This is a genomic window from Paenisporosarcina macmurdoensis (assembly GCF_042658845.1).
GTDB classification, from domain to species: Bacteria; Bacillota; Bacilli; order Bacillales_A; family Planococcaceae; genus Paenisporosarcina; species Paenisporosarcina macmurdoensis.
In genome coordinates, this window is the sequence record NZ_JBHSRI010000007.1 from 1 (window position 1) to 202898 (window position 202898).

183 protein-coding genes, 20 tRNA genes, 1 rRNA gene, 1 pseudogene, 2 riboswitches and 3 other annotated features are annotated in these 202898 nt (G+C 37.7%); of the genes and pseudogenes, 170 read left to right on the forward strand and 35 right to left on the reverse strand.

Annotation, left to right across the window (positions count from 1 at the left end):
* The first annotated feature begins 192 nt into the window (after positions 1-192).
* The 21 genes from rrf to ACFPYN_RS06585 all read left to right on the forward strand — a co-directional run bounded on the left by rrf (position 193) and on the right by ACFPYN_RS06585 (position 2388).
* Positions 193-308: ribosomal RNA gene (gene rrf / locus ACFPYN_RS06485) — 5S ribosomal RNA — on the forward strand.
* Between the two features lie 10 nt (positions 309-318).
* Positions 319-394 (forward strand) — tRNA-Val (locus ACFPYN_RS06490).
* Positions 395-410: 16 nt separating this feature from the next.
* Positions 411-486 (forward strand) — tRNA-Thr (locus ACFPYN_RS06495).
* Between the two features lie 11 nt (positions 487-497).
* Positions 498-573: transfer RNA gene (locus ACFPYN_RS06500), tRNA-Lys, on the forward strand.
* A gap of 17 nt (positions 574-590) precedes the next feature.
* Positions 591-675, forward strand: a tRNA-Leu gene (locus ACFPYN_RS06505).
* 19 nt (positions 676-694) lie between these two features.
* A tRNA-Gly gene (locus ACFPYN_RS06510) sits at positions 695-769 on the forward strand.
* Between the two features lie 13 nt (positions 770-782).
* A tRNA-Leu gene (locus ACFPYN_RS06515) sits at positions 783-871 on the forward strand.
* 22 nt (positions 872-893) lie between these two features.
* Positions 894-970: transfer RNA gene (locus tag ACFPYN_RS06520), tRNA-Arg, on the forward strand.
* A gap of 13 nt (positions 971-983) precedes the next feature.
* Positions 984-1060: transfer RNA gene (locus tag ACFPYN_RS06525), tRNA-Pro, on the forward strand.
* 18 nt (positions 1061-1078) lie between these two features.
* Positions 1079-1154, forward strand: a tRNA-Ala gene (locus ACFPYN_RS06530).
* 17 nt (positions 1155-1171) lie between these two features.
* Positions 1172-1245 (forward strand) — tRNA-Met (locus ACFPYN_RS06535).
* Positions 1246-1252: 7 nt separating this feature from the next.
* A tRNA-Ile gene (locus tag ACFPYN_RS06540) sits at positions 1253-1329 on the forward strand.
* 12 nt (positions 1330-1341) lie between these two features.
* Positions 1342-1434, forward strand: a tRNA-Ser gene (locus tag ACFPYN_RS06545).
* A gap of 155 nt (positions 1435-1589) precedes the next feature.
* Positions 1590-1666, forward strand: a tRNA-Met gene (locus ACFPYN_RS06550).
* 3 nt (positions 1667-1669) lie between these two features.
* A tRNA-Asp gene (locus ACFPYN_RS06555) sits at positions 1670-1745 on the forward strand.
* A 147-nt stretch (positions 1746-1892) separates the two neighbouring features.
* A tRNA-Phe gene (locus tag ACFPYN_RS06560) sits at positions 1893-1968 on the forward strand.
* 4 nt (positions 1969-1972) lie between these two features.
* Positions 1973-2046 (forward strand) — tRNA-Gly (locus tag ACFPYN_RS06565).
* Positions 2047-2056: 10 nt separating this feature from the next.
* A tRNA-Ile gene (locus tag ACFPYN_RS06570) sits at positions 2057-2133 on the forward strand.
* Between the two features lies 1 nt (position 2134).
* A tRNA-Asn gene (locus ACFPYN_RS06575) sits at positions 2135-2209 on the forward strand.
* Between the two features lie 9 nt (positions 2210-2218).
* Positions 2219-2309, forward strand: a tRNA-Ser gene (locus ACFPYN_RS06580).
* Positions 2310-2316: 7 nt separating this feature from the next.
* A tRNA-Glu gene (locus ACFPYN_RS06585) sits at positions 2317-2388 on the forward strand.
* A gap of 177 nt (positions 2389-2565) precedes the next feature.
* Here the strand turns inward: ACFPYN_RS06585 and ACFPYN_RS06590 are convergent.
* Complete coding sequence (locus ACFPYN_RS06590; protein WP_377733187.1) at positions 2566-3477, reverse strand: 1,4-dihydroxy-2-naphthoate polyprenyltransferase; 912 nt, start codon at positions 3475-3477, stop codon at positions 2566-2568.
* A gap of 174 nt (positions 3478-3651) precedes the next feature.
* On the opposite strand from ACFPYN_RS06590, the gene ACFPYN_RS06595 reads away from it, so the two are divergent.
* From ACFPYN_RS06595 to menC, 6 genes are all read left to right on the forward strand, one after another.
* Positions 3652-5034, forward strand: a complete 1383-nt coding sequence (locus tag ACFPYN_RS06595; RefSeq protein ID WP_377733188.1) for an isochorismate synthase — start codon at positions 3652-3654, stop codon at positions 5032-5034.
* The gene (gene menD, locus ACFPYN_RS06600) at positions 5027-6745 is read left to right on the forward strand and encodes a 2-succinyl-5-enolpyruvyl-6-hydroxy-3-cyclohexene-1-carboxylic-acid synthase (protein WP_377733189.1); all 1719 of its coding nucleotides are present in this window, start codon (positions 5027-5029) and stop codon (positions 6743-6745) included. Before ACFPYN_RS06595 ends, menD begins: the two co-directional genes overlap by 8 nt.
* Complete coding sequence (gene menH, locus ACFPYN_RS06605) at positions 6733-7551, forward strand: 2-succinyl-6-hydroxy-2,4-cyclohexadiene-1-carboxylate synthase (RefSeq protein WP_377733190.1); 819 nt, start codon at positions 6733-6735, stop codon at positions 7549-7551. The genes menD and menH overlap by 13 nt, the downstream gene beginning before the upstream one ends.
* A 19-nt stretch (positions 7552-7570) precedes the next feature.
* Positions 7571-8389 (forward strand): 1,4-dihydroxy-2-naphthoyl-CoA synthase, encoded by an 819-nt coding sequence (gene menB / locus ACFPYN_RS06610; protein WP_377733191.1) that lies wholly within the window; start codon positions 7571-7573, stop codon positions 8387-8389.
* Between the two features lie 61 nt (positions 8390-8450).
* The gene (locus tag ACFPYN_RS06615; RefSeq protein WP_377733192.1) at positions 8451-9899 is read left to right on the forward strand and encodes an o-succinylbenzoate--CoA ligase; all 1449 of its coding nucleotides are present in this window, start codon (positions 8451-8453) and stop codon (positions 9897-9899) included.
* Positions 9872-10987 (forward strand): o-succinylbenzoate synthase, encoded by a 1116-nt coding sequence (gene menC / locus ACFPYN_RS06620; protein WP_377733193.1) that lies wholly within the window; start codon positions 9872-9874, stop codon positions 10985-10987. Before ACFPYN_RS06615 ends, menC begins: the two co-directional genes overlap by 28 nt.
* 39 nt (positions 10988-11026) lie before the next feature.
* On the opposite strand, the gene ACFPYN_RS06625 is transcribed toward menC, so the two are convergent.
* From ACFPYN_RS06625 to ytzI, 3 genes are all read right to left on the reverse strand, one after another.
* A complete protein-coding gene (locus ACFPYN_RS06625; protein ID WP_377733194.1) occupies positions 11027-12070 on the reverse strand; it encodes a metal ABC transporter solute-binding protein, Zn/Mn family in 1044 nt (347 codons plus the stop codon).
* A 119-nt stretch (positions 12071-12189) separates the two neighbouring features.
* Positions 12190-12420 carry a membrane protein insertion efficiency factor YidD gene (yidD, locus tag ACFPYN_RS06630; protein ID WP_377733195.1) on the reverse strand — a complete coding sequence of 77 codons (231 nt, stop codon included), beginning with the start codon at positions 12418-12420 and terminating at the stop codon, positions 12190-12192.
* The gene (gene ytzI, locus ACFPYN_RS06635) at positions 12417-12566 is read right to left on the reverse strand and encodes a YtzI protein (protein ID WP_377733196.1); all 150 of its coding nucleotides are present in this window, start codon (positions 12564-12566) and stop codon (positions 12417-12419) included. Before ytzI ends, yidD begins: the two co-directional genes overlap by 4 nt.
* 100 nt (positions 12567-12666) lie before the next feature.
* Between ytzI and ACFPYN_RS06640 the strand changes: the two genes are divergently transcribed.
* The 6 genes from ACFPYN_RS06640 (at position 12667) to ACFPYN_RS06665 (ending at position 15722) form a co-directional block, all read left to right on the forward strand.
* A complete protein-coding gene (locus ACFPYN_RS06640) occupies positions 12667-13116 on the forward strand; it encodes a Dps family protein (RefSeq protein WP_377733197.1) in 450 nt (149 codons plus the stop codon).
* 106 nt (positions 13117-13222) lie between these two features.
* On the forward strand, positions 13223-13525 hold the full coding sequence (locus ACFPYN_RS06645) for a transposase (RefSeq protein WP_377733198.1): 303 nt from the start codon (positions 13223-13225) through the stop codon (positions 13523-13525).
* A 47-nt stretch (positions 13526-13572) separates the two neighbouring features.
* Positions 13573-14046 carry an NUDIX domain-containing protein gene (locus ACFPYN_RS06650; RefSeq protein ID WP_377733199.1) on the forward strand — a complete coding sequence of 158 codons (474 nt, stop codon included), beginning with the start codon at positions 13573-13575 and terminating at the stop codon, positions 14044-14046.
* The gene (locus ACFPYN_RS06655; RefSeq protein ID WP_377733200.1) at positions 14024-14809 is read left to right on the forward strand and encodes an alpha/beta hydrolase family protein; all 786 of its coding nucleotides are present in this window, start codon (positions 14024-14026) and stop codon (positions 14807-14809) included. Before ACFPYN_RS06650 ends, ACFPYN_RS06655 begins: the two co-directional genes overlap by 23 nt.
* 5 nt (positions 14810-14814) lie before the next feature.
* Positions 14815-15264: a hypothetical protein gene (locus tag ACFPYN_RS06660; RefSeq protein ID WP_377733201.1), complete on the forward strand. Its 450-nt coding sequence runs from the start codon at positions 14815-14817 to the stop codon at positions 15262-15264.
* Between the two features lie 17 nt (positions 15265-15281).
* Positions 15282-15722 (forward strand): hypothetical protein, encoded by a 441-nt coding sequence (locus tag ACFPYN_RS06665; protein WP_377733202.1) that lies wholly within the window; start codon positions 15282-15284, stop codon positions 15720-15722.
* 37 nt (positions 15723-15759) lie between these two features.
* Here the strand turns inward: ACFPYN_RS06665 and pckA are convergent, their stop codons facing one another.
* Positions 15760-17346, reverse strand: coding sequence for a phosphoenolpyruvate carboxykinase (ATP) (pckA, locus tag ACFPYN_RS06670; protein WP_377733203.1), 1587 nt, complete (start codon positions 17344-17346; stop codon positions 15760-15762).
* Positions 17347-17544: 198 nt separating this feature from the next.
* Positions 17545-17668, forward strand: a riboswitch (SAM riboswitch).
* A gap of 199 nt (positions 17669-17867) precedes the next feature.
* Here pckA and metK point away from each other — a divergent pair.
* Entirely contained in the window at positions 17868-19064 is a 1197-nt protein-coding gene (gene metK / locus ACFPYN_RS06675; RefSeq protein ID WP_377733204.1) for a methionine adenosyltransferase, read from the forward strand.
* Positions 19065-19441: 377 nt separating this feature from the next.
* Here metK and ACFPYN_RS06680 read toward each other — a convergent pair whose 3' ends face one another.
* Entirely contained in the window at positions 19442-19969 is a 528-nt protein-coding gene (locus ACFPYN_RS06680; RefSeq protein WP_377733205.1) for a gamma carbonic anhydrase, read from the reverse strand.
* Between the two features lie 254 nt (positions 19970-20223).
* On the opposite strand from ACFPYN_RS06680, the gene ACFPYN_RS06685 reads away from it, so the two are divergent.
* The 8 genes from ACFPYN_RS06685 to ACFPYN_RS06720 all read left to right on the forward strand — a co-directional run bounded on the left by ACFPYN_RS06685 (position 20224) and on the right by ACFPYN_RS06720 (position 29216).
* The gene (locus ACFPYN_RS06685; RefSeq protein WP_377733206.1) at positions 20224-21024 is read left to right on the forward strand and encodes an alpha/beta hydrolase; all 801 of its coding nucleotides are present in this window, start codon (positions 20224-20226) and stop codon (positions 21022-21024) included.
* 108 nt (positions 21025-21132) lie between these two features.
* Complete coding sequence (locus ACFPYN_RS06690; RefSeq protein ID WP_377733207.1) at positions 21133-22584, forward strand: alanine/glycine:cation symporter family protein; 1452 nt, start codon at positions 21133-21135, stop codon at positions 22582-22584.
* Between the two features lie 193 nt (positions 22585-22777).
* On the forward strand, positions 22778-24238 hold the full coding sequence (locus ACFPYN_RS06695) for an alanine/glycine:cation symporter family protein (RefSeq protein WP_377733208.1): 1461 nt from the start codon (positions 22778-22780) through the stop codon (positions 24236-24238).
* Positions 24239-24313: 75 nt separating this feature from the next.
* Positions 24314-24562 (forward strand): hypothetical protein, encoded by a 249-nt coding sequence (locus ACFPYN_RS06700; RefSeq protein ID WP_377733209.1) that lies wholly within the window; start codon positions 24314-24316, stop codon positions 24560-24562.
* Positions 24563-24691: 129 nt separating this feature from the next.
* On the forward strand, positions 24692-25390 hold the full coding sequence (locus tag ACFPYN_RS06705) for an ABC transporter ATP-binding protein (protein WP_377733210.1): 699 nt from the start codon (positions 24692-24694) through the stop codon (positions 25388-25390).
* The gene (locus tag ACFPYN_RS06710) at positions 25380-26666 is read left to right on the forward strand and encodes an ABC transporter permease (protein WP_377733211.1); all 1287 of its coding nucleotides are present in this window, start codon (positions 25380-25382) and stop codon (positions 26664-26666) included. Before ACFPYN_RS06705 ends, ACFPYN_RS06710 begins: the two co-directional genes overlap by 11 nt.
* Before the next feature lie 322 nt (positions 26667-26988).
* Positions 26989-27459, forward strand: a complete 471-nt coding sequence (locus ACFPYN_RS06715) for a hypothetical protein (protein ID WP_377733212.1) — start codon at positions 26989-26991, stop codon at positions 27457-27459.
* Positions 27460-27647: 188 nt separating this feature from the next.
* A complete protein-coding gene (locus ACFPYN_RS06720; protein WP_377733213.1) occupies positions 27648-29216 on the forward strand; it encodes an amidohydrolase in 1569 nt (522 codons plus the stop codon).
* Between the two features lie 257 nt (positions 29217-29473).
* On the opposite strand, the gene ACFPYN_RS06725 is transcribed toward ACFPYN_RS06720, so the two are convergent.
* From ACFPYN_RS06725 to ACFPYN_RS06740, 4 genes are all read right to left on the reverse strand, one after another.
* Positions 29474-29998: an isoprenylcysteine carboxyl methyltransferase family protein gene (locus ACFPYN_RS06725; protein WP_377733214.1), complete on the reverse strand. Its 525-nt coding sequence runs from the start codon at positions 29996-29998 to the stop codon at positions 29474-29476.
* A gap of 2 nt (positions 29999-30000) precedes the next feature.
* Positions 30001-31080: a type III polyketide synthase gene (locus ACFPYN_RS06730; protein ID WP_377733215.1), complete on the reverse strand. Its 1080-nt coding sequence runs from the start codon at positions 31078-31080 to the stop codon at positions 30001-30003.
* Positions 31081-31342: 262 nt separating this feature from the next.
* Entirely contained in the window at positions 31343-31903 is a 561-nt protein-coding gene (locus ACFPYN_RS06735; protein WP_377733216.1) for a class I SAM-dependent methyltransferase, read from the reverse strand.
* Positions 31900-32850, reverse strand: a complete 951-nt coding sequence (locus ACFPYN_RS06740) for a TIGR01212 family radical SAM protein (protein WP_377733217.1) — start codon at positions 32848-32850, stop codon at positions 31900-31902. The genes ACFPYN_RS06735 and ACFPYN_RS06740 overlap by 4 nt, the downstream gene beginning before the upstream one ends.
* Positions 32851-33053: 203 nt before the next feature.
* Here ACFPYN_RS06740 and ACFPYN_RS06745 point away from each other — a divergent pair, with 203 nt between their 5' ends.
* The 8 genes from ACFPYN_RS06745 to ACFPYN_RS06780 all read left to right on the forward strand — a co-directional run bounded on the left by ACFPYN_RS06745 (position 33054) and on the right by ACFPYN_RS06780 (position 43667).
* Positions 33054-34397: a sigma-54 interaction domain-containing protein gene (locus tag ACFPYN_RS06745; protein ID WP_377733218.1), complete on the forward strand. Its 1344-nt coding sequence runs from the start codon at positions 33054-33056 to the stop codon at positions 34395-34397.
* Positions 34398-34631: 234 nt separating this feature from the next.
* Complete coding sequence (locus ACFPYN_RS06750) at positions 34632-35321, forward strand: CoA transferase subunit A (RefSeq protein WP_377733219.1); 690 nt, start codon at positions 34632-34634, stop codon at positions 35319-35321.
* A 20-nt stretch (positions 35322-35341) separates the two neighbouring features.
* Positions 35342-36010, forward strand: a complete 669-nt coding sequence (locus tag ACFPYN_RS06755; protein WP_377733220.1) for a 3-oxoacid CoA-transferase subunit B — start codon at positions 35342-35344, stop codon at positions 36008-36010.
* A gap of 48 nt (positions 36011-36058) precedes the next feature.
* A complete protein-coding gene (locus ACFPYN_RS06760) occupies positions 36059-37381 on the forward strand; it encodes a GntP family permease (protein WP_377733363.1) in 1323 nt (440 codons plus the stop codon).
* Positions 37382-37432: 51 nt separating this feature from the next.
* The gene (locus tag ACFPYN_RS06765) at positions 37433-38200 is read left to right on the forward strand and encodes a 3-hydroxybutyrate dehydrogenase (RefSeq protein WP_377733221.1); all 768 of its coding nucleotides are present in this window, start codon (positions 37433-37435) and stop codon (positions 38198-38200) included.
* 44 nt (positions 38201-38244) lie between these two features.
* Positions 38245-38463, forward strand: a binding site (T-box leader).
* Positions 38464-38591: 128 nt separating this feature from the next.
* Positions 38592-41006, forward strand: coding sequence for a leucine--tRNA ligase (gene leuS, locus ACFPYN_RS06770; RefSeq protein ID WP_377733222.1), 2415 nt, complete (start codon positions 38592-38594; stop codon positions 41004-41006).
* The gene (locus ACFPYN_RS06775) at positions 41006-41173 is read left to right on the forward strand and encodes a hypothetical protein (protein ID WP_377733223.1); all 168 of its coding nucleotides are present in this window, start codon (positions 41006-41008) and stop codon (positions 41171-41173) included. Before leuS ends, ACFPYN_RS06775 begins: the two co-directional genes overlap by 1 nt.
* 481 nt (positions 41174-41654) lie before the next feature.
* Positions 41655-43667, forward strand: coding sequence for a bifunctional diguanylate cyclase/phosphohydrolase (locus ACFPYN_RS06780; RefSeq protein WP_377733224.1), 2013 nt, complete (start codon positions 41655-41657; stop codon positions 43665-43667).
* Between the two features lie 175 nt (positions 43668-43842).
* Here ACFPYN_RS06780 and ACFPYN_RS06785 read toward each other — a convergent pair whose 3' ends face one another.
* Positions 43843-45129: a BaiN/RdsA family NAD(P)/FAD-dependent oxidoreductase gene (locus tag ACFPYN_RS06785; RefSeq protein WP_377733225.1), complete on the reverse strand. Its 1287-nt coding sequence runs from the start codon at positions 45127-45129 to the stop codon at positions 43843-43845.
* A 108-nt stretch (positions 45130-45237) separates the two neighbouring features.
* Between ACFPYN_RS06785 and ACFPYN_RS06790 the strand changes: the two genes are divergently transcribed.
* The gene (locus ACFPYN_RS06790; protein WP_377733226.1) at positions 45238-46848 is read left to right on the forward strand and encodes a putative polysaccharide biosynthesis protein; all 1611 of its coding nucleotides are present in this window, start codon (positions 45238-45240) and stop codon (positions 46846-46848) included.
* Between the two features lie 13 nt (positions 46849-46861).
* On the forward strand, positions 46862-47575 hold the full coding sequence (locus ACFPYN_RS06795; protein ID WP_377733227.1) for a pseudouridine synthase: 714 nt from the start codon (positions 46862-46864) through the stop codon (positions 47573-47575).
* Between the two features lie 43 nt (positions 47576-47618).
* On the opposite strand, the gene ACFPYN_RS06800 is transcribed toward ACFPYN_RS06795, so the two are convergent.
* Positions 47619-47840: a DeoR family transcriptional regulator gene (locus tag ACFPYN_RS06800; RefSeq protein ID WP_108587446.1), complete on the reverse strand. Its 222-nt coding sequence runs from the start codon at positions 47838-47840 to the stop codon at positions 47619-47621.
* Positions 47841-48186: 346 nt separating this feature from the next.
* Between ACFPYN_RS06800 and pepV the strand changes: the two genes are divergently transcribed.
* From pepV to ACFPYN_RS06830, 6 genes are all read left to right on the forward strand, one after another.
* Complete coding sequence (gene pepV / locus ACFPYN_RS06805; RefSeq protein WP_377733364.1) at positions 48187-49581, forward strand: dipeptidase PepV; 1395 nt, start codon at positions 48187-48189, stop codon at positions 49579-49581.
* A gap of 15 nt (positions 49582-49596) precedes the next feature.
* Positions 49597-50448 (forward strand): D-amino-acid transaminase, encoded by an 852-nt coding sequence (gene dat, locus ACFPYN_RS06810; RefSeq protein WP_377733228.1) that lies wholly within the window; start codon positions 49597-49599, stop codon positions 50446-50448.
* 85 nt (positions 50449-50533) lie between these two features.
* Positions 50534-51085 (forward strand): RNA 2',3'-cyclic phosphodiesterase, encoded by a 552-nt coding sequence (gene thpR / locus ACFPYN_RS06815; protein WP_377733229.1) that lies wholly within the window; start codon positions 50534-50536, stop codon positions 51083-51085.
* Positions 51082-52008 carry a diacylglycerol/lipid kinase family protein gene (locus ACFPYN_RS06820; protein WP_377733230.1) on the forward strand — a complete coding sequence of 309 codons (927 nt, stop codon included), beginning with the start codon at positions 51082-51084 and terminating at the stop codon, positions 52006-52008. Before thpR ends, ACFPYN_RS06820 begins: the two co-directional genes overlap by 4 nt.
* A 63-nt stretch (positions 52009-52071) precedes the next feature.
* Positions 52072-52719 (forward strand): tRNA (guanosine(46)-N7)-methyltransferase TrmB, encoded by a 648-nt coding sequence (gene trmB, locus ACFPYN_RS06825; protein WP_377733231.1) that lies wholly within the window; start codon positions 52072-52074, stop codon positions 52717-52719.
* A 146-nt stretch (positions 52720-52865) separates the two neighbouring features.
* A complete protein-coding gene (locus ACFPYN_RS06830) occupies positions 52866-53714 on the forward strand; it encodes a YtnP family quorum-quenching lactonase (RefSeq protein WP_377733232.1) in 849 nt (282 codons plus the stop codon).
* 101 nt (positions 53715-53815) lie between these two features.
* Here the strand turns inward: ACFPYN_RS06830 and ACFPYN_RS06835 are convergent, their stop codons facing one another.
* Positions 53816-54130, reverse strand: coding sequence for a hypothetical protein (locus tag ACFPYN_RS06835; protein WP_377733233.1), 315 nt, complete (start codon positions 54128-54130; stop codon positions 53816-53818).
* Between the two features lie 166 nt (positions 54131-54296).
* On the opposite strand from ACFPYN_RS06835, the gene ACFPYN_RS06840 reads away from it, so the two are divergent.
* The 12 genes from ACFPYN_RS06840 (at position 54297) to ccpA (ending at position 66131) form a co-directional block, all read left to right on the forward strand.
* The gene (locus tag ACFPYN_RS06840) at positions 54297-55370 is read left to right on the forward strand and encodes a M42 family metallopeptidase (protein WP_377733234.1); all 1074 of its coding nucleotides are present in this window, start codon (positions 54297-54299) and stop codon (positions 55368-55370) included.
* 175 nt (positions 55371-55545) lie between these two features.
* Positions 55546-56067, forward strand: coding sequence for a DUF84 family protein (locus ACFPYN_RS06845; RefSeq protein ID WP_377733235.1), 522 nt, complete (start codon positions 55546-55548; stop codon positions 56065-56067).
* 74 nt (positions 56068-56141) lie between these two features.
* The gene (locus ACFPYN_RS06850; RefSeq protein ID WP_377733236.1) at positions 56142-56660 is read left to right on the forward strand and encodes a hypothetical protein; all 519 of its coding nucleotides are present in this window, start codon (positions 56142-56144) and stop codon (positions 56658-56660) included.
* A gap of 13 nt (positions 56661-56673) precedes the next feature.
* Complete coding sequence (locus tag ACFPYN_RS06855) at positions 56674-56988, forward strand: thioredoxin family protein (RefSeq protein ID WP_377733237.1); 315 nt, start codon at positions 56674-56676, stop codon at positions 56986-56988.
* A gap of 77 nt (positions 56989-57065) precedes the next feature.
* The gene (locus ACFPYN_RS06860) at positions 57066-57881 is read left to right on the forward strand and encodes a DUF1444 family protein (protein WP_377733238.1); all 816 of its coding nucleotides are present in this window, start codon (positions 57066-57068) and stop codon (positions 57879-57881) included.
* On the forward strand, positions 57878-58483 hold the full coding sequence (ytpR, locus tag ACFPYN_RS06865) for a YtpR family tRNA-binding protein (protein WP_377733239.1): 606 nt from the start codon (positions 57878-57880) through the stop codon (positions 58481-58483). Before ACFPYN_RS06860 ends, ytpR begins: the two co-directional genes overlap by 4 nt.
* A 115-nt stretch (positions 58484-58598) precedes the next feature.
* Complete coding sequence (locus tag ACFPYN_RS06870; protein ID WP_377733240.1) at positions 58599-61052, forward strand: DNA translocase FtsK; 2454 nt, start codon at positions 58599-58601, stop codon at positions 61050-61052.
* 126 nt (positions 61053-61178) lie between these two features.
* On the forward strand, positions 61179-62474 hold the full coding sequence (gene murC / locus ACFPYN_RS06875; RefSeq protein WP_377733241.1) for a UDP-N-acetylmuramate--L-alanine ligase: 1296 nt from the start codon (positions 61179-61181) through the stop codon (positions 62472-62474).
* A gap of 157 nt (positions 62475-62631) precedes the next feature.
* The gene (locus ACFPYN_RS06880; protein WP_377733242.1) at positions 62632-63117 is read left to right on the forward strand and encodes a DUF948 domain-containing protein; all 486 of its coding nucleotides are present in this window, start codon (positions 62632-62634) and stop codon (positions 63115-63117) included.
* Between the two features lie 13 nt (positions 63118-63130).
* On the forward strand, positions 63131-63697 hold the full coding sequence (locus ACFPYN_RS06885) for a YtxH domain-containing protein (protein ID WP_377733243.1): 567 nt from the start codon (positions 63131-63133) through the stop codon (positions 63695-63697).
* 229 nt (positions 63698-63926) lie between these two features.
* Positions 63927-65012 carry a bifunctional 3-deoxy-7-phosphoheptulonate synthase/chorismate mutase gene (locus ACFPYN_RS06890; RefSeq protein ID WP_377733244.1) on the forward strand — a complete coding sequence of 362 codons (1086 nt, stop codon included), beginning with the start codon at positions 63927-63929 and terminating at the stop codon, positions 65010-65012.
* Between the two features lie 120 nt (positions 65013-65132).
* Complete coding sequence (gene ccpA / locus ACFPYN_RS06895) at positions 65133-66131, forward strand: catabolite control protein A (protein WP_377733245.1); 999 nt, start codon at positions 65133-65135, stop codon at positions 66129-66131.
* A gap of 449 nt (positions 66132-66580) precedes the next feature.
* On the opposite strand, the gene ACFPYN_RS06900 is transcribed toward ccpA, so the two are convergent.
* The 3 genes from ACFPYN_RS06900 to ACFPYN_RS06910 are packed head-to-tail and all read right to left on the reverse strand — an operon-like array spanning position 66581 to position 69033.
* Positions 66581-67762: an acetoin utilization protein AcuC gene (locus ACFPYN_RS06900; RefSeq protein WP_377733246.1), complete on the reverse strand. Its 1182-nt coding sequence runs from the start codon at positions 67760-67762 to the stop codon at positions 66581-66583.
* Positions 67732-68379, reverse strand: coding sequence for an acetoin utilization AcuB family protein (locus ACFPYN_RS06905; RefSeq protein ID WP_377733247.1), 648 nt, complete (start codon positions 68377-68379; stop codon positions 67732-67734). The genes ACFPYN_RS06900 and ACFPYN_RS06905 overlap by 31 nt, the downstream gene beginning before the upstream one ends.
* A gap of 21 nt (positions 68380-68400) precedes the next feature.
* Positions 68401-69033 (reverse strand): GNAT family N-acetyltransferase, encoded by a 633-nt coding sequence (locus ACFPYN_RS06910; RefSeq protein WP_377733248.1) that lies wholly within the window; start codon positions 69031-69033, stop codon positions 68401-68403.
* 171 nt (positions 69034-69204) lie between these two features.
* On the opposite strand from ACFPYN_RS06910, the gene acsA reads away from it, so the two are divergent.
* The gene (gene acsA / locus ACFPYN_RS06915; RefSeq protein ID WP_377733249.1) at positions 69205-70923 is read left to right on the forward strand and encodes an acetate--CoA ligase; all 1719 of its coding nucleotides are present in this window, start codon (positions 69205-69207) and stop codon (positions 70921-70923) included.
* A gap of 196 nt (positions 70924-71119) precedes the next feature.
* Here the strand turns inward: acsA and ACFPYN_RS06920 are convergent, their stop codons facing one another.
* Positions 71120-74110 carry a transglycosylase domain-containing protein gene (locus tag ACFPYN_RS06920; protein ID WP_377733250.1) on the reverse strand — a complete coding sequence of 997 codons (2991 nt, stop codon included), beginning with the start codon at positions 74108-74110 and terminating at the stop codon, positions 71120-71122.
* Between the two features lie 108 nt (positions 74111-74218).
* Positions 74219-74419 (forward strand) — a binding site (T-box leader).
* Between the two features lie 94 nt (positions 74420-74513).
* Between ACFPYN_RS06920 and tyrS the strand changes: the two genes are divergently transcribed.
* Entirely contained in the window at positions 74514-75779 is a 1266-nt protein-coding gene (tyrS, locus tag ACFPYN_RS06925) for a tyrosine--tRNA ligase (RefSeq protein ID WP_377733251.1), read from the forward strand.
* Positions 75780-75836: 57 nt separating this feature from the next.
* Here tyrS and ACFPYN_RS06930 read toward each other — a convergent pair whose 3' ends face one another.
* A complete protein-coding gene (locus ACFPYN_RS06930) occupies positions 75837-76649 on the reverse strand; it encodes a cobalamin-binding protein (RefSeq protein WP_377733252.1) in 813 nt (270 codons plus the stop codon).
* A gap of 560 nt (positions 76650-77209) precedes the next feature.
* Between ACFPYN_RS06930 and ACFPYN_RS06935 the strand changes: the two genes are divergently transcribed.
* The 5 genes from ACFPYN_RS06935 (at position 77210) to ACFPYN_RS06955 (ending at position 86513) form a co-directional block, all read left to right on the forward strand.
* Positions 77210-80752, forward strand: coding sequence for a S8 family peptidase (locus ACFPYN_RS06935; protein WP_377733253.1), 3543 nt, complete (start codon positions 77210-77212; stop codon positions 80750-80752).
* A 515-nt stretch (positions 80753-81267) separates the two neighbouring features.
* Complete coding sequence (locus ACFPYN_RS06940; protein WP_377733254.1) at positions 81268-82038, forward strand: sugar phosphate isomerase/epimerase family protein; 771 nt, start codon at positions 81268-81270, stop codon at positions 82036-82038.
* 163 nt (positions 82039-82201) lie between these two features.
* On the forward strand, positions 82202-83377 hold the full coding sequence (locus tag ACFPYN_RS06945) for an acyl-CoA dehydrogenase family protein (RefSeq protein WP_449295460.1): 1176 nt from the start codon (positions 82202-82204) through the stop codon (positions 83375-83377).
* 365 nt (positions 83378-83742) lie between these two features.
* On the forward strand, positions 83743-83988 hold the full coding sequence (locus ACFPYN_RS06950; RefSeq protein ID WP_377733256.1) for a hypothetical protein: 246 nt from the start codon (positions 83743-83745) through the stop codon (positions 83986-83988).
* Positions 83989-84110: 122 nt separating this feature from the next.
* On the forward strand, positions 84111-86513 hold the full coding sequence (locus tag ACFPYN_RS06955; protein WP_377733257.1) for a YheC/YheD family protein: 2403 nt from the start codon (positions 84111-84113) through the stop codon (positions 86511-86513).
* A gap of 550 nt (positions 86514-87063) precedes the next feature.
* Here ACFPYN_RS06955 and rpsD read toward each other — a convergent pair.
* Positions 87064-87666, reverse strand: a complete 603-nt coding sequence (gene rpsD, locus ACFPYN_RS06960; RefSeq protein ID WP_377733258.1) for a 30S ribosomal protein S4 — start codon at positions 87664-87666, stop codon at positions 87064-87066.
* 344 nt (positions 87667-88010) lie between these two features.
* On the opposite strand from rpsD, the gene megL reads away from it, so the two are divergent.
* Entirely contained in the window at positions 88011-89222 is a 1212-nt protein-coding gene (megL, locus tag ACFPYN_RS06965; protein ID WP_377733259.1) for a methionine gamma-lyase, read from the forward strand.
* Between the two features lie 36 nt (positions 89223-89258).
* Here megL and ACFPYN_RS06970 read toward each other — a convergent pair whose 3' ends face one another.
* Positions 89259-89738 carry a GAF domain-containing protein gene (locus ACFPYN_RS06970; RefSeq protein ID WP_377733260.1) on the reverse strand — a complete coding sequence of 160 codons (480 nt, stop codon included), beginning with the start codon at positions 89736-89738 and terminating at the stop codon, positions 89259-89261.
* Between the two features lie 65 nt (positions 89739-89803).
* On the reverse strand, positions 89804-90619 hold the full coding sequence (gene hisJ / locus ACFPYN_RS06975; RefSeq protein WP_377733261.1) for a histidinol-phosphatase HisJ: 816 nt from the start codon (positions 90617-90619) through the stop codon (positions 89804-89806).
* Between the two features lie 148 nt (positions 90620-90767).
* On the opposite strand from hisJ, the gene ezrA reads away from it, so the two are divergent.
* The 6 genes from ezrA (at position 90768) to rarD (ending at position 97948) form a co-directional block, all read left to right on the forward strand.
* On the forward strand, positions 90768-92468 hold the full coding sequence (gene ezrA / locus ACFPYN_RS06980) for a septation ring formation regulator EzrA (RefSeq protein WP_377733262.1): 1701 nt from the start codon (positions 90768-90770) through the stop codon (positions 92466-92468).
* A 66-nt stretch (positions 92469-92534) separates the two neighbouring features.
* Complete coding sequence (locus ACFPYN_RS06985; RefSeq protein WP_377733263.1) at positions 92535-93668, forward strand: cysteine desulfurase family protein; 1134 nt, start codon at positions 92535-92537, stop codon at positions 93666-93668.
* Between the two features lie 6 nt (positions 93669-93674).
* Positions 93675-94877, forward strand: a complete 1203-nt coding sequence (thiI, locus tag ACFPYN_RS06990) for a tRNA uracil 4-sulfurtransferase ThiI (RefSeq protein ID WP_377733264.1) — start codon at positions 93675-93677, stop codon at positions 94875-94877.
* An 88-nt stretch (positions 94878-94965) separates the two neighbouring features.
* A complete protein-coding gene (locus ACFPYN_RS06995) occupies positions 94966-95169 on the forward strand; it encodes a small, acid-soluble spore protein, alpha/beta type (protein WP_377733265.1) in 204 nt (67 codons plus the stop codon).
* Positions 95170-95330: 161 nt separating this feature from the next.
* Positions 95331-96902, forward strand: coding sequence for an acyl-CoA synthetase MbcS (gene mbcS, locus ACFPYN_RS07000; protein ID WP_377733266.1), 1572 nt, complete (start codon positions 95331-95333; stop codon positions 96900-96902).
* A 125-nt stretch (positions 96903-97027) separates the two neighbouring features.
* Positions 97028-97948, forward strand: coding sequence for an EamA family transporter RarD (gene rarD, locus ACFPYN_RS07005; protein WP_377733267.1), 921 nt, complete (start codon positions 97028-97030; stop codon positions 97946-97948).
* A gap of 67 nt (positions 97949-98015) precedes the next feature.
* Here rarD and ACFPYN_RS07010 read toward each other — a convergent pair whose 3' ends face one another.
* The gene (locus tag ACFPYN_RS07010; RefSeq protein ID WP_377733268.1) at positions 98016-98813 is read right to left on the reverse strand and encodes an NAD kinase; all 798 of its coding nucleotides are present in this window, start codon (positions 98811-98813) and stop codon (positions 98016-98018) included.
* A 107-nt stretch (positions 98814-98920) separates the two neighbouring features.
* Here ACFPYN_RS07010 and sppA point away from each other — a divergent pair, with 107 nt between their 5' ends.
* The 5 genes from sppA to ACFPYN_RS07035 all read left to right on the forward strand — a co-directional run bounded on the left by sppA (position 98921) and on the right by ACFPYN_RS07035 (position 103528).
* A complete protein-coding gene (sppA, locus tag ACFPYN_RS07015; protein ID WP_377733269.1) occupies positions 98921-99934 on the forward strand; it encodes a signal peptide peptidase SppA in 1014 nt (337 codons plus the stop codon).
* A 13-nt stretch (positions 99935-99947) separates the two neighbouring features.
* Entirely contained in the window at positions 99948-100532 is a 585-nt protein-coding gene (locus ACFPYN_RS07020) for an RDD family protein (protein WP_377733270.1), read from the forward strand.
* A gap of 175 nt (positions 100533-100707) precedes the next feature.
* Positions 100708-101214 carry a thiol peroxidase gene (tpx, locus tag ACFPYN_RS07025; protein WP_377733271.1) on the forward strand — a complete coding sequence of 169 codons (507 nt, stop codon included), beginning with the start codon at positions 100708-100710 and terminating at the stop codon, positions 101212-101214.
* Between the two features lie 121 nt (positions 101215-101335).
* Positions 101336-102265, forward strand: a complete 930-nt coding sequence (locus ACFPYN_RS07030) for a class I SAM-dependent methyltransferase (RefSeq protein WP_377733272.1) — start codon at positions 101336-101338, stop codon at positions 102263-102265.
* A gap of 63 nt (positions 102266-102328) precedes the next feature.
* Positions 102329-103528, forward strand: coding sequence for an acetate kinase (locus ACFPYN_RS07035; protein ID WP_377733273.1), 1200 nt, complete (start codon positions 102329-102331; stop codon positions 103526-103528).
* A gap of 67 nt (positions 103529-103595) precedes the next feature.
* On the opposite strand, the gene ACFPYN_RS07040 is transcribed toward ACFPYN_RS07035, so the two are convergent.
* Both ACFPYN_RS07040 and ACFPYN_RS07045 read right to left on the reverse strand, forming a co-directional pair.
* The gene (locus ACFPYN_RS07040; RefSeq protein WP_377733274.1) at positions 103596-104045 is read right to left on the reverse strand and encodes a universal stress protein; all 450 of its coding nucleotides are present in this window, start codon (positions 104043-104045) and stop codon (positions 103596-103598) included.
* Between the two features lie 98 nt (positions 104046-104143).
* Positions 104144-105451, reverse strand: coding sequence for a purine-cytosine permease family protein (locus ACFPYN_RS07045; RefSeq protein ID WP_377733275.1), 1308 nt, complete (start codon positions 105449-105451; stop codon positions 104144-104146).
* Between the two features lie 166 nt (positions 105452-105617).
* Between ACFPYN_RS07045 and ald the strand changes: the two genes are divergently transcribed.
* Positions 105618-106730, forward strand: coding sequence for an alanine dehydrogenase (ald, locus tag ACFPYN_RS07050; RefSeq protein WP_377733276.1), 1113 nt, complete (start codon positions 105618-105620; stop codon positions 106728-106730).
* Between the two features lie 159 nt (positions 106731-106889).
* Here ald and ACFPYN_RS07055 read toward each other — a convergent pair whose 3' ends face one another.
* The gene (locus tag ACFPYN_RS07055) at positions 106890-107990 is read right to left on the reverse strand and encodes a M24 family metallopeptidase (protein ID WP_377733277.1); all 1101 of its coding nucleotides are present in this window, start codon (positions 107988-107990) and stop codon (positions 106890-106892) included.
* A 104-nt stretch (positions 107991-108094) separates the two neighbouring features.
* On the opposite strand from ACFPYN_RS07055, the gene ACFPYN_RS07060 reads away from it, so the two are divergent.
* Positions 108095-108775 (forward strand): metal-dependent hydrolase, encoded by a 681-nt coding sequence (locus ACFPYN_RS07060; protein WP_377733278.1) that lies wholly within the window; start codon positions 108095-108097, stop codon positions 108773-108775.
* A gap of 111 nt (positions 108776-108886) precedes the next feature.
* Complete coding sequence (locus ACFPYN_RS07065; protein WP_377733279.1) at positions 108887-110194, forward strand: DRTGG domain-containing protein; 1308 nt, start codon at positions 108887-108889, stop codon at positions 110192-110194.
* A 135-nt stretch (positions 110195-110329) separates the two neighbouring features.
* On the opposite strand, the gene ACFPYN_RS07070 is transcribed toward ACFPYN_RS07065, so the two are convergent.
* Positions 110330-110638: a YtpI family protein gene (locus tag ACFPYN_RS07070; RefSeq protein ID WP_377733280.1), complete on the reverse strand. Its 309-nt coding sequence runs from the start codon at positions 110636-110638 to the stop codon at positions 110330-110332.
* A gap of 94 nt (positions 110639-110732) precedes the next feature.
* Between ACFPYN_RS07070 and ACFPYN_RS07075 the strand changes: the two genes are divergently transcribed.
* The 8 genes from ACFPYN_RS07075 (at position 110733) to ACFPYN_RS07110 (ending at position 120702) form a co-directional block, all read left to right on the forward strand.
* Positions 110733-111668 carry a DHH family phosphoesterase gene (locus ACFPYN_RS07075; RefSeq protein ID WP_377733281.1) on the forward strand — a complete coding sequence of 312 codons (936 nt, stop codon included), beginning with the start codon at positions 110733-110735 and terminating at the stop codon, positions 111666-111668.
* Positions 111669-111690: 22 nt separating this feature from the next.
* Positions 111691-114771, forward strand: coding sequence for a DNA polymerase III subunit alpha (dnaE, locus tag ACFPYN_RS07080; protein WP_377733282.1), 3081 nt, complete (start codon positions 111691-111693; stop codon positions 114769-114771).
* Positions 114772-114897: 126 nt separating this feature from the next.
* Entirely contained in the window at positions 114898-115545 is a 648-nt protein-coding gene (locus ACFPYN_RS07085) for a FadR/GntR family transcriptional regulator (RefSeq protein WP_377733283.1), read from the forward strand.
* Positions 115542-116411 carry an acetyl-CoA carboxylase, carboxyltransferase subunit beta gene (accD, locus tag ACFPYN_RS07090; protein WP_377733284.1) on the forward strand — a complete coding sequence of 290 codons (870 nt, stop codon included), beginning with the start codon at positions 115542-115544 and terminating at the stop codon, positions 116409-116411. Before ACFPYN_RS07085 ends, accD begins: the two co-directional genes overlap by 4 nt.
* Positions 116404-117357: an acetyl-CoA carboxylase carboxyl transferase subunit alpha gene (gene accA / locus ACFPYN_RS07095; RefSeq protein ID WP_377733285.1), complete on the forward strand. Its 954-nt coding sequence runs from the start codon at positions 116404-116406 to the stop codon at positions 117355-117357. The genes accD and accA overlap by 8 nt, the downstream gene beginning before the upstream one ends.
* 94 nt (positions 117358-117451) lie before the next feature.
* A complete protein-coding gene (gene pfkA, locus ACFPYN_RS07100; protein ID WP_377733286.1) occupies positions 117452-118411 on the forward strand; it encodes a 6-phosphofructokinase in 960 nt (319 codons plus the stop codon).
* 19 nt (positions 118412-118430) lie between these two features.
* A complete protein-coding gene (gene pyk / locus ACFPYN_RS07105) occupies positions 118431-120191 on the forward strand; it encodes a pyruvate kinase (RefSeq protein WP_377733287.1) in 1761 nt (586 codons plus the stop codon).
* Between the two features lie 127 nt (positions 120192-120318).
* Complete coding sequence (locus ACFPYN_RS07110; protein ID WP_377733288.1) at positions 120319-120702, forward strand: FxsA family protein; 384 nt, start codon at positions 120319-120321, stop codon at positions 120700-120702.
* Here the strand turns inward: ACFPYN_RS07110 and ACFPYN_RS07115 are convergent.
* A complete protein-coding gene (locus tag ACFPYN_RS07115) occupies positions 120689-121648 on the reverse strand; it encodes an AI-2E family transporter (RefSeq protein WP_377733289.1) in 960 nt (319 codons plus the stop codon). The genes ACFPYN_RS07110 and ACFPYN_RS07115 overlap by 14 nt on opposite strands.
* Positions 121649-121908: 260 nt before the next feature.
* Here ACFPYN_RS07115 and citZ point away from each other — a divergent pair, with 260 nt between their 5' ends.
* From citZ to ACFPYN_RS07235, 24 genes are all read left to right on the forward strand, one after another.
* Complete coding sequence (citZ, locus tag ACFPYN_RS07120) at positions 121909-123024, forward strand: citrate synthase (RefSeq protein WP_377733290.1); 1116 nt, start codon at positions 121909-121911, stop codon at positions 123022-123024.
* A gap of 135 nt (positions 123025-123159) precedes the next feature.
* A complete protein-coding gene (gene icd / locus ACFPYN_RS07125; RefSeq protein ID WP_377733291.1) occupies positions 123160-124428 on the forward strand; it encodes an NADP-dependent isocitrate dehydrogenase in 1269 nt (422 codons plus the stop codon).
* Positions 124429-124529: 101 nt separating this feature from the next.
* Positions 124530-125468: a malate dehydrogenase gene (mdh, locus tag ACFPYN_RS07130; RefSeq protein ID WP_377733292.1), complete on the forward strand. Its 939-nt coding sequence runs from the start codon at positions 124530-124532 to the stop codon at positions 125466-125468.
* A gap of 223 nt (positions 125469-125691) precedes the next feature.
* On the forward strand, positions 125692-126168 hold the full coding sequence (locus ACFPYN_RS07135) for a MaoC/PaaZ C-terminal domain-containing protein (protein ID WP_377733293.1): 477 nt from the start codon (positions 125692-125694) through the stop codon (positions 126166-126168).
* Between the two features lie 53 nt (positions 126169-126221).
* Positions 126222-126935, forward strand: a complete 714-nt coding sequence (locus ACFPYN_RS07140; RefSeq protein WP_377733294.1) for a response regulator transcription factor — start codon at positions 126222-126224, stop codon at positions 126933-126935.
* Positions 126932-128476, forward strand: coding sequence for a two-component system histidine kinase PnpS (pnpS, locus tag ACFPYN_RS07145; protein ID WP_377733295.1), 1545 nt, complete (start codon positions 126932-126934; stop codon positions 128474-128476). The genes ACFPYN_RS07140 and pnpS overlap by 4 nt, the downstream gene beginning before the upstream one ends.
* A 226-nt stretch (positions 128477-128702) precedes the next feature.
* Positions 128703-129662 (forward strand): FtsH protease activity modulator HflK, encoded by a 960-nt coding sequence (hflK, locus tag ACFPYN_RS07150; RefSeq protein WP_377733296.1) that lies wholly within the window; start codon positions 128703-128705, stop codon positions 129660-129662.
* The gene (gene hflC, locus ACFPYN_RS07155; protein WP_377733297.1) at positions 129662-130654 is read left to right on the forward strand and encodes a protease modulator HflC; all 993 of its coding nucleotides are present in this window, start codon (positions 129662-129664) and stop codon (positions 130652-130654) included. The genes hflK and hflC overlap by 1 nt, the downstream gene beginning before the upstream one ends.
* Positions 130655-131048: 394 nt before the next feature.
* On the forward strand, positions 131049-133673 hold the full coding sequence (gene polA / locus ACFPYN_RS07160) for a DNA polymerase I (RefSeq protein WP_377733298.1): 2625 nt from the start codon (positions 131049-131051) through the stop codon (positions 133671-133673).
* A gap of 12 nt (positions 133674-133685) precedes the next feature.
* A complete protein-coding gene (mutM, locus tag ACFPYN_RS07165; RefSeq protein ID WP_377733299.1) occupies positions 133686-134558 on the forward strand; it encodes a bifunctional DNA-formamidopyrimidine glycosylase/DNA-(apurinic or apyrimidinic site) lyase in 873 nt (290 codons plus the stop codon).
* 15 nt (positions 134559-134573) lie between these two features.
* Entirely contained in the window at positions 134574-135164 is a 591-nt protein-coding gene (gene coaE / locus ACFPYN_RS07170) for a dephospho-CoA kinase (RefSeq protein ID WP_377733300.1), read from the forward strand.
* A gap of 126 nt (positions 135165-135290) precedes the next feature.
* On the forward strand, positions 135291-136313 hold the full coding sequence (locus tag ACFPYN_RS07175; RefSeq protein ID WP_377733301.1) for a glyceraldehyde-3-phosphate dehydrogenase: 1023 nt from the start codon (positions 135291-135293) through the stop codon (positions 136311-136313).
* Positions 136314-136528: 215 nt separating this feature from the next.
* The gene (speD, locus tag ACFPYN_RS07180; protein ID WP_377733365.1) at positions 136529-136912 is read left to right on the forward strand and encodes an adenosylmethionine decarboxylase; all 384 of its coding nucleotides are present in this window, start codon (positions 136529-136531) and stop codon (positions 136910-136912) included.
* Positions 136913-137031: 119 nt separating this feature from the next.
* On the forward strand, positions 137032-137499 hold the full coding sequence (gene nrdR, locus ACFPYN_RS07185; protein WP_377733302.1) for a transcriptional regulator NrdR: 468 nt from the start codon (positions 137032-137034) through the stop codon (positions 137497-137499).
* Positions 137500-137517: 18 nt separating this feature from the next.
* On the forward strand, positions 137518-138918 hold the full coding sequence (locus ACFPYN_RS07190) for a replication initiation and membrane attachment family protein (RefSeq protein ID WP_377733303.1): 1401 nt from the start codon (positions 137518-137520) through the stop codon (positions 138916-138918).
* Positions 138902-139843 (forward strand): primosomal protein DnaI, encoded by a 942-nt coding sequence (gene dnaI, locus ACFPYN_RS07195; protein WP_377733304.1) that lies wholly within the window; start codon positions 138902-138904, stop codon positions 139841-139843. The genes ACFPYN_RS07190 and dnaI overlap by 17 nt, the downstream gene beginning before the upstream one ends.
* Before the next feature lie 374 nt (positions 139844-140217).
* On the forward strand, positions 140218-141285 hold the full coding sequence (locus tag ACFPYN_RS07200) for a Fe(3+) ABC transporter substrate-binding protein (protein ID WP_377733305.1): 1068 nt from the start codon (positions 140218-140220) through the stop codon (positions 141283-141285).
* A 72-nt stretch (positions 141286-141357) separates the two neighbouring features.
* On the forward strand, positions 141358-142989 hold the full coding sequence (locus ACFPYN_RS07205; protein ID WP_377733306.1) for an ABC transporter permease: 1632 nt from the start codon (positions 141358-141360) through the stop codon (positions 142987-142989).
* Between the two features lies 1 nt (position 142990).
* On the forward strand, positions 142991-143728 hold the full coding sequence (locus tag ACFPYN_RS07210; protein ID WP_377733307.1) for an ABC transporter ATP-binding protein: 738 nt from the start codon (positions 142991-142993) through the stop codon (positions 143726-143728).
* A 391-nt stretch (positions 143729-144119) separates the two neighbouring features.
* On the forward strand, positions 144120-146042 hold the full coding sequence (thrS, locus tag ACFPYN_RS07215; RefSeq protein ID WP_377733308.1) for a threonine--tRNA ligase: 1923 nt from the start codon (positions 144120-144122) through the stop codon (positions 146040-146042).
* Between the two features lie 316 nt (positions 146043-146358).
* Positions 146359-146865 carry a translation initiation factor IF-3 gene (gene infC / locus ACFPYN_RS07220; protein ID WP_024534253.1) on the forward strand — a complete coding sequence of 169 codons (507 nt, stop codon included), beginning with the start codon at positions 146359-146361 and terminating at the stop codon, positions 146863-146865.
* A gap of 29 nt (positions 146866-146894) precedes the next feature.
* Positions 146895-147095, forward strand: coding sequence for a 50S ribosomal protein L35 (gene rpmI / locus ACFPYN_RS07225; RefSeq protein WP_377733309.1), 201 nt, complete (start codon positions 146895-146897; stop codon positions 147093-147095).
* Between the two features lie 45 nt (positions 147096-147140).
* A complete protein-coding gene (gene rplT / locus ACFPYN_RS07230) occupies positions 147141-147500 on the forward strand; it encodes a 50S ribosomal protein L20 (protein ID WP_377733310.1) in 360 nt (119 codons plus the stop codon).
* A gap of 142 nt (positions 147501-147642) precedes the next feature.
* The gene (locus tag ACFPYN_RS07235; RefSeq protein ID WP_377733311.1) at positions 147643-147924 is read left to right on the forward strand and encodes a DUF1294 domain-containing protein; all 282 of its coding nucleotides are present in this window, start codon (positions 147643-147645) and stop codon (positions 147922-147924) included.
* Between the two features lie 463 nt (positions 147925-148387).
* Here the strand turns inward: ACFPYN_RS07235 and ACFPYN_RS07240 are convergent, their stop codons facing one another.
* Positions 148388-148774, reverse strand: a complete 387-nt coding sequence (locus ACFPYN_RS07240) for a sigma-w pathway protein ysdB (protein WP_377733312.1) — start codon at positions 148772-148774, stop codon at positions 148388-148390.
* A gap of 98 nt (positions 148775-148872) precedes the next feature.
* Here ACFPYN_RS07240 and ACFPYN_RS07245 point away from each other — a divergent pair, with 98 nt between their 5' ends.
* From ACFPYN_RS07245 to ACFPYN_RS07295, 11 genes are all read left to right on the forward strand, one after another.
* Positions 148873-149358: a dUTP diphosphatase gene (locus ACFPYN_RS07245; protein ID WP_377733313.1), complete on the forward strand. Its 486-nt coding sequence runs from the start codon at positions 148873-148875 to the stop codon at positions 149356-149358.
* A gap of 70 nt (positions 149359-149428) precedes the next feature.
* Positions 149429-150517 (forward strand): M42 family metallopeptidase, encoded by a 1089-nt coding sequence (locus tag ACFPYN_RS07250; protein WP_377733314.1) that lies wholly within the window; start codon positions 149429-149431, stop codon positions 150515-150517.
* A gap of 342 nt (positions 150518-150859) precedes the next feature.
* On the forward strand, positions 150860-151498 hold the full coding sequence (locus ACFPYN_RS07255) for a hypothetical protein (protein WP_377733315.1): 639 nt from the start codon (positions 150860-150862) through the stop codon (positions 151496-151498).
* 86 nt (positions 151499-151584) lie between these two features.
* Positions 151585-152916: a YheC/YheD family endospore coat-associated protein gene (locus tag ACFPYN_RS07260; RefSeq protein WP_377733316.1), complete on the forward strand. Its 1332-nt coding sequence runs from the start codon at positions 151585-151587 to the stop codon at positions 152914-152916.
* A 399-nt stretch (positions 152917-153315) separates the two neighbouring features.
* A complete protein-coding gene (locus ACFPYN_RS07265) occupies positions 153316-154533 on the forward strand; it encodes an ATP-grasp domain-containing protein (RefSeq protein WP_377733317.1) in 1218 nt (405 codons plus the stop codon).
* Between the two features lie 12 nt (positions 154534-154545).
* Entirely contained in the window at positions 154546-155568 is a 1023-nt protein-coding gene (locus ACFPYN_RS07270; protein ID WP_377733318.1) for a YheC/YheD family endospore coat-associated protein, read from the forward strand.
* A 94-nt stretch (positions 155569-155662) separates the two neighbouring features.
* Positions 155663-156076, forward strand: a complete 414-nt coding sequence (locus ACFPYN_RS07275; protein ID WP_377733319.1) for a CotY/CotZ family spore coat protein — start codon at positions 155663-155665, stop codon at positions 156074-156076.
* 160 nt (positions 156077-156236) lie between these two features.
* On the forward strand, positions 156237-157202 hold the full coding sequence (gene argF / locus ACFPYN_RS07280) for an ornithine carbamoyltransferase (protein ID WP_377733320.1): 966 nt from the start codon (positions 156237-156239) through the stop codon (positions 157200-157202).
* Between the two features lie 140 nt (positions 157203-157342).
* Positions 157343-157552, forward strand: a complete 210-nt coding sequence (locus ACFPYN_RS07285; protein WP_377733321.1) for a helix-turn-helix transcriptional regulator — start codon at positions 157343-157345, stop codon at positions 157550-157552.
* Positions 157549-158049, forward strand: coding sequence for a hypothetical protein (locus ACFPYN_RS07290; protein ID WP_377733322.1), 501 nt, complete (start codon positions 157549-157551; stop codon positions 158047-158049). The genes ACFPYN_RS07285 and ACFPYN_RS07290 overlap by 4 nt, the downstream gene beginning before the upstream one ends.
* Positions 158050-158496 (forward strand): small multi-drug export protein, encoded by a 447-nt coding sequence (locus ACFPYN_RS07295; RefSeq protein ID WP_377733323.1) that lies wholly within the window; start codon positions 158050-158052, stop codon positions 158494-158496.
* Positions 158497-158532: 36 nt separating this feature from the next.
* Here the strand turns inward: ACFPYN_RS07295 and sspI are convergent, their stop codons facing one another.
* Positions 158533-158742: a small acid-soluble spore protein SspI gene (gene sspI / locus ACFPYN_RS07300; RefSeq protein ID WP_377733324.1), complete on the reverse strand. Its 210-nt coding sequence runs from the start codon at positions 158740-158742 to the stop codon at positions 158533-158535.
* A 92-nt stretch (positions 158743-158834) separates the two neighbouring features.
* On the opposite strand from sspI, the gene ACFPYN_RS07305 reads away from it, so the two are divergent.
* The 3 genes from ACFPYN_RS07305 to pheT all read left to right on the forward strand — a co-directional run bounded on the left by ACFPYN_RS07305 (position 158835) and on the right by pheT (position 163395).
* Complete coding sequence (locus ACFPYN_RS07305; RefSeq protein ID WP_377733325.1) at positions 158835-159605, forward strand: TrmH family RNA methyltransferase; 771 nt, start codon at positions 158835-158837, stop codon at positions 159603-159605.
* A 50-nt stretch (positions 159606-159655) separates the two neighbouring features.
* Positions 159656-159890 (forward strand) — a binding site (T-box leader).
* Positions 159891-159933: 43 nt separating this feature from the next.
* Positions 159934-160971, forward strand: coding sequence for a phenylalanine--tRNA ligase subunit alpha (gene pheS / locus ACFPYN_RS07310; RefSeq protein WP_377733326.1), 1038 nt, complete (start codon positions 159934-159936; stop codon positions 160969-160971).
* Between the two features lie 12 nt (positions 160972-160983).
* A complete protein-coding gene (pheT, locus tag ACFPYN_RS07315; RefSeq protein ID WP_377733327.1) occupies positions 160984-163395 on the forward strand; it encodes a phenylalanine--tRNA ligase subunit beta in 2412 nt (803 codons plus the stop codon).
* Between the two features lie 300 nt (positions 163396-163695).
* Here the strand turns inward: pheT and ACFPYN_RS07320 are convergent, their stop codons facing one another.
* The 4 genes from ACFPYN_RS07320 to rnhC form a co-directional block, all read right to left on the reverse strand.
* Positions 163696-164454: a hypothetical protein gene (locus ACFPYN_RS07320; protein WP_377733328.1), complete on the reverse strand. Its 759-nt coding sequence runs from the start codon at positions 164452-164454 to the stop codon at positions 163696-163698.
* 13 nt (positions 164455-164467) lie between these two features.
* Entirely contained in the window at positions 164468-165571 is a 1104-nt protein-coding gene (locus ACFPYN_RS07325; protein ID WP_377733329.1) for a DUF58 domain-containing protein, read from the reverse strand.
* Positions 165568-166497, reverse strand: a complete 930-nt coding sequence (locus ACFPYN_RS07330; RefSeq protein ID WP_377733366.1) for an AAA family ATPase — start codon at positions 166495-166497, stop codon at positions 165568-165570. Before ACFPYN_RS07330 ends, ACFPYN_RS07325 begins: the two co-directional genes overlap by 4 nt.
* 1007 nt (positions 166498-167504) lie before the next feature.
* Entirely contained in the window at positions 167505-168443 is a 939-nt protein-coding gene (rnhC, locus tag ACFPYN_RS07335; RefSeq protein ID WP_377733330.1) for a ribonuclease HIII, read from the reverse strand.
* A gap of 89 nt (positions 168444-168532) precedes the next feature.
* Between rnhC and zapA the strand changes: the two genes are divergently transcribed.
* The 14 genes from zapA to ACFPYN_RS07405 all read left to right on the forward strand — a co-directional run bounded on the left by zapA (position 168533) and on the right by ACFPYN_RS07405 (position 184584).
* Positions 168533-168793 carry a cell division protein ZapA gene (zapA, locus tag ACFPYN_RS07340; RefSeq protein WP_377733331.1) on the forward strand — a complete coding sequence of 87 codons (261 nt, stop codon included), beginning with the start codon at positions 168533-168535 and terminating at the stop codon, positions 168791-168793.
* Positions 168794-168797: 4 nt separating this feature from the next.
* Positions 168798-169337 carry a CvpA family protein gene (locus tag ACFPYN_RS07345; RefSeq protein ID WP_377733332.1) on the forward strand — a complete coding sequence of 180 codons (540 nt, stop codon included), beginning with the start codon at positions 168798-168800 and terminating at the stop codon, positions 169335-169337.
* 213 nt (positions 169338-169550) lie between these two features.
* Positions 169551-171254 (forward strand): DNA polymerase/3'-5' exonuclease PolX, encoded by a 1704-nt coding sequence (gene polX, locus ACFPYN_RS07350; protein ID WP_377733333.1) that lies wholly within the window; start codon positions 169551-169553, stop codon positions 171252-171254.
* A gap of 32 nt (positions 171255-171286) precedes the next feature.
* The gene (locus ACFPYN_RS07355) at positions 171287-173650 is read left to right on the forward strand and encodes an endonuclease MutS2 (protein ID WP_377733334.1); all 2364 of its coding nucleotides are present in this window, start codon (positions 171287-171289) and stop codon (positions 173648-173650) included.
* Between the two features lie 99 nt (positions 173651-173749).
* Positions 173750-174163: a DUF350 domain-containing protein gene (locus ACFPYN_RS07360; RefSeq protein WP_377733335.1), complete on the forward strand. Its 414-nt coding sequence runs from the start codon at positions 173750-173752 to the stop codon at positions 174161-174163.
* Positions 174164-174381: 218 nt separating this feature from the next.
* Positions 174382-176079 carry a long-chain-fatty-acid--CoA ligase gene (locus ACFPYN_RS07365; protein ID WP_377733336.1) on the forward strand — a complete coding sequence of 566 codons (1698 nt, stop codon included), beginning with the start codon at positions 174382-174384 and terminating at the stop codon, positions 176077-176079.
* Between the two features lie 87 nt (positions 176080-176166).
* Positions 176167-176748, forward strand: coding sequence for a TetR/AcrR family transcriptional regulator (locus ACFPYN_RS07370; RefSeq protein WP_377733337.1), 582 nt, complete (start codon positions 176167-176169; stop codon positions 176746-176748).
* 18 nt (positions 176749-176766) lie between these two features.
* Complete coding sequence (locus ACFPYN_RS07375; RefSeq protein ID WP_377733338.1) at positions 176767-177540, forward strand: enoyl-CoA hydratase; 774 nt, start codon at positions 176767-176769, stop codon at positions 177538-177540.
* A gap of 25 nt (positions 177541-177565) precedes the next feature.
* Positions 177566-178339 (forward strand): electron transfer flavoprotein subunit beta/FixA family protein, encoded by a 774-nt coding sequence (locus ACFPYN_RS07380; RefSeq protein WP_377733339.1) that lies wholly within the window; start codon positions 177566-177568, stop codon positions 178337-178339.
* Between the two features lie 37 nt (positions 178340-178376).
* Complete coding sequence (locus ACFPYN_RS07385) at positions 178377-179351, forward strand: electron transfer flavoprotein subunit alpha/FixB family protein (protein ID WP_377733340.1); 975 nt, start codon at positions 178377-178379, stop codon at positions 179349-179351.
* A 938-nt stretch (positions 179352-180289) separates the two neighbouring features.
* Positions 180290-180604, forward strand: coding sequence for a thioredoxin (trxA, locus tag ACFPYN_RS07390; RefSeq protein WP_377733341.1), 315 nt, complete (start codon positions 180290-180292; stop codon positions 180602-180604).
* Between the two features lie 87 nt (positions 180605-180691).
* Complete coding sequence (gene uvrC, locus ACFPYN_RS07395; RefSeq protein ID WP_377733342.1) at positions 180692-182482, forward strand: excinuclease ABC subunit UvrC; 1791 nt, start codon at positions 180692-180694, stop codon at positions 182480-182482.
* 86 nt (positions 182483-182568) lie between these two features.
* A riboswitch (Lysine riboswitch) is annotated at positions 182569-182750 on the forward strand.
* Positions 182751-182929: 179 nt separating this feature from the next.
* Complete coding sequence (locus tag ACFPYN_RS07400) at positions 182930-184153, forward strand: aspartate kinase (RefSeq protein ID WP_377733343.1); 1224 nt, start codon at positions 182930-182932, stop codon at positions 184151-184153.
* Positions 184154-184212: 59 nt separating this feature from the next.
* Entirely contained in the window at positions 184213-184584 is a 372-nt protein-coding gene (locus ACFPYN_RS07405; protein WP_377733344.1) for a DnaJ family domain-containing protein, read from the forward strand.
* A gap of 175 nt (positions 184585-184759) precedes the next feature.
* On the opposite strand, the gene ACFPYN_RS07410 is transcribed toward ACFPYN_RS07405, so the two are convergent.
* Positions 184760-185176: a YslB family protein gene (locus tag ACFPYN_RS07410; protein WP_377733345.1), complete on the reverse strand. Its 417-nt coding sequence runs from the start codon at positions 185174-185176 to the stop codon at positions 184760-184762.
* Between the two features lie 255 nt (positions 185177-185431).
* Here ACFPYN_RS07410 and ACFPYN_RS07415 point away from each other — a divergent pair, with 255 nt between their 5' ends.
* The 13 genes and pseudogenes from ACFPYN_RS07415 to ACFPYN_RS07475 all read left to right on the forward strand — a co-directional run.
* The gene (locus ACFPYN_RS07415) at positions 185432-186061 is read left to right on the forward strand and encodes a succinate dehydrogenase cytochrome b558 subunit (RefSeq protein ID WP_377733346.1); all 630 of its coding nucleotides are present in this window, start codon (positions 185432-185434) and stop codon (positions 186059-186061) included.
* Between the two features lie 52 nt (positions 186062-186113).
* Complete coding sequence (gene sdhA / locus ACFPYN_RS07420; protein WP_377733347.1) at positions 186114-187871, forward strand: succinate dehydrogenase flavoprotein subunit; 1758 nt, start codon at positions 186114-186116, stop codon at positions 187869-187871.
* A gap of 2 nt (positions 187872-187873) precedes the next feature.
* Positions 187874-188650: a succinate dehydrogenase iron-sulfur subunit gene (sdhB, locus tag ACFPYN_RS07425; protein ID WP_377733348.1), complete on the forward strand. Its 777-nt coding sequence runs from the start codon at positions 187874-187876 to the stop codon at positions 188648-188650.
* Between the two features lie 314 nt (positions 188651-188964).
* The gene (locus ACFPYN_RS07430; RefSeq protein ID WP_377733349.1) at positions 188965-189411 is read left to right on the forward strand and encodes an acyl-CoA thioesterase; all 447 of its coding nucleotides are present in this window, start codon (positions 188965-188967) and stop codon (positions 189409-189411) included.
* Positions 189412-189473: 62 nt separating this feature from the next.
* Positions 189474-189698 (forward strand): helix-turn-helix domain-containing protein, encoded by a 225-nt coding sequence (locus tag ACFPYN_RS07435; protein WP_024534303.1) that lies wholly within the window; start codon positions 189474-189476, stop codon positions 189696-189698.
* 76 nt (positions 189699-189774) lie between these two features.
* Positions 189775-190233, forward strand: coding sequence for a MarR family winged helix-turn-helix transcriptional regulator (locus ACFPYN_RS07440; protein ID WP_377733350.1), 459 nt, complete (start codon positions 189775-189777; stop codon positions 190231-190233).
* Between the two features lie 10 nt (positions 190234-190243).
* A complete protein-coding gene (racE, locus tag ACFPYN_RS07445) occupies positions 190244-191041 on the forward strand; it encodes a glutamate racemase (protein ID WP_377733351.1) in 798 nt (265 codons plus the stop codon).
* A 100-nt stretch (positions 191042-191141) separates the two neighbouring features.
* Positions 191142-191900, forward strand: a complete 759-nt coding sequence (gene rph / locus ACFPYN_RS07450; RefSeq protein WP_377733352.1) for a ribonuclease PH — start codon at positions 191142-191144, stop codon at positions 191898-191900.
* Positions 191897-192493 carry an XTP/dITP diphosphatase gene (locus ACFPYN_RS07455; protein WP_377733353.1) on the forward strand — a complete coding sequence of 199 codons (597 nt, stop codon included), beginning with the start codon at positions 191897-191899 and terminating at the stop codon, positions 192491-192493. The genes rph and ACFPYN_RS07455 overlap by 4 nt, the downstream gene beginning before the upstream one ends.
* 12 nt (positions 192494-192505) lie before the next feature.
* Complete coding sequence (locus ACFPYN_RS07460; RefSeq protein WP_377733354.1) at positions 192506-193015, forward strand: metallophosphoesterase; 510 nt, start codon at positions 192506-192508, stop codon at positions 193013-193015.
* A 927-nt stretch (positions 193016-193942) separates the two neighbouring features.
* Positions 193943-195241 (forward strand): HNH endonuclease, encoded by a 1299-nt coding sequence (locus ACFPYN_RS07465; protein ID WP_377733355.1) that lies wholly within the window; start codon positions 193943-193945, stop codon positions 195239-195241.
* Positions 195242-195344: 103 nt separating this feature from the next.
* Positions 195345-196796 carry an HNH endonuclease gene (locus ACFPYN_RS07470; protein ID WP_377733356.1) on the forward strand — a complete coding sequence of 484 codons (1452 nt, stop codon included), beginning with the start codon at positions 195345-195347 and terminating at the stop codon, positions 196794-196796.
* 87 nt (positions 196797-196883) lie between these two features.
* Positions 196884-197228: pseudogene (locus ACFPYN_RS07475) on the forward strand (phosphoenolpyruvate synthase); the annotation flags it as partial.
* A gap of 71 nt (positions 197229-197299) precedes the next feature.
* Here ACFPYN_RS07475 and ACFPYN_RS07480 read toward each other — a convergent pair.
* Entirely contained in the window at positions 197300-197857 is a 558-nt protein-coding gene (locus ACFPYN_RS07480) for a DUF6241 domain-containing protein (RefSeq protein ID WP_377733357.1), read from the reverse strand.
* 1160 nt (positions 197858-199017) lie between these two features.
* Between ACFPYN_RS07480 and ACFPYN_RS07485 the strand changes: the two genes are divergently transcribed.
* The 5 genes from ACFPYN_RS07485 (at position 199018) to ACFPYN_RS07505 (ending at position 202859) form a co-directional block, all read left to right on the forward strand.
* Positions 199018-199662, forward strand: a complete 645-nt coding sequence (locus ACFPYN_RS07485) for a hypothetical protein (RefSeq protein WP_377733358.1) — start codon at positions 199018-199020, stop codon at positions 199660-199662.
* A 498-nt stretch (positions 199663-200160) separates the two neighbouring features.
* Positions 200161-200712 carry a DUF3967 domain-containing protein gene (locus tag ACFPYN_RS07490; protein WP_377733359.1) on the forward strand — a complete coding sequence of 184 codons (552 nt, stop codon included), beginning with the start codon at positions 200161-200163 and terminating at the stop codon, positions 200710-200712.
* A 321-nt stretch (positions 200713-201033) separates the two neighbouring features.
* Positions 201034-201675 (forward strand): hypothetical protein, encoded by a 642-nt coding sequence (locus ACFPYN_RS07495; protein WP_377733360.1) that lies wholly within the window; start codon positions 201034-201036, stop codon positions 201673-201675.
* 366 nt (positions 201676-202041) lie between these two features.
* Positions 202042-202242 carry a hypothetical protein gene (locus ACFPYN_RS07500; RefSeq protein WP_377733361.1) on the forward strand — a complete coding sequence of 67 codons (201 nt, stop codon included), beginning with the start codon at positions 202042-202044 and terminating at the stop codon, positions 202240-202242.
* 329 nt (positions 202243-202571) lie between these two features.
* Positions 202572-202859 (forward strand): hypothetical protein, encoded by a 288-nt coding sequence (locus tag ACFPYN_RS07505; RefSeq protein WP_377733362.1) that lies wholly within the window; start codon positions 202572-202574, stop codon positions 202857-202859.
* The last annotated feature ends 39 nt before the right edge of the window (positions 202860-202898 follow it).

Sequence of the window (202898 nt, forward strand, 5' to 3'; positions counted from 1 at the left end):
GGAAGCACGGCGACGTGTGCAGCTGACGAATACTAATCGATCGAGGACTTAACCAAAATTTTGAATGGCTTTCAATGGCCCGTTTATCCAGTTTTGAGTGAACAAGAAATAGTTTTTTTAAATAATGAAAAACACTTGTAATTCTCGTTTTACTTGGTATAATAAATCTTGTCGTTAAAAAAGAATACCCAGTCCAGTGATAATGGCAAAGAGGTCACACCCGTTCCCATACCGAACACGGAAGTTAAGCTCTTTAGCGCCGATGGTAGTTGGGGGTCTCCCCCTGCAAGAGTAGGACGTCGCTGGGCGATTTATTTCGGAGGATTAGCTCAGCTGGGAGAGCATCTGCCTTACAAGCAGAGGGTCGGCGGTTCGAGCCCGTCATCCTCCACCATATTTTTTTACAGTGTGCCGGTGTAGCTCAGCTGGTAGAGCAACTGACTTGTAATCAGTAGGTCGAGGGTTCGACTCCTTTCGCCGGCACCATTAATTTTCGAGAGCCATTAGCTCAGTTGGTAGAGCATCTGACTTTTAATCAGAGGGTCGTAGGTTCGAATCCTACATGGCTCACCATTTTTAAATATTAAGTCGCGGGTATGGCGGAACTGGCAGACGCACTAGACTTAGGATCTAGCGCCGCAAGGCGTGGGGGTTCGACTCCCTTTACCCGCACCATTTTTATAACAACATACGAGCGGAAGTAGTTCAGTGGTAGAACATCACCTTGCCAAGGTGGGGGTCGCGAGTTCGAACCTCGTCTTCCGCTCCAAAACTTCTTAAGTGCCGGGGTGGCGGAACTGGCAGACGCACAGGACTTAAAATCCTGCGGTAGGTGACTACCGTACCGGTTCGATTCCGGTCCTCGGCACCATCTTTTTAAAACAGCATATTTAGCGCCCGTAGCTCAATTGGATAGAGTACTTGACTACGAATCAAGCGGTTAGAGGTTCGAGTCCTCTCGGGCGCGCCATTATTATTAACTTCGGGAAGTAGCTCAGCTTGGTAGAGCACTTGGTTTGGGACCAAGGGGTCGCAGGTTCGAATCCTGTCTTCCCGACCAGTATTTTATCCCTTTTTAGGGGCCTTAGCTCAGCTGGGAGAGCGCCTGCCTTGCACGCAGGAGGTCAGCGGTTCGATCCCGCTAGGCTCCACCAACATTTATAAAGATCCTGGCGGCCTAGCTCAGCTGGCTAGAGCGTACGGTTCATACCCGTGAGGTCGGGGGTTCGATCCCCTCGGCCGCCATTATTTAGGACCTTTAGCTCAGTTGGTTAGAGCAGACGGCTCATAACCGTCCGGTCGCAGGTTCGAGTCCTGCAAGGTCCACCACTTATATATCTCGGAGGTATACCCAAGTTTGGCTGAAGGGATCGGTCTTGAAAACCGACAGGGGAGTAAAATCCCGCGGGGGTTCGAATCCCTCTACCTCCTCCATTTTACTAAGTGTGTGGTATAAATAAATCATCAAACATTACATACATATCTCGCTCTAAAGAAATCGCGAGGGTGGAGAAAATCGTCAAACAAAGATGACGATGGCCACTACGCATAAAGCGTTAAAGCAATTGTGTTTGTAACAATAATATTATCGCGGGGTGGAGCAGCACGGTAGCTCGTTGGGCTCATAACCCAAAGGTCGCAGGTTCAAATCCTGCCCCCGCAACCAAATGGTTCCGTGGTGTAGCGGTTAACATGCCTGCCTGTCACGCAGGAGATCGCGGGTTCGATTCCCGTCGGGACCGCCATTTTTTTAAAGTAATTCTTTAGGAATTTGGCAGAAGCAAAGAAGATCGAGGAAGCAAAATGAGTAAGTGAAGGAGCGTACTAACATACGTGACTAACCGAAAGAAGCTGACAAAGAGATTCAATGCTAGTACAAATTCAACTAATGTGGCTCAGTAGCTCAGTCGGTAGAGCAAAGGACTGAAAATCCTTGTGTCGGCGGTTCGATTCCGTCCTGAGCCACCATATTGCGGGTGTAGTTTAGTGGTAAAACCTCAGCCTTCCAAGCTGATGATGAGAGTTCGATTCTCTTCACCCGCTCCAATTTTTTTGTGGGCCTATAGCTCAGCTGGTTAGAGCGCACGCCTGATAAGCGTGAGGTCGATGGTTCGAGTCCATTTAGGCCCACCATTCCGAAGTAGCTCAGTGGTAGAGCAATCGACTGTTAATCGATTGGTCGTAGGTTCGAGTCCTACCTTCGGAGCCAATTATTTCTGGGGAAGTACTCAAGTGGCTGAAGAGGCGCCCCTGCTAAGGGTGTAGGTCGGTCAAACGGCGCGAGGGTTCAAATCCCTCCTTCTCCGCCAGATGTAAGGCCCCTTGGTCAAGCGGTTAAGACACCGCCCTTTCACGGCGGTAACACGGGTTCGAATCCCGTAGGGGTCATATAGAAAGATGCGCTATCTTCGGGATAGCGTGTTTTTTTATGTCCAAATGTCGAATTATAGGGAATCGTGACATATCGCTCGTGAACCATTCATTATTCTGTTCTTAGTCCTTTCATAAACCACCATACTAAAAACCCGCAAGTGCTTAATAGCGCACTTGCGGGTTTTTTACATATTAAATCAAATAACCAATTAATAAGCCAATACTAAGCAGGAAACCGAATATGGTATTCGTTAATGCAGTATCTTTCATAGCCGGAGCTACTTCAATTGTATGTACTTTTGTTTTAAAAATACGGATTGCATGTATAGGTTTTTTTATACTTACGAATATAAGAAGTGCCCAAGGTGTTAGTACACCCCAAATAACTAAAGCTACGATCCATACATAGGAAACTACGAACAGTGCAAGCAATACATTAATTGCTTGTTTACGACCGATTAATATAGCCATTGTTTTACGGCCACTTTCTTTATCGCCCACTAAATCACGAATATTGTTTGATAGCATAATTGCAGCGACAAGTAGCATACTTGGAACAGACAGTAATAGAGCGATTGTTGTGATGTCACCTGTTTGAATAAAGAATGCTATTAAGACGATTAACATGCCCATAAAAACACCTGAAAATAATTCACCAAAAGGTGTATATGCAATTGGATATGGACCACCAGTATATAAATATCCAATTGCCATTGCTACAGCTCCAACAACAGCTAATAGCCAAGTGGTTTGGATGCAAATATAGATACCTAATAAGATCGAGATAGCATAAAGCAGTAATGCAAGTATCATGACTGTTTTTGGTTTAACGCCATTTCGTACAATGGCACCACCAATTCCGACCGATTTTTCAGTATCTAACCCTCTTGCAAAATCATAGTACTCATTAAACATATTTGTAGCTGCTTGGATGAGCATGCTTGCAAATAACATGGCGAAAAATAATGGCCAATGTATATTTGTATAAGAAATTGCAATCATTGTTCCTAGAAATACCGGGACGAATGATGCTGTTAACGTATGAGGTCTTGTTAATTGCCACCATATACGCCAGCCAGTATCGGCTTTTAAATCGTGTGACATATAGTCTCCGCTCCTTCTTCTTTTTTCACCTCCCTTATTGTACTTCAACAACTTAATTATGGGTAGATTGTTTGCTTATCGGATGCCGAATCGGGATAAAAGAGGTATGATAGAAGGTATGATATTGAGGGAACTTTACTTTTTTGTAAAGTCCTATTTACGGAGGGAAGCTGGATGAATCGTAAGACATTTACATCCACAGAATACGCAGTTGAAGAGCTATCATCAGCTGTACATTTTTATACTGAAACGATTGAAGTTAATGGATTATCCTCAATTGCTTTTTTTGAAGCAGGCGAGTCATATAAAGGGAAAAGATTTTATTGGCAAAACCGTGAAAAAACCTTTACCTTAGTTGGCATTGGACATGCACATGTTATTACAAGCTCATCTGAGGACAGCCGGTTTGAAGAAGTAGATAAACAATGGAATGAACTCTGCTCTAAAATTGTCAATGAAGAACAGGATTTACAGCCTATACTATTTGGTGGGTTTTCGTTTGACCCTGCAAATCATTTGTCTTCCGAGTGGGATATATTCCCCTCGGCATACTTTGCTGTGCCATCATTTCAACTTGTCATTCGTGATGACAGAGTTTTTATTAGTATTCATTTAGTTACAAGTGAATTAGACTCACAACATCTATTTGATCATCTACGTTCAGAGCGTGACGATTTGATTCATGCAGCACAAGTAAAGGAATTAAAACCATATGCAAAACCACTGTTAACGAATTTAGAAGAACGTTTTAAGGAACTGTATTTAGATGCAGTTTCTCATGTTACAAAGTTAATTCATGCTGGGGAAGCACAGAAAGTCGTGATTGCCCGTTCGTTATCCTTAACATTTGCAGAAGATGTCAATTCACCCTCTGCTATGTATCATGTATCAAAGGAGCAACCAGAAAGTTTTCTTTTTGGTTTGGAACTTGGAGATAATTTGTTTTTTGGAGCGACACCTGAACGATTAGTAAAGGTTGAAAATCGCAGAGCACTTTCTACTTGTTTGGCTGGCTCTATTAACCGGGGACAAACTGCAACAAAAGATCAACAACTAGGCAATGACTTACTGCAAGATTCAAAAAACCGTGAAGAACATCAATATGTAGTCGATATGATTACAAGTGTATTTAAACAGTATTGTGATGATGTTAAAGTGCCGAAGTTTCCTAAGTTAATGAAAATTCGTGACATTCAACATTTATTTACACCTGTAGAAGGTCATTTACAAAAAGGACAAGGCTTGCTTCAACTAGTAAAAGACTTGCATCCCACTCCGGCATTAGGTGGCGAACCGCGTGCAGATGCCATGGCCATTATTCGAATGGTGGAGCAAATGAATCGTGGATATTATGCAGCTCCTGTTGGCTGGATTGATGCTGAAGGAAATGGAGAATTTGCAGTGGCCATTCGTTCTGCCTTATTAAATAAACAAAAGGCATATCTTTATGCTGGTGGAGGCATTGTAGCAGATTCGGATCCAACATCGGAATACGCAGAGACGTTAGTGAAATTTAGACCGATGTTACGAACTCTTGGAGGCAAGTTAAATGGATAATCGTGCAAACTTAACCGAGTACGTTCATACGATCGTGCAAACTTTTCTTCAAGCTGGTGTTCAGGATGTTGTGATCAGTCCAGGTTCTCGCTCTACTCCTCTTGCTTATGCCTTTAGTCAAACACAAGCATTTAACACATATATGCAAATTGACGAGCGTTCAGCTGGATTCTTTGCTTTAGGGTTGGCAAAAGCTAAACAAAATCCAGTGTTGCTGCTTTGTACTTCTGGAACTGCAGCAGCTAACTATTTCCCGTCAATTGTGGAAGCAAACTATGCACGAATTCCACTCATTGTGTTAACGGCAGACAGACCTCACGAGTTGCGAGAAGTTGGCGCACCGCAAGCTATAAATCAAGTTCAATTATATGGGAATCACGTTAAATGGAGTGTGGATTTTCCTTTAGCGGACGGCTATAAAGAAACGATCCCTTTTGTCGAGAGACATACTGGACGAGCAGTTACTTTTGCAAAGGCAGCACCGATGGGTCCCATACACATAAATATCCCGTTTCGCGAGCCGTTACTACTCGATTTTGAGTACGAAGTACAACCATCAACGTACCAACAATCGATTACCGGATCAATTGTTGCTTCTCAATCATCCATTAAATTGGTTGAAGAGATGATGGTGAATACCAAGAGGGGATTCATAATTGTTGGTGAACTATCTGGTGATTTCTCAAAACAAGATTTTTGGGCTTTCGCTAAATCACTTCAGTGGCCAATAATAGCTGATGCACTTTCCCAACTTCGTACGGAAGTTCCTGAAGAATGCCGACATTTATTGATAGATCAATACGATGCTCTGTTGAAAAGTGGGAATTTTAAAAAGGCAATAAACCCAGATTTAGTCTTGCGATTTGGTGCACAACCTGTGTCAAAACCACTTTCTCTTTTCTTGAAAGAATATAGACCTGCTGTCTATATCGTCATTGATGAAGATCCTTTATTCCGTGATTCTTTAGGTGTAGTGACTCATCATATACAGTCAATTCCGCAAGTATTTTGGAATGACGTCAATCAAGTACAAACTAATGAAACACTGAACATCTGGACACAAGCGAATTCGGTTGCAACGGAACATATTGAACGTTACATTGACGACCAACAAGATGAAGGTGCATTTGCTGGAAAATTATTTAATTTATTAGCTGATGGTAGTGATTTAATCTCGGGAAGCAGCATGCCAATTCGTGATGTCGATACTTTCTTTAATCAAACAACCAAAGATATCGCTATCTATGCTAATCGTGGAACAAATGGCATTGACGGGGTGGTATCAACTGCTCTCGGCATACAACAAGCTAGAAAGCGTCCCACAACCCTTTTAATTGGTGATATCTCCTTTTTACACGATAGTAATGGCTTATTGGTCACTCGTTTTCACGACACTGATCTTACCATCGTTGTGATGAATAATGACGGAGGGGGCATTTTCTCATATCTACCGCAGTCCAAGGAAGAAACATATTTTGAGAAGTTGTTCGGAACGCCAACAGGTTTAACATTTGATTCTATCGCAACTATGTATCAAGCAGAATATTTTGCTGTCGATTCAATGGAAGCATTTGAAGATGCTTTAACTACCCTTAAACACAAGGATTTACGCATCATTGAAGTGAAGACGAATCGTCAAGAAAATGTGATAGCTCATCGTCATTTATGGAGCGACATCACCGAGGAGTTAGATCAACTGTGGAGCAATTAATCAAAAGTGTTCGAGGAGTAAAGATTGGTTATTCCATCATGAATAAAGAGGCATCTGAGACGATGGTTTTTTTGCATGGTTTTACAGGAAGCACGAAAACTTGGGAACCCATCATAGAATGCTTACCTCCAAAAGTCAGATGTATTACAGTGGATTTATTGGGACATGGTAAGACGGATGCTCCTCAAGAAACACGACGCTATGAAATGAAAGAGCAACTTCTGGATTTACAGACGCTGTTTGTTTCGCTTCAAGTAACTGATTTTACGCTCGTTGGTTATTCGATGGGGGGACGTATTGCCCTTGCTTATGCCATTACTTATCCAAAATTTGTTAGACGCTTAGTATTGGAAAGCGCGTCTCCAGGACTGCAATTAGTAACTGAACAACAAGCAAGAATAAAGGCAGATGAATCGTTAGCGAAAAAAATAGAAGTTGAAGGTTTGCCAGCATTTATTGACTTCTGGCAAGACATACCGCTATTCCAATCACAGAAGAAACTTTCTGATTTAGAGCGACAAGCCATCCGTCAAGAACGCCTTCAGCAATCTTCTTTAGGATTAGCGAGTAGTTTGAAAGGGATGGGAACAGGAAGCCAACCGTCTTATTGGTCACAATTAAATGAATTAAAAATACCGGTAACACTTATTACTGGAGAGCTCGATGAAAAATTCAAGTTAATAGCACAACAAATGAAAAATCGCATAGAAAACAGCCAACATCTTGAAGTTTTAGCTGTTGGACATGCGATTCATGTGGAAAATCCCGTTCAGTTTGCTACAATAATAATGGAGCAAGTGAAATGATTATTTTAGGAGGAAGAGTATGACACGTCAATGGGTATCAGAACGTACATATGAAGATATTAAATATGAAACATATAACGGAATCGCAAAAATCACGATTAACCGTCCGGAAGTTCGCAACGCGTTCCGTCCGAAAACAGTTAAAGAATTACTAGAAGCATTTACACATGCAAGAGACGATTCTAAAGTTGGAGTCATCGTTTTAACTGGTGAGGGTGAAAAAGCTTTTTGTTCAGGTGGAGACCAATCAGTACGTGGCCACGGTGGATATGTTGGGGAAGATGAAATTCCTCGCTTAAACGTTCTTGACTTGCAACGTTTAATTCGTGTAATTCCGAAGCCAGTTGTTGCCATGGTAGCTGGTTATGCAATTGGTGGCGGACACGTCCTTCACGTTGTATGTGATTTAACCATTGCTGCTGACAATGCAATCTTTGGACAAACTGGTCCTAAAGTTGGTTCATTTGATGCGGGTTATGGTTCAGGATATCTTGCTCGTATTATCGGTCATAAAAAAGCACGTGAAATTTGGTACTTATGCCGTCAATATGATGCACAAGCGGCACTTGATATGGGCTTAGTTAATACGGTTGTCCCTTACGCACAATTAGAAGATGAGACCGTACAATGGTGTGAAGAAATGCTTTCCATGTCTCCGACAGCGCTACGTTTCTTAAAAGCAGCGATGAATGCAGATACCGATGGTTTAGCAGGTCTTCAACAATTAGCGGGAGATGCTACTCTTCTTTACTATACAACTGATGAAGCGAAAGAAGGCCGCGATGCCTTTAAGGAAAAACGTAAACCTGACTTCGGTCAATTCCCTCGTTTCCCTTGATAACAACATTTCTCAAGCTGTCCTTTTAAGAAGGGCAGCTTTTTCTAAAGGTGGGTTAAACATGTATCCAAACTGGTTAGCACAACGTGTCCAAATGACACCCAATCGATTAGCTTTAACATTTGAGGGCAAATCATGGACTTTTAAACAGTTATTTGATGAAGTCATGAATACAGCAGGTACAATAAAAACTGCTGGTATTGAACAGGGTGCTCGAATTGCCATACTTGCTCCTTCTCACCCCCAATTAATTATTACAATTCATGCTTGCTGGCAATTGGGTTGTGAGGTCGTTTTATTAAATGAGCGATTGTCTGATGAGGAATTGGCTTATCAAATTGAAGATGCACAGCCTACTCTTGTCCTTGTGAAAGAAAATTATCAGGAAAGAATTGGTATGTACAAAAAAATCACTCTAGAAGACTTGTCTGAGAAGAATTCAAGCACAATTCGTATAGAAGAAGAGTGGCCACTTAACCGCACGATGTCTATTATGTATACGTCTGGTACAACAGGACGTCCAAAAGGTGTTAGACAAACCGTCTTGAATCATACGACGAACGCGACTTCTTCCGCTTTTAATATGGGCATTCAAACCAATGACGTGTGGTTATGTACCATGCCAATCTTTCATATAAGCGGGCTATCCATTTTAATACGTTCGGTTTTATATGGAATGGAAGTTAATCTTTATTCGAAATTTGATGTAGTTCGCGTAGTAGATGATTTAGTAAATGGCAACGTCACTCGAATGTCTGTCGTGTCTGTTATGTTAGAACGTATATTGAGAGAGCTAGAAGAGCGCGAAGAGAATGTCTCATCTCGCTTGCTGACCATGCTTGTTGGTGGTGGCCCTGTTCCAAGTCATTATTTAGAAAGAGCGATTGCCAGGGGCATTCCTATATTGCAAACCTACGGAATGACAGAAACAGCATCCCAAACAGCCACACTAGCTCCTGAAGATGCTGTTAGAAAATTAGGATCTTCCGGAAAACCTTTATATTTAAGTTTTATTCGGATCGATCATGCAAAGAAACCTTTTGAAGAAGGGGAGATTTGCATTCGAGGTGGGCATGTAACACCTGGCTATATTGGTCAATATGAACAAACACCTTCTCAAGAAAAGGGATGGCTTTATACTGGCGATATTGGTTATCTGGATGATGAAGGCTATTTATTTGTAGTTGATCGCCGTTCAGATTTAATCATTTCAGGTGGAGAAAATATTTATCCAGCAGAAGTGGAGAATGCGATTTTGCAACATCCGATGATTCGAGAAGCGGGTGTTTGTGGCGTGGATGATGAACAGTGGGGACAAGTTCCTATTGCCTTTATCGTTAGTGATGCAGAAATATCGTTGGAGTCTTTACGAGAGTTTTTGCAAACAAAATTAGCCCCATATAAAATGCCGAGAAAGTTACATCATATAAAGGAAATGCCTAGAAATGCTTCTAATAAATTATTAAGAAGAGAGCTGAGAGAGTGGGTAACATCCAAATCCAACGAGTAACGCTATATCAAGTTCGCGTGCCTCTTAGAAAACCCTTCACAACACATTTGCAAGAAGTTTTAGAACGTGAAAGTATTCTGATTGAATTGATAGATGACCAAGGCAATATCGGTGTCGGTGAATGTGTGGCTTTTTCGTCTCCTTGGTATACGGAAGAAACTGTGGAGACAGCGTGGCTTGCTTTAGAAAATTGGATGATACCTGCCATTCTAAATAATCCATTATCTCATCCAGATGATGTGGATAGTTGTTTAACCTTTATCAAAGGCAATCACATGGCGAAATCTGCTGTCAATCATGCAATATGGGACATTTATGCTCAAAAACAACAAAAGCCTCTGTGGCAAGTCATAGGTGGAACTTCTCAAGCGATAGAAGCAGGAATTGTAGTAGCCGCAGCTAATGATGAAGAAATGTATGCTGAAATCGAAGATGCTGTGTTGAAAGGCTATAAACGGATCAAACTAAAAATTTCGCAATCGTCCAATCCTAAAAAGCTGCAAGAAATGATTGCACTTTATCCACAAACATTATTCTTCGCTGATGCAAATGGTGCATTTACTGAAGAGACACTTCATTTGTTACAAACCTTTGATGAATGTGGTTTCACATTGATTGAACAACCTTTTTCAGAACAACAAAATAAATTGTCCGGAATTGCTCAAAGATCAATGAAAACGCCATTTGCCTTAGATGAAAGCATAGCGAGTTTTCAAGATGTTGAAGACATGGTTGACCACCAATCAGGGAAAATTATTGTCATGAAACAAGGAAGAGTGGGTGGATTATCAAATGCTCTTCGCATACATGATTACTGTGAAAAAGCGGGTATACCTATCTGGGTGGGCGGGATGATTGAATTTGGGGTATCAAAAGCGTTTAACCTCGCATTTGCTTCTTTATCAGGTGTTAAATTCCCAGGAGATTTTAGTTCTTCTAGTCATTTTTGGGACCATGATTTAGCTGAACCTACTATTGATGTTCAGCAAGGAGAGATTCAACTTCCAAGTACGCCTGGTGTGGGTGTATCGTTGAATCATAAGATAATCGAGCAATATGAAGTGAAAAGAAAACTATTTTATGCATAAAAAAACCACGGAGGCTGTAATCTTTCCGTGGTTTTTCGTTTATTTTGAAGAATTTAAGGCTTTCGTTAAAGTCTCTAAATTTTGTTCCATTAACGTGAAATAATCCTCATTATTATCGACGTCTTGTGGTGTTAAAACGCCTAAATTATGCATGGTTAATGCATCAGCACCGATTTCGTTTTGGATCACTTTAGTTAACTTAGAAGAGACGTTTTGTTCAAATAGAATCGTTTTGATATTCATTGATTTTGCTAATTTAACTAATTCAGTTAGTTCTTTTTGAGATGGTTCATCTTGAGAGTTTAATCCTGCAACTGCCACTTGTTCTAGACCATATGTTCCAGCTAAGTAACCAAATGCTGCGTGCGACACAAAGAATGTTTTATTGCTCGATGCATCTGCCATTTCTTTAAAATCGGCATCCAGTTGTGTTAAATCATTTACTAGCACATCAAAGTTTTTTGTATAAGTTTCTTTATTGCTTGGATCTTTTTTAATTAATGAATCTTTTATCGAAGTAGCAAGATTCACACTGATTTGTGGTGATATCCAAAGATGAGGATCTAATTCTCCATGTTCATGATCATCATGACTTTCTTCCTCATTAGCATGTTCATCTTCCTCTGTACTTTCCTCATCGTCTGAGTGTGTATCCTCAGAATTTTCTTCTTCATCAGCATGGTCTTCTTCACTAACTTCGCTTACTGCCAATTCTTCATCAGATAGAGCATCCGCAGTCGCAATCATTGATACATCTTCATTTGCTAATGTCTTCTTTGCATTATCGACGAATCCTTCAAGTCCTAGGCCAATATAGAAAAACAAGTCAGCGTCCGCTAAAGCCATCATATCTTTTTGTGTAGGATCGAAGGTATGTTCATTCGAACCAGCAGGATAGATGGATTTTACAGCTACTTTGTCTCCACCGATACGTTCCGTAAAATAAGTGAGAGGATAAACGGTTGTGTAAACGGTTAAGGCATCTAGGTTTTCAGATTCATTAGATGTTGTATTGTTATTACCACAAGCAGCTGTAAATACAGCTAAAATTGCAATTAAACTTAATAAGAAAATTTTCTTCATTGTAAACTCCTTTTAAATAGTAATGATTACGATTTGAATTAAGAACTTTATTATCATACAAGAAATAAAAATAAAACACAAGCAAAACACACAAAAAAAAATGACTCTTTTTCAAGAAGTCATTTTCTTTCATTCCATTCTTCGGGAACAGGGTCATAGCCACCTTCATTAAAAGGGTGACAACGAAGTATTCGTTTGACCGCTAAGTATGTCCCTTTTAGAGCGCCATGTTTTTCAACCGCTTCAACCCCGTAGTGTGAACAAGTGGGATAAAAACGACAACTAGGTGGAGTCAAAGGAGATATGATTTTTTGATATAGTTTTATAATGGAAATGACTACATACTTCATTGTTTATCCTTCTCATCATTTGCTTGTTTTGGCAAAGGATCAATCTTATGTTCAAGTGAATATGCTTTTTTTGTGGACACGATAAACATAAACGTTATTCCGAACATGACAATAATAGCCACGATTATTAATAACCATAACGACATTTTTTTCACTCCACTCTGCTCATTATGTTTAGTTTAAGGAACTTAGTGGTAAATTGAAAGTATTAAAGCTTTTAAAAAAATTCAGGAGTGTGATGATTTTATGTCAGCAGCATTAAATAAGGAACTTAACAAGCAAGTAGCAACATGGTCTGTCATGTATACAAAGTTACATAATTTCCATTGGTATGTAAAAGGACCGCAATTTTTTACGTTACACGCGAAATTTGAAGAACTTTATAATGAAGCAACGCTCCATATGGATGAAATTGCAGAGCGATTGCTAACATTAGGTGGACAACCAGTAGCAACTTTAAAAGAACATTTGGAACTATCCGAAGTGACAGAAGCAACTGGCAAAGAATCTACTGAACAAATGGTTGGAACTGTAGTAAAAGATTTTGATAAAATTATGAAATCCTTGAAAAAAGGCATGGACGAAGCCGCAAAAGATGAAGATGATATGACAGAAGATTTATTAAATGCTGTTTATCAATCAATTGAAAAACACCAATGGATGTTAAATGCTTATCTAGGTGACACAAACAAATAATCTTTTTAAGCAAATTCCCTTTCAGGAGTTTGCTTTTTTCAACTCGCCTTTTTTTGATGCATGAATTTTGTCGTTAATGCCATGCTAAAAAAAAGGGGTTGAAAAAATGGCGAAAATATATGTGTCGATTTCTCATCATCGTTATTATTACCATCCAGACGATTCACCATGGGAATATGAGATTGAGGCTGAACCAGGCGTGTTGAATGTGCTCGATCAATTATTTGAACAAAAAGAAGATATTGAACAAAAAGGATTTTGGCGAGCTCATACTCCATATGTACCTTATCATTTAGATCCTGAAAATGATGGCAGCGATTTACGATTGAAAAAATTGTGTGCGGTTATTCATGAATACACGAATGAGGAATCTAAACAACATATTGAAACCTTACCTTTTTATAGTTGATTGCTTTGCATGCCTTCGCTACACTGATTTAAAGGAGTGTAGCGGGCATGTTTTCTTTTTTAGATTTGAACGAAGTTGAAGTCACATTATCATTTCATAAAAACACCTTTTCTATTCCTGCCACACATGTTCTGGTGCTAGCAAATAGGGACAAGCAATGGTTACTGACAAAGCACCCGCTAAGAGGACTTGAATTCCCTGGTGGGAAGGTAGAAGTAAACGAGACGTTAGAACAAGCTGCAATACGGGAAACATTTGAAGAGACAGGTGCTAGGCTTGAGAATTTAGAATGGTTTGCAGAATACATGGTGAATGATGTAAAACCATTTTGTAAAGTGGTTTTCCGCTCAACTGTAGTGTCTTTAGAGACAAATGTTGAGCAATTTGAAACAGAAGGGCCGGTTTGGGTGACATTACAAGAATTTATTCATTCACCTAATCTCAGTTTTCATATGAAAGATAAAGGCATGAAAAAAATGCTGGAACAGGTGATGTTAGATGAAAGCAAATGGAACGATTGAACTTAAAAGGGCATACCCTAGTCCCAATCCACATGTTCGTTTAACTGAAATTGTTTATTGGTCATGCGGATATCGAGTAAAAGGTCTGCTTGCGGAACCTCTAAAAAAGGGTAGTCATGAAGGATTACTGTACTTACGAGGTGGAATTCAAAACATAGGCATGGTTCGACCTGCTCGCATTGCTCAATTTGCAGCACAAGGATTTGTTGTGTTTGCTCCATATTACCGTGGTAATAGAGGTGGAGAAGGCCGCGATGAATTTGCTGGCGAAGATCGCTATGATGCCGTATATGGAGTAGATGTCTTAAAACAGTTTCTTTCAGTCAATCGTATTCACTTGTTTGCCTTTTCACGTGGTGGAATTATGGCTTTATGGACAGCGATTTTGCGTGATGATATTACGTCAATGGTAACCTGGTCAGGAGTTTCAGATATAGTGCTTACTTATGAAGAACGCAGTGATATGCGGAGGATGATGAAGCGAGTAATTGGTGGAAATCCAAAGAATGCACTTGCAGCATATGATGAACGTCAACCTATTCCACATATTAAACAAATGTCATGCCCACTTTTGATTATCCATGGAATGAAGGATCGTAATGTAGGTTTTGAGCATGCAAGTCGATTAGAAAAAGCATTAGTAAAAGAAGATAAGGTTTTTGAAACGTGGTATTTTAAGGAGCACAATCATTTTTTCCCAATGAACATCAACAAACAAATTATAAGGGACTTAACAAAATGGATGAAACATCAAGGAGGGTAAGTGTAATGAAACATGTTCGAATTCATTTGGAAACGACTCATACAGAGAAAAAATCGTCTGTACCAGTAGATACAAGCTATTGGGAAACGCTTTGGGATACATATACAAGTGATTTTGCCTCAGTCGAAATTCACTGTTGGCAAGAAGAAACTGAGCTACTAGAAGAACTTGCAAAGATATCGGCGAATTCGATTGATCAAGGTCTGGTAAAGTCAGTCACTATTACTTTAAATGAAGATAATTGTAACTATTTACGTAATCACTCAATTGATTCAAACGGTGGAATAAAATGGTTCACTCTATTCTTCTATAAAGAAGATATTCAAATGATGGAAATTGCACAGTATGGCTCTGAAATTGTGCTGTATGGGGTAGATAAAAATGAAGCTGCAGAATTTCAAAAACTCTTCCCTGAAAATGCAGACGCAGAATATTTTAAAGAACACTTAATGTAAGTTGAGGAGGTTTACTTATGGGAAATTTACATATAAAAAATGATACCTTCTCACATGGAAATGAAACACTAAAGCGTTTAAAGAATGTGGACTTCTGGATTCCATTAATGACGGAGTTATTGCCAATTTTTACGGCAATAGAAGTACGGTGTTGGAAAAATGAAACAGAATTGATACAAACCATTAAACCTTATGCACGTACCATTAGAATTGAGACTGATTTAGTCATTTTTACTATGCCACTTAACCACAAGTTAAAAGATTTAATTTTACAATCTGTTAGTAGTGAAACAAATAGTATTCTGTGGTATTCATTACATTTTAAAAAGAATGGGTATCATATTTGTTCTGTAGATGATTATGGTGCTGAACTACATTTCAATCAAATTACGAAAGCAGAAGCTATACATATTCAATCTTTTTTCCAAAACGATACGAACTTTCATTACAAGGAATAAAAAATGGCCTGCACACGAAGTGCAAGCCATTTTTATATTAAATAATCGGTCCGCCTTTTGAGACGATTTCTTCAGCAACTGAGCCGAATTTATTGAAGTTTTCACGGAATTGATCTGCCAATTCTTTTGCTTTTGCGTCATATGCAGAAACATCTGCCCATGCATCGCGTGGATTTAGTACGTTTTCTGGAACACCAGGTACAGCTTTTGGAATCGCTAGCCCGAATACAGAACCTTTGTCTGTTTCTACATTGTCTAATTTACCATCCAACGCCGCGCGCACCATTGCACGTGTATAAGAAAGTTTCATACGTTTACCAACGCCGTATACGCCGCCAGTCCAACCCGTATTTACTAAGAATACTTGTGCATTATGTTCGTCAATTTTCTTTCCTAACATTTCTGCATACACGGTTGCAGGCAATGGAAGGAATGGAGAACCGAAACAAGTTGAGAACGTAGCTTGTGGAGTCGTGATTCCACGCTCAGTTCCTGCAAGTTTCGATGTGAAACCGCTTAAGAAGTGGTACATTGCTTGTTCTTTTGTTAATTTACTGATTGGAGGCAATACGCCAAATGCATCAGCTGTTAAGAAAATGATTGTATTTGGATGACCGGCTACAGAAGGGTCAACAATATTATCAATTGCTTGTAATGGGTAAGCAGCACGTGTGTTTTCAGTTAATGAGATATCCTCGTAATTAGCAATACGTGTATCCGGATCCACTACTACGTTTTCTAATACTGATCCAAAACGGATCGCATCGAAAATTTGTGGTTCATTTTCACGTTTTAAGTTGACTGCTTTTGCATAACAGCCTCCTTCAATATTGAATACACCATTATCTGACCAGCCATGCTCATCATCACCGATTAACTTGCGATCAGCATCAGCTGATAACGTCGTTTTTCCAGTTCCAGATAAACCAAAGAATAAGGCAACATCACCTTTTTCGCCAACGTTTGATGAACAATGCATAGATAAAATGCCTTGTTCAGGAAGTAAATAGTTCATAATAGAGAAAATTGATTTTTTCATTTCTCCAGCATATTCTGTTCCACCAATTAAAATGATGCGTTGTTCCATTGAAACAATGATGAATGCTTCAGAAGCAGTACCATCGATTGCTGGATCAGCTTTAAACGTAGGTGCATAAACAATAGTAAATTGTGATTCATGAACTGCCAATTCTTCTTCCGTAGGACGAATAAATAATTGGTGTGCAAATAGGTTATGCCATGCATATTCATTAATTACTTTGATAGAAAGGCGAGATTCTTTGTCTGCTCCTGCAAAGCCATTAAAAACAAATAGTTCTTCTTTCGATTTTAAATATGTAACAACCTTCTTATATAAAGAGGAAAAAATTTCGGATGAAATCGGTTGATTTACTGTACCCCAATCAATCTTGTCTTTTGAGATATCTTCTTCAACAACATATTTGTCTTTAGGAGAACGTCCTGTATATTTCCCTGTCTCTACTTTTACAGCTCCAGTTGATGTTAAGACAGCTTCTCCGCGTAATGTTGCTTTCTCCACTAATTGTGGTACTGAAAGTTGTACATGCACGTTTTTGCCATTTAACAAGTCGTTCAGTTCGTTGATAGTGTTCACTGAATTCATGTATATGTACCTTCCTTTTTCTTATATTCCCAATCCATTGGGGTGTTTTTTTATTCGTTGATTAGTATAACACATTCCGCTCATTAAACTACACTAATAGCCTAATTAAATTCCTCTTAAATTTCTCTTTAATGAAGAATAATAAATAATATTTGACATAGAGGGATTAGTTTATTATGATGTAAAACTGAACGGATACTCTTATCCCGAGCTGGTTGAGGGGTCAGGCCCTATGAAACCCGGCAACCTGCAGTTATGAAGTAAGTAGTAATTAGCAAAGGTGCTGAACCTGAAGCAAGGTGTATTCCTTGGATGATAAGAGTGAAAGATGCCTATTAATGTATACTTTCCTCATGTGATTTACGTGAGAGAGGGTTTTTTTTATGACATCTCCCTTTATCCTCGTGTGCAGAAGCCCGATAAGGCGGAAGGTTTTAATCGACTGAATAAGCTGAACATGGGAAATGAGTACCGTTTGAATTTTCCGAGAGAAATCTCGAAGGATATAGGAGGAAATACCAATGACAAATCGTCGTCTATTTACATCAGAATCAGTAACAGAAGGGCATCCAGATAAGATTTGTGATCAAATCTCAGATGCAATTTTAGATGCAATTTTAACTGAAGATCCTAACGCACGTGTTGCATGTGAAACGACAGTAACAACAGGTTTAGTACTGGTTGCTGGAGAAATCACAACAACAGCTTATGTGGATATTCAAAAAGTTGTACGTGAAACAGTCCGCGAAATCGGCTATACACGTGCAAAATATGGTTTTGACTCAGAGACTTCTGCAGTATTAACTGCAATCGATGAGCAATCTCCTGACATCGCTATGGGTGTTGATAGAGCATTAGAGGCGCGTGAAGGCTCTATGACTGATTCAGACATCGATGCAATCGGAGCAGGTGACCAAGGTTTAATGTTCGGTTTTGCTTGTAATGAAACACCGGAATTAATGCCACTTCCAATTAGTATGGCTCATAAGTTAGCTCGTCGTTTAGCGGAAGTTCGTAAAGAAGAAGTATTATCATATTTACGTCCCGATGGTAAAACACAAGTCACGGTTGAGTATGATGAAAACAATAAACCGTTGCGCATTGATACAATTGTTATTTCAACTCAACATCACCCTGAAGTAACGCTTGAGCAAATTCAACGTAACATTAAAGAACATGTCATTAAACCTGTTGTACCAGCAGAATTAATTGACGAAAATACAAAATACTTTATTAATCCAACTGGTCGTTTCGTAATTGGTGGACCTCAAGGTGATGCTGGCTTAACAGGACGTAAAATTATCGTAGATACTTACGGTGGTTATGCACGTCACGGTGGCGGAGCATTCTCTGGTAAGGATCCTACAAAAGTGGATCGTTCAGCAGCATACGCAGCACGATACGTAGCAAAAAACCTTGTAGCAGCAGGACTAGCTGACCGTTGTGAAGTTCAACTTGCTTATGCAATTGGAGTAGCACAACCGGTATCGATCGCTATCGACACATTCGGTACTGGCACAGTTAGTGAATCTAAACTTGTTGAATTAGTTCGCGAGTTATTCGACCTACGACCTGCAGGTATCATCAAAATGTTAGATCTTCGTCGTCCGATTTACAAACAAACTGCTGCTTACGGGCACTTTGGTCGTACAGACTTAGATGTACCTTGGGAAAAAACAGACAAAGCTGCTCTTTTGAAAGAAAAAGCTGGCGAATAAAACAAAACTGTTCCGGATTAATCCGGAACAGTTTTTTTCTGTAGAAAAATGGGTGAATGGTAAGAATTGAGCGGGAACAAATCAATCTTGAGTGGGAAAATATTTTTATAATAGGATTGATTCCACAACCGCAGCGAAGCGAAAGTCAAACTAATTATCACACGGACATTATGGACAAAAATGGGTGAAGGGAATAAATATAGTGCGAAGGGGAATAAACCAATTTGAAAGGGAATAAACATCGAGTGAAAGGTAATAAATCAATTTGAAAGGGAATAAACACCGAGCGAAGGGGAATAAACCAATTTGAACGACAATATACCAAACAGTTGGTACATATCAAATTAAAAGAGCAGGCACTTAAACGCCTGCTCATTCTATTTAGTACTTGTATTTTGTTGCATCGCTTTATAAATTTGCCCTTTTTCAGCGTATTCTTTTACAATTCGCTTCATATCTAGTCGGTCTTCATCATTTAATTCACGTACGACTTTCGCAGGTCGACCTAATGCAAGCATGCCTGCCGGGATAATCTTTCCTGGAGGAACTAAGCTTCCAGCTCCAATGAATGCACCTTCCCCAATTTCAGCTCCATCTAAAATAATTGAACCCATTCCCACTAAAGCGCCTTGACGAATTGTACAGCTATGTAAGGTAACTTGATGTCCAATGGTTACTTCATCTTCTAAAATTAAGGGTGCAGCGGGGCTTTGATGTAAGCAACATAAGTCTTGTATGTTTACTTTGCGACCAATCCTTGTTGAGTTAACGTCTCCACGAATCACGGTATTAAACCATATTGTGGACTCTGGACCGATTGTCACATCCCCACTGATTGTGACATAATCAGCAATATAAACAGTTGGATCGATCAAGGGTGTTTTATTATTAAAAGAGTAAATCATGTTATTTCCTCATTTCTTATTGCGGTATGGTTTCATTATACAAAAAAAGAGGAACATACATAAGTCGACTTGTTTATGTAGATGAGTTTACAGAACATTAGTAGATAAAGAAGAATGAGAGTTATGTCATTTGTGACGAAAGCAATGTTCATTTCAGGTCCTTCTTAGTGGCAATTACTTATTGTTTACAAGATCAAGTGGTAAAATTACATCAAGTAATGTCGAGAATTAGAAATAGTAAAGGGGCGCTGTTCATGTGGAAATGGGAAGCTGATGGTCAAGCAAAAGCGGTTATCGCAATTGTACATAGCGCGTATGAACATCATCGTAGATATGCATGGTTAATAGAGAAATTTAGAAGTTCAGGTTTCCATGTAGTAATGGGAGACTTGCCAGGGCATGGAGAAGCATCTAGAAAAAAAGCAGCACATGAAGAAGATTTTAATTCATATGGGACATATATAGACCAATTAGTAGAAGCATCGATGACATATAACTTGCCAGTATTTGTGATGGGTCATGGTTTAGGGGCAACTCTTGTTATGCACTCACTTCAATTAAAATCGATTGAATGTGCGGCTTTAATACTTACGTCGCCTTGGTTGCATTTGAAAATCCATCCATCAAAACTTTCAAGTGCTTTGTCGAGCATGGGCAAGTTAGCTGAAAATGTAAAAAGTACACATGATGTGACAATTAAACAGCTGACGAGGAATTATGATGTATATACGCAAGATAAAGACGACCCGCTCTATAATACGACCATTACATTGAAATGGTATCATGAGCTGCAACAATTACTTAAAGCAACTTCATCTAGACAGGAAAGTATTCAAAATCTGCCTATTTTAATGATGACAGCAGAGAGAGACAAAGTTACTGATCAATCGTATGCTAAGCATTGGTTGCAAAAGCAACAACTTTCAGAAATTCAATATAAAGAGTGGGGAAGTTGTTTTCATGATTTATTTCATGAACCAGAGCAAGAGGATGTATTTTTATATACAGAATCATTTATGAATAATGTATTAAGATCAATCGGTTATATTGTCTAGACACTCTTTATTGGGTGTCTTTTTTTGATTTCAAAGATATGCCATACATTTTTTTCAGCTGTTGATTATGAAGGTGTACTGTTTCATAAAATATATGGCTGGGGTTAAATGTTAGGAGGATACTTAATAGAACTATTTATTTTACGGCTTAACGAGTACTTATGGGGACCATGGATGATTACCTTTTGTTTTGCTATTGGACTGTTATTTTCAGTTCTTACAAAGTTCCTTCAAATTCGCTTGTTAAAAGATATGATTATCCTTTTGTTTAAAGGTGAAAAATCGGATGCAGGTGTCTCTTCATTTCAAGCCTTTTCAATGGCTTTGTCGGGCAGAATTGGGACTGGGAATATTGCTGGAACCGCTACAGCGATCGCATTTGGAGGGCCAGGTGCGATTTTTTGGATGTGTGCTATAGCATTGATTGGAGCTTCTAGTGCATTTATTGAATCGACATTAGCTCAGATCTACAAAGTGAAGCAAAATGGACAGTATCGTGGAGGACCAGCCTTTTACATCGAAAAAGGAATCGGATGGAGATGGTATGGAAGCGTGTTTGCTATTGCTACAATTACAGCTACTGCGTTTTTATTACCTGGAATTCAATCGAATTCGATTGCATTAGGCATGGATAATGCCTTTCGATTACAACCATGGGTGACGGGTACAGCTATTACAGTCATTCTTGGATTTATTATAATTGGTGGGGTTAAGCGGATTGCACATGTCGCACAAATAGTTGTGCCTTTCATTGGAATCATCTACATGGTTTGTTCACTTGGAATTATTATCTTCCACATTGCAGAATTACCAGATGTATTACTGCTGATTTTTCGAAGTGCTTTTAATTTAGACGCAACATATGGTGGAATGATGGGGTCAGCAATTGTTTGGGGAGTTAAACGAAGCATTTACTCTAATGAGGCGGGTCAAGGAACTGGAGCACACGCTGCCGCGGCTGCTGAGGTGTCTCATCCGGTAAAGCAAGGACTTGTTCAAGCATTCTCTGTATACATAGATACACTCTTTATATGTACCGCTACAGCGATCATGATTTTACTAACAGGAATGTACAATGTTCAACCAGATGGCAGCGGCACTTTGTTTATTGTTGAAAATTTACCAGGTGTTGATGCAGGACCTGGATACACCCAAGAATCAATTGATTCTGTAGTGCCTGGAAAAGGGGCAGGATTCGTTGCGATTGCACTTTTCTTTTTTGGGTTTCCTGCAATTATGGCCTACTATTACATTGCTGAAGTCAATGTAGCGTATTTAGTCAAAGGAATACCTTATAAAATTGCCGTTCTTTTATTAAAAGTTATTTTATTGTCGTCTGCATTTTATGGAGCGATTCGAAGTGCAGATCTGGCATGGGCGCTTGGTGATGTTGGGTTAGGCATCATGGTCCTGCTAAATTCTGTTGCCCTGTTACTCTTAGCTAAGCCAGCACTAACTGCGTTAAAAGATTATGAAGATCAAAAAAGAAAAGGAAAAGACCCAATTTTCAATCCTGTAAAACTCGGAATTAAAAATGCAGATTTCTGGATGAGAAGATAGAAATAAAATAAAAGGAAAACTTGTATTTTCTGTTAAAATGCACTAATTAATTTGAAAAATACTTACTTTACCTACACAAAAGAGTGTGAAAAATCAAGAAGTTTATTTCTATTACTTGGCTTGTACACATGGACTTTATGTAATATAGTGAATTGTGTGACAAAATAGTGAACTATAATAAGGGGGAAATAGTATGGAAGAGTTTATTGGACATCTTAACGACTTTTTATGGGGTCCTTGGATGATTTATGGGTGTTTAGCAGTTGGACTATTATTCTCTATTCTTACGCGTTTTGTACAAGTTAGATTATTTAAGGATATGGTTGGACAAATATTTAAAGGTAAAAAATCGGATGCTGGCGTATCTTCATTCCAAGCGTTAGCAATTGCATTATCTGGTCGAGTAGGAACAGGTAATATTGCAGGTACTGCAACAGCGATTGCATTCGGTGGACCTGGTGCTGTTTTCTGGATGTGGATGATTGCTTTCATCGGTGCATCTTCTGCATTTATTGAATCTACATTAGCACAGATTTATAAAGTAAAAGACAGAGGCCAATATCGTGGGGGGCCAGCTTATTACATAGAAAAAGGAATTGGCTTGAAATGGTATGGTATCGTATTTGCTATTGCAGCTCTTGTAGCAATGTCATTATTAATGCCAGGAATTCAATCGAATTCAATCGCAATCGGTATGGAAAATGCCTTTGGTCTTGAACGTTGGATTACTGGTGCAGCTATCGTTATCATTTTAGGGATTATCATTCTTGGTGGTGTTAAACGTATCGCAACTGTTGCCCAATACGTAGTACCATTTATGGCAATTGCCTACATGATCATGGCGGTTATCATTATCGGAATGAACATTACTGAATTACCAGGCGTAATTAAATTAATATTCTCTAGTGCATTTGGTTTTGATTCAACATTTGGTGGGATGATTGGTGCTGCCATTGCTTGGGGTGTAAAACGTGGAATTTATTCTAATGAAGCTGGTCAAGGTACTGGTCCTCACGCAGCAGCTGCTGCAGAAGTATCTCACCCAGTTAAACAAGGTTTAGTGCAAGCGTTCTCTGTTTATATTGATACACTTCTAGTGTGTTCAGCAACTGCGTTTATGATTCTGTTTACGGGGATGTACAATGTGCAATTAGACTCTGGAGACGGAGAATTTGTAGTTGAAAATCTTCCAGGAGTTGAAGCTGGACCTGGTTATACACAAGCGGCAATTGATTTGGCAATGCCAGGTGTAGGTATCGGAGCAGGATTTGTAGCGATTGCGTTATTCTTCTTCGCTTTCACAACAATTATGGCTTACTACTACATGGCTGAAACAAATGTAGCGTACTTACTAAAAGGTAATGCTGAAAAAGTCGGTATTATGGTATTAAAAATTGTCATCTTAGTTACAGCGTTCTTAGGAACAATACGTGAAGCGGGTCTTGCTTGGGCATTAGGAGATGTTGGTTTAGGATTGATGGTATGGCTAAACTTAATAGCGATTCTGATCATTGCAAAACCAGCTCTAATTGCACTTAAAGATTACGAAGCACAAAGAAAAGCAGGCATCGATCCTGTATTTGATCCAACGAAGCTTGGAATTAAAAATGCTGATTTCTGGGTTGAATATAACGAAAACTTGAAGAAAAAATAATAATTAACAATCGCCCAGCTTCGGTTGGGCGATGTTTTTTTCTGATATAGTAAAAGAGGAAAAGGAGGGATATAAGTGGAGAACACTTTATCTATTCTCATCATACTTGCGGGTATTGGTGTATTCATTATTATGAAGAAATTTTCTCATACAGGCAAAACGTATCTAGTTAATTTCTCCATTGCTCTACTCATGGCATTATTGTTCATACGTACAATGATGCTTGAGCCACTCGATTGGATAGGCTATGTAGCCATCGTTTTTTGTGGCTTAGCTTTCATCGCGCAAATGATTCTTGGATTTAAAAACTTAAAAACAACATAAAAAAATCGATGATTGTAGATTTCTACAATCATCGATTTTTGTTTATCTTAAGAATTTCTTCACTATTTTCCTATCTTTTCCTTCATAAATGTTCGTTACACTAAGAATACTTGAGGGGAGAGAAAAGTAATGATTCATATTAAAGATCTTTACCATACGTTTTCAATTGGGAAAAGAGGAAAAGAAAAGCGGGTACCTGTATTAAAAAATGTGTCACTTGATATTAAAAAAGGTCAAATCGTTTCTATTGTAGGTAAAAGTGGCTCTGGAAAGTCTACGTTACTCCATGTATTAGCTGGATTTATGAGACCCGAATCGGGCTCGATTATAGTGGCCAATCAAGAAACTTCACGTCTATCTGAGAGTGAACATGCAGCTTTCCGTTTAAATAATTTCGGATTCATCTTTCAAAACTTTCAGTTGATGCCAGGTTTAACGGCATTCGAAAATATTGAACTTCCTTTGAAATTAAAAGGGATACCCAAAAAAGAACGTCACCCCAATGTAGAAGCATTAGTAAAAAAAGTAGGTTTAACTCAAGTCGCAGATCACTATCCAAATGAATTATCTGGAGGTCAGCAACAACGAGTGAGCATTGCAAGGGCACTCGTTACAAATTCGCCTATTATTTTAGCTGATGAGCCCACAGGTAGCTTAGATTCTGAGACAGAGCAAGAAATTTTACTGTTAATTCAATCACTCAATGAGTCTCTTGGATTAACATTTGTCATTATTACACATGACGATGAAGTAGCGAATATCGCACATGAAAAGTATCGCCTCCACGATGGTGTATTAGTTAATGGAGGTGTGTTGCATGTCGTTTAAAGACCAAATTGATTTTATTTGTCAACATATGAAAAAGAATAAATTGCGCGTATTTATGACTGTTCTTGCAGCAACAATGGGATGTGCATTTTTAATCGTTCTAGCATCTGTCGGGTTTGGACTTCATAAAACAATGACGGACGAAATGATGTCTAATCAAATACTTACAGAAGTACAGATTTATGGGAGAGAAGATGGCGATAACATCGTTACTACAGCTGATCAACAAAAGATAAGAGAAATTGAAAACGTCAACGCTGTGGTTAGTCGAACATATGTCGATGGAGTAACCAATATATCAATGAATGACAGGACTGGCCAAGGGGACGTCCAATTAACAAATCTAAAAGAAGAAGAAAAAGCAAATTTGGCTTTATCTGAAGGAAAGATGCCGACTAAATCAAATGAAATTGTCATTGGTTTTCACTTTGCTCAAAGATTATTGACAGAAGCTGAACTAGCTTCACAGTCTGAAGAAGAAATTCCAGATGGTTACACAGAAAGTATGATTGGTAAGACAATTTCACTTGAACTTACTCCGCTGACAGAAGAAAAAAGTGAGCCTAAAACATGGGATTTTGTAGTAACTGGAATTTCAAAAGAACCAACGAAAGATTGGATGGTGGATCTTCGTGTATTAATCGATGAATCATACCGGACAGAATTTCATGAGTTCACACAACCAGAAGTGCCTATGGAAGAAGTATATTTCGAAATATTCGTTTACGCAGACGATATTCAATATGTAGGTGCAATTACGGATACATTAAAAAATGATGGCTACAATGTGTATTCAATAACAGAAGAAATGGAAACATTGGACTTATTCTTTACAGCGCTTAAGGCAGGATTATTATTTGTCGGAACCATTGCAGTTCTTATCTCTTCAATAGGTATTTTTAACACGATGACGATGGCCGTTACTGAAAGAACAAGGGAAATTGGTGTAATGAAGGCAATTGGAGCAAATCCTAAACTGATTCAGCGATTATTTTTGATAGAAAGCACATGGATAGGTGTATTAGGCACAATCATTGCGGTCACTTTGTCTTATGGCATAAGTTATTTAGCAAACTGGATCATCCCAGAAATCGTCATGAACATAGTAGCCGAAGAAGGGATGGAAGATATTGGTGTAACGATTTCATTAATTCCTTGGCAACTAGTAGCGATTGCATCCTTTATAAGCATAGGAGTGGCCATGGTTTCAGGATGGAGACCAGCAAGGAAAGCTACGAAAATTGATGTTATTCAAGCGTTGAGACAGGAATTATAATGTTTTTGATAGATAGAGCCTATATCACGTTTGTGATATAGGCTCTTTTTTAGTATATCTACTTAGTCAGCTTCTAAAATGGCAAGAAATTTTTTATTATATGTGGTCCGACAGAATATAAGATGCACTTTATGACAACGCAGTAACATGTAATGTACAGATTAGAGAATCTTTTAAGGACAACCTCACTCATTCAGCCGCTGAAATAAGCGGAGAGTGGAGACAGTCTAAAAAGGTTCTTTTTTTGATCAAATCATATCAGTTATATATACTTGAAAATTTGGAAACAATGGATATAGATGCAAGAGAGGCGTGATGAATTATGAAAAAAATTCTAGGTATAATTATTTTATCTTTTATCATTTTTAGTGCGGGAGCTATTTCTGGAACGGGTGGTTTAGATACTAAATCCACAAAACGAAATGTTGATTCATTTCAAAAGAAAACGATTGAATTAGGATATACATCAGTAATTGATATATGGACAGCCTTCAAGCAGGTTGAGATTTTTATGTTGGCTTCACAAGAAAACATTGATGCAACATTCAATCGATTTCGTGAAGATCAAGTAAAAATTGCAGTCGCTGGATTCGTTAACTTTAAAAATGCTAATAAAAGTCAACCAAAAATCTATTCATCAGGTAACCAATCATTACTAGTAGATGAAAAAACAATACCAGCTGAAGCTCAACAGATTGAATTTTTACCAAATCGATATGGAATTCTCAAACCAACACCGATAACTGATTCAACAAAAAATAGCTCAACTGATCTATTAGTTGATAGTCCTTAAATAAATCACAATAAAGATATAGAAGACGAATAAGTTCCCAAATTCTTTAGACCTATCTTTCCATCAAGTAGTAGCTAGAATAGTTAAATTAGCAGCAAAATCATGAAATTAATCTGAAACCGTCATCATTCCATTGTGAATGAGACGGTTTTTGTTTTATGATGAGTAAACAACATGGGGGTGTCTACATGACAAAAGTTTGTTTTCATCATGCAACATTTTATACGATGAAAAATATCCAAGATACGGTGGAAGCTGTATTAGTGGAAAATGGAAAGATTAGTGCAGTTGGTATATTTGAAGATTTAAAAAAGCTTGCTGATCAATGTATCGATTTACAAGGGGCATTTGTATATCCCGGTTTTGTCGATAGCCACATCCATCTAATTGGACACGGAGATAAATTACGTCAAATCGATCTTTCTACATTTATGTCTGCAGAAAAAATGACTGCAGACTTACAAATACTTTTAAACGACCATCCAACTGGAGAATGGTTTGTTGCGGAAGGCTGGAATGAAAATAATTTTGCGGATCAAAAAATCCTTTCTCGCTATGAATTAGACAAGTTGTCTGCTAGTCCTATTGCATTGAAACGAGTATGTCGACATGCCATGATTGTCAATTCAGCGGCACTTAAAATAGCGGGAATAACAAAAGAAACTCCTGACCCAGAAGATGGAGTCATCGTAAGAGACGACCAGGGCGAGCCAACGGGTTACTTATTAGATGGGGCAAAAGCCATTATTGAAAAGTACATTCCTGAAGTGTCTATCAATCAATTAGTAATTTCCTTAGAAACCGCAGTAAACGATTTAGTATCGCGCGGATTTACAGGTGTTCATACGGAAGATATGAGTTATTACGGGGAATATACAAAGCCACTTCAAGCCTTTAAAGAAGTTATTGGAGAACAAAACAAGTTCCGTGTGAATTTATTGCGTCATCACACAGTTTTTGACGACATGAAAGCTGAAGCTACATACGATGAACCTTGGATTGAACCAGGTGCAATGAAAATATTTATCGATGGCGCTCTTGGGGGACGTACAGCCTTGCTTAGTGAGCCATATGCAGACGATCCAACTACACAAGGTGTATCCATTCACTCACAAGAAGATTTAAATGCATTAGTAGCAAAAGCACGTTCTTATGGAGAAGCGGTTGCTGTCCATGCGATTGGTGATTTAGGCATGGAAATGATTATATCTGCGATAGAAAAACACCCTGTTCCTGTTGGAAAACGAGATCGTTTAATACATGCAAATGTGTTGAGAGAAGAATTAGTAACTAGGATTGAAAAACTAGATGTGGTACTAGATATTCAACCTAGCTTTGTAACTTCTGACTTCCCGTGGGTAAAAGAGCGATTAGGAAATGCTCGACTGGGTTGGGCATATGCATGGAAAAAGCTAACGAATAGGGGCATATTGTTAAGTGGTGGTTCTGACTCTCCAATTGAAGAAGTAGACCCGCGTATTGGTTTATATGCTGCAGTTGCAAGGAGAAAACCTAGTGAAACACATGGTGGCTACCAACCTGAAGAGAAACTAACTCGCTTTGAAGCAATTGCTTTGTATACGATTGGCAGTGCACAAGCTATTTGTAGGGAACATGAACGAGGCTACATTGATGTCGGTTTTGATGCTGACTTAACTGTGTTTGATCGCGATTTGTTTGAAGGTCCTGACGAACAACTACTTGAAGCACAAGTGGTGAAAACAATTATTGCGGGAGATATTGTTTTTGAAAAATAATTTTAAAAAACGAGTAGCGGGAAGAATGCTACTCGTTTTTCTATGTCAAAATAGGTACCATATAATTCGGTTTTTCATTTTCAACTATCATTTTAGCTTCTGACCATTCTAATAGTCTTTTCGACCAACTTTCAAAGTTTTCCGACCAACTTCTATTTGTATCCGACCACTATCTAAAGGTTTCCGACCATTCTCCTCAAGAAAGACACTAATCTTCCCTAAAAAGACAACAACTTGAGTCAACCAAACGAAGCCACTCAAAAAATTTCTTTATAGTCAGTCACTTCGCGTAACGCAGCTTCTTCTTTCGGAATGCGCACACTTAAAATAATGATATTTAATAAGGTAAAGATGACTGCAGTATAATACGCTCCGAACATTAAGGGAATGACAATAATTTCGCATGTCACGACCACATAATTAGGATGTCGTATGAAATGAAAAGGTCCTTTTTTCACGACATTGGCACCAGGTAAAACGAGTATTTTCGTATTCCAATATCGACCGAGGGAAGAAATGACCCAAACCCTCATCAGTTGTAAACTAATAAATAGTACAAATAACGGCAACCAAAAGCGGGAAACACCTTCCTTAAAAGCAATAAATTCAATGATTAAACTAATGAAAAATCCAATATGGATAGCTACCATATATGGATAATGCTTCGCGCCTACTTCATATCCACCTTGAGATCGAATCCATTTTTCGTTATTTCGAGCAATTAGTAATTCAATAATTCGCTGAAAGATGACAAAGCCAACTACATAAATAAAAAGATTCATGTCTATTGCCATTCAAGCAAAACGAGTTCACCACTAAATCCAGGACCGAGAGCTGTTAATAGCCCTTTTTCTCCAGGCGAACAATCCAACTTCATGAATGCTTCTAAAACATAAAGAACCGTTGGGGAAGACATATTGCCGTGTTTTCTTAGGATATCTCTAGAAATATCTGTTTTGGAAGTATCAAATCCAAGTGATTTTTCGTATGCAGTTAATACTTTTTTACCACCTGGATGGGCAATGAAGTGATCGAGTTGACTAGCAGTTAGTTGATGTTCCGATAAAAATTCTGTAACGAATGGCTCTAGCCACTTTTCAATAATGGACGGGATGCTTTTAGAAAAGACCACATGAAGTCCATCATTTTTCATATCCCAACCCATGACATTTTCCGAATTCGCCATTATTTTTGAAGAAGTGGCAATAAATGTCGGACTTGGTTTTTTTGAAGCGATATTGACTTCATCGCCACAAACTAAAGCGCACGCAACTCCGTCAGCAAATAAGGAAGCACCGATTAAATTGCTTTTGGAAAAGTCATTAGGTTGGAAAGTTAAACTGCATAATTCCACACACAACACGAGCACTTTTGCTTTTGGATAGGCTAAACAATAATCAAAAGCCCTACTTAAACCAGATGCTCCGCCAGCACAACCTAATCCCCATATAGGGATCCGTTTAACATAATCTGAAAAAGGAAGTTGATTTAAGATCCGCGCATCTATACTGGGGGTTGAAAAACCTGTACTAGAGATGAATAGTATCCCATCAATTTCAGAAGGATGAACAGATTCATTCAAAAATTCTTGATTTTGCAAGCAAGCATTTATTGCTAATGCACCGTACGACGTAGCCAACTCGATATATAATCGATTGCGTTCTTCTAAATCATGGGGATGTTCAAACCATTCCATTGGAACGCAGAACTGACGAGATTCGATGTCTCCATTTTCAAATACTTTTAGCATTCGCTCGAGATCGTCATAATGGTCTGTAAATAAGTTCTTTAATAAAATCGAGGCTTGATCTTGAGAGTAAGAATATGGTGGTAGAAAAGAACTTATGGATTGGATTTTTGGCATAGTGTTCTCCTTTAAAAAAATGATAGCCCTAGTTTTTCCAATTCACATTAAAATATGCAATAAAACCCAAGGCAAGCTAAATAAATAGCTTTCCTTGGGTCATCCTTGAGATAGTAGAAAATATAAGTTTTCGAGCTACACCTTTGAACTTGGGATAGCCATGTCTAGCTCAAGCGCGAACTAGCGGGCACCTTTATGGGGTCACAAAGACGATTCGCCTTTCATCCTTACAGTGCGGGTGTCGAGTTAGACTGCGCTTTACTTAATGTTTCATTTTTTCAATGACTAATACGAACGGTGGATGATTTTGCTGATTTACAAATTCATATTTTAATACGTGTACGAAGGATTGAGGGAGGTTGCTCACATAGTTTAGTAAATCCTCTCTCTCCTTGTCACCACCCTCGTGACCATGGTAGACAACCAAGACGATGAGCCCATTTACTTTTAATAAATGGAGACAACTTTCGATCGCTTCAATCGTCGTGTGAGGTTGAGTGATAATCGAATGATCTTTACCAGGTAAATAACCAAGATTAAAAACAGCTGCTGAAATTTCCTTTGTTACATAGCTAGATATTGTTTCATGACCTGCGTGAATAACCGTAACATTGTCTTGCCAATCAGCTACTCGCAAGAGAGTAGCTTCAATAGCAGCTTGTTGAACATCAAAGGCATACACATGTCCAGTTGAACCAACAAGCTCAGCCAGGAAGAGCGTATCATGACCGTTCCCTGCAGTACCGTCTATGACGATATCCCCTGGAGAAACGGTACTCTTTAATAGGGTTTTCGCATAGGGTAATACGCGTTCAAGTTTCATGTACCTATCACCGAACCTTCGAAATACTTTCCTTGCCAACTTCCACGGCGTTCAAGTTCTGCATCAACCCCATTTAGTACATCCCACTTGTTGACACTCCACATTGGACCAATCATTAAATTGATAGGACCGTCACCGGTAATTCGATGAATGACCATTTCAGGAGGTAATAGTTCAAGTTGATCAACGACTAACTGAATGTATTGGTCTTTATCCATGAACTCAACCAAGCCTTTTTCATATTGTTTAATCATGGGCGTTCCTTTTAGTAAATGAAGCAAGTGGATTTTAATGCCTTGGACATCTAGCTTGGCTACTTCACGAACAGTTTCAAGCATCATTTCATTATTTTCTAGTGGTAATCCGTTTATGATGTGCGTGCAAACTCGAATGCCATGATTACGCAACTTTTGAACTCCTTCTAAGTAACAAGAAAAATCATGGGCACGATTAATTAAATTCGCTGTACGTTCATGTACGGTTTGAAGACCAAGTTCTACCCATAAATACGTCCGTTCGTTTAGTTCTGCTAAGTACTCCACTACATCATCTGGGAGGCAATCCGGCCTTGTTGCTATGGATAGTCCTACGACCCCGTCTATAGCGAGTGCAGCTTCAAATTTCTCTTTAATGACGGAAAGCGGGGCATGAGTATTCGTATACGCTTGAAAATAAGCCATATATTTTGCGTCTTTCCATTTTTGATGCATTTTATTTTTTCTTTCTTCAAATTGATCAACAATAGAATCTACTCGATCACCAGCAAAGTCGCCTGAACCTGCGACACTACAAAATGTGCAACCGCCAAATGCAACTGTACCATCACGATTAGGGCAATCAAAACCAGCATCTAATGCTACTTTAAATATCTTCATTCCAAACTCATCGCGCAAGTGACGATTCCACGTGTAATAACGTTTCCCATCAGTTGGAAAAGGAAAATTCATTTTAAGACCACTCCTCTAATGGATAATTTTATCATGATTATCAAAGAAATCCTAAAGTTGATATCGCATCATTCAAGACAACTTTAGTATACGATGTACCAGTTAGAAAACGTAGAGTACAGAATCTCCTCTCCATTTTTTGCATATTCATTGATAGTTTGGGAAAATAGAAAAGAACGTATCGTAAAGTTAGGGTGAGCAAAATGAAGTCAGTATTTCAACATTTACCAGAAACCGTCCTTACACAAATACTTGAAAACGCATTTCAGTGGTTTGTGGTGGTCGATAAAGATTGCCGTATTCTTTATATTAATGAGGACTATTGTCGATTTCTAGAAGTGCCTCGTGACCAAGCTATTGGTCAGCCAGTAGAAAAAGTCATCGAAAATACGAAAATGCACGAAGTCATTAAATCAGGAATAGCCGACGTGGCATCTCCTCATTACATTAAAGGGACATATATGCTTGCGAATCGCGTACCATTACTTGTAGATGGAGAAATTGTTGGTGCATTCGGCTCTGTGGTTTTTCGGGATATGACGGATTGGAAAAAGCTAAGTTCTCATGTAAGGACGACGATGGAAAAAATCCAGCTGACTTCAACTGATTCTCATCAGAATTTTTATCGGTTAGAAGATATAAAAGGTAGTTCCCAAGCGATCCGTTCAATAAAAGAAACAATCCAGATGATTGCCCCTAGTGATTTATCCGTCTTAATTGAAGGAGAAAGTGGGACAGGAAAAGAACTCTTTGCACAAAGTATCCATGGACTATCGGATCGAGAAACCTTGCCTTTTGTGAAAATTAATTGTGCAGCTATACCAGCCGAATTGTTAGAAGCAGAGATTTTTGGTACGTACCTCGAATCCAAGGATTATGTCAAAAAAGGTCGCTTTGAATTGGCCGATAAAGGCACGCTGTTTATTGACGAAATTGGTGCTATGCCACTCACCGTTCAAGCGAAACTGCTCCGAGCAATTCAAGAAGGTGAGATTGAACCAATTGGCTCACACAAATCTAAACAAGTAAATGTTCGAATACTGGCAGCCACTAATCGACCAATTGAACACTTAATTGAACAAGGCAAATTCCGTGAAGATTTGTACTATCGTATTCAAGCCATTACGCTTCGTATCCCCCCGTTGCGAGAGCGAATGGAAGACTTTACAGAATTAGCGAATACATTTTTACAGCAATACATACTAAAATCTGGTAAACGAAGACTGATTCTTGCAAGTCAAACAAGAGAATATCTTCAAAACTATCATTGGCCAGGGAATGTAAGAGAGTTGCAAAATGTTATACAAGCTGCTGTCTATTTAGCTGAACATGAAATCATTGAACCAACTGCTTTACCTGATCAAATAAAACAAGTTCGTAGAAAAAAAAGTAAACAATTCGTTAATTTACAAGATGCAATTGAAGATTTAGAACGCACGATGATTCAAGATCTGTTGCACGAAGAATCGGATAAAAGAGAAATAGCCCAACAATTAGGTCTGAGTCGTTCGACACTTTATGAAAAAATTAAAAAACACAACTTATGACCTATTTCCGATATTACGGACTAAATTCCGAAATATCGGACGATGCATTCTTCGAATTATAAGATAATTTCATAGAGTGTATGAATTAATCCGGAAATTCGGACGGATAATCTATTTTTATCGACAATAAGTTGTCACAACTACTATTGCATGAAAATAGTAGTTCTGTTTTAATAGCTAATGAAAGCGCTTTTATACAAAAATTCAAACGATTTCTTGTAAGGAGGAAACGCAATGAAGCCAATTTATACTTCTGCAGAAGAGGCTGTACAACAAATTCAAGATGGAGCGACTTTAATGGTCGGAGGTTTTGGATTGGTTGGCATTCCCGAAAAATTGATTCTAGCACTTGTTGATAAAGGTGTGACAGATTTAACGGTCATCTCGAATAATTGTGGGATAGATGATTGGGGTTTAGGACTTTTACTTAAAAATAAACAAATAAAAAAGATGATTGGTTCATATGTTGGTGAAAACAAAGAATTTGAACGCCAGGTATTATCTGGCGAAATCGAAGTGGAGTTGACGCCACAAGGTACTTTGGCTGAAAAAATACGTGCAGGTGGCGCTGGTATTCCAGCATTCTTTACACCAGCAGGCGTAGGGACAACTGTTGCTGATGGTAAAGAAATCCGAGTGTTTGATGGTAAAGAATACGTTTTGGAAGAAGCTTTACGTGCTGACTTTGCTCTTGTTCGTGCAGCGAAAGCTGATAAGTTTGGTAATCTTGTCTATAACAAAACAGCGCAGAACTTTAATCCGATGATGGCAGCTGCAGGTAAATTCACCATTGCAGAAGTAGAAGAAATCGTTGAAACGGGTGACTTAGATCCGAACACGATTCATACACCGAGTATCTATGTACAAGGGTTACTGCAAGCATCACAAGAAAAACGGATTGAACGTTTAACGACTCGTTCATAGAACAGGAGGAGACAAACATTATGGGAACAATAAATGTTAGAGAACGCATTGCAATTCGAGCAGAACAAGAAATCGAAGACGGTAACTACGTAAACCTAGGGATTGGGATGCCGACATTAGTGGCTAACTATATCTCTCCTAACAAAACAGTAGTATTACAGTCTGAAAATGGCTTACTTGGAATTGGACCTTACCCTACAGTAGACGATGTTGATCCGGATTTAATCAATGCAGGTAAAGAAACAGTTACGACAATTCCGGGTTCTGCCTTTTTCACAAGTGCCGAGTCTTTTGCGATGATTCGTGGTGGACATGTTGACGTGGCAATTTTAGGTGGCATGGAAGTATCTGAGACTGGTGATCTTGCTAACTGGATGATTCCAGGGAAAATGATAAAAGGTATGGGTGGGGCTATGGATTTAGTTCACGGTGCCAAGAAAATCATCGTCATAATGGATCATGTAGCAAAAGATGGTTCAGCCAAAATTAAAAAACAATGCGATTTGCCTTTAACAGGTAAAGGCGTTGTGAACAAAATTATCACTGAGCGTGCATTAATCGAAGTAACACCAACTGGATTAGTTTTAAAAGAAGTGTTTGAAGGTTTCTCTGTTCAAGACGTCATTGACTCAACCGATGCTTCTTTAAATACCGATAACGTAATAGAAAACGTCCAGTTTAATAACTAAAACGTCTAATAACATTTCGGGGGAAATTTGTTCATGGATACTAGTATTGTGTTAGGTATGATTGGCCTTATTGGGGGACTAGCTTTACTTATTACCTTAACGTTGAAAGGTGTTAACATTCTCATCGGTGGTCCAGTTGCTGCTTTGTTTGTGGCTCTGATGAGTGGTTTGCCATTATTTCCTCAATTGGTTGCAGAAGGTGCACCAAACTTCGTTACTAGTTATATGACAGGGTTTACATCCTTCATTTTAGCTTGGTATCTTATGTTCTTACTTGGTGCTGTTTTCGGGAAAGTTATGGAAGACAGTGGAGCTGCTGATGCAGTTGCCAAATGGTTTGTTGAGAAATTAGGCATGAAATTTGCAGTCCTTGCAATCGTTATTGCATGTGCCATTCTTACATATGGCGGTGTAAGTCTGTTCGTAGTAGCATTCTCTGTCTATCCAATGGCTATTTCATTATTTAAACAAGCAGATTTACCACGTCGCTTTATTCCAGCGACTTTAGCGCTTGGTTCAGTAACATTCACGATGACTTCTGCAGGTTCTCCGGAAATTCAAAACTGGATTCCAATTCCATTTTTAGGTACTACTCCTTATGCAGGATGGGAAGTTAGTATACTCGTTGCTGTATTTATGGCTTTATTCGGTTATTGGTGGTTGAAGAAACTTATTACAGGTGCAGTGAAAAAAGGCGAGAAATTTGAAGATCGTAAAACGGACCCTACATTCGATGTAACGCGTCCGCTACCAAATCCATTTTTAGCAATGATTCCATTAGTGGTTGTTTTAGCCATTTCATTCATTTTCCATGATTCATTAAAACAATCCGCACTAATTGTTGCCTTACTTGGTGGGATTGTTGCAACATTTATTGTCAGTTGGAGATACTTTAAAGCTCCTTGGGAAGCCGTCTCTGCAGGTACTGTTGGTGCGATAATCGCGATTGGTAATACTGCAGCGGTTGTAGGTTTCGGTGGTGTGGCAAAAGCGGTTCCAGCATTCGGAGTTGCGGTTGATGCAATGGCTAGCATTCCAGGATCTCCATTAATTGGAGCGGCTGTAGCAGTATCCGTCATAGCAGGTATGACTGGTTCAGCATCTGGCGGTCAAGTCATTGCTTTACCTTTACTAGCTCCAGGCTATATGGATGCTGGTGTAAATGCAGAAGCGTTGCACCGAGTTGTAGCGATATCTTCAGGAGCACTAGACTCACTTCCGCACAATGGGTATGTTGTTACGACCATTCAATCCATTTGTAATGAAAAATATAGCGCAGCTTACTGGGCTGTTGCAGCGACAACAGTAGTCACGCCAGTTATCGGTGTTATTATAGCGATTGTATTATTCTCATTTGGTTTTGGAATTTAATTAAAATGATTCAGCCGCCACGTGCGGCTGATTTTTTTGGAGGGACATATAATGGTAAAAGACAAAGTATTATTTATTACAGGTGCTGCTCAAGGAATTGGTTTTGAAATTGCTCGTGAGTTCTCACTTGCAGGAGCAAAAGTAGTGTTGACCGATTTGAATGAAGACAAAGTAAAAGAAGCAGCTGCTTCACTTGGATCAAATGCAATTGGCTTGAAATGTGATGTAACAATTGAAGCGGATATTGAAAAAACAATTGATCAGACAATTGCTCATTTTGGTCAACTAGATATTTTAATAAATAATGCTGGTATGCAACATGTTGCAATGTTGGAAGATTTTCCAACGGCACGTTTTGAACTGTTAGTAAAAATCATGCTAACTGCTCCATTTATCGCCACGAAAAATGTATTGCCACATATGCGAAAACAAGGATTTGGCCGTATTATTAATATGGCGTCTATTAACGGATTAGTTGGATTCGCAGGAAAAGCAGCGTATAACTCAGCTAAGCATGGTGTTATTGGTTTAACAAAAGTAGCAGCACTTGAGACAGCGGCTGATGGTATTACCGTAAATGCGATTTGCCCAGGATATGTTGATACTCCATTAGTGCGTAATCAACTGCAAGATTTAGCCATTACGCGTAATGTACCACTAGAATCTGTGCTAGAAGATGTGATTTATCCATTGGTTCCTCAAAAGCGTTTACTAGATGTTAAAGAGATTGCTGATTTAGCAATGTTCCTTTCTAGTGAATCGGCAAAAGGGATGACGGGTCAGGCCGTTGTTCTAGATGGCGGTTATACCGTTCAATAATTCTTGTGCTTTTTGAAAACTTCGATTACAATGAAAAATAATAGTGTAAGACTGTGAAAAGGATTAGTACATAATCTTGTGTTTCAAGAGAGCCGACGGATGGTGCAAGTCGGTAACACAACTTATCGAACTCGCCTTGGAGTCTGCAATGGTGAAGTAGTAGTAACCGGTGCCGTTTTCCGCGTTAAGGAAGCAAGTTGAGCAATTTATTTTGCTAATTTGGGTGGTACCGCGGGAGCAAATAGTTAACTCTCGTCCCTTAGTCTTTTGACTAATGGACGAGAGTTTTTTTTATTGCTCTAATCAGGAATACATTTGTAGAAAATCAGTAACACCAACTTACACCACTGAGATTTAGTTATCGTCTTTTTATCAAAAGGAGGAAAAAATTATGAATTTTAATCATCAACAAATTGAGAAAAAATGGCAAAAGAGTTGGGAACAAAACAAAACATTTAAAACAGGGGAAGATTCGTCTAAACCGAACTTCTATGCACTTGACATGTTTCCATTCCCATCTGGGGCAGGACTGCATGTAGGACATCCTGAAGGTTACACTGCTACCGATATTTTAAGCCGTTTTAAACGGATGCAAGGATACAATGTATTACATCCTATGGGTTGGGACGCATTCGGATTACCAGCAGAACAATACGCACTTGACACGGGGAACGATCCAGCAGAATTTACTGCTAAAAACATTGCGACATTTAAACGTCAAATCCAAGACCTTGGATTTTCATATGATTGGGAACGTGAAATCAATACAACGGATCCTTCTTATTACAAATGGACACAATGGATTTTCATACAGCTTCATAAAAGAGGCTTAGCCTATGTTGATGAAGTGGCTGTCAACTGGTGTCCTGCACTTGGAACAGTTCTTGCAAACGAAGAAGTCATAGACGGTAAGTCTGAACGTGGCGGACATCCTGTTGAAAGACGTCCAATGAAGCAATGGATGCTAAGAATTACAGCGTATGCAGACCGTTTAATAGCAGATTTGGATGATTTGGATTGGCCAGAAAGCATTAAAGATATGCAACGTAACTGGGTAGGTCGCTCAGAAGGTGCCGAACTTACATTTAAGGTGGAAGGCACTGAACACTCATTCAAAGCATTCACAACACGTCCAGATACAATCTTTGGTGCTACGTATGCAGTACTTGCACCTGAACATTCTTTAGTAAAAGAACTTACATCTGAAGATAAGCGTAAAGATGTTGCGAGCTATATCGAATCAGTGAAGTTGAAAAGTGACTTGGAACGTACAGATTTAGCTAAATCTAAAACAGGTGTTTTTACAGGAGCCTACGCAATAAATCCAGTAAGTGGCGAGAAAATGCCAATTTGGATTGCAGACTATGTCTTGGCTACATATGGTACTGGAGCAATTATGGCAGTTCCTGCTCATGATGACCGTGACTATGAATTTGCGAAACAATTCGATCTTCCAATTGTTGAAGTAGTTGAAGGCGGAAATATTGAAAAAGAAGCTTACACTGGTGAAGGCAACCATATAAACTCAGATTTCTTAAATGGACTAGATAAAATTCAAGCGATTGAAAAAGCGATTAGTTGGTTTGAAGAAAATGGTACGGGTGAAAAGAAAGTAACGTATCGTCTTCGTGACTGGTTATTTAGCCGTCAACGTTATTGGGGAGAACCAATTCCAATTATTCACTGGGAAGATGGCACGATTACGGCAATTGATGAAGCTGAACTTCCATTAATATTGCCGACAGCTACAGACATCAAACCAAGTGGAACGGGAGAATCACCATTAGCGAAAATTGAAGAATGGGTTAGTGTAGTTGATCCGCAAACAGGTATGAAAGGTCGTCGCGAAACCAATACCATGCCAAACTGGGCAGGTAGTTGTTGGTATTATCTTCGTTACATCGATCCGAATAACGATCAAGCGATTGCAGATCCTGAGTTAATCAAGCGTTGGTTACCGGTTGATATTTATATTGGGGGAGCAGAACACGCGGTATTGCACTTGCTGTATGCTCGTTTCTGGCACAAAGTATTGTATGACATTGGAGTTGTTCCAACAAAAGAGCCATTCCAAAAATTATTTAACCAAGGGATGATCTTGGGGGAGAACAACGAAAAAATGTCTAAATCAAAAGGCAATGTTGTCAATCCTGACGACATCGTGGCAAGCCATGGAGCTGATACTCTTCGTTTATATGAAATGTTTATGGGACCACTTGACGCTTCAATCGCATGGTCAGAAAATGGTCTAGATGGTGCACGTCGATTCTTGGATCGCATTTGGCGCTTGTTCATGAATGAAGACGGTTCGGTCAGCAGCAAAATTGTGGCTGCAAACGATGGCAAACTTGAAAAAGTGTATCATCAAACAGTGAAAAAAGTGACAGAAGACTATGAAGGAATTCGTTTTAATACGGCGATTTCACAAATGATGGTCTTTATCAATGAAGCCTATAAAGCACCACAATTACCTGTTGAATATGCTAAAGGATTTGTTCAAATCCTAGCTCCACTAGCTCCTCATTTGGCAGAAGAACTGTGGGAAAAACTCGGCGCAACAGAAACCATTTCTTATGTGGCATGGCCAACATTTGATGAATCTAAATTAGTTGAAAATGAAATTGAAATGGCGATTCAGTTCAATGGAAAAGTTCGAACTAAAATTATTGTAAGTAAAGATTTTTCAAAAGATGAATTAGAAAAAGCTGTACTTGCAGATTCTCGTGTTATCGAAATACTTGAAGGTAAAGACATTAAAAAAGTAATTGCCATCCCAGGTAAATTAGTAAATATCGTGGTCGGCTAATGGAACCCATATATATAGTTGTCTTATTGATCTTAGTCGCGTTTTCTTGGAAACTATTTACGATTTTACGTCACCCAGAAATATCAAGACCCAATAAACGAATGGCTATAAGTGTATTTGTCATTTCAGTCATTTCATTCGCCATTGCCTTATATTTTGCGGGATAACGTATGTCATTATTACTTTGGCTTTCGAGTCATTAATAGACAGATAAGTGAGCAAGCAGGTTTTTGTTTTGTTTACTTGCAGATATACCTTGGTGCAACTTAACCTAAAGAACTAAATAAGCGAGAGGAGGCCAGTGCCTTCTCTCGCTTATTTGTATTCAGGCAAGCCTGTAACGTAGGTAAATTATATAACGTCTGCAAATGATATTTTCAACAATAAAAAATTATAGTTTGAGAGTATTTATGATTATAAAAATAAGGAAAATAAGGTATAGTTAAAATATTAAAAATGAGGCAAAAGAACTAATGAAAACAAGAGTTTTAGTAAGTGTGGTTTTTTGGTAAGTAGAAGTTCCTGGTTTAAGCATTTTCACGATTAAAAGCCATGTAGCAAGGGTTTCTAAAAGAAGTTACTTCAGAGGAGTCCATTAATAATGAGTTTGAAAATGTGGAGAAGACAAAATATGGAGGGTAGAGCTATATGTCAAAAGAATTTCACTTACAAACCGAAAAGATTACAGATATTAAAGCAGATGCTATTGCAAATAAAAAGATGTACCTACATAACGATGTGGAAGAGAAACAGGCTGAAGAGCTAATCAATGTTAATAAGGAGCTCGTTTTTCAAACCACAGAAAAAGATAAACGTGAAGCTGAGTTAATCATTGCAAATAAAGAGCTAGTCTTTCAAACAGCAGAGAAAGCTGACCGTGCCGCAGAGCTAGTCAATGCGAATAAAGAACTTGTCTTTCAAAACAAAGAGAAAGATAAACGTGCGGCGGAGTTAGTCATTGCGAATAAAGAACTTGTCTTCCAATCAGAAGAAAAAGCAGACCGTGCCGCAGAGTTAGTCATTGCGAATAAAGAGCTTGTCTTTCAATCGGAAGAAAAGGCAGACCGTGCCGCAGAATTAGTCATAGCGAATAAAGAACTTGTCTTTCAATCCGAAGAAAAAGCAAACCGTGCTGCAGAGCTAGTTATCGCAAATAAAGAGCTTGTCTTTCAAAATGAAGAGAAAGATAAACGTGCCGCAGAATTAGTCATAGCGAATAAAGAGCTTGCCTTTCAAACTGGAGAAAAAGCAGACCGCGCTGCAGAGTTAGTCATTGCAAATAAAGAGCTTGCCTTTCAAAACGAAGAGAAAGATAAGCTTGCCGCTGAATTAGTCCTTGCGAATAAAGAACTTCTCTTTCAAAACAAAGAGAAAGATAAACGTGCTGCAGAGTTAGACATTGCCAATAAAGAGCTTATCTTTCAAAATGAAGAGAAGGCAAATCGTGCCGCAGAGTTAGTCTTAGCGAATAAAGAGCTGGTCTTTCAAACTGGAGAGAAAGCAGACCGTGCCGCAGAGTTAGTTATTGCGAATAAAGAACTGGTCTTTCAAAATGAAGAGAAAGATAAACGTGCCGCAGAGTTAAATATAGCGAATGAAGAGCTTGCCTTTCAAAATGAAGAAGTTTTATATCTTAGCTACCATGATCAATTAACAGGGTTATATAATAGAAGATTTTACGAAATCGAGTTAAAGAGGCTTGAATCTACAAAAGACCTCCCTTTGACTATGATAATGGGAGATGTAAATGGGTTAAAGCTAATCAATGATTCTTTTGGACATGCCATGGGTGATGAATTGCTGAAAAAAGTGGCAGATGTCATTAAAAAAAGCTGCAGGGCTGATGATATCATTTTCAGGAGCGGTGGAGATGAGTTTGTTATTCTATTACCTAAAACGGATGCTTTTGAAGCAGAGATAATTACCAAACGTATTAGTGAACTTGCATTACTAGAAAAAGTGGGCTCAATTGATATCTCAATTTCATTTGGTTATGAAACTAAGAATAATGAGGAAGATAATATTCAAGACGTGTTCAAAAAAGCAGAAGAAAATATGTATAAAAATAAGCTTTTTGAAAGTCTGAGTATGAGGAAAAAGACAGTTGATTTGATTATTAAGACGCTTCATGAAAAAAACAAAAGGTTGGAAGAACACTCTCAAAGAGTTTCCAAACTATGCGGAAGAATGGGGCAAGTTCTTGGATTGTTTGAATATCAAATTAAGGAACTCAAAACAGCAGGATTACTTCACGATATAGGTAAAATAGCTATAAATGAAAATATACTCAATAAGCCAGGTAAACTTACTGATAATGAATGGAAAGAAATTAAGCGCCATTCAGAAATAGGCTATAGAATTCTCATTACAGATTCGGATATGTCTAAAATGGCAGAGTATGTATTAGCTCATCATGAAAGATGGGATGGGAAAGGTTATCCTAGGGGCTTAAAAGAGAAAGAAATTCCTTATGAGTCAAGAATTATAGCAATCGCAGATGCCTATGATGCGATGATCAGTGAAAGGACATATTGTGATGCTCTGTCACAGGAAGATGCAATATTAGAACTGCAAAAAAATGCAGGCATTCAATTTGATCCGGAATTAGTAAGCTTATTTATTGCAGAGGCTTTGGGGACTAACAGAAAAATAGTTGAATAGCGTTTAAAAGATAAAAAGTGGTTTATTTACTACCATCTAATAAACGTAATGACCTGTCTTAACCTAGAAAAGGAGCGAAGTGACAAAAAGTCACTTCGCTCCTTTCCTCAATCTCTAGTTTATGGTGTAGCAGGTAATAGTCCTAACTTGACCAAAAACCGACATGCTGCTTAAATCAATACTCCACCGGTTCATAAGGGATAGTTTTTGCATGCAGTGCAGCGCTCATACCAGCGATTTTACCTGTTACGAGTGCAGAAGTAATATTGTACCCACCCGTATAGCCATGAATATCTAGGATTTCGCCACAGAAATACAAGCCTGGTTTTTTCTTAGAAGCCATTGTTTTAGGTTCGATTTCTTTTACTGAAACACCACCACCGGTTACAAAGGCTTTTTCAATGGGTTGTGTGCCATTTACTTTCATTGTAAAGGAAACTAATAATCCCGCTAATACACGAACTTTTTCATTTGATAAATTAGCGCCAATTTCATTTGGTTCGATGCCAGCTCGGTTTAGTAGAAATAGTAACCAGCGCTCGGGAGCTATACCTTTCCAAACATTTTTTACTGATTTTTTTGCATCGTCTTTCATTAGCTTAACTAACATTTGAAAAGCAGATTCGGCGTTGTCATTTGGTAAGGCGTTAATCACCATATCTACTGGCTTAGAGCCGTTTTTCATACGTTCTTTGACTACATACTGACTGCAGCGTAAAATCGCAGGACCACTCAGCCCGAAATGGGTAAATAGCATGTCCATTTGATGAGTGATGAGGACTTTTCCTTTTTTGTTTAAAACAGAGACCGCTACATCACGTAGAGCCAAACCTTGAAGTTCTGTCGATCGAATAAATTGTTCATCTGATAATAAAGGAACTTCAGTTGGATACAAAGTCGTGACCGTGTGACCTGCTCGCTCAGCCCACGGGTATCCGTCACCTGTTGAGCCAGTTTGAGGTACCGCTTTCCCACCAACCGCTAGAACAACTGACTTACTCAGTAACTCTTCACCATTTTTTAGCTTCACACCTAGAATTTTTTCATCATTCATCAGAAGTTTCGCAACTGGACGTTCAAAGAGAACATCTACATGTAACTTATCCAATTGACGAATCAATGTATCCACGACATCTTGTGCACGATTTGAGACAGGGAACATACGACCATGGTCTTCTTCTTTTAATTCAACACCAAGTCCTTCAAAGAAGGTAATAATATCTTCGTTATTAAAAACGGAGAAGGGACTATATAAAAATCGACCATTTCCGGGAATGTGTTTGACGATTTCTTCTTGAGTTAAGCGATTCGTTACATTACATCTTCCGCCACCCGAAATGGCTAATTTCTTCCCAAGTTTTTTTCCTTTTTCTAAAAGTAATACTTTCTTGCCAATTTCTCCAGCAGCAATAGCTGCCATTAATCCAGAGGGACCGCCTCCGACAATAATCACATCATACATGTATATACACACTTTCTCTTTTTTCTTTATTATAAACTATTTGTGGTTTTGATGTTCGAGAGGTAAAATATCCTGTAGGCTAAAATTTTAGAAGTCAGGAAGTTAAACATGTCAAATACGTTATTTAAAGGAACGGCCATTCTAACACTTGGCTTATTTCTATCAAAAATACTTGGTGTCATCTATGTCATCCCCTTTTATGCAATGGTGGGTGAAGATAATATTGGTCTATACCAATATGCATATATTCCATATAACTTGATGTTAGCTGTTGCCATTTCAGGAGCTCCATTAGCTTTCTCGAAATATGTTTCTAAATACAATTCATTAGGCGATTATGAAACCGGTAGAAGACTTTTGAAATCGGGTCTTGGAGCCATGATTGTTACTGGATTCGTATCATTTCTATTCTTATATTTGTTTGCGGATGTTTTAGCTAACATCACAATAAGAGACGACGACAAGTTTCATTCTGTCGAAGATGTAGCATCTGTAATTAGATGGGTCAGTTTCGCACTAATTGTGGTACCTTTCATGAGCTTACTCCGAGGATTTTTCCAGGGATATAGTTTTATGATGCCTACTGCAATATCACAGTTAATCGAACAAATTGTTCGTATTTTGTTCTTATTAGTTGGGGCATACTTAGTATTAAATGTCTTTGATGGAACAACTAAAGATGCAATTGAGGTAGCGGTGTTATCCGCTTTTGTTGGTGCACTAGGCGGTTTAATTGTGCTGTTTTATTATTGGCGCAAAAAGAAACCTGAATATAACCTTTTATTAGAAGGATCAACGACATATCACAATGTTAAATTGTCAGATATGTATAAAGAGATTCTTGTATATGCTGTACCTGTAGTGTTTTTAGGTGTTGCGAACCCTTTATTTCAATTTGTTGATATGTTAACTTTTAATCGGGCAATGAGCGGCTCAGAAAATGCAGCTGTTTCTGGTACTTACTTAGGGATGTTGAATTTTCAAACGCATAAGTTGGTCATGATACCTGTTATGTTAGCAACGGGATTCTCGATGGCGTTAATACCTTTAGTTACAAAATACTTTACGCTAAATGAACATACACAATTATCTAATACACTCGATAAAACGTTCCAAGTGCTCTATTTTTTAACACTTCCTGCTGTAGTAGGAATGACTGTGTTGGCAAATGAGCTCTATCATTTATTCTATAGTCCAAGTGTAGTAGGTTCAGATATTCTAGCTCATTATCTTCCGGTTGCGATTTTGTTCAGTCTATTTCCTGTTACTGCTGCTATCTTGCAAGGTATTAACCAACAGAAATGGATCATTCTAAACTTACTTGTTGGGCTATTAATTAAGCTGGCTTTAAATATTCCTTTAATTGCACTTTGGGAAACAAATGGTGCCATAGCAGCAACTGTCATTGGATATAGTGTTGCCATATTTATGAACCTAGCGGTATTAGTTAGAACTCAAGATTACCGTTCAAAACTATTAGTACGCAGAATTATTTTAATTACAGTAATGAATGTTGTGATGTTGATAGTGGCGGCAATCGCACGCTTGGTCGTCATTCAAATCATGCCAGCTGAGTCGAAATTCGGAGCCATGTTCATCATTTTAATTGTTGGAAGTATCGGTGGTCTAGCTTATGGGGCATTAGCGCTTCGTTTAGGAATTGCTCAAAAGTTATTTGGTGAACGTTTAACGAAATATACGAAAAAATTTGGTTTGTAGAGGCGGTTGTTTTGTGAGATTAGATAAACTACTTTCTAATATGGGTTTTGGTTCAAGGAAAGAAGTAAAAATTTTGGTGAAATCAAAAGCAGTAGAAGTGAATGGATTGGTCGCGAAAGAGGTATCCATGCATGTTGACACAGATGCTGATGAAGTTTTAGTTTTGGGTGAAAAAGTGGTGTATGCAGAATTTATTTACTTAATGATGAATAAACCGCCTGGTGTCATTTCAGCAACGGAAGATAAACACGATAAAACCGTGATTGATATACTGGATCCTTTAGCTCAACATTTTAAGCCGTTTCCAGTGGGACGATTAGACAAAGACACGGAAGGCTTGTTAATTTTAACGAATGATGGGCACTTAACACATCAATTATTATCACCAAAAAAACATGTACCCAAATTATATTTCGCTGTTATTGAAGGCATCGTAACTGAAGATGATGTGATGAAATTTAAAGAAGGAGTCACACTCGAAGACGGTTATTTCACTAAACCTGGGGAACTGACAATCCTATCAAGTGGAGAAATTTCTGAAATTGAATTATCCATTATGGAAGGGAAGTTCCACCAAGTGAAGCGAATGTTTGCATCTGTAGGGAAAAAAGTGACCTATTTAAAACGCTTGCGTATGGGTGCACTTCAATTAGATGAAACATTGGAGCTTGGTGATTACCGACATTTAACAGCAGAAGAATTAGAGGCATTACAGCAAAAAGAATGACCGAGAGTTTTCGGTCATTCTTTTTTGTCTTATGAAAAAATTTCTAAGATGTCATTCTTACGCGCTTGCTCGTCGTTGTCCAACTGCCTCGACTTGGACTGCTGACCAAATCATTAAAGGCTAACACGTTCAAATCTCTTTGAACGGTGCGAGGAGTGATGCCAAATTCATCGACTAAATCTTGTGTCGTGACTATCCCGTGATCTCGGATGTACATATAGACATCTTTAATACGATTAAGCATCCGATCAGTAGTTGGTTTCATGTGTGGAACCACTCCTTCATCTTATAATCTCTTGGCAAAGACTAGCGGACGACAATGAGTCAATACTGACTCTTATGTGTGAATAGAGTGCCGTAGACAGCCCCTTTTCTAATTGTTCATCAGACTACTGTTGTCTGACAATTCAATTATAAAATAAGTTGGGCTATTTTTCTAGCATAATATCTTAATTTTACAGAGACTTTACAATTAGCCGGGATAAAAACGAACGAAGAAAGGATAATTATATATATTGTTCGTTTACTGAAAAAATGCATTTGACCCCTATGATTTTTGGGTGAAAGGTGTAGAATAGCTTTAAGAAAGTGGCAGGAGGAATTTAAGCGTGATTAATTGGATGGAACAAGCGAAAAAAAAGCAAAATGAACTGATAACAGAATTGCAACAACTTATTCAAATTCCAAGCGTACTGGATGAGGAACAATCGTCAAGTGCGCAGCCGTTTGGACCCGAGCCACTTAAAGCGTTAGAGTGGATGCTTCAAAAAGGGCAGGAAGCTGGAATGACGGTTAAAAATGTAGATCAAATGGCCGGCCATATTGAAATGGGAGAAGGAGAAGAACTTCTTGGTATTTTAGGTCATGTTGATGTGGTGCCTGCTGGAAAAGGATGGACATTCCCACCTTTTGAAGGACAAATTAATAATGATCGCTTATATGGCAGAGGTGCTATAGACGATAAAGGACCAACAATGGCAGCTTGGATGGCCATGAAACTAGTAAAAGAAGCGGGAATTCCTTTAAACAAACGAGTGCGATTAATTATTGGGACAGATGAAGAGAGCGGTTTTCGTTGTGTGGATCGCTATTTTGAAAAAGAAGAAATGCCTCATATCGGTTTTGCTCCAGATGCTGATTTCCCGATTATTAATGCAGAAAAAGGCATTGCAACCTTACAATTTACGACCTCTAAACTGGATACAGATGAACAACTTCACTCATTCCAAGCAGGCACCCGTACCAATATGGTTCCTGATTTAGCAACAGCTGTTATTCGTGTGAAACATGAGACAATTGAAAAGGAATTTGATCTATTTAAGAAACAGCACGATTTGCAAGGCTCATTGGAAATCGAAGAAAATCGCATTGTACTAACAGTAGAAGGAAAGTCCGCTCATGCGATGGAACCAAATGATGGTGTGAATGCAGGAGTTTATTTAGCTGAATTCTTAAAAGATATTGTAACAACATCAGGTTCAAAAACATTTGTTGATTTTATTTCTACTTCTTTCCTAAACGACTCAAGAGGACACGCATTTGCTCTAAATTATCAGGATGAAATGTCCGGTGATACTACGTTGAACGCAGGTATTCTTGCATTTGATCCATCACTTGGTGGAACAGTAGATGTAAGCTTACGGTACTCGGTATCATATGATTTTGATCGTAACTTAACAAAGTGTCAGGCGCTATTAAAAGAAAAGGCTATTGCTGTCGATGTGGTATCAAATTCAAAACCACATTACATTGAAGAATCTGATGAGCTAATCCAAAGTTTGTCTCGTGTGTATGAGCGTCAAACAGGCGAAAAGGCAACTCTGCTGTCAATTGGTGGCGGAACATATGCACGTGTGCTTAATAAAGGAGTAGCATTCGGAATGTTGTTTCCAGGGGAAAAAGATGTGGCCCATCAAGTAGATGAATTTGTTGATATTCCAAATTTAATCAAAGCAGTGGCGATATACGCAGATGCGATTTGCGAACTTGCTTCAAATCAATCATAGAAAGAGGGATTATCAATGACATGGGTTTTGTGGAATGATCGACTAGTAAAAGATGAAGATATTCATTTGTCAAAAGAAGACCGTGGGTATCAATTTGGAGACGGTATTTATGAAGTCATTCGTATTTACGATGGCAGCATGTTTACTGCCACAGAACATATTAATCGATTTTACAACAGTGCAGATCAAATTAAGTTAATCGTACCTTTTACAAAAGATGTTTTTCATAAAATGTTGTACGATCTTATTGAAGCGAATGAAGTAGTTTCTGGTCAAGTGTATGTGCAAATTACTCGCGGAGCTTCTCCACGTCAACATCAGTTCCCCACAAATATGGTAGAGCCTGTTCTAACGGCATACACAAAAGAAGTAGAACGTCCTGTTTCGCAGATGGCAAATGGTGTATCAGCTAAAACTGTTGAGGATATCCGTTGGTTGCGCTGTGATATTAAGAGTTTGAACTTGCTTGGTAATGTAATGGCAAAACAAGAAGCGCATGAAGCAGGTTGCTTCGAAGCTCTGTTACATAGAGGAGATTCAATTACAGAAGGTTCTTCTTCAAATATGTATGGGATTAAAGACGGTGTGCTCTACACGCATCCGGTTACAAATTTAATATTAAATGGCATTACGCGAAGTGTTATTTTAGATTGTTGCAAAGAAATTGGCTTACCAGTAGTGGAAGAGCCCATGTCACTGAAAACCATATTTGCAAATGATGAATTCTTCATGTCTTCCACAACAGCAGAAATTATGCCAATCGTTATGATTGATGGGAAAAAAGTTGCCGAAGGTTTACCTGGTGACTGGACAAAAAAATTACAAACAGCATTAGAAGCAAAAATTCTTCAAGCAGTACATGTATAATTCCGAGCCTCTCTACCCTGGTAGAGGGGTATTTTTTTACCATTACTTGTTGTAAACTGAACGATATAAGTAAGGGGTGTAAGGGGTGCAACATTATTTTATTGGTGTGAAATTACCAGGAGATTTGGCATGCCATCTGGTGGATGTGCGAAAAGAATGGCAATTAGAACAATCACATAAAAGACTGCCAGCTGCTGTGGATTTACATATTACGCTTCTGTATTTAGGGGCAGTTGAAGCTGAGGTATTAAGTGAATTGAAAAGTCAGCTAGATGAACTTTCCGTTGCTGTTCCCGAAATGGATATCACCTTAACGGGGGTGTCAACATTTGGGAACCCATTAACACCTAGAGTGATTTACGCGTCAATTGAAGATCAAGCAAATTTGCACAAATTACAAAGCTCCATTTTAGAAAAATGCCAAAAACTTTTATTGCAAGTAGATCTAAAACCGTTTGTTCCACATATTACACTTGCAAAAAAATGGAGTGGACACCAAGCTGTTTTTTCAAAAGAAATGCATATCGAGAGAACATCATTCACGATGAGGGATTTTTCTATTTACTCAATTAACCCTGGGGAAGTGCCATCATATAAAGCAATTCATACTATTTATTTGAAGGACCTAACTACATGAAAACGACAATCATTGTAAATCCCACAGCTGGAAACGGAAAATCACTAAAGCGTTGGGAGAAATTCAAGGGAAAATTAGATTTCACATACGACCTGCACATGACATCAAGCCCAAAACATGCGACAGCTCTTGCAAGTGAATGCGTGCAAGATGGAGAGTCTCAGTTGCTAATTGCGTTTGGAGGGGACGGTACAGCTCATGAAGTAATTGAAGGTGTCCTCGATTGTCCAAATTGCATCGTGGGTGTTATTGGTGCTGGTTCAGCCAACGACTTTGGTCGAGGGTTTCCATCTTTTCAACATCCAGAAGAAGTAAATAAATATGTCCATTCTCTCGGGAACTCCAATGAAATGGATATAGGCTATGTCGTGACTCAACATCAACACTTTACCTTTGTGAATAATGCCGGGATTGGTTTTGATGCCTATGTCGCATATCAAGTAAACAAATCTAAAGTCAAAAAGATGTTGAACAAATTCAGTTTAGGCAAATTAGCTTATACATATTTTGTAATGAAAACGCTGGTAACGTTTAAGCATTTTACGTTAACGGTAGAATGTCCTACACATAGTCAAACTTTCGAAAAAGTATGGTTCGCGACCATAAGCAATCAGCCTTATTTTGGAGGCGGAATGAAAATTTCTCCACAGTCTAATCCGGCCGATGGGGAAATTGAAATTACATTGGTTCATCATTTATCACGAATTAAACTATTGTTGCTTTTCGCATCGGTGTTCTTTGGCAAACATACTTCATTTAAAGAAGTGCATCAAATGTCATCTACTACGTTTAAATTAACTACGAATGAATCCGTCTATCGTCACACTGATGGGGAGTATGCAAATCAAACATCTCCACATATAGCGGATGAATTCACAGTTCAATCGAAGAAGTGGAAGATTGCAAGTATAATAGCACCTTGACGATATCTAGTAATTCCTTGATAATATAAAGTCGAAAGCATGTATGAAAGTAGGAATAAAAGAATGAGATTACGTAATAAACCATGGGCAGAAGATTTTATTAATGCACACCCACATATCGTCATTCCAAATCCAGAAGATTTTAAAGGAAATTGGAATGCAGTATTTAATAATGACAATCCTCTTCACATTGAAGTGGGAACGGGTCGAGGTCAATTTATAACAGGAATGGCAAAAGCTAATCCTAAGATCAACTATATTGGAATCGAGTTGTATGATAGTGTCATCGTTTCAGCTCTAGAAAATGCGATTGAAGCTGGTACTTTGCCCAACTTAAAACTCATTAAAATAAACGGTGAACATTCAGCGAGATTCTTCCAAAAGAATGATGTAAGTCGAGTTTATCTAAATTTTTCGGATCCATGGCCTAAAGATCGACACGCAAAAAGACGGTTATCACATGAAAACTTCTTAAAACTATATGAAGCATTTTTAATTGATAATGGCGAAGTTCATTTTAAGACAGATAACCGCGAACTTTTCGAATTTTCTTTAGTAAGCATGTCTCAATATGGTATGTTGTTGAAATATGTCTCACTTGATTTGCATGTGAATATGCCTGAAGATAACATCATGACGGAATATGAAGAGAAATTTTCTTCAAAAGGACATCCTATTTATCGTTTAGAGTCACAATTCTTAACCAAATAATCTGCTAATATTACGGAAATGTAATTCAATGCAGACACAGTAATTTTTCAGTGCAAGTCAATAAAATAGCAATGCGCCACTCAATCAAGAGATTGTCGTGGCGTTTTTTGTTACACTAAAAATACGATAAAGGGGGAGGGTTCATTATGGATCAATATAAATTTCACGAAATGACTATAACTTGGTTAAACGGTGGTTTCACTAAATTAGATGGTGGTTCAATGTTTGGTGTTGTACCAAAAGGATTGTGGTCAAAAAGATACCCAGTGAATGAATTAAATCAAATCGACTTAAGTACTGACCCGATGTTAATTCAATTTCAAGGAAAAACTCTTTTAATCGATTCAGGTGTGGGAAATAAAATGGACCAAAGACAGCTGAGAAATAACGGAGTAAGTGCACAATCTCAACTCGAGGATTCTTTAGCTTCTTTAGGGTTACTTGCAGAAGATATAGACTACGTTCTTATGACACATATGCACGCGGATCATGCGAGTGGTTTGACGAAGTTGGAGAATGAACAATATGTTTCGACGTTCCCAAATGCTAAAATTCATCTCTCTTCTACCGAATGGAATGAATTGCGTCAACCAAATATTCGTTCACGAAATACATATTGGAAAGAAAATTGGGAAGCGATTCAATCACAAGTGGAAATATTTGAAAATGAACTTGAAGTGACGCCAGGTATTCGAATGATTCACACAGGAGGACATAGTGATGGTCACAGTATTATTAAGCTAGAACAGAATGGTGATACAATCATTCATATGGCTGATATAATGCCGACTCATGCACATCAAAACCCACTTTGGGTATTAGCTTACGACGACTACCCAATGACTTCTGTTTTTGCTAAAGAAAAAATAATGGCTGAAGCATTAGCGAACGGTTATTCATTTATTTTCTACCATGACGCTTATTTCCGTTTAATAAAATGGAATGAAACAGGGAAAGAAATCGTAGAGCAACTTAAACGTACGAGCAATGAATGACTTTGCAATGGTTTAAGTTGTCGAGCTAGTGAGAAGACTTTATCTAATAACCTAAAGTTAGCAACAAAAAAGCGATCCCTTTATCTGGGATCGCTTTCACTTTATAGTTTTATTAAATCAACAACTGTACCTGTTCGTGAATCTGCAAAAAATTCGAATTGTTCAAACTCACCTTCACGTACTCGAGAAATACCACCACGGTAAACATCTGTAGAAACCGCTTGACGATTAAAAGGTTCTGTTTTCATATATATCCAAGACCCATCAATCGGTCCTTCTTCTTTAAACGATTGTTTAATGCCATGTAAAACAAGTTCAGCTGGTTTTGTTGGTTCGATTCTATGAGCGACTTCGCGAATTAAAAATCCTGCCGCAACACCCGTAGAAAAACCAATGAGTAAATCTCTCTTCTTCATGAACATACCTCCTAATGCATCAGTTTTTTTCAGTTTATCATAATTTGTACCCATAAACAGAGTTTAGCTTGCACATTAATAATTCGGTTCACGAAACAAAAGGTGGAAATGTTCTGAAAAATCAACTACAATATTAGATAATGTAAGTACATAGGGGGATTAGACTTTGAACTCAGAAACACTACAATTATTTAAAACACTAACTGAACTGCCTGGAGCTCCTGGTAATGAACATGCTATGCGTAAGTTTATGAGAAGTGAACTAGAAAAATACTCTGATGAAATCGTTCAAGACCATTTAGGTGGGATTTTTGGATTAAAAAAAGGGGACGAACAGGGTCCTCGCATCATGGTAGCTGGTCATATGGATGAAGTAGGTTTTATGGTGACACAAATCACTGAAAACGGAATGATCCGATTCCAACCTTTAGGTGGATGGTGGAGCCAAGTATTACTTGCCCAACGTGTGGAAATCATTACGAACAATGGTCCGGTTATTGGAGTTATAGGTTCGATCCCACCACATTTACTGAGCGATGAAGTACGCAATAAACCAATGGACATTAAAAATATGTTAATCGATATCGGTGCAGATGATTTAGAAGATGCTATTAAAATCGGCATTCAACCTGGCCAACAAATTGTGCCAATCTGCCCTTTTACACCCATGGCAAATAACAAAAAAATCTTAGCAAAAGCATGGGATAATCGTTATGGATGTGGCCTTGCCATCGAGTTACTAAAAGAACTAAAAGATGAAAAATTGCCGAACACTTTGTATTCAGGTGCCAATGTAATGGAAGAAGTAGGCTTAAGAGGCGCACAAACAGCGGCAACATTAATAAAGCCTGATTTGTTCTTCGCTTTGGATGCGAGCCCTGCAAATGATATGTCTGGTTCCAAGACAGAGTTTGGTCAGCTTGGAAAAGGCACATTACTACGCATTTTCGATCGTTCCATGATTACACATCGTGGTATGCGTGAATTTGTTTTAGATACAGCTGAAACTCATAATATTCCGTATCAATATTTCATTTCACAAGGTGGAACGGACGCTGGTCGAGTTCACATGTCAAATGAAGGCGTACCAAGTGCGGTTGTCGGAATTTGTTCTCGATACATTCACACAGCTGGCTCAATCATCCATACAGATGACTATGCGGCAGCGAAAGAATTAATTATTAAATTAGTGCGTTCTGCTGATAAAACAACTCTTGAAACCATTCGTCAAAACGTTTAAAAAAGGTGCCTGAAAAGGCGCTTTTTTTGTGAGAAGCGATAGTGGAGATTGGTTTCGACCACTTATTGCAGGTTTGCATTCATTCGCGTGGAGGAGTACAAGATTGCTCTGGAGAAAGAAAGAGCATTCCGAATTTAAGGGTCTGTTCCGCATCAAAGCATAAGGGGTTGTAAATATGAAAATAGCCATCGGAACAAAAAATCAAGCGAAAAATAAAGCAGTGCAAAGTATATGTTTACAACTTTTGAAAGATCCTGTCTTCATCTCCCTTGATGTACAATCTAATGTATCTGAACAACCTTTTGGTGATGAAGAAACTTTGCAAGGTGCACTAAATAGGGCTAAGCAAGCTTGCAAAGAGGAACAAGTTCATATGGCATTCGGACTCGAGGGTGGAGTTAAAGAATTAAATGGCCAGCTTTTCATTTGCAACTGGGGGGTTCTTCAAACAGAAGCAGGTGAGCAATATTTAGCTGGCGGTGCTCAACTTCCTTTACCACGAGAAGTGGCCCTTGCAGTTCGAAGTGGTGAAGAACTTGGACCCGTAATGGAACGCTATACAAATCAAACAGGTATTAGACATAATGAAGGGGCAGTCGGAGTTTTTACAAGTAATATCGTCAAGCGAGCAGACATGTTTGAACACATTGTTAAACTTTTACTAGGTCAATACTTTAAAGACCATCCAAACTGTTAAATGACTTAAGTTGCAACGATGTGGGAACCATATTAAAATAGAATATAGAGCATTTATTGAATGGAGGAAAAAACATGCGACGAAACTGGATGCGAATTGTAATCGCACCCTTATTAGTAGTTACGTTAGCTGCTTGTTCACCTTCTGCGGAAGACCAAACAGGAGAAGGAATTAAAGCTGCAAAGGAAATTTTCCAAGACGAATCAACTAAACCAAATGAGCAAGTAGAAGATGTAAACTTATTTGTTCCAGGCGGTTTTTCTATACAAGAAGATTCCGATGACACAAACATCGTGTTGACGAAGAACAGTGATGCGTATGTTTTATTTATTAATCCAAATGAACAACAAAATAGTCACTTGTTTTATGATTTATTACAGGCTGAGAAAAAAGAGGACAACTATTCATTAGAAACTTTTGAGCAAAATGGTCGCTTTGGATTCATTGCTGTTTTACCATCAGGTGAGGAGCAATTTGAAATCATAGCTAGTATTGGTGGCGTAAAACTAACGACGATTTCTGATGAAGCTAATATTCTAACGAATATAGAACAAATGATGAAGATTGTTCGATCTGTAAAAATAGAGAGTTAAAGGGGAAATTTGTTTGAGAGACATACAATCTGTTGAAGAATTTCAAGCTTTAAAAGTAACAGAAGACGTAGTGTTTTTGTTTACGGCTGCCTGGTGCCCGGATTGTCATTTTATTAATCCATTTATGCCTGAAATTGAACAGAAATTCGAAGCTTTCACTTTCGTATCTGTTAATCGCGATCAATTTATTGACGTATGTGCAGAACATGAAATTTATGGTATACCAAGTTTTCTTGTTTACAAAAACGGTATTGAAGCTGGACGATTTGTCAGCAAAGACCGTAAAACTAAAGAGGAAATCGAAACTTTCTTATCAGAACTTTTATAATAATGATTTTAAAATAAAAATAGAGCGGTTCCGCCTAATTGGTGAGAACCGTTTTCTTTTGTAAAGGACGTGACATGTTGAAACCAAAACAATTGGTGGAACGATTAAAACTAGAATTACCGAATCCCTTTTTTACTTGGCAACATGATCAAAAAACAGATCGTGTGAGACTACATCATACCGAACTAAATAAAGGAATGGAGATCTCACTTCCTGAAATTTTAGCGAAATATGAAGTGACTAAAGATAAAGCCATTCATGCAGTAGTGTATACAATTAGCCAAACGTTTGAGGCGATGGAACAAGAATCCTTAGGTTTAGAGAAATCGACGTCACATATTTTCCCTGTTATCCGTTCTACTTCGTTTCCAATTAAATCAAATGAGGGTCATGATTTTATAGTAACGGACCATACAGCTGAAACACGTATATTCTATGCCTTAGACTTAGGTAATACGTATCGATTATTGGATGTAGACATGTTAGAACAATTGAATATTACAGACTTAGAAGTAAAAGAAGCAGCTAGATTCCAAGTGAAAAAACTTTCAACCGAATTAAAAGAGGATCATGTAGCGGGCAATATCTTCTATTTTCTTAATGCAAACGACGGTTATGATGCAAGTCGTATCTTAAATGAACAATTTTTAAAAGAGATGCGAGTGAAGATTGAAGGGGATATGACATTATCTGTTCCTCATCAAGATGTGTTAATTATTGGAGACATTCGGAATGAAGCGGGATATGATGTTCTTGCGCAATTAACGATGCACTTCTTTACGGTGGGTAAAGTCCCAATTACATCATTATCGTTTATTTATGAAGATGGAGAACTTGAACCTATATTTATTATGGCCAAAAATCGTGTACAAAAGGAGAACAAAGAAAAATGAATATTTTTTACAATGAAAAAGGTGTAGGGGACGTACTTTTAGTCCAACTTACAACAACTAAATTTGAAGAAATTCAAACTGAGTCTAAAGCTGATATTACACTTATCAAAGATGCTAAAACGGGTGAAGTCGGAGCATTTAATGTCTTCAATGCTAGTAAACATTTGGAATTAAAAGAATCAGGTTCTATTGAAGTGACTAAAGAAATCGTGTCATCATTACAAGATTTACTGTCTCAAAACGATTTTGCAGTGAAATTAGAAGTAGACTTTACACCTAAATTTGTTATTGGTTATGTTAGTTCAAAAGAAAAGCATCCAAATGCTGATAAGCTAAACGTTTGCCAAGTTGAAGTTGGCGAAGAAACGCTTCAAATAGTTTGTGGAGCTCCTAACGTAGAAGCGGGTCAAAAAGTAGTAGTAGCTAAGGTTGGAGCAGTTATGCCATCTGGTTTAGTGATTCGACCTGCGGAACTTCGTGGGGTTGCATCAAGTGGAATGATTTGTTCGGCTAAAGAGCTAGCTATACCAAACGCACCAGAGGAAAAAGGGATATTAGTAGTAGAAGAGCATAATGAAATAGGTTCAGCTTTTCAACTTTAATCTAGGTAAAACTCTGCGTATTCATTAATTTGAATACGCAGAGTTTTTTTATAGTATCAAATAGACTAGCAAACCTGTTAAAATAGAAACATTGACACGAAAAGAGGGTTTGCAATTGAATTGGTTTACCAAAGCATTTAAAAAAGTTTTTACTGATGAAGAGCAAGAAATTGAAGAGTACATTGATGAAAATGAATCACCTACATATAAGCAATCTAAAACACCTTTTCGATTTCCATTGATTAGCGATGATGAAAAAGATCGTCTCGGAGAAGAAGATTATTTAAATAATCCCCCAGAAGAAGAATATCGACCATTGTATATGCATAAACAATGGCAAGAACAGCGTCAAAATACAGTTGTACATCAAGCTGCTAAACTGAGTAGTGAATACTCAACTAGGACGAGTGTTAAACCAAGTAGTGAATATTCAACTAGGACGAGTACTAAACCGAGTAGTGAATACTCAACTAGGACAAATGCTAAACCGAGTAGTGAATATTCAACTGGGACAAGCGTTGAACAATTATCAAAGCCATTTAAACGAGATAGTTACCAAGAAGTGAAACCAAGAATAACAAAAATACCTATCCAAAATAAAGTCTTCAAACCAACTGAAGTTCCTTCACCAATTCATGGTTTTAATCGACCAAAGGTAAAGCCGATTGATGAATTATTAGCCAAAAAGAATGCTGAAGAAACCGTGGCTGAAACTGCAGTTACGACCTTAAAACCAATTGAACGTGTACCTTTTAAGGCGACTGAACCAGTCATTATTGCTCCGAGTGAACCAGTAATAATAGAGCAACATACCATAGTAGAAACAAAGGCGATTCAAGAGACACCTGTAAGAGTTGAAGTGCCAATTGAGAAGAACCATATCGTTGAAGAGGTTGAGCCTGTTTCTTTTGTTGAAGTTGAAAAACCAACAACTGAAAAGGGTAAGAAATCACTTCCGTTTAATGTCCTGATGTTAAATTCAGATAAAGAAAAATATCAACAAAAGAAAGTTCAAACGATTACAGCCCCGTCGTTCAAACAAGAACTTCCTGTGAAACCAGTCGTTCAACCAACAGTAGTTACAGAAAAAGAGCAGTCGACTGTTGTGGAGCCCGTGAAAATGGATACTGTAACAGAAGAGCAAGAAAATGCAGCTGGCTATATCTTTCCTAAAGATGATTATTTAGTGCCACCTGAGCAAAAGACTCAAGATTACGAGTGGATGCAAATGCAAGCAGATCGTTTAATTGAAGCTCTCTCTTATTTCCAAGTGAAAGCCGATATTATACAAATGGTTCAAGGCCCTGCTGTGACCCAATTTGAAATGACCGTTGGACAAGGTACGAAAGTTAGTAAAATCCGTAATTTAGCAGACGATTTAAAATTGGCACTTGCAGCAAAAGACATTCGAATTCAAGCACCGATTCCAGGTAAGAGTTCGATAGGCATTGAGATCCCGAATCAAACGTCAAGACCAGTTCGATTATCAGAGGTTGTAGGAAGCGCTAACTTTAAAGACTCTGATTCTCCTCTTGAAGCAGCACTTGGCTTGGATTTAACTGGAAAACCAGTAACCATTGATTTACGCAAAATGCCACATGGCTTAATTGCAGGAGCAACTGGGTCTGGTAAATCTGTATGTATTAATTCAATTCTCATCAGTTTATTGTATAAAGCAACACCGAAAGAATTAAACTTATTATTGATTGACCCTAAAATGGTCGAATTAGCTCCATTTAATCATATTCCTCACCTTGTTAGCCCAGTAATCACTGACGTTAAAGCGGCTACTGCTGCACTTAAATGGGCAGTTGAGGAGATGGAACGTAGGTATCAGCTTTTTGCTCACACGGGTGTGCGTGATATTACTCGATACAATGCAATGGCAGAAGAGAAGAGACAATTTGCTCAGAAGTTGCCATACTTGTTAATTGTCATCGATGAGTTGGCTGACTTAATGATGATGGCACCAACAGAAGTAGAAGAATCTATTTGTAGAATTGCTCAAAAAGCACGTGCATGTGGAATACATTTAGTTGTTGCCACACAGCGACCTTCAGTAGATGTCATAACGGGCCTAATCAAAGCCAATATACCAACACGTATCGCATTTTCTGTATCATCACAAATCGATTCTCGTACCATTCTTGACGTTCAAGGCGCAGAACGATTACTTGGCCGCGGAGATATGTTGTATCAAGGTAACGGCATGTCAGCGCCCATTCGTTTACAAGGAACCTACGTTACTGATGAAGAGATGGATAAAATTATCGAACATGCACGTAGTCAAGGCGAACCTTCTTATTTATTTGAACAAGAAGAACTAGTTCGTCGTTTAGAGGTTGCTGAAGATCAAGATGAGATGTTTGAAGAAGCTTGTCGTTTTATTTTAGAACAAGGCTCAGCTTCGACCTCATTATTACAACGTAAATTCCATATGGGCTATAATCGAGCAGCAAGGTTAGTCGATTTAATGGAACAACATGGCTATGTTTCAGAGTCAAGAGGAAGTAAAGCCAGAGAAGTTTTTATAACGGAAGATGACTTACAACAACTATTTAATGATTAACGGATTTGACTAACAAGTAATTGTGGGAAAAATCGTTCATTTCGATGCAAGATTAAATGATGATATAATAGGGTAAGTAAGTATTGTATATAAAGTATGGGCACCTTTCCCAGGAGGTTTAATCAAATGACAGTGTTTCATTTTACAGGAATAAAAGGGTCTGGCATGAGTTCACTTGCACAGATTTTGCACGACGCAGGAAACCAAGTTCAAGGCTCTGATATAGACAAACATTTCTTTACAGAAGATCCTCTACGCAAACGTGGCATCACAATCTTGCCATTTAGTGCTGACAATATTAAAGAGGGCATGACGGTAATTGCAGGTAATGCGTATAAAGATGATCATGAAGAGTTGATACATGCCAATGAAATAGGCGTTGAAGTAATTCGCTATCACAAGTTTTTAGGCAATTTAATGGGTCAATACACTTCTGTAGGAATTACAGGGTCGCACGGTAAAACATCAACTACTGGATTAATGGCACATGTTTTAGGTGGCCATGCACCAACATCTTATTTAATTGGGGATGGTACTGGTCATGGAGAATCTCAAGCGGAGTATTTTGCTTTTGAAGCATGTGAATATCGACGTCACTTTTTAGCTTACCATCCTGATTACATGATTATGACCAATATCGATTTTGATCATCCAGATTACTTCTCAGGAATTGACGATGTGGTTAGTGCATTCCAATCTATGGCTTTACAAGTGAATAAAGCGATAATTGCATGTGGTGATGACGAACATCTTCAAAAAATTCAAGCGAATGTACCGGTAGTGTTTTACGGATTTGGCTCTAATAATGACTTTGAAGCTCGCAATGTAACGAAAACGACGTTAGGTTCAACTTTTGATGTATTTGTTCGCAATGAATTTTATAGTACGTTTGAAATACCGTTTTTCGGTGATCATGCCGTTTTAAATGCACTTGCTGTAATCTCATTATGTAATTACGAAGGCATCCCAGCGGATTTGATTCAACAGCAACTACATTCTTTTGGTGGTGTTAAGCGACGTTTTTCTGAAACTAGAAAAGGTGATCGGATATTAATTGACGACTATGCTCATCATCCAACAGAAATAAAAGCAACAATCCAATCGACTCGCCAAAAATATCCGGATCGTGAGATAATTGCAATTTTCCAACCGCATACTTTTTCACGCACAAGAACTTTTTTAAATGAATTTGCTGAGAGTTTGGAACCTGCCGATTTCGTTTACCTTTGTGATATTTTTGGTTCAGCACGTGAAAATGCTGGAGATTTAACGATTAAGGATTTGTGTGATTTGATAAAAAATTGTGTCATACTTAAGACAGAAGAAATTGATGTATTACTTAAACATGAAAATGCTGTGTATTTATTCATGGGTGCAGGAGATGTACAAAAGTTCCAAGCTGCATTTGAAGCGAAAATTTAAGATGAACTTCACCCTAGTTAAATATTTAACTAGGGTTTTTGTTTTTTTATGCAGGAAATAAAATGTTTTTGTAGAATAAAATTAAGTAGAGACGTTTATTTACCGGTGTGAGTGGGAACATAGGTAGTATGAACACTTTAAAGGAGGAGATTGTTGAGTGGAAATAATATTATACATAGCAGCGTTAGTTGCGGCTATCGGATTTCTCGTTCTTTGCGTAAGTCTTGCAATGACCTTAACTTCGTTGAAGAAAACGCTAAATGAAGTTTCTGGAACAATGTCTGGATTAGAAGGTCAATTACAAGGTGTAACACGAGAAACAACGGAATTATTGCATAAAACAAATGGCTTGGCTTCAGATATTCAAGATAAATCTGAAAAACTTAATACGGTGGTAGATGCTGTTAAAAATGTAGGAGAGTCAGTAAATGGCTTAAATACTTCAGTTCGTCGCATTACTTCTTCAATTTCAACAGAAGTTGAAAGAAATGAAGATAAAATTGCACAAGTAGTGCAATGGAGCAATGTTGCATTTGGCATTCGTGACAAATGGAAAGAACGAAAAGCGATTGAAGAAGCACGTGAAGGCTACACAGTTTATCAAAGCGAACCAAGTAACTCATACAAAGAACCGCAAAAATAAGGAGGAAATAAAAATGACACAATACAAACCTAATTATAACGAAGCGAAATATAACCGTGAGTTCTATACGAACAAATCGAATCAAACAGAAGCTTACCTTCCAACACAGGTTGAATATGCAAATGGTCAACAACAAGATCCAATTTATAACTCACACGATGAAGTGAATTCAAAAGACTTCTTAATCGGAGCATTAGTAGGAGGAATCATTGGAGCAGCTACTGCTTTATTCCTAGCACCAAAATCAGGAGCTGAGCTACGTGATGATGTTACTACTCAAGCAACTCATTTAAAAGAAAAAACTGTAGACTTATCATCTACTGCGAAAGAAAAAACGTCTCAACTTTCTTCTCAACTAAAAGAAAAATCAGCACCATTAGTTGATAAAGTAAAATCTATTAAAGCTAAAACACCTACATTAATGGATGATGGTACAGCTTCTTCTGAAGGTGAAGAACCACTTGATTTTATGGAGACAGTTACTAACACAATTGATGAAGTAGTCAATGAAGATAACAAAAAAACAACTTCAACTGCAGAAGCATTAAGAGAAGCTGTAGAAGATAAAAAAACTTTATAAGTTAAATCAGACGTCCACATACTCACTATGTGGACGTTTTTTTGTATAGTTTTCTGATATAAAAGTTGAATAAAAGCCACTAAAATACTTTAGTGCGTTGAAGCGTTAAAGATATTACGTGACTTTCTAGTTTTCTCGTACTATAATAAGTCTTATATCAAAAAACACATCATACTGTTTACGTTAACTCTTTGTAAATACGATATGAATATGAGGGGAGATCGAAGGTATGAGCCATCCAGAATTAGATAGCTTGCGCAAAAATGTAGATGAATTAAACTTAGAAATTCTTCGTTTAATCAATGAGCGTGCAACAGTTGTACAAGAAATTGGTAAAGTAAAAGAAAAACAAGGTGTCAACCGATATGATCCACTTCGTGAACGTCATATGTTGAACTTAATTAAAGAAAATAATGCTGGTCCTATGCCACAATCAACGGCTGATCACATTTTTAAAGAAATCTTTAAAACTGCTTTAGAGCTTCAAGAAAATGATCACCGCAAAGCATTACTTGTTTCTCGTAAAAAGAAAGCAGAAGATACAGTCGTAGTAGTTAATGGGGAACGTATTGGTGAAGGTAAACCATCATTTGTTTTCGGTCCCTGTGCTGTAGAATCATTTGATCAAGTTGCAGCTGTTGCGGAAGCCATTCAAGCTAAAGGATTGAAAATGATTCGAGGAGGAGCTTATAAACCTCGCACATCACCTTATGATTTCCAAGGTCTTGGTCTTGAAGGATTGAAAATTCTTAAACAAGTATCTCAACAATACAATCTTGCTGTTGTTTCTGAAATTGTGACACCACACCATCTTGAAGATGCATTAGATTACATTGATGTAGTCCAAATTGGTGCCCGTAACATGCAAAATTTTGAGTTGTTGAAAGCAGCAGGACAAATTAATAAGCCTATATTATTAAAACGTGGGATGTCTGCAACAATTGAAGAATTTATTCATGCAGCTGAGTACATCATCTCTCAAGGGAATGACCAAATCATTTTATGTGAACGCGGAATTCGAACTTATGAAAAAGCGACACGTAACACTCTTGATATTTCAGCAGTGCCAATATTAAAACAAGAAACACATTTACCAGTATTTGTTGACGTAACACATTCTACTGGACGTCGTGATTTATTGCTTCCAGCTGCTAAAGCTGCAATTGCAATTGGTGCAGATGGCGTTATGGCTGAAGTACATCCAGACCCAGCAGTTGCCTTATCTGATGCTGCACAACAAATGAACTTACAACAATTTGATGAGTTTTATGACTCACTTCAAAAATTCATGAAATCTTATGAAGTTCATGCATAATCTTCATGCCGGTTCAATTACTGAACCGGTATTTTTCTTTTGTTTAAGGTAACATTGGAAAAGGACATAAAACTGTTATATGATGGAATGAGATAAGGATCGAGCAGGGAGTGTATACATATGACAATTACAATTTATGACGTAGCACGTGAAGCGAATGTCTCAATGGCAACAGTATCTCGTGTCGTCAACGGCAATCCAAATGTAAAGCCAGCGACTCGCAAAAAAGTGTTGGATGTAATCGAACGATTAGAATATCGTCCAAACGCAGTTGCTAGAGGATTAGCAAGTAAAAAAACGACCACTGTTGGGGTTATTATCCCTGATATCTCTAATATTTTTTATGCAGAATTAGTACGTGGAATAGAAGATATCGCGACGATGTATCGCTATAATATTATTTTATCGAATTCCGATCAACGTGAAGATAAAGAATTACAGCTTCTTGAAACAATGCTTGGTAAACAAGTTGATGGAATAGTATTCATGAGTGAACATGTGTCAGTGGAATTATTAAATATGATGGAACGTTCACCTGTACCAATCGTTTTAGCTGGTACAATTGATGCGTCAGGGCATATGCCTTCTGTCAATATTGATTATTATCAAGCGGCTTATGAAGCTGTCAATCGATTACTTCAAAATAATCACAAGCGTATTGCCTATGTTTCAGGCTCATTATCATCAACGATCAATCGAGCTTATAAGTTTACTGGGTACGAAAAAGCTTTAGGGGATGCAGGACTTACTCTTGATGAAGAATTAGTTGTCAAGAGTGAAGCAACGTATGATGATGGATATTCAGCCTTTAATCAATTAAAGAGTTTGAATGACGCGCCTACAGCTTTCTTTGCTGGAAATGATGAATTAGCAATAGGCTTAATTCACGGTGCTCAAGACGCCGGTTTACATGTTCCAAATGATATCGAAGTAATCAGTTTCGAAAATTCAAAGTTAGCACGTATGGTACGTCCAGAATTAACAAGTATAGTATTGCCTTTATATGATATTGGAGCAGTCTCCATGCGTTTACTAACAAAATTTATGAACAAAGAACAGATCGAAGAAAAAACGGTTATTTTGCCTCATCGTATTGAAGAAAGAGATTCAGTGAAATAAATAAAAGAAGGCTGTCCCAAAAGTCATTTAAAATGACTTTTAAGGGCAGCCCTCTTTTTATATTAAAAGGTATGGCTCTGTTAATACAACTCTGTAGATTTCCGTTACAAGCGGACGCTTTCCGCGGGCGGTCCGTGAGCCTCCTCGTCGCAAGCTCCTGTGGGGTCTCACCTGGACACGCTTTTCCCGCTGGAGTCGCCGCCTTCCACTACAATCATTAACAGTGATTTTTTGAAGTAATGAAAGCAAAGGCAAAAGCAGCCCTTGAATGTGAAACGAAATCACGCATCTACGTGCAACGTAAAATTGACGTAGAAAGTGTTTTTGGTCACATCGATGTCAATCGGTCGTACCGAAGATTTTAAGTGCTGGGCCTGGAAAAGGTCTACACAGAGTTTGAGAAAAAAGTGAAAACATAAAAACAGGAGATTATTAGTCAGCCCCCATTTTTAATGAGAACGTATAGAATAAAGTGCTTTATCTAGTACTTGTTTATTTTTTTCCGTAATCTCTTCTTTACGTGGAATGGGTTCGTATAAGTTATCTGGATCTAACCACGTAGGAATTAACTGCACTGGTGATTCTGGTTGCCATTGATCTAGCCATTCTTTGGGCAGGTCACCTTGTGGCAGCGGAATATCATTCATTTCCATCCACAACAACGACCAGGCTCTTGGAACCACTCTCCAAATGTCATATCCACCACCACCAACGGCAATCCATTTCCCATCACAAAATTCATGAGCTAGTTGGTGCGCTAGCTTTGGAATCTCATGATAAATCTTCATCGTTCCATAAAGATGGGTGAGGGGGTCGAGGTAATGAGCATCTGCACCATTTTGACTAATAATTACGTCAGGTTTAAAATGTTCAGCAATCTCTCGAAAAGCTGTCATGTATAAATCTAAAAAAGATTCATCTTCTGTAAATGCATCAATAGGTAAGTTGAAGGATGTACCGTATCCTTGACCAGAGCCTCTCTCAGTGACGTTACCAGTACCAGGGAACAAATAGCGACCTGTTTCATGAATCGAGATTGTACATACCTCAGGGTCTTCATAGAAACTCCACTGTACACCATCGCCATGATGAGCATCAGTATCTATATAGAGAACGCGCGCTTTATATTTTTGTTGTATGTATTTGATGGCTACTGAACTATCATTGTACACACAAAAACCAGATGCCCTCCCATGAAAGCCATGGTGAAGTCCACCGCCTAGATTAAGAGCATGGGAAGCTTTATTCTCCATTACATAATCTACCGCTGTTAACGTTCCACCTACTAATCGTGCACTCGCTTCATGCATATTTGGGAAAATGGGCGTATCATCTGTTCCAATACCAAAACTTTCGGTTTGAGAGGAAGTAACAAGTCCTTGTCCAGCTTTTCTAACGATATCAATATACCTTGCATCATGTGCAAGTGCCAACTCCTCATCTGTGGCGATACGAGGTGACACAACATCTTCATTTGTAAGCGCATTCATTTTTCTTAATAGGTCAGTTGTCAATACGAGTCGCTTTTGGTTGAACGGGTGATTTTCAGAAAACTTGTAACCTAATTGATCCTCTGAATAAATATAAACGGCATGTTTCTTTAATTGGTCATTCCCGGCATGTTTGGCCATAGCACATCGAAACCTTCTTTACGTATATCTTCAATAATCCCGAGAGGGTTCATCGTCTTCACACGGAATACTAAGATTTTGTTTTCGTCATTTTGTAAATCGGGATAGACAAGCACACTCAAGACGTTTGAATGATGATCATGGAATACCTTTGACACTTCAAATAATATTCCAGGTCTATTCGGTACACGTACTTCAATCTGTGAACCAGGTTGGTGTGCACCCGTTAATTCAATATATTTATATAATAAATCAGTTTCGGTTACGATACCAACTAATTTGCCACTACTAACAATAGGCAAACACCCAATTTTTTGATCGTAAAAAATTGTAGCTACTTCTTCTACGAAGTCTAGTGGGTGACCGATAAGTGGATTTTTGGTCATGATATCTTCGATTGGTGTAGCGTAAATATCATTCTGTTGGTTTTCTATTAAATTAGATGGAGTGGCATCTTTTATATCTCGATCTGATAAAACACCTACAACCAGACCTTCTTCACTTGTAATAGGCAAATGGCGTATTTTATTTTCCCGCAATAAATCGATAGCGTCCTTAATCGAATGAGTCGGTTGAAGAGTTAAAACATTTGTATTCATCATTTGTTCAACAAGCATGGAAAGGAACCCCTTTTCGAATTAATACATAAAACGATTCATAAAACGAAGTTGATCGAAGCGTTGGATGGATTCGTTATCGATACGTGAACCAATCTTCGCCATTAAACAGTTAGCAGGATGGGAACTAATCTCTGGATCATCCGTTGCGAAATATTCTAAGCCACCAGCGTTCATCATTTTTTCCATAATTTTTCGATATTCCCAAACGTTCAAACCTGTTCCTTTTAAATCCCAGTGCCAATAATATTCTGTTGTTATGGTAATGTAGTCTTCCATTGCATCATCCATCATCGAAACACGAAGCAAACTTTTGCCTACACCTGATCCTCGATATTTCGGAATTACTTCAATCGCACCTAACTCGATTAAATTCATCATTTGTCCCTTTGACCAACGCTCAAGTGGGTCCGGGTACAAGTAGGTGACATAGCCAACAATTGTCATATTATCCCGAGCGATTAATATACGACCTTCTGGTAACTTAGCAATACCAACGATTGCTTTATGTTGTTGTGCAGGTGGACGAAATGCCACCAGATCTTCATGAAAATCAAAGCGGGCAATATCTTCTGACGAAATAGGTCCTTCAATGATTAAATTGCCATGTTTCGTTTTTAATTCCATGGCATTATAGATTTTCTTATATTCCATGAGTTCACCACCTGAATTTATTACATTTACCCCTATTATACATGAAATGTGCTGAAGAAATCTGTTTTCAAATTTTTTCATTCTTTATTGTCTAAAAAGTGAAATTATTCGCCATTTACTTTTAATTTAAGGTAAACTAGTATTTGTATCGTAACTGAGAGGGTGGTAGAAATGAAACTTGAAGTACTTCCAGTCGTTCAAGGAGATTACTTACTCCAAAACTACGACGAAACTGCAGCTGATTTTGATTGGAAAGATGCAGAAAAAGCGTTTAGTTGGCATGAAACCGGTCGTATGAATATGGCACATGAAGCTGTAGATCGTCATGCAAATTCGGATAGAAAAAACAAAATCGCTCTTTACTATAGAGACGCGAATCGTAATGAATCTTATACATTTCATGAAATGAAAAAATGGTCAAACAAAGCAGCAAATGTATTGAAAGCGCATACAAATCTTGAAAAAGGAGACCGTTTGTTTATCTTTATGCCTCGTTCTCCGGAATTATATTTTGCACTAATTGGCGCTCTTAAAATGGGTGTAATTGTTGGACCGCTTTTTGAAGCGTTCATGGAAGGTGCAGTTTATGATCGTTTAGTTGATAGTGAAGCAAGAGCTATTGTAACAACTCCAGAACTGTTAAGTCGTATTCCTGTCGACAAATTACCCCACTTAGAAACGATTCTATTAGTCGGAGACAATGTTGAGGAAGATAATAAAACAGTCGACTTCATGAAACATATGAATACCGCTTCTCCTTATTTCAAAGTTGAATGGCTTGATAAGGAAGATGGTTTAGTTCTTCATTATACGTCGGGCTCAACTGGCAAACCTAAAGGTGTATTACACGTTCAAGAAGCAATGCTTCAACATTATCAAACGGCAAAATGGGTATTAGATTTAAATGAGCAAGATATTTATTGGTGTACAGCCGATCCAGGGTGGGTTACTGGTACATCTTACGGGATTTTCGGTCCATGGTTAACGGGAACAACAATGGTTGTTTTAGGTGGACGTTTTTCACCAGGAGCTTGGTACCAAGCGATTGAAGACTTTGGAGTAACTGTATGGTACAGTGCACCAACCGCTTTCCGTATGTTGATGGGGGCTGGAGATGCCTTGGTCAAAGACTATGATCTTTCCTCATTACGTCACGTTTTATCGGTAGGGGAACCATTAAATCCAGAAGTTATTCGTTGGGGTGCTGAAGTATTCCATCATCGAATTCACGATACATGGTGGATGACTGAAACGGGTGCTCAAATGATTTGTAACTATGCATGCTTACCAATTCGTCCTGGCTCCATGGGTAAACCAATTCCGGGAGTGACGGCGGCAATCGTAGACGATAACGGAGAAGTGTTACCTCCGAATCAAATGGGGAACTTGGCATTGAAAAAGGGATGGCCATCAATGATGCGCCAAATTTGGAACAACCCTGAAAAGTACCAATCTTATTTCTTGAAAAATGAATGGTATGTATCAGGAGATTCAGGTTACATGGATGAAGATGGCTACTTCTGGTTCCAAGGAAGAGTTGATGATGTCATCATGACTTCTGGAGAACGTGTGGGTCCATTTGAAGTAGAAAGTAAATTACTCGAACATCCAGCGATTTTAGAAGCAGGCGTAATCGGAAAACCTGATCCAGTCCGAGGAGAAATTATTAAAGCATTCGTTTCTTTAAGAGAAGGCGTTGAACCTTCAGAAGAACTAATTGCCGAGATTAAGCAGTTTGTGAAAAAAGGATTAGCTGCACATGCAGCACCTCGTGAAATTGAATTTAAAGACAAACTTCCAAAAACACGTAGCGGTAAAATCATGCGACGCGTCTTAAAAGCTTGGGAGTTAGATTTACCAACAGGCGATTTATCAACAATGGATGATTAATAGAAAAGCGTAAAGCGCCACTCTAGCTCAACTCCGGTGCTGGAAGAAACTCAAACGAAAACTTGTTTTCGTTTGAGTTTGGGAAGCCTGGGTGTGAGTTGGCGCTTGAAGCTAGACATGAAAAGATGTGCTTAATAGATTGAAAAAAGCTGTGAACCTTATCTATTTAGATAAGGTTCACAGCTTTTTAATTTACTTATTCTTCATCCTCAGGTGGTGTTACAACAGGAGGGGGTGTTATAACCGGTGGAGGTTCCGGTTTTGGCTCAGGCTTAGGTTCAGGTTTAGGTTCCGGTTTAGGTTCTGGCTTAGGTTCCGGTTTTGGTTCTGGCTTAGGTTCTGGCTTAGGTTCCGGAATAGGCTCAGGCTTAGGCTTAGGTTCAGGCGTTGGTTCCGGAATAGGCTCAGGTTTAGGTGCTTCAATCATGGCCGTGTTGGAAGCAGGGGATTGTTTCCCTGTAATATCAACAGCAACTACGAAATATTCACCAGGCCCACTTATTTGATAAGAATTGCTACCAGCTTCTTTGACTGAAGACAGAAGTCGATTTCCACCACTAGAACGACTGTACACGCGGTATCCAACAACATCACTCGAAGAAGAGTTCGACCATGACAGTGTACGTCCTGACAATGTGGCAGACACTGCCCCTGGAGAAGCTCCATCTGCGTCAAAAGTATCTTCAGAAACGACACGGTTTGCAAAACTAGAGTTTTGAGGGAATAGTTTACTTCCATCTCCACCTAGATTATCTAACATGCGATCAATAAAGTCTTTATTTACGCCGACACCTCCACTAACAACAAACTCTCTTGGAGTTGAAGGGAGTGCGCGGTAACGTTTATTATTAATCATTACGTAAGATGAAGAAACGAAACTATCATCTGCTTTACTTGGAACAAAGGTGTCGGCATTGAATAAATCAGACGTCACCAATCCTGCACGAGTACACTCATTAGATGGTGCTAATCCTGAAATGGCACAGAATGAACGTGACACTACCCCTTTTGGAGCTTTAAATTCAATAGCTGAATCAATTAATTTAGGGTTCACGTCATAAGATGCATTCATTAAGCTCGCCCAAAACATATTCGCACGAGTTCCAGGTTGTAGGTAGCGACCATTTTTTGATGTTTGCAAGTTAAATTCTTTGTCATATCCCATCCATACACTTAATGTAATAGACGGATTGTAGCCCATGAACCAAGCATCATTCGCAAAGCTAGTTGTACCCGTTTTTGCAGCGAAATCGGACTGGAATTTCAGCAAACTTTGTGCACGTGTACCTGTTCCTTCAGATAATACATCTCTAAGCATGTCGGTCACGATATAAGCCGTTTGCGGAGAATATACAGGAACTGACTGTGATTTATGTTGGAAAATGATATCTCCGTCCGCATCTTCTATTTTTTCAATCATATAAGATGGAACATATTGTCCACTGTTTGCCATCGTGGCATAAGCGTTTGTATTTTGTTGAATCGTTACACCATTTGTCATCCCACCTAAAGCAAGAGCTGAAGCACCATAATCAAATTTGTGAAGTTCAGTGAAATTCATCTTTTCTAAAAAACTAATTGGATTTTTATCCTTAATTTTCATGTAAAGTCTTGAAGCTGCTAAGTTTTGTGAACTTGCTAGTGCTTGACGAGCAGGAATAATGCCAAGTTCTTGATCTGGATTAAAGTTTCGAACTGGCCAAGGCTTACCTGTGCTTACATCCATGACATCTGGAATAACATCCACCACTGGACTACCCGCACCTATATATCCTAATTCGATTGCAGGTCCATAAACAAGTAATGGTTTCATAGTAGACCCATTTTGTCGCACTGCTTGAGTTGCATGATTTGTTTCCTCGATATTATGATCTCTACCACCAATGAAACTGATAATTCTTCCGGTACTGTTTTCCATTAACATACTGCCGATTTGCACAGGTAATTCTTTCATTTCATTTTCACCAGTTTCGGAGTTATATACTTCCAAACTCCTTGTAGGACCAAACTCTTTAAAATTATCTTTTACTTTTTGATGAGCATCATACATGTCTTTATCTATAGTAGAGTGAATTCGATACCCATTTTCTCGCATGGCCCGATCTGCTAAGATTAGATATTTTTCATTTAACTTTGCTTCTTCTTCTAAGCGAGTAGAATCAATATTATCCTTTTCAGCTAACATTTCAGCAATGATTTGTTTTGCTTGATTTTCTAACTCGTCGGTCAAAAAAGGATATCTAACTCTTATTGATTGTTCAGGAGCTCTAAAATCTTTTTTTATGTCATACGCAATTGCCGCATTATACTCATCTTCCGTAATGTAATTAGTTTCTTTCATGCGGTAAAGAACGGTTAACATTCGGTTAATTCCAGGTTCTAATCCTTCATCAGGTTTTAATTCACCTAGATTTGTAAATGGTGTGTGCGCAAAAGGTGCCTGTGGAATTCCAGCGATAAAAGCTGCTTGTGGAAGCGTTAAATCTTTGGCTTTCACATTAAATATTCCTTCAGCAGCAGTTTCTATACCAGCAATATTAGTACCAGCTGCATTACGGCCATAAGGAATAATATTTAAATAGGCTTCTAAAATTTCTTCCTTATTCATGAATTTTTCGATACGCAATGCTAAGAGAATTTCTTTCGCTTTACGTTCATATGAAACTTCATTCGTAAGAATTTGATTTTTAATTAATTGCTGAGTTAAGGTAGATCCACCTGTTTGACTATCTGAGTTTGTGACATCTTGAAAAAGTCCACGGAAAATGGCTTTGGGAACGATACCATCATGAACCTCAAAGTATTCATCTTCTGTTGCGTATACTGCATCTAATACGTATGGTGAGACTTCGTTTAATTTCGTTTCTTGACGCTGTAAATCTGTTCTTATTTTCCCTAAATAAACATTGTTAGCAAAATAAACTTCAGAGGTTTCTTCATAACTCAATATCGAATTACGCATTGCGTCTTCTTCACGAAGAGGTTCTTGATCGACTAATGAAGCAAAATAACCAGCTCCAACTGAACCTACAAATGCTCCACCAACAAGCAACACTATTAAAAGTAATAATGCAAGATTCCAAATGACTCCAGACGTAATACGAATGCCTTTTATTAGACTTCCATTTGTCCATCTATTCCATGACTCATTAACTTGTTTCATCCAATTTTTCACTTGATCATTCAACCGAATCGACCTCCTAAAATCTTGTCCTATTATACCATATAAAGGGGGAACGCTAATATATTTATTGACATCGAAAAATTTAGGCGTACAATGAAAAAATATATAGTGCTTTAAGTGATGAAAAGTCCGAAGTAATGAATGCAAGTGCTGTTTAGAGAGCCAACGGGTGGTGAAAGTTGGTCAGTGTGCATACATGAATTACAGGCTGGGAGCTTAAACGTCTACACAACGATACTGTGTCTAAAGAGCGGAAGGGCAAGTTCCTTCAAGCTGGGTGGTACCGCGCAAATTATATTTAGCGTCCCTGCATGATTTTAATTAATCGTGCAGGGACTTTTTTATTGTCTAGCTCAGAAAATGAGAAGGACACTTTATGGTTTTTCAATCAAAGGAGGAGTAAGAAATGACAAATGTATTGATAGAAGACTTAAAATGGAGAGGTCTAGCCTACCAGTTAACAGACGAAGCAGGGATGGTAGATCTTTTAAATAATGATTCAATTTCTTTATATTGTGGAGTTGATCCAACAGCAGATAGTATGCATATTGGACATATCGTTCCTTTATTAACATTACGTCGTTTCCAACTTCATGGACATCAACCCATTTTACTAATTGGTGGAGCAACAGGAATGATTGGGGATCCCTCAGGTAGAAGTGAAGAGCGCCAATTACAAACAACAGAACAAATTGATGAAAATGTTAAAGGACTAAAAGCTCAAATGGAGCGTATTTTTGATTTCAACTCTAAAAATGGAGCTGTTTTGGTTAATAATCGTGACTGGATTGGCTCAATGAATGTTATTGAATTTTTACGTGACTACGGGAAATATATTGGTGTCAATTACATGTTGGCTAAAGATACGGTTGCTTCTCGTTTAGAAGGAGGAATCTCGTTCACCGAGTTCTCTTACATGTTGATCCAAGCAATTGATTACAATCATTTGTACGATTCACATAATTGCCGTATTCAAGTCGGTGGATCAGATCAGTGGGGTAATATTACAACTGGCCTAGAAATGATTCGTAAAACCCATAGTGATGAGTCAAAAGCATTCGGCATGACCATTCCACTTGTGACAAAAGCTGATGGGACGAAATTTGGAAAATCTGCATCAGGCGCCGTATGGTTAGACGCTGAAAAAACAACACCTTATGAGTTTTACCAATTCTGGGTGAATACAGCCGATGCTGATGTCATTAAATACATGAAAATCTTTACTTTCTTAACGCGTGAAGAAATCGAGGCTTTTGAAGTGACAGTTACTGAAGAGCCTCATTTACGCAAAGCACAAAAAGCACTTGCTGAAGATATGACGCGCATGATTCATGGTCAAGATGCATTGGACAATGCCATTCGTGTGACCCACGCATTATTTAGCGGAGATTTAAAAGCTCTTTCTGCACGTGAGATGAAGGAAGCTTTTAAAGATGTTCCTTCTATTGAAATGGCGAAAGAAGACAAAAACATCGTCGACTTATTAGTAGAAGCTGGTATCTCACCTTCAAAAAGACAAGCGCGAGAAGATGTAACGAATGGTGCAATATCAATTAATGGCGAGAAATTAACAGCGGTCGATCATGTCGTAAGTGCGGAAAATCGTTTAGATGATTCATTCTCAATCGTTCGTCGAGGGAAGAAGAAATACCATATGGTGAAATTCGTATAAAAATGAAAAGCTGCACGGCGATTTTTTAAAAATCGTCATGTAGCTTTTTTTATTCCACTAATTATGCTTAATCCAAGATGGCAACTCTAAATCTCCATAAATATCCGGATGTAATATGTTAGCTAGTTTCAGTGCGCCTTCAAGTAAACGAGGGGATGGACGACAATACAATTCTTCTTCCATTATATATAGATGACTTTTCTGTTCATCTGTTAGCCCATCGAAACCTGGTCGTTTTTCAACCACCTTGGTGGTCACTTTGTCTAATCTAACACCTACCCATGCCAAGAAGATGTAATCTGGATTGCGACGCAATACTTCTTCCCAATCTGTTTGAATACTCGCTAATTCCACATCTCGAAAAATATTGCGACCACCTGAAATTTCACTGACTTCTGTTAACCAATTAATTTTCCCAGGAGTAAATATCGGTTTTGGCCACCACTCCCAGTAAAGTTCAGGTGTATTATCAACAGTTAAGGCTCGTTGTTTCATGTCATCTACAAATGATTTATATGCAGTCGCGACAACTTCTGCATGTGAAGCTATTCCACAAGCATGGCCAACGGTTAATAAATCCTCTGCAATATCGTTTAAACTTTGTGGATCCAAAACGAGATGTGGGATACCACGAGCTACTAATTCATTCACATTTTTCTCCATGCCAGGAACACTAAGTGAAGCTAGAACTAAATCAGGATTTAATGCTTCAAGTGCATCAATATCTATGGATAAATCCGGTCCGAGTTTTGGTAAATGCTGAACAGATAAAGGCCAGTCTGAAAAGTCATCCAGACCGACAAGTTGATCAGTCAGACTTAGATAAGCTAGTAATTCTGTATTGCTAGGGCAAATCGAAATGAGTCTCATAGAAGAACTCCTCATATGGTTTTTCAATAGTGTATCATAAACCAAAAAACAACCCCAAAAGGGACACTCGGTATTATACCGACTGAATAATATGTGAAAGATATTGCAGATTTACAAGTAGAATTTTAGTTAATGGATGCAGCGGGCACGGAAGCCCAATCTAGGTGAGATATCAAAACCATACTGTAGCAATATTTCATAGAACGTTCTAAATGATCAACCATTTCCATATGATTTTAAACGTTAGTATAGAGTGGTTTCTCAATAATGTAATACATTAATTACTAGAATTTATTTCCTAATAAAGCAGGAATTACGATTATCTTTGGTTAAATTAAGACTATGATGGCTGATGAAGATGAAGATGAAGATGAAGATGAAGATGAATAGGGGAAAGTTAATTTATTGTATCCTAAAAGAACTTCAAATTGGACAAGAACCAATTAAAAATGATCGGTCACGTTCAAGAAACTTGTCAAAATTCATCGAAAAGAAAATATTTCCATATAATACTTATTTAAGTATAATTGAAGATAGATTGATAGAAATGAGGAATGTTTATGAAGGCTGCGTTAAAGAGAATTGCATCTGTAGGGTTGGGAATTTCATTAGTGGCATCACCTTTACAACCTGCTTTGAATGTCCTTGCAAAAAGTCCAGAAAATTCAATGGTACAATACAATTCATCGCAGTTAGATGAATCAAAGACTCTACCTCTAAGTGAAGACAGCCTTGTAATTAAGTACGAAAAGCCTCTCTCTGCACTCGATCATCAACGAGCAGGTACATTTGTAATTGAAAAAGTAGATAAGTTGAAATATATAGTCGTTAGAGTGAAGAATAAAAAAGACTTACAAAAAGCAATCAATAGTTACCAAAAAAATATGAAGGTTCTATCTGTTAATCAGAGTGTTACTTACAAAACAAACTCTGTCGATGAAGATCCAAAAACAAAGGACCAGTATCACCTTTCCTTACTAAAAATCAATGAAGCTCAAAAATTGTCTGGAAAAAATAAAGTAACCGTTGCGATAATCGATACAGGTATTGACCAAAAGCACCCAGAATTAAAAGGATTATTCTTACCAAGCTACAATGTCATTAACCCAATGAACCAGACAGCTCCAGATGTTCATGGAACTCACGTGACCGGAATCCTTGCTGGGAAAAAAGGAAACGGAATAGGTGGATACGGAATCAATCCAAATGTGAGGATTTTACCAATAGACGTATTTGATCGTGATTTTGTGACAAATGATTATACTATTGCCCAAGCCATACTCTACGCGGCCGATCATGGAGCAAAAGTGATTAATATGAGCCTTGGTTCTTCATTCCCATCTCCAGTGGTAGAAGAAGCTGTTGAAATTGCCATCGACAAGGGTGTAACTATTGTGGCTGCACAAGGAAATGGAGGGGATGATGTTCCTAACTATCCAGCAAGTTATGAAGGCGTCATCGGTGTGGGTTCAATTAATAAAGACAAGAAGTTAAGTTCTTTCTCTACCTACGGTGCTTCGACAGATATTGTCGCACCTGGAGAAGACATTTATGCTCCTATTTTTGATTATGAAAAAAAATCAAGTTTTTCAACTTTAAGTGGTACATCAATGGCAACACCAGTCGTTGCAGGGGTTGCTTCCCTTCTTTTATCCAAATATCCTAATCTAAAACCTGCACAAGTTGAGTACATCTTAGAGCATACAGCTACAGATCTTGGAGAAAAAGGACACGATTTAGAATTTGGGAACGGACTAGTCAATCCTACAGCGGTCCTTAAATTTGATATAAAAAAATTACCTGCTTTTGTAAAAGACAATTGGGCGAAAAAAGAGATTTTAATGAAGGCAGAAAAAATCTCTTTTCACGATTCGATTGAAAAACAAGAAGCGGTTACGACTCCATTTGAACAACATTGGGTTCAATTCCCTGTGAAAAAAGGGGAATCGGTTCAAACCTTGCTTAAAGGGATGCCTTCTTACGACTATAAAATGATGATTCATTTCTATTCGTCAGGTAAGGAGCAAATCGAGGAAGTAAATGATGTTGGAGCTGGAAAAATAGAAGGAAAATTGATACAAGCTCCATTCGATGGAACAATGGCAATTGGAGTCAAGGATGTAAATGGTAGCTACGATGACTCGGGCAAAAAAGTTTCTAACTATCGACTGTCCATTAAACGTCAAGCTCAATTGCCTGAAGATGATTCAACTCTAGATATGTCGATATCAGCAGCAAGTTTACCATTTCAATCTGAACCATTGCAGTTAATTGGTGCTGATGGAGATGATGATTTCTTCTTATTTAATACCAAGGACGAACAAATATCAAAAATTTCAATCCCAGGAATTCCTGGATTAGATATTGGAATTGAAGTTTATGCTATGGCGAATTTGATCCCACCAAGCGGAGGGGAACCAACTGAACCGGTCGAAATAGGTGATACAGAGGAACCAGTGTCTGTTGAACTTCCGCCATTAGATGATATTTTTGCAGACTTTCAAGCAAATGAAAAAGGCCGTGGTGAAGGAGAAGCTTTAACTTTCCCAACGACTCCTCAATCAGAATACCTAGTAAAAGTGACGAGTAAGCCAATAAATTATATGGGTTATGAATACTTTTTTGGGTTCTCGGGACAACTGGGAGGAAATGAAAAGGAAGGGCAATCCTCATTGCTTCCTTATACGGTAAAAATTGAAGGGAAGATTTTACCTCCAGACGAAGATGGTATTCCCAATAGAGAAGAGGGTAGCGGAACAGGAGAAGAAGAAGGAGGAGAAGGAGAGGCATCTTCTGAGGCAATCACTAAAATGAATCAGAAACTTTTCCAAATTGCTAGTGATGACACAGGAGCAACTCCAGATCCATACGGAGATCCAGAGGCTTATTTTAAATACATTTCGGATGCTGCACTTCCTTACGAGATTGGACTAACAAAAAACGGATATATCCAATCACAGGGAGACGAAGACTGGTTTAAATTAACTGCTACACAAACTGGTATTTTCCAATTTAAAACTTCGAACTCAAAAACAGATATTCCATTTGTGGAAATTCTAAAGGTTGAGAATGTAAAAGACGAAGAAGGCATGCCTGTTACCATATTGAATACAATTGGTCAAAATGTTAAATTTGGTTGGAATGGCATGGAAATGAATCAAAATATTTATACAGGGTTGAAAAAAGGAGAAACATACTTTGTCCATTATATGCCTTCATTTGGAACGGGATTAATGATGGAAGGGTATTCGTTAAGTTCTAAACTTTTGGTAGCAAACCCAGATGATCAATATGAAAAGAATGACAATGATCAAAAAGTGCAAAATCTTCCTTCTACCACAATTAAAGCCAATTTTGCGATGCCATTTGATAATGATACTTATTATTTAGAAGGTAAACAGTCAAGTATATACAGCGTTCTTTTTGAAAGAGGAAAAGCGAGTGAAAAAGCGTTGAAAAGCTTACCAATTGAACTGTTTTCTCCATTGTATGGAGTGGTTCTCATTTATGAAGACGTAAATAAAAATAGAAAGTTGGACGAAGCGGATATCGAAAAATCAAGTGTGATTTCAAAGGGACTTTTTCAAGAACCAGGTAGTGTTTACGGATCCTTTAAAGTAGAAAAAGGGAAGAATTACATTATTAATACATTTGCACTTTCAGCTACTGAACAATCATTTTCTCTTGTCCCTTATGAGTTAACAGTTGCTCAAACTTCTATGAAAGATGAAGATTCAGGCTCTGTGGTGAAAAACAATATGCCTTCAAAACCTCTTTCATTGAAAAAAATAAACGCTAATATTTGGACTGCCAAAGGTCATCTAAATACTGGAGTCCCATACGGGGATGAAGATTGGTACTCGTTTGAAGTAAAAGATTCCTCTCTTCAAGGCTATCTTTCTTTAGAAGGAGGTAGAGAAATTGATGGAGTGCTATCTATTTATCAAAATGGTAAGCTCGTCACCACTTCAGACTACTACCCTTCGGGACAAAAAGAAGTACTTCCAATCAATTTGAAAAAGGGGAAATACTCGATTAAGGTACGAGATTACTATGGGAATTCAACAATTCTTCCTTATACACTAAAAGTAGAAAAAAAATAAAAAAACCATGAATTTTGTATTAAGAAAGCACAATCGAAATCTTTTCTTCCTGTGATTTTTTACAAGGAAAGGAATTTCGATTGTGTTTTACTGTTTATTCCATTAATTTAAATATTTGAAATATTAAACTAATGAAAGTGGGAGTCAAGGTAGTCTATGGAGGACTTGAGGTTTACAATAGTAAAGAAGTTAGATCGATACATAGAAATAATCAATTTTGTTGAACAGCTAGAATTGGAAGTTCTAGAAAATGGGTCAGTTGAAAACTGATGATGCAGATCGGAGAACGCGAAATAATAGTTATTGAGGCAAAAACTGAATAAACCAGACTCTACCTAAAATAATTTAGAGCAATCTAGTTGCAGTTTCCGAAATATTGATTAAACTATTGAACACTTTTAAAACGTATTAATTTTTGGACACAGGTGTACTTACTTGAAAAACCGAAGAGCGTGGGTGAAAGTTACTATCATATAAGAGATGTTCTTAAACGAATAGAAATGAGGCAATAAGAAATGAAGGAAATTCCAGTAGCTGTACAAATGTATACATTGCGAGAGGAAAGCGAGAAAGATTTTTCCGGTACCTTGAAAAAGATTGCAGAGCTTGGCTTCGATGGAGTGGAATTTGCAGGATATGGTGGAATGACTGCGAAAGAAGTAAAAGTGCTATTAGATGAACTAGGCCTTCAGGCAGCGTCCAGTCATGTGCCTTTAGAAGAATTGGAAAACAATTTGCTCGGAGTTATTGAAGACCAGAAAACATTAGGAAGTAATTATGTAGTTTTTCCTTATTTATTGCCTGAACGCCGTTCAGAAGAACAGTATCATAATCTTATTTCAATATTGGAAAAAGCAGGAGAAAAGTGCCGTCTTGAAGGCATTACACTACTTTATCATCACCATGATTTTGAACTAGAGTTGCTATCAGATGGCAGAATGGCACTTGAATCCATTTTAGAGGATACAAACGAAGACAATGTGAAAGCAGAGTTTGATGTGTATTGGCTGAAAAAGGCAGGAGAAAATCCTGTTGAGTGGATTAATAAATATAAAAATAGAACACCGATTATCCATTTGAAGGACATGACGACTGATGAGGAACAATTTTTCGCGGAGCTCGGAACAGGCGGAGTTGATATTGACGCGATATTGAATATCGGAGAAGAAGCTGGCGTTCATTGGTGGGTCGTTGAGCAAGACTTTACTCGCCGGACCCCATTTGAGAGTATTGAAATGAGCATGAATTTTTTAAAAGCGAAACTTCCATATTTGGCGAAGAAATAAAAGGAGAATTAGACTTAATCGGTTGAATCTATTTCAATTGCCTTATTGATTAGAAGCGAAGAAGATCGTTGTGGCAAAATAGAAATTTGATAAGCTGCTCTAAAATAGTGGCACTTAATCCATATGAATAATAGGTTACATATATTAAAGGAGACGAACATTGTTGAAGAATTTATTTATTAAAACGGAAAAACAAAAAAAGTGGCTAGGTAAATTGCAACAATTTGAAGAAACATTTAAAAGTAGGTCTGCGGAAATTGATGAGCTTGCCGTTTTTCCAATAGAGAATATGAAGGATTTAGTTGGTCTAGGATATGCAAGTCTAACATTACCAAGTGAACTGGGTGGAGAAGGATTTTCTGTTTATGACATGGTCCTAATACAAGAAACGCTTGCCAGCTATGATGCTAATACGGCATTATCCATCGGCTGGAGTTTAGGTGTGGTTGGTGAGGTATTCGAAAATAAGCTTTGGACAGATGAAAAACTAGACTTTTTCGCAAATGAAGTTCTAAATGGCGCGCTAGTAAACCGTTCTGTTAGTGAAGCACAAACAGGAAGTCCCACGCGCGGGGGCCGTCCAGGTACAACCGCTATAAAAAAAGGAGATACGTGGGTAATAAATGGTCGGAAGATTTTCACAACTGCTTCTCCAATACTCTCGTATTTTCTAACCTCAGCTTGGATTGAAGAAAAAGAAAAAGTAGGGTTCTTCTTGATCAACAGAGATGTAGATGGGGTATCAATCGAAGAAACGTGGGATGTCGTATCCATGCGCGGAACGAGTAGCAACGATTTAATATTAACTAATGTAGGTGTCCAAGAATCTGATTTAGTCGAACTTCCGGAGTTTGTAAGCGGCGGGAAAATAAATGGTTGGTTACTCCATATTCCAGCTACTTATCTTGGTGTAGCACAAGCTGCACGCGATTACGCAGTTCAATTTGCCAATACGCATTCTCCAAACAGTTTAAATGGACCAATTGCACAATTACCAAATGTTCAACAATTAATTGGAGAAATAGATTTAGAGCTTACGAAAGCACGATTCGTTATCTATGGAGCCGCCTCTTGTTATGATAACAAAGCTACAAAACAGTTACTGACAAATGAAGTAAGTGTTGCAAAACATATTGTAACGAACTCTGCTATAACAATTGTTGATAAAGCGATGCGATTAGTAGGAGCCAAAAGTCTACAAAGAACCAATCCATTACAACGTTATTATCGTGACGTTCGAGCAGGACTGCATAACCCTCCAATGGATGATATGACGATAAAAAAACTGGCATTAACTGCGTTGGAAGAAGATAAAAACAAAATCAATAAAGATCAATAAGGGGAAATCCTTTTTAAATGAAAGGTAGCAATCAACTAGTGTGAAATATTACTTTGAAGCACGCTCAATGGAGTGTGCTTTTTGTAATGGCATGAAAAGATAAGAAACTATATTTTATTTATAAATAGCTATACGTTTGTCTCTACCATTATTAGGAAAATTTCGTATCTTACAATATGGGAAAGAACTTTGCGTTAGCAAGAGTTTGTTTTTTTTTTTGATTATGAAATATTGATTTACCTTAATTATCTAATGAAGTTGAAAGGAGGTTTGAATTGTCACGTTTTACTATCAAGATATACAGAATTCAGTCAAACTGGCAAACAACATACGATTAGGTAACTTCATACACCGTAATTCTTTTAGTGACAAACGCACCAGCAGGAAACGCCGGCTTTCCTGTAACCAACGCCGTACGCAAAAAAGTTGCAGCAGGTGCATATCGATTAGAATCGATGCTGTTGAACTTCGCGGAATCATCTATGTCACTTTTCAAAATTGGCATTACTTATTATTTAAAAAGACTTCGGGGCGATTTTTCGCTATCTGAAGAGTGTCACCCTATGGAGTTGAAAAGTGGTACATTCATTGGGTTTAATAAAGTTAACTAGGAAGAATTTGTTAACTTTAGATACTGACATCCTCAATCGTTCTTTAAAGAACATTAAGAAAAGATAACCACGTCTTTCACTTAAATTCGCCCATAATAACCAAAATAAAGGAGAGAATTTTGTTGTATTTCACTAATGAAGAAATTCCAACAATCGCAATAACAGGTAGTAATGGAAAGACATCAACTCGTGAGTTCATTGCTTCTGTATTAGAAACTCAATGGAATGTATTAAAAACAGTTGGGAACAAGAATTTACCTATTAGCACCCAACAAATGATGGCGCAATTTGATCCATCTAAACACGAAGCCATCCTTTTAGAATTAGGGATGGGAAAACAAGGTGCAGGAGAACAACACTGCAATCATTTTCAGCCTAATATAGCTGTGATTACTAATATAGGCACAGCTCATTACGGTAATTTAGGAAATAGCTTTGAAACTACAGCTCAATATAAATCAGTATTGATCAAAAACATGAAAGCAGATGGACTATTGCTTTTAAATAAAGATGATATAAACTCACAACTTTTGGATACATCAACTTTTAAAGGAACACTCGTAACAATTGGAATAAATTCAAACGCTAATTATAACGCATCCAATGTCGAGTATCTTAGTAACGGTATGAGGTTTTATGTTGAAATGAAAGGACATAATGAAGAATTCTTTATTCCTACGTTTGGAGAACACAATATATTTAACGCGTTATTTGCTATTTCACTTGCGGACAAATTAGGTTTTCCGATTGAGATAATAAGAGAAGGATTAAAAAATTATCAAGTTCCTATTAAGCGATTAAATGTTTACAACTTAAGGGGTGAATCAATTCTTATTGATGATACTGTAAATGCTAATCCTCAGTCCGTTAAGGCCGCCATTGATGTGCTAATGAACATAGGCAAGGATAGAAAGAAAATCCTAGTTCTGGGAAGCATGTTAGAATTGGGCGATTATACAAGTGAAGGTCATCGCGAGATCGGAAAGTATGCTGCTGAGAAAAAGATTGATGTAATTTACACTTTTGGGGACTTATCGATTGATATACACAAAGGAGCTAGTGAACATGGTTTTCCGATAGAAAAGATTAAACACTGTAAAGATCGTAATGAATTGCATCATGAATTAAATAGCTCAATGGAGGACAATAGCATTTTTTTAGTCAAAGGGTCTAGTTTAATGCATATGAATAAAACGGCGGAGTACTTGCGGAATAATTTTCTTTACACCATGATATTTAACGAAAATCTCAAAGATGAGGTCTTACTTAACTCTGCTACATTGGCTCTGATGAAAATCGAACAATCCACGATGATCCTGCAATATGGTTCTTTTTCCAAGACGCTTAATATTATACTTGATGACAAAGTGAATGATGGAGAAATTCAACTACCCAGACATTTATCAAATGAGCTATCTATTATTGATTTACCATATGAATATATAGTGACAGATAATCATATCCAATTAGGACCAGTTATTGGTTTTCTTGTTTACACTCGTTATATTGAGGATTCAAAGCAACAATTATTACGTTTAAAAGATTATGACATGATTAAAGGTCTCATTTTTATGTTCAGACCTACCGAAATCGCTAGCGAGAACAACACTCTAACTGGATTCTATTATGATCCTGCTTCAAATGACTTTAAACAAGGTACATTTCCTTATCCTTCAGTTGTTTTCAACAGAATTCCTCTTCGAGAAAAAAGATATAAACAGCTGAAAAAGCGTGTAGGAGACAATATATTTAATTATCCATATCGAAACATCGATAAATTATCTTTTTGGGATAAAATGAAATTGGTACCTAAACTAAAAAAGTACCTTCCATATACAAAGGAATTCACTGGAGTAAAAAGTCTGTTAACTATATTTAAAAAGTATGATTCCGTTTATTTAAAGCCAGTATCAATGGCAGGTGGTAATGGCATTATCCAAGCGAAAAAACTGGATGGTGGCTTCTTGATAACCGATTATCATGGTGAATGTTTTCATTTAAAGTCAGTAAAAGAATTAGAAACTGCACTTAAAAAGCATTTATTAAACAGAACATATATTATTCAACAAGAGATAGAATCTTTTACAAGTACAGGAGAAAAAATAGATTTCAGAATTTATATACAAAAAGATTACAGCATGAAATGGAAACTTTCAGGAATTGAAACCAAGATTGCAAAATCAGGCAGTGTTGTCTCAAACTCAAAATATAGGGCAAGAATTGAACCAGGAGAATTAGCAATTAGTAAATATTATAATCTCAGTAAAGAGGAAACAGAAAATAAAATTAATGAAATTACAAATGTATGCATACAAGTCTTAAAGAGAATGGAGAAAAAAGGATACCTCCTTGGAGATGCAGCAGTGGATTTTATATTGGATAAATCAGCAAATTTGTATTTACTTGAAGTGCAGTTAGATTATGCTGCAGAGATTAAGGCTTTTAGAGAAGATGATGAACAAAGAGTTCTTCCCTTTATACTAACGACACCTTTTGCATACGCAAAAGCACTTGCTGGCTTTTAACAAATTTAGGTGAATTTAAAAGAAAATTAAATAGAAATATCGAAGAACGCCTACCCGGGTGTTCTTTTTGTTTCTTGAAATTCGATTCAGACAAGTGGACTGTGTGTGAATAAACGAGAGGCGAGTATGGTTGATACAGTTGACTAGAATGATGGTTACCTAATTAAGAAGAGGCAGACAAACTGCTTGGATAGAGAGATTAAGGAATGTTGAATCGAATGACCAAATAAACACCAAGCTAAAGAATAACCAGGCGCAAAATGACTTCTTTTAGGACAAGTAAATCATGGAATTTAATTAACATTCGTAATTAAAGTAAAGATAAGGATCAGTAAATTCTCACGAAATAGCCGTCACAAATCAAGAAATTAAGAAATCGGAATCTAAAAATGTGTGGGTGTTCGGTAGTGAATTTACGGTGGTTTTTCATTAATCCTAATTAATCCCAATAACCTGCTTTTTTATGCTTTATTTGCATTATCAAACAACAAAAAAAGCCCTAGAATCTTGATTTAACAAGAATTCTAGGACTTCTAATAAAGTATTGCTATTAACGTGAGTAGTACTCAACGATTAATGATTCATTGATTTCAGCAGATAATTCGTTACGTTCTGGAAGGCGAACGAATGTACCAACTTTTTTGTCTGCATCGAAAGATAAGTATTCAGGAACAAAGTTGCTTACTTCCATAGACTCATTAACGATATCAAGGTTTTGAGATTTTTCACGAAGAGAAATTTCTTGACCTGCTTTTAGACGGTATGAAGGGATGTCAACGCGTTTTCCATCGACCATAACGTGACCGTGGTTTACTAATTGACGAGCTCCACGACGAGTGCGTGAAAGACCTAAACGGTAAACGATGTTGTCTAAGCGAGTATCAAGAAGAATCATGAAGTTCTCACCAGATTTACCAGGCATTTTAGCCGCTTTATCGAAAAGTGTACGGAATTGACGTTCATTTACACCATACATATGACGAAGCTTTTGCTTCTCTTGTAATTGTAAACCATATTCCGAGATTTTTTTACGTTGGTTAGGACCGTGTTGTCCTGGTGCGTAAGGGCGTTTTTCTAATTCTTTACCTGTACCGCTTAGTGATAGACCAAGACGACGAGATAATTTCCAAGCTGGACCTGTATAACGAGCCATGAAAGACTCCTCCTTTTAGTGGTTTTATTTTGTTGTAAAATAAGACCAGATGTATCAATCAAACTGCCATTTTATTTTCATGTACCTTCGCCCTCGCAGCCAAGGGTTACGAGATACCCCTTCCAATTACCATGGAGGAATAAAATGAAACGAATAAGACCATACAACTGCTGCTTTTATTTTACACATCCTCTATTGTATCTATTAAAAAGCATAGTGTCAAGATGATACCTTGACATTTTAATAAATCGTCTAGGGAAGTTGACCTTTTCAAAAAACAAGAAATCGAGTAAGATGGAAAAGATAGGGATGAAAGCGTTTACATGAATTAAGGGGTGCTTATTATGAACAATGAATTTATTAAAAAAGAAACGGCTGTTATTCACAAAGGATATTTGTCACATCAACATCACGACAGTTTATCTGTACCTTTGTATCAAACGTCCACTTTTACATTTTCATCAGCTGAACAAGGAGAACGCCGTTTTTCTGGTGAGGAATCTGGAAATATATATTCGCGTTTAGGGAATCCGACCGTTCGAATTTTAGAAGAAAGAATAGCAGAACTTGAAAATGGGCAAAGTGCATTAGCATTTGGGTCGGGGATGGCCGCAGTTAGTGCAATACTTATTCATGTTACAAAAACAGGTGATCATGTTCTTTGTTCGCGAGGGATTTACGGTTGCACATTTGGCTTACTCGAAATGATGGATGAAAAATATAATATTTCACATAGTTTTAGTGCTTTGTCGACTGAACAAGAAATCGAAGCATCCATACGCCCGGAAACAGTCTGTATATATGTGGAAACACCAATAAATCCAACCATGGAACTCGTGGATTTAGCACTAGTTCACAAAGTTGCACAAAAACATGGATTAAAAGTGATTGTAGATAATACATTTTCATCACCATATTTACAAAATCCACTCGATTTCGGTGCAGATTATGTGTTGCACAGTGCCACAAAATATATTAATGGGCATGGGGATGTCATCGCTGGCTTGTTAATCGGTAACGATATGGAAGATATGATGAATCTTCGAATGACCGTACAAAAAGACGTTGGTGGTATTATCTCACCATTTGATGCTTGGCTCATACTTAGGGGATTAAAAACACTCCATATTAGAATGGACCGCCATTCTGAAAATGCACTTAAACTTGTGTCATTTTTACAATCAACACCCGTCGTAACTGACATTCTGTATCCTTTTCATCCATCACATCCGCAATTTGAAATTGCTAAAAAACAAATGACAGCAGGAGGCGGGCTAATTTCATTTAATATAAAAGGCGGGAAAGAGGCTGCACAATATTTTATGAATGCACTGCAACTAATTAAAATTGCGGTTAGTTTAGGGGATGCGGAAACACTAATTCAACACCCGGCTACCATGACACATTCAGTCATTCCGGAAGTAGACCGAGAAAAAATGGGGATTACCCATTCCTTACTTCGCTTGTCAGTCGGCCTTGAGCACGTGGATGATATAATGGCGGATTTGGAACAAGCATTTGCAAAAGTTGAAACACACTTTGCCATGGCAAAATAAAAAAGGATGAAGTGGTTAATAAACCACTTCATCCTTTTAAATATGTTTCATTAATATAGACACTAAATGTTCAAGACCTTGTTGATCTTCTTTTTGGAAACGATTTTTTTCTGGGCTGTCAATATCAAGCACGCCGATAACCTCGCCATTCTTTAGTAACGGCACCACGATTTCTGATTGAGAAGCTGCATCACACGCGATATGTCCTGGGAAAGCATGGACGTCGGCAACAATTATCGTTTCCTTTTTTGCAACAGAAGTTCCACAAACTCCTCTACCTACAGGAATTCTAATACAAGCTGGTAATCCTTGAAATGGACCGAGTACCAGTTCATTTTCATCCATCATATAAAAACCTACCCAATTAATGCGGTCGAAAAATTGATTTAATAATGCAGAAGCATTACTTAAATTAGCCATTACGTTTTTCTCGCCAGTTAGTAATGCATCTAATTGTTTAGCTAACATTTCATATTGTTGTTGAGTATCTCCAGCATAAGTTGATTTTGCAAACATGACATCACCTCTTCATTATTGTTTTCGGAAATTGGTGCATTCCGATAAGTATTTCTAGCTAGGAGCTAAAGTGAAGCTTTTCTCATTGCTTGAGTATATACGTCCTCATAAAATTGATGCAAGTCTTCTGCCCTGTGTGCGTCTGACCCAAATACGAGAGGAATCCCCATTTCTTTTGCTAACAAAATGTAACGAGTTGGGGGATAGGGTTCCAAACAAAACTGTTTGGCTAAGCCTGCACTATTTACATCCAGTTCATATTGATAGTGTTTCATTAAATCTAATGTCTTTAAAATCATTTCATAATCATCTACAATCACGCTGTGAGCATGTTGAAATTTATGAATTAATGTGGGATGGCCAATTCGTTTTGGTTTATATGGACCAAGGTCAGCTGAAATTGAATCTTGTACGGTTTTATAATAGAGGGAATAAACATCTTCTATTGATGCGAATTGCTGTGAAAAATGTATAAATGATGGTGGTGAAAAATCAATACAAGAATATTTTTGTTCATTAAGCAGGAAATGAACAGATAAAATCGAATCATCTAAGGTAGGACCTATTTCATTTAATAATTGAGTGGTCTCTTTTTCAAATCCTTCAATAAAATCTACTTCTAACCCTATTTTAATCGAGATGTCGTTAGCATATTGTTTTTTGAGTTGTTGTAGTTCTAAGATATATGGTTCGAGCATGTTTGGTTGAAGAAAACTATCTTGATCGGGAACAGTGTCCATAAACCCTTGAGGTGCAGGGGCATGTTCTGTAAATGAAATATCAGTAAAGCCATTGTTAATAGCTTTTTCTATGTATAATTTAAACGAGTCCTTCGTTCCATGGGGACAAAATGGACTGTGAATATGAGCATCTCGCTTCATATAAATAAACACCTCCAATGGATAAATGTAACTTTTTACATTAATTCGGCAAAATACTTGTATTTTCGTCAACATATTCGTTTATTTCATGGTAAGATTATATGTATAAACTGGCATAGACCGTGATTTTTGGAACAGGGGGCTTACGATGAATTATATCATCATTGCAATCATCGTACTAATTGCAGTACTCATACTCTTATTTATGATGCGTCGCAAACATAATAACGAGATTGTTAGACTAGAACATGAAAAACATCAAATTCAAAATAAGCCTATATTAGAAGAAATGACTAAAGTCAAACAACTGAATATGAATGGACAAACTGAAGAAATGTTTGAAAGCTGGCGTAATAGTTGGACACAAGTTATGGATATTCACATGCCAAAAATTGATTCATTACTTTTCGATGCTGAAGAAAGTATTGATAGATTCAACTTTAAACGTGCCACTGCATTGGAGAAAGAAATTGATGAGCGAATTCAACAAAGTGACGAACAAATGTCGTTAATCTTGAAAGAGCTTGAACAATTGATTGGTAGCGAAGAAAAAAACCGCGTTGAAATGGATCAATTAAAAGAACAATACCGTGCAGCTCGCAAGACATTGCTCGCTCATCAGCACTCGTTTGGTGCAGCAGCTGTGCCACTTGAGAAAAAGCTTGAACAATTCGGACCTCAATTTGACGAATATGACCGTTTAACAGAAAGTGGTAATTATTTGTTAGCACGCGAAATCGTGATTGGCTTAGATGAAGAAGCTCAATTTGTCTTTAATTTATTACATGATATTCCTTCGTTGTTATCAGACGTGCAAAATAAGATTCCCGCTAGTATTCACGATCTTCGAAATGGACAACGTGAAATGGAAGCGCAATCGTATTATTTAGAACATCTTGAAATGACTGAACAACTAAATAAGTTAGATGATGAATTAGTAACTATGAAAGAATCAATTATTCAACTTGAAATAAAGAACGTATTAACAAGAGTTGAGCAAATGAAAGATGAAATTGAAGCTTGCTATGACATGCTCGAAAAAGAAGTTATGGCTAAACGCTATGTTGATAAACATCGCCATCCTACTGAACAGAGATTGGCAGAGGTTACCACGATTACTCGTCAAACAAGTGATGAAGCGGCTTATGTACAACAAAGCTATCGTTTACCAGAAAATCAAGCAGAAATTCCATTGGTTTGTTTGAAACAAATTGAAACGTTGCAAAAACGTTATGATTTAGTGGCACAACGAGCAAGTGAAGACCAATTAGCTTATTCAAGCTTACAAGATGAACTTACACTTATTTCGGCTGATTTGGAGAACTTATACGAAGAGCAAGATCGTTTTTCGAATAGTTTAAAGAGTTTACGTATCGATGAGAATCGAGCGCGTACGAATTTAGATGAACTGAAGAGATTACTGCATGAAACAGATCGCATGGTACATAAAGCGAATATGCCAGGAATTCCTGAAGAGATGGACGTTCGCTTAGAAGAAGCAGAAGAACACATTTACTTAGTTATGCAAAGTCTTCAAGAAGTACCGCTTAACATGAAATTAGTGGATACTTATTTAGCTAAGGCAGATAAATGTATTCATGAAGTGCATACTAAAGCGAAAGAAATGCTTGAGAACGTCTTGTTGATCGAACGGATTATCCAATACGGAAACCGTTATCGTGCAAGTCATCCACGCATGAACCAGCGCTTGATCGAAGCTGAAGCAGCATTCCGTCAACTTCGATACACGAAAGCTCTTGAAGAAGCAGCAACAGCTGTTGAAGAAGTAGAACCTGGTGCCATGAAACGAATCGAAGTACTTGTCAAAGAGGACGCATGGCGTTCATAATAAAGTCAGTTTAAACCACCGCACACAACACGTGCTGGTGGTTTTCTATTGAAAAGGAGTTCAGCCGTGTATTATTTTGATCATAGTGCCACGACAAAACCACATAAAGAAGTATTGGAAACATTCGTTAAAGTGAATGAAGCGTTTTATGCTAATCCTGCCTCAATCCATGAACTTGGTGTTGAAGCAAACGCCCTTTTATCACGGGCAAGAAAACAAATTGCCGACATGCTTGGAACAGATGAAACAAGAGTTATTTTCACTTCAGGTGGAACAGAATCTAATCACTTTGCTATTCATGGGTTAGCCAAAAACTTGCAAGCTCGAGGCAAACATATTATTACCTCAAGCATTGAACATCCATCCGTTTTAGAATCGATGAAACAATTGGAGCTTCAAGGTTTTGAAATTGAGGTTTTACCTGTTAATGAAAAAGGATTAATTTCACTTGAAGATGTCAAATCATCTTTACGAAAAGATACGATTATGGTTAGTATCATGCATATAAATAATGAACTAGGCAGCATACAACCGATCAAAGATTTAGCAAATATCATTCATCAAAATAGCCGTGCTGTATTTCATGTAGATGCCATTCAAAGTTTCGGGAAATACCCTGTATCATTTTCCAGTCTTGGTGCTGATGTTTTGACATTATCAGCACATAAATTCAATGGTTTAAAAGGATCTGGGATTGTTGCATGGAAAAATTATGTCTCTTTCGAACCTGTAATTGTTGGCGGTGGCCAAGAATTTGGATTACGAAGTGGAACGGTGCCAGTTGCACAAGCTGTGTCGTTTGCCAAAGCCATGAGACTTGCTTTTGAAAATCAATCGTTAATGCTTTCGAAATATGTGCAATGGAACGAAAAAATTAGAAGCTTTTTACAGGGCTATCGAAATGTTCGTATATTGTCTTCGAATCAAGCAGCAGCTCACATTTTAACGATTAGTGTGCGTAATTTAAAAGGTGAAATACTAGTTAACGCTTTGCAAACACGAGGAATCATTGTGTCAACTTCGAGTGCTTGTTCTTCAAAGCAAACAAAAACTAGTCATGTTATAAAATCAATCGGATTATCAGATGACTATATTCGAGGAGTCATTCGTATAAGTTTTGGTACAAGTAATACGGATCAACAAATTGAACATTTTATCGAAAATTTTTCAGCAATTATGAAGCAAGTTAAAGGAGAATAATTAAAAATGGAATGGAAAGAACTATTAATACGTTATGGTGAATTATCTACAAAAGGAAGAAATCGTAGTTCCTTTACAGGTCGATTACGGGATAATATCCGATATGCATTTGCGGATTTACCAAAATTTCAAATTATAACGGAACGGGATCGTATGTTTATTCGACCGAATGAACAAGAAACGATGGACCAATTAATTGAGCGATTACCAAAAATTTTCGGTATTCAGTCGTTCAGTCCTGTTGCGTCATGTAGTTTAGATTTAGAAGATATTAAACAAACTGCAGTTAAAGTTGTAGAATCACTCGACCGGACTGATAAAACTTTTAAAGTTACGGTAAAACGATCATACAAACCATTTGAAATGGAAACGAATGAATTACAACAATATGTTGGCTCTCATGTGTTGCGTAACTTCCCAGAAATTCGTGTTCAGATGAAAAAACCGGATATTGATTTAGTTGTAGAAGTAAGAAGAGATGCTGTTTATATGATGGCTCAAGTTATTCCTGGTGCTGGAGGTTTACCGATTGGATCAAATGGTAAATCTATACTTATGCTATCAGGTGGAATTGATAGTCCTGTTGCAGGATATCAAATGTTAAAGCGTGGTGTTCGTTTGGATGCCATTCATTTTTATAGTCCCCCATATACGAGTGAACTATCGAAAGAAAAAGTGATGGATTTAGCGGAGAAATTAAGTCGCTTTGGTGCGTCTGTTAAACTTCACATCATCCCTTTTACAGCAATTCAACAAGAAATTCAAAAACAAATTCCAAGTAATGTATCAATGACGACTACACGGAGAATGATGTTAAGAATTACTGATTTAGTTCGGGAAGAAACAGGAGCTCTTGCTATTATTACGGGTGAAAGTCTTGGACAAGTCGCTAGTCAAACATTAGAAAGCTTAACAGCGATTAATGCAGTAACGCCGACTCCGGTATTACGTCCACTAATTGCATTTGATAAGCTTGATATTATTAAAATTGCTCAAGAAATTGACACGTACGAGGTTTCAATCCGTCCGTATGAAGATTGCTGCACTATATTTACACCGGCAAGTCCAAAAACAAAACCAAAGCTTGAAAAAGTGGAGTTTTATGAGAGCTTTAAATCTTTTGAGGACCTGATTGCAGAAGCAGTGAGTGAAAGAGAAATTATGATGTTCCCTAAAAAGAAACAAGATAAATTCTCCGGTTTACTATAATAAAAAATTACCATGAATTACTACTTCTTGTGAATGCATGAATCTGTCGATACGGCACATTCTATATTCACAAGGAGGTGACACAGACATGGCAAATCAAAATTCAAATCAACTAGTCGTTCCCGGCGTAAAACAAGCTTTAGATCAAATGAAGTACGAAATCGCATCAGAGTTTGGTGTACAGCTTGGACCAGATGCTACAGCGCGTGCTAACGGATCCGTTGGCGGAGAAATTACTAAGCGTTTAGTGCAAATGGCAGAGCAACAATTAAACGGCGGTTACCAAAAATAATAAATTTGTAATAAACCGGTAGCGAGAGCTGCCGGTTTTATTATGTGTTCTAAAAACAGCGGTTCTCTTTTTATTATTATCTGAAAAGAATGTTCTTTTTGAAAAATCAGTATTATATACGTATAATGAAGGAGGAGATAAAACATCAAGGGGGAACCAGAATGAATCATGAACATTTAATCGCACCATTATTGTATAACTTGGTCGAAGAGTTCGAAAAATATGCAGGGGAAGATAATCGCCTAGCGTTAATTTGGAAAAGTGAAAATGGTGACTCAAAAAAGATTACATATAAGGAGTTAATGCAATTAGCAAATCAAGCAGCTAATGTCTTTACTCAAAGTGGATTAAAACAAGGAGATGTTGTTTTAATCATGGTGCCCCGCTTAATAGAAGCTTATGTGACTTATATTGGAGCACTTAAAGCAGGTCTTGTAGTAATTCCAAGTTCAGAGATGCTGAGAGCAAAAGATATTGATTACCGATTAGTACATAGTGAAGCAAAGGCGATTGTCGCGTATGAGCCTTACATTAGTCAATTCGAAGATGTAGAAAATATGACTGGTCTAAATCAATTTGTCATTGGTCAAGGAAGTGATGCATGGGTTTCTCTTACTTCTGAAATGGTAAAGGCATCAACAGATTTCGATGCGGTTAAGACAAAAAACTCTGACATGGCATTTTTATCGTACACAAGTGGAACGACAGGAAATCCAAAAGGGGTAGTCCATACTCATGGTTGGGCTTATGCACATTTAAGAACGTCAGCTGAACATTGGCTTGGTATTCATGAAGGAGACGTCGTTTGGGCAACAGCAAGCCCAGGGTGGCAAAAGTGGATTTGGAGTCCTTTCCTTGCAACACTTGGCAGTGGTGCTACCGGTTTTGTCTATCATGGTAAGTTCGATCCAAAAGTCTATTTAAACCTACTCAATCAGTACCAAGTAAATGTATTATGTTGTACGCCTACTGAGTATCGAATCATGGCAAAAGTAGACGGATTATCAGAATATAATTTATCATCCCTTCATAGTGCAGTGTCTGCTGGGGAACCTTTAAATCGTGAAGTTATTGATACTTTTAGAAGAGAATTCGAATTAGAAGTTCGAGGTGGCTATGGTCAAACGGAAAATACCTTATTAGTTGGAACGATGAAAGGTATGGAAGCTCGTCCGGGATCTATGGGTAAACCTACACCTGGAAACCAAGTGGACATCATCAATGAATTCGGTGAGGTTTGTTCAACTGGAGAAGTAGGCGACATTGCGGTGCATATTGATACGCCAGCATTGTTTAAATCTTATTTAAAAGATCCAGAACGTACAAATATGCAATTTAGAGGGAAGTATTACATTACAGGTGATAAAGCTTCTAGAGATGAAGATGGCTACTTCTGGTTTGAAGGCCGTGGAGACGATATTATCATCAGTTCAGGTTACACAATTGGACCGTTCGAAGTGGAAGATGCATTAGTTAAGCATCCTTCAGTTAAAGAATGTGCAGTTGTAGGAAGTCCAGACGAAATTCGCGGAAGTATCGTAAAAGCATATATCGTATTAATCGATTCAGCCAAACCTTCAGATGAACTTGTAAAAGAACTTCAAGACCATGTTAAACAGTTAACAGCACCTTACAAGTATCCACGTGAAGTAACGTTTATTGAAGAATTGCCAAAAACCGCTTCCGGTAAAATACGACGTATTGAGCTGCGTAAACTAGAACAAACGAAATAATGTCAATTAAACTATTCTTAAAACCTATTAAAAGGTTTTTAAGAATAGTTTTTTGTCGTTTACATTCCCTCTTGAGGGCTCTATAATGAGATATATTTCGAGAGTCAAACTAATGAGGTGAAAGTGTGTTAGAAAACGAACGTCAAGGCGTTATTTGGGCGCTTGGAGCGTATTTGGTGTGGGGAGTTCTACCAATCTACTGGAAGTGGTTAGGACATGTGCCAAGTGGTGAAATATTAACGAGTCGTGTCATTTGGGCATTTGTGTTTACCTTACTTTTTGTGGTGCTAATGAGAAGTAGTAAACTATTAATAGTAGATATTCGAGCCTTGTGGAAAAATCAAAAAGCATTTTGGGGTCTGTTTTTTGCTTCTGCATTAATATCAGCCAACTGGTTTTTATACATTTGGGCAGTGAATAACAATCATTTAGTGGAAACTAGTTTAGGGTATTATATTAACCCATTGATTTCCGTCTTGTTGGGTATCATCTTTTTAAAAGAGCGTTTGACGACAGCTCAAAAGCTGGCCGTTGTGATTGCGTTTATTGGAGTTATCGTTTTAACAATTTCATATGGTCGCTTCCCATGGCTAGCGATTGTGCTTGCGATTAGTTTTGCGATTTATGGGCTAATGAAAAAAACAATTCCGTTAGATGCAGTTCGTGGTTTAACAATTGAAACATTATTTATTGTGCCATTTGCATTGATTTATTACCTCTATTTATTTGTAACTGGCAAGGCTATCATGTTTCACAATGATATCCAGACAGATATATTATTAGTATTAACCGGTGCAGCAACAGCAATCCCGCTAGTCCTATTTGCAAAAGGGGCACAGAGAATGCCTTTATACATGATTGGGTTCTTACAATATATTGCCCCAACCTGTATGTTGTTTTTAGGTGTAATTATTTATGGAGAAACATTTAATGCAATTGATTTACTATCATTCTCTTTAATTTGGCTAGCACTCATCCTATTTACAGTATCAAAAGTGATGGAAGCTAGAACAAGAACAAAAAAACTCAAATTAGCGAAACTATAAAAAGCAGACGAGAGGAGAATCTCGTCTGCTTTTCTTGTTTTATTTATTGAAGTGAATAAGCCTGCTGTTAAAGGTATGTTCGTTTTACTTTTTCCCAAAATGAATTATTTTTTAATTTCACCGTTTTTACAACGCGGTCGCTTAACTCAATATTGACGGAATCTACATGATGAATGCTTAACGATTCATTGTCCATGCCCATTGTAGGGAAGTCATTGCCGTCTTGTAAGCGTAATGTTAATTGGCGTTGATTGCTTAGTATAAATGAAGAGCCAAGCGTCCGGTATTTATTGCTGTTGACAGATGCGAGTTCAGACACTTGGAAACAAGGTAACAATGGATCGACTACTGCACCATTCACCGACTTATTATAGGCCGTGCTTCCAGTCGGAGTAGCAATGATCATGCCATCGCCTCTAAACGTTTCAAATGGCAATCCATCAATTATTACATCTAGGACGAAGGTTTTAATTATGTTAGAGCGTATACTAAATTCATTCAAACAATAAAAAGGTGGATTGTCATCTACTATAACTTGTAAAATAGGATAACGACGTACTTCAATTTCCGATTGTTGAACTGCATGAATCATCGTCTCCATCTCATGAAAATGGAAATCACAATACATACTGAGTGTTCCTGTTGTAGAAATGCCTGCGTATAAACAGTCTTGCCGGAAACCCGTTTTGCGGACTGCTTGAAGAAATGCACCGTCTCCACCTAAGCTAACAATTATATTTGCATTTTTCGCATCATCCACTGCAGTGAATCCATAGTTCGAGATCATTTCTGAAAGGACCGATTTTTTCTGCAAAGAGTTTTCATCATGTTTGGAATAAATAAATATTTGTGTGCGTTTGGACAATACTGTCACGACCTTTCATAAGATGGTTGTGGTTATTTTATCATGTTCTGAAACATTTTTGGATTGTTTTCGTATTACGTTAAGAGAAGATAAGGGGGAACATGTAAATGAATGCAAAACGTTGGATAGCTTTAGGTGCTGCTGTAGTATTATTTGGATTGTCTATTATTATAAATATTGCATCTTTTGCGTTTAGTAATGATTGGACATCAAGTTTTGAAAATATGTTAGCTGTACCAGAGAGTGACTATAGCGAAACCGTATTAGAACCAGGAGATCTTTCAGAAAGAATAGCCGTGTTAACAGTTGACGGCGTCATTCAAGACACGGGTGGTGCTACATCTCTTTTTGGAGCTGTAGGATACGACCATCAATTTTTTATGGATCAATTAGAAATGATTAAAGAAGACGATACGATTAAGGCAGTAGTATTACAAGTGAATTCACCAGGTGGGGGAGTAGTAGAATCCGCACAAATGTACGATAAAATTAAAGAAGTTCAGGAAGAAGCTGGCGTTCCTTTTTATGTATCAATGGGTAGTATGGCTGCTTCAGGTGGATATTATATTGCAGCTCCCGCAAATAAGATTTTCTTAAACAAAGAAACGCTAACAGGTTCAATTGGCGTAATAATGGAGAGCGTAAACTACGGCAAGCTTGCTGAAAAGTATGGTGTGGATTTCGTGACCATTAAAACCGGTCCGTATAAAGATATAATGAGTCCAACGCGTGATATGACAAAAGATGAACGAGCGATGTTGCAAGACATGATCAATGAATCGTATGAGTCTTTCGTTGACATAATCGAAGAAGGACGAGGTATGACAGAAGCTGAAGTAAAAGCTGTAGCTGATGGACGTATTATGAATGGACGTCAAGCAATCGAAGCAGGACTTGCAGATGAATATGGTTACTTGGATGATGTCATTGCCGCAGTTCGTAAAGACTTTGATTTAAAAGATGCAGAAGTGATGGAATATGGGCACGCTCAAGGATTGACTAGCCTGTTTTCGATGAAAACACAGTCATTATTTGGCGGGGATGTTGAAACACAATTGATTGGCCGTTTACTTTCTGACTATAATGCACCCCGTATGATGTACTTATACGGTGAGAAGTGAGGAGGAGCCTTAGATGACTGATCGACATGATCTAACTGAACAAGAAGCGACTGTAGAAACAGAAATCCAAAGCGTTCCTCAGAAGCCTACGTACACAATTGAAAAAAGGGAACGATATCCTCATAAACCGGCTGGATTTTGGGTCCGTTTTTGGGCATATTTAATTGATTTGCTTGTCATTTCATCCATTTCTTCAATCGTTATTTATCCGCTATTTCGCATCTTCGGTTGGGATGTTCAAGGAACAACATGGTATGCACCAATCGGCTTTTTGACAGGCTTCATTTTTTATGTATATTTCGTTTTAATGACTAAGTTCTTTAAACAAACCGTGGGTAAAATGATTTTTGGTTTACGGGTGGTATCATTAAAAGATGAATCGCTATCTTTTATAACGATTTTATTCCGAGAATGGATTGGCCGCTTTTTCTCAGCAACAATATTGCCCTTGTACTGGGTAATCGGCTTTACCCCTAAGAAACAAGGCTTACATGATTTTATTGCGGATACGATGGTCATCCATGAGAACGTCTATGAAAAGAAGGTTGACACAACCTATGACCAATCGAGTGAGATGACACAGCCGAAAGCATTTTAGTGAGATAACATAATAGGACGCTAGCTTAAATGCTAGTAAAAAAAAGTATACTTGTTGTCTTCGCTATTCTTGGAGGCTTCCTAGTGAAAGTAATTTGAGATAGACAGAGCCTTATCATTCGATAGTTATTCCTAGTAAATGGTATACTTTTATTTAAGAAAAGGGAGGCGTTATAATGGCACAAATTACATTTAAACAAAATCCGATGACATTAATTGGTAATGAAGTAAAAGTAGGTGACACGGCGCCAGATTTCACAGTATTAGCAAACGATCTTAGCCCGGTAACATTACAAGATTCAAAAGGAAAAACAAGATTAATTAGTGTAGTACCTTCTTTAGATACTGGCACTTGTGACGCTCAAACTCGTAAGTTTAACGAAAGTGCAGCTGAACTTGGGGACGATGTTGTCATCTTAACAGTTTCAAATGATTTACCATTCGCACAAAAACGTTGGTGTGCAGCTGCTGGAATTGATTCAGTACAAACACTTTCGGATCACCGTGATTTATCGTTTGGTGAAGCATATGGAGTAGCAATTGAAGAATTACGATTACTTACTCGTTCAATTTTTGTTGTAGATAACAATGACAAAGTTACATATGTTGAATATGTGTCGGAAGCAACAGAACACCCAAATTACGAAAAAGCAATTGAAGCTGTAAAAGCTGCAAAAAATTAAGTAATAAAAACCCACTCGATATTTGAGTGGGTTTGCCATTTTTATAGGTGTTTAAAAAATGTATAAACAGAGGCTACAGTCATTTTGTAGTCTTTTTGTACGCCACTTAAAGGAGATCTTTATGAACAGTTCAATGGAACAATTATTCGTATTTATAGATGAACATGCCAAAAAAATGCAAGCAGCAGAAGAATTAACTTATATCGAAGGTGTATTGGAAACAACTGAGATGTGGTTGGATGGAGACATCGAACCAAACATTCAAAACGTACAAAAAGAAGATATTCGAAAAGCCATACAACTAGCCATACTTAAAGGTATGAAAGAACATGTTCAAGCACACCATCAAATGACACCTGATTCACTGGGACTGCTAGTCGGTTATTTCGTTGAGCAATTAACGAAAGACAAAGAACATGTGTCGATTTTAGACCCCGCAGTCGGAACAGGCAACTTGTTATTTACGGTATTAAACTTTTTACAAGGGAAAGCTACTTCCTCAGCAGTTGAAATTGACGATATGCTGATTAGACTTGCCGCTTCTACGGGTGATTTAATACAACAACCTGTTACTCTATATCGACAGGACGCACTACAACCATTATTAATTGATCCTGTAGATGTTGTGATCAGTGACTTACCTGTTGGCTTTTATCCGGATGAAAAAACAGCTTCTGACTTTGAAATGAAAGCGAAGGAAGGCATGTCGTTTGCTCACCATTTAATGATTGAGCAATCGATACGACACACAGTCGACGGTGGATTCTTAGTCTTCTTAGTACCGCAAGGAATATTTGAGTCTTCACAAGCAAAAGATTTACATGCATACTTTGCAAATCATGCTTGGATTCATGCAGTCGTTCAGTTACCTGTTAACTTGTTTAAAAATGAAGCACATGCAAAGAGTTTATTAGTCCTTCAAAAGAAATCAAGTGAACTCAAACAACCTAAAGAAGTCCTACTTGCAAAAGTTCCAAATATGTCGAACAAAGAAGCCATGACGTTATTTTTTGAAAAAGTCAAAATGTGGCGACAAGAAAATACTAACTGATAGTTGTTCGTCCCTTTTTTCCACTGTACAATAACTGTATAAGTGGGAAAGGGGCGTTTTTTTATGGTCAATATATTGGCAGTCAATGCAGGTAGTTCTTCGTTAAAATTTCAATTGCTACAAATGCCCGAAGAACATGTTGTCGCAAAAGGAATCATTGAGCGTATTGGGTTAAAAGAACCCGTCTTTTCTATGAAGACAAATGGAAAAAAAGTAGAATTTATAGAAAAAATCACGAATCATTCAGAGGCAGTTCAACTTTTACTTCACCATCTCATAGAACAACAGGCAGTGACTTCTCTTCATGACATTGATGGCATCGGTCACCGAGTAGTTCATGGTGGCGAAGAATATAGTGATTCCGTGTTAATCGATGAGGAAGCAATTATGGCATTTGAACGACTATCTGATTTAGCGCCATTACATAACCCTGCAAACATTACTGGAATCAAAGAATTTCAAAAAGCATTACCCAATGTCCCTGCAGTGGCAATCTTTGATACGGCATTTCATCAGACCATGCCAGAAAGTTCATTTTTATATTCCATTCCTTATGATTACTACAAAAAATATGGTATTCGAAAATATGGTTTTCATGGAACCTCGCATAAGTATGTAACGGGAAGAGCAGCCGCTTTACTAAATCGTCCAGTTGAAAAGATACGACTAATCTCGTGTCACCTTGGCAATGGTGCTAGCATAGCAGCTATTGACGGCGGGCGATCGATTGACACTTCTATGGGGTTTACTCCCTTAGCCGGCGTAACGATGGGTACACGCTCCGGTAACTTAGATCCTGCACTGATTCCATTCCTTATGGAAAAGACCGATAAAAGTGCGGAAGAAGTACTGGATATCTTGAATAAAAAATCAGGGATGTTAGGTGTTTCCGGATTTTCAAGTGATTTACGTGATATAGAAGTAGAAGCTTTGAAAGGAAATTCACGTGCTCAACTAGCGCTTGATGTTTTTGCTAGTCGAATTCACAAATATATTGGATCCTATGCAGCTCGCATGAATGGAGTCGATGCCATTATTTTCACTGCAGGCATAGGGGAGAACAGCGACGTGATTCGTTCGAAAGTGTTAGCGGGTCTTCAGTTTATGGGGGTCTATATGGATCCTGACTTAAATAAAATTCGAGGGAAAGAAGCGTTTATTAGCTTTCCACATTCACCGGTAAAAGTGATGGTCATTCCAACGAATGAAGAAGTCATGATTGCGAGAGATACGGTGAGATTAGCGAATATTGCTCATTCTTAAATACAAATTAGTAAATCTATAATAAAAAAATCCCGAGGTCTCTTTATGAGCCTCGGGATTTACTCGTTTATTCGTGATCTTCAGTTCTGACAACAAGCACGTCACATTTTGCAGCACGTACAATATGGCCAGATACACTACCAATGAGGAATCGTTCAACAGTACTTAAACCAGTCGCTCCACAAATGATTAAATCTGCTTCTACTTTCTTAGCAACTTCTCTAGCAATCATTGTTTTAGGTGAACCATAATCAACGATAATATTCACTTTAGTAATTCCAGCCGCTTCAGCTTCTTTTTTATAATCACCAAGTAATTCTTCAGCGAATGTTTGTGCACGGTCTGCGATTGATCGATCATAAGCCTCGATAGCAGCAAATGAACGTGTATCAATGACGTTTACTAAATTCAATGTCGCGTCATTACGTTTTGCTACACCAATCGATTTTTTAAAAGCCCATGCTGCTTCTTTAGAACCATCAACTGCTACTAAAATATGATTGTATGAAAGTGTCATATAAATTCCTCCTTGTTACTATTTATCTCTACATATATACATTTCTATATAGACGCTGTAAATCCTGCATTTTTTAAATGTTTTCAGACAATTAACGTCTAATTTGTGACTACATACTTATGAAGCAAAAGATAAACAATCGAACTACTAACAAAGATCAACATTCCAGGTGCTAACTCTTTAGGGATAATTAAGTATGCAATACTCATGATAGTAAAAGTAATAATAGCTGCTAGATTTAATTTATATGAGCCACTGACCACATTTATGAGTTGATCTTCTGATATCGTCCGTTTTTTAATCCATAAATAATCTACGACTATAATTGCGGATAATGGAACTATACCCGCTCCTAAAATAGAGATAATAGAGGCTGCTTCAGTAGAAAGTCTTGGAAAACAACTGAGTATGATGCCGACTACACCAAATAATAAAGCACTTCTAATTCGTCCAAGAGCTGGCCACGTATTAAGTAAACTAAATCCACCCGTATAAGCATTGCCAATATTGATGGAAATCATGGCAAGCAACCCGCTAATCGTAATGAAAAGGCCGACAAATGGACTATTTGTCACTTCGCTAAGCACTACAAATGGATTTGTGGATTGGAAATAAGCTGCCACTAAAGTTCCGATAAACGCAGTCATGAAATAACCTGCTGTATTTCCAAGGAACATACCAGAGAAACCCTGACGTGCCGACTTAGCATAACGAGTCATATCGCTTGAAGCACTAACTCCAGAAACAAATTGGACGAATGCTAAACTCATATAAAAGAAAAATACTCCCCAGTTCATGGTTGCATCAGGAGATGAATTCTCAATAGACACTGGGACTTCAGTGAAAATAACAAAGAGCATAAGACCTTGTCCGAGAATTAATATAGGCAAAAATAAGCGAGTCACTTTTTTGACAGCATCATACCCAACAAGAGCCAAGTAAGCCATCAGACTAGCAGTCAATATAGCTAGATACGTAAAAGGAATATGGAAATTGAAAAATTGAAAAATGACAGACTGCAGAATATAAGTCCCACCTATTGTTTGCACACTAAACCAATATAATGAAGTTAGCACACGGATGGGTGACGCTATTTTTGTAGCGAGCCATGATCCTACAAAAGCACGCAAAATATATTGACCAGGAAGACCATAGAGAGCACCTGGAATTGAAAGCGCGGATACACATAAAAACGCTAAAATTGCTCCAATCCAAACCGCGGCAAAAGCAACTAACCAAGGCAGGTTTCCTTGCGTAACCGCTAATGCTGGAACTAAGAAGTTTCCAGCATTGACAGAGAATGCAAAAGCAATAATGGCATACTCTTTCCAAGTGGATTGTTTGAGAGTAGAAGGGACTGCTTCCAGTCCAAATTGTTCGAAATTTCGTTTATTCAACCTTGCCATTTTTAATTCACACCATCTTTCAAAAAACTAAGTTATCTATTATTATTGTATGGAAACATTTTTAAAGCCAATTCCTATTATATCTGATAGAATGGATTTGCTTTCATCAATTTATTACTATCATTTTTAAATAACTTTTTTACATAACACACAGGAGGTTTTTTTAATGAAAATTGGCGTACCTAAAGAAATTAAAAACAATGAAAATCGCGTAGCTATGACACCAGCAGGAGTTGTAAACTTATCGGTTTTCGGACATAAAGTACTTATTGAAACTGGAGCGGGTCTAGGTTCAGGTTTCACAGACGAAGCATACAAAACAGCAGGTGCTAAAATTGTTTCGACTAAAGAAGCATGGGCTTCTGATATGGTCATGAAAGTAAAAGAGCCGGTTGCTTCTGAATATGATTACTTCCATGAAGGATTAATCTTGTTCACATACCTACATTTAGCGCCAGAACCAGAATTAACGAAAGCGTTAGTGGATAACAAAGTAGTTGGAATTGCATATGAAACTGTACAACTTCCAAACAACTCATTACCATTATTAACACCAATGAGTGAAGTAGCGGGTCGTATGTCTACTCAAATTGGTGCACAATTCTTAGAAAAAATTCACGGTGGAATGGGTATCTTATTAGGTGGAGTACCAGGAGTTTCTCGTGGTAAAGTTACAATTATTGGTGGCGGTATTGCTGGAACAAACGCAGCTCGTGTTGCAGTTGGAATGGGAGCAGAAGTTACAATCATCGATTTAAGTCCTGATCGTCTTCGTCAATTAGAAGAATTATTCGGCCGCGATGTACAAACATTAATTTCAAATCCATTTAACATTGCAGAATCTGTGAAAGATTCGGATCTTGTTATTGGCGCTGTATTAATTCCTGGAGCGAAAGCACCAAAACTTGTAACTGAAGAAATGATCAAGTCAATGAAACCTGGATCTGTAGTAGTTGATATTGCTATTGACCAAGGTGGGATTTTCGAAAGTTCTGATCGTATTACGACTCACGATAACCCAACATATGTAAAACATGGCGTAGTGCATTACGCAGTAGCAAATATGCCTGGAGCTGTACCACGTACATCAACTATGGCTTTAACAAACGTTACTGTTCCATATGCAGTGCAAATTGCAAACAAAGGATATGCACGAGCTTGTTTAGATAACGGTGCATTACTAAAAGGACTTAACACATTAGACGGACATGTAACGTATCAAGCAGTAGCAGATGCACAAGGACTTCCATACATTTCACCAGAAGAACTTTTAGCATAATTCAAAAACCCTTTTCGCCAAATGGTGAAAAGGGTTTTTTTGATTTGCATACGACGCAATAGGATGTGTGGTGTTCGTCGCAACTATCCAATTTTCTCCTAATTTAAAGAAAGACCTGATTCGCATTTTTCGCGGATCAGGTCTTTCACTTCTATAAAATTATGCGCTTGGAATGATAACCAATTCTTTTGGATACTTCGTTAATACTTCAACGCCATCTTTTGTTACGACAACATCGTCTTCGATGCGAACGCCAGTAATACTTGGATCATAAATCCCAGGTTCAATCGTGAAGACCATGCCTTCGATTAACGCCATTTCATTATTACCTGTCACCGAAGGAAATTCATGTACTGAAATACCAAGACCATGACCTAAACGATGCGTGAAGAATTCACCATATCCAGCTTGTGTAATCACATCACGTGCGATTTTATCTAAATCCATTGCACGGACACCAGGTTTGACGGCATCCACTGCAGCTTGTTCTGCTTTTTTTACAGTTTCATATACATCTTTTTGAGCATCAGAAGGTTCCCCGAATGAAACAGTACGCGTAATATCAGAACAATATCCTTCGTAAATGACACCTAAATCAAATAACACGAAGTCGCCTTTTTGAATTTTGCGATCACCTGGTTTGCCGTGAGGGGAAGCCGTTTTTGGTCCACTCAAAACCATCGTATCAAATGACATATGTGCAATTCCTTTTTTCTTTAGAGCAAGTTCGATAGCAGTCAGAATTTCTAGTTCGGTCTTGCCTTCAGCAATTTCACTAACGCCGACTTCAATCGCATAATCTGCAAACTCAGCAGCTTTACGAAGAATATCTAGTTCACGTTCATCCTTAATTACTCGCATTGAATTTAATTGATCATCTAATCGAGCAAATGAAGCTTGTGGGAATAATTCTTGAAGAGCCTCTAAACGTTCGACAGTCATATGTGATTTTTCTATTGCAAGTTGATTAATCGTAATCCCCTTCGCAACAATTGCTTCTTTTAATAATTGCCAAGGTTGATCTGTATCTTGGTGACCTACAACGTCGAAAGCCCATCCAGCTTCTTTAGCATCCGGCACTTCCATTTTTGGACAAATCATAAGAGGTTCTGCATCTTTAAATATAACAACACCTAGTAAGCGTTCATGAGGGTTACTTCGGAATCCTGAAACGTAAAAAACATTATCCGGAGTTGTAATGAATGCAGCATCTAGATTGTTTTCGCTTAAATATGTTGATAATTGATTAATTTTAGTCATAATAGCTCTCCTTTTTAACTTTCTTCCATTAGCATATCAAAAAACAGGAGATTCGACATTCATAGCGAATAAATATTAGTATGAAGTAAAGGAGGTTGAACTATATGTATGTATCTTTTCATGGACATTCTGTTGTTAAAATCAAAACAGGTGAGTATACAATATTAATCGACCCTTTCATTACAGGGAACGACTTAACCGATTTAGTTGCTGACAATGAGAAGCCAGACGTGATTTTATTAACACATGGTCATAATGATCATGTAGGTGATACAGTTGCTATCGCCAAAGCTAATGATGCACTCGTTGTAGCCCCATTTGAACTCGCTGAATACCTATCTTGGCAAGGAGTAAGAACGCATGCGTTACATATTGGTGGAGCAAGAGAATTCGAATTTGGCAAAGTAAAATTAACACAAGCATTTCATGGATCAGCGTATATAACCGAAGAAAAGGAAATAATCTATACGGGTATGCCAGCAGGAATTTTGTTTACGGCAGAAGGTAAAACCGTCTACCACGCTGGGGATACTTCCTTATTCGGTGATATGAAATTAATTGGAGAAAGAAATCAAATTGATTTAGCTTTCTTGCCAATCGGAGATAATTTCACAATGGGAATTGAGGATGCAGCATATGCAGTGGAATTATTAAATCCTCAAGCAGTTGTACCTGTTCATTACAATACGTTCCCTCCAATTAAACAAAACCCACAGGACTTTAAAGATTTAGTCAAAGATGCGACAGTACACCTACTTAGCCCTGGCGATGGAATCCAATTATAAAAGTTGAATGCATGGAAAGTTACAAGCTTTCCGTGCATTTTTGTGTAATGAAAAATGGCTTGTTTGTGATACACTAACAATAGAACGATTGTTTGGGGAATAGGTGATTAAATGGTTACAAAACACGAACAAATATTGCAATATATTGAGTCTTTGCCTGTTGGAGATAAAATCTCTGTCAGACGAATCGCAAAAGAGCTCCACGTAAGTGAAGGGACAGCATACCGAGCAATTAAAGAGGCTGAAACTCAACGCTATGTGAGCACAATTGAACGAGTGGGGACCATTCGAATTGAAAAGAAAAAGAAAGAAAATATCGAACGTTTAACGTTTGCTGAAGTTGTAAATATTGTGGATGGTCAGGTGTTAGGTGGGAAAAGTGGTTTACATAAAACGTTAACCAAGTTTGTCATCGGAGCTATGCAATTAGAAGATATGATGCGTTATACAGATGCAGGCAGTCTACTCATTGTAGGAAATCGGGCAAAAGCCCATTTTACAGCTCTTAAAGCAGGGGCTGCAGTATTGATTACTGGTGGATTTGAAGCTTCAGAATCTTTGAAAAAAGTGGCAGATGATTTAGAACTACCTATTATTTCAACAAGTTATGACACATTTACAGTTGCGACAATGATTAATCGTGCGATTTACGACCAGCTTATTAAAAAAGAAATCTTATTCATCGAAGATATTTATGTACCTTACCAAGAGACCGATTTTTTGCGTGCCAACGATTTTGTATCAGCGTATCATGAAAAAAATGCACAAACCTTGCATGCAGGCTTTCCTGTAATTGATGCAAACCACAAAGTTGCAGGTATCGTAACAGCAAGAGATGTGATTGGAAAAGAACATAGCGAGTCGATTGAAAAAGTGATGACGAAAAATCCGATAACAGTGACCATGAAAACGAGTGTCGCTACTGCAGGACACCGAATGATTTGGGAAGGCATCGATTTAATGCCGGTTGTGAATGATCACGGTATTTTAGAAGGTGTCATAAGTCGTCAAGACGTTTTAAAAGCTCTACAATTAGCACAACGACAACCACAGCAAGGTGAAACAATTGATGATATCGTCAAAAATCAGATGAAAGTTTTACAAGAAGACGAACTCACAATAGAATTTACGGTTACCCCACAAATGACCAATCAGTTTGGTGCTATTTCGTATGGAGCATTTACCACACTTTTAGCTGAAGTCGGTAATTATGCCCTAAAAAACAAAAAGCGTGGGGATAGTGTAGCTGAAAACATGACCATCTACTTTATAAAGCCTGTACAGATGGATAGTGTTTTGACAGTGCGACCAAATATTCTAGATATGAGTCGGAAGTTTGTGAAAATGGAATTTGATGTGTTTAACGGCAATGTGTTGGTCGGAAAAGCTATGATGATGTTCCAATTATTAGAGAGATAAGAAATGCACTATCTAGCTCACAACCGTCGCTTCTTGCTAAACATATCTAGACATAGCTATTCTAATTTCAAAGTGTATCTCGAAAAACGTAACCTTTCTTATATCGTAAGATAAAAAAAGTGATGCTAAGTAGCATCACTTTTGATTTAAATGAAATTCTTCTTCTACAAATTGGCCATAATGTTTTGCGACTTTGTAATAATAAACCATTGTCAACAATCCTATAACAATTAATACACCTGAAATGACATAAGTTAAAGTTGATGGGAATAAAGTTAATTGGTTAATACCAAAGAAAAATAACAAACTTCCAAGTGCAATTAAAGCACGATTTGCATACCATTTTTTAGCGATAGGCAATTCATTTCGAAATTGTTTCGTTTTAAAGTAAAAATATAAAACAAATGACAAAACTATTAAAACAACAAATAGTGAATTAAACATTGTAAACCTCCTGTAATAAAATGAAACTGTCATTATTGTATCGACATTTGCACTGAATTGCGAATCGTAATTATGAAAGGTGGAAGTAATATTCATGAAGCGTCAAATCATAGACACAATATCTGCATACAAAACAATTATCATTCATCGACATGTTCGACCAGATCCGGACGCATATGGATCTTCAATGGGGTTAAAAGGAATTTTACAAGCGAGCTATCCTGACAAACAAATTTATGTAACAGGTGAGCATGAGGAAACGCTAAGTTTTCTTGACCATCCTGATCAAGTGACGGATGAGCAGTTCGAAGGAGCACTAGTTATTGTTACAGACACAGCTAATACGGAGCGCATAGATGACCAACGGTATAAATCGGGTGCATTCATCATTAAGATTGATCATCATCCAAATGACGATGCATACGGTGACTTGTTATGGGTAAACACGCAGGCAAGTTCAGCGAGCGAAATGATCTATGAATTATTTGAAGAAGGTAAAGCCAACGCCAATTGGAAAATGTCTGATGGGGCAGCTCGAATTCTGTTTGCTGGAATCGTAGGCGATACAGGACGCTTTATGTTTCAAAGTACAAGCAAAAAAACATTTGAAACGGTAGCCGATTTAATTACATATGACTTCGATCGTACAGAACTTTTTAATGGCATGTATGAAGTAGATAGAAATTTATTGCACTTACAAGGGCATATTTATCAACATTTCATTATGGATGAAAATGGAGCAGCTTTTATCAAATTGCCACTCAAAACACTAGAAGAGTTCGGTGTGACGGCAAGTGAAACTTCTCTATTAGTTGGCTCTCTTGGTAATGTCAAAGGAATTAAAGCTTGGATTATGTTCATTGAAGAAGAGGACCAAATTCGTGTTCGACTTCGTTCTAAAGGTCCAATCATTAATGAATTGGCTAAAGAATACAACGGTGGAGGTCATCCTCTTGCATCCGGAGCATCCGTATACTCGTGGGATACTGCAGATGAAGTAATTGCTAAGTTAAAGAAATTATGTCAGTAAGTTGAAAGGAGGGGAAGGAACAATGAATCCAGTTTATCCACAAGTAGGGACATCAGCCGATTTACTGAATAGTACGATTCGCTTGGAAGCATTAATTCCTTTCCTTCAAGAACAACAAGCGACTACGGTAGCCATTACAAATAAACGATTGTATGGTGTTTTGCCATTTTACCAAGCTGTCAAAAAAGCCGGTCTTCATCCAGTGATTGGCTTAACCTGCCAAATTGAAATCAGTGAAGAAAACAATGTTGAAGTACAAATTTATGCAAAATCAAATAGTGGTTATCAAAACTTATTGAAAATTAGTAGTGCACTAGAAGTAAAAGCACTTTCTGCACTGCCGCTCAAGTGGCTGCAAGCCTATAAACAAGATTGTTTAGTAGTGGTTACCACGTCAAATCAAACTTCACTAGAAGCGATGGGACCTATATTGGATGCATTAAAAAATTGCCTCGATTCACATCTTTTAGGTGGTATTGAAAGACCTGACGGAATGGTTGATCGTCATGAGAATGAATTTATTGATTTGTGTAAGAAAAGACAAATTCAATTAATGGCTACTCATCAAGCAAAATATGTATCTGCTAAAGATGCGTTTGCTTATGAAGTGGCACAAGCGATTGCGAATGGTGTGAAATTAAACGATTCACATCGACAGAAGCCTCTTCATGAACATCATTATTTACCTACGCGTGAACAATGGATTGAATGGTTCGCAGATCATCCTGAATGGCTGCAACAGGCAGAGCAAAGTCTCCAAAGTTGTCGTGTTGAACTCGTTACGAACCACCTACATATGCCGAAATTCCCTGTGCCGGAAAATGTCCTTACGAAAGACCTATTACGCGAAAAATGTATCAATGGTCTAGAAACACGTTTAGTAGAATTTAATGAACTGTATAAAGAACGTCTTGAAATGGAGCTCAATGTCATCAATCAAATGGGTTATGCAGATTACTTTTTGATTGTGGCAGACTTTATGGAGTATGCAAAAAACAACCAGATTTTAACGGGTCCTGGTCGTGGATCTTCTGCAAGTTCACTTGTTGCATATTCCTTATTCATTACACATGTAGACCCACTTGAATACGGATTATTGTTTGAGCGTTTCTTAAACCCTGAACGAATTTCTATGCCCGATATTGATATCGATTTTGCAGATCATCGTCGACATGAAGTTATTCAATACGTAGCAAAGAAATACGGCAATTCTCATGTGGCGCAAATCGTAACGTTTGGTACATTATCTGCAAAAGCAGCAGCAAGAGATGTGGCTCGCGTATTCGGATTTGATAGCTCTGTTCTTGACATGATATCAAAACAACTGCCAAATAAACCTGGCATTTCCTTCGAAGAAGCAGTTAATAGCTCTCACAACTTAAAAAAATGGATTGAACTTGATTCAATGCATCAAAAATGGTTTGACATTGTGAAAGAGCTTGAAGGATTACCTAGGAATGCCTCAACACATGCTGCAGGAGTTGTCTTATCTCCAGTTCCATTAGTGGACCTGTTACCGATTGAAGAAGGACAAGACGGTATTTATTTAACCCAGTGGCCGATGAAAGAAGTTGAGCAAAGCGGTTTACTGAAGATGGACTTTCTAGGATTACGAAATTTAACAATTCTTGAGAGAATCCGCACGATGATTTGGTTTGATCAAAATAAGTGGCTAGATTTTGAGAAAATCCCTCTTCACGATAAAGAAACATTTAAACTTCTTCAACAAGGTGACACAACAGGGGTATTTCAATTAGAATCAGACGGAATGAGACAAGCGTTACGTGATATTAAACCAACTCATTTTCTTGATATCGTGGCAGTTAATGCCTTGTATCGACCTGGTCCGATGGATAATATTCCAACCTATAAACGTCGAAAGCATCATGAAGAAAAAACAGTATATGTACATCCCATGCTCGAACCCATCTTAAAAGAAACGTACGGCGTTATTGTATACCAAGAACAAATCATGCAAATTTCTTCGAAAATGGCTGGTTTTTCTTTCGGGGAATCTGATATTTTAAGACGTGCCGTAAGTAAGAAGAATCGACAAGTTCTAGACGAGCAACGCCAACACTTCGTTGAACGTGCACAACGCAATGAATTTACGAAAGAAGAAGCAAATGAAGTATATGATTTAATCGTTCGTTTTGCTGATTATGGCTTTCCCAAAAGTCATGCAGTTGCATACAGTTTAATTTCCTATCAAATGGCGTATTTAAAAGTCCAGTATCCTGCCTATTTTTATGCATCTTTATTAACTGCTGCAATGGGTAATCAAGAAAAAATCATGCGTTTAATACAAGAAGTAAAAAACCATAATATTTCCCTCTTGCCTCCTTCCATACACAAAAGCAGTTTAACATTTCGTGTAGAAAACGGAGCCATCCGCTTTGGGTTATCTGCAGTGAAAGGGGTTTCCAATGTCTTTTTAAGAGCGTTAATGGAAAACCGCAAACATCAAAAGCCAGTATGGCAAGATGTTTTTGAGTTAGCAGCGAGTTTATCTGCGGAACAATTCTCTCGAAAACAAGTTGAACCGTTAATAAAGGCAGGAGCACTCGATGGTTTTGGGCAGGATCGAGCAACTTTATTGGCTACTCTTGATGCAGCCGTTCAATATGCAGAATTAGTACGACCGAATGTGGAGCACGATTTATTTGATGGAGATGTTCTTTCTTTTGGTAAGCCGAAGTATGTGAAAAATACGGAGATGCCAGAAATGATAAAACTTCAATTCGAACGAGAAATTTTAGGGTTGTATATGTCTAATCACCCTGTGGAACGATGGAAAAAGGAATTACAGATTCAGACAACCTCAATTCAAGACATTAAAAATAAGAGTAATGGGCAAGCCGTTGTCATTATTGGCATGATTGAAGAGATTCGTAGGATTCGTACTAAAAAAGGAGAGTCGATGGCATTTGTTACCGTACAGGATGAAACTTCGGATGTTTCATGTACATTATTTCCTAAGGACTATGCGCATCACAATCTACTCATTAAAGAGCAAAATGTCATCTCAATTGATGGTATTGTCGAATGGAGACAAGGAAGACCACAAATCATTGTCAAAAATATGAAAGCCTTGTCGAAGTAACAACCCAACAAATATTTTGTTGGGTTGTTTTTAATTTTTCATTGCATGATAAGCGATTTTTTTGTATGATAGGTGATATTGAGTGGTCAGACCACTTTGAAAAAAATGGAAGTTCGAGGGATGTAAATGACCAATCAAACGACTAAAATGTATTTACAGATCGTTCGTGAACTTCGTCTTCTTATTCAAAAGGAAAATATTCGGCCAGGTGGTAAACTTCCATCTGAACGTGAATTAGCGGAGAGACTCCAAGTAGGTAGATCCTCCGTTCGAGAAGCACTGCGCAGCTTAGAGCTATTAGGCTTAATTGAAACTAGACGTGGCGAGGGTACGTTCTTAACGGATTTTCGTAAACATAAATTAGTGGAAGTATTATCTACTTTTATTTTGCAGGACACAAAAACGGTGGAAGATGTTCATATAACACGCGAGATACACGAAAAAGAAGCCATCCGTATTGTTGTGGGATCCACAAAATTAAATCAACTACCTGTTTGGGGTAGTTTACTTTTGCAATTACAAGAAGAAGGAACCATTGTTAGAGAAGATTTAATTCGTGAAATTCTGATTTCAAGCAATAATCGATTGGCATTAAAAATGTGGTTTTTACTAAAGCAATATGGAGATGAACCTTTTCAAGGTAATTCGGAAATTGAAGAAAACCATCATATACAACAGCTCTTAATGGCTATAATCGATGGAGAAATTGAACAAGCTATTCGCTCATATACTGGCTGGATAGCTTGGTTATCACAAGGGAGAGATATTACATGATTCGAGATATATTTTCAAGAAACCGTAAAAGTAAATATACGACGATTCCTAACAATGCGTCGAAAACAGATGTTCCTGAAGGCATCATGACAAAATGTCCAGAATGTAAACATATTGGCTTAACTAAAGACTTAATGAAAAATAAAAAAGTTTGTCCAGGTTGCGAGCATCATTACAAAATGACGGCAAATGAACGAGTGGCCATCTTCCTTGATGAAGATTCTTTTGCTTCAATGGATGATCATTTACAAACCGTCAATCCGCTTAACTTCCCAGGCTATACAGATAAAATTAAATTGGATAGTGCAAAAACCGGATTAAATGAAGCGGTATTGACTGGTACAGGATTACTGGATGGACGTAAGGTCGTCGTGGCTATTATGGACGCTCACTTCCGTATGGGGTCAATGGGGTCCGTAGTGGGTGAGAAAATCACACGTGGTGTGGAAGAAGCAACAAAGCAAGGTGTACCATTCATTATCTACACAGCTAGTGGTGGGGCTCGAATGCAAGAAGGTGTTCTGTCGTTAATGCAAATGGCTAAAACGAGTGTTGCGCTTAAACGACACAGTGAAAAAGGTCATCTGTTTATTTCTATTTTGACGCATCCGACAACGGGTGGTGTATCTGCAAGTTTTGCTTCTATTGGAGATATCAATTTAGCAGAACCCAAAGCATTGATTGGTTTTGCAGGTCGACGTGTTATTGAACAAACAGTTAGAGAAAAACTTCCAGAAGATTTTCAAACAGCTGAGTTTTTATTAGCACATGGTCAACTTGATGCAGTCGTTCATCGTTGTAAAATGAAAGAAACGGTTTCGACACTTGTCAAACTTCATTCGAAAGGAGATCAAACAAATGGTTAAAACACTTCCTTTTGAAGAACCAGTCGTTCAACTACGCGATAAAATTAGTGAACTAAAAGACTTTACTTCAAACGCAGAGGTCGATTTATCGACTGAAATTCAACATTTAGAAGATCGACTTGAAAAACTAGAGAATGATATATATATCAATATGCAACCGTGGGACCGCGTTCAAGTCGCGAGACATCCAGAACGCCCGACAACACTAGATTACATTAGCGCCATTTTCACTGACTTCATCGAACTTCACGGAGATCGATCTTATGGAGACGACGCTGCCATAGTTGGGGGCATCGCGGCATTAAACGGATTACCGATTACGATTATCGGTCATCAACGTGGAAAAGACACGAAAGAAAATATCCGACGTAATTTCGGTATGCCACATCCAGAAGGCTATCGAAAAGCACTACGATTGATGAAACAAGCTGAAAAATTTGGCCGTCCAATTATTTGTTTTATCGATACGAAGGGTGCTTACCCAGGGAAAGCAGCTGAAGAACGAGGACAAAGTGAAGCAATTGCACGTAATCTTTTTGAAATGGCCGGTTTAAAAGTACCTGTTATTAGTGTGGTTATTGGAGAAGGTGGAAGTGGTGGGGCGTTAGCATTAGGAGTTGCCAACCACATTCATATGCTAGAAAACTCAACTTACTCTGTCATTTCGCCTGAAGGGGCTGCATCAATATTATGGAAAGATCCAGCACTTGCCAAACAAGCTGCTGAAGCAATGAAAATCACAGCGCCAGATTTAAAACAAATGGGCATTGTGGATGAAATAATACAAGAAACTACTGGTGGAGCTCACCGAGACGCAAAACAACAAGCAATCTTCTTAAAAGAAGCATTGGAACGCTCACTAAATTCACTAAGCAAACTAAGTGAAGATGAATTGGTTGATGATCGTTATAATAAATTTAAAGCAATCGGTGAATTCACAGAATGAGGATGCGATAGTCGCATCCTTTTTTTTTTTACTAACAATGAGTATTCAAAAGTGGTAATGTGTTTATATGATTAGGTTAAGGAGGGACACTCAAATGAAAAGAATCGGTGTTTTAACAAGTGGTGGAGATGCGCCGGGTATGAATGCAGCTGTGCGTGCAGTAGTCAGAAAAGCAATCTATCACGACCTAGAAGTAATGGGTATTTATAATGGCTATCAAGGCTTGATAGATGGAAAAATTGAACAACTTGATTTAGGCTCAGTTGGAGATATCATTCAACGGGGTGGTACTAAGTTATATTCAGCAAGATGTCTTGAATTTAAGACGGAAGAAGGGCAATTAAAAGCCATTGAACAAATGAAAAAACATGGTATTGAAGGCTTAGTAGTGATTGGTGGAGATGGATCTTACCGTGGAGCAATGGCTTTAACTGCTAAAGGTTTTCCATGCATCGGTGTACCAGGCACAATTGACAATGATATTCCGGGCACTGATTATACGATTGGTTTTGATACAGCACTAAATACGGTGATTGATGCAATTGATAAAATCAGAGACACCGCTACTTCTCATGAACGCACATTTATCATCGAAGTAATGGGACGCGATGCGGGTGATTTGGCTTTATGGGCAGGTTTAGCTGGTGGAGCAGAAACGATTGTCATTCCTGAGGAACCGTTCGATTTACCCGATATATTAGCTCGACTTCGCAGTGGTCATGAACGTGGGAAAAAACATAGCATTATTATTGTCTCTGAAGGCGTAATGAATGCCAATGAGTTCTCGAAATTATTAAAAGATCATGCCAATATTGAAACGAAGGTTTCCGTCCTAGGACATATTCAACGCGGGGGTTCGCCAACCGGTCGTGACCGTGTTTTAGCTAGTCTTTTTGGAGCTCGAGCAGTTGAGATGTTGATGGAAGGTCAAGGAGGACTTGCCATTGGCATGCGCAATCATCAAGTGGTAGACTATTCTATGACAGAAGCTTTCGATGGAAAGCATATTGCGGATTTATCTATGTATAAACTATCAAAAGAATTAGCCATTTAGCGTTAGAGAGGATATAAAAATGAGAAAAACAAAAATCGTATGTACAATTGGTCCAGCAAGTGAATCTCCAGAAATGTTAGAACAATTAATTGAAGCAGGAATGAATGTTGCGCGCTTAAACTTTTCCCACGGAAATCATGAAGAGCATGGGATACGTATTAAACGTATTCGTGAAGCTTCTAAAAAAACAGGGAAAATCGTTGGTATTCTTTTAGATACTAAGGGCCCTGAAATTCGTACTCATCAAATGGAAAATGATGCGATAGAGTTAGTATCCGGTCAAGCTTTAGCTATTTCGATGACTGAAGTTTTAGGGACGAATGAGATGTTCTCCATTTCATATGGTCAATTAATTGAAGATGTTCGTGAAGGATCTGTTATTTTATTAGATGATGGATTGATTGAACTTCGAGTATCTAGTGTAGATCAAGCAGCAGGTTTGATTCATACAGTAGTATACAATGCGGGCACATTGAAAAATAAAAAAGGGGTTAATGTACCTGGTGTTTCTGTACAACTCCCGGGAATTACTGAAAAAGATGCACAAGACATTTTATTCGGCATTGAACAAGATGTGGATTTTGTTGCAGCTTCATTTGTTCGTCGTGCAAAAGATGTGATGGAAATTCGTGAATTGCTTGAAAAGAATAATGGCGGACATATTCAAATCATCCCGAAAATTGAGAACCAAGAAGGTGTCGATAATATTGATGCCATCATTATGGTATCTGACGGATTGATGGTAGCTCGTGGAGACTTAGGGGTAGAAATACCAGCAGAAGAAGTTCCTTTAGTTCAAAAAAGTTTAATCAGCAAATGTAACGAAGCTGGAAAACCAGTAATAACTGCAACTCAAATGTTAGATTCCATGCAACGCAATCCACGCCCTACACGTGCAGAAGCGAGTGATGTCGCAAATGCAATCTTTGATGGGACAGATGCAATTATGTTGTCTGGTGAAACAGCAGCAGGTATGTACCCAGTCGAGTCTGTTATAACGATGGTCAAAATCTCAGTTCGCACAGAAGATGCACTTGACTACAGAGCGATTGTCTCTGCGAAAAGTAAGAGTAAAGAAGTTACAATGACAGATGCGATCGGTCAAGCAGTCGCACATACGTCGATTAATCTAAGAGCCAAAGCAATTATTGCGCCTACTGAAAGTGGTCACACAGCTAAAATGATTTCGAAATATCGACAAGGTGCTCCAATCATTGCTGTTACTTCTACTGAAAGACCATCACGTAAACTAACATTAGTTTGGGGCGTTTATCCGATTGTTGGATCTAAAGTGGGTTCTACGGATGAAATATTAGAGCTTTCGGTTGAAGAAAGTTTAAAACATAACTATGTAAAACATGGTGATTTAGTCATTATTACTGCAGGTGTGCCAGTTGGAGAAGCGGGTACAACGAACTTAATGAAAGTTCATATGATTGGTGATATTGCAGCTAAAGGACAAGGCATCGGGAAAATGGTTGCCTTTGGACGCACAGTTGTTGCTAATAATGCAGAAGAGCTAAATAACATTGATACAACTGGTGCTATAATTGTTACGATTGGTTCTGATCGTGAAATGATGCCTGCCATTAACAAATGTGCTGGACTCATCACTGAAGAAGGCGGACTAACTAGTCACGCTGCTGTCGTGGGATTAAGTCTTGGCATACCAGTAATTGTTGGTGTGAAAAATGCAACTATTCTAATTGAAAATGGTCAAGATGTCACGATGGATGCTGAATCCGGTGTGATCTATCAAGGCCATGCAAGTGTTTTATAAAAAGCTTCACTTATAGAGGTTGTTTAAAGAGTCTCTATTAGGCTATTTTGCTAATTTTTGAACACGATTAAATACAAAATGCCTCAACGCAGCAGTGTTGAGGCCATTTTTTCAGGAGATGACGGAGATGAAATGGTTAGCATTAATCTTTATCGTTGTTCCTGTCCTCGAAATTGGTATTTTATTATGGTCTGGGAATACATTTGGATTGTTACCGACCATCTTAATCATTCTGGGAACAGGAATTTTAGGTGCATTTTTAGCGAAAAAACAGGGCTTAAAAGCGATACGTGATGTCCAAATTCAGATGAAAAATTTCGAAGCACCTGGGGATGCCATGGTCAATGCATTGTTTATCTTTGCAGGAGGATTATTATTGTTATCACCAGGCTTTGTAACGGATTTATTTGGTTTCTTGTTTTTGTTTTCACCAACAAGACAGCTATTTAAGCCGATAGTTTATAACTGGATTCGTTCAAAAATGAAAAAAGGGCAAATCATTGTGATGTAAACCACTTATGTTGTCTGAAATGGACAGCTGCAAGTAATAGAAATGGGCTAAGTAATATCCCAGGAACTCCAAACAGTAATAATGAACAAGCGCTAATGAAAAATACATGCACTGCACGAATATGCATGGTATTTGCCCATAAAAACGACTCGAATAGTTGTCTAGTTAATAAGATAAATGCATACAGAAGAATGATGATAATCCCGAGGGTTGTTTGCTTCGTTAACACGAAAAAAACAGCCATCGGGATTAAAATTATGCCTGTCCCTAAAAAAGGCAATGCATCAGCAAAAGAAATTAAAAACGCTAATCCGATCGGTGAAGAAAATTTAAGGGCATAAAAACCTATGCACAGTTGCAAGAAGGTCATCAAAAACAACAAAACTTCTACTTTCGTAAACTTTTCAAAAAGATCCGTTGCTTTTAAAAATAAGGGCTTTATAGTCTTACGCATATTGGATGGGATATAAATGAAAAACCAAGTGCGCGATTTTAAAGACTCTTGCAATGCGAAAAAGAGGGCAACTAAAAATACGAAGGTTTCTATGAATTGAGCTGGTAGGTGCTGAATGAATAAAGTGATTCTTCTAAGTAAGCTTTCACTCACCATAGACAATGCATCAATGACAGATTGCCAATTTACCCTATTTGTTCTCAGGAGTAATTGTAATTCTTCTAAATGGAATCGTAATGGATATATTAATTCAAAAAGTTCTTTTACGACCATTGTAGCCCCCAGTATGAGGGATGCTAACAAGGTGATCTCAAATAACAAAACAGTTATCCATCTAGGTAATCGGGTTGCTTTATGTAACCTATAGACAATCGGATGCAAAAAATACGCTAGTAGTATGGCGATGGTAACAGGGTAAATCAGCCATGTAAGAATTAGGATAACAGCTACAGGGACCCATTTCTTTAGAAAAATCGCTACGTTTTCATGCACTTTTCTACCTCCATAATGATGTTTTTTAGTCCTTATGCTGTTTATATCGTTTAGACAGAATATTTCTGCTTTGCGACAAAATATCATGTTTTTTGTGAAAGTTTTTAAAAATCGAGCGTTTTCATTCACAATTAAGTCAAAATTGATTATAATGACATAGTAAGCGTTTAATTAAAAGGGTTCATATGAGCAGATGAGCCATCATTCTGCGTTTTTTTTTGTGATATGATGAATTTCAAACAGAAGAAGGAGCGATATACATGACATCATCTAAAGGTCTAGAAGGAGTAGTAGCTACTCAATCAGCTATAAGTTCAATCATTGATGACACACTTACATACGTTGGCTATGATATTGATGACTTAGCAGATCATGCAAGTTTTGAAGAAGTAATATACTTGCTATGGCATCAACGTCTTCCAAAGGCAGCTGAATTAGCTGAACTAAAACAACAATTAGCAGATAACATGGCAGTACCTCAAGAAATATTAAATCATTTCAAAACATATCCAATTGAAAAAGTTCACCCGATGACTGCACTTCGCACAGCGGTATCTATGCTTGGATTGTATGATGAAAAAGCAGAAGATATGTCTGTAGAAGCGAACTACATGAAGGCGATTCAACTTCAAGCAAAAATGTCAACTTTAGTAACAGCATTTGCTCGTGTTCGAAAAGGACAAGAACCTATCGCACCGAAAAAAGATTTAAGCTTTGCAGCAAACTTCTTATACATGCTTAGTGGTGAAATTCCTGAAGCGATTGAAGAAGAAGCTTTCAACAAAGCATTAGTACTACACGCTGACCATGAATTAAATGCGTCAACATTTACAGCGCGCGTATGTGTAGCAACATTGTCAGATGTTTATTCTGGTGTCGTTGCAGCACTTGGGGCTCTTAAAGGTCCACTTCACGGTGGAGCAAACGAGCAAGTAATGAAAATGTTAACGGAAATTGGATCAGTTGAAAACGTTGATTCTTACATCAATGAAAAATTAGCAAACAAAGAAAAAATCATGGGCTTTGGTCACCGTGTTTACCGTAAAGGTGATCCACGTGCAAAACATCTTCGTGAAATGTCTCAAAAATTAACAAAAATTCGCGGAGAAGAAAAATGGTACGAAATGTCAATTAAAATTGATGAAATCGTAACAGGACAAAAAAATCTTCCACCAAACGTTGATTTTTACTCAGCATCTGTCTACCATTCTTTAAATATTGATCATGATTTATTTACACCAATCTTTGCAGTATCACGTGTTTCAGGCTGGTTAGCTCACATCTTAGAACAATATTCTAATAACCGTCTAATCCGTCCACGTGCTGAATATATCGGACCTGGTATGCAAAAATATGTACCAGTTAACGAGCGTTAATTTTTTAAATCAAACATAAGTAGGGCTGGACTTTCTATCATTGTTTGTTCAAGAAGAGCTAGAAATAGACTTTTGATTGAACTACATTGATAAAAGTACATGCCCTATGATTATGCCTATAGGAGGAAATTACACATGACAAACGGCGGCAAAATTACAGTTGAAAACGGTGCTCTTAACGTACCAAATAATCCAATCATTCCTTTCATCGAAGGCGACGGTATCGGACCAGACATCTGGGCTGCATCTGCACGCGTTCTAGAAGCTTCAGTTGAAAAAGCTTACAACGGTGAGAAATCTATCGTTTGGAAAGAAGTTTTAGCTGGTCAAAAAGCATTCGATCAAACTGGTGAATGGTTACCAAAAGAAACTTTAGATGTAATTCGTGAATATTTAATCGCAATTAAAGGACCTCTTACTACGCCAGTTGGCGGCGGTATTCGTTCATTAAACGTTGCACTACGTCAAGAATTAGATTTATACACATGTGTTCGTCCGGTTCGTTACTTTGATGGTGTTCCTTCACCAGTAAAACGTCCTGAAGATACAGATATGGTTATTTTCCGTGAAAACACTGAAGATATTTATGCTGGTATCGAGTTCGCTGCAGGCAGTGATGAAGTGAAAAAAATCATCGCATTCTTACAAAATGAAATGGGTACTAAAAACATTCGTTTCCCTGAAACTTCTGGTATCGGGATCAAACCTATTTCGGAAGAAGGAACTAAACGTTTAGTACGCGCTTCTCTTAACTACATTATTAAAGAAGGTCGCGAGTCATTAACTATCGTTCATAAAGGGAACATTATGAAGTTCACTGAAGGAGCTTTCAAAACTTGGGCTTATGAAGTTGCGGAACAAGAATTCGCTGAACAAACATTCACTTGGAACCAATATGATCAAATTAAAGCGGATCAAGGATCAGAAGCTGCAGATAAAGCACAAGCTGATGCTTTAGCGTCTGGTAAAATTTTAGTAAAAGATTCGATTGCTGATATCTTCTTACAACAAATTTTAACTCGTCCAAGCGAATTTGATGTGGTTGCTACAATGAACTTGAACGGTGACTATATTTCTGATGCACTTGCTGCTCAAGTTGGTGGTATCGGTATTGCTCCTGGAGCAAATATTAACTATTTAACTGGACATGCTATTTTTGAAGCTACTCACGGTACTGCTCCTAAATACGCTGGTTTAGATAAAGTTAACCCTTCATCTGTCATTCTTTCAGGTGTCTTAATGCTTGAACATCTTGGTTGGACAGAAGCAGCTAAATTAGTAATGGACTCTATGGAGAAAACTATTTCTTCTAAAGTTGTAACTTACGATTTCGCTCGTTTAATGGACGGCGCTACTGAAGTGAAATGTTCAGAGTTCGCTAACGAACTAATTAAAAATCTGTAAAACAAGTAAAAGTGTCTGATGTCATTCAAGATAGACATGATTTGGTTTTTAAAAAGAGGGGTTAAACCCTCTTTACATAAGAACAAAGGGAGAGTTTTCTGATGACAATGAAACGTAAAAAGATTTCAGTAATCGGTTCTGGTTTTACAGGTGCGACAACAGCATTCTTACTAGCTCAAAAAGAATTAGGAGACGTTGTTTTAGTCGATATCCCACAAATGGAAAATCCAGCAAAAGGGAAAGCACTAGATATGTTAGAAGCAGCTCCTGTACAGGGGTTTGATGCAAACATTACTGGTACTTCTAACTATGAAGATACGAAAGACTCCGACATCGTAATCATCACAGCTGGTATTGCTCGTAAACCTGGTATGAGCCGTGACGATTTGGTTCAAACAAACCAAAAAGTTATGAAAATTGTTACAGCTGAAATCATTAAACATTCTCCGAATACAATCATCCTTGTATTAACAAATCCAGTTGATGCAATGTCTTACACTGTTTATAAAGAATCTGGTTTCCCGAAAGAGCGCGTAATTGGCCAATCGGGTGTACTTGATTCAGCACGTTTCCGTACATTTGTAGCACAAGAATTAAACTTGTCTGTTAAAGACATCACTGGTTTCGTTCTTGGTGGCCACGGTGACGATATGGTTCCTTTAGTACGTTACTCATACGCAGGTGGAATTCCTTTGGAAACATTAATTTCAAAAGAACGCTTAGCTGAAATTGTTGAGCGCACACGTAAAGGTGGAGCGGAAATAGTGAACCTTTTAGGTAACGGTTCAGCTTACTATGCACCTGCTGCTTCTTTAGTCGAAATGGCTGAAGCTATACTTAAAGATCAACGTCGTGTTTTGCCTACAATCGCTTACCTTGAAGGCGAATATGGTTTAGAAGGAATTTATCTTGGTGTTCCTACAATTTTAGGTGCTGGCGGGATTGAAAAAATCTTCGAACTTGATTTAACTGAAGCTGAAAAAGCTGAGTTAGACAAATCAGCAGAATCAGTCCGCAACGTCTTGAAAATTTTAGCTTAAGATTCGAAAGCTATAAACGCTACATCCATGTACTCCTACAACTGAGGTTACTCGAAGTAAAAATGCAGTGCTAATAAATTTCGCATCGCACGTTATGTAGGATCAAGTGGAAAGCGTTTATCGCTTGAAATAGTTTTTAGAAAATCGAGCAGGAAATCCCTGCTCGATTTTTTTTGTACTTATTGATACTATGAAGGTAGAACATGAACAGGGGGGACATCTGATGCTACTCGGAAAGAAACGTAAACTAGGCCGAAAAGTCGAAGATATGTCAGTGGGAGAAAAGTTGAAACTGACTGAGAAAATCGAAGATAAGGATTTACTTTTATATTTAGGATTAACGAATGATGGCAACCCATTGTATATTCAACATGATTTTGCTTCGCAAACTGTCTATGAAAAACCAATTGTTCCGGCTATTATGCTTACTGGTATCGTAACCTCAGCCATTTCAAAATACTTACCAGGACCTGGTTCACATATTGTTGAACAGCATTTGAAATTCCCAAAACCTGTGTATCACTACGCAACTATTGATTTCCTACTACAAGTTATTTCTGTAGATGTTGAAAAGAACTTGGTAGAAATAGAAGTACTTGCAACGAACGAAGCTGGTGAAAGTGTGATCGAAGGGAAAATCACATCAACTCCGCCTCGTTTAGAAAATCACCTAACATCTCAATCAATGGATAATTTCTAATTAGCTCATTCGGTTTAAGATGGGGGTTTTAAATCGATTGTGGAGGCAAAAACATGACAAAGAAAATTCTCGTAGTGGATGATGAAAGCTCAATCGTAACATTACTTCAATATAACTTGGAGCAAGCTGGTTTCAGTGTTGTAACAGCTAGCGACGGGCTCGAAGGTTACAATGCTGTTATAGAAGAAAAACCTGATCTCATTGTCCTCGACTTAATGCTTCCTAAAATGGATGGTATGGAAGTTTGTAAAGCATTGCGTCAAGAGAAAATCAATACACCGATCATTATGCTGACTGCGAAAGACGATGAGTTTGATAAAGTGTTAGGACTTGAATTAGGTGCGGACGACTATATGACGAAACCATTTAGTCCTAGAGAAGTGACGGCACGTATTAAAGCTGTACTAAGAAGATCTACAGTAGCAATCGAAGAGGCACCTCTAAAAGCACAAGATCAGTCTTTTGAATTTGGTTCATTACGTGTTTATCCAGATCGTTTTGAAGTGTTTTTCCGAGATGAAGCGCTAGACTTTACACCGAAAGAATTTGAATTACTTGTCTACTTAATGGAAAATAAAAATCGTGTCCTTACACGAGATCAGCTATTAAGTGCCGTTTGGAACTATGATTTTGCAGGAGATACACGAATTGTCGATGTTCACATTAGTCATTTAAGAGACAAAATTGAAGATAATAGTCGCAAACCGATCTTCATTAAAACAATTCGAGGTCTAGGGTACAAATTTGAGGAGCCAAAAGTGGTATGAAATCACTTCAAGGAAAATTAGTCATGGCCTTTACGTTATTAGTGGGTTCGATTTTAGCTGGCTTAGGCATTATTTTAAGTCAGCTTTTTCCTGTCTATGTGGAAGAATCAGTGCGTTCAAATGCTGTTGGAAAAATTGATGAAATCTCGTTGATTGTCGAGCAATCAAATATCACCTTAACTGGTGATCAAAAGGATGAGATTACAGACGTCCTGTCTAATGACCGTTCAGGTAGTGATTTTTATGACATACGACAACAACTATGGAAAGTATTATTGATTGTGTTACTAAGTGCTTTTGCCATTACAATCATGCTTTCGTATCGACTGACAAAGCGCTATGCACAACCGATTGATAACGTGACGGAAGTCGCCATAGAACTCGCTAAAGGCAATTTCAGAGCGCGAGCGTATGAAGATGATTCATCAACAACTGCTCAACTAAGTACTTCAATTAATGTACTTGCTCGAAATTTACAAGAATTATTTAAAGTTCGTGAAATGGAAAAGGAACGCTTAAAAACGCTCATTGAAAATATGGGTAGTGCATTAATGATGATTGACCGAGATGGTCAGATTAGCATAGTAAATAAGCCATTTGTAGACCAATTTGATTTTAGTGCGGAAGAAGTGCAAAACCAATTATTTAAAAGCGTAGGGTTACCTGAAGAACTTAAAAAGTTCATTGACTATGTCTTTTTAATGGAATCCTCTTCCCGTAAGCAATTAACCCTTGAAATTCAACAAGAACTGCATCATATGGAAGTTTACGGTGCACCAGTCATTGGGGAACATGGACGATGGTTGGGCGTAGTAATTGTCATGCATGATATTTCAGATTTGGTACGACTTGAACAAATTCGAAAAGATTTTGTAGCGAATGTGTCTCATGAACTCCGTACGCCTATCACATCAATTAAAGGGTTCTCTGAAACACTGATTGATGGAGCTATGAAAGATGAGAAGACCTTGCTAAGCTTTTTAGAAATTATCTATAAAGAAAGCAATCGATTACAAATGTTAATTGAAGATTTACTCGAACTTTCGAAAATTGAGCAACATGGTTTTTCTGTAGCGTTCTCTAAAACGAATTTGCGCGAAGTCATGTTACGTGCTGCTGAAATGACAAGTCCAAGATTAGATGGCAAAAATATGATGTTTGTTTCCAATATGGAGCGCGATGTAGTGGTTGATGGAGACATGAACCGTTTAATTCAGGTAGTCATGAATTTATTAACAAACGCTATCACTTATTCTCCAGAAAACACATCTGTCCATTTGTCCCTTCATGAGAGCGATACACATGGTATCATCATTATTCGCGATGAAGGAATAGGGATGGATAAAAAAGAGATTCCTCGAATATTTGAACGTTTTTACCGTATTGACCGTGCGAGAAGTCGAAATTCTGGTGGTACTGGTCTTGGTCTTGCAATAGTAAAGCATTTAATTGATGCACATAATGGACGAATTTTTGTTGAAAGTGAGCCAGGAATAGGAACACAATTTAAAATCTTGATTCCTAAAAAACAAGCAACTTAACATGTTCTTTACATGTCCTTCATAGTAGGTTCATAGTGCTTTGTTAAGATACTAATGAAACCCCCTTAAACCGCATGAAATGAAAAAAGAGTTCTCATATGAGGACTCTTTTTTCATTTCATATAAAATAATAAGGTATAAAGATATCCCTTTTATTATGATTATTGAAACTTTTCTACTAGCATAAACGTATCAACATTTAGAGATTAGAAAAGGGGATACATAGATGAGTATAAAACGAATATTAACTATTACAGCTTTAGCTATAGTTGGAGTCATTGCTCTTATTGCTATATTTACATCGTGGTACACGGTTGACGAATCTGAACAAGCGGTCGTCATCACCTTTGGTAAAGCAGAGGAACCCATTTTAGAGTCGGGTTTGCATTTTAAACTGCCTTGGCCAATGCAAAAAGTAGAAATCTTATCGAAGGAAACATTTAGTTTGCAATTTGGTTATAAACAATCAGCAGACGGTGAAATTGTGTCCTACGATAACGAAACAAAAATGATCACTGGGGATGAAAACATTGTATTAACAGATTTAGTTGTACAATGGAAAATCACTGATCCTGGAAAGTACTTATTTAATGCAGAAGCTCCTCAAGAAATCTTACATGATGCGACTTCTGCCTCTATTCGCTCCATTATAGGTAGTTCTTTGATAGATGAAGCTCTGACATCTGGAAAAGCAGATATTGAAGCACAAACAAGAGACTTACTAGCAACACTTATTGAGAAATATGATATTGGGATCTCAATTTTAGGCGTTAAACTGCAAGACGTGGAATTGCCAAATGCCGAAGTTCGCTCAGCGTTTACGGCCGTTACAGATGCACGTGAAACAAAAAACACGAAAACGAATGAAGCAGAAAAATATAAAAACCAACGTGAAAGTGAAGCAATTGGTGAAGTCTCAGCCATTAATTCACGCGCTGAAGGTCAACGAACGGCTCGTATCCAACAAGCAACTGGTGAAGTTGCTGTGTTTGAAAAACTCTATGCAGAGTATCGAAACAATCAAGAAATTACAAGACAACGACTTGTCATTGAAACACTAGAATCAGTATTGCCAAATGCACAAATTTACATCATGAATGATTCAGGTGAAACGGTGAAGTATTTACCTCTACAACAGCCTGCACCAGTTCCACCCGTCACTACTGAGAAAGAAGGCGGAAGCTGATGGATCAAAACAATCAAAATAACAAAAACCCATTCGAAAGCTTAGAGCAAAGGTTTAATGCTCAGTTTAAAAAGAGTAATAAAGTGCCTAAAACAAGAGAACCATTAAATCTGAAAAAGCATATAAAAACGATCATTACATTTACTATCATTTTTGCTGCATTACTTATTTTATTAGCAAATGTTTATGTGGTAAAAGAAAATGAATATAGAGTCGTCCGTCAATTTGGTGAAGTCGTGGATATTCGAACTGATGCTGGTATTTATATGAAAATCCCGTTTGTCCAAAGTGTAACGACATTGCCACGCTATCAAATGACTTACAACGTTTCAGAAGCTGAGATTAACACGAAGGATAAAAAGCGAATAATTATTGACAACTATGCCGTTTGGCGCATTACGGATCCAAAAGATATGATCACCAATGCAGGAACGCTAATAAGTGCAGAAGCAAGAATGGAAGAGTTCATTTATTCAGTCGTTCGAACTGAGCTTGGTCAACTAGACTATGACGAAATCATAAATGACGAAAATACCTCAAGAGGTAGTTTAAACGATCGGGTTACTGCTCGAGTAAATGAATTATTGAAAGCGGACAACTATGGGATTGAAGTAATCGATGTTCGTATGAAGCGTACAGACCTACCTCCAGAAAACGAGCAATCTGTTTATACACGCATGATTTCAGAGCGCCAATCGATTGCACAAAAGTATTTATCTGAAGGGGATGCAGACAAACGAACAATCGAAGCTTCGACAGATCGTAAAGTTCAAGAATTGATTGCAATCGCTAAAAAGGATGCATCGATTATTACAGCAGACGGTGAATCTCAAGCTGCAAAAATTTATAACAAATCGTTTTCAAAAGATCCAGAGTTTTATGCTCTTTATCGAACACTAGAATCGTATAAGAAGACTATCGGTGAAGATACGATGATTATATTACCTTCTGATTCTCCGTACGCAAAAATTCTATCAGGCTATTTAGAATAGCAAACAGAAAGGAAGCATCTCATAATGAGGTGCTTCTTTTATTTAGGCAACAAGTATGTGGTTTTCATACTTGTTGTCCCATTCGGAACGTGCGGCTAGAGCAAATGTACGATAAACAATAGTGTAGGTAAAAAACTTATTTTGGAGTGATTCCAACTTGAAGCGAGATTTTTCAAACTTGGACCCCGAAAATTACAACTTAGCGACCACTCACCTCAAATATACCGCTTTAAGAATGAAGTTTTCAGCAAGTGATGTATAACTCATCCTATTCCATCTAGTCTCACCTCTTAGAAGTTAGTCGTAGCAAGGGACGTCATTTTCTTTTCATCTACCTTACATGGTAATATGAAGGGAGATGACGTTTTTTTATGCGTAGAGGAGTGGAAAAGTTTTGGGCAAAAACAAAGTTTTATTACTAGATGGGAATAGCTTAGCGTATCGAGCATTTTTCGCGCTCCCATTACTGACAAATGAACACGGGATACATACCAATTCAGTTTATGGTTTTACCATGATGTTACAAAAAATATTAGATGAAGAACAACCAACACATATGCTGGTTGCATTTGATGCTGGCAAAACCACGTTCCGACACACAACTTTTGGCGAGTACAAGGGTGGACGACAAAAAACTCCGCCAGAGCTATCTGAACAGTTTCCCTATTTACGTAAGCTACTCACAGCTTATCAAATCCCTCAATATGAGCTTTCTATGTTCGAAGCGGATGATATTATCGGAACGCTAAGTAAACAGGCTGAAGCACAGGGACAAGAAGTAATCATTGTTTCAGGGGATAAGGATTTAACACAACTTTCTTCAGATACAACAACCGTTTACATTACTCGAAAAGGCATCACTGATATGGAAAAATACACACCAGCTCATATCCAAGAGAAATATGGCATAACACCTAATCAAATTATTGATATGAAAGGTTTGATGGGTGATTCTTCAGATAATATTCCAGGTGTTCCTGGTGTTGGGGAAAAAACAGCACTTAAACTTTTAGTTGAACATCACTCAGTTGATGGTGTTTATGAAGCCATTGATCAGCTTAAAGGAAAACTTAAAGAGAAACTAGAAGCCAATGAAGAACAAGCAAAAATGAGTAAAGTACTGGCAACCATCGAAACAGAGGCTCCTATTACAATTGGTCTCGACGATTTATCGTATCAAGGACCAGACATGGACCAGGTTATTAAAATTTGGCAAGAGTTGGCCTTTAAGTCTCTACTCGAAAAAACAACATATGCTCAAGTCGAAGAAGCAAAGTCTGAAATTACATTCACTCAGTTGACTGAAATAACGGAAGAACATCTATCTGATGAAATGGCTGTTCATTTAGAACTATACGATGAACAATATCATACGGCAGATATGTTAGGTATTGCACTTGTCGATGACAAACATGCTTACTTCATTAAGGTAGAAGATGCATTTGCTTCTGAATCATTCCGTACGTGGTTAGCTGACGATAGTAAGAAGAAACGATTAGTTGATTCGAAAGCCTCTCTTGCAGCCTTTCATCGTAATGATGTCTTGCTCGACGGAGTTGAATTCGATTTCGTCTTAGCTGCGTATATTGTTAATCCGGCCATTACGTCTGACGATGTCGCTGTGTTGTCTCGCGAATTCGGATACGGTGATGTATTTACGAATGAACAAGTGTATGGCAAAGGAGCAAAGAAATCGGTTCCTTCTGACGCTGAGCTTGGTGAGCATATTGTAAGAAAAGCAATGGCTGTGTGGAATTTGCGCACCATAATGGATAACAAATTAAAAGACAATGAACAATATGAACTTTATCAAGATTTAGAATTACCCTTGGCAACAATTTTAGGGAAAATGGAGTCTGATGGAGTAAAAGTGGATCGTCAAACACTTGTTGATATTGGTGAAGATTTAGCTGGAAAGCTAACGGAGATTGAACAAACGATTTATCATGCTGCTGGAGAGACCTTTAATATTAATTCGCCTAAACAGTTAGGTGTGATTTTATTTGAAAAACTAGGACTTCCAGCTCTGAAAAAAACGAAAACGGGTTATTCGACCGCCGCAGACGTTTTGGAGAAATTAGAAGGTAAACATGAAGTGATTTCACATATTCTGTTATTCCGTCAATTAGGGAAGCTACAGTCTACGTATATTGAAGGATTATTGAAAGAAATTCATACAGATGATGGCAAAATTCATACGAGATACCAACAAGCTCTCACACAAACAGGTCGTTTGAGTTCAACAAATCCCAATTTACAAAACATTCCTGTGCGACTTGAAGAAGGACGTAAAATACGTAAAGCTTTTGTTCCTTCACAACCAGGCTGGATCTTATTTGCGGCAGATTATTCTCAAATCGAGTTGCGTGTTTTAGCACATATGTCCGATGATGAAGAATTAATCGACGCTTTCCGAAATGATTTAGATATTCATACGAAAACAGCAATGGATGTTTTCCATGTAGAAGCGGAAGCTGTAACGTCTGATATGCGTCGTGCTGCGAAAGCAGTAAACTTCGGAATTGTTTATGGAATCAGTGATTATGGATTGTCACAAAACCTATCTATTACACGTAAAGAAGCAGCAGAATTTATCGATCGTTATTTAAAGAGCTTTCCAGGAGTCAAACAATACATGGATGACATCGTTCATGATGCTAAACAAAAAGGCTTTGTTACAACCATATTAAACAGAAGAAGATACTTGCCTGACATTACAAGCTCAAACTTTAATTTGCGAGGCTTTGCTGAACGAACTGCGATGAATACACCTATTCAAGGGAGTGCCGCAGATATTATTAAGAAAGCCATGATTGATATGGCTGCTCGTTTAGAAAAAGATAATTTACAAGCGAAGATGCTTCTTCAAGTACATGATGAGTTAATTTTTGAAGCACCTCCAGAAGAAATTGCGATATTAGAAAAAATTGTACCTGAAGTGATGGAGCATGCGATTGAATTAAAAGTTCCACTTAAAGTGGATTATGCATATGGTCCAACTTGGTACGATACGAAGTAAGGGGGCAAAAAAATGCCTGAATTACCTGAGGTAGAGGGAGTAGTTAACTCCCTTAAACCTGTGGCTACTGGAAAGACTATTAAAAGAGTAACTATTTCACCGGTCTTAGAAGTGTCTCGTAAGGCAGGGAAGCAAGCTATCATCAAAGGAACCGAGCTTGCTGATTTCCAACAAGGACTAGCAGATGCAAAAATCATTCAAATAGTAAGAAGATCAAAATATATCTATTTTCATGTAGAGAAAGATCAGCAGAGCATGTTATTGGTGAATCATTTAGGTATGACAGGTGCTTGGTTTTATGTTCACGAAACGCATGAGATATCAGAAGAGAAATTCAGAAAACACATACATGTGATCTTCCACTTAGACGACGATATGTTGTTGGTGTATGCGGATATTCGAAGGTTTGGTGAAATGCGGTTACTTCAATCAGAAGGACAATTCCCACCTCTACTACTTATGGCTCCTGAACCGTTCGATGAGCCGGCACTAGACCATTTTCTAGACTTGACTAAGCTGGTTAAATACCGAAACAAGTCCATAAAAGAAGTGATTATGGATGGACAGGTCATTTCTGGCTGCGGCAATATTTATGCGACAGAAGCGTTATTTCGTCTGCATATTCACCCAGCGAGAAAAGTAAATCGCATTAGCCAAAAAAGACTTACAGTACTTTTTCATATGGTAGTCGATGTATTAAATGAAAGTATTTTAGCAGGTGGGAGTTCTATTTCAGACTATCGCAACATCAACGGTGAAGCTGGTGGTATGCAAGATAGACTGCAAATGTACGGGAAGAAACAATGCCCACAATGCTTAATCCCAACAAAACAATGTGTTCTAGGAGGACGAAACTCTTGGTACTGTCCTTCATGTCAAAGATAAGAGGGTGAACATAAGATGATTATAGGATTAACAGGAAGTATTGCGAGTGGCAAGAGCACGATTTCAGCCATGTTAAAAGAAAAAGGATATCCGATTATCGATGCTGACTTAGTTGCGCGATTAGTCGTAGAACCAGGGACATCAAATTTGCGAGAAATTGAGCATACATTTGGGCATGCAGTCACGCATGAGGATGGCACATTAAATCGTGACGCTCTGGGTAAACTTATTTTTGACGATCCTGCAAAAAGGAAACAATTAAACGACTTGATGCATCCAGCTATTCGAAGCGAAATGTTGCGCCAAAGAGATGAACTCTTTGAAAGTGGTCAAAAAACCTTGATTATGGATATTCCCCTTCTTTTTGAAAGTAGATTGCAACACTTCGTAGATAAAATACTAGTCGTATCTGTAACTGAAGAAATGCAGTTGCAACGATTGATGAGTCGCAATTCTCTTTCAGAAGAAGAAGCATCATCAAGAATTCAGTCACAATTACCAATTTCCGAGAAAGAAAAAGGTGCCGATGCGGTAATCTATAATAATGGATCCATTGAACAATCAAAGGAACAATTAGAGCGGATATTAGTCGAGTGGGACATTTAACGTCCCGCTTTCTGAAAAATAGAACATTTCTACATTGCCAACTTTAGGTTTATCTTAATATAAAATGTGTTATACTAATTTCAGGATTAAGACTAACAGTAGAACATACTTGTAGGAGGATTTTTGATGCCAGCTTCTATAGCAATCAATGGTTTTGGCCGCATAGGTCGTATGGTTTTTCGTCAGGCAATACTTCAAAATGATATAAATGTTGTGGCAATTAATGCAACATATCCACCAGAAACTTTAGCACATTTGATAAAGTATGACACAAATCACGGGACGTTTTCCGCGGATGTGAGTGTTGAAGGAAATGCATTAATCGTAAATGGTAAACGAGTTCTACTTGTGAGCGATCGTGACCCATTGAATTTACCATGGAAAGAAATGAACATAGATATTGTCATTGAAGCAACTGGGAAATTTAATGAACGTGAAAGAGCTGCTTTGCATTTACAAGCAGGAGCTAAAAAAGTAATTTTGACAGCACCTGGAAAAAATGAAGACATAACGATTGTAATGGGTGTAAATGAAGATCAATTAAATATTGAAAAACATGACATCATATCTAATGCAAGTTGTACAACGAATTGTTTGGCTCCAGTAGCAAAAGTACTAAATGATACGTTTGGCATCGAAAATGGTCTTATGACAACTGTTCATGCATATACGAATGATCAAATGAATCTTGATAATCCACATAAAGATTTACGTCGTGCAAGAGCTTGTGCTCAATCAATTATTCCTACTTCAACGGGTGCTGCGAAAGCGCTATCATTAGTTTTGCCTGAGTTGAAAGGTAAACTTCACGGTCTTTCTCTCCGTGTGCCTACACCTAATGTGTCACTAGTTGATCTTGTTGTAGACCTTCAAACAGACGTAACTGTTGAAGAAGTAAACGCTGCATTTATTGAAGCTTCTAAGGGTGCTATGAAAGGGATCCTTGGATTTACAACTGAACCACTTGTATCCATTGATTTTAATTCAGATCCTCACTCAGCGATCGTTGATGGATTAACTACAATGGTAATCGGGTCACGTAAAGTTAAAGTACTTGCTTGGTATGACAACGAATGGGGTTACTCAGCTCGTGTACTAGATTTAACGAAAAAAGTTGGAGCAGCTCTAAAAGACAGAGTGAACGTATAATGAAAAATCCTTCCCTGTAAAAGACAGAGGGAAGGATTTTTTTCTTAATCTATTGCATTGTCGTTGAATACGTCATATAATGTGATTCGTGTACTTTAAATATACACTGACTACTTAAAGGGTTAGGACCTCTCTGGACTAACTTTCCCCCGTGGTAGTTGACTTTGATGATTCAAAAATAACCTTATCAAAGGGGGAAACAAACCATGGAAACAATGGAAACAATGGGGCGTCATGTTATCGCAGAACTATGGGATTGCGAATTTGACAAAATAAACGATGTGAATTTCATCGAACGTACATTTGTTGAAGCAGCACTTAAATCAGGAGCAGAAGTACGTGAAGTAGCATTCCACAAATTTGCACCACAAGGTGTAAGTGGAGTCGTGATTATTTCAGAGTCACACTTAACGATTCACAGCTTCCCTGAACACGGTTACGCAAGTATTGATGTATATACATGTGGCGATTTAGATCCAACTATTGCTGCTAAATATATTGCTGATGCACTTGGATCAAAAACTCGTGAAATGACTGAAATTCCACGCGGTATGGGTCCAGTAAGAGCGAGCAAACCTCTCGTAACAGCAAATGCATAAAACATAAACTGTTAAATGAGTAAGCAGAGGAAGAAATTCCTCTGCTTTTTCGATTTATATGGTTTTAATTTGATATAATAAGAACATTAAACGAATGCCGAAAATCGGGAGATTAAAATATGAGATGTCCAGCTTGCCAATATAATGGAACACGCGTCGTGGATTCAAGACCGGTTGACGACAATAAAGCAATTCGCAGAAGAAGAGAATGTGAAGAATGTGCATTTCGTTTTACTACATTTGAAAAAGTAGAAGAAATGCCCTTAATCCTAGTCAAGAAAGATGGGTCACGAGAAGAGTTTAGCCATGAAAAAGTATTACGTGGACTTATTCGGGCATGCGAAAAACGCCCTGTATCTCTTGATGTACTTGAGGGAGTCGTATTCTCCATTGAAAAAGAGTTACGTCGAATCGGAAACTCAGAAGTGAAGTCTGAAGATGTAGGCGAGATGGTCATGGACCGTTTAGCGAAAATTGATGAAGTGGCCTATGTTCGCTTCGCTTCCGTTTACCGCCAATTTAAAGACATTAATGTATTTATTGATGAACTAAAAGACTTATTAAAGAAAAATCCAGAAAACAAGTAGAAAGGAACAGGGTGTTGTATGCAACTTTTGTTTAAAGAACTTCAACCAGTAGATAGCTTCATCATCCAAATGCCTTATCCACTTGCTGATACAGATCGTCAACTCGTCACTATGTTGTACAAGCCAATCATTGGTTCGGATGCGATGAGTTTATACTGCACATTGTGGGCAGAATCTGAGAGTCATATTACGGAGCAATTATCTCATTATTATTTAATGGATGTTTTGAATATGTCATTAAAAAAAATATTTGATGCCCGAGTAGCTCTCGAAGCGATTGGTTTAATGAAAACGTGGAAAAAAGATGATCATGATAAACGCTTGTTTATTTATGAAGTGATAGCTCCACTTGATGCCGCTTCGTTTTTCAGCGAACCAATTTTGGCTACATCTTTATATAGCGTTATTCATGAAAAAGCTTATCTTCGTGTGAGAGAAAGATTCGTGAAAAAACAAGCTCAACAAAGTGGCTATGATAACGTATCGAGAGATTTACAAGACGTCTTTAAGAGCAATCATGATTACACAAAACTTGGACATATATTTAGTCCTGAACAAATGGAGCAACCAAGTAGACCTAAAAAATTACCGTTTTACTCAATGGATTTTGATTTCGATTTATTAAAATCTGGGTTATCTGAGGTCATGATTCCTTCAAATATATTGACCTTACCTGTAAAAGAATTAATTGCTAAAGTGGCTTTCTTATATTCGTTAAATGCACTTGATATGCAAAAAGTATTAATGATGGCTATTGATGATCAAAATCGTATTACAGAAGACCGACTGAAAAAAACAGCCGCTGATTATTATAAACTTTCGATTTCTTCAAAACCACCACGGCTTACTCAAAAGCTTCCACAACAAAATAAAGTCGAGACACAAGATATGGTGCTTTCTAAGGATCAATCTCTTATCAAATACCTAGAAGATACGCCACCACTAGAAGTATTGCGAGATTTATCAAATGGTAAAGAACCAATGCCAGTGGAAGTGGATTTAGCCAATGAACTTATTTTTAAATATAGTTTTCCGCCCGCAGTCGTCAACGTATTGTTGCAATTCGTATTAATTCGGGCCAAAATGAAGTTAAATAAGAATTATGTACACAAAATCGCAGCGCATTGGCAACGTGAGAACATTCAAACTGCAGAGCAGGCCATTGAGATATCAAGAAAAGAACATGATCAATATCTCGATTGGCAAAATTCTGCGAAGACAGCAACACCTTACAAACGAAAAAATGTGCGCGATGAGAAAGTTCCAGAGTGGTTTTATAAAGCGAAAGAAACACGCTCAACGAAACAATCAGTTGTTGAGAATGAAGTAACCGAAGATTGGGAAACAAAAAAACAACAGTTGCTTGAGAAACTCGGTGTAACAGAGGGGCAGGCGAAAACTAGTGGAACCAATAAGTGAAACATTGAAGCGTGTCGTTAATGCACCAGCATTTTCGGAGCGATATGAAAAAATGAAAGCAGAAATACTTGAAAATGATGAAGTCCAAGCATTTTTAGCTAAAAATGGTGAAATTGTGAATAAAGCGATTGTCGATCGCGGACTCGGGAAATTATACGAGTATACAACACAAAATCATGATTGTGAAACATGTGAAAACGTGGCTAACTGTGAAAATATCATGAAAGGCTATGTACCGAAATTAGCAATGATTCGTGGATTAATTGATCTTGACTATGTTAGATGTCGTCAAAAAATCATTGAGGATGAGCGTCGTGAAGTGTCTGCCATGATTTCAAGTATGCACATGCCAAAAGATGTGTTGAAAGCACGACTTGCAACGGTTACGTATGATCACAACACACGCGTTAATCTTGGTACTGCAGCCAATACATTTATGGAGGAACTTAAAACGACAGGTAAATTACCTTCGAAAGGTTTTTACATTTATGGAGAGTTTGGTGTCGGGAAGTCCTACGTATTAGGTGCCCTTGCCAATGAGCTCGCTGAACAAAAAATCAAAATAGTTCTCGTCTATGTACCAGAATTTTTACGTGAGATGAAACACGCTATTCAAGATCAATCGCTTCAAGAGAAAGTCGATTACGTGAAAAAAGCTCCTGTGCTAATGCTCGATGATTTGGGAGCGGAAACATTATCTACTTGGACTCGAGATGAGATCTTAGGTACAGTGCTGCATTATAGAATGGCTGAGAATTTACCGACGTTTATCACTTCAAACTTCGATTACGATGGATTAGAAGAACACTTAGCTTATTCAAGTAAAGGGGAACGAGAGCAAGTAAAAGCTGCTCGTATTATGGAACGAATTCGTTCAATAACCATTCCCATGCGTTTGAGTGGGAAAAACCGTAGAGATGGCTAACGTCATAAAATACGTCATAATTTGTGCTACCAGACTATTACTGTCTGGTAGTTTTTTGGTGGGAAAATGGGTGATGGGGAATAAATGTATGCTGAAAAGGAACATGGTGCTGTTGAATAGGAATAATTCCGTAGTGAACGGGAATAAATACCGAGGGAATAGGATGAATACAAAATGAATAAGAATAAAAATTGGTAAAGACTTATGCTATTTATTTCAAGAAATCAATCGAATAAATAATTAAATTTTTCAGAATAGTACGACTATGTTTATTTCAGATAAGAATTGTTGACAATTCTCATAAGCCATTTATAATTGAGATTGAGAATCGTTTTCAATAGCGATTTACTACATAACAAAGGGAGAGACATCCAGTGAAAAAAGCCTTATACCTAATAATAGCTTTAGCTCTACTTGTATTATCTGCATGTGGAAACGATACAACTACTAAATCCACGTCGAAGAAAGAGACAACTGAAACAAACGAAAGTAAAGAAGTAAACCTATATACAGCACGTCATTATGATGTTGATGATGAACTTTATGCTAAATTCGAAGAAGAAACTGGTATTAAAGTAAACGTCATCAAAGGTGAAGCAGATGAATTGCTTGAGCGTATTAAACGTGAAGGCGATGCAACTAAAGCGGATCTATTCCTAACAGCGGATGCAGGACGATTATTCCGTGCTAAAGATGAAGGTATATTACAAGCAGTATCAAGTGATAAATTAACAGAGCAAATTCCGGCTAACTTCCAAGATGAAGACCAAATGTGGTACGGCTTAACGAAGCGTGCTCGTGTCATTATCTACAATAAAGAAACAGTAAAACCTGAAGAGTTATCAACGTATGAAGCACTAACAGAAGATCAGTGGAAGGGTCGCGTCTTGATTCGTGGGTCTGAAAACGTGTATAATCAATCTTTGTTAGCATCTTTTATTGAAATTAACGGAGAAGACAAAGCTAAAGAGTGGGCTGCAGGACTTGTAGCAAACTTTGCACGTGATCCTGAAGGTGGCGACAGAGACCAAGCAAAAGCAATCGCAGCTGGTGTTGGTGACGTTGCAATCATGAATACGTATTACTTCGGTCAAATGTTAAATTCTGAAGATGCAGAAGAAGTTAAAGTGGCAGAAGGCTTAGGCATTTACTTCCCGAACCAAGACACAACAGGCACACATGTTAACGTAAGTGGCGCTGGTGTTGTAAAAACATCTAAAAACAAAGACAATGCAGTTAAACTTCTTGAGTTCTTATCAGCTCCTGAAGCTCAAGGTACATTTGCAGAAGCTAACTATGAATACCCAGTAAATGAATCAGTTGAAGAAACTGAATTACTTAAATCATGGGGCGAATTTAAAGAACAAGATATTTCACTATCAGTTCTTGGTGATAACAATGCAAAATCAATTTTAATCTTTAATGAAGTTGGTTGGAAATAATTAAATGAACTAGCCCTTGTTACGAATTTCCGTAACAGGGGATTTCTTGGGATTAGAAGAGGTGTTTGGGACGTGCAAAGAAGACTAACAAATGTAAATGTGTGGACGGTATCAGCAGCAATCATTATGATTCTATTATTTTTGCCGAACATAACGATCGTAATGGGTATTTTTTCACCATCCAATGAAAACTGGGCACATATGAAAGAATTCGTCCTAGGGTCTTTTATTCGAACGTCTCTTATTCTCATTAGTGCAACAGCTGTATTAACGATTTCTATTGGTTTAAGCTTGGCGTGGCTTATTGCGCAGTATCAATTTCCTTTACGTAAATTTTTGAAATGGGCTTTGATTTTGCCACTATCCATCCCACCGTTCATTGGAGCTTATACGTATCACGGAATAGTTAATTACACGGGTGTTATACAAACGACACTTCGAGATCGATTTGGTATGGAACTGAATCCAGCCTTTTTTGATATTATGAATTTACCTGGTGCAATATTTATTTATACGATGTTCTTATATCCATATGTTTATACGATTACACGTATTTTCTTATCGCAACAATCAGCCTCACTCATTGAAAGTGCTCGCATGTTGGGGAAGGGACCTTGGCGTACATTTTTCCAAGTCGTTATTCCAATTTCTAGAGTTTCCATTATTGGTGGTGCAAGTTTAGTTGTGCTGGAAGTACTAAATGATTATGGTGTCGTGAAATATTTCGGCATTCAAACATTTACTACCGCGATTTTTCAAACCTGGTTTGGATTAGGTGATATTGAATCATCAATTAAACTTGCAGCATCCCTAATGGGGTTTGTTATCTTTATCTTGGTGATTGAAAAAGTTTTACGTGGAAGACGTCAATACAGCTATTCCACAACAAAAGTGCGACCTTTGCCTCTTATTCATTTAAAAGGATGGAAAGCAGGACTCGCAACTACTTATGGATTAGTAATCTTGAGCTTAGGTTTCTTTATTCCAATTGCTCAACTGGTCGATTGGATGATTTTAACGTATGGTACAATCCCGATGGGTGAATTCTTAATCTATGTAAAAAATTCAGTTTTAGTCGCTGGAATAAGTGCAACAGCCATTATGGTTTTTGCATTAATCGTTGGTAACTTTAGTCGCTTAGTACATGGCAGAGTGGCGAAATTATTGCCCAAGCTGTCCATTCTCGGATATTCTATACCAGGAGCGGTTATAGCTGTGGCAGTTGTCACTGCATTCATCGCATTGGATCGTTTTTTAGTACCTGTTTATCAAATGGTTGGCATTTCGACAACATTGGTATTAAGTGTAAGTTTAATTATGTTAATTTCCGCATACATTATTAGATTCTTTGCGATTGGTTATAATTCCATTGAATCTGGATACGATAAAATAGGAACTGACTTCCGTGACGCTTCGAGACTTTTAGGTGTTGGAGTGACAAAAACATTCTTCAAAGTTGATGTTCCTATGCTGAAAGGTGCCATTATAAGCGGATTTATTTTAGTGTTTATTGATATCTTAAAAGAAATTCCATTAACATTAATTTTACGTCCATTTAATTTCGATACGCTTTCAACTAAAGCATTTCAATATGCAAGTGATGAAAAAATTATGGAAGCTTCACAAGCTTCGTTATTAATTGTCGGTATTAGTGCCCTTGCCATTGTTATTTTCTATAAGTTTCTTGAAAAGGAGCCGGATTAACATGTTTATATCCATAAAAAATGTTTGTTTTTCATATCCAAATACAAATAGTGCAGCACTTAACCAATTTTCAATGAATATTGAAAAAGGGGAAGTGATTTCAATATTAGGTAGAAGTGGTAGCGGAAAAAGCACAATTTTACGCCTACTTGCTGGACTTGAAAAACCAACTCAAGGTTCCTTAACGATACAAAATGAAGTGATATTTGATGATAAAAAATTTTTGCAACCAGAAAAACGAGGAATTGGTATGGTATTTCAAGACTATGCATTATTCCCGCACATGACTGTTGGTGAAAATATATTGTTTGGTTTATTTCAATTGAAAAAATCCGATAAGAAGAAAAGACTTCAAGAAGTTTTGGATTTAGTCGAACTTCAAGATTATGAAAAACGCTATCCACATCAGCTAAGTGGAGGTCAACAACAACGTGTTGCTATCGCACGAGCAATTGCGCCGAATCCGCATTTAATTTTGCTTGATGAACCATTCAGTAATTTGGATGCTGAACTGCAAGTGAAAATACGCAAAGATTTGCGTGAAATCTTGAAAAAAGCAAACATTACATCAATATTCGTTACTCATGATGAAAATGATGCCCATGCTTTGGCTGATCGCATTGTTAAATTGAAGGATGGATGCATCGACTTAATCGGGCGTCCTTGTGACTTGATTGGTACTCATCCACTTCAACAGATAACGCCTATTTTAGAAGAACGTGAATTATTGTCTGTTTAATTTCAAATTTTCTGTTGCATTTCATTTCATGCAAGAGTAGAATGTCAACATACGAATAATGAAATGCCAAGAAGAGGATAACAATTGTCTGTACGACTTTCTAGAGAGAGAAGCCATGGCTGGAAGCTTCTTAAGTACGATAGTCTTTTTACCACCTCGGAGCAGCAACAGTGAACGTCTAAAGTAACTGTTGACGGTAACGGCCCGTTAGCCGGCTCAAAGCTTCATCTTTTTAGTCTTGGACTGAAGAGAAGGAAGAAGGGTGGAACCACGAACTCAAACCTCGTCCCTTTCATAGGACGGGGTTTTTTTGCGTTCAATTTTTTAAAAATGGTGAAAATGAGGGTTCAAAATAACTTTTTGAACTACATCTAAAAAGGGAGTGTTCAACATGTCAGAGACAATTCAACTGAAATTTCCAGATGGTGCGATAAAGGAGTTTCCAAAAGGTACAACAACTGAAGATGTGGCAGCATCAATCAGCCCAGGACTTCGTAAAAAAGCATTGGCTGGTAAATTAGATAACCAACTTGTCGACTTAAAAGCTCCACTTGAACAAGATGGAGAAATTGCCATTGTTATGCCTGGAACAGACGAAGCATTAGAAGTGTTACGTCATAGTACTGCACATGTATTAGCTCAAGCGGTTAAGCGCTTATTTAAAGATGTTAGATTAGGAGTAGGTCCCGTTATTGAAAATGGTTTCTACTATGACATCGATTCACCGCAAGCAATTACTAAAGAAGATTTACTAGTCATTGAAAAAGAAATGAAAAAAATCATTAATGAAAACATTGAAATCGTTCGTCATAATGTGTCTCGTACTGAAGCTTTTGATAAGTTCAAAGAAGATGAATATAAAATTGAGTTATTGGAAGCTATTGCTGAAGATGATCAAGTTTCTATTTATGAACAAGGTGACTTCTTCGACTTATGTCGTGGGGTACACGTGCCTTCAACAGGTAAGATTAAAGAATTTAAGTTGTTGAGTATTGCGGGTGCTTACTGGCGTGGGAACAGCGACAATAAAATGTTGCAACGTATTTACGGGACTGCATTCTTCACTAAAGAAGAGCTTGCAGCACATTTACAAATGCTTGAAGAAGCAAAAGAACGTGACCACCGTAAAATCGGTAAGGAACTTAATTTATTCATGAACTCACAAAAAGTAGGTCAAGGTTTGCCGATGTGGTTACCAAAAGGCGCAACAATTCGTCGTATCATCGAACGCTATATTGTGGATAAAGAAATAAAGCTTGGATATGACCATGTATATACTCCAGTTATGGGGAGTGTTGAATTGTACAAAACAAGTGGCCACTGGGATCACTATCAAGACGATATGTTCCCGGTCATGAGTATGGATAATGAAGATTTGGTTTTACGACCAATGAACTGCCCGCATCATATGATGATCTTTAAAAATGGCATTCATTCATACCGTAACTTACCTATTCGTATTGCCGAGCTTGGTACAATGCACCGTTATGAAATGTCCGGGGCATTATCGGGACTTCAAAGAGTACGTGGGATGACATTGAATGATGCACATATTTTCGTTCGTCCAGATCAAATTAAAGATGAGCTTAAACGTGTAGTTCAATTAGTTATTGATGTATATAAAGACTTTAACATTGAAGATTATTCATACCGTTTGTCATATCGCGATCCAGATGATAAAGAAAAGTACTTTGATGATGACGATATGTGGAATAAAGCTCAAAGTATGCTGAAAGATGCAATGGATGAGCTTGGATTGGATTACTACGAGGCAGATGGCGAAGCGGCGTTCTATGGTCCTAAATTGGATGTCATGGTGAAAACAGCCATTGGTAAAGAAGAAACGTTATCTACGGTCCAACTAGACTTCTTGTTACCGGAGCGGTTTGATCTTTCCTACATCGGTGAAGATGGCAAACAACATCGTCCGGTCGTCATCCACCGTGGAGTCGTATCAACTATGGAACGTTTTGTTGCCTTCTTAATTGAAGAATACAAAGGAGCTTTCCCAACATGGTTAGCACCTGTTCAAGTACAAGTAATTCCGGTTTCAAACGAAGTACATTTTGATTATGCAAAAGGCATCATAGAAAAACTACAAGCTGCAGGCTTACGTATCGATATGGATGACCGCGAAGAGAAACTTGGGTATAAAATTCGAGAAGCACAGATGCAAAAAATTCCGTATATGCTTGTACTTGGCGACAAAGAAATGGAAAGTGGTTTTGTAAACGTGCGTAAATACGGGGAACAGAATTCTGAAAGTATTTCATTTGACGAGTTCCTATCACGCATTCAACAAGAAATTAACTAATTGCGGTTGACAGTTTAAGATAGACATGATAAAGTTATTAAGGTTAATGAATACAAAGTTTGTGGTATAAGTAGAGGCTGCCCGCTTCTCACCTGATTGACGCTAGAAGTAGTTGACAGGTCGACACACGATTAAACGTAACGTACTGTAATGTACTTGCATATATCGGCGGGCGGACATTTACTTATGTAAATGCCCGCTCGTTTTTTTATTGGTCGGAACGGCGTAACTGATTTATTGGAAGTCTTCAATAAACAATATGCCCAAACCATGTATTCGCGACACTATCTGGAGGTGGATTACTATTAGCAAAGACATGTATGTAAACGATGGTATTCGCGCACGTGAACTTCGAATTATCGACCAAAATGGTGAACAATTAGGAGTTAAAACACGTTTCGAAGCGCTTGAAATTGCCGCTAACGTTAATTTGGATCTTGTCCTTGTGGCCCCTCAAGCCAAGCCACCAGTCGCTCGTATCATGGACTATGGTAAATTCAAGTTTGAGAATCAAAAGAAAGATCGTGAAACTCGTAAAAATCAAAAGATTATCGTATTGAAAGAGGTTCGTTTGAGCCCTACAATCGATGAGCATGATTTCCAAACGAAACTTCGTAATGCGATCAAATTCCTTGAAAAAGGTGACAAAGTCAAAGCTTCTATCCGTTTTAAAGGTCGTGCTATTACGCACAAAGAAATCGGCCAACGCGTTTTAGATCGCTTTGCAGAGGCTTGTACTGAGGTAGCCACGGTTGAACAAAAACCGAAGATGGAAGGCCGCAGCATGTTCTTGATTCTTCAACCGAAGAACGAGAAAAAGTAATATTGACGACAGTTTAGGAGGAATTCGACATGCCAAAAATGAAAACTCACCGCGGAGCAGCGAAGCGTTTCAAAAAGACTGGCTCTGGAAAAATAAGACGTGCAAGTGCATATCGCAGTCATTTATTCGCAAACAAGTCAACTAAAGCTAAGCGTAAGCTACGTAAAGGCGGATTTGTTTCAAAAGGTGACTACAAACGTATCAAGTCTCTAATCGCTTACATGAAATAATACGTAACATTAAATTGTACGAAATAATAGCAGGAGGTAATTATTATGCCACGCGTAAAAAGCACACCAGTCACAAAAAGACGTCGTAATAAAGTCTTAAAATTAGCAAAAGGTTATTATGGCGCTAAGAAATTATTATATAAAGTAGCAAACCAAGCAGTTATGAAATCAGGTATGTATGCATACCGTGACCGTCGTAACAAAAAACGTAACTTCCGTAGACTTTGGATTACTCGTATCAACGCGGCAGCACGTTTGAATGGTCTTTCTTACAGCCGTTTAATGCACGGATTGAAATTAGCTAATATCGAAGTTAACCGTAAAATGTTAGCTGAATTAGCTGTTACAGATCCAGCTTCATTCACTCAATTAGCAGATGCTGCTAAAAAGTCAATGAACAACTAATTTCAAATACTTAAAGGCTGATGGATATTCCATCAGCCTTTTTTTACACGCAGTCAAAAGTCCACACATAGACTTATAGTTTAAGAGTATTTGAAATGACAATCTAGTCATGGACGACCCGTGTTTTCTTAGGAGGAATTTTATGTTACATATTATTTTTATCGGATTTTTTGTGGTCATGTCAATCATAACTTTCTTTACAATGGGTCATGACAAGTCTTCAGCGAAGGCAAATAAACGTAGAATACCTGAACGTACGTTATGGAACCTTGCAATTCTGGGTGGAGGCATAGGTGCTTACCTTGGTATGATTACCTTTCGTCACAAAACAAAACATATGAACTTTCGTATCGGCTTTACCTTATTAGCCATTGCACATGTTGCGTTGCTAATATGGGCTACGCCACTATTAGCAGATTTGTAAGATAAAGTGTCTGGAATCTAGGAGGGAAGTGGATGAAACGCCCACTCTCTTTATAGAATCAGGCACTTTTTTTCGGTTCGAACATGGGAATTGGAGAAATAAGTGCAGAGCGGTCATATAAATTCGGAAACCGCCCATAGTCGACATGAATCCGCTTATAGACATGTGAAAACCGCCGATAGTCGACACGAATCCGCTTATAGACCATGGATAAGGTCGACAAAAGCTGGAGAACTAAGCGCTGAAGATATGAAGAAGGTCATTGAAATTAGATAACCGCTGATAGTCGACACGAATCCGCTCATAGACATGTGATAACCGCCGATAGTCGACATGAAACCGCTTATAGATATGTGATAACCGCCGATAGTCGACACAAATCGGCTTATAGACCAGACCAGCAAATCAATCCCAAAACAACAATAGAAAACCCCGGCACAATACTGTGTCGGGGTTCAATATATTATTGATCTTTCATCAATTGTTCGATAGGGTTCTTCCAGCTTATGTCCGCGTCAGCATAGTTCATTAAAATCTCTTTTTCAAGAAATAAGAAATCATCTCGCGTAAAGCCTTGTAATTTCATCGTGTCTCTGGCCCACACAAAGATAGAGACCACTTCAAAAGCACTGTCAGTTGTACCAAGATATTTCTCGCCTTCAAATAATGCGCCTTTATAGGAAATGAAGAAATTCTTCCGAACGTTTTTTACATCATCATAAAAATAGTATGAACCCTTCTCATAGGCGTCATCTAATTTGCGTTTGGGATCCATTAAATAAGCGATTCCGCGATAAAATAAGTAAACAATAAGAGCGAGAATCAGAAATCGAATTAATACAACTATCATTATGAACCCCCCTCGGGCAGACATGTTATTATGGTATACGGATGAACTTATCCATTGGTTTCAAGTATGATCAAATTTTTTATTTTGGAGGCATTAACATGAAATTAAAACCACTTTTTAATATGCAAAGAAATCTCGATACATATATTCAAACGGAAAAAAACATTACGCATGATGTATTTCTCGAAAAAGGACTTGCACTTCTAGTTGAACTAGCAGAGTTAGCAAATGAAACACGATGTTTTAAATTTTGGAGTTCAAAAGGTCCGTCTGAAAAAGACGTCATCTTAGAAGAGTACGTGGATTCAATTCACTTTTTATTATCTTTAGGCAATGAAATGAAATTAGATGACTTGGAGTTATGGCCGGTTGATCACCCTGAAGAGTCACTAACCTTACTATTTTTACATACCCACACATCAATTAATCAATTTTTACTTGAACCTACTAAAGGAAATTATGAAGATATTTGGTCTTGGTATGGCGCAGTCGCTACGAATCTTGGATTTACACATGAACAAATCATTCAAGCTTATCTTGATAAGAACGAAAAAAATTATGAGCGCCAACGCTCTGGTTATTAACGAATATTTTGAAAACTGAAGACGTTTACATTATAATAAAATTGAAGTGTATATTTAGGAGGGCGAAATAATGACAAAGCTAGATGCAACATTAACTATGCTAAAAGAATTGACAGATGCAAAAGCAATTCCTGGTAATGAACGGGAAGCTCGCGATGTAATGCGAAAATACATAGAGCCATTTGCAGACCGCATGGATACGGACAACTTAGGCAGCTTGATCGCTGAAAAAGTCGGAGATGCTAATGGACCAAAAATTATGGTTGCCGGACACTTAGATGAAGTCGGTTTTATGGTTTCACAAATCGACTCTAAAGGGTTTTTAAAGTTCCAAACAGTTGGAGGCTGGTGGTCACAAGTAATGTTAGCTCAACGAGTAACCATCGTTACACGTAAGGGTGAATCTATTATCGGTGTCATCGGTTCTAAACCACCACACATCTTGTCACCTGAAGCTCGTAAAAAGCCAGTAGAGATTAAAGATATGTTTATTGATATCGGTGCCTCTACGCAAGAAGAAGCGATGGAGTGGGGCGTATCACCTGGAGATATGGTAACTCCATATTTCGAGTTTACGGTTATGAACAATGAAAAACTACTTCTTGCAAAAGCTTGGGACAATCGCATTGGTTGTGCCATTGCAATTGATGTATTAAAGGCGTTAAAAGATGAGAAGCACCCAAATATCGTCTACGGTGTTGGAGCAGCTCAAGAAGAAGTTGGCTTACGTGGTGCACGCACCGCTGCTGCAAAAATCAAACCAGACATTGGTTTCGCAGTTGATGTTGGTATTGCTGGAGATACACCTGGAATCACGGCTAAAGAATCAACAAGTAAAATGGGTGAAGGTCCTCAAATCGTATTATTTGATGCGTCGATGGTTTCCCATAAAGGGCTTCGTGACTTAGTCGTAGATACAGCTAATGAAAACGGTATTCCGTTCCAGTTCGAATCAATACCTGGTGGCGGAACAGATGCAGGGGCTATTCACTTAACCGCAAATGGAGTTCCTTCATTAGCGATTGGTATTGCAACACGCTATATTCACTCACATGCAGGTATTTTACATCGTGATGATTACGAAAATGCAGTTAAATTAATTGTTGCAGTGATCAAAAAACTTGATCGCGACACTGTCAATAAAATCATATTTGAATAAATAGGTTTTTAAAGCATCGCTTAGGCGATGCTTTTATTTTTCTGTTTATGCGAGAATTTATTATTGTTGAATGTAAATTAACAAAATGTTAATGCACAATATATGTCAGAAAAGCATAGTCCACGGACTATGCTTTTTTATTTGGAATTATAGAAACAAGGTATCTATATTAACACTCATACATTAAAAGAAAACAAAAAATAGAAATAATCTACTATTATGTCCTCTCGGCCTATAGCATCCCTCTTTCACATAATAAGTTATAGAGAGAAAGCGAATTTTCGATAGAGGAACCGTAAGAGGTTTCAACTTTCAGTACATATGATAGGAGGTGTAAGCAAAATGAAAAATGGCAATAAAATATGGGGGAAATTAGATGGCTGTGAATGTTTCAAATGTCGTAAACAAGAGATGGATCGTTACAAAAAATGTGACTGTCACAACAAGAAAAAAGATGACTGGGACAAAGAATACCATCGGTACAAAAAATGTGACTGTCGCAACAAGAAAAAAGATGACTGTGGCAAAAGATACGATTGGTACAAAAAATGTGACTGTCACGACAAGAAAAAAGATGACTGTGGCAAAAGATACGATTGGTACAAAAAATGTGACTGTCACGACAAGAAAAAAGAAGACTGTGACAAAAGATACGATTGGGATAAAGAGTGTGACTGTCACGACAAGAAAAAAGAAGACTGTGACAAAAGATACGATTGGGATAAAAAATGTGACTGGTACGATAAGTTAAAAGATTACTGGGATAAAAAATACGATTGGAATAAAAAATTTGACTATTACGACAAGAAAAAAGAGGATTGGGATAAAAAACACGAAAAAAAATGTGCAAAGTGTAGATATGTAACCATTTGTGTAGTCTGCAAAGTTGAAGAAAAACATGATTGGGGCAAAGAATTTGACAGTTACGAATATAAAAAAGATGACTGTAATAAATGTAGGAGGACATTCAGACAAGATTAAGTTCCAATCTGACAAATCATTTATCATTTATTAGACGGAAAAGAAAAGCGTCTAACAGAAGAAAAGAGAATATGGAGGTAGATTCATTGAGTATTATTTTTAAGATAGTTTCTATAAGTAACGATGGTCATTGTCTTTTTTTACATCCTACCCAATTTAAATTAATCAATGAAACCACGGGGACAACTACAATATCCTTTGGTTTAAAAGAAATGGAGGTTACATATCAACAATCAGATATGCTAAGAGAGAACGAAATAGGGGTAACGAATACGATTATAGAATATTTGCAATTCCCTTTAGGGGTTGATTATGAGATAGCAATCCACAACGGAAATATCACAATCGGTCCATTTATTGGACTATTAATTGCCAAATCCCATGCGAAACTCAAGAGAAAACTAAAAAAGCAACATCGAATAATTGAACAATACCCTTTATTGAATGGTGTTATTATTGCTTTTTCTTGGGAAGATATGGACCATAAAACCGAAACAATCCTCGGTTATTTATACAATTCATCTACTAAAGAATGGGAAAAAGGTACTTTTCCTTTTCCTACTGTCATAGTAAAAGAAATGGCATTGTCCAAAAACAGAATTAAATTTCTAAAGAATCTGTACGGCTCACGTTTTTTTAATTCAAATTCTATTAATAAGTGGAAAATGTATCAATATCTTAGCGATAATAAGGAGTTACTTCCTCATTTACCAAAAACCGTTCTCTATAAAAGACCGAAGGATGTATTAAATGGTCTGAAACGCTTCGGTACTGTTTATGTGAAACCGATTTATGGGTTAAAGGGAATTGGAATAATGAAAATGGTAGCGGAACCTAGTCGTTATAGCATTCAGTACCGATTTAAACAAAAAAATAAGAAGATGTATTTATCCACTGAAAATGAACTGCTTAATTATGTTAAAAATCATTTGAAAAAGAATAAATATATTATCCAAGAACAAATAGATTCACAATTACAGAAAGGCCATATTATTGATTTTAGAATTTTTCTAGTGAAAAACCAGACTGGCCAATGGGAAGATGTAGGCATGATCGCTAGGAAAGGGAGTAAGGGGAGTATTGTAAGCAACCTTTCTAATGGAGGAAGAACAAATAATGTAATTAAATTGATGGCTGAAACGTTTCATATTTCTGAAGATCAGGTCTTAAGTATCCAAGAAGCCATGTCTGGGATTGCAATTAAAGCAGCTGAAGAAATTGATAAATACGAAAATATCTATAGGCACGGTGTAGACATCGCTATCGATCGTCATCAACATATCAGTTTGATTGAACTAAACCATAGATATCCAGCTTTTAAAAACTCTTTTCCTAAAGATGCTGTTACAAAGATTTATTATTCGAAACTTTCATATGCAAAATATCTAGCTGGATTTCCTTTAGATAAAGAGAAGTAAAAGCTCGTGAAGCCAATCACTGAAGAACTCTGTACTTGTAGACACTTAAAAATACCCTGTTTTGGGTTTTTTAAGTGTCTACAATTTTAAGGAGAGAAACAGGGTTAAAAACATTTTAACGGACTAAAAATTCAGCGTTTACAATTGGGGAATTTACTATGAAGAATAGTGTGCGATTGTTCACTTAATATACGTAATTTAACTTAAGTTATTAGTATTCGTATGGATATAAACACCTTTCATAGCCTAAGTGAATACATATATTAAAGCATATTATTGAAGGACTAAGTTAAATTAGAAGATATAACAATGATGACTTATTTTAAGGTGAGTGTAGTAGGCTTTTGAAGATTTAATTAGTAAGTAAAGATTGGTTTCTTTACTAATAAGGAGGATGACATGTACACAATTTTATTTATTGGCACTAAGAAATCCGGCTCAAGTAGAGAAGCAATTAAAGCAGCTGATCGCTTAGGATATCTTACGGTATTGTTAACTGAAAAAATAAATTATATAGAGCAACGAAAAGAATTTCCAGATGTTTCACAAATGATCTATTTAGAAGATCTGACAGAAGATCATATCCGAACGGAGTATAAAAGACTTCAACATCAAGGAAGAATTATAAAGGCGATTATTAGCTTTGTGGATCCTTATGTATCTTTAGCTGCAGAACTTATGAATGAATTATGTAATTCAAATATCTCTGTAGAAGCTTTTAAAAAAATGGAAGATAAAATCCTGACGAGAAATACGTTACAAAAAAATGCAACGGCTCCCAAATATGATGTATTTCTTCCGAACGACGAATTGGGAAATTTTATTAATAAGGGACATAGTTATCCGCTAATTGTAAAATCACCTGTTTCTGGAGGATCGAAGGATGTCTATTTAGTCCAAAATAAATTTGAAATGAAAAAGAAAATAGAAAAAATTTCAAAGCTTTATCCAAATCAAGATATTTTAATCGAAGAATATTTAGATGGACCTCAATATATAGTGGAGGTTCTCGTGCATAAAGGTAATTTAAATATTGTTGCTATTGTAAAACAGGATATCACCAAAATAATAAAATTTATTGTAACCGGTTATGAAATACAACCTGATCCTGAAGAAAGTTTATACAGAAGCTTGTTTGATGCTGTAGAATCGATCATTAAAGATTTAGGAGTAGTAAATGCTGCGTGTCATCTTGAAATTAGACTTGTACATGGTAATTGGAAGTTGATTGAGATCAATCCAAGAATATCTGGCGGAGCCATGAATCGAATGATCGAAGAAGCATATGGAATTAACTTAGTAGAAGAAACGATGATGTCTTATCTCGATAATGAACCCGATTTAGAGAGAAAACACGAACAAAATATATATACCCATTATCTTATTATTAATTCATCTGGGAAACTATTAAAAGTGACAGGTAAAAACATGGCCACTAATCTACCTGGAGTGAGAGAAGTTTATATAAAGCCACGTAAAGGAGCAAGTATGATCCCTCCAATATCAATGGGGCAGCGATATGCTTATGTGATTGCCTCTGGAGATACACCAGAAGAAGCAAAGAAAAACGCAGTAAACGCAACGAGTCATATTAAATTCTATTTGGAGCCTTTATAGGAGATGAGTGAGATGGTAACGGTCGGAATGCTTCATTTTAGAAAACATCCTCAAAAGGTTAAGAAGGCTTATGCTTGTGCCGCTGTTGCTAAAATGGAAGGTATTGAATTTTTTTATTTTTCTCCAGGAAACGTAAAATTCGAAGAAAAAATGATCAATGGATATATGTTCGAAGAAGGAAAATGGATTCAAAGAAAAATGATGTTTCCGGATGTAATTTATAATCCTACCAGTTTAAAAACAGTAAAAGGAAAAAAAGTCTATCGTAAACTCAAAAAGATTATCCCCTTTACAAGTCATTCCATCGGAAACAAATTAAAAGTGTACAGAAAAATTAAGGAAATGGCCGAATTCTCCAACTATCTAATTCCATCTGCAAAAATCAAGGGACCACAAACAGTAGTAAATGCATTAAACGATTATAAAAAAATAGTGATTAAGCCATTGTCTGGAAATAACGGAAATAATGTTATTTATATCGAGAGGGATAACAATCAATTTAACCTCATCAAAGGCATCAAACAAAGTACAGTTGATGAAGCTGAACTAATTTCATTTATTGAAACTCATATAAAAGAGAAGATATTTTTAGTTCAACCATTTGTATATTGTAAGACTAAGGATGGACTCCCTTTTGATATACGAATTCATGTACAAAAAAATGGTTTAGGAGATTGGGATACTACGTTAATTTATCCGCGTATTGGTTCTAAAGACGGAATCGTCAGCAATGTTAGTAGTGGAGGCTACACTGGGAAACTCGATAAGTTTTTAGAAGGAGAATTTGGATTAGAAAGTTATGATATCAAGAAGGCTTTAGAACATTTTGCGCTACAGTTTCCAAAAAAATTTGATGATATGTATATAAGATCACTGGATGAGCTCGGAATTGATATCGGGATAGATGAAAATAAAAAGATATGGATATATGAAGTGAATTGGAGACCAGGTTATGGCTATCGCGTGTTTGATGCTGCAAGGAATATTATTCCTTATGCTGCATATCTGGCCCTTCAAGATAAGAAAGTCGTATAAATCGATTTCGTTATTCAACCCAACCTTTGTAGATCTATCCATGTAAAAATATAAGTAAAATATATCATTTGCAAAGGAAGGGGGCGAATAAGAGATGGATAAAATAAGTAGCATTTGTCTTGCAATGAAAATATTACAAAAAGAACAAAAACTAGTAACTGAAAGGGACGTGGGTCTAAAATTCATAAATAAATCTCGAAAAATGGATACCATTCCCTTTATGCTTTTTAACATGGATAGTCAAAAACCATTTACGGTTTACTACAAAGGAATCGCAACTCCGTATTTCCGTTTAGAAAAATTGAATGAGGAAACGTGTTGTGCAGAATTGTCACTACTCGAAGCTATTGATATGGATGGATATCCAGTGGACTCATATGAAGATGTTTACTCTCTTAGGAAAACAGATACATGCATAATTGTTGTTCTAAGTTGTTTCTGTGTAATTAATCCTCTTCCTCCTGTAATTGTAAACAAACCACTCCCTCATATTGAACCAAAATGTTAGCTTAACGAATTAGCTAAATATCTATAGGTAAATACACAAGAAGAGCGTCCTGTAACAAGACGCTCTTCTTTTTAGTATTATTACATAATTATTCACTTGCTTTTATATCTATGCATAATTATAATAAGGAATACATAATAATATATGGGAGTGGATTTTTATGAAATTATTAGAATACGTTAACCTTGAAGTGGTTGGAAGTGTAAAAGGAAAAGATTTATTGACTTGGTTTGATTATTCATCCACAGAAGTGAAGAAGTTGTTAGAACTAGCGGGTGCATTAAAGAGTTTAGCGAAAAGTGATGTACATCCTCCATTACTAGTTGGGAAAACGGTGGGTCTTATCTTTGAAAAGCACTCAACAAGAACGCGTATTTCATTTGAAGTAGGCGTGAATCAATTAGGTGGTCATGCAATCTATATGCATGCAAGAGATTTGCAAATCGGACGTGGAGAACCCGTTTCAGATACTGGAAAAGTCTTATCTGGATACTTAGACGGCATTATGATCCGTGCTAATTCTCATAAAATGGTCGAGGAATTGGCTCATGCTGCAACCATTCCTGTCATTAACGGCTTAACCGATTTATTTCATCCATGTCAAGCCCTAGCAGATCTATTAACGATTCATGAAATCAAAGGCTATTTACAAGGACAAAAGTTAGCCTATGTTGGAGATGGCAATAATGTTGCACATTCACTCATAATCGCTTGTGCTCATCTTGGAGTAAATGTATCAATCGCCTCGCCGCTTGGATTTGAAGTAGACAGTAGCATATTAGCGAAAGCACAAAAACTAGCTGTATTAAATGGATCAACAATTGAAACGACTATGAATCCAATTGAAGCAGTGGAAAATGCAGATGTTATATACACAGATGTCTGGACTAGTATGGGGCAAGAAGAAGAAACAGCCGCTCGACTACAAGCATTTGAAGGGTATCAAATAAACGAAGAACTCGTTCAGCATGCAAAACCTGATTACTTATTTCTACATTGCTTGCCTGCACATCGTGAAGAAGAAGTAGCAACGTCCATTATTGACGGAACACACTCAGCGGTATTCCAACAAGCAGAAAATCGTTTACATGCACAAAAAGCCATTTTGGCATCTATCCTTTCCTAATACAAAAAAGTTCCTGAGTAATCTCTCGGGAACTTTTTGTTTGGAAATTTTTTGTTTAAAATGTTAAGTATTATTTACATTATGTTAAGAATAGTATACATTAAGAATATAATACTTAACATGGAGGAGAGAAGAATAATATGCTCCATAACCGAGTTAAAGAACTGCGTGCACGGTTTGGATTTTCACAAGGGGAGTTAGCTGAACGAGTTGGTGTAACAAGGCAAACCATCGGATTCATCGAAAAAGGGGAGTTTTCACCATCAATTACATTGTCTTTAAAGATTGCGAGAGAGTTTGAAATAAAAGTAGATGAATTATTTTGGTTGGAAGGGGAGATATCAAAATGAAAAAAGATATTCGAGTACAATACCCATTATACCAAATGGCGTTTATCGTATTGTTTGGTTTTATGGCATTTAGTATCATTGGAGTCTCTAAAGAATTCAATCATAACTCTGAAGGATTTAGTTATTCTTTAGAGTTTAATCAAATTGAGTCAATCTTCTTGCTTGGAGCGCTTTTCATTTCATCGATCGCTGGTCTTATATTCATACGAAAAATCTATAGTCATAATAAACAACATCCTGATCAAAAACTATCAATGTGGCAAATTAAACCCATAGAATTTTTAGAACAAGACGAGGGAATGACGCACATCACTAGAAGAGCAGCCCAAAAAGTATATACCTTTTTCGTCTGGGCTCTCCCTTTCTTTGCAGGTATTTATATGGTTTTTGAACTGCCAAGATTTTGGGTGATTATCGGGATTTTATTTTTAGCATTAATGCAGTACTTAATTTACTACTTAGAAATCAGGAAACATCTTAGAGAGGATGAGGAGTAAATGTGGGAATATTTTTTAGTGTTTTTAGGGGCGGCTATTCCATGGCTTGAAATGGCATTAGTCATTCCACTTGGTATCATTAGAGGTTTAAATCCATTTTGGGTTGTAATAGTGGGATTTGTTGGAAATATGGTCACCGTAATGGCTTTAATCATTGGATACGATCGTTTTAATTTATGGCTTTCAAAGAGAAGAGAAGGCAAAGAACAAAAAGAATCCAAACGTAGCGATCGTGCGAAGAAGATATGGAATAAATATGGACTTCCTGGCATGCTGTTGCTTGGACCCGTCTTAATTGGGACACATATTGCTGCGTTCATAGGTATGACGCTAGGTGCAAGCAAAAGACAGACGACTATTTGGTCGGTAATCAGCATTGCCTTGTGGGCATTGGTATTCGGTATTTTAACGTCACTTGGTTTTGATTTCTTTGTGCGTGATATATAAAAGGAAAAAAGTCTCCGTTGCAAACGGAGACTTTTCCTATCCTTGAAATGATTGTTCTAAGTGTTTCAATACTGATTCTTTTTCCGGTTCTGGCGCGGTTTGCCACCATTTTTCAAAAAATACACCAAGCCCAGGTAGTAAGTGTTCTTCTCCACGTTTAATTGCATCTTCAACGACGTCACGGATTTGTGAAGCGTCGTTTCCAATCATGTTAGCCGTTATTGCATCTCGAATTTGAAAGTCCATAATCTCGCCTCCTCACACATCATTTTGTCCGCTCCCCTCGCCACTTATACATGAATTTGTTACACTTAAAGAAAAAGGTGGTACAAATACAAATGAAACGCATTGAATCCTCATCAAACGCACAAGTGAAACATTGGAAAAAGCTTGTAACAATAAGAAAAGACCGTGACAAATCAGGAGAATTTTTAGTTGAAGGCATCCATTTAGTTGAAGAAGCTTTGAAGCAACCCTCATCAGTTCTAACACTTATAGTTAGAGAAGGAATGAAGATTCCAACTAACTGGAACCTTGAAGGCATTACTATGGCAGAAATAACGATGGAAATTGCAAAAGAAATTGCAGAAACTGAATATTCACAAGGCATTTATGCACATTGTGTTCAACCTACGTCTACTCAAGAAGAGCAACAAAATTGGACGCGAATCTTGATGATCGATGCAGTTCAAGATCCAGGCAACGTTGGAACAATGATCCGTACTGCAGATGCAGCTGGTATAGATGCAGTTATATTAGGAAAAGGCACAGCAGATGCTTATAATCCGAAAACTGTGCGTTCTGCTCAAGGTTCCCACTTTCATATCCCCATCTTAAAAGGTGATTTATCTGATTGGCTTCGAGCTTTCAAAAGTCAAAAAATACCAGTTTATGGCACATCTTTAAATGACTCGGTGACATATAATCATGTAGAACCTCAGTCGCGATTTGCTTTAATTATGGGCAATGAAGGCAGTGGATTGTCACAAGAACTTCTTGTGAAAACAGATATGAATTTAAAAATCCCATTATTAGGACAAGCTGAATCATTAAACGTCGCTGTCGCTACGGGAATTCTTCTTTATACATTAATTCCAATGGAAAAATGAATCTTGATGAAAAATTAAATTCCGCGTATAATAGATAGTAATTTGATACGTTAAAAGCTGTGACCGGGAAGAGTACATGAACTCCTTTTATGTAGGAAGTTTGCACCCAGACTGAAAGTGCAAATATAGAAGGTTCATCGAAGTTCACCCCGCGAGTTGCCATCAGGACCAGCGATTGCTGTAAAGATGTGCCGGTGAAGAGCCGTTAATTCAATGAAGTGATTACGTCTGGAAACTCAGCGTAGTAATCAGGGTGGTACCGCGAAATAGTTCCTCGTCCCTTTTTCAGGGGCGGGGTTTTTTATTTTTTTAGAGGGAGGATTTACAAATGCAAGCACAATTACAACAATTGAAACAAGAAGCGATTGGCAAAATAGAAGCCGCTTCAAGTGTGAAAGAACTACAAGATGTTCGAGTAGCCTATTTAGGGAAAAAAGGCCCGATTACAGATTTGTTAAAAGGCATGGGGAAACTTCCTGCTGAAGAGCGTCCTAAAATGGGGGCACTTGTAAACGTAGTTCGTGAAGAAGTAACGTCCGTTTTGGATGAGCGCTTAGTGTTATTAGAAGACGCGGCTATTCAACAACAACTTGAAAATGAATCGATTGATGTGACATTACCAGGTCGTCCAGCAAAAACTGGAAATCATCATCCTTTAACACGAGTAGTAGAAGAAATTGAAGATTTATTTATCAGCATGGGATATGAAGTTGCTGAAGGTCCTGAAGTAGAAAAGGATTACTATAACTTTGAAGCATTGAACTTGCCAAAAGGACATCCTGCGCGTGATATGCAAGATTCATTCTACATTTCTGAAGATATCTTGCTTCGTACACATACATCTCCAGTTCAAGCTCGCACGATGGAGGCAAATGGTGGAGAACCGATTAAGATTATTTGTCCAGGTAAAGTGTATCGCCGTGATAGCGATGACGCGACGCATTCACACCAGTTCACTCAAATCGAAGGTCTTGTTATTGGCGAGAATATTCGTATGAGTGATTTAAAAGGAACATTATCTGTATTTGCGAAGAAAATGTTTGGCGATGATCGCGAAATTCGCTTGCGTCCAAGTTTCTTCCCATTCACAGAGCCTTCTGTTGAAATGGATATTTCATGTTTCAAATGTGGAGGTAGTGGCTGCAACGTTTGTAAAAAAACAGGGTGGCTTGAAATTTTAGGTGCTGGTATGGTACATCCGAATGTATTAGAAATGGCAGGATATGATTCGAAACGACTGTCAGGATTTGCATTTGGAATGGGACCAGAACGTATTGCGATGTTGAAATATGGAGTGGAAGACATTCGTCATTTTTATACGAATGACGTGCGATTCATTTCGCAATTTCACCGGACTGAAGTGTAAGGAGGAGATCACATGTTAGTTTCAACTAAATGGTTAGCTGATTATATAGATATAAATGGGGTAGATCCAGCAGAACTTGCAGAAAAAATTACGCGTTCTGGGATTGAAGTAGACGCAGTTATCGATCGTTCTCATGGCATGACAAACATAGTAGTCGGAAATGTTTTAGAATGCGAAAAACATCCCGAAGCAGATAAATTATCTATTTGCCAAGTTGATGTTGGGGAAGAAGTTACACAAATTATTTGTGGCGCTCCAAACATAGCAAAAGGTCAAAAAGTAATTGTTGCACGTCCAGGTGCAGTATTACCTGGTGGAATCAAAATTAAAAAAGCAAAGCTTCGCGGAGAAGAATCAAACGGCATGATTTGCTCACTTCAAGAACTTGCTATTGAAGGCAAGCTTGTACCTAAAGCATATGCAGAAGGAATTTACGTGTTACCTGCTGATACTCTAGCTGGGACAGATGCACTTGAAATTCTTGGTTTACATGATATTGTGCTCGAACTTGGTTTAACACCAAACAGAGCAGATGCTATGAGTATGTTAGGCGTAGCATATGAGGTTGGTGCCATTCTTTCGGAAGATATGAAGTACCCTGAGATTAGCTATTCGACATCAACTGAAGAAGCTGCAAATGTCTTAAAACTTCGTGTAGAAGACATGGATGCAAACCCTCTGTATATCGCAAAAGTCGTGAAAAATGTAAAAATCGGTGAATCTCCATTATGGTTGCAGCAACGTTTGATGGCTGCAGGCGTTCGTCCACATAATAACGTTGTGGATGTAACGAACTATGTATTAATGGAATATGGTCAACCGCTTCATGCATTTGATTATGATCGTTTGCAAACGGGAGAAATCGTAGTGCGCGCTGCTCGTCAAGGTGAAAAAATTACGACGTTAGATACACAAGAACGTGAATTAGCGTCACATCAATTAGTCATTACAAATGGTCAAGAAGCAGTAGCCATTGCTGGAGTTATGGGTGGATCGAATTCTGAAGTTCATGAAGGCACGACAACTGTCGTTATTGAGTCAGCATACTTCAAGCCCGCTTCTGTTCGCCAGACGTCAAAAGATCACAATCTGCGCAGTGATGCGAGCTCTCGCTTTGAAAAAGGTGTGGATCCGAACCGCGTAGAAGCAGCTGCAGAACGTGCTGCTCAACTAATTGCACAACTTGCTGGAGGAGAAATTCTTAAAGGCAGTGTGAAAGTAGATGAACTAGATAAATCTCAAAAAGAAGTGGTTGTATCTCCAGATTTCATTAATAATCGTTTAGGAATGAAAATTCCTTTAGAAGATATGACGTCTATATTAAGTCGTATAAAATTCGATTTCGAAGCGGCTAATGGTTTGCTTTACATCAAAGCACCGACACGTCGTCAAGATATTCAAATTGAAGAAGACATCGTAGAAGAAATTGCTCGTATATATGGGTACGACGAAATTCCATTAACACTACCTGAAGGAGAATCAACTCCAGGCGGCTTAACTCCTTATCAAGCACAACGACGAATTGTTCGTAACTACTTGGAAGGTGCTGGATTGCAACAAGCGATTACGTATTCGTTAACATCAAAAGAACTGGCGCAGAGCTTTGCCCTTGAAACTGCACCTGTAACAGAATTATTGATGCCGATGAGTGAAGATCGTAGCACATTACGTCAATCGTTAATTCCACATTTACTTGAAGCTGCGACCTATAACGTTGCGCGTAAAGCAGATGCTGTAACGATGTTCGAAACCGGTTCCGTGTTCTTAGGAGAAACGTCAGAAGGACTTCCTCATGAAGAAGAACATGTTGCTGCAGTTATGACAGGTAAATGGCTTGATCATAGTTGGCAAGGCGAACGCAAATCAGTCGATTTCTTTGTGTTAAAAGGAATCATTGAAGGCTTATTTGCGAAAATCGGATTAGACAAACATGTGTCATTTGAGCAAGCGCAAATGGACGGTCTACACCCTGGTAGAACAGCGACCATTAAACTTGCCGATAAAATGATTGGACTTGTTGGCCAATTGCACCCAACAGAACAAAAGAAACGTGATTTAAAAGAAACCTATGTAATGGAACTGAACATGGCGAAACTATTAACTTTCTCCTTAGAACCATTATTGTACACACCAGTACCACGTTTCCCATCTATCTCACGCGATATTGCGTTAGTTGTGGAACGAGCGAAAGCAGCTGGTGAATTAGAACAAATCATTCGCAGTGCGGGTGGTAAGTTATTGAAAGATGTACGTGTCTTTGATTTATACGAAGGCGAGAAAATGGAACTAGGTCAAAAATCGGTCGCATTCTCTCTAACGTACGAAGATCCAGAACGTACATTAACAGATGAAGAAGTCGTGAAAGCTCATTCAAAAGTGTTAAAAGCTCTTGAAACAGAAGGTAACGCACAACTTCGAGGATAAATATAGAAGAAGAGGTAGATTCAAAAGTGGTTATCACTTGAGAATCTACCTCTTTTTTTAGTTCACAGATAAGAAAGTTCTGATGGCATGAACTCAGTGTTCCTAGTATTTTAAAGAATAGGCTATGGTAACCTGTTCCGTTGATTTCCGTTATAGCTCACTACCATATTTCGAAGCTAGCGCAGCGATGCAGACTATTTGCTTTAAAGATTGCAATGCAAAAAATTGGAGTCAAAAATACAAAGAAGAAGCAAATTTGCAAATCAAAATAATACTAATTCTCTAAATCGTAATCGTCTTTTACAAATTGAGACTATTTTTTATAAATTTTAGTTCCTCTTCTGTACAATTCTTCTCACCATATCGAACTTTTTCATATATAGGAATAATTTCTAATGGACCTTTAATTCTCTCAAACCATTCATTAATCGTTTCAGCCTCTTTTTTGATGTTTTTTCCAACTAATCTAGCTTCCCACTCCTGTAACAATTTTCGAATTTCATGTTTTGGGATTGATGCTTCTACACTTTTCTCCTTAGTAAAAAATGGAGTTATTTCAGTTCCAACTTTATTTTTTAGTTGGGCTAGTTTTTTGGGGTCTACCTCAACCTCATATTGGTTATTGCTTCTTCCATTGTTTTTCTTTTTGTAACGCTTTCTTAGAAGATATATGGTGATGAATAATAATATGACCAAAAGTGAATAAAAGACAGCAACTTTTAAATAAGTTCTTTGAGTTGTATCTTCAGATGGCAATAATTTTTCTCTGAAATTTAAAACGGGTAAAACCTCATCACTACCCTTTTTTTCTTCTGCAAATTTCAGTTTTACAGTTGGCGGTTTTGTAAGCCATTCTACTAAATTATTACTCTTTTTATCTTCTTGAATTTTCTTTTCTTCAGTGGGAAGTTTTATAAAATCTTCGAATAACTCATTATTATCATCACTAAATGTGGACTTTATTTGTTTAGATACAGAAAGGGAGGTAAGCGCTAGCAAACTGCTGAGAACTAAACCGACTATTAAAAAAAGGGATATAATAAGCAATTTCTTTTTCATTTAGATCCCCCATTTATTGTTTTATTTGCACCCAATCTTTGAAAAGGGTCGGGTCAGGAGGCGACCCGATTATAAGAGCCAAAGAATTTCTATCCTTTAACCTAAATACATAATTATAAAAGCTCTTAGAAGATAAAAAGACTCCTTTTGTCTCGATTAACGTGACGGTTTCAATCATTTTTTTTAGTTGCGATCTACTAGAATGACTATCAACTTTAAGAACTCCATCTTTTAATGTAGTGTAATTCACCAACAATTCTACCTTACATCCTTCCTTGGAAAGGACGTTATAAGCTGATACTGCGTATTCAATAAGTTCTTCCATATCATGACGCAATTGAAAACTTAAACTCCCCACGATATTTAAAAAGATCGAGTACTCGTTGCCATTTACTTTTTCATATTTTTTTGCGACTATTTTGCTTTCCTTTGCGGTAGCTAACCAATGAATATGGCGGAAACTTTCATTCTCATAGTTTTTGGTCCCCATAATTTTGGTTTCATCCATATAAAAGGAGTGGTTCGTCATCCTATTTCCGTAAATAATTGATTTTAATTTAATCTCATTTATCTTTAGAATTCTTGGTAGAACGATGAATGTAGGAAGGGAGTTTCTAGAATAGACTAATCGAAAGGCTTGTAAATGGAAGGGATCCTTAAGAAATATTTCGAAATTCGACCAGTTATGATGTCCACGACTTTTACCTTTAATAAGAACCTTGACCACTTTTTTCGAATTAGGAAGCACATCCACTATAATCTTTTCCATACTACTCTCTACGTTCTCCGAATTGAGAAAGACAATATTCTTATCATTCTCACTCTCAATTCGAATCTCTAAGTTGAAAAGAGGGAGGTGAGAGTCGTTTGATATCTCAATAAAACACTCTTCTAAGTCATCAACACTTGAAGAGAGACTATACTTTTTAAATTTCCAGGAAACCTTACTTTGCACAGTTTTAAGATACACATAGGATAACAAGACCAAACTAAAAAAGAAGGCAAGGAGAACCACAATTATATAACTTTCCAGAAAATTAAATACCAAAAAAAGCACTGACAATAAACTTAAGGTAATGGGCGATGAGAAAATGGTCTTTTCTTTTGCTACGATCATCTTGACTCTACAGCAACAGGCGTTAGGTCTATTATTTCCTGTACGATATGTTGTTTAGTGGTCTTTACTTCACCCTCTACATTTAATGAAATTCTATGGGCTAACAAAGGTTGAGCTAATGCTTTTACATCATCTGGAATACAGAAATCTCTCCCATGTATAAATGCACGTGATTGAATTGCTCTCATAAAGGCAAGTGACCCCCTGGGGCTTACGCCGATTTCAACATATTTATGATGTCTAGTACTCTGAATGATTTTCATAAGATAATCTTCAATATCATCTGAAATTAATACTCGTTTAACCTCTTCTTTCAAACGCATAATCTCATTAATAGATATGACACTTTCAATGGTTTCAATCGGGTTACCCATTCTGAATCTCTTAAGCATATTTTTCTCATTTTCATAAGAAGGATAGCCTTGTTTAATCGTTAATAAGAAACGATCTAATTGAGCTTCGGGTAGTGGGAATGTACCAATGGAATCAAATGGGTTCTGAGTACCAATAACAATAAAAGGTTTTGGTAATGGAAAAGATTCTCCACCTAATGTGACAGTCTTTTCTTCCATTAACTCAAGTAGGGCGGATTGTGACCGTGGAACAGCTCGGTTTATTTCATCAATTAATATCACGTTACTGAATACTGGACCTTTTCTAATCTTAAAATCACTTGTTTTGACATCAAAATATTCTTGACCAATTATGTCAGAAGGTAAAGTGTCAGGTGTAAATTGTAATCGATTAAATGTGCCATCAATACTTTTTGAAAAACATTTAGCCATCGTAGTCTTACCCGTGCCAGGAACATCTTCCAATAAAACATGGCCATCACTTAACAAAGCAATAATCATCAGCTCAATTTCATTCTCTTTATCAATCATTACTTTTGATATATTTTGTACTATATTTTCCAACACGCAAATGCCCCCTATGCGATTCCATATGTTTCTTACGATTTATTTTAATAACTTTCCTTGTCTTAATTACTTCGACACCCCTCGAGAAATTCCTTTTTATACCATTAATACCTTTAATAGATTATCTCTAGTTAAATTTAAATAGAATTTTGAATGTTACAAAACTGGCCGCTTCTGAACACAACACTATTCGTTATTAAAGTTTTGAAAGAATATTTAAAAGTCACTAGCTTGAATGAAATGGAAACTTTGAAATCATTATTTATTTATCGGTCGAGGTTAGTTAAATAAGAATTTTTTTATTATTGGTACTGTTTGGGTTGAATAACGTATTAATTAAATAGGAATAAATTAAATTGAGGAGAAGACCATAATTAACAAATTCGGAGTTATGTCATTGCTGATGTTTAGTAGTAGCATTATTGCTTTTTATATTTTGAGAGGATCAGACGCTGATGTATATGTTGGCATGAAAATTTTTAGTGTTCTATCGATTATTTGGATTGTATTTGCACCAAGAAACAAGTTGTGGATTTAATTGGAGGGATTCTAAACTACTGCATATTGGTCATGGCTATTTTTCTAATACTCGCAATGGGCATAGATGAGCCTTAACCTATGGAAGAGAACAATTAAAAGACGTAAGAATAAATATCAGATAAAGAATTTAGTTAGAGGACTTAAAATTCCATTGTGCCCTGGCAATCAAACGTATTATATTCCAATATGCTTTGACACATGATGAATTAAAAGATGATTGGAGTGGAAGACGGCGACTCCTGCGGGAATAGCATGAGCGGAAGACCCCGCAGGAGAGCTTGCTCTACGAGGAGGCTGAGGCCATGCCCGCGGAAAGCGCCCGTCTGTAACGGAAGTCAACCACTTCTAAATAGAAAAAGGGAACTACCTTTGTCATATTTTATGACTTTTAGGATAGTTCCAGCTTTTTCATTTTCAGGTGTATCAGGTTAATGTGCAAAGCGTACCGGAAATCTCCTTAACTTCTACAGTCCTTAAAGTTTTCTTTTCTTATTAGCAAGAGCGATTGCTTTGCCTGTATTCGCAAAATGTTTTTTCGTAATAGAAGTCAAGAATTCTTCACCTTTTGTTAATAAAAGCCTTGCTGCCATTTCATCCACTTTAGAACCCGCACCCTTAGGTATGGTGATGCCGGCTAATAAACTGAGCTTATCCATCTCTTCCAAAAATGCGACGCGAGCTAAAATCGAAGCTGCTGCAACTGAGACGTGAAGTTGTTCGGCTTTCGTTGAAAATAGGACATTTTCACGAATGATTTCCTTTTCAGCTTTTACATGGTTGTAGTAAATGCCACGTTCTGCAAATTGATCGATTAATATAAACTCAGGTTTTTCAGGAGCAATTTTGGTGAGCACATGTTTCAGCGCTTGATTATGTAACAATGCTTTAATTTTGCCTTGTGACCAGCCCTTTGCTTGCACCGTGTTATATTTTTCATTGCCAAGTACCAAAATTTTGTAAGTAAGGGCATCTTTTAGATCAGGAGCAATTTTTCGCATCAAATCATCAGTTAACATTTTCGAGTCTTTTACACCTAGAAACTGAATGAGTTCAATTTTGTCTGCAGGCACGTAACATGCTGCGACGGTCATTGGTCCAAAAAAATCACCAGTTCCAGTTTCGTCAGATCCAAGTACTGATTTTAAAGCAAAGCTCTCAGGCAATGTATCTCCTTTTGTTGAACTGATTTTTTTAGCTGATTTTTCTTGAGTCGACCCCCAACGCATCGCTTCTCTACTAGACCCTCCACCTTGAAATAATACTTTGCCTGACTTATAAGCAGTAATTGATGTGTCTGATAGTTTTGCCGCAAAAATCACTCCTGGAGCCTTGCGTTCAATTCGGTTAGATGCATAATGAGACATCACTTCTTTTAATTGAGTTGCGGATAGTACAATAACCTCGTTTGACATAAACACATTCCTTTCTAATGGTGCGTATTCCCAAGTCTATCTATTTCATGGTATGATATATATTAGGATTTTGATGAGGAGGGTACCCTTTGTCAGAGCAACATAAAATACGAGTTTCGGTAGATATTTATGGGCAAACGTATAAAATGGTCGGTTCTGAAACGAGCGGGCATATGCGTCTAGTTGCTTCAATGGTTGATGATAAAATGCGAGAAATTAATTCGCACAGTCCCTCATTAGATAGTGCTAAACTAGCTGTCCTTACAGCAATTAATACAGTTCACGAATATGTTAAATTAAAAGAACAAATTGAACAACTAGAAGAAGAAATCAAAAGGTTAAAGGGCTGAATAAATGTTAGATATTATTATTTTACTTGCGTTATTAATAGGGTTATTCGTAGGTGCTAAACGTGGACTAATTGTCCAACTGATACATATGACTGGTTTTATCATTGCGCTTGTTGTCGCTTATACGTATTATAAACCACTCGCAGAGAAATTTGTCTTGTGGATTCCATATCCTACCGTAGACTCGAGTTCAAGACTTACATTTGCGATTGATAAACTTGATTTAGATCAAACATTTTATCAATTAATCGCATTTGCACTTATCTTTTTTGTTATAAAATTCGCGTTGCAACTAGTTGCATCCATGTTTGACTTCCTATCATACTTACCAGTTTTAGGGTTTATTAGTAAAATCACTGGAGCAGTTTTAGGATTTATTGAATTTTACGTCCTATTGTTTATATTAATTTATGTGGTGGCATTGTTGCCAATCGCACCTTTCCAAAGTTTAATTGAAAACTCTAGTTTAGCGGAGTCTATGCTAACAAAAACTCCATTTATATCAGAGACGGTTAAAAATTGGTGGTACATCTATACTGAGTAGTAACTTCTCTCTTCCTGATGAGAGGAGTTTTTTTTAAGAGGATGTTCAAAAAGTCCGCTTAAAATAGCTGTCGTATCTCTTCATTGGCTTGCTTCTCCGCTCCTCACGTATCAAAACCATACGCTGCGGTGCTCGAAGGCTACGCCGCCTCGACCTACTCGGCTCTTTTAATGCTCCTTTTTGAACAGGGATTTGAAGAATGGAGGAATCGTTATGAATAAAAAAATCATTATCCAAACTTTAGAGAAAATTGCTTTATATATGGAATTAAAAGGTGAAAACCCGTTTAAAGTGTCTGCTTTCCGAAAGGCGGCTCAAGCACTTGAGCTTGATGCAAGAAGCCTTGCTGAAATGGACGATGTGACGAAATTAAAAGGCATTGGTAAAGGAACGGCCGCTGTTATTGATGAATTGATTGAAACTAGCAAGTCATCCGTATTGCAAGAGTTAGAAGAATCTGTGCCAAGTGGTTTATTACCTCTATTAAAACTTCCAGGTCTAGGTGGAAAGAAAATAGCTAAGTTATATCAAGAACTTGGTGTGGATTCAGCAGAGTCTTTAAAACGAGCTTGTGAAGAAGGAAAAGTTCAAGCTCTAGCAGGTTTTGGTGCAAAAACACAAGAAAAAATCATGAAAGAATTGGACCAATTTGAATCAAGGCCTGATCGTTTACCCATTTGGCGTTTAGAAACGGCTGTTTTAGTGATTGAAGATATCTTGAGTAAAATCACACAGATTGACAAATTCTCAGTGGCTGGAAGCTTTCGTCGTGTAAAGGAAACGAGTAAAGATCTTGATTTTATTATCGCAACTACAGATATTGTGGCAGTGAGAGAAGCTCTATTAAAAGACTTACCCGTAACTGAAATTATTGCAGCAGGTGACACAAAAGTGTCAGTAACTATCGATTTTGAAGAATTGATTGATGTCGACTTCCGGTTAGTTGAACCGGCTGCATACATAACGGCACTTCACCATTTCACAGGTTCAAAAGATCATAATGTCAAACTCCGTCAATTAGCTAAATCTCAAGGGAAGAAAATTAGTGAGTATGGAGTGGAGCAAGAAGACGGCTCAAATCAAACATTTGAGTCTGAACAAGATTTCTTCGCTCATTTTGGACTTCCTTATTTCCCACCGGCTGTCCGTGAAGATTCTAAAGAATTTGACCGTCAAGATGAGCTGAAAGATCTCATACATGTGGAAGCAATTAAAGCAGATTTGCATATGCATACCACACAATCAGACGGTGCTCATACATTGCGTGAAATGATTGAGGCATGTATGGAAAAAGGCTACACCCATATGGCGATTACGGACCACTCACATTATTTACGAATAGCAAATGGCCTATCTGCGGAACGTTTGCGCGACCAGATAACAGAAATTCGTAAAATTCAAAAGGACTATCCATCGATTCAAATTTTGGCGGGTACTGAAATGGATATATTACCGGATGGTTCGCTCGATTTTGATGATGAACTTCTTGCAGAGCTCGATTTTGTCATAGCATCGATTCATTCAAGTTTTAACCAACCCCAAGAAAAAATTATGGAAAGACTTTTCACGGCCATGAAAAATAAACACGTCGATATGATTGCCCATCCAACGGGACGCATTATCGGAAAACGTAATGGCTATGATCCAGACGTTTCACAATTAATTAAATGGGCTGCAGAATATGGGAAAATTCTAGAATTAAATGCAAACCCACATCGACTAGATTTAGCAACGGAATATTTAATTGAAGCACAAAACTTAAACGTACCAATTGCCATCAATACAGATGCACATGCTATTGAACAATTAAGATTTATGGAAATTGGTGTGAAATATGCACAAAAAGCGTGGTTAAAAGAAGACTTAATCGTCAATACATGGTCTTATGATAAGTTGAAGAATTATTTAAACGATTAATGTCCATTAAAGAAATAGAGGAGGTGTTTTGAATGATAACCAAACGAGCATTGAAAACACTCGAATTTGATAAAGTGAGAGAGCAAGTTGCCAATTTTTGCACATCCTCACTGGGACGAACGCAATTAGACTTACTTGAACCTTCTATCGTGTTACATGAAGTTAAGCGATTATTAGATGAAATGGATGAAGGGTTAGATCTTCTTCGCGTTCGAGGAAATGTACCAATGGGTGGCATATTCGATGTGCGCGCCCATGCAAGACGTGCTCAAATCGGTGGAATGTTAAGTCCGACTGAACTAATGGAGATAGCGAGTACCATTCGTGCTAGTCGTATATTACGTCAATTCCTTGAAGCTGTAGAAGCATCAGAAGACATAAAAATCCCATTCTTTATCGAACGAAAACAAGCACTTCCAATCTTAACGGCACTTGAACACGAAATCATTGCGTGTATTGATGACAATGGGGCAGTTTTGGATAGTGCCAGTAGTCAATTGCGTACGATTCGTCAGCAATTACGTTCTCAAGAAAGTCGTGTACGTGAAAAATTAGAAAGTTATACACGGGGCAAAAATGCTTCGAAAATGTTATCTGACTCCATTATCACAATAAGAAATGATCGATTTGTTATTCCTGTAAAACAAGAGTACCGTGGAAGCTATGGTGGGATTGTTCATGATCAGTCATCTTCAGGACAAACATTATTTATTGAACCTGATGCAGTCGTGCAAGCGAACAATGAAATTCGTCGACTTAAAATGAAAGAGCAAGAAGAAATCGAGCGTATTTTATTGGCCCTATCTCTAGAAGTTCAAACGGTAGCTCATGATATATTTGGACTCGTTCAAATTTTGGGTGAAATTGATGTAATTTTAGCAAAAGCAAAATATGGTCAAGCACATAAATGTACGAAACCAACAGTCAACGATCAAAGTATCATACGTTTAGTGAAAGCACGTCATCCATTATTGAACATAGAAGAAGCGGTTGCGAATACTATTGAATTTGGCGATGACATAACAGCAATCGTCATCACTGGACCAAATACTGGTGGTAAAACAGTAACGCTCAAAACAGTAGGTCTGTGTACACTAATGGCTCAAGCTGGTATTCCTATTCCGGCGTTAGATGGCTCTGAAGTGGCTGTATTTGATCAAATTTTTGCAGATATAGGTGACGAACAATCCATCGAACAAAGCTTGAGTACGTTCTCTTCTCATATGGTCAATATTGTGGATATATTATCAAAATTCGATGAACGTAGCCTTGTCCTATTTGATGAACTTGGAGCAGGTACAGACCCGCAAGAAGGGGCAGCACTTGCCATTTCACTGTTAGATGAAGTACATGGTCGAGGTGCGCTTGTCATGGCAACGACTCATTATCCAGAATTAAAAGCTTACGGCTATAATCGACCGGGTGTTGCAAATGCTAGTGTTGAATTCGATGTTGAATCCTTAAGTCCGACGTATAAATTATTAATTGGCGTACCTGGTCGCAGTAATGCTTTTGAAATTTCAAAACGACTAGGGTTGCCGAAACATATTATTACACATGCGCAATCCTTTACAGGGACAGACCGACATGAAGTGGAATCAATGATTGCTTCGCTTGAAGCTAGTCGAAAGCAATCTGAAAAAGATGCGGAACAATCCAGTGTATTACGCATTGAATCAGAGAAGATTAAAGCGGATTTGTCTGCTCAATTGCAACAACTTGAGGAACAAAAAGATAAAGTCGAACAAAAAGCTAAGGATAAAGCACGCAAAATTGTGGATGACGCAAGAAGAGAAGCTGAGGGTATTATTGCAGAACTACGAACCATGCAAAAAAATGCTCAACATGTCATAAAAGATCACGAATTAATTGATGTACGAAAACGCCTTGAAAAAGCCGCTCCTGAAAATACAGTGTTGAAGAAACAACAACAAATCAAAGCACGCCAAATGACCCTAACAAAAGGTGACGAAGTCAAAGTCTTAAGTTACGGTCAAAAAGGAATCTTGTTGGATAAAGTTTCGAACACGGAATGGAGTGTTCAAATCGGTATTTTGAAAATGAAAGTAGCTGAATCCGATTTAGAGTATCTCAAACCAGAAAAACAAAAACAAACAGTGGCCATGTCTCATGTTAAGGGGCGTGACACTTACGTAAAACTAGATTTAGATTTACGTGGTGAGCGATTTGAAGATGCCATTCTGAGAGCTGAGAAGTACATTGACGATGCTATTCTGTCTAGTTATCATCAAGTATCGATTATTCACGGAAAAGGTACAGGGGCACTGAGACAAGGCATACAACAATTCTTGAAAAATCATTCTCGTGTCAAAAGTTATCGCTTTGGTGAAGCGGGTGAAGGCGGTCACGGTGTTACCATCGTGGAATTAAAATAAACGACTCAGTTCCATCGTTATGATTTGTTTGGATTCCGATATTTGAAACCAAAAAGCGTTTCATACGTAAAAGCTAGAAACGTTTGAAGGAGTAAACATATGTTAAGTATGAATTTTTGGCAGCATCCCTTAGTGGAAACAGCTGGTTATTTTAGTGTTGTTGTGTTGTGTTTGATTTTAACGATGGTGTTGTTTGAAATCGTTACGAAATATAAAAACTGGCAAGAAATTCAAAAAGGCAATCTGGCTGTAGCCATGGCAACGGGCGGTAAAATTTTTGGAGTAGCGAATATTTTTCGTTACGCCATTGAAAACCATAATTCCCTTCCTGAAATGATCGGATGGGGTTTATATGGTTTCGCTTTACTTATCGTGGCGTATTTCTTATTTGAATTTTTAACGCCAAAATTCAATATTGATCGAGAGATTGAAAATGATAATCGCTCTGTAGGATTTATTTCTCTATCCATTTCTGTTGGATTGTCATTTGTCATTGGAGCAAGTATTTCATAGGAGTGGTTAAAGTGGAAAAACTAGCAAAAGTATTACTTGTCGTGTGTGTTGGATTTTTCATTGTCGGCATCATTTATTTGTACGGAAAATAACGAAAAAAGCATGGGATGTGTAAAATGTCCCATGCTTTTTTTAATTTAAATTGAAAGCGGATACATGTTTCTCTATAATGAAGAATAGGAATATTCAAACGATTATAAAAAAGGGGGAAATAGAAAATGACAACAAAGCCATGGTTGGCGCAATATCCACCAGAAATTCCGCATACATTGTCATACGAAGCAATTCCGGTTCAGGAATATTTGACACGTGCTTTTCACGATTATCCTGAAAAAATAGCCATACATTTTCTTGGGAAAGATGTCACGTATCGAGAGCTCTATGAATCTTCTTTAAAGTTTGCTAATTATTTACGCTCTCTCGGTATTCAAAAAGGCGATCGTGTTGCGATTATGTTGCCGAACTGTCCTCAAAATGTTATCGGCTATTATGGGATTTTGTATGCTGGCGCTATTGTGGTTCAAACGAATCCGTTATATACGGAACGTGAAATTGCTTACCAAATGAAAGATTCGGGTGCAAAAGCTATTCTTTCACTCGATATCTTGTATCCACGTATTTCAAAGGTCATTAAAGAGACAGAATTAGAAAACATTATTATTACTGGCATTAAAGATTATCTTCCATTCCCGAAAAACTTACTTTACCCATTTGTTCAAAAGAAACAATATGGATTTACCGTAAAAGTTGAACATCGTGGAATGAATCACTTATTCCCGGAAGTCATGAAGGTAGGGAAAGCTGAAAAAATCGACGTGCCTTTTGACTTTGAAGAAGATGTGGCGATTTTACAATATACAGGGGGTACTACTGGATTCCCTAAAGGTGTTATGTTATCGCATAAAAACTTAATTTCGAATGCCACTATGTGTAATGCTTGGCTATATAAGAGTAAAAAAGGTGAAGGTACGATTTTAGGCATTCTGCCATTCTTCCATGTGTACGGTATGACGACCGTGTTAATATTATCGGTCATGCTCGGTAACCGGATGGTGTTATTACCTAAGTTTGATGTTGAATCAGCTCTGAAAACGATCGATAAACAAAAACCAACTTTATTCCCAGGTGCACCAACGATATATATTGGATTATTAAATCACCCGGACATTGCAAAATATGATTTATCATCCATTGAAGCTTGTTTAAGTGGTTCCGCACCGTTGCCAATTGAGGTGCAAGACAAGTTTGAAAAAGTCACAGGTGGTAAATTAGTAGAAGGCTATGGCTTAACAGAATCATCTCCTGTCACACACGCAAACTTTGTTTGGGCGAATGAACGTATTAAAGGGTCAGTTGGTGTTCCGTGGCCAGATACAGATGCTGCTATTTTCCAAGTGGATTCTACAGAGCCAATGGCAATAGGTGAAATTGGAGAGATTTGTGTTCGAGGTCCGCAAATTATGAAAGGCTACTGGAATCGTCCAGAAGAAACCGAACATACAATGCGAGATGGCTGGTTACTGACGGGTGACTTGGGGTATATGGATGACAAGGGTTACTTCTATGTAGTTGATCGCAAGAAAGATATGATCATAGCGGGTGGATATAATATTTATCCTCGTGAAATTGAAGAAGTTCTGTACGAACATCCGGCCATTCAAGAATGTGTAGCAGTTGGTGTGCCAGATGCTTATCGTGGAGAAACCGTAAAAGCTTATATTGTCTTAAAAGAAAATGAACATGTTACTGAAGAAGAGCTAAATGCATTCTGCAGGGAACATTTAGCATCATTTAAAGTTCCAAGAATCTATGAATTTAGAAAAGAGTTACCAAAAACAGCAGTAGGTAAAATCCTTCGTCGTACATTAGTAGAAGAAGAGAAAGAAAAATATAAAGAAGCAAGTGCTACGACGTAACAGTCCTTGACAACAGTACTTCTTCAGTCTAAGATGAAATTGTGAATGAACATTCATTCACAATTTCATTTTTTTGGTGGTGATACTTTGAAACGAGACAAACCTAAGTTTAAACAAATAATCGACGCAGCGGTAGTAGTGATTGCGGAAAATGGGTATCACCAAGCGCAAGTTTCCAAAATCGCGAAACAAGCAGGCGTTGCTGATGGAACCATCTATTTGTATTTTAAAAACAAAGAAGATATTTTAATATCTGTATTTCAAGAAAAAATGGGTTTATTTGTTGAAAACCTAAAACTCATTATTAATGATGGCACATCATCTTCTGAAAAACTACTAAAAATGGTGGAAAATCATTTTCGTGTATTAGCAACAGATCACCATTTGGCCATTGTGACTCAGTTAGAACTGCGCCAATCTAATAAAGAAATTCGTTTAAAAATTAATGAAGTGTTGAAAGAGTACTTAATGTTACTCGATGATATTTTGATCGAAGGCATTGAGAACGGCGAATTTAATGCAGATTTGGATATTCGTCTTGCGAGACACATGGTCTTTGGTACAATTGATGAGACGATAACCACCTGGGTAATGAACGAACAGAAGTATGATTTGATGAAATTAGCTCCTAAAGTTCATAAATTATTACTCGGTGGTATGAAAGCATAAGTGAAGGGATGGACGTCTATGGAATTTTTAAGTTGGACTGTAGAAAATCACGTTGCGAAAGTAACGATTAATCGACCACCAGCAAATGCATTATCACGCGGACTTATCATGGAAGTAAACGAATTAATGAATGCTGTTGAGCATGATGATAGCGTTCGTGTTATCGTTTTGCACGGGGAAGGTCGTTTCTTCTCAGCAGGTGCAGACATTAAAGAATTTACTCAAATTAAAACGGGGGAAGAATTTTCAGCTCTAGCTGCTAGCGGACAAGAAATTTTTGAACGTCTAGAACGTTTCTCGAAACCAATCATCGCTTCGATTCATGGTGCTGCCCTTGGTGGTGGACTTGAACTTGCTATGAGCTGTCACATGCGTATAGTATCTGAAAATGCTAAACTAGGATTGCCTGAGTTACAGCTTGGCTTGATTCCAGGTTTTGCAGGTACTCAACGTCTTCCGCGTCTAGTGGGTATGCCGAAAGCAGCAGAAATGTTGTTAACAAGTGAACCGATAAGCGGATTAGAAGCCGTTAAATGGGGACTAGCAAACCGTGCTTTTGCAGAAGAAGAATTACTTGCGAAAACAATGGAGCTGGCTACTAAAATAGCTAAAAAGAGTCCAGTTGCCATGAAAGCTGCGATTGAAATGCTACAATTCGCGAAAACTTATGCGTATAATGAAGGTGTGAAAGCTGAAGCACAGTCTTTTGGAACCGTTTTCATATCTGAAGACGCTCAAGAAGGAATTTCTGCTTTTATTGAAAAACGTGAACCATTGTTCAAAGGAAAATAATCACTAGTATTGGGAGGTTTGCAACATGAATATTTATGTGTTGGTAAAACGTACATTTGATACAGAAGAAAAAATTGTCGTTTCAGGTGGCAAGATTCAAGAAGACGGCGCGGAATTTATCATTAATCCTTATGATGAATATGCAATCGAAGAAGCAATCCGAGTTCGTGAAGCTCACGGTGGCGAAGTGACCGTATTGACAATGGGTGGAGAAGAAGCTGAGAAGCAACTTCGTACTGCACTTGCAATGGGCGCTGATAAAGCAGTTCTTATTAATACTGAAGATGATTTAGATGAAATGGATCAATTTACAGCTGCTCAAATTATAGCTGATTACTTAAAAGATAAAAATGCAGACCTAATTTTAGCTGGGAATGTTGCGATTGATGGTGGATCTGGACAAGTTGGACCACGTGTTGCTGACTTATTAGACATCAACTATGTAACGACGATCACAAAATTAGAAATCGACGGTACAACCGTTCATATCGTTCGTGATGTAGAAGGCGATTCTGAAGTAATTGAAACGTCACTACCACTTTTAGTTACAGCTCAACAAGGGTTGAATGAACCGCGTTATCCTTCATTACCTGGGATTATGAAAGCGAAAAAGAAACCGTTAGAAGAAGTTGAATTAGATGATTTAGATATCGATGAAGACGATGTTGAAGCTAAAACTGAGACGATTGAAATTTACATGCCTGCGAAAAAAGAAGCAGGTCGCGTATTACAAGGCGATCTATCTAACCAAGTACAAGAATTAGTACAATTACTTCGTACAGAAGCAAAAGTCGTTTAATTTAATCTAAAGATTTGTAATTGGAGGGAAACACATCATGACAAAAAAAGTAATCGTATTAGGTGAAGCACGCGAAGGCGCTTTACGTAATGTATCTTTTGAAGCAATCGCTGCAGCGAAGAAAATTTCAAGCGGTGGAGAAATTGTCGCAGTTCTTTTAGGAGACTCTGTACAATCTCTTGCAACTGAAATGATTCATTATGGAGCAGACCGTGTAGTAACTGTTGAACATCCACATTTAAAAACATATACATCTGACGGCTTCAGCCAAGCATTTATGGCAGTTGTTCAAAGTGAGCAACCAGACGCAGTTGTTTTCGGACATACAGCTCTAGGGAAAGACTTATCACCTAAAGTAGCAAGTAAATTAAAGTCAGGTCTAATTTCTGACGTAACTTCTATCGAAGGCGAAGGGGCAGATGTTGTTTTCGTTCGCCCAATCTTCTCAGGTAAAGCGTTTGAGAAAGTGAAAATCAAAGAAGGCATTGATTTTGTAACGATTCGTCCTAACAATATTGAACCTTTAGCACACGATTCTGGCCGTTCTGGTGATGTGTCAGCTCTCTCTGTTGAAATTACGAACCTTCGTACCATTATTAAAGAAGTCGTGCGTAAATCAACTGAAGGCGTGGATTTATCAGAAGCGAAAGTTATTGTTGCTGGTGGTCGTGGCGTTAAGAGTGAAGATGGTTTTGAACCATTAAACGAATTAGCAAGAGTATTAGGCGGCGCTGTTGGAGCATCTCGTGGTGCATGTGACGCTGATTACTGTGATTACTCACTTCAAATTGGACAAACAGGTAAAGTTGTAACACCTGATTTGTATATTGCAGCAGGTATTTCTGGTGCTATCCAACATTTAGCGGGTATGTCTAACTCGAAAATTATCGTAGCGATCAATAAAGATCCTGAAGCGAATATTTTCAAAGTGGCTGATTATGGAATCGTTGGAGATTTATTCGAAGTCATTCCAATGTTGACGGAAGAATTCAAAAAACTAAAAGCTAATTAATGGTACTTAAGGGGCTGTCCAAAAAGTCATGAAATATGACTATGGGCAGTTCCTTTTTTAATTAAGTGGGGTAGATTTCCGTTTCAGTCGGACGCTTTCCGCGGGGCGGGCGGTGAGCCTCCTCGGTCGCTTCGCGATCTGCGGGGTCTCACCTGTCCCGCTGATCCCGCTGGAGTCGCCGCCTTCCACTACAATCCTTGAGTTGAGTATTAACCAACAAGAAAATCTATCAATTGATTATTGCTGATAATTCTAAGTTAAGCTAGAGATAGAACCAACCTAAAATCGTAGTTGCCATTTATAATTAGTTGATTGAAGCGCAGGTGGCGACTTCTGCGGGAATAGCAGATGTTTTCTGCACCGAAAGCGAAGCGGCAGGTGCATGAGCTGAAGACCCCGCAGGAAAGATACTGGCGAAGAGCCAGTATCTTTGCGACGAGTAACCGCAGGAGCACATGTTTCTGCAGTGACGAGGAGACTGAAGCCATGCCCCCGAAAAGCGTCCACCGTAGCGGAAATCAACAGTCTACTATGGCTACTCTTCATAAAAGGAACTGGCGCACTTTTTCCGCTGGAGTCGCAGCCCTTCACTCCAATCAACTATAAGGTATTCATGTGTAAAACAGACAATTAAACTGGTTATAATGTTCAAATGTAGATGTAGAAAAAAGACTTATTTTCAAGCTTACTAAATATTAGGGACTAACAATGAAGTCCGTTTTTTCTTAAATAATGATTTTCGGTATTTAAAAGAAAACGAGCGGGAAGCGCATTTGTGCGATAAAAACAGAGTAAATGTTATTTGTTTTGAAATTGAGCAGTAGCGGGTATATGTTTAATAAGGCTTCTGCTAATAAAAGGTTGAGCAAAAAAGTAGAAGCGTTAATTTCAAGATGCTATACTACGTTTAGAGTTTGTATTTGAAGGAGGAATTTCTTATGGCAATTGTACACGGAACAGATCAAAGTTTTTCAAGTGAAATTTCAGATGGCTTAGTATTAGTTGATTTTTGGGCACCTTGGTGTGGACCATGTAAAATGATCGCTCCTGTTTTAGAGGAACTAGATGCTGAAATGAGCGATACAGTAAAAATCGTAAAAATAGATGTTGATGTAAACCAAGAAACTGCTAGCAACTTCGGAATTATGTCAATTCCAACATTAGTACTTTTCAAAGATGGGCAACCAGTTGATAAAGTAGTTGGATTTAACCCGAAAGAAGCATTAGTAAATCTTGTTAACAAACACGCTTAATTTATAGCAACGTAAGTAATAGCAACATAATATTAAAAACCGGGTACCCATGGGCACCCGGTTTTTTTTCAACAGGTGATGACAATTATGAATGAATTAATACAACAGAAATGCAGTATTTTACCAGATCATCCTGGTGTTTATTTAATGAAAGACAGACAGGGTACAATTATTTATGTGGGTAAAGCGAAGGTATTAAAAAATCGTGTACGTTCGTATTTCACGGGGAGTCATGATGGGAAGACGCAACGTCTCGTTAATGAGATTGTGGATTTTGAATATATCGTGACATCTTCAGCTATTGAAGCACTCATTTTAGAATTAAATTTAATTAAAAAACACGATCCCAAATATAATGTCATGTTAAAAGATGATAAAACGTATCCGTATATTAAAATTACAGGTGAAAAACACCCGAAATTGATTACGACAAGACAGGTCAAGAAGGACAAAGGCAAGTACTTTGGCCCTTACCCAAATGCGTATGCAGCAAGTGAAACGAAAAAATTACTTGATCGTTTATATCCATTGCGAAAATGCCCGACATTACCAGACCGGGTTTGTTTGTATTATCATTTAGGTCAATGTTTAGCACCTTGTGTAAAACCGATTGAACAAGATGCGTATCGTGAAATAATCGATGAAATTACACGATTTTTAAATGGTGGTTATCAACAAGTCAAACAAGAATTAACGGAAAAAATGTCTTCAGCTGCCGAGAATTTAGAATTTGAACGAGCAAAAGAGTACCGTGATCAAATCACACATATTGAAACGGTCATGGAAAAACAAAAAATGACGACAAATGATTTTACGGATCGTGATATTTTTGGCTATTCCATTGATAAAGGCTGGATGTGCGTTCAAGTTTTCTTCGTTCGACAAGGAAAATTAATTGAACGAGATGTATCGATATTCCCGTTAATCCAAGATCCTGATGATGAATTCTTAACATTCTTAGGCCAGTTTTATGATCAAGCTCATCATATAAAACCAAAAGAAGTGTTGTTGCCTATTTCAGTTGATTTGGAGATAGCTAATCAACTCCTTGAAATTAAAGTGGCATCGCCAAGTCGTGGCAAGAAAAAACAGTTGATTGATCTAGCGATTCAAAATGCGGAAATTGCTGTGCGTGAGAAGTTCCAACTCATTGACCGCCAAGAACAACGAACGATTGGTGCGGTGGAGGAACTAGGAATAGCTATGAACATTGCACCACCGCTTCGTATCGAAGCATTTGATAACTCTCATATTTATGGAGCCGACGCGGTTTCAGCGATGGTCTCGTTTATTGACGGCAGACCGAATAGAAAAGATTATCGTAAATATAAAACAAAAACGGCTGCACGCCATGATGACTACGGGGCGATGCGAGAAGTAATTAGACGCCGTTATACACGTGTGTTAAATGACCAGCTACCTTTACCTGATTTAATTGTCATAGATGGTGGGAAAGGTCAGATGGAAAGTGCTCGAGAAATTATTGAAGACGAACTGGGGTTATCGATTCCAATTGCGGGGCTAGCAAAAGATGCGAAACACCAAACATCGTCTTTGTTATACGGAGAACCTCCAGAAATTATTCCGTTGAAACGAACGAGCGAAGGTTTCTATTTACTACAACGGATTCAAGATGAAGTGCATCGATTTGCCATTACTTTCCATCGACAACAACGTGGGAAACAAACGATCGCATCAGCTTTAGATGGATTTGAGGGCATTGGTCCGAAACGTAAAAAAATGTTACTCAAACATTTTGGCTCTGTAAAACGAATCAAAGAAGCATCTGTTGATGAATTAAAAGGTTCGGGTTTGCCTATGCAAATCGCAGAATCCATGTCTGAATACTTTAAAAATGAAGCATTGTCAAAAGAGTAATCTTATGATATTGTTGACACACTGAAATTGAATCACTAAAACGAGGAAACAAAAGGGTAAGTATTCTTTTGAACACTCTACTAATAAGTGGTGATAGAGGTGCGGAAATCATCAGTAACCTGCAGGAGGATGAACAGATCCTTTGAGTGCATGTGAAAGGGAAATTCGCCGAAGTCCGACATAGACTGTTTCTAATGTCGTACTGGTTTTGCATTGAATAAATGCAGGATTGTCAGAATCTAATTGATTCTGGAGGGCTATCTTCACATGGACGCTTCTTTTGAACGGTCATGCATGGAGACAGCTTTTCACGGATATTCGTGAATAAGCTGTTTTTTTATATTGATTTACTAAGTTGAACTTGGCTCTATCGGTATAAGAAAAAACAGAGGTTTGTGCCATTGTTTTTCCTATTTAGCTTCTTTGGAAATAAAGGGAGAGTTTACATTGAGTCGTATCGTCATGAAATTTGGAGGAACATCAGTCGGCAACACGGAGCGCATTCGAAACGTCGCAAAACGCATCATTGGCGAAACAGCGAAAGGCCATGAAATTGTTGTGGTGGTCTCTGCAATGGGCAAAACCACGGATGAATTGGTTCGTTTAGCGCAAGATTTATCGGCAGAACCTTCAAAACGTGAAATGGATATGTTGTTATCAACAGGAGAACAAGTAACGATTTCCTTACTAACGATGGCGCTTCAACATATGGGTCAAGATGCGGTATCATTCACGGGGTGGCAAGCAGGAATAGGTACAGAAGCGGTTCATCGCAATGCACGAATCGAGCATATCGATACCGTTCGCATTGAACAGGCTTTGACGTTAGGTCAAGTCGTAGTGGTTGCTGGATTCCAAGGTATGGATGCGTATGGAGAAATCACGACACTTGGTCGTGGAGGGTCTGATACAACGGCTGTTGCCATAGCTGCCTCTATTCATGCAGACCAATGTGATATTTACACAGATGTCGATGGTATTTATACGTCAGATCCACGTTATGTAGATGGTGCGCGGAAATTGCAGGAGTTATCGTATGATGAAATGTTGGAGCTGGCAAATTTAGGTGCGGGTGTATTGCATCCACGTGCTGTCGAATTTGCAAAAAACTATTCCTTACCACTAAGTGTTCGATCTAGTATAAGCGAAGAAACAGGTACCATATTATTGGAGGAACCAACCATGGAGAAAAACTTAATTGTGCGCGGTGTCGCATTTGAACCTGAGATTGTTCGTATAACGGTAGCATATCAAGTACCGTTTAACGGCTCACTTGCGAAAATTTTCACGACGCTAGCTAAACATCATGTCAACGTGGATATAATTGTTCAAAGTATCATGGAAGGCATACAACCAAGTGTGTCATTTTCAATTAAAAAAGAAGATTTTGCTGAAACGGTTCAAGTGTTAGAAAGTAATAAAGTCGAACTTGGTTACCAATCGACCAATTTCGAAGTCGGTTTAGCGAAAGTTTCAATTGTTGGATCTGGCATGGTATCAAATCCTGGTGTGGCTGCTCAAATGTTCGATCGTCTGCGCGTCGAAGGAATTCCAGTGAAGATGGTTAGTACATCAGAAATTAAAGTTTCTGTTGTTGTTCCAGAAAGTGATATGTTAAAAGCGACGAATGCCTTGCATGATGAATATGGATTAGCTGCAGTTCGAGTGTAACAAGGTTTCATGATATGATGGAAATATATAGGTCATCATCATGAGAGGCAGTGGTCGAAATGAACTGGCATATCGTGGAAGATTTAATTAAAAAAGCACAACGTGATGGGAAGTTTGATAATTTGCCTGGAGCGGGGAAACCGCTACCACCAGATGAATTTGCCCACTATCCAGAAGACATTCGGATGGTCATGCGCATCTTGAAAAACTCAGGCCATGATGCAGAAGCTCAATTTATTAAAGAAGAAATGGGCGATTTGCAACATCAAATGAAAAAATCCTTGGGTAAAGAAAAAACCGAACTCGAACAACAGTACAATGAAAAACTAACGCAAATGAACCGTCTGTTATCGAAAAAAGGGATTCAAACAAATAGTAGTGCGTTTAAACAATATCAATCTCAAATGAACGACAAATTTAAATGGGATTAACAAAGCTGGCGGTCACTCCTTTTGGAAGTGACCGCCAGCTTTTTAGCGTTTATTGTTAGATTAAGAGTGTGACGTAGGAAAAAAGACGATTGACGTAGGAAAAAGCCGAATTTCTCATGAAAAACCCTTCAATAACATAAAAAAGCATGCACCTTAATATGGTGCATGCCGTGTTCTACTGAATTTTTTCTTTTAAATCCCATTTCACATGAAATTGGACGATGTTTTTCTTTATGAATTTCTCTTCGAAGCACTCTGTCAAAAAGCCACCTAATTTTTGTTGTTGTTGCGCCAAAAAGCCTGCTTCTAGGCGGAAACACCGTTTGTTGATTTGAAGTGCATCGGGTTCGCCAGTTAGTGTAAAGAATGCTTCATCTTTTGTAAGACGGTCGAGTGTTAATACACCCCAGCCGGCTTCTTCAAAAAAAGAAGTCGTTTCATCGATCGAAAACATCTGAAATTTTCGTGCTAAATCTTTGCCAGCCCAATATAAAATATCGTCCTCGTGTTTGCCTAAAATGGTCGATAGTACATGATCTCTAATTAATTCATAGCCAAATGTAGGTACTGTTTTTGTATCTGTTATGGTCATTTAAATCCCGCTTTCTCACTAAATTCACGTGAAACTTTATTAATATAAGAATTAATCATGGACAAGGTAGAAAAAAGATGCGAAACCGATAGCTATCCTGCATTTTATTGTCATATGTAATAGGCTACCTTGCCTTGACGCTCCCTTATGATGGGAGTACAATAAACATGTCATAATATTGTACCATGAAGAGATATGCAGTCAATGTTGCTTTCGTTTCATACGAGGGTCTAACTTGTCTGTCTATTTTCAGTAATGAGGGGGGTAACAGTCTTGTCGAAAGATAGTGAATTTTATTTACGCCGGTTACATTCTCTACTCGGAATTATTCCAGTAGGATTGTTCTTGGCACAGCATTTGGTTATTAACCATTTTGCAACGCAGGGACCTGAGGCATTTAACAAAGCTTCTCACTTTATGGAAAGTTTACCATTTGTTTTATTCTTGGAATGGTTTGTCATTTACCTACCTTTAATGTTCCATGCGTTCTATGGTGTGTACATAGCTTTTACAGCGAAAAACAACCCAAAAGCCTACGGTACATTCCGTAACTGGATGTTTATTTTACAACGGATCACTGGAGTCATTCTTGTCGTATTTATTGCATGGCATATATTCGAGACAAGATTCCAAAAAGCAATTGGTGCTGATGAAGTTAACTTTGACATGATGGCTGATATTTTAGCTAATCCATTAATGTTTGTATTCTACGTAGTAGGTGTAGTATCTGCGACATTCCATTTAGCAAACGGTATTTGGTCATTCTTGATAAGCTGGGGTATTACTCAATCACCTAGGTCACAACGCATTTCAACTTTCGTGACGATGGGTATCTTCTTAGCATTGACAGTAATCGGCATTCGTTCACTTCTTGCATTCGTGTAATTAGTTTCTTGGAAGCGCTTGATTACTATTAAAAAGAGGAGTGAGAGAAAACATGGCAAAAAGTAAATTGATTGTTGTCGGCGGCGGTCTTGCTGGTTTAATGGCAACAATTAAAGCGGCCGAACAAGGTACGCCAGTTGAATTATTTTCTATAGTACCAGTTAAACGCTCACACTCAGTGTGTGCGCAAGGCGGGATTAACGGAGCTGTAAACACAAAAGGTGAAGGCGATTCAACATATAAACACTTTGACGATACAGTTTATGGTGGAGATTTCTTAGCAAATCAACCACCTGTTCAAGCAATGACAGAAGCAGCGCCTAGCATTATCCATTTATTAGATCGTATGGGCGTTATGTTTAACCGTACACCAGAAGGTTTACTTGACTTCCGTCGTTTCGGTGGAACAATGTACCATCGTACAGCATTTGCTGGTGCAACAACTGGCCAACAATTATTGTATGCACTAGACGAACAAGTGCGTCGTTTTGAAGTAGACGGACTTGTAACGAAGTATGAAGGATGGGAATTCTTAGGTGCTATTCTTGATGACGACGGCGTTTGTCGTGGTATTATGGCACAAAGCTTAACAACAATGGAAATCCGAGCATTCCGCGGTGACGCGATCATTATGGCTACTGGTGGCCCTGGTATCATTTTCGGGAAATCTACGAACTCTGTTATCAACACAGGCTCAGCAGCTTCAATTATCTATCAACAAGGCGGACACTATGCAAATGGTGAATTCATTCAAATTCACCCAACAGCGATTCCTGGAGATGACAAGCTTCGCTTAATGTCTGAATCAGCTCGCGGTGAAGGTGGACGTGTTTGGACTTACAAAGACGGTAAACCTTGGTATTTCCTTGAAGAAAAATATCCTGCTTACGGAAACTTAGTACCACGTGATATCGCTACACGTGAAATTTTTGATGTTTGTGTAAATCAAAAATTAGGCGTTAATGGCGAGAACATGGTGTACTTAGATCTTTCTCACAAAGACCCGAAAGAATTGGATATTAAACTTGGTGGTATCATTGAAATCTATGAGAAATTCATGGGCGATGATCCACGTAAAGTGCCAATGAAAATTTTCCCTGCTGTTCATTACTCAATGGGCGGACTTTGGGTAGACTATGATCAAATGACAAACATCCCTGGTATTTTTGCTGCAGGTGAATGTGATTACTCTCAACATGGTGCAAACCGTCTTGGAGCGAACTCATTACTTTCTGCGATTTATGCTGGTATGGTTGCTGGTCCTAACTCTGTAAATTATATGAAAAAATTAGACAAGCATGCTGAAGATATGCCTTCTACAATATTTGATGCACACATCGCTGCTGAGCAACAAAAGTGGGATGATACAATGGCATTAGATGGCACTGAAAATGCTTATGTCTTGCATAAAGAGCTTGGCGAGTGGATGACAGACAACGTAACAGTTGTTCGTTACAACGATCGTTTACAAGCTACTGATGATAAAATTCAAGAACTTCTTGAACGTTATAACAACATCAACATCAACGATACACAAAAATGGTCGAATCAAGGCGCAACGTTTACGCGTCAGTTGAAAAACATGCTATACTTGGCTCGCGTAATTACACTGGGTGCACTTAACCGTGATGAGAGCCGTGGCGCTCATTACAAACCAGATTTCCCAGAACGTAATGACGATAAATTTATGAAAACAACGATGGCGAAGTTTGATCCTGCTACAGGTGCGCCAGTCTTCCATTATGAAGATATCGATGTTTCTCTAATTGCACCTCGTAAACGTGACTATTCAGCGAAAGGGGATAATTAATAATGAGTACAGCAACTGCTACTAAAACAGTCGTTCTCGAAATCCTTCGCCAGGATACAACCGATGCTACCCCTTATTGGGAAAAATTTGAGTTAAATTATCGACCAAATATGAACGTAATTTCTGCACTAATGGAAATTCGTCGTAACCCTATTAACGCTGACGGTAAAGCAACTACGCCAGTAAACTGGGATATGAACTGTTTGGAAGAAGTATGTGGTGCTTGTTCTATGGTTATTAACGGTAGACCACGTCAATCATGTACAGCTCTTATTGACCAATTAGAACAACCAGTACGCTTGGAACCAATGAAAACATTCCCTGTCGTTCGCGATTTAATTGTAGATCGTACACGCATGTTTGATTCATTGAAAAAAGTGAAAGCTTGGGTTCCTATCGATGGTACGTATGATCTTGGAGAAGGTCCACGTATGCCTGAACGCAAACGTCAATGGGCTTACGAATTATCAAAATGTATGACGTGTGGAGTATGTTTGGAAGCTTGTCCAAACGTAAACGACAATTCAGACTTCATGGGTCCTGCACCGTTATCACAAGTTCGTTTATTCAATGCCCATCCAACTGGTGCCATGAATAAAGACGAACGCCTAAATGCCATCATGGGTGAAGGTGGACTTGCTAGCTGTGGTAACTCACAAAACTGTGTAGTTGCTTGTCCAAAAGGAATTCCTTTGACAACATCTATCGCAGCTCTAAACCGTGATACATCCGTTCAGATGTTCAAAAACTTCTTCGGAAGCGACCACATGGTTGACTAAGAAGAGTTCTATTTTGGAAGCCTCTCGCTCTTGCGAGAGGCTTCTTTTTGTTTTGAGAAGAATGTGGAATTAGGAGAAAATTGGATAGTTGCAACGAAAAGGCAAAAGTTGCAACGAAAACAAGATAGTTGCAACGAAAACAAAAAAGTTGCAACGAAATCAAGAAAGTTGCAACCAAAACCCCTTCAAATCATCACCGTGTCATCTTTGAATCTCCAATGAAATCTTTTCACTTCGAATGAAACTTTGTTACAATAATAAAAACCAATGAATCACGATTCATTTTATTCTTAAAAACAAAGGGGCAAACAATTATGCGTGCAGATTATATTCAAAATCCAGAGGAATGGGCAAGTGGTTTCTTTTATTCAGTGCCAGTTCAAGTGCGTTTTAGTGAAACGGATATGTATGGTCATTTGAATAATACAAATAATTTTTCGTATTTTGAGTTTGCGAGAATTGAATATTTCAAACACATCGGTTTAATGAACGATTGGCTTGATCCGAAAGGGCTTACTATCCCTGTCGTAGCAGACCTCCAATGTGATTACGTAAAACAAGTTTTCTTTGATGAAAAGCTTCAAATTCATGTGAAAGCTGCATCGGTGGGTAACTCGTCGGTTGATATTCATTACCATGCGACAAACGAAAAAGGCGACACTGTTTTCACAGGAAGAGGTTCTATTGTGCAAATTAATAAAACCACTGGAAAAGGTTCACCTTGGACGGAACAAGAAAAATCATTATTCCTACCCAATTAGCCGTCACCGCTACCCCTCTTTTTACATACGTTACAAGGAAGAGTGGATAGGAGGGGCGTATTTTGTCAGAAAGAGCACATCATCGTTCATTATTAACAGGACGAGAACGAGAAATTTTTCAATTGTTAGTGCGTGATTATTCAACGAAAGATATTTCCATTCAACTAAAGATTAGTGAGAAAACGGTGAGAAATCACATCTCGAATACTATCCAAAAGTTAGGCGTATCAGGGAGATCTCAAGCAATCTTAGAACTTTTACGACTAGGCGAATTAGCACTCGACTGAGTGGGTCTTGCCAATTTCCACTAAAGCCGTCACAATGAATATACAAGTAAATGTATTCAGGGAGTGGATGTTGCACATGACAGAGCAAATTTCAAAAAAACAACACGATCAAGAACAAGTAGCTTTCTTAGAAAAAGAACTAAGATATATATCAGGAATCATCAAGCAAAAAGGACGCAAAATTTTAAGCAATTATACAGTTACACCACCTCAATTCATCGCATTGCAATGGCTTTTTGAACATGGAGATATGACAATTGGTGACCTTTCGACCAAAATGTATTTAGCGTTTAGTACAACGACTGATTTAGTTGATCGTATGGAAAAAAATCAACTTGTTATGCGTGTTCGTGATGAACAAGATCGACGCGTAGTTCGCATTCATTTATTAAAAGAAGGCGAGCGTGTTATTGAAGAAGTAATTCAAAAACGTCAAGATTATCTGCAAGACATTTTGACTGATTTCGATGCGCCAGAAGTGCAACAATTGTCGACATTACTACATAAACTTCATGTAGAAATGAAAGAGGATTGAGGCGAATCTCGTGAATGCACCTATCGGCGTAATTGATTCGGGTGTTGGCGGCTTAACGGTTGTCAAAGAACTCATGCGACGATTACCCAATGAGCAATTTCTTTACATTGGAGACACAGCGAGATGTCCATATGGCCCGCGTTCAGCAAGTGAAGTGCGGAAATTTACTTGGCAAATGGCAGAAAGATTACAAGCTCATTCCATAAAAATGCTCGTTGTCGCATGCAATACCGCAACAGCGGTCGCGCTCGAATCTTTACAAAAAAAATGTCCGTTCCCAGTTGTGGGTGTTATTTTCCCGGGAGCGAGAGCAGCAATAAAAGCAACGAAACGATCAGAAGTTTGCATTTTAGGCACGTCAGGTACAATTCAAAGTGGTGCTTACGAGCAAGCTTTGAAGTCCTTATCATCATCGTGTCATATCGTGCCACTTGCGTGTCCTTCTTTCGTGCCACTTGTTGAGAGTGGTGAATACGAAGGTGATTTTGCAAAAGAGTTAGTGAGCAAAACACTTGAACCACTGTTAAGAGAGTCTTTTGATACGTTAATCTTAGGGTGTACACATTACCCTTTATTACAAAACCATATTGAACAGGCGGTCGGTCCGAATGTTACTGTTTTATCGTCTGCAGAAGAAACAGCTGACGATGTAGAAGAAATTCTGAACTATTATCGGATGCAACGTAAAGATGTGAATGACCAATCTCACATTTTCTTCACAACGGGTTCAATTCCCATGTTTAAGACCACTATTACCAAATGGCTTGAAATAGTAAACCCAACGATTGAACAAATATCGTTTAAATAAAACCCGGGGTTCCTTGAAAAAGGAATCTTCGGGTTTTGATTCGTTTACAGAAAATGTGATACGATAAGTGCGCGAACGTATTCGAGGAGGCAATAAATAGATGAGACATGATGGACGAAATATAAAAGAACTTAGACCAGTTACCATTGAAACTGATTACTTGGTACACCCAGAAGGTTCCGTTTTGATAACAGTAGGGCAAACAAAAGTTATTTGTACGGCAACAATCGAAGAACGTGTTCCACATTTCTTACGTGGACAAGGTAAAGGATGGATTACAGCAGAGTATTCTATGTTACCTCGTGCAACAGGATCACGTACTCAACGAGAAGCATCAAAAGGTAAAATTGGTGGACGGACGATGGAAATCCAACGTCTAATTGGACGAGCATTGCGAGCAGTCGTGAATTTAGAAGCTCTAGGCGAACGCACATTGTGGATTGATTGTGATGTCATCCAAGCAGATGGGGGCACACGTACAGCCTCGATTACAGGCGCTTTTGTTGCGATGACAATGGCCATTGCAAAATTACAAGATGAAAAACAACTGCCGATTTTCCCTGTAACGGACTTTTTAGCTGCAACGAGTGTAGGTATTGATGAAAATTTAGGAGCTATTTTGGATTTAAACTACGTAGAAGATTCGTCTGCTAATGTGGATATGAATATTGTTCAAACAGGTTCAGGTAATTTTGTAGAACTACAAGGTACTGGAGAAGAAGCTACGTTTACAAGAAAACAATTAAACGAACTACTTGATCTAGGTGACGAAGGAATTCAACAATTAGTGATGATTCAAAGAGAAGTACTTGGCGACATTGCAGACAGAATCGGTGAGAACTTAGGGTCCATATTATGAAACAAGTGATTATTGCCACTAAAAATAAAGGGAAAGCAAAAGACTTTGAAGCCATCTTCAATCCATACGGCTTTAAAGTTTTGACGCTTCATGACGTAGCGCAAGATATGGACGTTGAAGAAACTGGCACGACGTTTGTAGAAAACGCGATATTAAAAGCGGAGGCGCTTGCTGAGCGCTTACAAACGTTTGTTATTGCAGATGACAGCGGCCTTGAAATAGACGCTTTAAACGGTGCGCCAGGGGTCTATTCTGCAAGGTATGCAGGGCTAGACAAAAGTGACGAAGCCAATATGGAAAAAGTCTTGACCGAACTTGCTCATGTAGATGACAATAAGCGTACGGCTCGTTTCTGTTGTGCCATTGCTCTAGCAGGTCCAGGTATGGAAACCAAAACTGCCTTTGGTACATGCGAAGGGGTCATTGGACATGATAGAAAAGGAACAAATGGCTTTGGCTACGATCCAATATTCTTTGTACCAGCATTAGGAAAAATGATGGCTGAGTTACAACCGAATGAAAAAGCGGCAATTTCTCATCGTGGAAATGCGATTAAGCAAATCGATGAAGAATTACCAAACTTGTTAAGATAAGGTGGCGAGTGGATGCGTATTGTAGTGATGAGTGACACACATGGAGAAACGAATTCAATTGATCAAGTCAGGGATGCAGTAGGTCCTGTAGATGCTGTTTTTCATTGCGGAGACAGCGAACTCGATACACAACATGAATCGCTACAAGGTGCTTTCGTCGTGGGTGGCAATTGTGACTGGGATTCTTCTTATTCGGCTGAAGTTTTCACCGAAGTGAACGGAGTCAAGGTTTTTATGGCACACGGTCACTTATGGCAAGTGAAATCGACGATGCTGCCCCTTAGTTATCGAGCGGAAGAAGTAGGAGCTGATGTGGTTCTCTTCGGACATTCCCATGTTTTAGGTGCAGAACTAATTGATGGCATGTTGTTCGTTAATCCTGGCAGCTTAGAATTACCTCGAGGACGTAAAGAAAAAAGCTATGCAATCATTGAAAAAACGCCATCTGAGTGGGTTGTGACGTTCTTTTCAAATAAGTATAAAGAACTCGAACAAAAAAAGTTTGTAATAAGTGAAAAATAACATTGACTTTAGCTGGTAAAATTTCTATACTAAGTATTGTCTTTCATTTCCGAAACGAACTGAATTACACAAGTCTCAGTAGCTCAGCTGGATAGAGCAACGCCCTTCAAGATATTAGGAGCCTTTACAGGGAAACAAAAACCTGTGGAGTGGACGACACTATATCGGTGAAACCTTAACAGATCATGCTGATGGCAATACCGAGGAAACTTACGCTTCACTTTGGTGAAGAGAAGGCAATCTGAATGATTACGCAAGTAATGGTAAGAATGCTAAAAATCGTTCATTCGACGTGAGGTTCCGTAGAGACTACACGTGTCGCACCTGCAATGGTGAAGATATAGTCCAGACTACAAACAATGTACATTGGTAGCGAAAGCTATGGTGGTAAGCTAAGGCGTCGGTCGGGGGTTCGAATCCCTCCTGGGACGTAAATTATACAGGTGATCAATCCTTGGTAAATAAGGGTTTGTAGATGAATGGGGATTAGGTCGGGGTTTCGGTCCAAGCGACATAATCCCTTTTTTTATCCCTATCATTTTATGTGAATGTGATACGAGACTATCTTCCAATTCAATTGAATTGGAAGATTTTTTGTTATGACAAAGAAAAATGGATTGTTTGCCGTGAATATTTAATTAGATAGTATTATGGTAATTCCCGAGCAAACGGTAATCATTATTCAGCAGATGCCTGCGATGATAAAACTTGAAAGATTACAACAGTAGTAATAAGTTTGGACGGAGTGGTTAGGTGCTTATAGACAGGGGAAACAAGGTAGCAATTAAAATTATAGAGAAAAAAGTACACTGTCTATTATAAGTAGATATCAGTAAAAACTGCTCTCTGTAGCTTTTTTTCAAATAAATAGACAGAGTACTAATACAATATGGTAATATATAGAAAAATGTCTAAGGAGTATTTATAATGACGGAATTTGTCCTGATAGATGACATAGAAGATGTAAGAAGAAATATAATTAAATTTAACGATGATCTCAAAGAAAATAAAGAAATGAGGAAACGATTCCTTTCGCACTTTAGACAATGGTATTACATAAAAGAATTAGATTTGTTCGCTCCTAGTAAGTATATAGGCTATAAAAATATGAATGCACATAAGTACAATAATAAAGATGGTACTGTTGCTGATGGTAGGAAAACAGAAGCTACACTTAAAACATGGTTTGTGAAGAGGGATATGCCAGAACTATTTGAAGAATTACAGAAGAGAATGAGTGAGTTTGGAAGAGTTAAAGCAAATTCAGAGCTACATATTTTGAAAGATGAAATCGAACAATTTGAGAAAGGAATAAAAACAATAATTGGTAAAGGACTTGCAGAGATACCAGGGATTAGAATTTTACCAATGGCTGATAGTGACCCAGAATTCACAGGACAGTCAATTCAAGAAGTACAAGAATGGTTTAAAAACGAATTACCTTATAAAGATTTTAACTATACAAAGGGACTGAATGCGGAGCGAGGTACGTTAGTTTTGTTCCAATATAAAGCCCATATAGTTGCTTCAGCAATTCTTGATCAAAAAGTGGTATTTAATAAAAGGCTCGGTGGTGTATACAGAGGTTCATATAGATTTATACCTTCTTCTATAGCGGTGTTTAGTCCAATTAATAGTCTTGAGATGAAAGAGGTTTGGGATGATTTTGTAGGATTTAATATAGTGCAGCAAAATTTAGATATTCATATGTACCCTGTTTTTTGTGATTTATTACATGGAAAAAAACTTAATTATGTTATAGAGGAAACGAATGAGGAATCTTTTCAAGATGCTATAGAAAGAATGATTCTAAGGCCTCCTATCATTATTAAGGATGTCCCTAAAGACCCAATCAGTGTACCCTTGAGAGAAAAATCACAACGATGGGTTAGAAATATTGATACCTCTAAGAGAGCAGTTATGGAAGCAAACTATAAGTGTGAATTTAATGATAATCACTTGTCTTTCACTTCAAACACAACTGGCCGTAATTATGTTGAAGCCCACCATCTTATCCCTATGAAATTTCAAATGGAATTCAAGAAAAGTTTAGATGTAGAAGCAAATATTGTGCCGTTGTGTCCTCTGTGTCACAAAGCGGTTCATCATGCATCTTTAGAAGAAAAAGAACCAATAATACGAGCATTATATTTGGCTAGAAAAGATAGATTACAGAATTGTGAGATAGGTATTGATTATAAAGATTTAATTTCATATTACGATTAATTCAGTAAGAAAAGTTGCTTGAAAGAAGGATTCAATTAACTCCGGTTTAGACAATTCAGAAACACGTTAATTGCTATAAAGCATCGACTAAAGGAGATTTATTATGCTGAGTTTAGAAGATTATGAAATTCTTGCATCTAAATTTACGGATTTTGCTACTGAAAAAGCTAAGCTTAGACCCCGTACTATTATCCGTTATATGGTGGTCATTGATGATTATTTTAAGAACTGCGTATTAGAAAGGGCTAGAAAAACAGACTATATGGATATGTTCAACATTAATCGTTTATCACTTATAAAAAGAAAATCAAACAATGTTCGTCCAAGTTTATTGCACTTTTTAGAATTTCTAAAAGAAGAAGAGTTTATTGATGACGAATATGTTTACTATCAGCTTCAAAACAATATCAAAGCAATTTTTGTAACAGAAGAGCTTGATAGAGGAAACGACGTTACTTTTCTAACTCCAAAAGAACTGCGATTTATTTTAAGTGATAAAATCAGCTGTCGTAGTGATTACGATAAAAACTTGCTATCTTTAATGTGTTCACTTTCCTTTTTCCATATGTTTAAACAAGAGGACTTTATAGCTTTATCGATACAAGATATTGATTTGGAAAACAATCGGATTAAAAATATTCGTAGAACTGATTCTGATTCTGAACTACTTGAATGGTTGTCTATAAATGAGACAACTTTTGCGCATTTACAGAACTACTTAAAGCTTCGCAGCGCAAAAGACGGGTTGGACACACTATTAATTCAGGAAAATGAACCATTAAATAATTCAAAAATCAATAATTTATTAAGGATATTTGAACTTGCAAGTAATCGTGAATTTGTAGGGAATCAAAGAATTAATACAGGACTATTGATTAGAACAATGATGCTTTACATACTAGTCTCTTCAAAGGGACAGGGGATTTACCAAATATTGCTTGAACAAGAACGAAACACTTATTTTGATGACGCATTTAATGAATATTTATCCATCCGAAGGAGTTTAAACAAAGACATTGTTGGTCATGATTGGAACCTCGAAGACATTCTCCCAAAACAAAGAAGACATCCTAATGTAATTGGTGCATATTCTAGTGAAAATGATATAGACGAAGAAGATTTAAAGGAGTTTGATTGTTTTAATGAGAGGAATCTTGAGATGCAAAATGTGACCATCCAAAGACTTGTTAGAGATAGCAAGGTATCTAGAGAACTGAAAAATCTTTATGATAACGAATGTCAGTTATGTGGCTTTAAATTACGAAAGGCTAATAGTGAATTTCTTTCGGAAGGACATCATATTCAACCATACAATAACAATCATCGTGGTGATGATAACAGTTACAATATCATAATTCTATGTCCTAATTGTCACGCACAATTTGATGATTTATATTTTGCTCTTAATCCTCAAACCGAGGAAGTTCATTGTATTTTCGAAGCGGAGGATGACTATCATTTATCGAAATTAAAAATGAAAGAAGGACATACACTTGATGTGAAATATTTAGAATTTACTTGGAAGCTTTTTGTAGAGAAGAAGAAAAAGTATTAGCGCAATCGATAAATAACCTATCAAGCCATTGAGAACAGAATCAAAAGTGTATTGTTCTTTGAGAGTGAAGATGGTACGTCAACACTATTACCGGATGGTGAACAAAAAGCCAAAGAAACAAAACGAATGATCGACGAAATCCGAAATTTTATAGGCTTTCGTGAATATCCAAAATACTGCACGGTTAATCGCTAATTCGTTTTTAAGCAGGCTTTAATGAATGAAGGCGAACAACTCATACTAGCCAACGTTATTCATGAAAAAGAAGATATTTACTATCTCACTTTTGAAGAGCTTCACGAGGTCGTACGAACAAATAAACTGGATTACCAAATTATCAGCAAACGAAAAGAAGAGTACAAATTATATGAAAAACTAATTCCACCACGTGTTATCACGTCAGACGGTGAAATCATTGTAGGTGAGTACAGAAGTTCAGAGGTAATCGTGATTCTTATAAATCAATACAGAAAAAGGGTCTTGTGAAACCACTGACCTTTTTGTTATTCATTCACATCAAAATTAACTCTTATATACTCCATTTCCTCATCATGCGACATAATTCCTGTAGCATATCCAATATTGCCATTTTCCATATACCATAAATTGTTGTGATCTCGGGCGGACTGTGAAAAATCACCATCAACCCAAAGATTTAAAATTTCAAAGTAAACTGATTCATGCTTAAAATTATCGTCATGTTGACGAACTTCGACTACTTCAAGCAATCTTTCTACACGTTTTTGTGTTAATGGGATTTTTGCACCCCATTTTTCATCATCTTCTGCTACTATCTTTTGATGTGACATTGAGTGAATTGCATTTCTCACCGATTCATCTGACATGGTCAACGGAAATTCTGCTTCAATAACACTTACATCTTCTTCAACTTCAATTATTGCTCCGCCATCTTCGGCAATCGTTTCAGTCATAATGATATCTTTTTTTAGAAATACAGGTAAATCTGGTTTCATATTGCTATAAACGAGTGCACCAATTAAACCGAATATGGCGACACCAAATATAGCTTTTTGTATTTTAGTGAATTTGAATGTTTTCATGCTTTGCTCCTAACTTCACCATTTTTGTGGTCAATAAACGATGAACGATCTATTCAAATAAATATAAAGATTTATTTTCCTTCAATACATCGACAACCAGTTGTAGCACATCTACAGTCATTTTCTCCTTCACGTATCCCTCATAATCATCTTGGTAATTGGTATTATATCCCATTATTTTAAAAAAGGCAAAAATAGCGAGTCATCTGAAACCGTAGATTTTTAAGGGAAATGGAGCAACTGGTTGAGACCTATAACACCGTATTTAAGATTATATCGCTTCCAATACAATGTGAATGAAAAGTTTTAGAAAATGGCATTTGTTGAGGAACGATACAGGAGTATCATAACGTCATGACGAATAAATAAGCATGGGGGTATGCCATTATGACGATGATATATAAACCTAGTGACGTAATGAACCAGCTAGACATCAAAGAATCTCTATACAAAAAATATATAGCTGACAGCAGACGCCGGTAACGCCAACAAAAGAACCTGTCGGAATTAGAGTCCAACAGGCGCAACAATCGATGTACAACCTTTTATGAATGCGGGTGAGATTGCAGATATGAGAGACGCCTTGAAAGTAGCTACCACTACTCCAAGCGAACAAACGACGTCGCAACGTTAATGGAGTTTTTCAACCATAGCGACCAGGCTACCACGAAGCGGTATATCGGTATCAGAAATGTTGAGATAGCTGATAGCCTACGTGACTTTAAGTTGTAAGAGGAGCGTGCATTAATAGGAATAGAATAGATATGAGTAGTAGAAGCGATTAGGTGAACGTATTGCCTAATAGCATTTGCGGCTCTTTTTGTCGTGCTGCTGCGACTAGAGCTGCTACATTGGTCTAAGCGGATTGATTCGAATTAAGTCGTCAGTCTAAGTGCAATATTAGGGCATGGGAGCTGCTGAAAGAATCGACGTTGCAAATTTATATGTCCACAGTATTCGGATCCTGTTCACGCAGCTAATTCGCAGTGGAATCAAAGTGGATTTACCTGGACGTAATACACTAGCTCTAACTATGTTTTTTTACCATTCTTTTTTTGGGAATTGTAACCTCTTTGTAATAATTATGTAATATATTGGTAATAATTATAAAGTTATATCATATTATATAAACAGTACATGGAGTACGGAGGAGAGAAAAAGTGAATAAAAAGTTGTTATGGTTATTATTTGTTGTTTGTTTAATTGGGTGTGAAAAAGAAGAAGTTGAAAAAATCGTAGTAAAAGAACAAGAAGAAATTGTGGTAAAAGAGCAAGAGGAAGATGTAATAAAAGAGCAAGAAGAAGTTATAGTAAAAGAGCAAAAAGAAGTTGTAGTTAAAGAAAAACCTGTTGAAAAACAACCTCAACTAGTTACTCCTGTATTACCAAAACAATTAAGTAAACAAGAGGTAAATGCACTTGTTGACATGGCTAGAGAAACCCAATGGAAAGTTTTTGACAGTGAATTTTATACAATAAATCAAGTAAAAGAAATTTACAGTCCACATTTTACTGAAGCTTTTATAGATAGATTTATTTTTGAAAGAATGACAGAATCACAAGTTGATGGAGAAACAAAGTATTCAGTACCAGGTTCTGATGATAATCATCTTATTATCTGGGGTAATGCTTATAGTTGGACTGATAAAACAAATATCGAATATTATCAAGAAAATAACATTAATTTTATTAAAGTTAGTGAATATAAAATCAGTGAACTTTATGGTGATTTTGTTTTTGTAATTATTTTTAAAGAAATTGATGGTAATTATAAAATTGAAAACGTTATTTATGAGTGGGAATAAAATCCCGCTCTTTTTATTTGCTGTTTACATACATGTGGAGATGGGCGAATATGTCCGATTATGCCAGTATAAGGTGGCTGCTAGAATTTTAGACATATATGAGCGGCTGCGAGCGATTTTACCTCCGACGATTGGCATAATGAGCGAATGTGTCATAATTTATGGGGCAGTCCGGGGATTTCTAAGGCATAGACGTCCAGGGCGTAAAACCGAGTGGAGCTACATCGATGCTATACGCAACTATATGAAGTTATGAGCCAAATCTTTCTTAGAGTTATAACATTGGAAATCACCTAGGACGGAGCAAACGCACATACCGTAATTAATTCATAGCAGTAGCTGAAGTTCAATATTTGGATGAAATAAAGGTAAACACGTTTTATAAATGGATCGAGCGCATGAATGTATCTCAATCAACTAATACATAACAAGGATTGAGGAACGACAAAGGAGTATCATAACGTCATGACGAATAAATAAGCATGGGGGTATGCCGTTATGACGATGATATATAAACCTAGTGACGTAATGAACCAGCTAGACATCAAGGAATCTCTATACAAAAAATACATAGCTGCTTTGGAAAAAGACGGTGGCTATGTATTCCAGAAGAATCAGCAAGGCCATAGATTTTTTACTGCCGAAGATATTCAAACTTTGGAAAAGTTCATGGAGCTAATAAAGTATGACGGTATGACGATTGAAAAAGTCGCTAAGAAAATTGGCGAAATGAATGGTCATGACGCTATTAGCGAAGAAAAATCAAATAGTTATGACGTTATGGCTTTAGTTGAACAAGCTGTATCTTCTGCTCTTAAAGTTCAAGAAAAACAGCTCCATGACGTTATGACTGCCATTGCAAATCAAAACAACGAGCTAAAAGTACAATTAAAGAGAATTGAAGATAAGCATGATAAAGTATTTGTTCAATCACTCCGAGAATCTCAAGAAAATAAAAAGTTAATGCTCGAAGAAGTTAAAACTCAAGTTAAATCTGAAATTGCAGCTGCTAAAGAAGAAAAGAAGAAGTGGTGGAAGTTCGGCAAGTAAACATACAAAAAATGAGTAAAAAAACAGTGCATACGAGGAAATCTCCCTGACGAAGTTATTGTGGGTCTACCTGTTTCTTCCGAGTCCCTGTCAATTCTACAAATTGAACCATGAGGAAATAGGACAAGTTTCACTCTTAATTGGGTGGGACTTTTTTAATTTGCAAATACCAATAATGGCGCAGAATAATTCTATATATGTTTCAAGCCGGACATGAAATCATAAGGAATGCAAGAAAATAGGGTTGTACTCATTTTCCATTACAATCATAAACTTAATAGTGCTTACATTTTATAAAGTGGTATTGAGGAGATAGAATTTATGAGAATAGGAATCGTGTTTTTGGGGCTGATCTGTATTTTTGTTGGTTTTATTGAACCAAAAGAAGTGGGGAATTTTTTATTAATTGTTAGTGGATTTATTTTTACACTATTGGGATCAGTGAGCTCATCAACTAATGAAAAAGAAATATCTCAAATTAATAGCGCGGAGAGACTAACTATAGATTATGAAAAATGGTTTTTAAAAGAGTTAAGTAAGTATAAAGTGTCGCTAGGTGACGAAATTGATCTATGCACTGCGAATAAGTTTTACATAGTAAATCCTGAAACAATGAAGGTAATATTTATTAAACAATTGGATGAGGTTGAAAATTCATTTGATTATAAAGTTATTGATTTAAATAGAGTTCGAAAAATTTCAATTCAATTAAACAAAAAAATAATAAGTGAAATTACAATGGAAAATGATGTAAGGAGACAATCAGGTGGTGGTTCCTTATTTGGATTGGTAAAAGCAAAAAGTGTTAGATTGGAAGTTATTACAAATGAACTGATTGAACCATACAAAACAATTTTGTTATATGAGGAAAAAGATGAGTTGAATAATACTGATATAAAAAAGATGGAGCATGCCATCTATAATTTATATTGGGCGATGTATAACTGTTTACAAAAAACATAATGGTGAAGATAAACATTGTTGCCAAGATGGTTGTCAAAAAGGAATATTCTCATAGATCAGAAATTGTTTACATGCAAATCAAGTGAAAGGGAAGAAATTACGCAACTTGATATACATTGTACTGAAACCAAAATAAACCATAAATAAAAGAAATTATCATGAAGGAACGTCCATGCATGAGCTTTTTTTCGAAAATAATTAGATTTAAAGGAGAGATGAACATGACAGAAGGATTGAGTTTGTGAACATTTGATGCAGTACCACTAATTGAAACTTCCTTATTTCTGGCGGGCCCGTATGGGAAACACCTAACTAGAATTCTTCCTATTACGTAGAATATGGATATATATAGGAAGGAGAATAGCGGTGGAGATAATACTTAAATTTACAAATGGCAATCAAATTTTAATACCTGTCGCAGACGATACCGCGGGATATTGGGATGTAATCGCTCATTTAAGAGCAATTAAAGAAAATGGTTCACCAGTTGAAGTGGTTTTGGATACCGGAGAAACGTATGTAAATAGCGGTAAGGAGTTAATTTCAATTGAAATAAGATTCCAATAAAATCTGTGAAATTCAGATCGTCCATATGGGCGTTCTTTTTGTTTTTACAAAGGAGAAATGAAATGACAAAAGGATTTAATTTGGAGCATTTAGATGCAGATTAATGGGGTTTGTTAAGTCAGTATCTGTTTATGAGTTGATGGAGAATAAAATAGAAAGTCTGCGATGGTTTGTTTATATTGTAATGCAGAAGATAAGATGATCATACAATAAAATTGCTTGAACATCTCATATGCTGCGGGTACTTATTTTACGAATGTCGAAATAGTTCGAATATCCTTACAAAACACTTTATCGCTTTAGTATAGTGGAGTGCAGGGGTGTTCTTAATGATATCAACTAAATTAATGGATAAGCATCAGGTTATAACAGTTTGGTCTTGTTCCAAAAAAGAAGAGCCGAATACAGTTGGATTTGTCAAAGCTTATTTGGGGGAATGTGCTGATGGTTGTTGGTTAGCTGTAACTACAGATTCCTCCTGGGAAGAGTCGGAAGTGTTTTTATTACATACAAGACCAACTGCATTGAAACGTAAGCGTCAAATAATGAACACATTGTTTCTTCTCAAAGAAAATGCCTTTCTGACTTTTGTCAGAAAGGCATTTTCTATTTCTTAAATTGGATATAGCAATCAGCCGGAAGATCCTTGGACCAGG

Coding starts and splice junctions, on each gene's coding strand:
- yidD (WP_377733195.1), bottom strand. CDS start 12,420: ATGAAGTATGTAGTCATTTCCATTATAAAACTATATCAAAAAATCATA.
- mdh (WP_377733292.1), top strand. CDS start 124,530: ATGACAATGAAACGTAAAAAGATTTCAGTAATCGGTTCTGGTTTTACA.
- mbcS (WP_377733266.1), top strand. CDS start 95,331: ATGAATCATGAACATTTAATCGCACCATTATTGTATAACTTGGTCGAA.
- rpmI (WP_377733309.1), top strand. CDS start 146,895: ATGCCAAAAATGAAAACTCACCGCGGAGCAGCGAAGCGTTTCAAAAAG.
- ACFPYN_RS06940 (WP_377733254.1), top strand. CDS start 81,268: ATGAAGGAAATTCCAGTAGCTGTACAAATGTATACATTGCGAGAGGAA.
- ytpR (WP_377733239.1), top strand. CDS start 57,878: ATGAATATTTTTTACAATGAAAAAGGTGTAGGGGACGTACTTTTAGTC.
- ACFPYN_RS07490 (WP_377733359.1), top strand. CDS start 200,161: ATGACGATGATATATAAACCTAGTGACGTAATGAACCAGCTAGACATC.
- infC (WP_024534253.1), top strand. CDS start 146,359: ATGTATGTAAACGATGGTATTCGCGCACGTGAACTTCGAATTATCGAC.
- ACFPYN_RS07265 (WP_377733317.1), top strand. CDS start 153,316: ATGTACACAATTTTATTTATTGGCACTAAGAAATCCGGCTCAAGTAGA.
- trmB (WP_377733231.1), top strand. CDS start 52,072: ATGAGATTACGTAATAAACCATGGGCAGAAGATTTTATTAATGCACAC.
- nrdR (WP_377733302.1), top strand. CDS start 137,032: ATGAGATGTCCAGCTTGCCAATATAATGGAACACGCGTCGTGGATTCA.
- ACFPYN_RS06890 (WP_377733244.1), top strand. CDS start 63,927: ATGAGCCATCCAGAATTAGATAGCTTGCGCAAAAATGTAGATGAATTA.
- ACFPYN_RS06765 (WP_377733221.1), top strand. CDS start 37,433: ATGGTAAAAGACAAAGTATTATTTATTACAGGTGCTGCTCAAGGAATT.
- ACFPYN_RS06800 (WP_108587446.1), bottom strand. CDS start 47,840: ATGAAACCAACTACTGATCGGATGCTTAATCGTATTAAAGATGTCTAT.
- ACFPYN_RS07375 (WP_377733338.1), top strand. CDS start 176,767: ATGGAATTTTTAAGTTGGACTGTAGAAAATCACGTTGCGAAAGTAACG.
- hisJ (WP_377733261.1), bottom strand. CDS start 90,619: ATGAAGCGAGATGCTCATATTCACAGTCCATTTTGTCCCCATGGAACG.
- ACFPYN_RS07040 (WP_377733274.1), bottom strand. CDS start 104,045: ATGACACTTTCATACAATCATATTTTAGTAGCAGTTGATGGTTCTAAA.
- thiI (WP_377733264.1), top strand. CDS start 93,675: ATGGAATGGAAAGAACTATTAATACGTTATGGTGAATTATCTACAAAA.
- pnpS (WP_377733295.1), top strand. CDS start 126,932: ATGAAATCACTTCAAGGAAAATTAGTCATGGCCTTTACGTTATTAGTG.
- ACFPYN_RS07235 (WP_377733311.1), top strand. CDS start 147,643: ATGTTACATATTATTTTTATCGGATTTTTTGTGGTCATGTCAATCATA.
- tpx (WP_377733271.1), top strand. CDS start 100,708: ATGGCACAAATTACATTTAAACAAAATCCGATGACATTAATTGGTAAT.
- ACFPYN_RS06755 (WP_377733220.1), top strand. CDS start 35,342: ATGGGAACAATAAATGTTAGAGAACGCATTGCAATTCGAGCAGAACAA.
- ACFPYN_RS06750 (WP_377733219.1), top strand. CDS start 34,632: ATGAAGCCAATTTATACTTCTGCAGAAGAGGCTGTACAACAAATTCAA.
- ACFPYN_RS07175 (WP_377733301.1), top strand. CDS start 135,291: ATGCCAGCTTCTATAGCAATCAATGGTTTTGGCCGCATAGGTCGTATG.
- dnaE (WP_377733282.1), top strand. CDS start 111,691: ATGAATCCAGTTTATCCACAAGTAGGGACATCAGCCGATTTACTGAAT.
- ACFPYN_RS06715 (WP_377733212.1), top strand. CDS start 26,989: ATGAAAAAAATTCTAGGTATAATTATTTTATCTTTTATCATTTTTAGT.
- polX (WP_377733333.1), top strand. CDS start 169,551: ATGAATAAAAAAATCATTATCCAAACTTTAGAGAAAATTGCTTTATAT.
- ACFPYN_RS07035 (WP_377733273.1), top strand. CDS start 102,329: ATGGTCAATATATTGGCAGTCAATGCAGGTAGTTCTTCGTTAAAATTT.
- mutM (WP_377733299.1), top strand. CDS start 133,686: ATGCCTGAATTACCTGAGGTAGAGGGAGTAGTTAACTCCCTTAAACCT.
- ACFPYN_RS06650 (WP_377733199.1), top strand. CDS start 13,573: ATGTTTTCTTTTTTAGATTTGAACGAAGTTGAAGTCACATTATCATTT.
- ccpA (WP_377733245.1), top strand. CDS start 65,133: ATGACAATTACAATTTATGACGTAGCACGTGAAGCGAATGTCTCAATG.
- ACFPYN_RS07240 (WP_377733312.1), bottom strand. CDS start 148,774: ATGATAGTTGTATTAATTCGATTTCTGATTCTCGCTCTTATTGTTTAC.
- tyrS (WP_377733251.1), top strand. CDS start 74,514: ATGACAAATGTATTGATAGAAGACTTAAAATGGAGAGGTCTAGCCTAC.
- ACFPYN_RS07405 (WP_377733344.1), top strand. CDS start 184,213: ATGAACTGGCATATCGTGGAAGATTTAATTAAAAAAGCACAACGTGAT.
- ACFPYN_RS07210 (WP_377733307.1), top strand. CDS start 142,991: ATGTTTATATCCATAAAAAATGTTTGTTTTTCATATCCAAATACAAAT.
- ald (WP_377733276.1), top strand. CDS start 105,618: ATGAAAATTGGCGTACCTAAAGAAATTAAAAACAATGAAAATCGCGTA.
- ACFPYN_RS07055 (WP_377733277.1), bottom strand. CDS start 107,990: ATGACTAAAATTAATCAATTATCAACATATTTAAGCGAAAACAATCTA.
- rph (WP_377733352.1), top strand. CDS start 191,142: ATGAGACATGATGGACGAAATATAAAAGAACTTAGACCAGTTACCATT.
- sdhB (WP_377733348.1), top strand. CDS start 187,874: ATGAGTACAGCAACTGCTACTAAAACAGTCGTTCTCGAAATCCTTCGC.
- ACFPYN_RS06850 (WP_377733236.1), top strand. CDS start 56,142: ATGCGACGAAACTGGATGCGAATTGTAATCGCACCCTTATTAGTAGTT.
- ACFPYN_RS07275 (WP_377733319.1), top strand. CDS start 155,663: ATGGATAAAATAAGTAGCATTTGTCTTGCAATGAAAATATTACAAAAA.
- ACFPYN_RS07140 (WP_377733294.1), top strand. CDS start 126,222: ATGACAAAGAAAATTCTCGTAGTGGATGATGAAAGCTCAATCGTAACA.
- ACFPYN_RS06595 (WP_377733188.1), top strand. CDS start 3,652: ATGAATCGTAAGACATTTACATCCACAGAATACGCAGTTGAAGAGCTA.
- ACFPYN_RS06680 (WP_377733205.1), bottom strand. CDS start 19,969: ATGATTTACTCTTTTAATAATAAAACACCCTTGATCGATCCAACTGTT.
- menD (WP_377733189.1), top strand. CDS start 5,027: ATGGATAATCGTGCAAACTTAACCGAGTACGTTCATACGATCGTGCAA.
- ACFPYN_RS07345 (WP_377733332.1), top strand. CDS start 168,798: ATGTTAGATATTATTATTTTACTTGCGTTATTAATAGGGTTATTCGTA.
- accD (WP_377733284.1), top strand. CDS start 115,542: ATGATTCGAGATATATTTTCAAGAAACCGTAAAAGTAAATATACGACG.
- ACFPYN_RS06970 (WP_377733260.1), bottom strand. CDS start 89,738: ATGTTTGCAAAATCAACTTATGCTGGAGATACTCAACAACAATATGAA.
- acsA (WP_377733249.1), top strand. CDS start 69,205: ATGAAACTTGAAGTACTTCCAGTCGTTCAAGGAGATTACTTACTCCAA.
- uvrC (WP_377733342.1), top strand. CDS start 180,692: ATGAATGAATTAATACAACAGAAATGCAGTATTTTACCAGATCATCCT.
- speD (WP_377733365.1), top strand. CDS start 136,529: ATGGAAACAATGGGGCGTCATGTTATCGCAGAACTATGGGATTGCGAA.
- ACFPYN_RS07440 (WP_377733350.1), top strand. CDS start 189,775: ATGACAGAGCAAATTTCAAAAAAACAACACGATCAAGAACAAGTAGCT.
- ACFPYN_RS06835 (WP_377733233.1), bottom strand. CDS start 54,130: ATGAAGAAGAGAGATTTACTCATTGGTTTTTCTACGGGTGTTGCGGCA.
- ACFPYN_RS07190 (WP_377733303.1), top strand. CDS start 137,518: ATGCAACTTTTGTTTAAAGAACTTCAACCAGTAGATAGCTTCATCATC.
- ACFPYN_RS06690 (WP_377733207.1), top strand. CDS start 21,133: ATGTTAGGAGGATACTTAATAGAACTATTTATTTTACGGCTTAACGAG.
- ACFPYN_RS06785 (WP_377733225.1), bottom strand. CDS start 45,129: ATGTATGATGTGATTATTGTCGGAGGCGGTCCCTCTGGATTAATGGCA.
- sdhA (WP_377733347.1), top strand. CDS start 186,114: ATGGCAAAAAGTAAATTGATTGTTGTCGGCGGCGGTCTTGCTGGTTTA.
- sppA (WP_377733269.1), top strand. CDS start 98,921: ATGAATGCAAAACGTTGGATAGCTTTAGGTGCTGCTGTAGTATTATTT.
- coaE (WP_377733300.1), top strand. CDS start 134,574: ATGATTATAGGATTAACAGGAAGTATTGCGAGTGGCAAGAGCACGATT.
- ACFPYN_RS06780 (WP_377733224.1), top strand. CDS start 41,655: ATGTCAAAAGAATTTCACTTACAAACCGAAAAGATTACAGATATTAAA.
- ACFPYN_RS06645 (WP_377733198.1), top strand. CDS start 13,223: ATGGCGAAAATATATGTGTCGATTTCTCATCATCGTTATTATTACCAT.
- ACFPYN_RS07285 (WP_377733321.1), top strand. CDS start 157,343: ATGCTCCATAACCGAGTTAAAGAACTGCGTGCACGGTTTGGATTTTCA.
- ACFPYN_RS07070 (WP_377733280.1), bottom strand. CDS start 110,638: ATGTTTAATTCACTATTTGTTGTTTTAATAGTTTTGTCATTTGTTTTA.
- ACFPYN_RS06665 (WP_377733202.1), top strand. CDS start 15,282: ATGGGAAATTTACATATAAAAAATGATACCTTCTCACATGGAAATGAA.
- ACFPYN_RS06735 (WP_377733216.1), bottom strand. CDS start 31,903: ATGAAACTTGAACGCGTATTACCCTATGCGAAAACCCTATTAAAGAGT.
- ACFPYN_RS07060 (WP_377733278.1), top strand. CDS start 108,095: ATGTATGTATCTTTTCATGGACATTCTGTTGTTAAAATCAAAACAGGT.
- metK (WP_377733204.1), top strand. CDS start 17,868: ATGACAAATCGTCGTCTATTTACATCAGAATCAGTAACAGAAGGGCAT.
- ACFPYN_RS07290 (WP_377733322.1), top strand. CDS start 157,549: ATGAAAAAAGATATTCGAGTACAATACCCATTATACCAAATGGCGTTT.
- rpsD (WP_377733258.1), bottom strand. CDS start 87,666: ATGGCTCGTTATACAGGTCCAGCTTGGAAATTATCTCGTCGTCTTGGT.
- ACFPYN_RS07320 (WP_377733328.1), bottom strand. CDS start 164,454: ATGAAAAAGAAATTGCTTATTATATCCCTTTTTTTAATAGTCGGTTTA.
- ACFPYN_RS07410 (WP_377733345.1), bottom strand. CDS start 185,176: ATGACCATAACAGATACAAAAACAGTACCTACATTTGGCTATGAATTA.
- ACFPYN_RS07295 (WP_377733323.1), top strand. CDS start 158,050: ATGTGGGAATATTTTTTAGTGTTTTTAGGGGCGGCTATTCCATGGCTT.
- ACFPYN_RS07030 (WP_377733272.1), top strand. CDS start 101,336: ATGAACAGTTCAATGGAACAATTATTCGTATTTATAGATGAACATGCC.
- accA (WP_377733285.1), top strand. CDS start 116,404: ATGGTTAAAACACTTCCTTTTGAAGAACCAGTCGTTCAACTACGCGAT.
- ACFPYN_RS07470 (WP_377733356.1), top strand. CDS start 195,345: ATGCTGAGTTTAGAAGATTATGAAATTCTTGCATCTAAATTTACGGAT.
- ACFPYN_RS06830 (WP_377733232.1), top strand. CDS start 52,866: ATGGATCAATATAAATTTCACGAAATGACTATAACTTGGTTAAACGGT.
- pckA (WP_377733203.1), bottom strand. CDS start 17,346: ATGAATTCAGTGAACACTATCAACGAACTGAACGACTTGTTAAATGGC.
- citZ (WP_377733290.1), top strand. CDS start 121,909: ATGACATCATCTAAAGGTCTAGAAGGAGTAGTAGCTACTCAATCAGCT.
- pheS (WP_377733326.1), top strand. CDS start 159,934: ATGCAAGCACAATTACAACAATTGAAACAAGAAGCGATTGGCAAAATA.
- ACFPYN_RS06820 (WP_377733230.1), top strand. CDS start 51,082: ATGAAAACGACAATCATTGTAAATCCCACAGCTGGAAACGGAAAATCA.
- ACFPYN_RS06845 (WP_377733235.1), top strand. CDS start 55,546: ATGAAAATAGCCATCGGAACAAAAAATCAAGCGAAAAATAAAGCAGTG.
- ytzI (WP_377733196.1), bottom strand. CDS start 12,566: ATGTCGTTATGGTTATTAATAATCGTGGCTATTATTGTCATGTTCGGA.
- ACFPYN_RS07245 (WP_377733313.1), top strand. CDS start 148,873: ATGAAATTAAAACCACTTTTTAATATGCAAAGAAATCTCGATACATAT.
- ACFPYN_RS06995 (WP_377733265.1), top strand. CDS start 94,966: ATGGCAAATCAAAATTCAAATCAACTAGTCGTTCCCGGCGTAAAACAA.
- rplT (WP_377733310.1), top strand. CDS start 147,141: ATGCCACGCGTAAAAAGCACACCAGTCACAAAAAGACGTCGTAATAAA.
- ACFPYN_RS06625 (WP_377733194.1), bottom strand. CDS start 12,070: ATGAAGAAAATTTTCTTATTAAGTTTAATTGCAATTTTAGCTGTATTT.
- ACFPYN_RS07430 (WP_377733349.1), top strand. CDS start 188,965: ATGCGTGCAGATTATATTCAAAATCCAGAGGAATGGGCAAGTGGTTTC.
- ACFPYN_RS06615 (WP_377733192.1), top strand. CDS start 8,451: ATGTATCCAAACTGGTTAGCACAACGTGTCCAAATGACACCCAATCGA.
- ACFPYN_RS06685 (WP_377733206.1), top strand. CDS start 20,224: ATGTGGAAATGGGAAGCTGATGGTCAAGCAAAAGCGGTTATCGCAATT.
- ACFPYN_RS07465 (WP_377733355.1), top strand. CDS start 193,943: ATGACGGAATTTGTCCTGATAGATGACATAGAAGATGTAAGAAGAAAT.
- menB (WP_377733191.1), top strand. CDS start 7,571: ATGACACGTCAATGGGTATCAGAACGTACATATGAAGATATTAAATAT.
- ACFPYN_RS07385 (WP_377733340.1), top strand. CDS start 178,377: ATGACAAAAAAAGTAATCGTATTAGGTGAAGCACGCGAAGGCGCTTTA.
- hflK (WP_377733296.1), top strand. CDS start 128,703: ATGAGTATAAAACGAATATTAACTATTACAGCTTTAGCTATAGTTGGA.
- ACFPYN_RS07305 (WP_377733325.1), top strand. CDS start 158,835: ATGAAACGCATTGAATCCTCATCAAACGCACAAGTGAAACATTGGAAA.
- ACFPYN_RS06745 (WP_377733218.1), top strand. CDS start 33,054: ATGAAGTCAGTATTTCAACATTTACCAGAAACCGTCCTTACACAAATA.
- ACFPYN_RS07325 (WP_377733329.1), bottom strand. CDS start 165,571: ATGATCGTAGCAAAAGAAAAGACCATTTTCTCATCGCCCATTACCTTA.
- ACFPYN_RS07135 (WP_377733293.1), top strand. CDS start 125,692: ATGCTACTCGGAAAGAAACGTAAACTAGGCCGAAAAGTCGAAGATATG.
- ACFPYN_RS06740 (WP_377733217.1), bottom strand. CDS start 32,850: ATGAATTTTCCTTTTCCAACTGATGGGAAACGTTATTACACGTGGAAT.
- ACFPYN_RS07065 (WP_377733279.1), top strand. CDS start 108,887: ATGGTTACAAAACACGAACAAATATTGCAATATATTGAGTCTTTGCCT.
- ACFPYN_RS07085 (WP_377733283.1), top strand. CDS start 114,898: ATGACCAATCAAACGACTAAAATGTATTTACAGATCGTTCGTGAACTT.
- leuS (WP_377733222.1), top strand. CDS start 38,592: ATGAATTTTAATCATCAACAAATTGAGAAAAAATGGCAAAAGAGTTGG.
- trxA (WP_377733341.1), top strand. CDS start 180,290: ATGGCAATTGTACACGGAACAGATCAAAGTTTTTCAAGTGAAATTTCA.
- murC (WP_377733241.1), top strand. CDS start 61,179: ATGACAGTGTTTCATTTTACAGGAATAAAAGGGTCTGGCATGAGTTCA.
- ACFPYN_RS06905 (WP_377733247.1), bottom strand. CDS start 68,379: ATGCTTGTTGAACAAATGATGAATACAAATGTTTTAACTCTTCAACCG.
- ACFPYN_RS07495 (WP_377733360.1), top strand. CDS start 201,034: ATGAGAATAGGAATCGTGTTTTTGGGGCTGATCTGTATTTTTGTTGGT.
- ACFPYN_RS06730 (WP_377733215.1), bottom strand. CDS start 31,080: ATGCCAAAAATCCAATCCATAAGTTCTTTTCTACCACCATATTCTTAC.
- ACFPYN_RS06710 (WP_377733211.1), top strand. CDS start 25,380: ATGTCGTTTAAAGACCAAATTGATTTTATTTGTCAACATATGAAAAAG.
- megL (WP_377733259.1), top strand. CDS start 88,011: ATGAACAATGAATTTATTAAAAAAGAAACGGCTGTTATTCACAAAGGA.
- hflC (WP_377733297.1), top strand. CDS start 129,662: ATGGATCAAAACAATCAAAATAACAAAAACCCATTCGAAAGCTTAGAG.
- ACFPYN_RS07020 (WP_377733270.1), top strand. CDS start 99,948: ATGACTGATCGACATGATCTAACTGAACAAGAAGCGACTGTAGAAACA.
- ACFPYN_RS07415 (WP_377733346.1), top strand. CDS start 185,432: ATGAGGGGGGTAACAGTCTTGTCGAAAGATAGTGAATTTTATTTACGC.
- pfkA (WP_377733286.1), top strand. CDS start 117,452: ATGAAAAGAATCGGTGTTTTAACAAGTGGTGGAGATGCGCCGGGTATG.
- thrS (WP_377733308.1), top strand. CDS start 144,120: ATGTCAGAGACAATTCAACTGAAATTTCCAGATGGTGCGATAAAGGAG.
- ACFPYN_RS07110 (WP_377733288.1), top strand. CDS start 120,319: ATGAAATGGTTAGCATTAATCTTTATCGTTGTTCCTGTCCTCGAAATT.
- ACFPYN_RS06790 (WP_377733226.1), top strand. CDS start 45,238: ATGTCAAATACGTTATTTAAAGGAACGGCCATTCTAACACTTGGCTTA.
- ACFPYN_RS06725 (WP_377733214.1), bottom strand. CDS start 29,998: ATGAATCTTTTTATTTATGTAGTTGGCTTTGTCATCTTTCAGCGAATT.
- pyk (WP_377733287.1), top strand. CDS start 118,431: ATGAGAAAAACAAAAATCGTATGTACAATTGGTCCAGCAAGTGAATCT.
- ACFPYN_RS06775 (WP_377733223.1), top strand. CDS start 41,006: ATGGAACCCATATATATAGTTGTCTTATTGATCTTAGTCGCGTTTTCT.
- ACFPYN_RS07045 (WP_377733275.1), bottom strand. CDS start 105,451: ATGGCAAGGTTGAATAAACGAAATTTCGAACAATTTGGACTGGAAGCA.
- ACFPYN_RS07365 (WP_377733336.1), top strand. CDS start 174,382: ATGACAACAAAGCCATGGTTGGCGCAATATCCACCAGAAATTCCGCAT.
- ACFPYN_RS06900 (WP_377733246.1), bottom strand. CDS start 67,762: ATGGCCAAACATGCCGGGAATGACCAATTAAAGAAACATGCCGTTTAT.
- ACFPYN_RS06705 (WP_377733210.1), top strand. CDS start 24,692: ATGATTCATATTAAAGATCTTTACCATACGTTTTCAATTGGGAAAAGA.
- ACFPYN_RS06910 (WP_377733248.1), bottom strand. CDS start 69,033: ATGGAATATAAGAAAATCTATAATGCCATGGAATTAAAAACGAAACAT.
- ACFPYN_RS06695 (WP_377733208.1), top strand. CDS start 22,778: ATGGAAGAGTTTATTGGACATCTTAACGACTTTTTATGGGGTCCTTGG.
- ACFPYN_RS07460 (WP_377733354.1), top strand. CDS start 192,506: ATGCGTATTGTAGTGATGAGTGACACACATGGAGAAACGAATTCAATT.
- ACFPYN_RS07455 (WP_377733353.1), top strand. CDS start 191,897: ATGAAACAAGTGATTATTGCCACTAAAAATAAAGGGAAAGCAAAAGAC.
- rnhC (WP_377733330.1), bottom strand. CDS start 168,443: ATGTCAAACGAGGTTATTGTACTATCCGCAACTCAATTAAAAGAAGTG.
- sspI (WP_377733324.1), bottom strand. CDS start 158,742: ATGGACTTTCAAATTCGAGATGCAATAACGGCTAACATGATTGGAAAC.
- icd (WP_377733291.1), top strand. CDS start 123,160: ATGACAAACGGCGGCAAAATTACAGTTGAAAACGGTGCTCTTAACGTA.
- ACFPYN_RS07380 (WP_377733339.1), top strand. CDS start 177,566: ATGAATATTTATGTGTTGGTAAAACGTACATTTGATACAGAAGAAAAA.
- ACFPYN_RS07505 (WP_377733362.1), top strand. CDS start 202,572: ATGATATCAACTAAATTAATGGATAAGCATCAGGTTATAACAGTTTGG.
- ACFPYN_RS07355 (WP_377733334.1), top strand. CDS start 171,287: ATGATAACCAAACGAGCATTGAAAACACTCGAATTTGATAAAGTGAGA.
- dat (WP_377733228.1), top strand. CDS start 49,597: ATGACATGGGTTTTGTGGAATGATCGACTAGTAAAAGATGAAGATATT.
- ACFPYN_RS06660 (WP_377733201.1), top strand. CDS start 14,815: ATGAAACATGTTCGAATTCATTTGGAAACGACTCATACAGAGAAAAAA.
- ACFPYN_RS07360 (WP_377733335.1), top strand. CDS start 173,750: ATGTTAAGTATGAATTTTTGGCAGCATCCCTTAGTGGAAACAGCTGGT.
- ezrA (WP_377733262.1), top strand. CDS start 90,768: ATGAATTATATCATCATTGCAATCATCGTACTAATTGCAGTACTCATA.
- argF (WP_377733320.1), top strand. CDS start 156,237: ATGAAATTATTAGAATACGTTAACCTTGAAGTGGTTGGAAGTGTAAAA.
- pheT (WP_377733327.1), top strand. CDS start 160,984: ATGTTAGTTTCAACTAAATGGTTAGCTGATTATATAGATATAAATGGG.
- ACFPYN_RS06655 (WP_377733200.1), top strand. CDS start 14,024: ATGAAAGCAAATGGAACGATTGAACTTAAAAGGGCATACCCTAGTCCC.
- ACFPYN_RS06720 (WP_377733213.1), top strand. CDS start 27,648: ATGACAAAAGTTTGTTTTCATCATGCAACATTTTATACGATGAAAAAT.
- ACFPYN_RS06590 (WP_377733187.1), bottom strand. CDS start 3,477: ATGTCACACGATTTAAAAGCCGATACTGGCTGGCGTATATGGTGGCAA.
- ACFPYN_RS06930 (WP_377733252.1), bottom strand. CDS start 76,649: ATGAGACTCATTTCGATTTGCCCTAGCAATACAGAATTACTAGCTTAT.
- ACFPYN_RS07075 (WP_377733281.1), top strand. CDS start 110,733: ATGAAGCGTCAAATCATAGACACAATATCTGCATACAAAACAATTATC.
- ACFPYN_RS07250 (WP_377733314.1), top strand. CDS start 149,429: ATGACAAAGCTAGATGCAACATTAACTATGCTAAAAGAATTGACAGAT.
- ACFPYN_RS07255 (WP_377733315.1), top strand. CDS start 150,860: ATGAAAAATGGCAATAAAATATGGGGGAAATTAGATGGCTGTGAATGT.
- ACFPYN_RS07480 (WP_377733357.1), bottom strand. CDS start 197,857: ATGAAAACATTCAAATTCACTAAAATACAAAAAGCTATATTTGGTGTC.
- ACFPYN_RS06935 (WP_377733253.1), top strand. CDS start 77,210: ATGAAGGCTGCGTTAAAGAGAATTGCATCTGTAGGGTTGGGAATTTCA.
- ACFPYN_RS06885 (WP_377733243.1), top strand. CDS start 63,131: ATGACACAATACAAACCTAATTATAACGAAGCGAAATATAACCGTGAG.
- ACFPYN_RS06640 (WP_377733197.1), top strand. CDS start 12,667: ATGTCAGCAGCATTAAATAAGGAACTTAACAAGCAAGTAGCAACATGG.
- ACFPYN_RS07270 (WP_377733318.1), top strand. CDS start 154,546: ATGGTAACGGTCGGAATGCTTCATTTTAGAAAACATCCTCAAAAGGTT.